Raw genomic sequence first — 197,485 nt, forward strand, 5'->3', positions numbered from 1 at the left:
CAGGGTTGCCCTGATAAACGGAAATCAACTCGCCGGCCACTGAAACAGCAATTTCTGCCGGATGCTTGCCAGTGACGGCACTGATGCCTATTGGACAAACCATGGTGTTGATTTGCTCTTGAGAATAGCCGCGTTGATACAAACGGTAGTCGAATTTTTTACGTTTAGTCAGTGAACCAATCATCCCAAAATACGCACTGTCATTACGATCAATAATAGCTTTTGACAGCTCGAAATCGAGTTGATGGTTGTGGGTCATGACCAAATAGTAACTGTTTGGTGGCATGTGCCTGACTTCGCCAACCGGGTCGTCTGAGACTAACTTTTTCACACCTTCCGGTATTGTCTCGGGAAATTCTGCTTCACGTTCATCAATCCAGGTCACTCTGAAAGGGAGTGTAGCAACAATATGCAGCAGTGCTTTTGCTACATGTCCTGCACCAAAGAGCACCAAATGCTTCTGCATGGTGCCAATGGGTTCAAAGCTGAGCGTGGCGACTCCGCCGCAACACTGACCGAGACGGGCGCCCAGATTAAAGCGTTCTACTTTCAATGCGCTTTCACCTGAAATTAGCATTTCCCGTGCCATCTTGGCGGCCACGTGCTCCAGATGTCCGCCACCTATCGTGGCGACGATCTTATCGCGCGTGACCAGCATTTTCGTGCCCGCATCACGTGGCACGGAGCCCCGGTCTTCTAATACAGTCACCATGACGCAGGGCTCGTGGTTTTCTTCAAGTTTTGCGAGTTCATGAATCCAGTTGTCCTTAAACATAGTGACCTCCTATTAGTGGGTTTCGGTGGTGGTGCCAGCAGACAGCGTGTTGCCTTGCATCACTTCCTGTACTGCCATCAGTACGCGCTCTGGCGTTGCAGGGGTATTCAACTTGGGAATGGCACCGTCAACGGCAACGTAGGAAATTGCGTCTTTGAGCGCGCTCCACACGGACATGCCAAGCATGAATGGAGGCTCACCCACTGCTTTGGAGTTGAACACTGTGTCTTCAGGGTTACTTCTGTTTTCAAGTAGATGTGTCCTGAAATCAATGGGCATATCCGCAACAGCCGGGATTTTGTAACTCGCCGGGCCATTGGTCATGAGTCGTCCCTGTTCATTCCAGACCAGTTCTTCTGTGGTCAGCCAGCCCACACCTTGCACAAACCCACCTTCGACCTGACCGATATCGATAGCCGGATTCAGTGATGCTCCTACATCGTGAAGAATGTCGACACGCAGGATCTTGTATTCACCTGTGAGTGTATCGATGACAACCTCTGAGCACGATGCGCCATAGGCAAAGTAATAGAACGGGCGACCACGTGCTTTTTCATGGTCATAGTAGATCTTCGGTGTGCGATAGAATCCTGTGCTCGAAAGGGAGATTTGGTTCATCCACGCTAACTGAGCAAAGTCTGCGAATGTCATGATTTTTTCACGAATTTGCACCATGCCATTTTTGAAGACCACTTCTTCCGGCGTGACACCGAAGTGCGAGGCAGCAAATTCAATCAGACGCTGCTTAATGGTGATTGCAGCGTTTTGTGCAGCCTTACCATTGAGGTCGGCGCCCGATGAGGCCGCAGTGGGCGAGGTGTTCGGCACTTTGTCGGTGTTCGTTGCGGTGATTTGGATACGGTCAACATCTACTTGGAACTCCTCTGCTACGATTTGAGCCACTTTGATATTCAGGCCCTGGCCCATTTCTGTACCACCATGGTTCAGATGAATACTGCCATCGGTGTAGATATGAATCAGTGCACCAGCCTGATTCAGGAAGGTTGCGGTAAACGAGATCCCGAACTTGACCGGTGTGATGGCTAACCCTTTCTTGAGAATAGGGTTGTTTGCATTGTACTCAGCGATGGCTTTTCGTCTTGCGTGATAATCACTGCTTCGCTCAAGCTGTTCCGTGATCTCTGGTAAGAAATTATCTTCGACGGTCTGATAGTAGTGAGTGACATTGCGCCCTTCATCGCCATAGTAGTTCGCTTTGCGGACTTCTAAAGGGTCTTTTTTAAGGTAACGAGCGATCTCATCCATAATGTGCTCAATGGTCATCATACCTTGTGGGCCACCAAACCCGCGAAAAGCGGTGTTCGAAGCGGTATTGGTTTTACAGCGGTGGCCTGTCACCGTTGCGTCTCCCAGATAATAGGCATTGTCTGAGTGGAACATCGCGCGGTCGACAATCGAGCTTGATAAATCGGGTGAGTAGCCACAATTCCCAGCGACGGTAATTTCTGCCCCTTGAATAACCCCATTGTCATCAAAGCCAATTTTGTACTGGTTATAGAATGGATGGCGCTTGCCAGTCATGGTCATATCTTCGTTTCGGAGCAGGCGCATTTTTGTGGGACGACCAGTTAAATGAGCGATCACCGCACACATACAGGCAGGCCCTGCTGCTTGTGTCTCTTTACCGCCAAATCCGCCACCCATACGGCGCATGTCCACAACCACTTTGTGCATCGCAATACCCAGTACCTCTGCGATCAGTTTTTGCACTTCGGTTGGGTTTTGAGTGGAAGTGTAGACGATCATGCCACCATCTTCAGTGGGCATGACACTGCTGACTTGAGTTTCGAGATAGAAGTGTTCCTGACCGCCTATTTCCAGTTCGCCTTCAATAACGTGTTTTGCACTCGCCAGTGCTTTTTCTGAGTCTCCACGCTTTTGCTGGTGGCTCTCAGTAACAAAATGTTGTTGCGCCAGCGCTTCCTTAACATCCAGAATCGAGGGTAGCGCTTCGTATTCGACGATAGCAGCGTGAGCAGCTTTGCGAGCGGTCTCCAGATCGTTTGCCGCAACAGCAATAATGGGCTGGCCGTAATACTCCACAACGCCGTCAGCCAATAGTGGATCGCCGGGCAATATGGCGCCAATGTCTAATTGTCCCGGGACGTCTTGAGAGGTGATAGCGATCGCCACGCCTTCAAAGTCATAACAGGGAGTCACATCCAGTTTGGTGATTCTGGCATGGGCCTGAGTGCTCAATAGCGTATAGACATGAAGCTGATTCGGGAATTCCAAACGGTCGTCAATATAGACGGCTTCACCCGTCACTTGTTTGGCAGCGCTGTCATGTTTAACACTCTTGCCCACACCAGTTTTCAAATCTTGCTTAACAATGGCAACCATCTCTTCGTGAGTCAGTTGCTGATGATTCACGTTAGACATATGACGTTACCCTCGTTTCAATCAGATTGTTGGTGTTATTGGTTTCGATGTAATAGCGTTTGAGCATATTCGCGGCGGTCAGCGTACGGTACTCCTGGCTGGCACGAAAATCGGACAAAGGTTCAAAGTCGTTTTTTAACGCTGCCATTGCCGTTTCAATCGTTGCTTCGTTCCAGGCTTCGCCGACCAGCGCCTGTTCACAGAGACTCGCTCGTTTGGGGATGGCTGCCATGCCGCCAAACGCGACACGTGCTGCCGTAATTTGTTGGTTTTCAATGGTTACCAAGAAGGCACCGCAGACCGCGGAAATGTCATCATCCAGACGTTTAGAGAGTTTGTAAGCTCGAAACACACCCTTGGAAGGTTTAGGGATGATGATTTTCTCGATAAATTCACTTTCTTGTTGCGCTGTCACTTTATAGCTAATGAAGTACTCTTCAATTGGCATCGTTCGAACCTTGTCTCCACAACGAAGCTGGATGCTGGCATCCAGAGCAATCAATAGTGGCGGCGTATCTCCGATAGGAGAGGCATTGGCAATGTTGCCACCAATTGTACCCTGATTGCGCACCTGCAATGAGGCAAAGCGATGAAGTAACTCACCAAAGTCGGGATAGTGTCTGGTTAACAACTGATAGGCATCGCTGATTGGCAGGTTGGCACCAATTTCCAACGCATGCTCAGTTTCTTCACACACTTTCATTTCCTCGACCAGATTCACACTGATCAGGGTCTCGATCTCTCGATGAAACTGCGTCACTTCCAATGCCAGATCCGTGCCACCGGCAACCAGTTTGGCCTGTGGATGCGCTTTGTAGAGTTTAGCCAGTTCGTTGATAGTCTTGGGGGAGAATGCGGTCAGATGCCCTTGGCGTAAGCTGGCGTCTTCGTCCTGAATCGATTCGAGCTTCTGAATGGTGTCACGCTCAAGCTCAGAAAACTGGTCGACAATGCGGTCTTCAGAGCACAGTGATAATGCCGAATCTACGATAGGGCGGTAACCAGTACAGCGACACAAGTTGCCCGCCAGAGATTCCATGACGTCCCCTTTGCTGGCATTGGGTTTGTTTTTTGTCAGAGCGAACATCGACATGATAAATCCAGGGGTGCAATAGCCACACTGAGACCCATGAAAGTCGACGATCGCCTGCTGTACCGGATGGAGCGAGCGATCCCGAGCTTGTAGATCTTCAACGGTGATGAGCTGTTTGCCATGCAATGCTGAGATAAAGGTCAAGCACGAGTTGACACTGCGATACTGAAGCTTGCCATCAACAAGCTCACCAAGTACCACAGTACATGCGCCACAGTCTCCAGAACCGCAGCCTTCTTTGGTTCCGGTTTTTTTAACATGAGTGCGTAAGTAATTGAGCACTGTCATGTTAGGGGAGACATTTGTTTCTTGTCTGATTTCTTGATTGAGTAAAAAAGTAATCAAGAGACCTCCTTGTCACTGTCTGATTCGTTAATTAATTTTCTGACCTTTGGGTCAATAATTGGCTAATTTGACCAAGAGGTCAACTAAAAATTTACATATCAGCAACATTTATAATTCAATAATAGAAGAAGAATTAGGGTGGTTACGGCTAACCTTATGAATTGTAGTAATATATTACGAAAATCAATCGCTTTTAGTGTTACAAAAAATCATCAATGATTATTTCGATGTGTCGAGGCGAACGTGACGGAAAATTCGATAATCAGCAGACAATGGCGCCCAGAGCAGGAGGAAGGGAGCCGAGTGTTAAGCGATGGTGGAGAGAAGGACCAGCCTGACTTTGGCTGGCCTTTGGTGGGTTAACTGGCCTTATTTTTTAACACGTTTGAGAACACGACGTGAAGGTCATTGGAGGCGGTGTTGCCATCCAGATTCAATTTAGAACGAATATGCTCCAGGTGTTCATTCATCAGCGCCAATGCCTGGGTCAGATCGCCATTCTCAATGGCGTTGAGCAGGTTGGTGTGCTCATCCTGAGAACAGTTTGAATGGCTGCCGGTCTCATACATGGCAATCAACAGAGAGGATTGTGAGACGATACTGCGTTGGAATGCCAGCAGTGGGGCGTTGTCTGCCATTTCGGCCAATTTGATATGAAACTCACCGGACAGTCGCAGGCCACTGCCGTAATCGTCCTGGGCAAAAGCGTTATTCTCTTCCTCGACCAGCTTTCGACACTCCGCGATTTGCGCTTTGGTTGCGTGCTGAACCGCCAGTTCGATAATCGCCAATTCAAGCACTTCTCGAGCCTTGAAAATCTGCTTTGCTTCTTCAACAGAGGGAGCGGATACAATGGCGCCGCGGTTAGGGCGGATGTCGACGACTTTCTCCAGGGATAGACGCAATAGAGCACGTCTGATAATGGTTCGGCTGACGCCAAAAATTTCGGCTAACGCTTCTTCATTAAGCTTTGTCGCAGGGGGCAGTCTTTGCTCCAGAATAGCATCAAAGATATGACAGTAAACGACGTCGTCCTGAGTTTGACCCGCGACTTTTGTTTTTACGTTTTTACTTACTGAGTTTTTCAGGCTTCCCATCTGATACAGCACTCTTATTGTTATGTGTCCTTATAAAACAATAATACTTCAGTTTGTATACAAATGGCCATACAAGCAGAAATTTGTGACCGAGTGGGCAGTATTACTGCTTACGCCTTTAAAATAGAGGGGGTATTTTCAATTGTGAATAGCGTACACACTTGGTTACATTCTCGTCTATTGCTTGCCTGAGAGTTTGGTGATTTACTGGCGATCCCTAAGCAACAGAGGTATTAACTCTAAATGGACGACCCCTTTAGTCGACTTTACACTTCACTTGGTTCCACTTTCTTGGAGCCACAATCATGTTAGAACTTTTCCTTCAGCCTGAAGCATGGGCTATTTTTGCCACACTATTTGCCCTAGAGATCGTACTCGGTGTTGATAACGTCGTGTTTATCTCCGTACTTTGTGAGCGCCTTCCACTACATCAACGCAAACTGGCTCGAAATCTAGGTATTGGTTTGGCCGTTATGGCTCGTATTGTCTTGGTATTTTCGATTACTTGGGTCATGTCGTTGACGCAACCTTTATTCGAATTCGCTGACATCGCCTTTACTGGACGAGACATGATTATGATCCTGGGTGGTGCGTTTTTGTTGGCTAAGAGCCTTAAGGAGCTTTGGAGTTGGCTGACTTATGATGAAGCAACGCATTCGACACGTGTGAGCGCGGGACTGGCTGTAGTGTTATTACAAATTGTCGCGGTGGATGCGGTGTTCTCTATGGACTCGGTCATTACGGCGGTTGGTTTAACAAGTGAAGTTCCAATCATGGTCGCTGCGATATTAGCGTCGGCGGTGGTAATGGTGTTGACGGCAGAGAAAATTAATAACCTTGTTACCCAGTACCCGGGCTTCAAAACCCTAGCGTTACTGTTCTTGGTGTTACTAGGTGGATTGTTGATGGCAGAAGGCTTCGCTATTCACATCAACAAAGGTTACGTCTACTTTGCAATGGCATTTGGTTTGATACTCGAGCTCTGTCATATCCAGTTAAAGCGAAAACAAACGTCAATTACGATCAAAAAAATTCGTCCGCACTCCATCAGTACGGCGACCCAACGGTCGTAACACCAGAAAAGGAGAGCATTTGCTCTCCTTTGTTATTTGTATTCTCTTCGATGAATGCATGTCATCCAGTTATCGAAATTAGCTCATGACGGCCGACGATGTATTGAGGTTAGATACCGAAATCGTAACCCTGGTATATATCGGACAGTGATTTGGGTTTACGGCTGCGCTTTGTTGGAGCTGAGTGATATTCACTCTTTATCGCATCGGCATGGGCTTGCGCAGATTTCGTGAATTCAGGGTTGGCCATCGCTTGTTTGCGAAGCTCATTGATGCGTTCGAGTCTTTCTTGCAACATAACTACACCTCATGAATTACTGTATGTATAAACAGTATAGGCGCGAGCTGTATAAATATCCAGTATTATTGCAGTGCTTGCTCTTTACATTTCTATTCGAAGACGGCAAGCGATCCTCTGATTTTTCTAGTGGGCAGAAGTGATTGATCATTTCCTCGAATTAGTGGCTCCGAGAAAAGAACAGTTTTCTGCGTAAGTGCACGTGAGTTTTGTGAGTCCCTTTACATATCGATAGCAGGCTTTGAAGGACTTTTAGCTGTTCTTTCAAGCCTCGAATTCAACGATAAGTTAAATAGCTTTTAGCTGTGTGAACGTTTGTATCAACTGATTTCTGAGACATTGAAGTTGTTAACGTGCTTCACTTATATTCGCGTTTCTGTATGAAGGTCGTTAAATCATTATTCAGAGTCAGCACTCTTCTTAAGGTACATAAAAATGATAAATAGAACATACACTACAACTGGCGACTCAAAGTACGCCCAATCTGAAGTGCCTCCCGATGGTGTTCAACTTGAGGAAATCTCATGATTGAAATTCACTGGACTGTGGCACTGGCGATGAGTTTTTGCAGTTTACTGGGGCTTATCAAAATGTTTGGCAGGCGGGTAGACCGGTTTATGACCAGAACGGTGAACCAGATGCTCAAGATCATGCAAGGTTCAATGAAAGCATCTAACTATTCGCAGCAGCGAACCGAATCAGAGCTCTATCAGGTAGGTAGTCAGGAACGTAAGTATGAGTTTGGGGACTATATACGTCAACAAACCCAAAATAAGGATAAATCATAACCTATTAAGCTTGAGTTTCTTTGACTGGAGCTCGGGGTTAACCGAGCTCCAAATTTTATACAGTGACAGCCATGCTTCTCATCTTCTCATCTTCTCACCTTTTCACCTTTCTACTCTTTTCATTGGTCAAACGGTGGTTCATAAGCCGCTCTATGCCGTCGTGAGACGTAAAACATGCCTACTTAATGTGACTTATATCAAAGAAACTCACACCATAACTTGGTGAGAAACTGCGCAATTTAACATTTTATGTGCACTTGGTTGTATTTTGGTGGGTGATTACTCCTATTTGCTTTTTGTGATGGTAGTGGTGATAGAAGTGTGGAGAGTACGTGTTACAACGTTCTGATTTTTAGACGTAAATCGATATTGGAAACAGCATTGAAGGCTTTTTATAACAAAGAGTTTTCCCAAGCAGCCAATCATTACCAATGATGGTTGTTTATCTATTCATTTTATATGGGTAAAAATTGTTAAAATTTGTGACCGTTCTCAGTTGTATGTATAGTCTCGGCCCGCTAACAAAATGTATCTAAATGTTTCAGAGATACACGTTAAGGAGATTTACAACCATGATCACAAATGATGCCGTCATAATGGGCCTGTTGGCTGTTATTTTAGGTGGTGTATTTATCACTGAAAGCAGCAGCAATCCTTTCTGGAGAAAGTTCTATACCTTCATTCCAGGCCTGTTGTTGTGCTACTTCGTACCATCATTGCTTAATACCTGGGGCATTATTGATGTCACTAACTCAAACTTGTACTTTGTAGCGAGTCGCTATTTGTTACCGGGCGCTTTGGTACTGCTTATTGTCTCGGCCGATCTTAAGAAGGTATTTGGCTTAGGCTCGAAAGCCGTCATCATGTTTTTAACTGGTACGCTTGGGATCATCGTTGGAGGCCCGGCAGCACTCCTGATTATCGACTTTATTAATCCAGATTTGGTTAGCGGTGATGTGTGGCGCGGCCTGACGACCGTAGCCGGTTCCTGGATTGGCGGCGGTGCGAACCAGGCCGCAATGAAAGAAGTCTTTAATGTTGATGACCAGTTGTTCTCAGCCATGATCACTGTTGACGTTATCTGTGCCAACATCTGGATGGCGATTTTGCTGATCATGGCTGGTCGTCAAAGAGAAATGGACAACTGGCTGAAAGCGGACACGTCATCGATTGATGAACTCAAAGATACGGTCGCGCACTACGAAAAAGAAAACTCGCGTCCAATCACCACGACGGACATGATGAAAGTTGTGGCTATCGCGTTTGGTCTGACCGGCCTGGCTCACTTCTTTGCAGACAAAATTGCGCCGTGGATTGAAACCAATGCACCTGAGTTGGCTAAGTACAGCCTGACCTCTGGCTTCTTCTGGCTAATTGTTCTGGTGACCACGTTTGCGTTGATCGCGTCGACATTTAAATCAGCACGTACTCTAGAGCACGCCGGTGCTTCGAAAATTGGCTCTGCTTTCATCTATGTACTTGTCGCTACGATTGGTATGCAGATGGACGTGACCGCGATTCTGGATAATCCGGGTTACTTCTTTATCGGTATTACCTGGCTGACGATTCACGCGCTGCTGATGATCGGTGTAGCCAAGTTGATTCGTGCGCCACTGTTCTTTATGGCAGTGGGCAGTCAGGCTAACGTCGGCGGCGCAGCGTCTGCGCCAGTTGTCGCGGCGGCCTTCCACCCGGCACTGGCTCCGGTCGGTATCTTGATGGCAGTACTGGGTTACGCATTGGGTACGTATGGCGCTTACATTTGCGGAATCATCATGCAAACCGCAGCAGGCTGATACGCGATGATGTAACGCTGACAGGGAAAGGGTGACTCCTTTCCCTTTTTTTATGTCTGTGAACATGAACCGCTTGCCAAAGTTAAACGTTTGCGTCAATCTGGTGCATAGTTATTCAAATGCTATTTGTTCAAGTTTACGTTGTAGACATTTTTTAGGCAGGGAGCCGTATGAAACCGCAGATCAAACCCGCTAACCCCAATTTTTCGTCTGGGCCTTGTAGTAAGCGTCCGGGATATGATTTGACCCAACTTGACACCTCAACCCTTGGACGCAGCCATCGCTCGTCATTGGGCAAAGCAGTATTAGCTGAGTCGATCGAGAAGACCAAAGCCATTCTGGGTATTCCCGATGACTACCGAGTCGGTATTGTTCCGGGCTCCGATACCGGAGCGATGGAGATGGTGATGTGGTCGATGCTCGGTGCTCGTCCGGTCGATGTGTTCCACTGGGAGTCCTTTGGTTCAGGGTGGCTGACTGACATTGTGAAGCAACTTAAGCTGACAGAGACCAATAGCTACTTGGCTGAATACGGTGAGTTGCCGGACTTCACACTGGCGAATCCTGAGCACGATACCGTGTTTACCTGGAATGGCACGACATCAGGCGTTAAAGTGCCCAATGGTGATTGGATCAGTGATCAACGAGAAGGGATCACCATTTGTGATGCCACATCGGCGGTGTTTGCGATGCCGATGCCCTGGGAAAAGCTCGATGTCGTGACCTATAGCTGGCAGAAAGTGCTGGGTGGTGAGGGTGCGCACGGGGTCATTGTACTGAGTCCGAAAGCTGTCGAGCGTCTTGAGTCTTACACCCCATCCTGGCCGTTGCCTAAAATCTTCCGCATGACTAAGGGTGGTAAGCTCATTGAAGGTATCTTCAAAGGCGAGACCATTAACACGCCATCTATGTTGTGTGTGGTGGACTATATTGACGCGCTCGACTGGGTTGCCGGGCTGGGTGGCGTCGACGCTGCAATTGAAAAATCTCAGACTAACCTGTCGGTTCTGAGCAATTTTGTGGATGCCAGAGACTGGATTCAATTCTTAGCCAAAGAGCCCGAACAACGCTCGAATACCAGCGTGTGTTTGACGTTGGACGCGACTGCAGAACAAGTCAAAGCGATGATAAAGCTATTGGATGGTGAGGGTGTCGCTTACGATATTGGTGCGTACCGGGATGCACCTGCGGGGCTTAGGATATGGGCTGGTGCCACGGTAGAAGCCAGCGATCTCGAGGCCTTATTGCCCTGGTTAGATTGGGCTTACGCTGAAGTGACACTTTAATTACAAAGCACCTGCTTATCAGGTGCTTTGTTGTCTCTGGCACAACAGAAAAAACGCCAGCATTGGGACGAACAAGTGCGCTGATGAGTGGAAAAGGAATTTCAACTTACGGTGAAACTCATGATGAAAAAAATAAAAACCTACAATGCCATTGCAAACAAGGGACTGGATAAGTTTTCCAGAGAGCGTTACGAGGTCTCCAGTGAATTTAGTTCACCGGATGCGATACTGCTTCGTAGCCACAAACTGCACCAAGAGCCCATTGCTCCCAGTGTTAAAGCGATTGCACGCTGCGGCGCTGGTGTGAATAACATTCCTATCCAGCAGTGTACCGAAAATGGCATCGTGGTCTTTAATACGCCCGGAGCTAACGCGAATGCGGTAAAAGAACTGGTGCTGACCGGGTTGCTTCTTTCTGCCCGAGACGTTCTGGGTGGTGTCGCATACTCTCAAACGCTCTCTGATATCTCTGAAGCAGGGGTAATGGATAAGTTGCTAGAAAAGGAAAAGAAGCGCTTCTCTGGCTCAGAAATCAAGGGCAAAACACTGGGCGTGATCGGACTGGGTGCCATTGGCGCCTCGGTGGCGAATACAGCGATTGATCTCGGCATGGACGTGATTGGTTTTGACTCGGCACTCAGTGTTGAGGCAGCGTGGCGTCTGTCGAGTCGAATTCAGCGTGCCGAGAACCTTCAGTCTTTGATTGCACGCTGTGACTTTGTCACCGTGCATGTGCCCGCGCTGGAATCGACCATTGGTCTGATCAGCAGTGAGTTGTTGGCACTCGCAAAGCCAGGTCAGGTATTGCTGAATTTTGCTCGCAAAGAAATTGTCGACACCGATGCTGTGGTTACTGCCCTTGAGAACGGGCAGCTAAGACAGTATGTCACCGATTTTCCGACGCCTGCACTCATTGGAAGGGAAGGGGTGGTGCTGATGCCTCACATCGGTGCTTCGACTTCTGAAGCGGAAGAAAACTGCGCAGTGATGGGGGCAGAACAACTGATCGATTTTCTTGAAAATGGCAACATCACCAACTCAGTCAACTTTCCGAAGATACGTTTAGAACGGGCAGAAGGCTACCGAATTACTTTTGCCAATGACAATGTCCCTAAGGTCCTCGGGCACGTCCTTTCGTTGCTTGCGGATCTGAACATCAACGTACTGGATATGTTGAACAAGAGTCGTGATGAAGTGGCATACACCATTTTGGATATCGAACAGGAACCGACAGCGGAGCTGCTCTCGGCCATTAGTGGCGTAGAGCATGTGTTTAACGTTCGGGCGCTTTGATAAGAACCCTGTGTTCATGAGGATGAACACAGGGGATTTTCTGACAGCCAGTGTCCTGTTTTTATGACACTGCGGGTGAATTTTAGGCGACTCAGTTATTCAAATTTGATATGATTAGCGCATCAAAGGATTAATTATTTCTACGGATGGCAGACTAAAAGAAACAAAAGGTACTGCTATGCAAACGTATAATGTGGGTTCTCCTCTGGTTGGTCGCTCTGGCGCCCGCTACCACTCCTATTTTCCTCAGTCATCGCCGGCAACTCTGGCCAGCTCAATGTCAGGCATTCAAAGCGGTGATCCGCTAGATGCCCACTGTATTGTGGTGTTTGATTCGATTAGTTCTGCACAGCAACGTCGAAAACTGGCTCAGTCTGTCTTGGTGTTATCCGAAACCTACCCGTTTTTGGATGTGTATTGCAGCGCAGCTATCGCTTCGATGTTTCATAGAAAGCCAGAACAAATTCATGTGCTGCAATCAGAAGGGCATGCTTCACACTGCGAGACAGCAGCACAGGTATTAAATGTGGTCGTCGGTCGCAATGCTATGGTTGTGGGCGATGAAAGTATTATTGATCTCTGTACCCAAGCTTGTGTGCTTGAGGGACTTAATGTGGTGTCTACATTGGCATTAGCGTCTGGTTCTGCTGATCAATTCACATTAAACGGATAAGTCGCCCCTTACTCTGTATCGCTCACAACGAGCGCCATGATTGTATTTTGAAGTAAGCCATCTATTCTTGAAGTAAGTAAAGACTTGTTTTTAATTAGGTGGTTATATCTCTAATTATGATACTCGCGCCTATCGGATCCTGCTGGTAGAGGATGATCGGGCCGTTCAGACCAAAATGCGCCTCGTGCTTGAAAAACGAGGCTACGATGTACTGGTCGCTTCTGATGGCTCCGAAGCACTCGACCTTCTCCAATCCCATATCGATATACAGTTTGTGCTCAGTGACTGGGTGATGCCAAAGCTTGATGGTGTCGGCCTGTGTGGGGCAGTTAAATCCCGCGATTTTGGACGCTACCTGTTTTTTGTGTTGCTTTCCTCTCAGGATGATCATGACTCGATAACACAAGGTATCAACGCTGGAGCTGACGATTTCATTGCCAAAAACACCCCCGTCGATGAACTGGAGGCACGCATTCGGGCCGGGTTCAGGACACTGTCACTTCACAATGAGCTGGTAGAGAAAAATACCGCGCTCAATCAGGCGTACACACAGCTACAACAAGACCTACTTAGTGCCAGAGAGCTGATGTGCCAATTGCTTCCTGTCAGAACCCAATATACCAATGCCGAGCTCACCTATGCTTACCAGCCTACGACAGAAATTGGCGGGGACATGTTAGGGTGCATTGAACTGGATCGCGATCATATTGCTTTCTATATACTGGATGTTTCGGGGCATGGAGTCCCTTCGGCACTGTTGTCTTTCTCGGTACACCAGACATTGAACAGTATCGACAGTGACAATGCGGTGGTTTACCAGCGTCAGGATAACGAGCGTCGACGCATTCGACCTTCACACGAGGTGCTGGCGTCGTTGAATGACATTTACTGCCAGAATGATGCCAGTGCGATGTATTTTTCCATGGTTTATGCGGTGCTCAATACGCGTAGTGGCTTACTGGACATTGCTTTTGCCGGTCATCCACCCATGGTTTGGTGTCAGTCGGGTCAGCAGCAGCTCGAATTGTTCGGCGACAGTGGTTATGTGGTAGGCATGTTTGATTTCGCGACGTACGAGTCAAAACAGATCCAACTGGAACCGGGTGACGAGTGTTGGCTTTATACCGATGGTGTTACCGAGGCCAGGGTAGAATCAGAGTTGTTTGGTGAGCTGAAGCTATGTGAAACGCTAAGTGCGCTGAAGCGAGAGCCTTTTTCTCAGCGCGCTGACAAAGTGATCGAGCAGGTTAAGCAATGGCAGCAAGGAGCGCATCTGGAGGACGATGTCAGTCTGTTGGGCGTTCGGTGGGGTAGCCACTTTCAAACGCAGGAGACAGGTACCATGACGCTATTAAGCGGCGAGAAGTATCAAAAGCAATTCGTCACTTCCCTGAATATGGCTCGGGCAATTTCCGAGGAGCTCAAGGCATTTTGGGAGGCGCAGTCAATCGAAGACTCTGTGGTAAGCGATCTGGAGTTGTGTGTGGTTGAGTTGGCGAACAACGTTTACGAACATGCCTACAGCGAAAAAGAGGGCCAGCCTGTGACGGTCTCCTGCTGGATTGACCATCGTAGTGTCATAATCAAAGTAGCCAATAAGGGCGAGGCGCTGGAAGCTGCTGAACTGGAGGCGTTATTAAAGCAGGATCTACCCGCGTTGGATTTGGACAACCCCATTGCCTGGGCGACGTCGGGTCGAGGCTTTTATATCCTCAATGCCTTGTTAGACAGTGTATCGGTTGAGCAGATTGATGACATGAACGTATTCACACTCATCAAACAACTCTGACACTAAGCGGCTTTGACACCAAACAGCTCTGAGTCCTGCATCTTGAGGTCACTTGAGTATAGTCATGTTTGGTCATCAACGGTTCCTTTCGCACGGCTGGCTCTATTTCTAAACTAGTGTACCAGGTAAGGAAAGCAAACGATTTGTAGCAATTGTGCGAACAAGCTCCCTGTTATCAAAATGATGGCTCTGAATACCTCAATCATGACGTCACTGCAAAACGCCAGTGCATATTTCGATTGTTATTTTGCAGTGTTTAGTTAAAATGCTACTTCGCTTTGGCTGGTGCATCCGTATTTGCATCAAAATAAGCAGATAACATAATGAAATCGTGGCAATTTTTTTCTAATGGAAATTGCTAACCAATAAAACATGTCTTGCTTGGTGTGCAAGACCACTGTAAATAGGATACTACATGCCTGTAATTACTCTTCCTGACGGTAGCCAACGTCAATTTGATAACCCTGTTTCTACAATGGATGTCGCTCTTTCAATCGGTCCTGGTCTTGCGAAAGCAACCATCGCTGGTCGTGTAGATGGCGAACGTGTAGATGCGTGTGATTTAATTGAAAATGATGCGAGCCTGGAAATCATCACGGCGAAAGACGAAGACGGTCTTGAAATTGTTCGCCACTCTTGTGCTCACTTACTTGGTCACGCAATTAAACAACTTTACCCAGACGTGAAAATGGCCATCGGTCCTACGATCGATAACGGCTTCTACTATGACGTTGATTTAGACCAGTCTCTTACTATGGAAGACGTGGAAAAAATCGAAAAACGCATGAAAGAGCTGGCAAAAACCAAGTATCAGGTTATCAAGAAAAAGGTTAGCTGGCAGGAAGCTCGCGACGCATTTGAAAGTCGCGGCGAAACTTACAAGATGGAAATCCTTGACGAGAACGTTTCTAAAGACGACCGTCCAGGCCTATACCATCATGAAGAATACATCGATATGTGTCGTGGCCCTCACGTGCCAAACATGAGCTTCTGTCAGCACTTCAAACTGCTGAACGTAGCGGGCGCATATTGGCGTGGTAACAGTGACAACAAGATGCTGCAACGTATCTACGGCACTGCTTTCCACGATAAAAAAGCATTAAAAGCACACCTGACTCGTTTAGAAGAAGCGGCGAAGCGTGACCACCGTAAGATCGGTAAGCAGCTGGATCTGTTCCACATGCAGCAAGAAGCACCGGGTATGGTGTTCTGGCACCACAATGGCTGGTCTGTATTCCGTGATCTTGAAGTGTTTGTGCGTGAAAAACTGACTGAGTACGATTACCAGGAAGTAAAAGGCCCTCTAATGATGGACCGTGTACTTTGGGAACGCTCTGGTCACTGGGACAAATACGCAGACGCGATGTTCACCACCTCTTCTGAGAACCGTGAATACGCTATCAAGCCAATGAACTGTCCTGGTCACGTTCAGATCTTTAACCAAGGTCTAAAGTCGTACCGCGACCTGCCTCTACGTATGGCCGAGTTTGGTTCATGTCACCGTAACGAGCCATCAGGTGCTCTGCACGGTATTATGCGTGTTCGTGGCTTTACTCAGGATGATGCTCACATCTTCTGTACTGAAAGCCAGATTCAAGACGAAGTGACTTCTTGTATCAAGATGGTATACGATACATACAACACGTTTGGTTTCACCAACATCGTTGTTAAGCTGTCGACTCGTCCTGAGAAGCGCGTAGGTAGTGATGAAATCTGGGACCGCTCTGAAGAAGCGCTGAAGCAATCTCTGGAAGCGATGGAAATTCCATACGAAATCCAAGAAGGTGAGGGTGCGTTCTACGGTCCTAAGATCGAATTTACTCTGTACGATTGTTTAGATCGTGCATGGCAATGTGGCACAGTTCAGCTAGACTTCAACCTACCGGGTCGTCTGGGTGCAACTTATGTGGATGAAAACAACGAACGTCAAGTTCCTGTTATGATTCACCGTGCTATCCTGGGTTCACTTGAACGTTTCATCGGTATTCTTATCGAAGAATATGCTGGTTTCTTCCCAACGTGGTTGTCACCAGAACAGGCTGTGATTATGAATATCACTGATAAACAGTCTGATTATGTTCAAGAAGTAACACAAAAACTGCAAAAAAGTGGAATTAGAGCCAAAGCGGACTTGAGAAATGAGAAGATTGGCTTTAAAATCCGCGAACATACTTTGAAGCGTATCCCGTACATGCTTGTTTGTGGCGACCAAGAAATGGAAGCTGGCGAAATCGCAGTACGTACACGCAAAGGTAAAGACCTCGGTAAATTTAAAGTGGATGACCTCATTGCATACATCCAAGCCGAGGTTTCTAGCCGTAAGCTCAATCTGGAGGAATAAGCTATTAAAGGCGGAAGACGTGGCCAACAACCGGCCAAACAAAACCAGCACCGTTTGAACGGTGAAATTCGTGGCGTTCGTGAAGTTCGTTTAACTGGCGCAGATGGTGAACCTGTTGGTATCGTATCGATTCAAGAAGCACTAGATGCCGCTGTAGAAGCTGGTATGGATCTCGTAGAGATCAGCCCTAACGCCGAGCCACCAGTTTGTCGTGTGATGGACTATGGTAAGTTCCTCTTCGAGAAGAGCAAAGCTGCGAAAGAGCAGAAGAAGAAGCAAAAGCAGATCCAGATTAAGGAAGTAAAATTCCGTCCTGGAACTGATATTGGAGACTATCAGGTAAAACTACGCAACCTGACGCGTTTCCTAGAAGACGGCAACAAAGTGAAGGTAACAATTCGCTTCCGTGGCCGTGAAATGGCTCACCAAGACATTGGTGTCGACGTTCTTAACCGTCTGAAAGAAGATACTGTAGATTTAGCTGTAGTAGAGTCTTTCCCGACTAAGATCGAAGGCCGTCAAATGATCATGGTATTGGCCCCTAAGAAGAAGTAATTAGCGGCTTTACAAGTAAGAAAACCTGGCCGTTCTCGGACTGGCCGGGTTTTGTTCGCCCTAATTACTATTGTTTAAACAACTCAACAATGCGGAGTTATTCATCATGCCTAAGATGAAAACCAACAAAGGTGCTGCTAAGCGTTTTAAGAAAACTGCTGGTGGTATTAAGTACAAGCACGCTACAAAACGTCACATTCTGACTAAGCGTACTACTAAGAACAAGCGTCAGCTTCGTCCAAATGCAATCCTTCCTAAGTGTGAAGTGGCTGCAGTTGTTCGTATGATGCCATACGCTTAATTCTTTTTAGTTTATCAATCGTTTAGTTTAGGAGAGACATAATGCCTCGCGTAAAACGTGGTGTACAAGCTCGTGCACGTCATAAGAAAGTTCTAAAACAAGCTAAAGGTTACTACGGTGCACGTTCACGTGTTTACCGCGTAGCTTTCCAAGCAGTTACTAAAGCTGGTCAATACGCTTACCGTGACCGTCGCAACAAGAAACGTCAATTCCGTCAACTGTGGATTGCACGTATCAACGCTGCATCTCGTCAAAATGGTCTATCTTACAGCCGTTTCATCAACGGTCTTAAGAAAGCATCTATCGAGATCGACCGTAAGATCCTTGCTGACATCGCGGTATTCGACAAAGCTGCATTCGCAGTTCTAGTTGAAAAAGCGAAAGCTGCTCTTTAATTAGCAGTTTAGGTCTATGCAAAAGGGGAGCGTAAGCTCTCCTTTTTTGTATCTAAAGAATATTGGAAAGTGGGCTTTTCACACCGTTTGCCCCCCGGTTAACCACATGCGTATAGATCTGAGTGGTCTTGAGATCGCAATGCCCCAGTTGCTCCTGTACTGTTCTTATGTCCGCGCCGCTTTCGAGCAGGTGGGTGGCGAACGAATGTCTGAGAGTATGACAACTTACGTTCTTATCTATCCCTGCCTTTAACACCGCTCGCTTCAGCGCTTTCTGCACACTCGACTCATGTATATGATGACGCCTGACAAGATTTGACACAGGATCGATCGCTAGTCGAATGGATGGAAACAAAAACTGCCAGTTGAGTTCTTTATTGGAGTTTGGATACTTCTTTTCAAGCGCGTTTGGCAACCAGACTCCCGAATAATCCGACTGCTTGATATCCTGTTGCCACACACGCATCACCACTGCTTGCTGAAGTTCTAAGGCCGGAAGTACCTCTCTAGCCAACGTGACGATGCGATTTTTGTTCCCCTTCGCCTGCCAAATTCGGAGTGCGCCATACTCAAAGTCAATGTCCTGATAGCGCAGCCTTAAACATTCCAGCAGACGCAGACCTGACCCATACATTATTTGAATCGGCAGTAGATAATCGGGCGGCATATGTTTGAACAAACGTGATACCTCCTTTGTCGTTAATACAACAGGCAACTTCTTACCTTTATGGGCTTTTTTAAACCGCATGTTGACCTCGATGGGAGCATTGAGAATGTGCTGGTATAAAAACGCCAGGGCACAAAGCGCCTGATTTTGAGAGCGCATCGCCAGATTTCGGGCAGTAACCAAATGAGAAAGGAACGCTTTGACCTCTTTAGTGCCCATCTCTCTGGGATGCTTCTTATCATGAAAAAGAATGTACTGAAGAACCCACGATAGATAGGCATCGATGGTGCGCTCTGAATAGTGCCTGGCACGCATAAAGTCACGAATGTAATTTAGAAAAGGAGATTTCATAAATCCCTCAAGAATACTGGTTGTTCATACAGTTATTTGAGTTTAGAGCGACTCGTCGGTTTTAGACGGAAAAATTCCGTTTTTTGTGATAAGCAACAAATTTAATACAACTTAATCGACTGATTTTCATAGAGTAATACTCTATGATGATCAGATTCTATAAAAATTAGAAGGCGGTAGCGTGGGTGGAAGTCGGGAAAGATTCCGTCTATAAAGCGTTAGAAAGGTTGCTGGAACATAAGGGAAATTGTGGTTGTTAGTTCGGGGTTCGCTGAAGAGATTGGGAATTCACCTACCATCAAGCCCATTTTAGCCACTGTTTCTTCTTTGGTGTTTTCGCCATTCAGTTTGAACGCAAGGGTAATATGCCAATGTCCCAGGTGCGTCCAACTGTTTCTTTGGGTGGCAATTACCTTCACCGAGTGTTAGATGGGTGGCTTGTTCTCGCAAACCTCAAGTACAACTCATGCTGAAGCCGCACTCTTTTTGAATGGATCGCGCAGCAACCCGAACGTTTTGGTTTTATCTGTGGTATCGGTTTGTCGGTGCGGTGAGTGGGCCGTTCACGGTAAGTGAGTTTCTAACAAGTTACTCAAACGGACGCCATACGTCCGGCACTTTTGGTTTGAAGTTATGTGCGCTTGGCTGGTTAGTCGTAAGCGCCGCTTAGTAAAGCGTTATGTGTGCAGGGATATCGCATGAAAGTTAACGGGTTACAATACTATTGGCTAGTCGCTAGCGGTTTAATACTTTATATTGCTCTTGTAGTAATTGGCATCGTATGTGGTGAACACGAAGTATCGACTAGCAATTTAATGCTGTCCATTTATTTAGTCGCTTGGCTTCCAGCTGCAATTTGCTATTACACTGTTATTTTAGAAATGTGGTCAGTTTTTCGTTTTAAGTTAATTTTGGTGGCTATCACTCTACTGACAATAGCATTTAGTATCAGTAATACTTTCTTGCTACTAATTGCTTTAGCACCCCATATTTATTGGCTGTGGCGCATCAATGGCATAAACGAAGAGCACACATAACAAGGCGCTCAAGACGGATTCGTGAACGTTGGCTGAACTCGCTTCGCTCAAACATAGCCAACATTCACTGACCGCTTAGCTTAGCGTTATGCCTCAAGGAGGAAAAATGGTGCAAGGATACAGAATCAGCACAGATAAAAAATACCTCGATTTTGAGGTGATTTATGATTTTATTTCAGGAAGTTATTGGGCGTCTGGAATACCAAAGCACACCTTAGAAAAAGCCATTTCAAATTCCTTTTGCTTTGGTGTCTATGACAGTCATGATTCTCAAGTAGGCTTTGCTCGCCTGATAACAGATAAAGCGACGTTTGCTTACCTTGCTGATGTCTTCATATTAGAAAATCACCGAGGCAAGGGGCTGAGTAAGTGGCTCGTTGAAAGCATAGTGTCTCATCCGGATCTTCAAGGTTTAAGGCGTGTAGTATTAGCAACAAGAGATGCGCATGATTTGTACGCGCAATACGGTTTCCAACCTATTGAAAATCCAGAGATGCTAATGCAAATTTGGCATCCAGATGTTTACTGTAAGTCAGAGGCATAACAAACAATTTAAGAGGGATTCCCAACGCTTGGCATTTTTGTTTCTACTTCAATTTTAGTGGTTACGGTGCAGTGCTTTAGGTTGGGTGGTAGCGTTGCTCACCCCTTAATTGGGCGTTATGCGTCAGTACGGAATTAGCGTACAAACGTTTCTCTACTTCATGATATTCTAACGCGAGATCACCCACATATAGGAGCCGAGTCATGGTAAATCGTGGTGCGTTAATGTTGAGATATTCGCAGGTAGCCGTTGATTGGTTAAACAAAGTTGATCCTGTACCAACTTCTGAGCTGACGGTTGAATCTGTAAATGAAGAGCGTACAGTTTACTTAGTAAGCAATGAAGTAGCGGACTCACCAGATAGCGTCATGGCTTGGGTTAAGCTTAACCATCTGGTGCTATTTGAGGGTGAATTATTTCAATGGTATGTGGATGAGTCGTTATGGCCAAAAAAGCGAAATTGGGCTTTGTTCCAAGAGTGGTTCACTATTGAATGTCATTCAGTTGTTGAAGATACAATGATAGGGCACCCAATCATCGATGATGACGCATAACAAATTGTTCAAGCAGACAGCTAACCGTCGGCGATTTTGGTTTGAATTGAGTTTAGTGATTACGGTGGCTTTGTTTGGGTGCAGTGGTAGTTAGCTGCTGCTTAACAAGGCGTTATGTGCACTAGTGCTTAAGTAAACCTGATTTATATCAACGGGTATATCTATAAGTCAGATATTCTAAGTTTTTTGGTTATTAGGATCGAATGCTTATGAGACAGGTTGGGTATGTTGTTTTACTGTTAGCTAGCTTATTTACGACAGTCGTATATGCCGAGAAAAATATGTCATGCACAGATGTAGGGATAACAGCTAGTAATATGTATCTAGCCTATTGGAAAGGGGAGCAGATACACCATATCGTTGAAGATAACCTTTCGGGTAAGTCGTTTCGAGACAAAGAAATAGTGCACCTTATTGGTGGTGTATTAGAGAGGTTAGACCCTGATATTCCAAAATCCGAGTTGAGAGCCCAGCGTAACTCACTTAAAAACACACTGAAAAGATATTGTTTAAATGGGGAGTTTGACTAGATACACATAACAAACAATTCAAGCTGATTCGCAACGCTCGGCACTTTCAGTTTCAATTAGTTTGGTGATTACGGTGAAGTGTTTCAGTGCGGTGGAAGCGTTGCTCACAACTTAATTGGGCGTTAGGCTCTACCGTTTTGATGTTACAGTTCCGGATGTGGCTAACATTTAGTAGCAGAGCATTTATCCTAGTATTTTTAGATAACTAGGGTGTAGTAATGAATACGGATTTTATAATAAAAGCAATTGAGAAAAATTTTTTCGCTGGTCATATGGAATTGAGCGAGGAAAAGCTTAAAGAGCTAAATGCTAAGTGGGTGATCGCAGATACAAAGCCAGGTTATCCTTGTCGGGTATCTTTAAAGGAAGCAGAGGTTGGCGAACGAGTATTATTAGTTCCTTTCAAGTATCATGATGTACTCTCACCTTATCAAGCATTGGGTCCAATCTTCGTTCGAGAAAAAGCGGCAATGGCTGAGTTGGAAGTAAATGAAATTCCGGAAATACTGACAGAGAGGTTGTTGTCCGTAAGGGCTTATAATAAAGATAATTGTATGATCCATGGAGAAACAATAAAGGGAGCAGAACTGGAGCGTTGCGTACGTCAACAGTTTTTAAATGGTGAGGTTATATACTTGCAAGTTCATAATGCAAATCCCGGTTGTTTCAATTGTAGTGTATACCGAGCCTAACAAGGCACTCAAACTGACCTCCAACATGTGGCATTTTTGCTTCGCAAAAGTATAGCCACATGTTTCCGGCAGCTTAGTGCAGCGTTAGCTGCAATGAACAAATAATGGAGAACAATATATGAATTTAGAAGTACTAGGTTTCTTGCTTGATAACGAAAGCTACATTGAAGACATGGCAAACAAAGCTGGTGTTGATTCTAATGCAAGCATTGGCATAGCTAAATTGCTGCAAGGAAATGCTGGCGATCTCGCTATTCTAAAAGGGAAACAACTTTATCATTACGAAAATGTTATTAAACCGCTTTTGGAAGACGTCCAGTGTGAAGGACCCATTGGCATGATCGAAGATGAAGAAGGTAACTGGGATACTAGTTGTGTGAACGGGGGCGTTGTTGACGATGAGTCACTTTATCAAAGTTATTTAGAAGAGGATTTTAAGTGTCAAATCTGTCGTCATGATGTGGAGAACATGCGATAGCAGCTAACAAATTGCTCAAGCAGACAGCTAACAGTTGGCGATTTTTGTTTGGTTGGGGTCAGTGATTACGTGGCTTGGATTAGGTGTTGTGGTCGTTAGCTGCAACTTAGCAAGGCGTTATGTGTAAAGCAGGTTGTATCTGCTATTTTATCCCCTAAAGGAAGTATTGATTTGAAAAAGTATATGGTTGTTGAGAAATTCAAACCTGGTTGTATCGAAGCTAATTATGAAAGATATAATACCCAAGGTCGTATGTTTCCAGATGGGTTGCATTATCTGAATTCTTGGGTAAACAAAGAACTTAATGTGTGTTATCAGCTAATGGAATCAAACAATATTGAGTTATTTTATGAATGGTTCAAAAAATGGGATGACTTCGTTGATTTTGAATTAGTGCCGCTCGATTAATTTACACATAACAAGGCAATAAAGCGGGAAAATTTACAGTTGGCTTTTTCTCACTTCGTTCGTTATTTTAGCCAACTACAAATTTCCCCTTATTGGGGCGTTATATTCACAGGAGATTTCATTGAATAAAAGTAAAGCAATGCATCACTGGTGATTTTTCCTATCCTTGGAGAAAGACTTTATCAATCTTCAGAATTACATTGAAATTGATGAGAAAAACTTCAACACGTTTTCACTTGAGTTAGCCAAGCTTTTGCAAACTGCATGTGCGGAGATAGAATCTGTGTTGAGGTTGCTGTGTAGGCAATTGGATAGTGAAAGCCCATTTGCAGACAGCGGGGATAAAAATGGTGAAATGAGAAAGTATAAGAAACTGATTAATCGTCACCTAAGTGATTTCTTTCAAGCTGAAGTTTCTTTGCCTCATTTAGAACAATCTATTAAACCATGGGAAAATTGGTCTAATACTACTCCTCCCGAATGGTGGAGTAGTTATAACTCAGTAAAGCACCATCGTCATTCAGAGTTTCATCAAGCTAACCTAGAGAATGTAATTTATGCGTTATCTGGCTTGATGCTGTGCAACTTGTACTTATATCGCAGGGTTGTAGATGAACCTTATACTACTCCTAATAAAATCCCAGAGTATTTTGATTGTGAGTACACAGCTCGACGAATGGCTTGTAGAGCTGACTTTGAATTACCAGGGTTCGAGGTAAAGTGAATATAACAAATTGTTCAACAGCGACTCAAAACGCGTGCCATTTTTGCTTCGCAAAGTATATGCCACGGTTTCGTGCAACTTAGCTTGGCGTTAGGCAAGTGGAGTTCATAATGAGAATTTCGATCTCAAAAAATCGTTCTAGCCTTGAAAGTGGCGATGGATATTTTGTCTTGAGTCGAGATGTGTTCTTTGACCACGTAGATATTGAAGATTTTGAGTGTAGAAAATCAAGCATGATTGAGCCTGCATATCACCAGAATTGGTTTGAGGCCGAGACTATGTTTCTGCCACCCATTATGTACTTCAAAGATGGAAAAATTAGGTTTATTAATGGGCGTCACCGGACAGCGTTGTTGTTTGACTACTTGACAGAAATTCCGGTTGTTTTCTTGTCTGCGGACGCAAGCCGTTTCGCTTCAACAATGGAAATTGAACGTACGCAAATGTTATTGGATAGACTACTCACCCCTCTAGACGTGCATAAATACTTTGATTTTCCAACTTTGCCAATCGTAGATTTTAGTTAACTGGGTGCCACGAAAACTCGCCTAACAAATAGTTCAAGCAGACTGCTAACGTTTGGCGATTTTGGTTTGGTTAAGTTTAGTGATTGGCAGCAAGTTAAGCGGGCGTTATGCAAAATTGATGCTGTACATGCATACAGTGCGTGCTATTATCTTGTTAAGCAAACTGTGTTTATAAAAAGGGACCAAGATGATTGAAGGAAGCTGTTGTTGTAATTCGGTTCAATTCGAATTAACCGAAAAGCCAAGTATGATGGGAATGTGTCATTGTAGTCGTTGTCGTAAAGTTGGTGCGAGTTCATTAGTTTTTGTTGAGTCTGATAAGTTTAAGATAACTGCAGGTCGAGATAAAATAGCTACGTTTAAAGCTCAACCGCCATATGAATACGACAGATGTTTTTGTTCAGTTTGTGGGACTTCTCTTGGCGAAGTTTTATCTGAAATGGATTCGTTTCCAATCAATGCCAATTGTTTAGATACTGATTTTGAAATAGAAAATCAATTTCATGAGTTTGTTTCTGAAAAGCCACATTGGCTCAAAATTGGAGACCGTGCAAAACAATTTCCTAAACATCCACACGAATAGCAGAAAATATGCATAACAAAGCGTTTAAGAGTGATTCCAAACGCTTGCTGGTTTCGCTTCGCTCAAGTATGGCAAGCGCTTGTCACCACTTAACGCGGCGTTATGCGCCAGAGGAGAAAAAATGAGTTACTACTCTCAAGACATCTTCTAGGTATTAACAAACCTAGGAGACAGAAATGTCCGATAAAAACAAAATTCGCGACCGAGATGAAAATGGTCGTATTAATAGAAAATATACGTGCAATCACAAAAGATTAAAGCTCGATTCAGCCCCTAAAGCGTGGGTCAATGTGTTTATGACACGCCCTAAGAGACGTATGGAACGAGAGTTATGCCGTCGTGTTGTGCATTCGCAAGGTATTGATGGTGAGCACGTGTTTCCTTTAGGTAATCATAAACCTCACTTTTATTATCTGTAAGGTAAGCGCATAACAAACTGTTCAAGAGTGATTCTGCACGCGTGCCATTTTTTACTATGCGTTGAATTTGGTGATGAAGGTGGTGTGCGGCAACATGGGTATTGTCTTGCTCACCCCTTAGCAGGGCGTTAGTTCCCAGAGGAATCGATCAATCCATAGGAAATTTTTGTTTCTGGTGGAGCACGCGCAAGATTCGGATAATGTCGCCTTCGATCCAATAGGAGACGATCATCGAAATCTCAGGAACTATAAGTAATCGCTCACGAATACCGTCTCGCTGCACACCCAAAAGTGGCTGCTCTAGCAAATTTTCTACTTTTGCTTCAATGAGGTTGTCAGTTTTCTCTGCCGCATCAGGGTTAAAGTCATAGAGAAACTCAAAGATCTTTTCTCGATCATTAAGTGACTCTTCCTCCCATAAAATCATTGCTTACCTCGATTACGGATTCTGGCTTTGCGCTCTTCCATTCGAGATTTAGCAGTTTGGTGCTCAACGAAAACGGATTTTCCTGAGTCAAACTTTTCAAATGCTAGGTTTACTTGTTCAGTTAGCCATGCATCGTGAGACAATGTTTTTCTTTGTTGTTCAGCGAGTTGCTCAGTCAGTTCACGGCAAGCGTCACTCAGAGTGCGACCTTGGCTCTCAGCCATTTGTTGAGCTAGACGTTTTGTTTCTTCATCAACACGAAATTGAATTCTAGTGTCCATGATGTATTCCTTTGTTGGTGTGTGTACAAATGTTAGCACTAGTCTTTGAGGTGGGCAACTAACAAGGCGTTAGCATTCTAAGAGGTCACTATGAAGTTAAGAGTATTTTGGGAGTGGCTTGTTGTTCTGGGAATGATGGCAACATTTGCTTCGCCATTGTTTGCATTTTTTGGTTGGGTAGCTTATGTCGACTATAGCAAGCAACAGTCTGGTGCAGAAAAGGAAGCAATCGTTCTTAAGGAAACTTACTCACACTGTATGGCAAGAACTGGTTGCCGTTATCGCTTTCTAGTTGAAATAGACGGTGCACAAACAGAATATGACTCAGTGAACCCATTGCCGCTGAATAAGCCGATACGGGTAATTATTCAGACCGATGGAAGCAGTAGCTATATTGCAGTAGGTACGAAAGACGATGCTTTTCTTAAGTACCACTGGGAGAATACTTGGAAAAAACATGTGTTCGTCAGTGCTCTTATTTTATTAATTTATTGGCCAATAAGAAGGTTTTTGGCCCGTAAGAAGAAAAAGAGTTTTAGGCTCTTTAAGTGAAACTTCAATACACTTAGCCAGAATGCTAACAAACGGTTCAAGTGGATTTATAACGCTCGGCGGTTTTGGCGTTAGTTTTGGCTTATATGATTACGGTGTTCAAATTAGGTTCGGTGGTGCGTCACTTACTACTTAACCGGGCGTTAGCTAGGTAAGAAATGGAGTATAAATGCTTGGTTTAGTTCGATTTGTATTGGTTGCGAACGTAATAGCAGCCGTAATAGTTGTTGGTCTTGAGATGTCTACAGGCTTCTTTGGACTTAAGTTCGTATCGGACTATGCATTTTTCATCGTAATGCTTTTATGGGGGACGACGGCCTTATTTTTCATGTACCCGCCTCTAGGTGGTATAGGGCAGTCTGACGACAAAGTTGATACGGTTACAGACTCAATGGTTGACCGTACCGTAGCGGACGAAATCGATGATGAGCGGTTCTCAGAAAACACCTCCTTTTGCATCAAACTACTCATCGCTGGCGTGCCTGCATTCTTGGTTTGTGTCCTAGCGAGCATCGCTACATAACATTAAATTTAAGTAGATTCGTAACGCGTGGCATTTTCGGTTTGAATCATCTTTATTGATTACGGCACAATGGTTCAGGTAGGTGGCAGCGTTGCTCACCACTTAATGCGGCGTTATGCCACAGGGCTTCGAAGGAGTATTTTAGTAATGAAATTAGTGACTAAGGATTTAACTCAAACGAAGCAGTGGCTATCTGAGCCTGAGCGAAAAGCAATCGTAGGGATCATAGAATCTAGTTTTTCGAACATCACACCTGATGCATATCTAGCAAAGTATTTCGATAGTTCGGATGCTTTTGAACGCAGGCTTAGGCTCTATTTCGACGAAGGCAAAGTAGTCGGTTACTGTTTACTTACGTTTAGTGATGAATCAACCATGACAGTAATTCGAGCCTCGGCGGGATTTATTCCCAAATATCGAAAGGGTGGCAATACTTTTCAATTTTCGCTATCTGAAAGCTTTAAATGTTGGCTGCGTAGGCCTTGGAAGAAAATCTATTATGCGGACACAATGCTCAGCCCAGCTATGTATCGTGCAATAGCAAAGAATACGGGCATTATTTGGCCTCACCCTCAACATCCTACGTCAGGAGAAATCTTTGACGTTTTCAACCCTAATGGTGAGTTGGGCTCAGGTGAGGCTGTACGTTGTTTGGTGCCAGTAAATCGAGTAAGTAATTACTCGGAAAGTGAGTTAAAGTCTTTTGAAACCAGTGATAAGTTAGAGATTCAGTATTACTGCAAGTTGAACCCAGATTTCAATAATGGAGTAGCTTTGTTTGTGATAATCCCTATAAGTTTTAGGCAGTTTGTAAAGACAGCGCTAAAGAAATTACGAGCTTAAAAAGTGGCGTAACAAAGCGTTTAAGATGCATTCCCAACGTTCGGCTTTTTCAGTTTGCTTTAGCTTAACTGTCTGCTGCACAATACTTTAAGTGCAGTGGCCTGCGTTGATCACCACTCAACGCGGCGTTATGCATTACTCTAGTTTCAAGCACAAGGAATAATGATGAGTGAATCAAAAGTAGTATTGGTCACTGGCGGTGGTCGAGGCATTGGCGCTGCGACGTCCAAGCTATTTGCGTCTAAAGGCTATTCGGTTTGTATCAATTACAAGTCCAACTCAGTAGCAGCGGTAACTTTAGCTCATGATATTACGTTAGCTGGTGGTAAATGTATTACTGTGCAAGCTGATGTCTCTGTTGAAACCGATGTATTAAGACTGTTTGAACGAATTGACGAAGAATTAGGTCCATTGTCGGTGCTCATCAATAATGCAGGTATTTTACGTCAACAGTCACGTCTAGAAGACATGACGGCAGAGAGAATCAATGCCATTTTATCTAACAACGTGACTAGCTATTTCCTTTGCTGTCGAGAGGCAGTTAAACGTATGTCTACCCGCAATGGCGGGAATGGAGGCGTTATCGTAAATGTGTCATCGGGTGCTTCTCGTTCGGGTTCGCCAAATGAGTATATCGATTATGCAGCGTCAAAAGGGGCGATTGATACTCTGACAAAAGGTTTATCTCTAGAAGTGGCTTCAGAAGGAATTAGGGTTAATTGTGTTCGCCCAGGGCTTATTCATACAGAAATGCATGCCGATGGGGGTGAGCCAGAAAGAGTGGAACGATTAAAAAGTATCATCCCTCTCCAGAGAGGTGGAGAACCGGAAGAGGTAGCAGAGGCTATCTATTGGCTTTCATCAGAAAAATCATCATTTTCGACAGGGAATTACTTAGATTTGTGCGGTGGCTTGTAATGCATAACAATTGCTTCAAGTGGATTCGTAATGCTCGGCGTTTTTGGCATCAACTCGGGCTTGTGCGTTTACGGTGGCCGGGTTTGAGTTTCGTGGCGTTAGCTGGCGCTTAATTCGGCGTTATGAAATACGAGGTCCATATGGCTACTTGTAGACGATATAGATGTATTGAGTGTGGGGTTGAGGGTGTAGTCGCTGGAGGGCAGAGTGCTTTGTTTGCTGGGCCAACTATGACTTATTGCTGCTTGCGTACGAATGAACTGGTCGATGTGCTAACTCCATACCTTACTCTCCCCGGTGATGCAGAAAAGTTTGAACTTTCATTAAAAAGAAGGAAGCTTAAGCCTTGGTCAGTTGGTGAGCCTTGCCCCAAATGTGGTGGAGAGATTGTAAATGCTCCTGAAGACGATGGGTCTTTTATGGAAGAATGTGCAGATTAGCGTCGGGCTATTGTCAGCAACTTAGGCAGGTGTTATGTGTATTCAATAGTAAAGGGTTCAGTATAGGTTATTCTGAACCCTTGTGGTTGAGAAAGGTGACTATAGAACAGCTAGAATCGTCTCGGCTTTACTGGCTTCAAATTGCTTAGGCTCCTCGACATTTAACTGTGTCACCACACCATTTTCGATAACCATTGCATATCGCTGTGAGCGAACTCCCCCGAATGTCGCCGTATCCATTTCTAGCCCTAAAGCTTTGGTAAAGCTCGCATCACCATCGGCCAACATCATAATTTCAGAGGCATTTTGTGCTTCTCCCCAAGCTTGCATTACAAAAGCATCGTTAACTGAAACGCACGCAATGATGTCGATACAAGTACATGACGACTTCTTCACCAAAGACTGTAAATTAGCTTATGGAATTGAATTCAATGACTCGACAGAGTTGGTTCTTGTAACGTTTGAGTTGGTGCACAAGTAATTTCTAACAAAAGCTTAAAGCGGACTCGTAACGCGTAGCATTTTCGGTTTGCGTTGAATTTAGTGTCTACGGCACAATGGTTTAGATTCGAGGTGGCGTTGCTCACTACTTATTTGGACGTTGGCTTTCTAGATGGAATAACTACAAACGATGAAAAAAATATATTTATTGATTCTTTGCCTAACCTTAACTGCCTGTGTATCAGTACCAATTTCGACAATTGCTAAAATGAGTACATTTGGCTGGGAAGACTTTCAATCTATTAACCCTGAAGAAGTACGAGTAAAAATTACAATTCCAGACGGTTTTGTACTTGATTCAGAAAAAAGCTGGTTTGGCGTCGATATCAACTCATCAGCTGGTGCTCACTACGGAGAGTTCAATTTGTCAGAGTTTGAGTTACCTTATTCAGAGGTAAAAAGTAGGTTCTTAACCAAAGAAAAAGTGACAATTTATAGTCTTAGGTTCGATAAAACTTCGCAAGCTGAGTTTAATGACCTGAAAGCTTTTTTGTCTAATCATCGAGCTGACGATATAGCAATTAGAGTTGTGCCAAAGCTTCAAAGCTACCCTGTAACAGCAGAAGATGTAGAAGTCTCGATTGATATACAGCTTTCGGCTACAGACGGATACTTTACACTTATTGATGAAGCTGAATTATCGTTAGATAAATTACTTCAGCAAAAAGAAAGCTAACAAGCGTTTAGGACACATTCGCAACGCTCGACATTCTTGGTTTGAATCAACTTTAGTGTCTACGGCACAATGGTTTAGGTCAGGTGGCGCGCTGTTCGCTACTTACAGCGGCGTTATGCACAGGGAGAGATTATGACAATTACGGGTGAATGTTTTTGTAGTGAAATCAAGTACAAAGTGGAAGGTGATCTCCATGATGCACGTTCTTGTCATTGTTCTAGATGCCGTAAAGCATTTAGTTCACAAGCTTCTGCCTACGCACTCGTTAAAGAGGGTGAGTTCGAGTGGGTTAGTGGCGAGGAGCTATTAACCTCTTATGTCGGTGAGCATGGTTTTGGGCTTCAGTTCTGCTCGAAATGTGGCTCGACGTTGGTTGGTGTATACAAAGGTGTGGTTCATGGTGTCACTTTAGGCTGCTTAAATGGCGATCCCGACATTCAGTTAAGTCGCCATGTTTATGTTGACTCTAAAGCGTCATGGGAGCTAATCGCTGATGGTGTACCTCAGTTCAAGGGTGCGCCTCCAGAAAATGCATAACAAGCAGATTTGTAACGCTCGGCATTTATGCTTCGATTGAGCTCAGAGTTTACGGTGGCTTTGCCAGGGTGTAGTGGCTGTTAGCTGCAACTTAGCGAGGTGTCAGCCCTTCGGTCGTACATTTGTGCTTAAATTGTAGGTGGAGTTTTCTCATGTTCATATTGAACATGATCAATGAAGGAAACAAAAAATGTATGAGCTAGGACAAGTATTGAAAATTCAATATAGAGGCTTTAAACACTACGGCATCTACGTTGGCAATAACACGGTCATTCATAACTCTAAAAAGTATCAGCGTGTTGAAGAAATAGATCTGACCTCTTTCGCAGACAACAAGAACATAGAAGTGAGTTCAATTAAAGCTGAAAATCCAACTTTAGCGGTTCAAACTGCGAGAAAGTACCTGGGTGTTCCGTATAGTTTATTTTCTGAAAACTGTGAGCACTTTGTGCGAGCAGCATGTGGCTTAGTCAAAGAGAGTACGCAGGTTCAGAAATACTTAATATCTGCTATTGGTATCGGAGTGTTATTAAAGTCGGACAATACTGTCGTAAAAGCTGCTGGAGGAGTTGCTGCACTGGCTTCGATGCTTACACCTACTGAGAAAAGTCCTGTCAAAAATGTAGCTGTTGCTGCATGCCTAGCTGCTGGTATTGCATTCTTGGCAGCAAAGTAGGGATAACAAATTGTTCAAGCAGACAGCTAACGTTTGGCAGTTTGGTTTGGTTGAGTTCTGTGATTATGGTGGCTTTGCTTAAGTGTTGTGTTCGTTAGCTGCAACTTAGAAAAGTGTTATGTGTTTTACATTACTAAGCTGAACTTATTAATGGGTTGATATTATGAATGCTTACTCAGAAAAAACACGCGAAAATAAAAAGGGCTCGCGTGCAAAAATGAAATCCCAAAGACAAGGCGGAGTAGATTCTTTTCAGTTTGTAGATAACCGCCCTGGCACTATTGCCCAGAGAAGGCTGAGTGAAGTGGCTAATAGCTTTCAGAGGGCAAAGCAGTTGGAACCTATCCAAAGAAACGACTTTGATAGAGGTCGAAAAACAACTGACATTGTCCAATGCGCTTTAGTTACTCAGCTAGCTACGCGCCAATCTTCTCCAGTGCAATTCCAAGGAAGTGTAGAGGATTTAAGAACTCTGATTTATCAGTGGAACCATCTTCCGGGAATTCAGGTTCTAGTGCAACCAACCGATTTTGTAGGTGGTACTTATAGAGTTCGATTCACTAGAAATAATGGTGCAATCAGCCTGGAACAAGCTGATACTTGGGTGCAGGCGGCTCTGGCTCATGCTCCTCACAATGAGCCTAGTTCGGATGAGTCTGAAGAAGATCAGGTTATAGTTGTCCAGGATATCAACGGGTTAATGACAGGTGGAGATTCAGTAGAACACCTAGGAAATGGCGTATATGATGTAGTTGTTAACGGGGTTCATCATAGAGCAACATTCCGAGATGGAATTTACCATTTAGGTTAACAGTGACGTATAAATTTCTTTTGGGTCGAAGTTTATACAACATCATAAGTGCGTCAATTAGGATGCTCGCAAGCTCGCACCTATTGCGTGAGCGTTATGGGGCAGAGGAATAAAATGAATTACTACTCACAAGACATCTTCTAGGTATCAACAAGCCTAGGAGACAGAGATGTCCGAAAAAAACAAGATTCGCGACCGAGATGTAAATGGTCGCATTAATAGAAAATATACGTGCAATCACAAAAGATTGAAGCTCGATTCAGCCCCTACAGCTTGGGTCAATGTGTTTATGACACGCCCTAAAAGACGTATGGAACGCGAGCTATGCCGTCGTGTTGTACGTTCGCAAGGTATTGATGGTGAGCACGTGTTTCCTTTGGGTAATCACAAGCCTCACAATTATTATCTGTAGGGTAAGTGTATAACAAGTGGTTTAATAGTGATTCGCTACGCGTGGCATTTTTACTATGTGTTGCGGTCAGTGTTTAAGGTGTTCTTGGGAGGCTTTTGTTTTGCGTTGCCCAGATTAACTGGGCGTTAAGTCTAAAACTAGAATATTGAGGGGAACAAAGGAAACGGATATGGAAATTCAACATATACCAAAAACATTTTGGCACGCTTTAAGTGTAGCTGTGTTGGTAGTGTCTAGCGGGCTTACCTACATAGCGTATAAGTCGAGTAGTGTATCTATTGAGTTGGCTAACGCAAAGATTAATTTATCGTCTGAAGTTGCTTCATCTACCATTGCATTGAAGAATGCGCTAGATAAGGCGAAAAAAGCAAAGGAAGAAGCTGAACAAAAGTATGCCGTATTAGTTCGCAAGCATGACTTAGTCAATGAGCAGTTAAGAAAATTGCAGGCAGAGGCACGAGTCAACAAGAATGTATCTGACGTACTGAAGGACTTTAAACTTGATTGTCCTGAATGTATCGAGCTAAAACCTTTACCTAAATCATTGGAATTAAATAATTTCGACGTGAATATCGAGGAAGTCCAAAAATCATTAGATAGGCTCGAAGAAATTAACCAGCAAATTCAACCAATTAAATGATGGTGCATATAATTTGCACTTAACAAATTGTTTTGGAAGACAGCTAACGTTTGGTAATTTGGTTGAGTTTTGCGTTTAAGTCGGTCAATTCAAGCTTGTTGGACGTTACTTGAATATATATACAAACTTTAGAGTAGGGATATTAATTTGACGGTATTGATTCTTTGTTTAATTGTAGCTTCTCTGCTTCCATATCTGGTCAAAATTCCATTAGCAGTAGCTATGGCCAAAGATGGTGGCTACGACAATCGTTACCCCAGAGAGCAGCAGTCTCGTTTACAGGGTTTCGGTGCTCGTTCATTAGCCTCACACCAGAATGCGTTCGAATCTTTGTTGGTATTCGCCATAGCGATTTTACTGGCCATAACCACGGGGACAACGAGCGAAAATGTACAAACATTAGCAATAATGCATATTGGCTTTCGAGTTCTTTATCATGCTCTCTATCTACTCAACATGAGTACATTACGTTCAGTGTCATGGTTTATTGCGATCGCTTGTTCGTTTGCAATTATGGGGCAATGTCTACCGCACTGGGCGTAGAGTCGCCATTTTTGTTTTGGTTGGGTGCAATGGTAGTCAGTTGCTTGTCACCAAATCGTTAGTATTACGAATAAAAGGGAGAGTTTTCGTGAATAATTTGCAGAAAGTTGCCGGCGTTTCAGCACTTTTTGAGGCGTTGATTTATATTGTTGCCTTTGTGTATTTTGGTGCTTTTTGGGCGTATCCCTCTGACGGTACTGCTTCAGAAAAAATGGCATATTTAGCAGAAAATCAATTTTCATTTTCAATGATTTATTTTCTGATATATGTAGGGTTTGGGGTTCTTTTAACCGTGCTTGTTGTTGGTTTATATGAAAAACTAAAATCAACAAACAGTCCATTTGTTAAGGTGGGGTCTGTCTTCGGCGTAGTTTGGGTTGTTCTGGTCATTGCAAGTGGTATGTTGGCAAATATTGGACTATCACATGCAATTAACCTGATGGATTTATCCACTGAGAAAGCGTTTGATATGTGGCAAATGATTTCAGTGATAATCGAAAGCCTTGGGGGAGGAAACGAGCTTGTAGGTGGACTTTGGGTGCTGTTGATTAGTCTGGCTGCTTTAAAAGCGAAAGAATTCCCACAAGGATTAAATTACCTTGGCCTAATTGTAGGAATTTCAGGTATCGCAACCATCTACCCCGCTGAAGTCCTTACCGAAATCTTTGGTGTCACCCAGATACTTTGGTTTGTATGGCTGGGTATCTCCATGTTAAGTCAAAGTGATGCCCGACAAGTCAACTCTGTTGCCAGATAACGCGTCGCCTGATTGAGGCATCACAAGCCAAAGTGCATTACAAAGGAAGTATAAACTTGGAAAATACGCAGAAGCAACAAGGGCCCGGATGCCTTGGGTTTGTCGTTGGTGGAATGTCCTTCATCCCCTTGATAGGGGTTCTGTTTGGGATCGTCGCGGTTATTTGGGGTTTCAAAGCAAAAAGTACAAAACTTAAAGTTATCGGCTTCGCAGGTATTGCTTTTACATTTATTTTATACGGCACTCTGGGATATTTTGGTTTTGTACAGAAAGGGGGAGTATATGACGATCTTCGCTCGCAGTTGGTAAAGGTTCAATTGACAAATTCAGTACAGGCAATAGAGCTGTACAAAGTTCAGCATGGCAGATATCCAGCATCGTTAGAAGTTTTACAAAAATCCCTACCTGAAGGCAGTTTAGTGTCACTGTACGATGCCGCGCAAATCAGTATTTCAGGAGAAAAATGGTATTTCTATACTGTCATCGACGAAAACCACTATCACATTCGCTCCTATGGTAGAGACGGCTTAATTGATACGGAAGATGATATCCTGCCGACACCGATAGAAAATATAGGACTCATTGCTCACTATCAAGTAGAACCAGCCTTATAACAAGTTGCTCGACTCGAAAGTGAACATGCGGGGTAACGATGTACGACACAGTAATATTTGATTATGGAAATACGCTCTGTGAAACAGGGTGTTTGGCGCAATCACTGCGTGAGGTGAGTGATTCAAGCAATGCGTTACAGATTGCCCTTAACAGCATAGGTAGTAGCACATTAAGTACCTAAATGGTGGGAGACAACGAACTCGCTGATATTCAAGGTGCAAAGGCAATTGGTATGGCTACATTATTGGTCACCGATCAACATGTGGTGAGTAACGTAGCGGAGTATGTGGTAATGCGGGATAACCTGCATGATGAAGTACTTCGCTTAACAAGGCACTAAATAGGTAAGCTTTACCTGGGTAAGTTAGGCTTATTTCGTTGATGCTGGTATTTACGGAGCGATGGTTGGGAAAGGGGCCGCGCTTTGTTACCATCAATTTTATGTAATATCTAAGGAGGCATGTTGAAATATTTACGTTTTATTTTGCCACTACTTCTGTTGGTGTTTGTTTTCGGAAAGGACTTTTATTCTAACTACAAAGCAGAGCAGAGACATCAGCAACTGAAGTCGGTTTTCCACGAACTGCTGTTTGACGGGGACCATCGAACCAATGTTAGAAGTGTTGTGTTAACAAATGAAGTGGTGAGTGTTGTTGTTAATATTCAAAATACGATTGTGACGGATGAGGTTAAATCCAAATTTAGCGCGAACGCTCATAATCAGATGCCAGAGAAGGTATGCAGTAGTATTGGACTTCGACAAATGATGCAAAATGGAACGCCAGTATCTATCGATGTTAAAGCCAATAGCAATGTATCAATAACCAACGTGCGCGTTACATGGGAAGATTGCACCTAGAAAATGACGCAAGCACACAGCTAACGGTTACTTAACAAGGTGATATATGGAACAAGTTATATACATAGTGGGCAGTTTCAGTAATCTCAGTAAAATGAACTCGGTGTATTCATCTTTTTTGAAATCTGGTATTTCGGCTTTGATTTCAGAGCCTAATCAGGGCAGCGGTGTGGATGGTTGCCTGGAACGTATTCGACGTTCGGATATTGTTTATGTTCTCAATTACGATGGTTATGTCGGCAAAAGTGTGGCTCTGGATATTGGTTATGCACTGGCATTAGAGAAACAAGTTTATTCACTCGAGCCAGTCGTTGATCCGAATGTTTCGCATCTAATTGCGGGCGTTGTGAGTCCCGAAGGGCTAATTAAGACGCTAAAAGAAGGTGGTACATCCCATCACATTGCGCAAGTAAACGCGTAGCGTTTGGTGGTCTTCTCAGAAGGGAAACTGGGCTGCAGCGCAGTCAGTCATTAGCAATACAGGAACAATTTGAGTATGGCAGGGATTAAAGATTTAGAAGAATTGCTCCGCTCTATGCGCCCAGAGTTGGCGGATGCGGAGTTTGTATTTTGCACGGTGAAAGGGGATGTCGCTGAGTACATTCTGCTTAATCCCATCGCGACATTTATCGAGTCAGAAGGTTTAACTCTGGTCCTAGAAAAGTCTGTCGCGGAAAAGGCGGGCCTGGATTTTGAGGGTTTATACCGAAAAATCACACTGACGGTTCACTCAAGTCTTGAAGCCGTTGGTCTGACCGCAGCCGTATCCACAAAGCTCGCATCAAAACAAATCAGTGCAAACGTCATAGCCGCGTATTATCACGACCATATTTTTGTACAAGCGAGCAGAGCAAATGACGCAATGGCAGCGTTAGAAGAATTCAGTGTTTAATCGCTGGATTCACTAGATAACAAATCAGGAAAAGTCATGTCGAAAGTTATCTTAAAAGGTTATATCGTGGTTCCGGAAGATGAACTGACAATAGTGATCCAAGAACTAGAAACCCATAAAAAACTGACGCTTCAGGAGCCGGGTTGTCTGCTGTTTAGCGTGACGCAGAGCCCAGATGAACCAACAAAATTTGATGTATATGAAGAGTTCGCAAATAGAGCTGCGTTTGAGAACCACCAACTGCGCGTGCGTGAATCAAAGTGGGGAGCGGTAACTCAGAACGTAGAAAGGTTCTACGAAATCATTACTAGAAAAGCTGCTCAATAACTCGAAATACCCTCTGGAGAAATTATGAGAAAGCTATCGGTCTTAACGTTAGGTGTCGAGTGTCTTGACGTCTCGGCACGGTTTTACGAAACGGTACTTGACCTCAAACGTACCGATTACCAATCGGACGACATTATCTTCTATCACCTGGATGGCGCGGAGTTAGCGCTATTTCCCAGGCAAGAGCTTGCAAAGGATATTGGAATACCGGATGTAGGGAAAGGCTTCTCCGGTATTACGTTGGCTCACAATGTAACCTCATCGCAGCAAGTCTTAGCGCTTCTCGATAAAGCCAGGGTAAGTGGTGGTCAAGTCATTAAAGAGGGGCAACCGGTATTTTGGGGCGGTTTTTCAGGTTACTTTGCCGATCCTGATGGTCATTTATGGGAAGTGGCTTGTGGTTCCAAAGAGTATCAACAAGAGATGGCACGCTCCTGATATTTCCATAAGCGTTACGTTAGTTAGTTTTTTTGAAAGATATACATTGTCGTATCACTGTCAGGTTGGTGACGCACGCGATTACAGTTAGCATCGTAAATAAAGGAATATCAATGGAACTCGTCCCCTTTGAGCCATCTCACTACTCGCTGTTAATAGACTGGATATCCTCGCCAGAGTTAAATTATCAGTGGGGTGGTCCAGCCTATACTTACCCACTCACCGAAGAGCAAATCTCTACCCATTGCTCTGATCCAGATACTTTTCCCTTCTTATTTCGTGTGCATGGTCAATATGCGGGTTTTATCGAATATCGAAAACTGGATCCGGTTACCTGCAGAATTTGTCGTGTGTTAGTGATTGATAGCTTTCAGGGGCAGGGACTGTCGAAATCGATGCTCAGGTTAGTGATGGAGAGAGCAAAGCAACAGACGAACTGTCACACGTTCAGCTTATGTGTTTTTGATCATAATGAAGCGGCAAAGGCGCTGTACAAATCACTGGGTTTTGAAACCGTATCGGTAGAAAAAAGGCCAGAGAAAATCTGTAATGAGTATTGGACCGCAGTGGAGATGGTAGCTCGAACATAAGTTGCTGATGAAATGTCGTGGCAAGAGGCGACATGGTGCGATCACTGATAGTCCAAAAAACCGAACTTATCTATGTGTTTATGGGGGAATGTTCAGAATGAGTCTATATAACAATGTGGTAAAGCTGTTGGATGAGCGCTGCGGTCACGACAAAGAAGTTATTATTGCACTTGCAACTATATCAGAACAGGTCAATGCGCTGGGCAACTCCACGCCATCGGTACGTATGGTTTGTTCTTATTATGAAGACGGTGTGTTTTATGTTTCGACCGATGCGACATCCAATAAGATGAAGCAAATTTCGAAAAATAACGCCGTTTCTATCGGCGGTTTAGATTGGTTTTGTTGCGAAGGCTATGCAGAAAGTCTGGGCTGGGTCAAAGAGAAGCGAAACGCGAATATCCGCGCAAAATTTCATCAAGTATTTGACTGGTTCGCTGACGTCGGTGATGAGGACAACCAAGACTCTATTATATTGCGCATCACGCCAACAAAAGGAACGGTTATTGAGCATGGGGAAAAAGGTGGCCCCAGGAAGTATGAAGTAGACTTTGTTAATCAGACCGTAAGCTAACGGATACACAATGAAAGTCTCTAATATCATACTGCTTATAGTAATGTCTCTTTCCTTACCTGTTCTGGCCCTTGATATTATTTTGGGCTTGTCGGGAGATACCGCTCATTATTATTGGATTGTTTCTGTAGGCTATGCATTGGTCATCCTGACATCAATTTTGAGCTTCTTCTGGGGAAGTGTTCGCTATGTCCCCTTATTCGGTGTTTTGTTGATGATAACGGGGTATGTATTAGACCACCAGTTTTGGAAAAAACATAATCTGGCACTCTGTTTAGAACTCAGGGCGAACCCTTCGTGTCTCGAAGATGATATAGGGTTTTCTTGCACCGACTTTTATGGTTCTGGATTTTCTACCAGTAATATCATCTGTAAAGATGCCGCCCATAAATAGAACATCAACTTTGGAGAAAATTAAATGTTTATTGCAGTATATGAGTTCGAAATTAAAGACGGTTGCGAAGACAGGTTTCGTAAGGCATGGCTTCAAGTCACCAAGTCTATTTATCAACATTGTGGCAGTTTTGGTTCTCGCCTTCACTATTCAGATAAACCCAATGTTTTGGTTGGTTATGCTCAGTGGCCATCTCGAGAGCAATGGGAAAAGGATAATAGGTTGACCGACGAATTGTATGAAGTGGCACGCAAAGAAATGGCAGAATGCTTAGTACAGTCGAAGACCGTGTATAAGCTGGACGTCAGTGATGATTATTTGCAGACGACATTGGCAGCGCAGCATTAAACACGCCCCGTTGGTAGCGATACGCTTTGTTCTATATTTTTATTGGTTGTTATAGAGCGCAGTCTGATTCTCAATATGGAACATGGAGGTATATCACTTTGGGTAAACAATTTTCGGCACTGACAGACAAACAGATAGAATTTATCGACAAGCAAAAAATCTATTTTGTGGCCACTGCGGCAGAAAATGGAACCGTGAATCTTTCTCCTAAAGGAGGTGATTCTCTTCGGGTTATCAATCCCAACGAGATTGCCTGGATGAACTTAACAGGTAGCGGTAACGAATCTGCTGCACATGTGATCCAAAATAGTCGTATGACGGTCATGTTCTGCGCATTTGACGGGTCTCCGCTTATCCTGAGAGCCTACGGCAATGCTCGAGTGTTACACACAAAAGATGAAGAATGGGACCGTTATACCGCTCTTTTTCCCAATAGTGTCGCTGCTCGTCAGATCTTTGTTTTGGATGTGAACATGGTTCAGGCATCGTGTGGCATGTCTGTCCCGTACTTTACTTATGAAGGCGATCGCGATGACTTAGAGCGCTGGTCTGAAAGACAAGGAACAGACGGTATTGAAAAATATTGGATGAGAAAGAACCAAAAAAGCCTTGATGGATTTGAGACTGAGATAATCCAAAGAGCGGGGTTAGAGAACGAGTGAACAATGGATTTGTCATTTACAGGCAGTACTCACCGGCAGAAGGCTCGTTAACAGTAAAAACGGCCCTTGGGGAATCGGGCCGTGAGGTTGGAGACACTAAGTTAGCGTTCAGGCGTTTCCAGCAGTTGAATAACGCTATCAACGGCGTTGTTTAAGGCCTGGTCGCTATCTAGCTTACCAGAGCTGGCCGGGCCTAGGGCGCTGGCATATAAAGCAAGCTGTTTATCGAACGGCAGATCCAATTGTGAATAAAGGTTTTGTCGAATCTCTGCGTGTTGTTCTGGGTCTTGATTAGCGAGGCTTACAAGCGTTTCATAAATCAGGGCTTTCATGTGTTATCCATTTTATTATCGTCTACGGGGGAGTGGGGATTGTATATGAACCTGAGTTGTGAATCTTATGCAACAATCACATAACAACATGTTTGCCAAAGTTTTAGGTTTACACGATTTTTTAGTCAGGCGATTTGTTTTTGAAGTCTGCTGAAATCACGTTTTCTTTGCCCGCCCCCCATTGAGCGGGCAGAAATCAAGCACTTGGGTTGACCGTTTAAATGTTAATCACTATAAATGTTAGTCACTATGGTGTTAATTTTGGGGTTTTCATATGCAGTTTGTCTCCCGAGATCTAGATGTGTTTCGATTCGAGTTCGATTTAGTATCGGCTTCTAAAGAGCTGGCGAATAATTTCGAATGCTCTGTATTACAAGATATTAGAGAAAGTGGCGCAAATGATCGGGAGTACCTTCGTTGGGTTATGGTAGCCACTGATAAAGACAAACCTATCGGCTACTGTTATTTCAGGCACCACATACAAAACTCGCACACTTACATTGGTCACATCTATGTTGATGACACATTACGAGGGCAGGGGATAGCGTTAAAACTTTTGAACATGAGTCTCGACTTCATATTTAGCGTGCTGCCAAATGTCGTGAAGATATCTTTTCGGAGTGAAGAACATAATGAAAGTCGTTTGGTCAGGCAGTTTTTGCATCGCGCGTCACAGCAAAAAAAACGAGATAAATACTTTAGTATTGAAGCCTTTGTGAACGATAGGTGCATCGAGTTAGACACATAAGATGCATCATCAGAGAAGGTCGTCATGTACTCAGTGCTTCGAGGGATTAAGCCCGAAAGGAGAGATTAATGTTCACCCAAGTTCGTTCGCGCATCACTGGTAAACAAGTAATAGGCTTATTTATTCTTACGAACCTTGTCTATGGTGTAATGCTTAGCTTTAGCATTCCTATGTTAATGTCTTACTCTTCGGGACTGCCGATATTCGATATGTCGCCCATGGGTTACAGTTTCGCTGAGGCTGCAGAACTGCTGTTTGCTCTTGGGAGCGATGGACGAGAGTTTTACATGACGCAACTGGCGTTAGATACACTGTATCCCTTCCTGTTTGGTCTTTGTTATTTTGTGTTACTTCAGTGGGTGATCAAAAAGGGCAACGTGAGCGGAGTTCAATGGCAGTGGCTGTCGCTATTTCCTATTGTTGCAGCGCTATTTGATTATTTAGAAAATATCTGTATCTATCTTATGCTGTCATCCTTTCCTGAGTTATCGACAACTCTGGTCTCTATATCATCAGCGTTCACTATTACGAAAAGTGCTCTGACAACGGTTTACTGGCTGGGATTGGTGATTCTAATCACCATGATAGCCATACAAAAGTACCGACACCGAGCAGCATAAACGGCACAAGTGAAGTGGGTCGCGACAATTGACTTAACTGAGTTGCAACGAAAACATGAAAGTGCGTTTGTTCATTCTGGTACACTACCTGCCTAAAAGGTAAAGACCGAAGGTACACAATGAGCCAAGAGCAACCAAACAACCCGCTGCACGGGTTAACCCTTGAAAAGATCCTCGTCCGTTTACAAGAACACTATGGATGGAAAGGACTCGACGCAGAGATTCAGATCAACTGCTTTTACAATAATCCATCCATTAAGTCATCGTTGAAGTTTTTACGCCGTACTCAATGGGCAAGAGATAAGGTTGAGGCTCTATATATCGAGACTTTTTGCAAATAAGTACCAGTGAGTGTCGACTGAGCGGTAATCAAGGAGAAATCAATGAAAGTTGAACTAAATTCCGAACTGGTTTGTCCTGAGTGCGGCCATAAATGTATTGAAGAGATGCCAACAAATGCGTGTATTTATTTTTACCAATGTTTGAATTGCGGCGCGTTATTGAAACCTTTACCAGGCGACTGCTGCGTCTTCTGCTCCTACGGTAGTGTCCCGTGTCCTCCAATTCAAACACAAAGTAAGTGTTGTCGGTAAAAGAAGCCTCTCTAGTGAGGCTTTCTGGTTCCAGAACCCGCCGTTAGATCTCAAAGGTATCTAACACTGCAAGGCACTTAGCGACTACTTCTCGACCATTACCGCTTAGGTGCGCGGTCACGATCGCTCCCTCTTTCATGAGGCAAATTGCATCAACAAGCGCATGGTTCTCGGTGCTCAAATGGGCATTGATGAGGTGGCGAACCTGTTGCTTATGGTAGTGACAGAAACGAAATATCTCACTTTCCAGATCGCTAAATTCCGCCGACGTATTAATAAAAAAGCAGCCCCTGAATGAGCCGAGATCCGGTTCTTCGTTTTCAAACCAGCTTTCAAGCGCGCCAAATAAACGGCGTATCGTTTCTTGATCAGATGTGCTTCCTGACAGCTTTCCTTCCAGCCAGTGTACAAAGGCGTCGTGTCTTTGCTGCAGTGCGGCAAAAATTAATTCATCCTTACTTTTAAAGTGCTTGTACAGCGTCCGCTTTGCGACGCCGGAGCTACTGAGCACTTCATTTATCCCAATCGAATTAATCCCATTTTGATAAAAAAGCTCTAAGGCTGTGTCTATCAGCAATTGACGTTTTTGGCTCATCTCGGCCTCCTTTAAAAACTATGTTGACAAAAGTAGACCGTTTTGTCTACCTTAAAATAAGTAGACAGAATGGTCTACTTATTTGGGAGATTGAAATGAATAATTGGATTTTATCCGTTTTGGCAGGTGTGGGTGCTTGTCTGGCTATTGGGTTACTGTCAGTTTTGGATTCCACATTTAGCGATGTTGCGCTACTGATGGCGCCGTTTGGTGCATCGGCGGTGCTTGTATTTGGGATTCCCGGAAGTCCGTTGGCACAGCCTAAAAATGTCATACTTGGGCACTTAATTACGTCGTTTGTCGGTGTGATCTTTTTCCAGTATGTCGGGGTTTCTCCTTTGACGTTGGCTATTGCGACCGGTATCGCAGTCAGCGCGATGTTGCTAACCAATACAACGCATCCTCCTGCTGGAGCAAACCCGATGTTGATTATGCTGTCTGGTCAGGGTTGGGACTTCCTGATAACACCAGTGCTCATTGGTGCGATAGCCATCGTTCTGGTTGGGCAAGGTATGCAGAGATTGGTAAAGCAATGGGTAAGGCTCTGACACAGGGCAAACGGGACCATTTTTGATATTTGCACTGGCGAAGTTAACTTCAGAGAGGCGGTTTTGCCAGTGCGAATAAAAAATGTAAAATTCACTATTGACCTCAAGTTAACTTGAGGTTTTATGCTCTCCATAAAAGGAATTAAGGAGAGAAGGCCATGCAAAATAACTATATCAAGGAACTGGCGATAAAAACGTACCAAGAGGAACAAGTGACAATTTCCCGAGTGAAAAGAAAACGCGTGTTCTATCGCCATCGCATGTTCGTTGGTTATGTTTTGCTGTTTGCGCTCAGCTTTCTCTATTACGGGTAATAACTACGGGCAATAACCATATGCTCTCTATTGCTTATTTGTTTTGCGTCAAAGTACTGCTTCAGGATGGCTTTTATTCTTGTGTGTATTAATTGACCAACATCAGGAGTGGGTAATGAGAGCATTGCAAATCGAAACGTTTACCAATGGCAAACGCGAGGACACGGTAAAAGTGCCTGTAAGTTTGGCGAAAGTCGCATTAAGTCCGCTTCTTGCCAAGCTGAACAGTAATCAGGCGGATCTGATTGTTTCAGCGCTTAATAGCAACGATATCTCGGGTGTCATACTAGAGATTGAAGAACATCAGGAAAATGAGAAAGTCGTTTTCTCAATCATATAATCAACTAAGTAGAGCCTCTATAGAGGGGCGTTATGGGGAATGATAATGAAGACAGCCGTAATATTGGGGACCTCAAAGTCCGATGGAAATACCAGAAAACTTGTGGATGACTTTGTCACCCTCTCCGATGCATTATTATTCGATTTAACAAACTACGACATATCGTTCTACGACTATTCTCACAATAACAGGAATGATGACTTTCTGCCCTTGATTAAGGAGTTGTTGGAGTTTGATCATCTTGTGTTTGCTTCTCCTGTCTATTGGTATTCGATGTCAGCGCAGCTAAAAGTGTTCTTTGACCGATTGTCTGATTTGTTGACCATTGAAAAGGAACTGGGGCGGAGTATGAAGGGTAAATCTGTCTCAGTATTGTCATCAGGCTTTAACAAAAATTGTCCCTCTTGTTTTGTCGCACCCTTTGAATTGACTGCAAATCACATGCAATTGCAATTTATAGGGAATGAGTATTTATCGGTACAGATGGAGAACGATCTACAAAACTCGATGACCATCGCCAAACAAGCGTTGAATCGGCTCAAAGCGACACAATATCAAACAACTTAAGGGTGAAGGCTGATACCATGATTAGCACTACCTAATATCAGAGGAAAGTAGGATGGATCGGTCAGTGCGTGTTGGCGTAGCAGCCGTTATCGTCAGAGATGACACGATATTATTGGGCGAACGAATTGGGGCTCATGGTGCAAATACCTGGGCGACACCAGGTGGGCATTTGGAATTTGGCGAGAGCATTGAGGCGTGTGCAGAGAGGGAAGTGCTCGAAGAAACGGGACTGAATGCCCACTTCGTGAAAAAGCTCTTTTTTACCAATGATGTCTTTTGTCGGGAACAAAAGCATTATGTGACATTGTTTGTTTTGTTGTCCTGTGAAACGGGGGAGCCAAAGGTAACCGAGCCAGACAAATGCAAACGATGGAAATGGTGCCGGTTAGACGAGTTACCTAACCCGCTATTCTTACCGTTACAGAACCTGTTTGAAGAGCATCCACAATTGGCAGATTTGGTGTAATTCTTTCATACTATGTGTTCGAAAGTAACCATGGAATGAGGAAGTCGCTATGCCTGTTGCTGTGTGCTTTATCACGCCTGAATTGAAACTGCGCCAATCACAAACACCGGATATGGTTGAAGTGTGGAGTAGGCATTCTGGTATTGGTGCTTCAGAAATGACAGTGACTTTAATCCCAAGTGAGCAGCAATTCGGTAAGCCTTATGCAGTCATTAGCCATTTGTACCTTCCCTCGGTCTGGGCTGAGGAACAGGTTACGTCCTTGCAGCTTGGATTGGCGAGCGCTCTGGTTGACTGTTTCGCAATTGATGAAAGCCAGGTGCTGATAATGACATCAATGATTGAGTCAGGATTGGTCGTCGAAGGCGGAAGAGAAATTCATTGGTGAACGCGGGTTTGCTCATTCATCTCTCAATATTGAGCTTAACTTAATCTATACTCAAGTGACCTCAAGATGCAGGACTCAGAGCTTCATCAAGGTGTTCAGTTCAAGGAAAATAGTTGAAGGAATGGCTATTCCCTTTCGAAGCTATTTGACGCAGAAATGGGCACCTTGATGAGCTCCCAAAGGGCGAGTTTACTTGGCTTATATGCTTTGTTAGCGATTTTCGATTTAGAGCCACTAGATCTTCAAATCACTGCCGCGCCTAGAAGCCAAGTAATTCTCGCTGAACACACATCTTGAGGTTACTTGAGTATAAAGGGCTGATTTTGGTCTTTAATGTATATAGGTTATCGCAAATTAGAGGTGACACAATGTTAAGCCAATTGAACAGTCGTCTTGCTTTTGTAGCGGAGAGTATGGCTGAGCTTGAAAATCAACTGGGAAAATATCTACGCTCGGAACACACATCCTGCCGGGTGAGTGAGCATCAAGTTTATATTGAATATCAGCATGATTTAACATTTGAAAGTGCATCAGCGCAGGCGGAAATATTACTTCGTCTGTTAAATATTCCCTGTGACAATGACGATGCTAAAAATCTTGTGGCGGATATTTCGGGCAAAGATGGAATAACGAGGCTGCATCTGGACTTGTCCTATGATGACAAGAATGACTTACTTACAAAATACATTTGCTCTCAGCTCCTGACATCGTTTAAAACAGTGGAGAGTATCGAGGATACGAAAGTCAATTAGCTGCGCAACAATTAAGGAATAAGTTCAATGAGCAGATTGAGGCTGTTAGGGTGGTTAGGTACGGCGCTCTTACTTGGGGGGTGCGCCACTTCAAATCACGGAACCTTCGTAACCTCCACCTACGTGACGCCAGGCGAGAAAGAAAATGCTCAACCAGCCGGACTGGTGACCGGAGAATCTCGCCAATCATGGATACTGTACCTTTTCCCCGTCGGTGATGCTCCGTCTACACACGAAGCCATCGAAGACGCCAAGTCGAAAATCGATGGGACAAAATTTCTCACAGACCTCTCCGTCGATAACAGAATTGATTGGCGCATTGGTTATAGTGAGTCAGTCGTTCATGTTGAAGCGACCGCGTATAAATAGCGCTTGGTCAAGGAAAGCGGTTGTTACTCGTTAGACAGGAGAGAATGGACGCTTTTTCCTTGACGCCTTTTCCGGCGCTAAATGTCTCAATATTGAGAGAAGGTGCGATAACAAGAGCCTTTTTTCATCCCACATATCTAGAGTGTGACTACGCGAGCTGACGGTTACGCTCTGAGAAGCTTCACATTTGCTCACCTGCTTCACTCACTTCATAAGATATAGGTGAAGATGGAGTAAGTTGAGTTCTCTCTGTCTCTTGACTACGTTAGAAGAGTTTTATTTACGACCAACATACCCAAAGCAACTCGCCTTTTGAAAGCGTTTCATTGAACCGACTTTCGCGTTAAACAACTTGGAAAGAGCGGGTTATTACACTTCGTTGTATTCTTTGAACTTGAATCAATGACAAGGCTCTGATTCCGGCATCTTGAAGTTAGTAGGGTATAAATAATCAGATAATTTTTTCCAAACAGGAGAGGGTTATGAAGATCTCTCGAATTTTAGCGGTGCTTGCGCTCAGTGTTGGCGTAATCACCGCTTGCAAGCATTCTACGAATACTGCGTTGTTCGACAATTTTGAGTGGACGGAAGTTGTTGCTACAGACTTTTCTGCCGTTGATCGATGGGAACCGCGAGCAGGGCTCCAGGCGGTAGAATTTAACAGCCAATTGTATGTTATTGCGGGTCGAACCCCGTTACCGCCCACACCACCGGACTTTAATCCTTTTGCCAGTCAGATTCATGGCGATGTATGGGTTAGCAGTGATGTAGGCAGTACCTGGTATGAATTATTAGCCGATGCGGAGAGTGAAGGCCTATGGAAAAACCGCGCTTATTTCGAAGCGGTTACGACGAAAGATTACATTTACATTCTCGGTGGTCAGAATTTTACGACCGTTTTACCGCCAACGGCTCCCGATTTCCAAACGGTGGTGTTGCCCTCTGAATTTTTCAAAGATGTCTGGCGCAGTTCAGACGGAGTAAACTGGGAGCAAATGACCAGTGACGCTGAATGGGCTACGTTGTCAGAAAATTGCGCCCAGCCTGGCGCGACTACTCAGGGAAGAGCCGGACTGAGTGCGGTGTATTTTAAAGGCAAGATCTGGGTGATGGGGGGATCACAAGGTGATGACAACTCCATTGGTGGCGGTGAGAATTGTCGTCAGTTCTATAATGATGTCTGGTATTCTGAAGATGGTGTTGAATGGATTCAGGCGACGGGAGATGCGCCATGGGAGGCTCGTGCTGGTGGCGTCGCTTTGGTGAAAAACGGCTGGCTCTATTACATGGGTGGAGAAAAAGGATTTGTTGCTGAAACGGATTATTTCAATGATGTCTGGCGAAGTAGAGATGGTGCGAACTGGCAGCAGGTTACGGGGCCAAGCGGCGCGGGATGGTCTCCACGACCAGGACATAAGTGCTCAGTAGTAGGAAACAATTTTGTTTGCATGGGTGGATTTGGCACACCAACCAATCCATCGGACATTTGGGTCAGTGGTGATGGTGCTAATTGGGAGCAGATCAGTGATTCTCCATGGAATAATGATCCCACTTCAAGTATATTTTTCTGCGATCCGAATAAACCAGACGAGCTGGTATGTGACAACATCCGTTACGATTTTGATATGCTAACGTATTCGTACGGCAATTTTGGTCAGCAACAAGCAATACTGACTTTCGGCGGCGATAGGGAAGTGTTCTTTTTCGTTGAGGGTGAGCTTAACTACTTGCGAGTCGAGAACGATGTCTGGCGCTATGGACCTCCCGATTGACGGGATGCAAGTATTGTAGTCTTCGGAGAGACTCGAATCAGGCGCGATTTGAAGAACAGTCACTGGAAACCCGTGAGTGGGTTACCAGTGACTACGATTATGTAGTTACTTAAGTCTTGTTTGTCTAAGGAGGGTGATTAATTCATCTTCTGTTTTTGGTGTTCTATCTAAACGAATGTTCGGCGCACTGCCACCCCAAAGCATGTAAGCGGTGTCGGTACAGTGATCATGGTGGAACCATTTTCCATCAATACATACGTCTGTATAGCATCTAGGGTCCTGCTTAAGTTCCATAAGCCTTCTCTCCTTACGGGTTAACACCTTTACAACATAGTACCAATAATTATGTAATAGATTGATTTAGATCAATGTTGCTGTATTTTTCACTACGCAATACGGAAACGACGTCAGAATATACATCAAATTGCCAGCGAGGCTCGGAAAAAGAACGCAATGGAAACGCATCAACTCACGTTAGCCAGACTTATACTCAATGACAAACGTCGACTTAAGATACTTAAGGCAGTTAGAAGTGAGTCGAAATCTTCTCGTCCCCTTTTTGTTGCTGCTGGGTTCGTAAGAAATGCCGTTTGGGACTGGCTGAATGATTACGACGAGTCAACGAAGCTCAATGATGTTGATGTCATTTACTTTGATGGTACAGAGAGCACTGACCTCGCGGCCAATGCTATTGAGCATCTCCTTTCGGACGCTGAGCCAGCTTATGCCTGGCAGGTGAAAAATCAGGCGAAAATGCACAACAGAAATGGCGACCGACCTTACAGTAATATTGTCGATGCGATGTCATTTTGGCCAGAAAAGGAGACCGCCGTGGCCGTCAGGCTTACAGACACCGATGAGTTAGAAGTTATCTCTGCATTTGGTCTGGATACGTTATTTCAAGGACAAATCACCTATAATCCGCAACGCTCGAAGGAGATATTTTTAAGTCGTGTGGCGAACAAAGGGTGGTGCAAAACATGGCCTAAGTTAAAAGTCGTGCTCTAATCGCTAGGCCATTTATCGACTCATTGACCGATGGCAACGCCTTCCCGCCGCGGATCTGCGGCACCTTCTAAGCCTTTCTCAGTAATGCGTATTGCATGCAGTCCGGAATTGAGTTCTCGCTTCTTCACGCGATAGCCCATCCGCTCAAACTGCTGAGCGTAATCTGCGAGTGGCGTATTGATTTCTATGTCCATTTCACCAAATCGATTGATGAGACGAGGCTGGTCTATCGCCTGTTGGATGTCCATTTTCCAGTCCAGGTGCGCAATGATGCTTTGAGCGACATAGCCAATAATACGACTGCCTCCGGGAGAACCAATCGCCATATAGGGTTGACCCTCTTTCAAAATGATGGTCGGTGACATGGATGAGCGAGGACGTTTATTTGCTTCGACTCTGTTAGCAACGGGCTTGCCGTCCTTGCTGGCAACAAAGGAAAAGTCCGTCAGCTCATTATTGAGAAGAAAGCCAGCAGCCATCAGTCGTGAGCCAAACACATTTTCGATTGAAGAGGTCATCGACAGAACATTTCCATTCGAATCGACGATGTTGAAGTGTGTTGTGGAGGGCAATTCAATCGCCTGATCGTTGCTTAATTGCGTTGACTTCTGGCTTTTTGGCGATCCAGCGGCGACCTTTTGTAGCGCTGAATTTGGTGTGATGAGCTTGCTACGACTTGCTATATATTCTGGATCGAGTAGCGCACTAACTGGCACATTAAAGAAGTCACTGTCCGCCATGTACAGGCCTCTGTCCGCAAAGGCCAGACGAGACGCATCGGCCAGCACTTGCCAACTCACTGGGTCGTTCGCTCCTCGTTTATCCAGCTCAAAGGGTGCAGAGAGCATTAGAATTTGTCCTAATGTTAACGCACCGCTGCTTGGTGGTCCCATGCCGCAAACTTCATATTGTTTGTACGGTGCACAAACGGCGGGCCTTTCTTTTACCTGATACGTTACCAGATCTGCCTTACTTAGCTTACCGGGGTTTGTTGATGCTTCTTTCTGGACCGCATCGATAATAGCCTGCGCTACAACCCCGCGGTAAAAGCCATCACTGCCTTTGTCAGCAATAAGCTTCAGCGTGTTGGAGTATTCAGGATTGTTTAGAATGGTGCCTTGTTGCTTTGGGGTGCCATCAGCATTGAGAAAATATGCTGCCGTTGTTGGGTGTCGCGAAAGGTAGTCCTGATCATTGGCGATGAGTTTTGCCAGTCTGGCACTGATTGGAAAGCCTTGCTCTGCCATCGTTGCTATCGGTAATACCAGCGTTCTCCAGTCCAGTTGACCATATCTTTGATGAACTTCCCAGAGTAGTTTTACGGTGCCGGGAGTACCGACAGAGCGACCGCCGACAACCGCATCATAAAATTTTAACGGCTTTCCGGTTTCGTCTATAAATAGGTCGCTGTCGACGGATGAAGGAGCAGTTTCTCGACCATCAAAAGTGGTGAGTTGATTGCTTTTCGCATCCCAATAGACAAGAAATGAACCGCCGCCAATCCCACTGGACTGTGGCTCTACCAAGCCCAACATAAGCTGAACAGCGACCATAGCATCGACGGCATTCCCGCCAGATAAGAGCACATCGATACCCGCCTGAGTGGCTTGAGGGTTAGCGGCGGTGACCATCCATTCTTTTGCTCTAACCAATTGTTTTGACTTTGAACCTGTAGCGATTTCGGGTGAAAAAGCATCGGTGGCTTGCTCAGTCGCATTAAGCGAAGGGGCGGTTCCAAGCATAAATATACTCAATGCGAGTAGTGACGTGATGGGTTTTGTCGAAGCCATTGTAGAGTCCCTTGATGGTTTTTGTTTAAAGGTTAATTCAATTGCTTTGAGCCGCAAGTTTCGTATCAGAATTTCATGAAATTAGACTCTGATTTTTTCCTTAAGAGGCGTCGATAATCGGTGAACATTAATTAGCAAAACAACCGTATATATCCTTAACTTAATGAAGCGCTTACAAGTTAGGATCGGAAGAATGACGAAAAGAAAGAGCTTTGGTAAAACGGATTCGAGACAGCAGCCTAAAATTAACCAACAATCGCAATCAACAGATAAGCAATCTCGCAAACGCCGTGAAAAGAAAAAGCGACTGTTCAGTTTGTTGCGCTATCAAGTTGGCGTACCTGCGACTCTTAGTTTGATTTTACCTTCTCTACTGAGTCAAAAGGTTAAAGCGGATGATGATATTCAACTTTCCGAAGACGGGGCTACATTAAAACCTGACGCGTCTTCTGCTGAGCTTCTTGAGAAACAATACAAGGAACTTCATCAAGCTGAGGTGGCAGAGGTCAAAGAGAGCAAGAATGAGCCAGTTGAGAAGGCAGACTCAATAGGGGCTAAACCAAGTCATCACCTTGTGCTGCACCATTACCCGCTGCGCACCGCGGTTGATCACCATTTGTTCCATTCCCCTGCGGCGCCAAATACACAAACTGACCATTTCTTATCTCAAGCTCACGGTCCTGAGACTGGTTCTGCCACAGAGCATATCAACACTCCTCATTCCCCAGAGACGGTTTACTATAAGCCGGAGATTCATAATCAACAGGTGTCGGCGAAAGAGGACGGAGGGCAAGTTAGTGGGCAACTAGTGGCAACGGATAATAATATCGGCGAGAAATTGATCTTCTCCACAACGGCGCATGTTGATGGTTTTAACTTGCAAAAGGACGGTAGCTACACGTTAGACCCTGACGTTGCCGGTTATCAAAGCTTGCGAGAAGGTGAAATCAAAACGGTGGTCGTGCCGGTCACTGTAACGGATCAGTCGGGTTTGGCAACGAAAGCAGAACTGGTTATCACGTTGACCGGGACCAATGATGCGCCAAAGATCTCTGGTCAAGTCGCAGGCCAGTTGAAAGAAGACGTTAATGTCGACAGTAAAGGGCTTATGAGCGTGTCGGGTCAGGTTCAGGTTCAGGACATAGACAGCGGCGAGTCTCATACACTAGCCGAAATGATTCATGGGCAGTTCGGTACTTTAACCATTGATGCGCAAGGGCATTGGCATTATCAGGTCAACAATAACCTCACAGCGATTCAGCAGCTTACAGCCAAATCGCATCTTGAAGAAGTTCTGACGATACACACTGCTGACAATACTCCCCAGCAGATACAGATCATGATCAGTGGCACCGATGACAGGCCAATGATATCAGGGATTGACCAAGGAAAGGTCATCGAAGATTTACATGTCAACAACGGTGCTCTGGAAACTTCGGGCATACTCTCTGTCACCGATGTCGATTTGGGTCAGGCGCACTTTATCCCACAGGTGATAAGTGGTCTGTATGGTGTTTTGACTTTGGGTACAGACGGTAAATGGAGTTATGAAGCCAACAATCAACAAGGTGCAATTCAAAGTCTGGGCCAAGGTGCCGGCTTAACGGATACATTTACGGTTTCTAGCGCAGATGGAGCCACGCACCAAATACATGTAGAGATTGAAGGCACCAATGATTTACCGGTGATGAGCGGCCAGTCGCAGTCAGTGAAAGAGGATGGCGCAATATTAAAGGGCCAGATGCACGCGACCGATGTGGATCATGATTTGCTAACATACAGCATCGCTCACCCCGTAGAGGGTTTAACCTTTAACAGCGACGGCAGTTACAGTTTTAATCCTTCCCATGCTAGCTATCAACTGCTTAAAGATGGTGAGCATAAGGTGATTGATATTCCTGTTACCGCAACGGATGAACACGGTGCCAGTATTACACAAAACCTGACCATTAATATTCGTGGTACGGCAGACAGTGCGGTTATTGGTGGTGTGGATACGGGGAGTGTGCATGAGAATCAAGCGGGGCAGGATAAGTCTCCGGACTATGCCCAACCAGGGATGGCAGTTATTGGGCAAGATACGCTAACAACTAGCGGGCAGTTGACAATTGTGGATCCAGACTCTGGTGAGAGTGTATTTGATCCAAATGGTCCAGTGTACTCATACAGCGGTCAATATGGGCACTTACTGCTTCGTCCAGATGGTCATTGGGACTACGCCGTTGCGGCGGGTACGCACGATTGGCACTTTGGTTCAGCCAAAACCACAGTTGGTTCGAAAATCGATCAACTGGGTCAAGGACAAACGCTCACCGACACTATCACCATTCATTCAAAAGATGGTACGACTCACGACATTGTCATCACCATACACGGGGATAATGATGCCCCTTACGTCTCATCAGAAGTTACGTTGCAGTCTGGCAAAGAAGACGTCAGCCAAACCTTCACTAAAGCGGAATTGATGGTGAATGCGGTTGATGTCGACAGCAACGATGCAGGACGACTGACGGTGGCAAACTTGCTTGCCGACCATGGTTCTGTTCGTGACAACCATGATGGCACCTATACCTTTACACCAGATAGAGATTACAACGGTCAGGTGCACTTCACCTACGATGTAAAGGATGTCCATGGCGGCGTCACTCCAACCGGAGCTTCAATGCAGGTTACTCCGGTGGCCGACGCAGCACAAATAACGGCGATCGGAGACTCGCTAAAAGAGGACAATGTACTTAGCGGGACGACCGAGCTTCATTCGACGGGTTATTTTCGTGTTGTCGACCCTGATGGAGCTCAGGAGTCATTTTTTGAAACCACTCTAGCAGGAAGGAATGCCTTCTATAAGGGTTCACTAGGAGGAGACCTGCAGGTAAACAAAGATGGGGGTTATTTCTACAATATTGATAACTCATTGGTCGATTCTCTTAAAAACGGTGAAACCGTCACTGACCAGTTTACGATAAGAAGTGCGGATGGTACGACAAAACAAGTTGAGTTCACGATACAGGGTACCAGTGATAAACCGTATATAGGTTCTGGCAGCTTGCATGAGTGTGTATTTGAAGATGGTGGCCTGCTTAAAGGAAGCTTGTACGGCGTGGATCCTGATCATGGAGACCAGAAGCATCTTGTTTATACTCCTGTTGGCAGTGTCCCCGGGTTTACGATGCTACCTGACGGTCATTATACCTTTGATTCCTCGCATCCAGCCTATCAGCATGCTTCATTATCAAAAGGGGATGAACATATTATTATCCCGGTCAAGGTGACCGACAGTGAAGGCTTGTACTCAGTGCAGAATTTGCGGATTACCATGATCCCGACAAACGACGCGCCAATAGTGACAGGCGCTCTTTCCCTATCTAAAGGAACAGAAGATCAGTCGGTGCTGCTTCACTCTCGTGACCTGCTTTCCAATGCCACTGACATTGATGATTACGATCGCTTACACATTGCTAATGTGCGTGCCGACCACGGCAGGGTGACAGACAATCATGATGGTACCTTTACCTTTATTCCAGATGCCAATTACAGTGGGCGCGTAAACTTTAGCTACCAAGTGATGGATAACCATGGCGCATCGACTCCGGCAACAGCGGCAATGGACCTTGCCAATGTTAACGATCCAGCGGTGTTCTCCGGACAAGATACAGGCGGCATTACCGAAGACCATCACGTCCAGGGTGATGCTCAGCATACGGTGTTTACTACCGGAGTTCTTAACGTTGTCGACCCAGACAGTGGCGAACAGCATTTCCATGCAACGCATCGGGCGCAGGCCATTCATGATCCTTTCGGTGGAACCTTAACCATTGGCAAAGCGGGGGATTGGGCATACAGCGTTCCTAACGCCAATTTGCAGCATTTAGCTCAGGGACAAACTGAGCAGGTCCAGTATCAGGTTCAGAGCGCGGGGGGAGATACCCACACCATTACCGTGACGATCCGTGGTACGAATGACGCTCCGACACTAACGGCTCAGACCCAGGCTGTGACTGAAGATGGACAAGAGTTGGCTGGGAAAATGCAGGGCAACGACACTGATCAGGGAGCAGTACTTCATTATTCCATCGCACAAGCCGTGGATGGGTTGACGTTCAATAACGATGGCAGTTATCGCTTTGACCCGAGCCATTCAGCATACCAACATCTATCTGCCGGACAAACACAGACGTTGACAATTCCGGTGTCAGTGACCGATGAACACCATGCCAGTGTGACGGAAAATCTGATCATTACCATCACCGGAACTAACGACAATCCGATTGTCTCTCCAATCTCAGACACAGTGAAAGAAGACTCGGACACTCATCATGTGGTTGACTTGCTTCAAGGTGCGACAGACCCGGATGGTGGCCCGCTTTCCATCTCACACATTCAGTGTCAGTACCATGGTGCTACGGGGCCGTTACCTGATGGGGTAACGTTTTCCCATGATGGAACCCATGTCATCGTCGATGCTACCGCACAAGGATTCCAGCATTTGTCTGAACGTGAGAAGGAACAGATCACCTTTCATTACCTGGTGACGGATCCTCAAGGTGGTACCACTAGTCAAACCGCGACGATTACGGTCGTTGGTAGCGACGATAAAGCGAACATTGCCTCGTCGAGCATTGAGCTTACCGAGCAGCAAGCGCTTAAAACGTATCGGGATATCTCAAGTTTTATGGGACGTTTAAGCCTGGTCGATCCGGACAGTCACGATCATACGCAGTTCAGTTTTACTCTGGAGCAGGGCTCGCAAAATATAGGCTATCTGACAGTTTGGCCCGATGGTACCTACCGCTATTATGCTGATGCTGCTCGAAATCATGGCAGTAATTATCGAATTGCGGCGCTCAAAACAGGGGAAACTTTGACCGAGCATTTTCAGGTTAAGACCAGTGACGGACAGACGAGAGACATTGCCGTCACCATCCATGGTAGTGACAACAATGCCTATCTGGAAGTCGTCGATCCACGGTATCTTCCGGCCCATCAGAATATCTATGAAGACCGCACTTCACACAGTGATCCCAATCAGTTGTACGCTGGTGGGATTATTCGTGTCCGTGACCCGGACCACGACGATGCCTTCGCCGTGTCACACTCAGAAACAACGCCTCATGGGGGGCATTTTTTCGTCAACAATGGCGGGAGTTGGAGCTATACCATTGATAATCATCTCGATGAGGTTCAAAACCTTGCCGAAGGAGAGTCATTTACCGAGTCGTTCACTATTACGTCAAAAGATGGCACTGCATCGAAAGTGGTTCAGGTGACGGTGCATGGCAGTAATGACAGACCTGTAGTCACTGCGGCAGTTACGTTGCCAAGCGGTGAAGAAGACAAAGATATGATTCTGACCAGCCAGCAGTTGCTGGCCAATGCGACGGATCGGGACCATGGGGATCTTGCCAGATTAAGTATTGCGAATTTGAGCGCAAATCATGGCGTTATCATCGATCATCATGATGGCACCTTCACATTCAGGCCAAGTGCGCAGTACAACGGTGATGTCCATTTTACCTATGATGTGGTCGACCCTCATGGGGCAAGTGTCCATACCGGAGCAAGTTCAACGCTGGCGTCCGTTAATGACCCGAGCTCTCTGGCTCCGAGTCTGGCGCATGCGATTGTGACGGAGGACCATACGTCGGGGGGAAGGGGTAACAGCCTTTGGTCTGGCTGGACCAATATTGATATACAGGACCCCGATAGTGCTTCTGACGCAGCGGTCGTCGCTATTGAAGTGAATGGAGTCCGGCATAACGTTCCAGCAGACTTTGCTATGACTCTCACGGCTAACCATGGCTACTTCAGTACCACACACAGTACCGATGGGCATAACAAATGGAGTTACACCGCTGATAATGCTGACTCAGATATTCAGGGGCTGAAGTCAGGGGAGCAACTACAAGATTCAATGGTGTTAATCACCAGAGACGGAACGCGCATCCCGGTGACTGCGACGATTAATGGACAGGATGATCACGTCGTTATCGATACGCCTAATGCGCTCACGTCACCCATCGGCACGGTGATTGAAGATAGCAAAACGACAGTTGCGGGCATGTTGCATGCTCATGATCTCGACTACGGTGATACGGTAAGCTATGAGTTGGCAAACTCGCAACCCACACAATCCGGTAGCTACGGAACCTTTTATCTCGATAGTTCAGGCGCCTGGCACTACGATTTAGATGCGTCCAAGGTACAGGCACTTGGCGCCGGAGACGGCAAAGCTGAAGGGTTCGATATTGTAGCGATTTCAAGCGACGGTTCCAGAGCAACACAAAGGGTTGAAGTGTTCGTCCAAGGTACCGATGATGCTGCAACGATAACTGGACAAAGCACAGGCACTATCACCGAAGACCAGCAAGTCCAAAATGATGCAGCGCATACTGTTTGCGTTAGCGGAGTTCTCAATGCGCAGGATGCTGATGCGGGTGAAAGCGGGTTTCAACACACGCTTAACGCACATGCTATCAATGACCCATTTGGAGGAAGTCTTTCCATAGGTAAAACGGGTGGGTGGACCTATAGCGCGCCCAATGCGAACTTGCAGCATCTGGGGCAAGGGGAGACTCAACAGGTTCAATATGAAGTGCAGACGTTGGGCGGTGATAAGCATGTCATCACGATACAGGTTGCTGGTACCAACGATGGTCCTGTGCTGCATGTCTCCCCCATAACACCAATAACAGGCACCCTAACTGAGACCGATGTTGATGTGGGGGATACACATCAGTTTGGTGTTAGCCAGTCTTCGGGACAGTACGGGACTCTAAGCGTTGACCCAGACACTGGGGCATATCAGTACACGCCAAATGGTCAAATAGTCGGTATGCATTACAATTCTGTGTCTGGCTATACGGGTCAAGATACGTTTGAAGTGTCGGTGACTGATAAAGCAGGGTTAACATCGTCTTTATTTGTGACATTTGATGTGACTGGCACGGTTACGGCGCCATCAGGTACAGGTCAGCGACCTACGACATCCACTTTGGTTTCGACTCAACCGACGATATCGCAAACGATGCCAACTCAGATGACAGCATCTGCTCAGGCAATTAATCATGTCACTGTGGATCTGACAACGAGCAGTGATACAGGTCAGTCTGATACGGATAACCTGACGAGTGCTCAGACGCCGGAAATTAGTGGTCATACTGATATTCCGTTCTCGCTCGTGAAGATTTACGATGATTCAAAAGTGATAGGCAGCGGTTATTCTGACGATCATGGTGATTATCAAATAGTGGTCGGAGCGTTGGGTGACGGTGTGCACAACATCAGTGCCAGAGCGCTGGCGCCTTCCGGTGTCCTGCCAACAGTTTCATCTGTTATGCCTGTGACAATTGATACACAAGCACCAACGCCGTCGATATCGATAGATTCAATTACCAGTGACAATGTCATTAATGCCGTTGAATCTCAGTCATCCATCACCATTACAGGGTCTTCCACTGGTGGAACGCAACCAGGTGACGTTGTCACTATAGAAGTGGGCGGACATCAATTCACGGGGCAACTCGATGCTTCGGGACGGTACAGTATTGATGTGCCCGGAGGTGAGCTAGTCCATGCCGCTATGATCAAGGCAAGTGTATCGGCAACAGACAGTGCAGGGAACACGGCTACGGCGTTTGCCGACCATCATTTTGATGTAGACACGAGCGTGTCCAGCCCAACCATTACTTTTGAAGATCCTGGCCCTGATAATGCCTACAGTAAGGCGGAAATTGCTCAAGGCGCCGCAGGTACAATCACGGCGACTGTTCATGCAGCGGCAGACGCGAAAGTGGGAGAGCACATCAATATCAATGGTGTTGTTCATGTGCTCGATGCAAACAGCCTACGCCATGGCATACAACTGGAGGTTGCGCCTAGCACCATCGTTAGGGCGGTTATGACCGATGAGCATGGCAATGTAAGCTCGAACTTAAATATGGCCGCCGGGGCGAAACCCGAACCTATCGTGGTCACCGCGCCTTCAGGAAGTCACCAAATCAGCGCATCTCTTGGTGTCCCAACGCTGATGCCATCACAAACGCCAGTACCGTCTGCTCAACAGGGGTGGAAAATTCTGGTGAATGGCCATTATCACACGTCCTACACCAGCCAGTGGGGAACTCTGACCATCGATCCTAAAACCGGCCACCTGAGCTATCAGGAGCACGCCGATGTCCACACCGGTCCGCATGGCTCGGCACAGAATGTCGGAGTTCACGAAGACCATTTCCAAATTGCTCTGCAAGGTTCGCATCAGGACGATGTGCTGCTGCATGTTCAGGTGAGTATTTTAAATCATGGTCCGGGTCACAGTGGTAAGCTGACTTTAGGCTCGGAAGTGCTGGATATGACAGTGACTCCGGTGACTACAAATCATCCGCCACCGCCTCCGCCGCCTGCGCCAGCAGATTTCGCAGACGAGGCGATGGACGTCGATGAACCGGTTAGTGCAAATCCTTTGACCATCATGACTCAATTGGGTCTTGATGCCAGCAATGAACATCATCACCCAGACGAAGAGCCGTCACAGCGAGTGAGCAGTTATCTGGATAAGCTTGGCCTGGAAAACGCTCCTCACAGTGGAGCTAGCCCCTCTTCAGACGTATTGCCGGATGATATTGACATTGTGCTTAATGATGAGGTCACTGAATCGTCTTCGGTAGAACATAGACCCGATGGGCATGAGGGGGGATTGTATGATGACTCTGTAGCTAGTCATGAAGCGGATAGCCGAGATGACCAACACCATCACGATGACCCAACACTACCCGATGACTCCAATCCGTGATTTAGAGTTAATGGCGTTTGGTCGATTCTGAATATCCTGCTTCGAGAATGCCCCTTCTTAACAGGGAGGGGCACTGTTTTTGAATCGGTATACAAGCTAACGTTCGCCAAATGCTCGACTGATATTGGTAAAGATCGGTTTCCATAGATATTGGAATACGGTTTTTTCACCGGTCGTAATATCAACCTCGCCGGTCATGCCGGGCAATATTGCAAACTTCTCAGGGTCGTTGCGAAAATAGGGTGTGTCGACCGCGATGGTGACCTCGTAAAAGATGTTACCTTTTTCATCCTGGATAGTTGTCGGTGAAATAGACTCAACAACGCCACTTAACGCACCAAAACGACTGTAGTCATAGGCATCGATTTTGACACGAGCGGGTTGCCCCACTGTAACAAAGCCGATGTCTCGTGGTGACAGTTTTGCTTTAAAGTCAGCGACTCCACCGATAGGCACGATTTCAACCACAGTGCCTCCAGGTTGAATGACCGCACCAACTTTAGTGCTGGGAATACTCTGCACAAGCCCTTGCAGAGGAGAGGTGAGTACAGTGTTGGACAACTTGGCTTCACCAGAACGCACTCTCGCTTGAAGCGCTGAAAGCTCTGACGCGGCTTTGGAGCGTTGATCGGAGACTTCCACTTTTGCCTCAGCCAGAAGCTGTGAGATTTTTTCATCATTTGAGTCTGCTTGTTTAAGCAGTAATGCTTTTTTGCCTCGAGCCTGTTCAATTTGTTGTTCAATGGAGGCGACTGTTTGTTCCATTTCTAACACTCTCAAACGAGAAATGTTGCCGCTTTTTTGTCCTTTTTGCAAAATGGCGAGCTCTTGCTTCGAAGCGGTCAACTGTCTTTCAAACGCAGGAATCGCGTTGTCGGTACTGCGCAATTGCTCTGCTATTTGCTCTGCTTCCTTTTCAAGGACGATACGTTTCTGATAATAGAGTGCGACCTGGGCGCTACGCTGGGCTCTTTGTTCCGCGACAAGCTCTGGGTATTGTTGTTCATAGGCACTGAAATTAGGGTCTCGCTCATCGATTAGCGATGACAACCTTTCAATAGTCAGATTAAGTGTGGCCTGTTGAGCTTTTAACTCTTCCAGTGCAGTCGTTTGAAACGTTGCATCAAATTCCACCAGAACTTGTCCTGCTTCAACCATCTCACCTTCGCTAACAGAGATGGTCTTCAGCTTTCCTCCAATGTCACTTTGAATGATTTGTCTTTCACCTTCCGGAACAACCTCACCCTGAGCTTTGGCAATTTCATCGACTTGCGTGACCACCGACCATACACCGAAAGCAATGACACAAAGAGCAATGGCGTAGGTTGAAATAGAGAGAAGGCGCTTGGTTTGTTTCGTCTCTATGGCTTCAGCATATTGCAGTTTACTCATTAGCAACGATCTCCATAGTGTCATTGTCAGTTTGGTTTGGTTCTTCTTCGGCAAGAGGACCATAATAGGCGACGCTACCTTGATTTAGCACCATAACCTTGTCTGCCTGTTTTATTAAATCTGCGTCCTGAGAACTGAAAATAATGGTCGCTTTTCCGCGTCGTTGCTTCAGGAAAGAGCTAAACAATTCGATGGACTCAGGGGAGGCATCCTGAACGGGGTTGTCCATAAGGTATAAGGGATATTCGATGGCCATTGCCTTGGCAGTGATTAACATTCTGGCCTCGTAGCGCGATAAAAGGTCATGCATTGTTGCGGGCCAAAACGCTGTTAGATCGGTATCCAGGCCATGCTTCAGGGACTCAAGCCACTCCTTTCCTCCTGCCTGTTCAATTGCTCTGTTTATGACTGCATCATCAAGCTGTTGGCGGTCAGAAAACCAGTCCCGAATATTGGTCAGAAGGACTTGTGGGTGAGCCGCCTGATAAAACATCCAGTGACGATATAAGAGCGGGGCATATTGACTCAAATTAATTCCATTAACGTTGACTACACCATTCTGAACTGGCTGAAAACTGGCGATAGTGTCAATGAGACTGGTTTTTCCGCTGTTCGCCGGACCTGTTATAGCCACGACTTCTCCCGGCTCTATCAAAGCGCTAATACCACTCAGAGCGGGCTTGGTCTGCTTTGCGTAACGCAGAGTTATTTGGTCGAGTTCAATTCTTGGAGCCGTTTTCGGTAAGTCCTGATGCTGATAACGATATGATTCTTCAGTATTGAGGGTTAACGCCCGATTAATACTCATTTGAGTTTGCCCTAACTGCTGCAATCTTAGCGCGCTGTTTACCAATGTTTGTGCGGGCCCCGTTACTCTTGAAATCAACATCATTGTTGCAATCAGACCACCTGCAGACATGACATCATTAAAAATAAGTTCGATGCCAAGACCAACGACTGCCAGTGTTGAAATGACACCGATGGCATAGTAAATCGAAGTGTATTTGGCCTGATGAACCGATTGTCGGAAGCCGTTTTTGGCGGCAAGGTAGTTAGCCTTATCAAAACGTGTCAGCCAGCCGTTCAGTACATGACTGCTTCTCATGAAACCGAGGTTAGTCGAAAGCTCGGCGATCAGTGCCTGTCTGTTCGTTCCGGAGACCGTGGACTGGTTAGCGCGTATGGCAGAGTTTTTAATACTGCTTCTAGCAATCAGAAAGTACAACAAAAGTGCCAGAATCGGAACGCCGACCAACCATCCTCCCAAGGCTGCAATAGCAATCAGGAAGATCAATACGAAGGGGATATCAAACAGAACATTGCCAAGTGGTCCGGCTAATACAGAAGAAATACGCTCGGCAAAACCGAGTTGGCTGACCTGGCTTTGCTGCGGTGTCGATTTGCAGACATGATAACTGCCTGTGAGTAGCTTTTTTATCAGGGCATCGGAGATTTCTCGACTGAGTCGGTTGGCGACGGTCGCCAATGTCTGGCTGCGTAACACGCGCAGCAACCAAAGCATAAAGAACAGCAGGGCAGCGCCTACTGCAATACCAAACAGTTCATGGGCGGCATCCCCACCAATAACATGATCATAGATGGACATGGTGATAAAGGGGATCGCCAAAGCGAACAGATTACTAAAAAAACTTGCTAGTGCCACTCTGGGTATTACGGATTTATAGGCTGCCAGACGAGAGCCCATCCAATTTGGATCCGGTTTGTCTGGTGGTGCATCCTCCAAAAGTAACGCTACATCGTAATGTGTGAATTGAGTAGGAGTACGTTCGTTATTTAACCACTCAAGCCCTTCATGTTCCTGCTTAACGACATCAAATTTACCATCGCCAACGAGCACGGCAACATTGAATGTTTCGTTGACGAGATTATTGCTTGCGTCAACGATACGGTAGGGGACGTTAATTCGGTCTAGAAGGCTGATGTAGTCGTGCAAGTTCTCCAGGCCATATTCATCGACCCATTGATGCGCAAAAACATCAACATTACTGCTGACATCCAAAGCTCGCAAGGAAGACAATGCTGTTCGCTCTAACTCATTCATCGTGTTGCCCTCCTGTTGGTATTTGTTCAAGTGTGAGTGTATCTGAGCAAAGGGAGGAGAATATCGAATTATGAGTTACGACAAAGATAGTACGATTTTGCTCAGCCTCAATTGAGAGAACCTCGGCCAGTTTTGGCCAGGTATCCAAATCCAAATCCAGTTCTGGCTTATCAATACAGATAATCGGCGTAGGTCGAGCCAACTGACAACAGATATTGATGAGACGAATGCTGCTTTGACTCAGGGGAATACTGGGTAAGTCTGCCAGTCTCGTCTCCAGACCGTCACTGAGTTGGGTCAGCACCTGATGAAGTCCGATAGCCTTCGAATAGTGCAGAGCTTTTTCTGACAACTCAGGCGTAAAACCACACAAATTGTCGAGTATCGATCCCTGTAAGACCGAGGATCGGCTACCGATGTAAGAACTCATCACTGACCGAGTGAATGGATTGCGCTCGGTCTCATTGACGTAAATTGCACCTGCATCTTCACTGCTGACCCCAGCGATGGTTGTCAGAAACTGACTGGCGACTTCTTTGTTGTCACTTGAAACTCGGTAAATATTTCCAGCCTCAAGGGTTTTGGAAATTTGATAAAGGTAAGAAAAACGTTGGGTGGCACAGTGATTAAATGTGATGGTCTTGATGTCCTCTTCAGGCTTGAGCGGATCGGCCTGATAGGACGGCAAAGAAAACAGAGCTTTGACACTTTGGATGGAAGTCTGCATGTTGGCAAAGCGAATATTGAGGCTTGTCAAAGCACTTAAAGGTGCAACGGCACGTCCGGCTAGAATAGAACAAGCCGCCAGTCCCCCGGTCGTCAGTTCTCCTGACAGAACGTGTGATGCACCTGCTATGACTATTACGACGGACGTCCCTAGAGAGGCCAGATAAATACACTCCTGAGCCAGAGCATTATGTCTTTCGTCTTCGGCGATACTCAGGCTATGTTGTTGGTTGATTTCCTTGTAAGCCGCCAACGTCTTATATTCGTTGGCCTGACGTTTAATGCCTAAAATGTTTCGATACAAGTTTAAAAGAAAGCCAGAGCGGAGATTGACAGTGTTTGCATGGCTAAGACTTCTCTTTTTTGCACGTCGACCTGACAACCAGACAAAGGCGAAGGTAAAAGACCAGACTACAACAGGAACTGCGACTAGCGAGCCGCCCACATAATAGACCAGAAACAAAAACAGTATCGCGAAGGGAATGTCGATTAACCCTGACATCAGGCCACCTGAATAGATATCCTTGATTTTAGCGATAGACTCAAGCCCATTTTGAATGCTTCCAACTCTGAGTCGCTTGATGTCGTTGACCGGAGACGTGGCCAATGCCCTAACCGTTTTCGCGTAACGCTCTTGCTCAACAATGGCAGATTCAGAGGCCAGCACTCGAGAGCGGACATAACGAAGAAATGCGTCCAATAGCACTGCCAGCGTAGCGCCCGCTAGTAGCAATGTTGCCGTGCCATAGCTTTGATTTGGAATGATACGATCGTAGATCTGCAGAACCGTGAGCGGCACGGCGAGTGAAAGCACATTGATCAGAACTGAGGGTAACAGAACCTTTCTGATGCCTTGTACGCCGGCTGATAGGGTCGTTTCCATACATGACTCATTTGTTATCCTTTTGCATTAAGACTCGGACAAAAACGGCCATATTTCAAACAGGTATCTAAATTTATCTTCTAAGTGGTCCTCGAGCTAATGGCCACTCTTAACTGTAATTTCGATGTAGTGGCTGCTCAGTAAAAGCAAAAGCTGGTTTTGAAGATGCCTGTAGATGTTGAGAAGGAAGAGAAAATACACGCAGGTGTCCCTTTTCAAGTGCGGTTTAGTATAGCGAGGGAGCGGGACCGTATTCGTTATCTTGGTCGCTCGAAATAATGAAAAATATTATAAGCACTATGGCACCAATTAGAGGAATTAGGTAAAGAAATAACCACCAGCCACTTCGCCCGGTATCGTGCAATCTTCGACAACCGATGGCCAGGGAAGGAACAAGAACTGCCAGAGAGTAGAGCGTACCAAACAAGCCAAACTGCTCGTTTCCACCACTGATAACACGGTCGAGGATATGGCATACCAACGCCACAACAAAACTTACCAGCACGTAGCTCCAGTACTGAGTGCGTGTGGCTCTGCCTTTGAAGTTGGCGTAGTTATTCTTTAGCACATCAATATAGTTGTTTAACATGTCGGTTCCTCAATGAATTCACGTTGTCGTAAACTGTGCGTTGAGCTTTTCTAGCAGTACCTCTCGCCTGAATGGTTTGGGCAAATAGTCATCCATTCCACTGTCGTAGCATTTTTTGATGTCATCGTCGAGAACAGAGGCAGTTAACGCAATGATATGGGTCTGCTCTACGCCGGATTGTTGTTCAAACTCCCGGATTGCTCTGGTGGCTTCAAAGCCGTCAAGAATTGGCATCATACAGTCCATAAGTATAAGTCCAATATTGGAATATTCCTGTTTGTAGAGTTCCAACGCTTCTTGTCCGTTATTGGCAATGCAAAAGTCGATATCAAGCTTTCTCAAATTAAGTCCAACAATCTGTTGGTTCACTTTATTGTCTTCGACGACAAGTATTTTTCTGGTGTGCTGACGCGTCTCTTTTGATCGTGGTTCGAGCTCGTCGGGACGCTTCAGGCTCTGGAGTGTGTTCACCAGTCGGTTACCAAACAAGGGGGCGGTCACAAAGGCAGAGATGCCCTTTAACGGCAGATCTGTGTTGTTGCAGAAGGGACGCACGTACAGGACGGGATGATCTGCTAAATGGCTTTCAAGATATGACTTGCTGATACTGTCATCCAGTATGATGATGGTATCTTTGTCTAACGTGATAGTGGCGAGATCTTTGCCTTCAATATGCGTATATCGGATAGCATGACGATTGAATTCTGATACTAGCAGTGGGTTCGTATTATCGGAAACGTAACAGACTGAAACAGCGGACTCCCTGACCATTTTATGGTCATCTTTAGCAAAGGTCAGCACAAAACTAAATTCGCTCCCTTCTCCCTTGCGAGATGTTAATTGTATCTCTCCGCCCATTAAAGCGATCATTTTCGAGCAAATCGCCAGTCCCAGGCCAGTACCGCCATAGTCTTTAGATGTATTGATGTTTTCTTGCTTAAATTCTTCGAATACCCGTCGTTGCTTCTCAGGTTCTATGCCGATACCGGTGTCAGAGACAGTGAACCTGGCCGTAACAGAGTCAGAGTCTTGCTTAATGAGGTGCAGCGACAACGCGACGTAACCTTTGTCGGTAAACTTAATGGCATTTGACGCCAGGTTCATCAGAGACTGCCTGACTTTCTGTTCGTCTGCTTTGACATAATCTGGTAGCGCCGGATCAATGTGAATCTTTATCTCTACGGACTTTTGTTGTGCTTTGGGGGCGATTAATGCTGCAGTATCAAAGATGGTTTCTTTAATCGCTGTCGTGTGGGGGCAGATTTCCAAATGACCAGATTCAATCTTAGACACGTCGAGAATGTCATTCATCAGCATAAGCAAAGTTTGCGAAGAAGCATTAATCGTTGTCAGGTAATCTTTTTGGCTAGCATCAAGTTTTGTGTCCCCAAGAATTTCTGTCATACCCAATATGCCGCTGAGGGGCGTGCGGATTTCATGAGACATATTAGCCAGAAATGCACTTTTGGCTCGGTTGGCTTGTCTTTCTTTCTCTCGTGCGTCGATCAGTCGCTGTTCAAGTAACGAGGTTTGACGGATAACGTAAAGGAGGACAAAGATAATTGCTAAGACGAGCAGTATTGTAGATAAATCACGATAGTGCTCATTTTGTTCAATTTTCTGGTTGATGTGATCTGGAAGTATGTTGAACAGAGTATCTAATGACGACTCGAGTTGATGAATTGTAAAACGAAGTTGTCCAAGTTGACCTTCCTGATGGCTATAGCCAAACGTTTCATAGGCGCTTTGAAGCGCATAATAGGCTGAGCGGAATTGCTGAAATTGCTGGAATAGCTCGAATGACATACCACTGCGGTTAAGCTCTGTATCGATTCGATCAAGATTGCGGTGAATTCTCGGAATTACTGAGACATCAAGATCAGAAAAGAATTGGTACATCAAATCCTGAGTGGACAAGGCGATATGATTGAGTTCAGTGGAGTTTACATTAACAAGTGAGCGTTCCAGTCTAAGGGCTTTTTGTTGAAGGTTATCGATCAGACCCTGGTTATCACCAGAGCCGTGAATAAGCATTACCGTTTCAGACAAGCGATAGAATTGTTGGACGTAATTGTCGACATAGGATAACGCCTGCTGCCCTTGATAACTGATGTTAATCCCGGAATCAGACAGCATGGCGTTGACCTCTCCGAGTTGAAGCAGCATTGTCTGATAAGCCTGTTCCATTTTGTTGAGATACTGGGGCTCGATACGCGCTATGAAGTCTTTCTCATGTCGGCGCATCATTAGCATGTTATTAGACGCAGCCAGGATTTGCTTTTGTAGTAAAATAAGTCGATTTTTTGTCTGGTCTACGTTGTGTTCTGCATAAAAAAACAATCCGAGCAAAATTAATATAAACGTTGCTCCAAATATAAACGTTTTACGGATGGCGAGAGTCGCCTTAGCACTTGTTGTCGACATTTATCCACATCCTTATGGTACCACCAGACTGCCTGAAACAGTGTAGCGTAAAAAACCATTTAGAAAAATTCGTAATGTTTACAAATGTTGTGGCTAACTATCTGAACAGGTTGAGAAGTCAGTTTGAAAATACCAAGTAAAGGTCGTAACTAGTGTAAAAGACGAAGCTTGCACTCATAATAGGTGATACTGGCTATTAACAAAATTAGCATTAAGGTACGGAAAGGTATGCGATGATGTGATGCTAACAATTCATATTGTTATTAGAGGGATACAAAACCTTGTAAAAACTAGGTGAAATAGATCACGTTCCAATGAAATCCCCAAATTCGATCATCATTGACTTAGTATGGGGCAAATTGGCGAAAAAAGGATATTGCAAAATTTTGCTAATTGTAATTAGAGTATAAATACTATTTAATTCACCTTTGTAATTCATGTGTTTATGTAAGCAAAAACTTCATTTGATAATTATCTGACACTTTTATGATATAAATCCTGTGAACTGATTTGGTGCGAAAACACTATTTTCTTGGGGCTTGGGCTTTGCCTGCTTTATTGGCTTGTAATTCTTATTTATCAATTGCTTATCTGTGGTTTCTGTACTTATCATGGAGTGTAATTAACAGAATTACCGCATTACATAACGGTTGTGATAATGATCAACTTTATTGCTATAAGTAGAAAATAATGATGGTCAAATATTACGATTCCTTTAAATTTGTATTTAATACAAAAAAGCGTAACAAAAGCTGCGTAATATCAATAACAAAAGTCAGCCATATCAAACGCGCACAACGAATTATGTCGTCTTTTTTAGTTTTTGTTAAATAGCTTATAAAAGCTAGTTGCTAGGGATGGGGTCACCAATGAAAAAGCTCGCGATTATTACGGGATCTAAAGGCGGAATTGGATCCGCTATTTCTTCTACTTTGGTTGAGAAAGGTTATAGACTTATTGCAACCTACAGTACAGGAAATTATGAATGTGCTAAGCGATGGTTTGATGAAAAAGGCTTTAGCGAAGATCAGGTCAGGTTGTTCGAACTTGATGTAACCAAAACGGATGAATGCCGGGAAAAGCTGGCTTTATTACAACAAGAAGAAGGAACTTTCGATCTGGTTGTTAATAATGCAGGTATTACTAGAGATGGGCAGTTCAAGAAAATGTCTTCTGATTCCTGGTTTGATGTTATAAATACCAACCTAAATAGTGTCTTTAACGTGACACAACCTTTATTTTCGGCAATGTGTGAGAAAGGCAATGGCCGAATTATCAATATATCCTCAGTTAATGGACAAAAAGGTCAGTTTGGCCAGACTAATTATGCTGCAGCCAAAGCGGGCATGATTGGTTTTACTAAAGCATTGGCGGCGGAAGGAGCAAGATCTGGAGTTACTGTGAATGTTGTTGCTCCGGGTTATACAGGTACTCCGATGGTCGAAGCAATGCGTGATGACGTCCTAGATTCCATCAAAAGTACGATTCCTTTAAAACGTTTAGCTAAACCCGAAGAAATAGCCGCGTCAGTAGCATTTTTGGCCAGTGAAGAAGCTGCTTATATTACAGGTGAAACTATTGCCATCAATGGCGGCTTGTACATGGCGTAATTAACGAAGGGAATACTAAATGGAAAAAGTATTTATTGTTGCAGCTAAGCGTACTGCGATTGGTAGTTTTGGTGGAAGTTTAAAAGATATTCCGGCAGGTAAACTCGCAGCAGAAGCTATAAAAGGTGCACTGAACTCGTCGGGTGTAGCTGTAGAAGACATTGATGAGGTTATTGTTGGGAATGTCGTTAGCGCAAATCAAGGTATGGGTATTGGACGTCAGGCGTCTATTTACGCCGGTATTCCGGCCGAAGTGCCAGCCTATACATTGAACATGGTGTGCGGCAGTGGAATGAAAACATTAATGGATGCCGCATCGCATATCAAGGCGGGTGAAGCGGAAGTGGTTGTTGCCGCTGGTGTCGAAGTCATGTCTCAAATCCCTTTTGCTATGCCTTCAAGTGCTCGTTCCGGACATAAAATGGGCGACATAACGGCAAAAGATCTGCTGGTTTCGGACGGTCTGACTGATGTCTTCAATGCTTACCACATGGGAGTAACGGCTGAGAATATTGCGAAACAAGTTGGCATTTCTCGTGAAGATCAGGACGCTTATGCGTTAAGTAGCCAGCAGAAAGCGGTGGCGGCAATCGAAGCGGGTAGATTTCAAGACGAAATAGTTCCGGTTGAAGTGAAAGTGAGAAGACAGGCTGTTGAGTTTGCGACTGACGAGTATCCGAAGCTGGACGCAACAATGGAAGGTCTGAGCAAGTTGCGTCCTGCCTTTGACAGAGAAGGCACGGTAACAGCAGGTAATGCATCCGGGATCAATGATGGTGCAAGTGCACTCATAGTGGCCTCCGAATCAGCCGTTAGTCGTTTGGGACTGACACCTCTGTGTGAACTTATCAGCAGCGCTCAGACGGGAATTGACCCTAAAGTCATGGGCCTCGGACCTGTCCAGGCTGTAACGAAAGCTCTGGCACAAGCCGAATTGAATATTGAAGCTGTAGATGTGTTTGAGTTGAACGAGGCGTTCGCAGCGCAAGCTCTTGGTGTTATTAGAAATTTGGCATCTGAGCACGATATTTCGGCGGATACCATAATGCAAAAAGCCAACCCTAACGGTGGCGCTATCGCACTAGGTCATCCACTGGGCGCATCGGGCAACCGAATTATCGTGACTCTGATACATGAACTACTGCGTGAACAAAAAGATTTAGGTGTTGCCTCGTTATGTGTCGGTGGTGGCATGGGAACTGCAGTCGTTGTTAAGCGCTGTTAAGGGTGTTGTCGGACACCCGAGTTAGTGTGGGATAGTTTTACAAAATACTGGAAAATTTATTTCTTAGGAGAAATCATTATGTACACGGATATTTTTAAAGTTTTCAACGAGCAGTCAGAAAAAACGTTTGAACCATATGCGAAGTTCAACAAGCTTATGACCAAAAACGTCGAGACCTTGACTGACCTACAACTTAATGCAATGCGCGCTTATAGCGAGTTAGGCTTAAGCCAAATGAAAGCGGCGGCTGAAGTGAAAGATGTATCATCGCTGGCGGTCTTCAATAGTCAGCAATTGAATGCGTTGTCTCGTCTATCACAACAAATGATGGATGACAGCAATAAACTTCAGCAGGTTGCAAAAGAATTCAAAGACGATATTGAAGCGCTGACCACTGAAACGGTCAAGGCGAATACGCCAGCATAATTATAGGCGATACTTACAATATAGAGGGTTGCGGGGGCACTCGTTCCCGCAACCTCTTTTCATTTCTAAGAAAAGGGTTTTAGTTATGTTCCAAAACTTCTTTTCGGACTACCTTGTGAAACTGCAGGAGAGCAACCAGCAATGGTGGAAAGACTTCGAGCAAGGCAAGGCAGCCGTAAATAGCCCACTCACGAAAGCAATGCAGGAACTCAGTGCTGAAGATACCGCTGAGTTTATGGAGAAAGCCTCTAAACAACCTGCTGCTATGTTGGACATGCAAACTAAGTGGTGGACACAGCAGCTAGAGATTTGGCAGCGCGTAGCGCTTCAAGCAAGTAAAGAAGAGGTGGTTGAAGTAGAGAAGGGTGACCGCAGGTTTCAAGATGATGCCTGGAAAGAGGAAGCTTTCTATAACTTCATAAAACAATCTTATGTTTTATTCAGTAAGACTTACCTCGATACCATCAATTCTGTTGAAGGTGTTGATGAAAAAATCAAAGAACGGTTAACGTTTTTTTCTCGTCAGACACTTAATGCACTCTCTCCGACCAACTTCATCGCGACCAATCCAGAACTGCTAAAGCTGACTCTTGAGCAAAATGGCGAGAATCTTTTAGCTGGTTTACAGCAGTTTCAGGAAGATGTCGAAGCCAGTGCCGATGTGCTGAAGATTCGAATGACGAATACAGAGGCATTCAGAATTGGCGAGCATGTGGCTAATACTGCTGGTGACGTTGTGTTTAAGAATGACCTGTTTGAGTTAATACAATATCGACCGCTAACAGAGAAGGTTAACGCAACGCCATTACTTATCGTTCCTCCTTTTATTAACAAATACTACATACTCGATCTGCGCGAGAAAAACTCCATGGTTAAGTGGTTGTTGGAGCAGGGTCACTCGGTATTTATGATGTCATGGCGTAATCCTGGCCCATCACAAGCCAAGGTTGAATTCGGCGACTATGTGACGGAAGGGGTAGTGAAGGCTGTTTCTGCGATTGAGTCGATTACTGGTAAAGACCAGATTAACGCTGCGGGTTACTGTATAGGTGGAACCGTACTCGCTTCTACAGTGGCTTATTATGCTGCGAAGCGAATGAAAAAGCGCATTGTATCGGCGTCTTTCTTTACGACTCTGTTAGATTTCAGTCAACCCGGCGAAGTCGGTGCGTATATTAATGACACTATCATTCGTGCCATCGAACTGCAGAATAATACACTTGGTTATATGGATGGTCGCTCACTCAGCGTGACATTCAGTTTGCTTCGGGAAAACAGTCTTTACTGGAATTACTATATTGACAACTATCTCAAAGGGAACAGCCCGGTAGATTTTGATCTGCTGTATTGGAATAGTGACAGTACAAATGTTGCAGCAGCAACCCACAACTTCCTGTTGAGACAACTTTATCTGGAGAACAAACTGATTCAGGACAAAGGGGTCAAGATCGGAGGCGTATGGATTGATCTCAACAAGATTAGAATTCCGAGCTACTTTATTTCTACCAAAGAAGACCATATTGCGTTGTGGCAAGGTACATATCGTGGTGCTCTGAAAATGGGTGGTAATAAAACCTTTGTACTAGGAGAGTCAGGCCACATTGCGGGTATCGTGAATCATCCGGCCAAAGAGAAGTATGGCTTCTGGACCAGTTCAACTCTCGATGAATCGGCGGAAGAATGGATTACCAACGCCGACCATCACAAAGGGTCCTGGTGGTTGCACTGGAATGAATGGCTCAATCAATTTATTGCTGATGAGCAAGTGGAACCATTTTCTATCGGTAATGAGGAATATCCTGTTCTTGGGGCTGCACCGGGAGAATTTGTATTGCAGACATTGCCCGTCATTGATACTGGCGAGGTTAAGGTTAAGTCAGATACTTCGGAAACAGCCTGACAACAGAAAGGACCTTAACGGGTCCTTTCTCTTTATATTCAACCCTAACATCTTTATCCGTAACATACTTTCCATTTTACCCCTGTGTCGTATGATTACCTCATACTCAGTATTCAAGAGGTAGTTATGGAAATTGAAACGTTAGAACAGAAGGTAAGCTATATCTTTGGCAGAGAAATTGCCCAAGAGCTTGCTAAGAAATCATTTCCGAAAATGAATATCAAGATTGTCCAAGAAGCCATTATGGACACATTCATGCAAAAAGAGTGGCCATTTGATCCGAGCGATGCAGAATCTCTCAAAGCAGAAATGGAAGAGCAACGAAAGGCAGCGGCAACTGAGTTAAAGCAAAAGCAAATCGAGTTTGAGCAAACGTTTTTTGAGAAAAACGGCCAGCGTGATGAAGTGGTCATTCACAGCTCTGGTATCCAGTATGAGGTCCTTGTTGAGGGAACTGAAGAGATCAGTGCAAGCGCAAACACCCAATTTCTGATGAGACATAAGACCTGGCTACTCAACGGTCGACAGGTTGATGGCTCGATTCATTTACCTGCGCCGATAACTGTTTCGTTACATCAGGCACCAGTGTCGTGGCTAATCGCTCTCAAGCAAATGAAACTGGGTGCAACATGGAGATTATATGTTCCTGGTCACTTAGCGTATAAAGAAGACGAGCATCCACGGATTCCAGAAGAAACTGCTGTTATATTTGACTTACACGTAGAGTCGACCCAATAGCAGTAGCGATATATCTCGATAATGAAAATTGCCCAGCATTTAATGCTGGGCAATTTTATATATGCAATACTCTATATTGGTTTTGATGTTAGGTATAAATTTTTCTTATCTGAAGATAAAAGGTACATAATGCCAAACTGAAAGGTAAAGGTTATATTATGTGTTGTTTGATTGCGTTTATGTAGCAATAATGTATTTTTGAACATTGTTTTAATAACAATGTCTGTGATCGCTGTCACAGTGCGGAGTTGGAAATCAAATTTGTAATTCTAATCACGCCATTCTAACTGCTAATCTGCTCCGGCTTTCGATGTCTCCATCGTGAAGCAATATAAAAATAAGGAGTAATTATGACTAATGCCAAAAAACCTATGTCACTGACTACAAGAGTGATTATCGGTATGGTTGCAGGTATTTTGACAGGCTTCGCTATTCGAGGTCTATTTGCTGAGAACGGATTTGTAGACGCATACATTGTAAACGGGCTTTTTGAAGTTGGCGGTCAGATCTTTATCGCCAGCTTGAAAATGCTAGTTGTCCCTCTGGTATTCGTATCACTTGTTTGCGGTACCAGCTCTCTTAAAGACGTTACCACTCTAGGCCGTTTAGGTGGTAAAACTGTTCTATTCTACGTAGCGACGACTGCTGTAGCGATTACGCTGGCGCTGACTATGGGTACTGTCTTCCAGCCAGGCGCAGGTGCAGATCTTACTGCTGCAAGCTCTTTTGCTGCGAGCGAAGCCCCATCTTTGGGTCAAGTGATTATTGATATGTTCCCAACGAACCCTATCAGTGCAATGGCAGAAGGCAGAACACTTCAGGTTATCGTTTTTGCTGTTCTTTTCGGTATTGCTATCAGTGCTGCGGGTGAACCGGGTGAGCGAATCGCTTCTGTTTTCCGTGACTTAAACGAAGTGATCATGAAATTGGTTGCTTTGCTGATGAACATCGCGCCGTTTGGTGTGTTCTTCCTGATGGCAAAGCTGTTTACTGGGTTGGGCCTAAGCGCTATTTTCAATCTTGCAGAGTATTTCTTGGTGCTGACGGCGACTTTGTTGCTTCACGGTCTTGTGACATACAGCGTGATGCTGAAATCGTTCACTGGTCTTAGCCCGGTCACGTTCCTTAAGAAGATGGAAGATGCCGTTATGTTTGCGTTCTCTACCGCTTCTTCAAACGCGACAATTCCGGTTACGATGGAAACTGCCCAAAACCGCCTTGGTGTGGATAACAAAGTTTCTTCGTTCACTATCCCTTTGGGTGCGACCATCAACATGGATGGTACGGCTATTATGCAGGGTGTGGCGACCGCATTTATTGCTCAGGCGTTTAACATTGACCTTACGATGGGTGACTACCTGACGGTTATCCTGACTGCTACACTTGCCTCTATCGGTACTGCTGGTGTTCCTGGTGTAGGTCTTATCATGCTGGCGATGGTACTTAACCAAGTGGGTCTTCCTTTAGAAGGTATCGCACTTATTATGGGTGTTGACCGTCTTCTTGATATGATTCGTACTGCGGTGAATATCACGGGTGACAGTGCAGTGACATGTATTGTCGCTAAATCCGAAGGTGCGTTAGATCTTGAGAAATTCAATGATCCGGCAGCTGGAGAGAAAGAAGAGAAGGTCGAACTGATTCGTACCTAATTCTATCACCTAAAAAAGGGTCAATGGTTAGCGCCATTGACCCTTTTTGGTTTTGTAACCCTAATCTGTGTGACTGGTTCTAAATTTGGCGAAGCTAAAGCAAGCCAGGGCACCCCAGAGCAGTGTCTGAATCCACAATTGGGTCCAAACATCACGTACTTGTGACCAGTCGGCGCCCATTTGATTCAGCTTGAGAAAGCCGTTTATGGCGGCTTGTGTGGGAAACAGTGCAGCAATCCATTGGATAGGTATCGGCAATACTTCGACAGGCCAGATAAAGCCAGCTGAGAAGATTAAAGGCATAGAACTCATCAGTACCACTACCGTAACCAGTTCTCGTCTTGGCGTAATGGCACCCAGAAAGATACCGATAAAGCACGAGGTCAATAAAAATGGCAGCATTAGTGTCAGAATGTCGCTTGCGCTGGCTAATTTACTGATGCCATACATGTCAAAGCTGGCACCGAAATAATACATTCCAAGCAGGTAATAGATGAAGACTAATACGACCGTCCTAACGGACACCACGGAGAAAACCGACTGAGAACTCCAATAGCCAGTGCCTTGTCTTTGTGTACCACCCACCAATCCTGATGCCATGGCGAGTGTTTGCTGCAAAATAAGCACAAACACAGCGGGCACAACATAGTCGACATAACCCATTCGCGGATTAAAGGTCGGTTTAGCATTGAGCTTGGTTGCTGAATACTGTTTACTCGCCAGTTCAAGCGGCACACCATCAATGACTAATTTAGCCACTTTAGCCTTGGCAGCCAGAGTACCACCTGCTTGAGCCAGGCCTTCCACTACCGTGCCGTAAACCAGAAACAGAGAGGCATCTCCTGCATAAGCCAATACCGGACTTTTGCCAAGCATGAGCTCTTTGTAGAAGTGCTCTGGGATGACCAGAAAACCTGTAATCTCGCCGTTAAGGAAGGCGTCTTTAGCTGAGTCAACGGTGTACTCTCTCTGCACAACGTTGACATTAGGGGTAGCATCCACCATACGTTCGAGTTGAAAACTGGCCTGACTCATATCGAGGTTGACGATGGCAATCGGCTGCTCTCTGGGCGTTTGCTGAATATAGGGTAGTGGATACAAAAACGAATAAAAGATAACACCACCAAATACCGTTAACACGACCACAGGGTTCGTTAGTATCGCTTTAAGTTCGAGCTTTACATGTTCAAACAGCGTCATGCAGTTAACTCCTTACTCGTGTGCTTTTTGATGAGCAACAGGGTAATAAACAGGGGCAGAAGGTAGCCAATCATAGGGAGCAAATGCGACAATGACTGAAAGGCAGTGACGCCGTAACTTGATTGACCGACCTGAACCTCGATGTAGTGACTGACCGGGAGCAAGCTACGCCAAAATAGTGCCAAAGAGCTCATGTCCGTTGCCGGAAAGGTAATCCCCATGAAGGCAAAGCTAGGGGCTGTAAAAGCACCAGCAAAGCTCATCGCTCTAGCTGCATCGCAGGTAAGGAAAAAGAACATCGCACCCATAATCATACAGGCAAGCGTAGTGACTGCCTGAGCAATTAATAACACGCTCCAACTGCCTTCCATTGGCCATTGAATGATGTCGTAGAACCAAATCAGGAAGGTCGCGCCTAATAGTAAAAACCATAGGAAATAGGGCAGAAGCGTACGAGATAGTTGAAGAAGTACCTTTTCTTTTCCGAGCCAGGAAGTGATCCCAGCGATGCGGTAGTTTGCACTCAGCACCAATACAGTCAGAGACACAATGGCAATCTGCCAGATGGCAGGAACAATCGCAGACACCAGAAACTGCGCGTAATTCAGTCCTTTGTTGAACAGCGGCGTAATTTGTGTCCTGACTGAAACGGCTTTACCCATCGCGGCGATGCTTGTCGTATCACCTTTAGCCAGTGCTTTGACAACTTCTACCTGCGCGTTGAAGGTTCCTTGTGCCTGAAGTGCTGCAGAATTGATCAAGCGCCCCACCAAAATGTACTGACTGTTATAAAACAGCGTAACCTGTGGTGGCATCGACTTGACAATCGCTTTGTCAAAGCCGTATGGAATGTAGAGTATGGCGTAGATGTCACCATCAATCATTGCTTTACGAGCTTTCGCGATGTCGTCATATTGGTGATCAACGCTGAGCATTGAGGTAGCATCATAATTTTGAGTCAGCTTTTGAGAAAGCGTACTTTTGCTGAGATCAACAACACCAATCGGTAGGTTGCTGGCGATACCTGCAGAAAAAATCCAATATATCGAAAGACATATTAAGATTGGGACCCAAGTAAGGCACGATAACAGCCATCGGTCGTGACGAAGTATGTGCCACTGACTGTGTAAATGACTTTTGGCAAGTCTCCGCTTTGCCAGAGTTTGAAAACTGTGGGGCATGGGAACGTCCTACATCTCAACCACAAGACTCATACCCATCCGCAGCGCGACATCGTCGCTTACTGGTCGCGCCTCAACCTCGAACGTGCGTAAGTCGAAGCCTTGAGTTGCGTCAGTGGAGCGCCAGGTCGCGAAGTCGCCCATCACAGCAACGTGAGTCACTCTGAATGTCACGGTCTCATCAAGCGCTGGCACGAAAGCATCAAACAGTTTTCCTTTTTCAAAGTTCATCAGATGATCTTCACGAACGTTCAGCACAGCCCAGGTGTCTTTTGTGTCGATAACAGTGACGACTGGGAAGCCCTGGGGTGCCAACTCGCCGCTGTGCAGCAGCACCTGTGAGACTTCACCGTCAAACCATGACTGAATTTGTGTATCAGCCGCATATGCTTCAACTTCCGCTACCGCACCTGCGGCCATTCTGGCTTTTTCTGCAGCGGCGATTTTTGTTTCGTTTCGGGCACCTTCTTTTGTCATTTGATACATCTGGAACGCTGCACTTTCGGTGTATTTTGCCGCTTGCCATTGAGTCAGCGCTTCGTCACGCTTCTGTTCTGCAACAACACCATCTTTGTATAGGTTGTTGACACGAAGATAGGTTTTCTCTAGCAGGGCAGCGGCCGCTTTAGCTTTTCGCCACTGATCTTCAGCGGCTTGAATTTGTTGCTGTCTTGCCCCAATTTCAGCTTCTTTAGCCAGTGCTCCGGCTGCCTTTTCGCCAGCGACAGCCTGTTCGAGTTTGGCCTCAATCTCCGGGCTGTGAATGGTGAAGATGAGTTGTCCTTCTTTCACTTCATCGCCTTTACGAACCAGTACTTTATCGATACGTCCTGGCACCTTAGAAGAGATGCTGTACTGTTGTGATTCGATCTGACCTTGAATACGGAACGGCGGCGTCTGATAAGCATCGAAGAACTTATATCCGACCCAGCCGATAACAGCGACAGTACCTAATGCCAGTAGAGTGGGTTTGACCTTGTTCATGATGCATCCTTTGTTCTGAGTTGAGCGGGTGTAACGGCGTTATGTTTATACGTAGAAAAGTTGTTCATCTCACTAGAAAGTGCGAGAAGTTTGTTCAGTGACAATAAGTACTGAAAGCTGGCAGCATCCTGCTGAGTTTTGATGCTGGCCAAATAGAGTTCAGCATCAACTACATCCAGCGAGCGGCCAAGGCCTTGTGAGAATGCTTTTTGACGCAGTTTCAGGTTTTCTTGAGCGAGGCTAATACTTGAGTTAAGGCCTTGTACTTCGTCTAAGGCTTGCTGAGCTTCAAGATAGGTTTTTTCAACCAACACACTCAGATCTTGTTTCGCTTGTCTTTTAAGAAACTGAACCTGAGATACAGCGCTGTTCGCCGCCTTCATTTGCTCACTACGCCCGGTGTTTTCAAGAAGTGGTACGCTGACACCAATGCCGACCAACCAGTCAGGTTTGAGTTGGCTGGTCAACGAGTCGCCATGGTACAGGCTGTAATCGCCGTAAGCGTAAACTTCTGGGAAATACTTACCTTTTTCCGCTTTCATCAGGCTGCTGGCCTGCTTCTCTTTAGCGTCCAGAATGGCTAAACCGGGATAGGTATCAAGTGTTTGGTCTACAAAAGCATCCAGAGGCGGCAACGTCCGGTTGATGAATAATTCATCGCGTGGCTCGACAGTTTCTGTCTGACCAAGCACTTGAGTTAACGCTGCCTGTGCAATATTCAGACTGTGTTCTACTTTCTTGCGTTCAACTACGGCTTTGTCGAGCGAGGCTTCAGCCTGCAATCGTTCGACTCGGGCAATCTGTCCCTGTTGTTCCAGTTTAATCGCAAAATCACGATGCTTGGTTAACCCTTGTTCGACCGCAAGGCGAGTGTCAACAACATTTTTAGCCAGGATAACGCTGAAATAGTATTTGCTTAGATCTTCATAACGCGCTTGAACTTCCATTGCTAACTGGCTTTGAGCTTCTTCCTTTTTGCCTTCCGCTGCTGTTTGTGCAGCAGTGATACGGCCACCCGTGAAGATCGGCCATACGGCGCGAATCGACGAGCTGAAGATATCTTTGTGTTCGATGGTGGAGGTGATTCCGCCTAAAGCACTGGCAATCTGACCCAATTCAGGGCTCACGGCACCAAGGCCTGACAAATCGGGAACGCCACTCAAACTTTCTGCAAACTGAGCTCCGCTGAGCGTAACATCCTGATCTAAGCGGGTGTAGTTGGCACCAATGGTGACTTTTGGCAGGTTGAGACTGCCGGTTGCATCTTGCAGGTGACCGTATCTTTCGACATTTGCGCGCTGTGCTGCGAGTGAGTTGTTATTTTGCTGAAGCAGTTGCCAGGCTTCATCAAATGACACATCAGCAGCGAAGGCGCTAAACGAAAGCGATCCTAGCAGTGCGCCCACAGCCAAAGGCAGGGACTTAATCTTCATGTATGCTCCAATCGAGATGTTAACGAAATTATTAGAGTATATACTCTAATAAAATGCTGTTCAATAACATAAATATAGATGGTGTTTCGATATTTACGTGGTTAACTATCTGATATTTCGAGGTCAATTTAAAATGGGAGTGAAAATCGGGTAATAAAAAAGCATCGCTAACGATGAATTAGGACGCTTTCTTGACTGGGTTTGACTTGTTCAGTCTTGAGATGGACATACATATCCGGCTCGCCACATCAAATCTTTTGACTGAAGTAACTCTTTTAGTACTTCACTTCCGGACATTTGTGGTGACGCGAATGAGACAAGTACATCCTGCTCAAACTCAGGTTTTAGCGAGTCAGTGGTTTGATAGGCCCTGACGTGGGTAAAAGTTGCTCGGCGATTTTTTGACAGCAACGCTCTATCGAGGCAAATTCCAAAACAGTCCCGTTCCATAACGACGTTCCTTCTTACGTTTTAATCTTGTTATCTGGTACGTTTGTTACTGCTTCATTCTTTATAATTATTGTGGTGTTACAAATTGGCTACAATTGATTCAGAGCCTGATTTGGCTGCTAACGCAAGAGGGACCAGAGCCTTAAAACAATTGCTGATTTAACTATACGGAAATAGTGCTGCTTTGTTCTAAAAATAAGCTAAAAGTGATGTGATCATAATCAGTATTTTGATTGCATATTCATGTAACTGACATAAAACATCATGCCCTTGTTTGAGGATTTATCATCTTGTCGGGATATCGGTCTATCCAACCGATTGAAATTTAATAGCGAGTGTCACAGTTCGGGTAGAGTATCAATGCTCGAATGTTACTGTCCTGTTACAGTGTTGGCATATAGGAGAGTCAACATGAAATGGAATCAGATAAGTTTTCGACACCGAATGCTGATCATTATGACGGTATCAGGGTTGTTGCAGTTGCTTGTCTTATCAATAGCGGGTTTCAGCTACATCAAACAGTCTCAGGAAAATGAGATGGGCCTTAAGGCACAAGGCGTTGCTACTTTTTTGGCACAGTCATCTTCTGTTATCAATATGATAGAGAATCAAACGGCACCTAGAATGCAGGAACGATTTCGCGGACTCACTGAAATGATTGGTGCGGCGTTTATCGTTATCGGCGATAAAGATGGGATAAGACTGATTCACCCTGTCGATGAGCGAATAGGCTTGCCAATGATGGGAGGTGACAACGACCTCGCTTTGGTTCATGGGCAGTCTTATGTTTCGTTTGCTGAAGGTTCGTTAGGTAAGTCCGTGCGTGGCAAGGCTGCGGTGTTTGACAAAGACGGAAATATCATTGGCGTTGTCTCCGTGGGTTATCTGCTCGATAGGCTCCAGGATCGCATTGAACCTTATCTGGCTTTTTTACTGGGTATGGCCATCTTGGTGTTAGCCGCTAACGCGGTTGTATCAAACTTCATTTCTCGACGATTTCAAAGAGCGCTTTTGGGTTTTGAGCCAGAAGAAATTGGCCGACTTTACAGTGAACTGGATGTCACCATGAGTACGATTAAAGAAGGGGTTATCAGTATTGACTCCAATGGTGTGCTCAGATCTATCAACACCAGTGCATGTGAGATTTTAGGGCTTGAGAAAGCCAAAGTGATGAATCGTCCACTTACTCAGGTACTACCCAATTCGGATTTGCAGTCTCTGATACAGAGTCAGGAAGTCGATCATGATATTGAGCTTTACTTGAATCAGCAACGCATCGTTGCTAACCGAAGCCCGATCTTAGTCGATGGAAAGGTCGTGGGTGCAGTATCGAGTTTTCGATTGAGAGATGAAATCAGTGAATTGACCGAACAGCTTTCGCAAACTAAAGCCTATGCAGAGATGCTGCGCTCACAAACTCATGAACATAGGAATAAGCTCAATACGATCAGCGGACTGGTACAAATGGGGGAGCTTGACGCGGTTCAGAGTTTGATTGGACAAGAAACGGCCCACTATCAAACTCTGATTGAGTTCTTACGCGAGACCATCAAAGACCCATTGATCGCAGGTATGCTTTTGGGCAAGACAGAGCGGGCAAGAGAGCTCGGGCTTACGCTTCATGTGGATGATGAGTCTCGCCTGGAGCCCTTGTCCAAAGAAATCAATGCCGATGATCTTGTGACTATTTTGGGTAATTTAATCGATAACGCCTTTGAAGCCACACTGTCAGCGATTAAGCAGGTACCTAATGACCGGATGGATATTGCACAAGTCGAGGTTTCGTTAAGTGATTTTGGTAATGAGATCATTCTAGAAGTTATAGATAAAGGATGCGGCTTGCCTAAGCACCTGGATGTTGCTTCCCTTACAAAAAGGGGTGTGTCTAGCAAAGCACAATTTAATCGTGGCGTCGGGTTGTTTTTGGTTAAGCAGTTGACAGAAAGATACCAGGGACAGTTTGAGATGGTAGATAATAAGGAAAGAGGAACACGGGTGACTGTTTATATTCCTAAGGATGGACTGGCATGAATGACTTAACGAGAGTCATGATAATAGAAGACGATCTTAAGATCGCGGAGCTACATCGACGTTACCTCGAGCAGATGGGGGGATTTGAGGTGGTAGGTATTGCAACTTCGAAAGTCGAAGCGGAGATGCAGCTCGAAGTCCTTGAGCCAGAATTGGTGTTACTTGACGTTTATCTGCCAGATGGGACCGGCATTGAAATACTTGCACGCTTACGAAGCTTGAATCAGCAATGTGACGTTATTTTAATTACCGCAGCCCGAGACGTGGAAACGTTGCAGCAGGCGATGCGCGGTGGTGTAATTGATTACCTTCTAAAGCCGGTGATGTTCCCCAGACTGGAAGCAGCATTAAAAAAATATCAGAAACGTACCGAACAACTGCATCATGCTGATGGTCTCGACCAGTCACTCGTTGATGAAATGATGCAGTCTGCGGCGGCAGAAAAATCAGCAGAAGTACGTTTACCGAAAGGGATTGATGGTGTCACGCTTGAGAAGATTAGAGCGTTGTTTCGCGAAGATAAACCGTATACAGCAGATGAAGCGGGCGAAAATATCGGCGCAAGCCGAACCACCGCCAGACGCTATTTGGAGTTTCTGATAAGCATTGGTGAGCTGGAAGCAGATGTGAACTACGGTACGGTCGGGCGCCCAGAACGGTGTTATTGCCGGGTGAAACGCTAACTTTCTGAGTTGTAAACCTCGTTGGAGGTTTGTCTGCAAACTTGTTATCCAAGGAAAAAAAGCCGCTCCAATAAATAGGAGCGGCTTTCTATATTTTAGTGGAACCATTACGGATTAAGATTCAACTTTTTTGGGTTGGTTGAAGCACTTTTTTATCAGTGAGATCAATGCCGGGCCCACCAAAACCATGATTGCCAATACGGTAAATGTAAGGGTAATTGGGCGCTCCCAAAGGAAGCTAAGCTCTCCATCACTTATCATCAATGCACGTCTCAGGTTTTCTTCCATCAGTCCACCCAGAATGAAACCGAGCAGTAACGGCGCCAGAGGGAAATTCGCCAGCCGGAGGGCGATAGCTCCCATTGCAATGAGCAGCATGATAAAGACATCCATGGTATTGAACGACACCAGATAAACCCCCGTAATTGAGAAAAACAGGATCATCGGTAACAGCACGGTTCTTGGTACCGCCAACAACTTCGAAATATATGGAATCAGCGGCAAGTTAAGTATAACGAGCACAATGTTGCCAAAATACATGGAAATGATGACTGACCAGAAGACGTCCGGATGTTCGACAAAAAGACGTGGTCCCGGTTGAATACCATAGGCAATTAAGGCACCAAGCATGATGGCCGTTGTTCCTGAGCCAGGAATGCCAAGTGTCAATAGTGGAACAAACGATCCGCTTGACGCAGCGTTGTTTGCCGATTCAGGTGCTACAAGACCTCGGATACTCCCTTTACCAAATTCCTCTTTCTTTTCTTTTGGAGCCAGATTTCGCTCCATACCGTAGGAAAGGAAAGCGGCAATTGTTGCTCCGGCACCAGGAAGAACACCAGTAAAGAAGCCCAGAATGGATGAGCGGATAGAGACAGGTGCGACTTCTTTGATCTCTTCTTTGGTGATCTTCATGCTGCCAATGTCACTGAGTTTCTTTTGCTCGTCGCCACGGGTATCTTTTTCGGGTTTAAGGATCCCCATTAATGTCTCACCCAGTGCAAAGGTTGCCATAGCAAGCAGTAAAAAGCTGAAACCATCCATAAGGTCGGTGAGTCCGAACGTGAATCGCTCAACACCGACACCCTTATCGATACCAACGGTCGATAGCATCAGGCCGAGTACGGTCATCATCCATGCTTTGATGACTTGCCCTTTACCTGCGAACGCGGCTACAGCTGACAAACCTAAAAGCATCAGAGCGAAGTAATCAGAAGACTGAAAACTCAACGAAACTTTTGCCAGAGCTGGAGCTGCAAACAATAACATGATGGCAGATAACGTGCCGCCAGTGAACGAGGAATAGGCGGCGAGAGCGAGTGCTCGGCCCGCCTGGCCTTTTTGCGCCATTGGGTAGCCATCGAACGCTGTAACAACGGTTGATGAGCAGCCTGGAGCGTTAATTAGGATTGATGATGTAGAACCACCAAATACGGCACCATAGTAAACGCCCGCCATAAGAATGAGGCCCGAAGAGGGTTCAAGACCGTAGGTAATGGGGATCATCAGCGCTATGGCGGATATGGGGCCAAGCCCTGGTAACATGCCAATGAAAGTACCCACAAAACAACCAACGACCACCATCATGATGTTCATTGGCATAATAGCCGTGGAGAGCCCTTGTAAAATTCCGTCTAACATAATGGCATCCTACCAAATAGTGAATATCAGGCCAGGCTCCAGATAAATATCTAGCCCCTGCGTAAGCATGAGATAAAAAGCGAGTACAAAAGGAAATGACGCACCAAATAGAACGCGCTTGCGACGTTCACCCAGCATGTAAAATCCGGCCATCAGGAAGAATCCTGTCGCCAGTACGAACCCAAGGTAGGTCAGTCCGATACCATACGCCGCCATCAGTACGAGAAACCCAATCAACAACTTCCAGTTGAAATCAACGACTGCACCACTTTTTACATCAGGCTGGCCTGTTATAAGAAGTAAGACAGCAAGGCCAATACCAACAAAAGTCAGTATGGTTGGCAGGGTTCGGGCAGTAAATGGTTCATACTCATCCCCGGGGAACATAGGGATTAACGATGTCTGGTATCCATAACATAAGCACAGGATCAAAAATATCATCGCACCTACACGATCACGTGAAAGCAAATTTTCTTTCGTGAACAGCTTAGAGGTGAAATCTGACATAACTCACTCCAGATTAGCAAAAGAGAAAAGGCCGTATACAAGGGGTCGATGAGCGGCGACCAAATGGATAATGAACTAAGGACACAGTCGTTTTATCCAATAAACAAAGGAGTACTGCTATTGGCAATGACAGAAATTGGCACTTTCGCCATTGCGTCTCATACACGGCAAAGATGGTGAATAGAGGGGGAAAGCTTCCCCCTTTTTCGGCACTACTGGTTTAGGAATCCAAGTTCAGTCATGAGCGCACCCATTTGCTTTTCTTGGTCTTCAAGGAACTTATAGAAGTCCTTATCCGCTTTGTAGTTATCGATCCAACCATTGCGGTCACGGACTACAGCCCACTCTTCAGTGGTGTACATCTTAGTTAGAGCTTCATTCCACTCTTTGACTTTTTCTTCGCTCGCACCAGGCGCTGCGAAGAAACCACGCCAGTTGGCAAATACGGTTTCATTGCCATACTCGGTTAGTGTTGGAATATCAGGTGCAGCGTCAAGACGTTTAGGTGCGGTGACCGCTAGTACTTTCACCTGTCCCGCTTTGGACATTTCTAGTACTTCACCTAAGCCAGTTGATAACAGCTGTGTTTCGCCTGATAGCAACGCCGCCATGGCTTTACCACCTGCATCGTAAGCGATGTAACGAACCTTTTTAGCATCGAAGCCTTCACCTTTAAACGCTGCGGCAACAACTAGGTGGTCCATACTACCGCGAGCGGAGCCGCCGGCAATTTTTACTTTTCGTGGGTTTTCTTTGAAGTCAGCGACCACGTCTTCCCAAGTGTTATAGGGCGAGTCAGCTGGAGCAACAATCGCACCATAGTCTGCAATGGTCGCAGCAACAGGCGTCAAGTCGCGGAATGACTGAGGGAATACTCCCGTTAGTGAGCGAACAACAATGGGTGTCGAATTTACCATTAGCGTGTCTTCTTGGCGTTCAGCTGTTTCAATCAGGTGTGCGATTGCTTTACCGCCGCCACCGCCAGACAGGTTCTGGAAAGAGACATTGTCGACAATGTCCGCTTTAACCAGTACATCACCCGTTCCACGTGCGGTCATATCCCAACCACCACCAGCGCCGCCAGGGATTAGGAAATGGATTTTCTCAATATCTGCCGCGTAGCTGCCAAATGAGAGAGTGGCTGTAACGATAGATGCCGCAAGGGTAGGTTTTAGTGCCTTAAACATGTTCACGTTCCTTATGTTGACTTTATTGTCTGCCGGCTAGAGGGGCCAGCTTGACCTCTATGGGTTAGCTAAAGGTTACGCAGTTGTTACAAGGTCATCAATAAAGCGCAGATATTGAGGATAAAGAGCATAGGGTGAATTTTGTTCATATTGTTCACGCCAGGTTGCTTGGCTTAGACATTAGTATATATTGTCGACAATTAAGTTGATTAATTGTTATTTGGTTGCTTAAATAGTGTTTATTGAATGGGCATTGTCAACAATGTGCTAAGTTTTAAAGGTAAGTAGCTATATGAATGTACAAATAGCGGTTGAGGAAACGGTGTTATTAAAAGAGGGCACAAAATCAGAAAATTTAACAGAACGGCTGATTGAAGAGATTGTCGAAGGTCGAATCGAGTCGGGTAGTAAAATTTCTGAACCAGAACTGGCGAAACGATTTGAAGTCAGTCGTGGTCCACTGAGAGAAGCCATCATGAGACTGGAAGGGTTAGGCTTAATTGAGCGCATTCCTCACGTTGGTGCCAGAGTAATCACATTATCACAACAAAAGTTAGTGGAGTTGTACTCCGTTCGTGAAGCGCTGGAGGGGATGGCGGCTCGTCTGGCGGCAAAACATATATGCGATGAGGAAGTTGCGGAGTTGGAGAAGCTACTAGGCCGACACTCCGAGCACATCGATGAAGTTGAAGGTGCCTCCTATTTTCACCAGCATGGTGATTTTGACTTTCACTATCGAATTATCAAGGCCAGTCAAAATAGCCAGTTAATACATCTGCTATGCAATGAACTGTACCACCTTTTGCGAATGTACCGATATCAGTCGCCAAGAACACAATCTCGCCCTGAATCAGCATTGAAGGAGCATTTGTTTATTCTGGATGCGATAAAAAACAAAGATGAAGAATTGGCAGAGCTACTGATGAGACGTCATATCTCGAGAAGTAAGGCTCTGATTGAAAAGAATTTGGATAGTTAATCAACTCATTATGGGCACTTAAGAGCAATCAAATTGAGTGTTCATTGGATAGACAAGGAGACAAGAATGTCAGTATCCCCAGGTCAATTATTTCGTGACGCCGTCACCAATAGCAATCCTCTACAGGTTGTGGGTACGGTGAATCCCTATTGCGCGATGATGGCGAAGAATGTGGGCCATCAGGCCATTTACCTATCCGGGGGTGGGATTGCTAATGCCTCATACGGTCTGCCGGATTTGGGTATTACTACCCTTAACGATGTACTGGTGGATGTGGACCGCATAACGAATGCCTGTGATTTGCCTTTACTGGTCGATATCGATACAGGTTTTGGTGGTGTTTTTAATATTGCTCGCACCATTAAGGCAATGGAGAAAGCAGGAGCAGCGGCAGTACATATAGAGGATCAGGTTGCTCAGAAGCGATGCGGTCACCGGCCCAACAAAGCAATTGTAAGCCAGCAGGAAATGGTAGACCGGGTTAAAGCCGCTGTTGACGCCAGATTAGATGATCAATTTGTCGTGATGGCACGAACCGATGCCCTGGCGGTAGAGGGAATGGACAAAGCGATTGAGCGCGCGATAGCGTGCGTTCAAGCTGGGGCCGATATGATATTTCCGGAGGCAATGACGTCATTAGAGCACTACAGGCAGTTCAAACATGCCTTAGCAGATGCGACAGGAAAGGACGTACCAATCCTTGCCAATATTACCGAGTTTGGCCAGACACCACTCTTTGGTTGCGAAGAACTTGCCAGTGTTGGCGTCGACATGGTGCTGTATCCGTTGTCAGCGTTCCGGGCAATGAACAAAGCGGCGGAGAATGTGTATCAGCACCTCCTTGATGTTGGTAATCAGGAAGCGCTGACGGCACAAATGCAGACACGTGCTGAGCTCTATCAACATCTTAACTACCATAGCTACGAAGACAAACTGGATCAGCTGTTTGCTGAGAACAAATCCTAATTGCTTCGTCAGTGTGTTTACAGTGAAGCCTGGGAAACCCATTAAACAGTTAACAAATCATCCAATAACGTGAAACCGCACAAAAAAGACCCATGAAGGGCGTAATGCGGAAAAGGAGTTCAAAATGCCAAATTCAGCCATAGGTGGCGCCGGTCTGCGAGGCCAAAGCGCAGGTACAACGTCTTTGTGTACCGTCGGTAAGTCAGGAACAGGGCTGACTTATCGCGGATACGACATTACTGACTTGGCCAATAATGCTCAGTTTGAAGAAGTGGCTCACTTGCTGTTACGCGGTCACTTGCCGAACCAAAAAGAACTGGACCAATATAAGACGATTCTTGTTGGGCTACGTGGGCTTCCAGAGCCACTCAAGAAAGCGCTAGAGCTTATTCCTGCAGATGCTCATCCGATGGATGTGATGCGAACAGGGTGTTCGGTGTTAGGTAACCTTGAGCAGGAACATGATTTTTCTCAGCAGCAGCAAGCTACCGAAAGAATGTTGGCGCTATTCCCTGCCATCATCTGTTACTGGTACCGCTATAGTCATGATGGCGTTCGCATTGATACGACTGATCAGTCTGAGGATTGTATCGGTGGTTACTTCTTAAAAATGCTAACGGACACAGCGCCTTCAGAGTTACATAAGAAAGTGATGCATTGTTCACTCATCTTGTACGCAGAACATGAGTTTAACGCTTCTACCTTTGCTGCCCGGGTCTGCGCCTCGACGCTGTCGGATATTCATTCTTGTGTCACCGCCGCCATAGGTACATTGCGAGGGCCGCTACATGGTGGTGCCAATGAAGCGGCTATGGAAATGATTCAGGATTGGCGAACGGCTGACGAAGCGGAAAGCCATATTCTGAAAATGTTAGCTAATAAAGACAAAATCATGGGCTTTGGGCACGCCATATATCGTGAAAATGACCCAAGAAATGCTTTGATTAAGCGTTGGTCGAAAGAATTGTCTGCAGCGGTGGGTGATACCTATCTTTACGATGTCTCTGAACGCGTTGAAGCAGTAATGAAGCGAGAAAAAGGGCTGTTCTGTAATGCCGACTTTTTCCACGCTTCGGCGTACCAATTTATGGACATCCCAACCAAGCTGTTTACGCCCATTTTTGTTATGAGTCGTTTAACTGGCTGGGCGGCTCACGTCTATGAGCAACGCGCAAACAACAGAATCATAAGACCTAGTGCGGATTACGATGGCCCGGATGCGAGAGCATGGACGCCGATCGAAGAGCGAGAATAGCCGGTATTACAAAGGACGTGATCATGTCTAATCAACAAAACAATTATCAGTACCGTAAACCTTTGCCGGGAACGAGCCTCGATTATTTCGATACTCGTTCGGCGGTAAATGATGTCGAGCAGGGCGCGTATGAGCGCCTGCCATATACGTCACGCGTGTTAGCCGAGAATCTGGTACGCCGCTGCGACCCATCAGAGTTGACCGCTTGTTTGGCGCAACTCATCTATCGCAAACGAGATAAAGACTTTCCCTGGTATCCGGCTCGCGTTGTGTGTCACGACATCCTGGGACAGACGGCGCTTGTCGACCTTGCGGGTCTTCGTGATGCGATTGCAAAAGAGGGCGGCGACCCGTCCAGTGTGAATCCGGTGGTAGAAACGCAATTGATTGTCGATCATTCTCTGGCAGTGGAACATGCCGGGTTTGAAGACGGTGCATTCGAGAAAAATCGAGCCATTGAAGAGCGCCGTAATGAAGACCGCTTTCATTTTATCGAATGGTGTAAAACCGCATTTGAGAATGTCAGTGTTGTTCCTGCCGGGAATGGCATTATGCACCAAATCAATCTGGAGAAGCTTTCTCCGGTAGTTCAGGCGCAAAACGGTGTAGCCTTTCCCGATACGTGCGTCGGTACCGATAGCCATACCCCGCATGTGGATGCGTTAGGGGTGATCGCCATTGGTGTCGGCGGTTTAGAAGCCGAGACGGTGATGTTGGGCCGCCCATCGATGATGCGACTACCTGACATTGTGGGTGTGCGTCTAATCGGCGAACGACAGCCGGGTATCACTGCGACCGACATTGTGTTGGCTTTGACTGAGTTCTTGCGAGCTGAACGTGTGGTATCGAGCTATCTTGAGTTCTTTGGCGAGGGCACTAAGGGACTGACCATTGGTGACAGAGCGACCATCTCAAATATGACGCCGGAGTATGGTGCTTCGGCAGGGATGTTCTACATCGATGAGCAGACCATTAATTACCTCAAGCTTACCGGCAGGGATGATGAGCAGGTAAAACTGGTCGAAACCTATGCCAGACACACCGGACTTTGGGCTGACGATCTCCAGCATGCTGACTATGAACGTGTGTTGGAATTTGACCTCTCTCAGGTAGAACGAACATTAGCTGGCCCATCCAATCCACATCGACGTCTGCCAACCGCGCAGCTACACGAACAGGGGATTGCGGGTGAGTGGCAACAAAATGAAGGCGAAATGCCGGATGGTGCGGTAATCATTGCCGCCATTACTTCTTGTACCAATACCAGTAATCCACGCAATGTTGTAGCTGCGGGACTTATTGCTAAGAAAGCCAATGAACTTGGATTGGTTCGTAAACCCTGGGTGAAGTCCTCATTTGCGCCAGGCTCGAAAGTGGCCAAGTTGTATCTCGAAGAAGCTGGCCTCTTACCCGAGTTAGAACAACTGGGCTTTGGTATTGTGGCCTACGCCTGCACAACCTGTAACGGAATGAGCGGTGCATTGGATCCGAAGATACAGCAAGAAATAGTGGACAGAGATCTGTACACAACCGCTGTTTTGTCGGGAAACCGTAACTTTGACGGGCGTATACACCCTTATGCAAAGCAGGCTTTTCTCGCGTCTCCACCCCTTGTCGTCGCATACGCCATTGCGGGCACGATTCGTTTTGATATCGAGCGTGACGCGCTGGGTACTGATAGCAGTGGCAATCCTATTTATTTAAACGATATCTGGCCTTCAGATAGCGAAATAGACGAAGTGGTAAACAAACACGTCAAGCCTGAACAGTTCAATCAGATTTACATTCAGATGTTTAAACTTGAAGACAATAAGCGGGTCAGCAATCCGTTATATGACTGGCGTGAGAAAAGTACCTACATTCGCCGACCACCATATTGGGAAGGCGCGCTGAAAGGGGAGCGCACGCTTAAAGGAATGCGACCTCTGGCGGTTCTTGGAGACAACATTACTACGGACCACTTATCCCCTTCGAATGCGATTCTCGCGTCTAGTGCTGCCGGCGAATATCTGACCAGCATGGGAGTTCCGGAAGAGGATTATAACTCTTACGCCACTCATCGCGGTGATCACTTAACTGCTCAGCGCGCCACTTTTGCTAATCCTAAGTTGTTCAATGAAATGGTGAAACAGGACGGCGAGGTGGTACAGGGTTCACTCGCCAGGGTAGAACCAGAAGGCACGGTGACCAGAATGTGGGAAGCGATAGAAACCTACATGGAAAGAAAACAGCCTCTGATTATTGTGGCTGGTGCCGACTATGGACAGGGGTCGTCCAGAGACTGGGCGGCAAAAGGGGTTCGTCTCGCCGGAGTAGAAGCAATCGTCGCCGAAGGATTTGAACGCATTCATCGCACGAATTTAGTCGGGATGGGTGTATTACCGTTGCAGTTTAAACCGGGTGTTAATCGTAACACCTTAGGTCTGGATGGCTCTGAAACCTATGACGTAGTAGGAGAGATAAATCCGGGCTGTGATCTTGCTTTGGTCGTGACTCGGGCATCTGGGGAAAAAATAGATATCGCGGTTACCTGTCGTCTTGATACTGCTGACGAGGTGAGCGTCTATTCTGCCGGCGGTGTACTGCAGCGTTTCGCTCAGGATTTTCTGGCGCAGTAACTGGAGGGAATAAAGATGAAACAAATGAAAATTCCCGCTACTTACATGCGTGGAGGTACCAGTAAAGGGGTGTTCTTTAGTTTGCAGGATTTGCCTAAAGAAGCAAAGCAACCGGGCCCCGCTCGTGACAAGCTGTTGATGCGCGTGATCGGCAGCCCGGACCCTTATGCCAAACAGATTGATGGCATGGGAGGGGCGACATCCAGTACCAGCAAAACGGTGATTGTCTCTAAAAGCGAAAAAGAAGGTCATGACATAGACTATCTGTTCGGCCAGGTGTCAATCGATAAGGCGTTTGTCGACTGGAGTGGAAACTGCGGTAACCTCTCTGCTGCAGTGGGTCCTTTTGCGGTACACAGTGGGCTCATCGATGCGGAGAAGCTTCCAGTGAACGGGATTGCTGAGATTACCATCTGGCAGGGTAATATTGGCAAGACCATTATTGCCAAGGTTCCCATGGTTGATGGCGAAGTCCAGGAATTGGGTGACTTCGAGCTGGATGGTGTGACGTTTCCGGCTGCTGAAATCAGTGTGGAATTTGTTGACCCAAGTGACAGTTCAGGATCCATGTTTCCAACCGGAAATCTGGTGGATGATCTTAATGTCCCCGATGTTGGTACTTTCAACGCAACCCTCATCAACGCCGGTATCCCAACGATTTTTATTGATGCTACTGAGTTGGGACTCAAAGGGACTGAACTTCAGGAGCAGATCAACGGCGATCAGAACTGGCTGAACAAGTTTGAAACGATTCGAGCTCATGGTGCAATGAAAATGGGGCTAATTGATTCGTTGGAACAAGCCGCAACCCGTCAACACACTCCTAAGGTCGCGTTTGTTTCCAAACCCAAAGACTACCAATCATCCAGTGACAAGCCGATCCAAGCGGAGGACGTAGACCTTCTCGTTCGCGCTATGTCTATGGGGCAGCTTCATCATGCAATGATGGGGACGGCTGCCGTTGCCATTGCTTGCGCTGCAAGCGTTGAGGGAACGATTGTGAACCTCGCGGCTGGAGGAGGAGAAAGAGACACTGTCACGTTTGGCCATCCTTCTGGCATTTTGAAGGTTGGGGCCATTGCCTCGAAAACGGAAACTGGCTGGGCTGTAGAGAAAGCCATTATGAGTCGAAGCGCTAGAATCCTTATGGAAGGTTGGGTTCGTGTGCCTTCGGGAACTATGAACTAAAGACATATTGGAGGATACATTATGTCTGAATATCAGAAGCAATATCAGTGGGCGGAACAGCAGCCAGAAGCCTTTTGGCAGGAACAGTCAAAACAGATTGACTGGTTCGAGGCTCCAAAGACAATTCTTGAGAAGGATGAGAATGGCATTGAGCGTTGGTTCCCCGATGGTGTGATGAACACAGCATGGCTTGCTCTGGATTACCATTGTGAGCAAGGTCGCGGGGATAATACGGCACTGATCTATGACTCTCCGGTGACTGGGATCAAGCAAACCTATAGTTATGTAGAGTTAAGAGACCGGGTAGCAAAAATAGCGGGAATGCTAGCCAAGCAGGGAGTGACGAAAGGCGATCGCGTTGTTATCTACATGCCCATGATTCCTGAAGCGGCGATGGCTATGTTGGCGTGTGCACGACTGGGGGCAATTCATTCGGTGGTGTTTGGTGGCTTTGCGCCTAACGAACTTGCGGTGCGTATCGAAGATGCCGAGCCGAAAGTGATCATGACCGCCTCCTGCGGTATCGAAATTAACAAAGTGCTGCCGTATAAACCTCTGGTTGATAAAGCAATTATGGATAGCCGCTGGAAGCCTGAAAAGGTGTTTGTGCTTCAGCGACCACAGTGTGAAGCCGAACTGAGTCAGAAGCGGGATCTCAATTGGGCCGAGGAATATCAAAATTCTCTTCCACACGGCTGTGTTCCAGTACTGGCTACTGATCCTCTGTATATTCTTTATACATCAGGCACTACAGGCAAGCCCAAAGGAGTGGTGCGTGATAACGGTGGGCATGCAGTTGCCATGAAGTATTCTATGAAGGCCGTCTATGACATGCCTACCGATGGCGTATTTTGGGCGGCATCTGATGTAGGTTGGGTGGTGGGGCACTCATACATTGTTTATGCCCCGTTGATACATGGCTGTACCTCGATATTGTTTGAGGGAAAACCAGTGAGAACACCTGACCCTGGCGCGTTTTGGCGTGTGTGCGAGGAATACAAGGTTCGTGTTTTATTCTCAGCACCGACCGCATTCAGAGCCATCAAGAAAGAAGATCCTGATGCTGTTGAGCTGAAGAAATACAACCTTGATAGCCTGAAAAGCATTTTTATGGCAGGGGAGCGTCTTGATCCACCAACTCTGGAATGGGTAGAAAGCCATGCTGAAAAGCCTGTGATTGATCACTGGTGGCAGACAGAGACGGGCTGGGCTATCTCATCTAATCCCGTCGGTATTGAGCCAATGCCAGTGAAAGCGGGCTCTTCAACAAAACCCAGCCCAGGCTTCAAAGTGGAAATATTGAATGAACTGGGTGAACCAGTGGGAGCGAATCAACAAGGTTTTGTGTCTCTTAAGCGGCCATTACCACCAAGTTGTCTCACCACCGTATGGCGTAACCACGACCGATATGAATCTGGCTATTTGAGCCAGTTTGAGGGCTACTATGTCTCAGGCGATGGTGGATATCTGGATGAAGATGGTTATCTATTTATCATGGGTCGAGTGGACGATGTAATCAACGTTGCGGGTCACAGGCTTTCGACCGGTGAAATGGAGGAAATTGTAGGTGGTCATCCGGCCATTGCCGAGTGCGCTGTGGTTGGCGTTCATGATGATTTGAAAGGGCAGTTGCCATTGGGACTGGTTGTACTCAAAGATGGTGTTAAAGTCGATAGTGACCAGTTAGAAACAGAACTCGTCGGCAAAGTACGTCAGGAGATAGGAGCCGTGGCATGCTTCAAACATGCTTTGGTTGTTGAAAGACTCCCTAAAACCCGATCGGGAAAAATATTGCGCCGTGTTATTCGTCAAATAGCCGATGGTAAAACCTATACAGTTCCATCGACTATTGATGATCCAACGAGCTTATCTGAAATCGAGAAGGTCTTGCATACCAACTAAAGGATTATTTTAATTGTCAAAAGGAACCGAGCTCATTTGCCACATTCGTAGCACATGGTTTGGTTCCTCACAGCGACCAAATAATATTTGGTATTTGGGAATAAACGGCTCACCAATATAGGTTGTTCGACTGAACTTGGTTGTTTTCAAGTCGACTTGTGTGACGACACGACCCTTAAAATTCTGAAAGATGACGAACTGTTCACTTTGATAGACCAGTTGCTCGTGGTAATACCAAAAGTGGTCTTTCGTTGCATCGAGCGTGCATTTGAGTGGTAAAGATGCGTAAGAGAGAGGTACCAAAAACAATAATGTAATGATCGCCAGCACGAGTGCTTTCATAGACCAGTCCCCATAAGTTTCCTTTTAGTATAGACAGGTTGGATGTATCACAATGGCCTAACAGCGATATCAATAACCATTCCTTAGTTTTTTTTATTTGCACATGCCTGACAAAACCCTCACACTAGGCGTACATTTGTAAACCTTTTGCTGTTTTAGTAACAAATTACTCTGCTATATGATTGATTTAAAATTTAAAGTTCGGTCTGCAACGTCCGGCGATCTGGAAACGCTGAATGATTTAATGTACGAACTGCATGACCACCATCAACAAGCAGTACCAGAAGATTTTAAAACTGCGGCAGAAATTCAGCAGGAAAAGAGCATATCGCGCTATTTGGACTCTCCAGATTGCATCGTATTAGTTGCGGAAAGTAAAGGTAAAGGGATATCTGAACAGATACTCGGATTTGTCACTGCTCAGTTTTGTGAACTGATTTCTCCGATAAGTCAGTCGTGTTTGATTGGCAATATTGATGAACTGTTTGTTGAACCAGATTGTCGAAATTCAGGTATAGCCAGTGCTCTACTTAAAGAAGCACAGGTTCGCCTGAAAGAACTTGGTGCTGTGCAGTTGATGGTCGAAGTCTGGGACTTTAATCAACCTGCTCTCGGTTTATACAAAAATGAGGGGTTTGTTCCTCATATTCATTGTCTTAGAAAAAAAATCTAAATTAGGTACGTTTGTGACTCAAATTTTGAGCCATTTTGTTTGTGCGCTTTTGCTTGCGTTTTTATCAATATATCAGAGTGCAGCGTCTGCCAATGAGATTGGCTCTGCTGACACACGATCAGTCAGTTCGACCGACTTCAGTGTTAAGCCGGTGCACAATTCACAACAATTTGATGACAGGCCTCTTGAGCCCTCAATCAAGGGGTCGCTTTGTCTCGTTCGTTCTGACGATAGATTGTTATTGGTGGATGAAATTCTCACCGGAAAACTGTCATTGCCTGGCGGGACGATAGAAAATAACGAAAACCCCCGACTGACAGCGCAACGAGAAACCTGGGAAGAAGCCGGGTTGGTTGTGAATGTTGGCCGCGAGGTCGGCCGGACCGAGCATGCTGTCTTTTATGAGTGTCAGGTAGAGTCTGACATTATTGCTTACAGTGAATCCAATTTCGGCCGTGGTGTCGAGTTACCAATCTATTTTGCACCCCATTTTGGGGTTGAAATCCGCAGTGCTTATTTGCTTGCACCCAAATCGGTTATCCCCAGAGAGTATCGCTATCCCAAGCAATGGCCGTTGGTTAAGCAGATGTACGCTATGTTGGATAACCAACCTGTCAACTACGTCGAAAACTTAATCGAGTCTGCCCCAGGCATACATCAGATTGAACTCTTCTGGCTGGCAAGTACTCAACAAGCATTGATTGAAGGTCCTGCGTGGATACAGGAACTGGTTTTGCTAGGTGGCAATCTGGTATACCTGTTGGTTCAGCCTTTGTTGTTGATTGCTTTTTTACCCCTGTTTATATGGCTATGGGGGAGGCATTTTATGGCGCAGTTGATGTTTGCAGTGGCTGCTACCTCGCTATTCATTCTTGTGGCAAAGCAGGGTTTCGGATTTCCGGTTCCGCACGCTTATCTACCGACGATTAACTATAGTGAACGTTCAGGTTTCAGTTTTCCTGATTTGATGATGGCAAACTGGATTTGCATTTCAACCATTGTCGTCAGCCAGATTAATGCCCGGCATATCGCTAAATTTTCCATATTTGCATTCTTGGTCACAGTGTTACTTGCGTTCTACCAGTTTATGAGCGGCGGTGCATTCCTATCCGATATGTTTGTCGGAGCAATCATTGGGGCATCGGTAGCGTGGCACTTTATACGTCATCACTTCAGCCTGACTGTCAGCGAGGACTATACTTTTACGCAGACTAAAGTATGGGTCGTGCTGACTGGCATTGCCGCCCTCATCACTTACATTTGGCAGTATCCGTGTTTTTTAAGTTGGTTAGCTTTGTGCCTGGGGATGTTGCTCTTCTCTGTGGCAAGCAGTTACTGTCCGCCTCGGTCTAGGATGTGCTTAAAAGAATTGTTAACGTCGCTGTTGCTTATACTAGTTACGCTATTTGGTTATTTCTATTTGGAACAAACGATATCTTACAGTGGATTGGGGACGTTAATACTCAAAACCTTAGTCATACCACTTATGATTGCCATTCCCGCCGTAGTGATGGTTATTTTTCGTCGAACTATACTCAAGTAAACTCGCCCTATGGGAGCTCATCAAGGTGCCCATTTCTGCGCCAAATAGTTTCGAAAGGGAATACCATTCCTTCAACTATTTTCCTTGAACTGAACACCTTGATGAAGCTCTGAGTCCTGCATCTTGAGATCACTTGAGTATAAGTCTCATTAATAAAAAAAGGTCTGAATAATCAGACCTTTTACGTTGTTGTTTGTATGCGGTTAATTGAGCCTGATGTCAGGGGTTAACCTAAATATACTTATGCGGTCACCGCGCTGTTTTTTTGCGCAGACATGGCAGCAAAGTACAGACGGGTCTCTTCGATAACCACTCGTCTTAATAGAATCAGGCCAATCAAATTCGGTACCGCCATGAGACCATTTACGATATCCGCGATTATCCAAATCATATCCAGATGAAGGAAGGCACCAGAGGCGACTAAACCGACAAAGATAATTTTATAAGGCAGGACTGCTTTGGTACCCATCAGGAAAACAACACAACGTTCACCATAGTAGTTCCAGCCCAGAATGGTAGTGAAAGCGAAGAAAATAAGACCGATAGAGACAAGCAAAGGCCCTACTGTGTCAGCGTTAAGACCAACAGCAAACGCATGTGTGGTCATCGCCGCACCGGCAAAGTCGCTTTGCCAGGCACCAGTAAGGATCAGTGCCAGACCTGTCATGGTGCAGATAATAATGGTGTCAATAAATGTACCCGTCATGGAGATAAGCCCCTGACGCACACAACTGTCGGTCTTTGCTGCGGCCGCCGCCATGGGAGCACTTCCCAAGCCACTTTCGTTTGAAAAGACACCACGAGCGATACCTGACTGGATGGCGAGCATAATGCTGGCACCAACGAAACCACCGGTCGCAGCGGTGCTTGTAAATGCAGAAACTACAACGAGTTCGATTGCCGCTAGTAACTGGTCTGCATTCATAATAATGACGCTTAAACAGGCCAAGACATAGAATACCGCCATGGTTGGAACCACTTTACCAGCAACGTTTGCAATAGATTTGATGCCGCCCAGCGTGACAAATGCGACCAAAAGAGTCAGCACTGATGCGGATATTTCTCTGGAAATACCAAATGAAATCTCGCTGGCGTCAAGGATTGCGTTGACTTGTGGGAAGGTGCCGATACCAAAACATGCAACACCAAGAGCAAATACCGCAAACATAACTGCGAGAAACTTGGACCCAACACCATCTAACAGATAGTACATCGGGCCACCAAGCATCTGACCATTGGCGTCTGTTTTTCGGTACTTTACAGCCAGTAAGCATTCGGCGTACTTAGTTGCCATGCCAAACAGTGCTGCCAACCACATCCAGAAAAGGGCACCGGGGCCACCCAACTTGATTGCGGTCGCAACACCAACAATGTTGCCTGTACCAATGGTTGCGGAAAGAGCTGTACACAAAGCGGCAAAACTGGACACATCACCGTTGCCAGATTTGTCTCTAGAAAATACCAACTTCAGTGCGGTTGGTAAGTGGCGGAACTGCAGTAGTCCGAGCTTGAATGTAAAATAAACACCTGTACCGACAAGCAAAATGAGCAGTGGTGGTCCCCACACAAAAGAGTCGATGGCTTGCAGTAAAGATTGAAGGTCGTTCATGGTTTCCCCTTAATAAAACAAAACTTAAGGAGAAGAGAGAAAGGGCAGTAATAATTTGGTATACAACCAAAATGATCACTACTCGATATTGTACCAGGGCGACAAATTGTCACCGACTAAATATGAGTTATTGCGTTGCTTTTCTCTCCTCTGTCCTTTTGCCTGAGAGTTTCACTCATCATTTGAAATGAGCTTGCTCCTTCGGCGACCGATTTAACGGTTCTCTCCAGAGGTTCCTCCAACTACAGTCCTCGCTTTGTCTCTATCAAAAAGATAAAGTCTGATTTCTCAGAATAAAGCACCTGAAAGATTTACTTCTTCGGCGGGTAATGCTAACCATATGTTAATATATGGTTAATAACCACTCTCCTGCAGTCTTCAACGGAACAAATATCTAATGTATAGATAATCTGTGACCGCAATCCTATCGTAATTAAAAACTAATGTCATGAATAATTTTACAATTTATCTGTCGACGCAAGCGCCTTGAAAAGTTCCCTCAGGTATAATTGAACATGTTTCTGACTTTTCGCATGGTGTTGTGCGTTAAAGTGATGAGTAGTAAAGTTAACTCTCTGGAAACTGGCAACTTTATGCCCATGTCACCTGCATCTTGAGGTTGTTTTGGGATAGTCACATGCAAGGGAGAGGAATATGACTCGATTAATTGCTATTGCGTTCCTGGTCGCTCTGGCGTTTTTTCTGTTCCGGTATCGAACCAATGAAAAAGTTCAGAAAGGTGTGGTCATAGCGGTAGTCTCAGCTTTCATAATCTATACAGTGACCCTAGTGGTCACAGAACTACTCCGGTAGGCATAATTACAAGGCTCTCTATAAGAGGTTAGAGTGGAAAATAAACCTGAACATCAGCAAGCAGAGAATGACGATGTTGTTGTCATTGAGCAGAAAGACAAGCGCGCACGTTTGTATGTAGGTATCGCGGCGGTATTGGGATTGGCTGCTGGCGGATTGATAGGTGCTGCTATCACACAAAATGACTGGCAACAACGTTACGATGATTTGGATACACGTTATCAACAGGTACGATCGCAGACAATGCAGCAAGAAGAAACGCTTAGCGCGCAACTTGCCCAAGCCGAATCCGAATCACAGTTGAAGTTGCGTAAAGCGGTGGAAGATAAGGTCGCTGAGCATCAAACGCAGGTGGATTCTCTGAATGATACCATCGCTAAGTTAGAGCAAGAAGTGACAACTCTTCGAGGTGAGATTACAACGCAAAAGCAGCAGATCGTAAAACAAGAGAAGAAAAATACTCAGTTGGTACGACAAACCGATATCCAAAGCTCAATGTTTGAGCAATCACAAGAGCTGTTCAAGCGAGAAGCGGAACTCAAAGCTGAAGTGGCCAAGTTGGAACAAGAAAAATCAAAGATTACGCCTGACCTAGAGCGTTTGAGAAAAGATTGTGACTTGTTTTTAGCTGGGACGTCATGGGATGCGAAATCAGATTCCTGTGATCGATATGATGCCAGTACGTCTAGAATCAGTCAGATAGAGCAGATGCTAAAAGTTCACAATATGGACCTCAACCATATTGCTTCTCTCAAGCAGGAGCTCGGTATTCAATAATCAAACTCGTGCAAATACGAAAAGGGGGAGAAGTTTCTCCCTTTTTTTATTTGTTCAAATAATGTTCAGCTCCAAGGTTCGGTGTGACGTTAATCTGTGACGTTGTCTGATTAGTAAGTGTTTAGTCTTTGGTTAAAAATATCAGCCTAACTTTTCCAGTTGTAATCAAAATGGCTAAGAGGCAAAACATGAAAAAGACATTAACCTTTATTATTGCACTAAACCTTTTAGGTTGCTCTGCGGTGGCAATTAATGAAGAGGCTAAACTAGTAAGAATTATGGATATGGAACCTGCTGAATGTGTATTCTTAGGTGAAGTCGATGGGTCGCAGGGAAACTGGTTTACCGCAGATATGACCAGAGACCGAAATATCTTGGTCGGCGCAAGAAATAAGATAAGAAATAAGGCACATGCATTGGGGGCGAATGTCGTTGTCATTAAAAAGAGTGTCGATAATAGCAATGAAGGATTACATGTCTTTAGTGATAAAGACGGGTTGAGTCTGACGAGTAGCAAAGGAACCTACAGCAGTACGCTCATCGGTGAAGCATTCTACTGCGAATCGACAAAGTTATAATGATATTTTCAAATAAAACCAGAGAGGGGGAACTGGTTGCCCTAGTAAGAGAAAAGCAATAAACATCTCGATCGATTTCAAATTAAAATGCAATTGATAATATTCAAGTTGGCTGTGCCCATTATATTGATCGTAATTACTCCATACCTATGATTACGTTATTGTTAAGTCGTATTAAAATCCTCAAAAATAAAGATTATTTGAGGGTTAATGTTGATGAAATACCGAGTAAGTGCTTCAGGCATTGCCTACGTTTCATTATTTTCTGCGGTCAGTGTAGCTGAAGGGGTTAAGTTTGTTGAGCAAAAACCCCAAGTGGTCAACGCGATCGACTACCAACAAAGTCTAAACCTGGCGGAATACTACGTCAGTGAAAAGCTCGATGGAATAAGAGCGGTTTGGACTGGCGCAGAACTTGTAACCAGAAGTGGCCGGGTAATCAATGCGCCACGCTGGTTTACCGCACCTTTACCCGACGTGATGATAGAAGGTGAGTTGTGGGCAGGGAGAAACCAGTTCTCTTTAGTTCAGAAAACGGTACTCGATAGAATACCAGATGAAAAGTCGTGGAAGGGCATAACGTTTATGCTCTTTGATGTGCCGGGGCACTTGGGGACATTTGAAAAACGCTATGAATTTCTCAGGTCTTATTGCGATAGCAATGGAATGACTCATATCCGCTGCGTTGAACAAAAGACCGTTTCCTCACACAGTGAATTGCAGCAATACTTACAGCAGCTTACCAGTCGTCACGCTGAGGGCCTGATGTTGAAATTACGTCATGAGGTTTACCATCCGGGAAGGAACCGCTCGCTGGTTAAAATGAAAGCAGTACAGGATATGGATGGGGTGGTCGTTGGCTACAGGCAAGGCCAGGGCAAATACCAAGGGCAGTTGGGTTCTTTGCTTATAGAGCTGGATGACGGTGTGCGCTTTTATTTAGGATCGGGTTTGAGTGACTCAGAACGTGCAAATCCGCCTAAAGTCGGTGAAGTTGTTACGTTTAAACACAATGGATGGACGGTGAACGGTATCCCCCGTTTTGCACGATTTTATCGAATTCGGGAGGTAGAATGAGAGCGGGTGCTCAGTCGGAAGATATGAGTTCATTCGGTGCGAATGGCATGAAGGGTCTTACCACAACGCTTAAATAACGATTGCCAATAGTTGACGTGCTGTTTGATTGCCAATGAGAACTCGTCGTGAATCAGGTGAATATCATAGCGGTCAGTTTGCGAGCGTGCCTGCTGTTCCAGTACAGTAGAAATAAATGCAGTATGTTGGGCGATGGTGTGATACTCAGAATCCAAATACGACAGATAGGGTTGAATGTTGGCAGCAAAAACGTTGTTAAACACATTAATCAAATAGTTAAATTTGGTTTTATCACGGTTTTTTCCACAGACAATGTTTGCGTCATAACGTATGAGTTGCTCCGTTGTCACGTTCAGCCAATCGGAGCTGTTTTTGAGTGAAAATGCCAGACGACCAACGAAGTTGTTTTTTTCTAGTACTTCCTGATAGGGCGTAATGAGAGGGGGAGGCGTAAGTGTTCCTTGTTTCGAGGAGGCTTCTAAGATGTACCGGGCCGTCTCATTAAGAACTTCAAATGATGATTTTACCTGTACTGCCATACTTGCTTTGCTTCTTTCCAACCACCGGTGACCACTTAACTGAGCACGCATTGCATCACTGGTTAATACAAGATTACTGAAGTAGTCGTTGAGGTAACGGTATTTGGTATCCAAGATGACCTGTAGATCGTTCTTTAATTGCTCCTCAAGCAAATTTGAAGTGAGGCATTGCTCAAGCCCATCGATCAACTGAGTTTGATAATCGAAATTTCGGAACTGATCCTGTACTTTACCGAGCACGGAATTACGCTCAGCAATCAGGCCAAATAAGCCGCACTTCCTCAACTGGTAACTATCAACTAACCCCAATGTTGTTCGTGGAATCTCTTTGTGAAGATCTCGTTTGTCGGGAAGCTCAATAACACGTATAACAGGGGCGGCGACAGGAACGCTGCCCTGTACTGACACAATTCTTTGCTGATAGTCTTCAAAATGATGGGATACGTCACCACTTTGAAAGCAGCCTGCCAGAAGAAACGCCAGTGTGAGGACCTTTAGCCAATATGATGCAAGCGAAAGAGTTATCTGGTTTGACACATTTACACCGTCAACGGGGACTATATCTTTATAGTAGTACGTCAGACGATGCAATAGCGCCTACTTTGTGCGTTGACCGCAGTCTACCTGCTGGCAAACTCCAACTGTAATGCCTCATTTTGTTTGTGCATCCAGATCAAGCGAAAAGCTAACAGAACAGCGGCGCTGGAAAGTCCGGCGATGAAGCCCAGCCAGAAACCGACAATGCCCATCCTCTCTACCAGTAAATCGGTCATACCGAGTACGTAACCCAGCGGTAAGCCGATGATCCAATAGGCGACAAAGGTACGATTAAAGATGGCCTTCATGTCCTTGTAACCTCTCAATGCTCCCGCAGCGACAACCTGAATCGCGTCGGTACATTGGTATATTGCAGCAAAGACCAGCAGATGCATCGCGAGCACCACTACTTCGGGGTTATCGGTGTAGAGGTGAACGATCTGTTGTTTAAATAATACAGTGCAGGCAGCGGTAAATATTGCTGTTGCTAAGCCGACGGCTAGTCCAACACGACAGGCAATAACCGCTCCCTCTGTATCTGTTTCACCCAACTTATGTCCAACTCGAATGCTTACTGCAGCGCCAATACTCATTGGAATCATAAACACCAAAGAAGAGAAATTCATCGCCACCTGATGAGAGGCTACCACCAGCGAGCCAAGTGGCGCGACAATCAAAGAGACGACGGCAAACAACGTGACTTCGAAAAACATTGCTGCAGCGACAGGAAATCCCAGGTTGAACAGACGTTTTAGTGCTCTCAGCTCAGGTGGATGCCAATGTTTGAACAACTCAATGTGCTGAAGTCTGGGGGTAGTTGTCGCGTAAAAAAGCATCATCAGGAACATCAGCCAATAAACGATCGTTGTCGCTACGCCACAGCCAACGCCTCCGAGAGCAGGCGCTCCGAACTTGCCATATACAAAAATCCAGTTAAGTGGAATATTGATGATGAGCCCAATAAAGCCGATGACCATGGCCGGTTTGGTAAGAGACATTCCATCGGTATAGCTGCGAAGTGTTTGAAATAGTAGAAAGGCAGGAACCGCAAAAATGACCGCATAGATATAACCAACGGTTTTGTCTGCCATTACAGTTTCGACATCCATGAGCGCTAGTATAGTTTCTATCTGTAATAGCACCAGAATGATAGGCCCACTGATGATAAGTGCCATCACTATGCCTTGGTGGATTTCAAATGGAATTTGTCGTTGTTTCCCTGCGCCATTGAGTTGTGCTATCACAGGAACGAGAGCCATTAACAACCCAATACCGAATAGAATCGATGGCAGCCAAACGCTAGCGGCAATAGAAACCGCTGCCATATCAATGGCGCTCACACCGCCTGCCATTATGGTGTCAACAAACCCCATACCTGTTTGGGCTATGGAGGCTATCAAAACAGGAGAGGCGAGTTTGAGAAGGTTTTTGGCTTCTGTCTGGTAACGTTGCACAAATGATTCCGTTCGGTGGATTGATTTGATGAATAATAATGAATATTTACATTGACCACCATGATTTATTGTCTGTACGGTCAATCATCCGCCAGAATTCTGCAAATCAACGATACCTCACAGCAGGTCAGCTAAACCATTATTAAGATATATGACAGAAAGATGGAATACATAAGGAAACGATATGTCGAAGCATGGAAAACTGGATTACGTGGAATTTGCTGCAAGCGACCTCAATTTAACAAAGCGATTTTTTCATCAAGCATTTGAATGGCACTTTCAAGACTATGGCCCCGAGTATACGGCATTTTCGAATGAGGGCCTCAATGGGGGCTTCTATCAGGCAAACCTCTGTTCAAAATCTAGCCAGGGAGGGGCGTTGCTGGTGTTCTATAGTGATGATATTGAAGCTACCTATCAAAAGATAGTTAATTGTGGCGGTGAAATTGTACGAGAGATCTTTGATTTTCCGGGTGGTTGCCGCTTTCATTTTACCGAACCGAGCGGCAATGAATTTGCAGTGTGGTCTGAGACACGATAGTGACTGAAAAGGCTCTGAAGTATCATTCAGAGCCCTTGCTATCTGTATTGCACTGAACGTGAAATTTAGTAAATCACTTTCACTTTTTTTGCACAATTTACGGCATCGTCAATGGCGGTTTCGACTGACTTACGTTTGGTTAGTACCACGCCTAAACGTCGGCGCCCATCAATGTCGGGCTTACCAAATAAACGAAGTTGTGTCTGTGGCAAACACAGTGCATCGTCCAGACCCTCGAAACGGATATTGTTGGACGTACCCTGTCCAAGTATGACGGCTGATGCGGCTGGACCATTCTGAGTAATGCCATTAATAGGCAGTCCGGTAAACGCTCGTACGTGTAACGCAAATTCTGACATCTCTTGCGAAATAAGAGTGACCAGTCCGGTATCATGCGGGCGAGGGGAGACCTCATTGAAAATGACTTTGTCACCTTTAACAAAGAGTTCTACGCCGAAAATACCATAGCCGCCAAGTGCATTGACGACTTGCTCTGCGGTATATTCTGCGGCTTTGAGCGCATTTGCTGACATGGCTTGTGGTTGCCATGATTCACGATAATCTCCGTCTTCCTGACGATGACCTACCGGCGCACAAAAGTGCACGCCATCCACTGCTCTTACTGTAAGCAACGTAATTTCGTAATCGAAATCGATAAAACCTTCAACAATGACGCGCCCCGCACCCGTGCGGCCGCCTTCTTGAGCATAAGTCCAGGCACTGTCGATATCGGCTTCAGTCTTAATTACGCTTTGTCCTTTGCCAGATGAGCTCATCACCGGTTTTACAACGCACGGTACACCAACCTGAGCGACCGCTGCTTTAAAGTCATCATAGTTATCCGCAAACTGATATGGGGATGTATTCAACCCAAGCTCTTCAGCTGCGAGACGACGAATACCTTCACGGTTCATCGTTAGCTTGGTTGCATTGGCAGTGGGGACCACATTCAATCCTTTCTGCTCAAGTTCCACAAGCTTATCGGTAGCAATGGCTTCAATTTCAGGTACGACGTAGTCTGGTCTTTCTTTGCTGATGATTTGCTCTAAAGCTTCTCCATCTAACATATCAAGAACATAGCTACGGTGAGCCACTTGCATTGCTGGCGCATCAGCATAGCGATCACAAGCGATAACTTCTAATCCGAGTCGCTGACATTCAATGGCTACTTCTTTGCCCAGTTCACCAGAGCCTAACAGTAATACACGTGTAGCATTTTCACTAGTTGCTGTACCAAACATATAAAATCCTTGAACATTCATGAGGAAGAATTGCGGTGGATCATACTGGATTGGGACAGGAAAGCAATCGTTTGCGCGGTTTTTATTTGATGAAAAGGATTACGATATAGATACAGCCCAGCATCAAGGCAGGGCTGTATCTATATTGGGAATCAGGCTATTAAATGGAAACGTATTCTAGCTGTATATCAGGGTCAATGGCTTCAAGTGTGGCCTGAGTGTCGGCCAGATGGCTGATCTTTCCATTTGCGACTTCAGCAAGCGCGGCAAGCTGAATGTCCTCGAATCTCTGGCCGTCAAGTAGCAACTGAACAAAGGCAACTTGTAAAGGTGGCAGACTTGGGTTGAATGCAGCGTTTTCAGCATAGGCACCTTGATAGGTCTTCCCATTTTTCATTGCGATTGCAACGCCACTCAGATTTGACGTATAAGGAGCATGACTTCGGTTGAGGGCGGCCACGGCCTGTTGTACCAAGCTATCAGACTCTTCGGTTGACAGGTTATGCGCCTGAGGGCTCATCAAGCCTTCACTGATGCCCAGATCTTTTGGACCAAATGACTCAGGCAAATATTCTTGCAGTGTCATCGCGTCTCTTTGGGGCAACTGTACAATCAGCTCTTCTGCCGTTGTTAACTCATTCATGAACTGGCGACAGTGGCCGCAAGGGCTAAAGTTAATCGTAATGTCTTTCAGCCCGGTTTCGCCTTTCATCCAGGCGTGGCTGATTGCGGATTGTTCTGCATGAACCGTTTGACCGAGCTGCGCGCCCATGATTTCCATGTTAGCGCCAAAATAGAGTTTACCAGACGTGCCTCTTACGATGGCTCCAACATAAAATTCAGAGATGGGTGCGTATGAGTACGCCGCAGCAAATGGCAGCAATGCGACACGTAATTCATCATCTTCTAAGCCAGAGATTGTTCGCAGTTGTTCAAATTGCTGTTGAGACAAAGTAGCATCGAAGTGTGACGCGGTAATGATAGGTCTGAGAAAGTTAGCGATTGGCTCTGGCACTTCTGCTAGCGCTGAATCAAAACGATCTGTCATGCTGTGTCCTTTGAAATTGCGTTTGGTTTACCCACATTCTATGTAAGAAAAGGATATTTAATCGTGATGGGAGTCACATATAAATGTGCAATAAATGCAAATGATCAGCAATAAGAGTGATGTCACACATTTTAGTGCCGATTTGACTCAAAAACATAATCGGCACCAGGTAGTAATAGTTTAAGCAAGTAGATCGCCAAACCAAAGAGCAAAAGCAAAGACGGAAGGTGCAAGGATTGACGTAATCACCCCACACACTACGAGAGCAAGTGAACTGAAAGCGGCGTCTCTTGGGTCCTTCTCGGCGCAAGTCGCTGTACCGAGGGCGTGGGAAACTGTCCCCATGGTTAAACCTTTTGCAATCGGGTGGGTGATTCCAAGTAGATTGTAAATTGGGTAGGCAAGAATGGCGCCAAACAGTCCGACCAGGAGTACAAGAATGGCTGCAATAGCGGGTTCGCCTCCAAGATGGCTTGATACTTCCATAGCAATCGGAGTGGTAACCGATTTACCCAATAGGCTCGCAACTAGTTCCATATCTGCACCGAGCCACACAGCAATCATCGAAGCACTGAACATGGATGCAATACTTCCAACACCGCAAGCTAGCGCTATAATTCGCCAATTGGCCCGAATTTGGGGTATTTGCTCATACAGTGGGTAAGCAAGAGCAACGACTGCGGGTTGCAATAGATAACTGATCCATTCGTTGTCAGCGTAATAAGTCTCAAAAGGTACTTTAAGAAATGTGAGCAGTGGAATGAGTATCACAATGCTAATCAGCAACGGATTAAACAGAGGGTTTCTTGCTTTTAGTGCTATATAACGCGCCAGAAAAAATACAGCGACAGTGACCAACAACCACATGTTAGCTATCTCCTTTCTTTAGGAATCGATCCAAAAATAGCGCCAGAATTGTGAGCACGATAAGGGTTCCACCAATTGCGCTTGCCAAAATGGGCAGAGCGTTGGCTATCAACATGTCAAAATGATTCATAAGACCGACACTGATCGGTACAAACAGCAAAATCATGTAACGAATAAAGATATGCGCCCCCGGCTGAACCAGTTTTACAGGTAGAAGGCCACTAGCCATGGCGGAAAACAAAATGAGCATGCCAAAAATACTTCCGGGTACAGACACATCCAGTAGGTGTTGTATTGTGTTTCCGATAAAAAGTGCGGCAAAAATAATAGCAATTGACAATACAGTATGAAGCGCGGTCTTAATCATGGCTTCCTCTTTTTCTTGTTGGAAATACTCTCCTAAATATGCAGCCATACTAAGACGAAGGTTATATGGCTGCGATTCGGCTACGGGCAGGAGAAGTTAAGAAACGAGACGTTCCACGTAGCGATAAACGGATTTTAATATGGCGAGCTTTTTCTCGTCAGATTGATGTTCGTGAACTAAGTTTTCCATATTCAGCATGTAGTCTTCAATACGACTTTCGAAAAATTCTCGACAATGATTCGCCCACTTCTGTTGTTCTGTTTCATCAAGGGTCCACGGATAGTGCCTTGCACGGTATCTGAAAAGAAGGGGTTCAATGCGAGAATCACTAAAACTAATGTCTAACGCCGACAAGTTATTTGGGTCGGTTTCTCTAATGATGTCCATGGCACTTTTATCGGCCGGTGAGAAAAAACCGCTATAGAGCTGTGAATCCACATCAGTATCTTCTGGGTATTCCTTCTCAATACTGTATAAGCCGATCAACTTCTCACGAATTTCCGGGTGTTGTTTGATAACGGCTAAATTCTTAAGACATTGTTCGCGATCGATACCAATACTTGCAGCGTTGTCTGCAGTTAATGTTTTTGCTGGTGCCAGAATTGGACACTTGTTCAAGTGGATCAGCTTAAGCGGTACAGGGTTTTCGTTGTCCCCGAGATCTTCACGTTTGGTATAAAGTCGTTGATTTAGCTGCTCAACATCCAGATCCAACAAAGGTTGTGGGTCTTTTGCAAGATCGGCAACGATGACTGCGTTTTGATTGGTGGGATGCCATGCGATAGGTACCACCCAACTGGTATACTGGCAGTCTCGACCAAACATGCCTGATACATGCATTAGTGGTGTCATGTTAACGATATCAACCAGTTCATTAAGTTTGCGTTTTTGTCGCATCGAAAAGAAATAGTCGAACAATTTTGGTTGAGCTGATTTCACTTTTTTGGCGAGCTCAATGGTAGCAACCACATCTGCCATTGCATCGTGCGCGTTTTCATGTTCGATGCCATTGGCAACGGAAAGGTGTTCAAGCTTAAAGCTAGTGAATCCATCTTCGTTTTCTGGCCACTCGATACCATCCGGACGCAGGGCATGGCATGCTCTCATTACGTCCAGAAGATCCCAGCGAGAGTTCCCGTTTTGCCAACTCCACGCGTATGGGTCAATAAAATTACGGTAGCAGGTATAGCGGGTGACTTCGTCATCAAAGCGAATACTGTTATAGCCAAGGCTGGTGGTATTTGGCGTGGCAAGCTGCTCATGAATTTTTGCAATGAACTCAGGCTCTGTCAGGCCTTTTTCCTGGCAAAGCTGGGGCGTGATGCCCGTGATTAGCGCGGCCTCTGGAGACGGTAAGTAGTCAGATGGCGGCTGGCAATAAATAACCAGAGGTTCACCAATAATATTAAAGTCCGCATCGGTTCTCACTCCCGCAAATTGACATGGCCTGTCTTTAGCAGGGCTAACCCCCCATGTTTCGTAGTCGAAGAAGAAAAAAGTGGGTTGGTGTTGAGGCATGAGAATACGTTCCTTTCATCACAGACGAAGTGCTGTTGTAGACGACTTTTAAGCATGACTTATTAGACCATTGCTGACCAGACATAGCAATGTGCTTTAGGTCCATAAGTGTTTGTTGGATAAAACATCAACCAATAATAAACTTTTTTTTTAGATGTTTACCAGATGAATGATTGTTTACTATAGTGAAAGAAAAAGAATGAGGTACAGACATGATTCGTGTGCCGTTAGTTTTGGGGTGTATCGGCTTAATGATTGGGTGTGGAGACCAGGATGTGGCATCTCCTCAACCGACAACAATGGTGGTAGCTGTGGGGCTACAGCCCAGTTCAGCATTACTCTTAGTCGCGGAGGGCACTGGACATTTTGCAGAGCATCAAATTGATATTACGGTTGTTGGACTGCCCAGCGGTAAACTCGCTATGCGTGCTGTCGCAGCCAATGAAATAGATGCCGATTTTATTTTCCTTTCTGATATAGCCTATCTGGGACATCAACATCTGTTACCTGATTATCGTGTCGCAGCTACTGTATTTGATTCTGATAATGTTAACGCGATCGCTAGCCTTAGTGATTTTGAAGGGCTGGCAGATATGAAAGGTAAGACTCTATGTACTCAGTATCTTTCTGCGCTGCACTTTTTTGGTCAGATTCTGACAGAGCGAAGTGGTATCGATAACGTAACGTTCCAGTACTTTAATGTAGCCGAACTCAATGAAAAGTTAATTTCTGGTGACTGCGATTTTATTACAACGCGGGAGCCACTGATTTCAAATTTAGTGGCCGAAGTGAATCGGCCTGTGGTTGTCAGGTCTTATCCCGGCGTTTATCTGCAGTATGAGTTAATGCTTGTCAATAACCGGGTAGATAACAATGAGCTGGAAGAGTTTCTCAAAGTTTTGATCGAAACGGAGACTTTTATTCAGCGCCAGACAGAGTTTGCAGAGCATATTCTCACGAATAGGTTAAAGACAGATGCAGATAAGTTAAATAACATACTAGAAGATAGCGTACTAGAAGTGTCGTTGTATCAGCCGTTGATTCCGTTATTAGAGCGAGAGAGGGATTGGCTTCAATCGCATGGTGTTGACCAAGTAAGGAGTGTACCTCTTCATGAGCTACTAAGGGCGGGACCTCTAAAAAATGTGGCGCCACTAAAGCAAACGATCGTTGATTATGAAAATTAGTATTAAACAGCTACTGACATTATTAGTTCTGACTCTTCTGACTCTTATGTCGGTCATTCTGTATATTGGTGACCAGCGAAAATTAATCCGAGAACAGGTGTCAGAACTGGAGCAAAAAGCATTCATTATAAGTGAGCAGGCGAACCGGCTAAACGTAATTGTTGCCGACTTTAATTTCTACCATTCCACAAACTCTTTGACTAAATGGTCAAAGACGTTAGACAAGATTGAACGACAATCTGTTGAACTGTTGTTTTTGACGCAGCAAAGTGACCAGTCGTTGGCTAAACGTCTCGGCACTGATATTTATCGGATTCGGCAACAATTTGAATTATTGAAAGAAGCGTCCATTGAAAAGGACATTCAGTGGATCACTATTAACCTAAATACTTACAGCCAAAACTTGATAACGCATCTGCATAATTTAAGTGAACAGACGCGAATTTTATCAGCGGAAGAGTTAAGTAGATTGTCCAGCTATCAGGAATTGGCTTTATCAGTGACGACTTTTTTTGCTCTGGCACTTCTTCTAGTTTTGTATACGGCTCTGTTTATTCCGCTAAAGACTGTTAAGTCTGAACTAAAAAAAATCGGTGATGGTACCGCTTTGTTTAAAATCAACAAGCCGTCCATCAAAGAGTGGTACGAACTTACCGTTAGCCTGGAGGCTATGTATCAAAAGCTCAGAGCAACTACAGTAAGCCGAAAGGAGTTGCTAGATGAAGTGGAAATGCGTAAACAAGCAGAACTTAGCGCCAGAGAGTTGGCCAGAACAGACTATTTGACAGGCTTACCAAACAGAATGCGCTTTTTTGAGTATTTTCAGTTTCATGACTTATCGAAACAAGAAGAAGGCTATTTGCTATTTCTTGATATTGATAACCTTAAATCTGTCAATGACAACCTCGGGCACATTGCCGGTGATCAATTGTTACGCTCGGTCAGCCAGGTGATTTTACGTACAGCATACCATGGTGACAACATTGCACGTTTGGGGGGCGATGAATTCGCCATTTTGCACTACAGCGAAAGTGAGTCGGAAGTATTAGAGTTCGCCTCGAACCTTCAGCAAGCGATCGCTGAACCAATTTTAGTGGATGGCACGCATATTCGTGCCAGGTGTTCGATTGGTATTGCTGGATATCCACAAGATGGGGATGAAATAAAGGAATTACTATCGTGTGCGGACACGGCAATGTACTTTGCAAAACGTAACCCTGTCACGACATCAGGAATCGTTAGGTTTACAACAAAACTTGGTGATCTGAGTCGGCATTTGTTTACACTGCAGCACCAATTAAGGCGAGCGGTAGAATTACAGGAGTTTCAGGTATGGTTCCAGCCTCAAATTGATATAAAAACAATGCAGGTCTCTGGTTTTGAAGCCTTATTACGTTGGCAGGACCCCGATGGCCGAAGTATCAGTCCCGATGTTTTTGTACCTCTTCTGGAAAAGTCGGTCGACATAGTGAAAGTGGGGGAGATGGTATTTGATAAGGCCATATTGTTCCATAGAATGCTGAGAAAGCTGGGCTACGATCTGTCGATTTCCATTAATGTATCTGCTGTACAACTGGAGCGGGAAGATTTTATAAGTTCTTTGCAATTAAAGGTGTTAGATTCGGGGCACAATCCAGCGCACTTCCCTTTAGAGCTCACCGAGACCGCCATTTTTAAAAACAAAGAACAAACACTTAAGTCACTCTATGAACTACGTAAATTGGGTTTTAAATTGCAGCTTGATGACTTCGGTACAGGTAATGCGTCTTTGGATCTTTTGAAGAGTTTTCCATTTGATACGGTAAAAATCGATAAATCCTTTACCCAGGAAGCGGTAGTCAAGGCGGAAACCAAAGCCATTATTAAAGCGATTACGTTATTATCGAATGATCTGGCTTTCGACGTGATTATTGAGGGTGTCGAGACCAAAGAACATCAGGTTTTAGCTATGGATTACCAGATTCGCTCAGCTCAGGGTTATTATTATTCGCCTGCAATGCTGTCAGAGGATGCGATACGTTGGCTCATGGATTATCAAAGGTATGCTGAGGTGATGTAGTTCCGGGTTTGTGAGTGAGGTGGTCTTTATACTCTCACTCACAAACTATCGTTGTTACAACGCCTTTCTAGCGCAATATTTCAACAAAATCGTAGATTTTCTCCTGAGTGGGAGAGAGCTCGATTTCCGCCATCTGCTCTTCCGGATTAGGAATTATAAGCTGGTCGTATTGAATTGGGTCATCGCCTGTGGCGCTGCAGGAAAACGCAACCGTGTAAGCACCAGCGGGAATATAGCCGAAGGCATAATCACCCTGTTCGGTCACAGACGTCGATGCATAGGGTGCGACGTAGCCTTCCGGCAGTTCAGTTTCTTTAGGGTAATCAGGGTCATTTTCATCAATGTTGTCAATAAGGACATCACTGGTGTGATTGTGGCCGGCATACAGGTAGACAAAGTTGCCCGTATCAGCGCTACAAGCTTCGCCTGCACTAAACAGGTTCACGTCTACGGTACCTTTTAGCGAGGCGGCAGAGCTGTTGTCGACAATGGAAACACCATGAGGCTTAAGATTGTAACCATTGTTGTTGCTATTATTGCCTCTTTGCACAAGCGCTTTACGCAAGTCAAACTCGATGGTGAAAGCTTGCACAGTCTCTTCACTGACTTCAAAGCCACCCAGTTTTAACTTGTTACTTGGAATCTTTAGATCGTGTGTACCATTTGCAATGACCCAGTTATAGCTGTTGCCAGCCTTAGTATGTAAGATCATTTCTTTGTAGCTGCCAACCTGAATGCGCTCATCGCTCACAATCAGCTTGGCATCGGTACCCTGATAATCGAGTAAGTTGATTTGCTGATAATCGTCACTCGTTTCTGTATCCACGACGTTGATAAAGTAACTTTGACCACTTTCATGCTTCAGTTCGATGGCATCAAACGCAACTACTACAGCATCGGCATCGTCTACAGGAGCATCAGAAATGCTGAATGAAACCAAAGCGGTTTGTGGTTGAGTAGTGTCGGAATCGCTACCGCAACCCACGATGACTAGCGGCGCAAGTAAAATGGCCAGCTTTTTATTAAACATATTGACTATCCTTAACATTCAATGAATGGCGCAACAGTAGCAAGACTGCACATTAGTTTGAGTAAAGACGGTGTCATTTTATTATCAGTTCTTCGTATGCCCTGAAGGCTAACCAATAAGCGGGGAACTTCGACAGCTTGAAAGGTCTGCAGTATGTAATCTGGCTTGAAATTTCTCTATAAGCTGAAATACTGAAGCAAAGGGTTGTGCAAAAGGATAGGTTGTTAATGAATATAGGGATTTACATCTATAAAGACGTTGAAGTGCTCGATTTCTCGGGGCCCTATGAAGTCTTTTCTACCGCAAATCGTTTTGTATCTGAGTCGTCTCGACTGACCATCAGTCTACTTGCCGAGTCCAGAAGCATCGTGAATGCAAGAGGTGGCCTTAAAGTAGAAGCAGATTATTCGATTCTTAGCCATCCTCATCTGGATGTCGTGGTTGTGCCCGGCGGTGTGCATGAGCCTGAAATGAATCACAATATCGCCATTGACTGGATAGGCCGTGTAGCAGCATCCGCTTCCATCGTGGCATCGGTATGCACTGGCGCTTTTTTATTGGCGAAGGCGGGCGTCATCTCCAATCATACAGTGACGACACATTGGGAAGATCAGGCGCAATTGCAGAACATGTTTCCAGAACTACAGGTCATGAAAGGCATACGTTGGGTTGACTGTGGACCAATTATTACTTCTGGGGGGATTTCTGCTGGCATTGACATGAGTCTAAGATTAGTCGAAAAGCTTCTGGGCAGAGAAGTCGCTATAAAAACAGCAAAGCAGATGGAGTTCGACTGGAACGAACAGGGAGTTGTGATGCAATGATAGAGATTAAACCGTTAGTCACGCCAGTGACCGAAGAAGTTGCGAATTTATCGGTGAGTAGTGAACAAGTTCAATATGTCGGTATTATCACAGACATTCTGTCAGAGAGTTTGCCTAAACAGGGCGAGAGCCAGTGGGTAATCTATTCTAACGATATTGCCGTCGGTTTTTTCATATTAGATCTGGCCTATTCACAAACTATGGATACATGCCCCATCGGTTCCGTGGGACTACGCGCTTTTTTTATTGATAGGCGCTATCAGGGGCTCGGATTGGCGAAAGCCGCCATTGAAACCATCCTAACCAATTATGAGAACTGGTTAAACTGTAACGGAGCGGATCTCTATTTGACGGTTAATTGCCGCAATCAATCCGCCTATAAGTTATATCAAAAACTAGGGTTTGAGGATACGAGCGAGCTTTATCTAGGGGGAGAGGCAGGACCGCAACACATTATGTGCTTTAAATCAAAGAAACCTGCCTGAATAGGACTATGATGCAGGCTTTAAGTTTGTGTGATTGGTTAAGGTGATTCCGTGATTTCAAAGTTGCCTCGTTGGATTGAGTCTGGCGCTTTTGTTCTTTCCTTATTGGCCGGAACAGTCAATGCAATTGGTTTGATGGGATTCCAACATCAGGCTATTTCGCACCTATCGGGGACCGCGACACTACTGGGCACACAACTCTTTGCCGACTGGTCAGTAGCTGCGCATATGTTCACCATAATCATCAGCTTTTTGATAGGCTCCGCTATCTCGGGGTTGTTCATTTCCAACATTTCTTTGAAACTGGGTCGCCAGTATGAATGGTTGCTCTGTATTGAAAGTGCTTTTTTAATTATCGCTTCATATCTTTTATTTCATGGCTCGCTAAGTGGTAGCTATTTTGCCTCGGCTGCCTGTGGTCTGCAAAACGCATTGGCGACAACGTTTAGCGGTGCAGTGGTGCGAACCACCCATGTAACGGGAATTGTCACTGATCTCGGTATTATGATTGGCTCAACGCTCCGAGGGGAAGCCTTTGACCGACGCAAGGCAAAGTTGTTTGCTACCATCTTGACGGGCTTTGTCGCCGGGGGCGTAGCGGGGGCAATGCTGTATTCTCGCATGGCCTTCGTCGCATTAATGGTGCCGGCTGTTGCATGTATAGTGCTGGCACTAGTATATAGGGTTTATCGAAAACGAATCGCCTATACAAGCAAAGCAACATAAGGAATATTATGGTCACACAATGGATTGTCGATGCCTTTACCGATACCCCTTTTAAGGGCAACAGTGCTGCCGTTATCATCGTCGATGATTATCCTACCGAGGAATGGATGCAAAGCATTGCCAAAGAGAATAACCTATCTGAAACAGCCTTTATCAAGCGCCTGGACTCCAGTCACTACCATATTCGTTGGTTTTCTCCCCTCACTGAAATCGACTTTTGTGGCCATGCTACTTTGGCATCAGCCTATATCTTATATCACCAGGTTGGTCATCAAGGAGAGATATGTTTTTCAACCAATGAGGTTGGGGATTTATTCGTGAAGCCAGGTGGTGAGGAACGAATCGAAATGAGTTTCCCTGTTCGTACACCGGAACCTGTGGATGTGATTCCCGAGCAATTGATCAAAGGGCTGACGATCACACCAAGACAGGTATTAAGAAGTGACCAGGCGTATTTTGCTATTTATGACAAAGAAAGTGATGTGACAGATCTTGCCACGGATAATCAATGTTTAAGATCATTAGCCCCTTTCGATGTCGTGGTTACCGCAAAGTCTGAATCGTTATCCTATGACTTTGTATCTCGATACTTCTGGCCGGCAAATGGTGGTGATGAGGATCCTGTAACTGGCTCCATTCATGCTGGATTAATGCCGTATTGGGCTAAGCAACTTAATAAGCGCAGTCTAACTGCGTTACAGGCGTCTGAAAGGACTGGTGTCTTGTATGGGGAGCTTGTGGACGATAGGGTAATTATTTCCGGGAATGCGGTATTGTTTGCTAAAGCCACTCTCTTTGTTTAGGGTAGCGCGTTCATGATGAGCATGACATGGTATTCCCCTTAATAATAAAGTAGTTGGATGTATACAACATGAAGCTTTCGAAAAGAGAAGGGCGCATTGTAGGAAGTGCGATTGATGAATGGTTAGAGACGGGGGTGATTACTCAGTCCGACTCGGAAAAACTAAAGGCCAGCTATCAGGTAACCAGCGTAGATTGGTCATTGATTGCCAAGTATTCGTTCTGGGTCGCCATTGTATGTGTTGTTTTCTCGGTACTCTCTGTTCTTCTTGATGAGTGGCTTATCGCACTGATTCAGAACGTATTTGATGCCCCTGATCTGGCGAAAAGTGGTTTCTTTGCCGTTGTGTCTGCAATGTTTTATTACTCCGGAGTGAGACGGAAATCTATATTCCCTGACAAAGCATTTAGTAATGAAGCTTTGTTTGTATTGGGTATTGTGAGTACTGCTATTGCCATCTTCTTTATTGGCCAGGTTATTGAGACCGACAGCTTAACTAAGCTCATTCTGCTTGCCGCTATTGTTTATGGCATTCTGGGGTTGTGGATCCCTTCATTGATCGTTTGGTTGTGTGCATTACTGGCTTTGGCGTGCTGGTTTGGTATTGAAACGTATCAGTGGGATAAGTCGGGTTATTTCCTGGGGTTAAATTTCCCGTTACGATTCGTAGGCTTTGGTGGCATGCTCATCACTGCTGCTGTATACGCACAGCGTAAGTGGCCAGCTAAAGAGGATTTTGCGGTTACCACAAGAGCGCTAGGGCTAGCGGTATTCTTCTTTTCGTTATGGGTGGTGTCGATATTCGGCAACTACTCTGAACTGGCTGAATGGAGCCAAATTACTCAGCTCTCACTGCTGAATTGGTCGGTACTATTGCTAATGTCATCTGTGGCCGCGTTGTACTTTGGTATTAAGTTCGACGATGAACTCAGTAGAGGCTTTGGTTTGATCTTTATTTTTATCAACCTCTATACCCGTTTTGTGGAGTACTTTTGGGAAGGCACTCATAAAGCGTTATTTTTTGCAGTGTTGGCGGCGAGCTTTTGGTTTTTTGGCACCAGAGCAGAGAAGATCTATCGTTTAGGGAGCCGCAAAATGCCAAAATCAGACGACGTTTCCAGGGGGCATAAGTAGCGGCTTATTCGGAATAACGCAGATGCTAATCATTTAAGCTGAGAATGGTATTGCGATAAACTTTTGGCGTCAATCCGCAGATGCGCTTGAAAGAGCGGGAAAAATGGGCCAGATCAGCGAAGCCTAACTGGCTGGAAATATGTGTCAATGAGTGGCCTTCTTCCATCATTTCGATGGCAACGGTGAAAACCAAATTGTCTTTTATATGGCGAAAACTGGTGCGTTCGTCATTCAACTTCCTTTGCAGCGTTCTTGCTGAGAGCTTCAGCAATTTAGCCGCTTGATCCAGATTTAGGTTCTGTTCTTTGACATAAGGCAGCAATGCCGTAAAGACTCTGTCGGTAAAATTGCCATGCCAGGCAACCAAAGCCTGTTCACCTTGCTTCGAATCGATTGATATGTTTGGCTTTTGGCATAATATTGACTCATCAATCAGCCATTCAATGCGTTGACTTCCTACAAAATACTGTACCGAACCACCGACAATGGCTTTGGCTATGGATTCGTCGCTGGCTTGAAGTTTTATCTGTTTTGGAGTCCATTCACTAGATGTCAGTGCCCGTATTAACTCTATCATATAGATCACTGTCCAAATTTCTGCCCAAAGGTACATGCTTCCGCCATTATATTGGCGATTGCACCAGTACCATGTTCTTCCGTGGCTTCGCTCTACGCCAACATCGACGCCAACGGCGTCAAACTGGTAGACTTCGCGACTATGTTCAAGCGCTTCTCTGATGTCTTTACAGTGAACGAACTCACCAATCAGTCGCGGTATGACTTTTTCTCGGATTGCCGTACGCAGCAAATGACCAAAACTTTGGGTGTCGAGCTGATTTGCTAGCAGGTAGATCAACTTCTTGACGGGCTCTTGTGGCACAAACTCTTGATCTAAATCGAATAAATCGTGTGGTAAACCAGACTGTTCTATCAAATGGTGGGGGTCCTGGTAGCTCTCTCGAAACAGCTCGACCAAGACTCGGGCATAACCAGATTTGATTAAGAGTGTAGAGTGGGTGGCATTTAATGTCATGTGCTCGTGAGTTGCTACCATAATATCCGTTGACTTAACCTTAGGTTAGTGCTTTGCGGTCAAATGGCAACTTTCTGCTGTTCGATGATGTGTGAAATCTCAATTTCGAGCCTGAAATCATCTACTTCTGGCTCTCTAATTAAAAGCTGACAATTAACAGTAGTCGAGAAAGGCATAATATTTGTAGAATTATGGACTTTCAGGTATTCAAAGATAAGTCATTTCAGCTGGTTAGACTTCAGTTGTGAACTATTCTTAAACAAGTCATTCATAATTATTGTCATATCACATGGGCAGACCAAAAAAAGACGACAAGGTACATATAGTAAGAACAGAGCATGTTCTGTTTTTTACCAGGCTATTTGAAGGGCTAAATATTGACCTGTTGCCTTTGCTCAGAGAAACGCGTGTACCGAATACGCTCATTGACCAACCTGAATATCTCTACCTGCCAGAGTCAACCTTAAAGAACTTACTGCAAAAACTCGGTCAATCCGTTTCAATAAGTGAATATGGGTTGAGAGTATGGGAAATGTGTTCAGTCAAGTATGTTCCCAGCTATCTGGAAAAGCTCGAAGACGGCGTATCATTGAAAGTATGTCTCACTGAATTTGGAGAACTTCTTAAGCGAGAGTCTTCGAATACCAAAGTTTATGTTAAACAGGCAGGCGGATCGTGGTGGTTAGTTCGAGAAAAAAGTGGCGTGGAAGAAGTGTGGTTCAAATATGCTGAAATGTTCTCGGTACTTTTTATGGTGCAGTTATTAAAGCAGCTTACTCACGGTCAATATCAACCCACAGAAATTGGTGTTCAGAGTAATGTCATTGACGATTTTCTAAAACTTCCTGAGTTACATAAGGTGAGATTTTACTCTGAGAGACCGGTGACGGCGCTAAAAATTGACGATGAACTCATTGAACAGTTGGTAACGATAGGGAAAAAATCTTCCGAACCAAATGAGTTTATGCCAACTATATTAAGCTTTACTCAAAGTTTGAAATTGGCGTTATCTCCTTACTTTACAGCGGGCAAACTCCCGCTAGATATGGCTTCGGACATTACCAATATCCATTCAAGAACAATACAGCGGCGCTTACGAGAAGAAGGCACTAACTACAAAGAGTTCAGTGAGGAAATTCTATTTGCACTCATCAAGAGCGCATTAACTCGTTCCCATAACGTATCGAAAATAGCACAACAATTTGGCTACTCGGATTGCGCCCATTTCACAAGAGCATTCAAGCGATACGAGGGGGTGACGCCCTCTCAATATCGAGCTTCCATTGATGCCAAGTAAAGTATTGTCGCTAAATGGCAATACCTTAAGCTCGTCAGCATATACATTACCGTCTAAAGTTTATATGTTAATAAACTGTTAACTGTGAGGTGGGTAATGAATTCAGTGAGAAGTAAACTCTCTATTGTTGCGGTGTCTTGCGCGTTTGCATTGAGTGCGAACGCCAACACGGTACTATTCAAGAATGTCAATGTTTTCAATGGATTGGACAACAAGCTCTATGAAAATCAATATGTGCTGGTTGAAAATAATCTGATAAAGACGATTTCCTCAGAACAGCCGGACATCAAGGATGGAGAGGTAATCGAGGGCAATAATATGACCCTAATGCCCGGAATGATCGAAGGCCATGGACACTTACTTCTAAACGGTGGCAATTTAAGCGATCACGAAAATAACAGAACCGTGGAAGAGTTGGCAGCGCGATCGACTGTTAATGCGAGAGCTGCGTTTCGGTCTGGATTTACCACATGGCGTGATGCTGGTGGTTTGAACACTGGTTTGAGAAAGACAATCGACTCAGGAATGTTAGAGGGACCTCGATTGTACACTTCTGGCGCGTTTATCGGACCGACCGGATCACACGCCGACTTTAGCAACCTAACCACAGCGAATCAGCACTTTTTTGGTTCTTCATCCAGCATGGCGAGGAACAGCGTCAGTTTCAATGCTGATGGAATTACCGAAATAAAAGCAGCAGCTCGACAAAACTTCAAACAAGGCAATACCCAAATTAAGATCATGTCTTCGGGAGGAGTGGCCTCATCTTTTGACCCATGGCAACTGAATGCGATGTCTTCAGAAGAGATTGGAGCAGCCGTTGAAATCGCCGAAGCTTACGGGTCATACGTTATGTCCCATGCTTATAGCAAGAAAGCCATACTTCGTAACCTTGATGCCGGGGTAAAAACGATTGAACACGGTTTCATGTTCGATGGTGATATCGCCAAGAAAATGAAAGAGAAAGGGGCTTATATCACAACCAATATGACAGCATTTTCTCCTTATTTAACGGAAATTGAGGCGATAAATTCAAATCCGGCGTCAAAGCGTAAAGCAGAAACTGCGACCAAAGCTTTCTCCAAATATATTGAGAACGTCAACAAGTATCAGCCAAAATGGGGATTTCACACAGACTGCGTAGGTAATGTGGTTGCCTGTATAAAACAAACTGACCACACCATTTATCTGGCGGGTAAAGAGCTGGGCAATTTCTTCACATTAAAAGGCCTTACATCTGTTAACGGTGAAATTGTGAAGTTGTCTGGCGTCATGGATCCGTATCCAGAGGGTAAGTTGGGTGTCATAGAGGAGGGCGCTTATGCTGATCTTCTATTGGTAGACGGTAACCCGCTGGAAGATCTCACTGTCATTGGCGCGAATGAGAAATGGTTTGATGCGGAGGAGCGAGGACACGATATCGAAACGATAAAAGTGATCATGAAAGATGGTGTCGTATACAAAAATACGCTGTAACCGGATTAAAGCTTGAACATGCGGCGAGTGAGAACTTTGGCCTCGCCGCTTTGTTAATCAATAGGTGGAAATGATGAACTGGTGGATTGCTCTACTGCTACCGATCTTGTCTGTTTTAGCCCATGCCAGTGAGCCTGTGACCATTCAATGGAAAGACTTGCAACCAGAGACGGCTAATATAGAGACAAACCTGCCCGATATTACCGAGCGTCAACGTGAAAGCTTACAAATGATATTGCTTTTAGATTCTGTTCCGAGTGCAGAGAATCAAGCAAAGTCTGAAGAACTAATAAGCGAGTTAAGTGCTCAAGGTATAGATGCACGTTTTCTGCTGGAGCAAAGACGGCAGTTTATGGAGCAGATGAAAAATCGGGCTGAACAGACAACGGAGGCATTTAATCACCGCTCGATAAGAATGGCAGGCTTTATTGTGCCGCTCGATATGGACGGGTTAAAAACGACCGAGTTTTTGTTGGTACCTGTCGCCGGAGCGTGTATTCATTTACCGCCGCCTCCGGCTAATCAAATAATTCGAGTTCATTATCCGAAAGGGTTTGAGATTAAGAATGTGCAATACCCAGTGTGGATAGAAGGCGTTATTCAAAACGACAAAAAAACAGAAGATGTTTTCCTGGTTGACGGCAATACCGCCATTACTATGGGCTACAAGTTGGATGCGGTGAATATTCAAGACTATTACCAGGCAGAGTCACTTTAATGGAGGTAACAATGAGAAAGCAGTGGAGTAATTTGGTTCTTGCTGTCGGCGTCTCTAGCGCACTTGTGTTTCCAGTGGTAACGGCAGCCACCGACTTTGGTAGCCCGGATTCGGTAGACAATACGCTCAAAGGAAAGCCTAGCCCAAAGCTGACCTGGCGAGAACTACTTGAAAAAGAACGTAACCTGACTTTTGGTATTGACTATCAAGCTCTTGGGCTTAATGCGACAAATCCTGTAGAAGGTGGGGTAGATAATGCTGCTTCTGGAATTGTTCGTTTCTACGGAAGCTGGAATCTTGTAGGCTTAAAATCGGGTAACACTGGCGGATTAGTGTGGAAGGTGGAGCACCGACATAAATATACTGACTTGTCGCCAAAGGAGTTTGCCTTTATTGGTAATGTAACGCCAACTCTTCCTGATGGCATCGGGTATGTTGGAATGATAGGGCCGGCTTATTCCGATCAGGGGGCGCGTTTAACTAACTTGTATTGGAAGCAGAAACTTAACCAAGGACGCACGTCTATTATGGCTGGGTACTTAGATACTACAGACTACGTAGATACCTATGCGCTGGCAAGCCCCTGGACGGGCTTTACCAACCTTGCATTTAGTACCGGAGCAGGTGCAATTGGCTTGCCTGATGACGGAATATTGGGCGTGGCTGTGGGCCATATGTTAACCGACAACTTCTACATAATTGGTGGTGCTGCGGACGCAAACGGTGATTCATCGGAGCCGTTTGGCTCTTTCTTTGAAGGGAGTAAATTGTTCACTTCGATTGAATTTGGGTGGACCGCGTCTCAGGAACAGATTTATACCGACAATATCCACATCACTGCGTGGAACATTGATGGAGGAACGCGGCACAATTTGTCGACAATAACCTTACCTGATGGGTCGACGACTTATAGCAATGAAGAGGGAAGTGGGTTCAATTTTTCTGCAAGCTATTTCGCTACACCTCAGTTAATGCCCTTTTTGAGAGGAGGATTCTCTAAGGGTGATGTGGCACTTTACGATAGCTCCATTAGCGCTGGTCTGGGCTACTTTGGGCTTGGGAACCAGACGAGTAATCTTGGGTTTGCTGTCAACTGGAGCAAAATCAATGACGCATTTGGAAGCGACCTTGATGACCAATTTACCTCAGAGTTGTTCTTTAACTGGGCTATTAACGATTACATACAGCTGACGCCTGACATTCAGTACATTAAGAATCCTGCTTTCTCAGACAAGAGCAGTACCTGGGTAATGGGCCTGAGGTTTAGGGTAGCCATTTGATGAATGAAAAAACGAGCTCAATTGAGCTCGTTTTGCTGTCCATCATAGATGTAACTGTAAACCCGGACTGGCCATCCGTATTCAGTGTATTCCTTTGCAAGGACATCTGCCACTTCAACCGTAACTTCAACTCGCATCCACGCACCTATACCAAGGGGTTGATATTCGATAACCCGGTTTCTCACATTTATGCCTCCGCTAACTGACGTTGTGTCTGATCCAGACCGCAATGTATACGCCAGTTAGACAATAAGCTCGGAATAGCGGATATTACCGCTTTATTTGTCGCAGTGTGTTTCCGCGTATGAGCAATGTTTAATGGCTCAGCAAGTGAAGCCCGGCAGGCAACGCATCACCGAACAGCTTTTTCGAGTCAGAATCAGAGAGTTCCTTCACTTCAGTAACCAGTTCCAGCCAACTTGTTGGTGCTTTCGAACCTTTGAGTTTCGTTAGCACTTGATGGCGGAGGTCGTCAGAAATATCAAGAGAGCGGTCTCCGGTCTTACGGCACATTAGGACACAGGCAAAAGCAATCATAGGCTCTTTTGACCAATCCTGTTCGAGTAGCTTAGGTAGCCACTGTTCGACTTGTTCCCGTGATACCACATTGTGCTGACTGCCATAGAGTGGCGTGCGTGAAGCGAGTCTTCCTAATGCCCACCAGTGAGCCTGAACGAACTGACTCTGATTGATCGCCTTACTGAGATACCAGTTTGCCAGTAGTACCTTGTCGTCGACGTACAAGTTTTCCAGCCCGGCTGAGAGTCTGACCATAGCTTCATAGCCTTTATCTTTGGCTCCCTGGAACGTTTTGGCATTCTTCATCGCTCCTGGATGGAGGTATTTTGCAATGTCGCCAAGAATGACTTCTTGTTGCTCTTCGTTGAGTCCACCTGAAACACGTCGCCAGAAAGTCCACCAGTCACTCCAGCCTTGTGCATTTTGAAATTGGATACCTTGTTGATAAAGTCCCCAAATTTGTTCCATGCGCCAGGAATCGGTCGCATCCCCAAACCCCGGTCTCATACAAAAACCAGTAAGTCTCAACCAGTTTTTTTCATGCTGCTCTGAGCGACGGCGACGTTTTCTGCCAAGCGAAAAACTATCGACGAGAGAGCGGAGAGTATGAAAATCCCAGTCTTCCTTTTTACCCAGACTCTTTTCGAGTGTTTTTGAAAGCAGCTTGATCTCTTTACTATCGGCACTATTTTTATTACCGCTGTACAGGCGAGAGATAAGTGCTTTGCTGGGCTCTAATCCAGGGTGAGTTTGAGATGTTTCTTCATGAGCCTGCTGATTACGAACTTCAAATTCGAGTTCCCAGCGCTGGCTTTCATCTGTGGCGCTCACGCACTCAATTTTAAGTGTGCCGACTTCGGTTAGCTGACAGGCTAGTTGCACCTCAACGCGTTCTTTTTGATTAGCCTCCAGTTTTAAATCATTACCCTGTAACGTATTGATGTAGGGTGGAAGTGGCATAAACTGATCGGGGTCGATAGGTACCATTAACCCATTTTGCACTTTTTGGTGAGCGCCGAAGAAATCGTGGGTTGACGTTAGCAAATTAAAGCGAACGGGTTCGCCAAGTGTCAATGCAAAGCGACGGCCGGTAAGACGAATTTCCTGACTTTCTTCCGTTCCTTTAGCCAGCAAGCACAGCGCCTGACCCGGTTTGTTTTTTTCCTGCAAGTGCAGAAAATAAGAACGTGCACTACCACCACCAATTCGCAACTGAGCACCGCGACGAGCTTTTGCGAATGCGACTGCACCAAGTGCGACAGCCCAGTCTGGATGGGGGTTGGAAAGTAGTGAGATCGGCTTACCTTTCCAGTTTTCTACGATATCGACGATACGACGTGTGACCAACTCACTGTTAAATACACCACCATTGAGAAGCAAGCCGACCGGAATCGCAGGCTCACTTTCGTCGTTTAGCGCTTCTCTCGCGACTTCCTGATGTAAATGAAGAAACTCAGAGACGTGTTTACTGACGGCGGGATCAGAGACATAGGGCAGGCCAAACTCGACGACTGCACTGCGTTTTTTATCTGGTAATTGACCAAATTCCGTTTGCGGGAAAAAGCCTTCAAGCGCGATTTGGTGGACTTCTTGTTTATTCAGCGCAATGCTTTTTGTACCGCCAATCAAACGGGAACCACTACCTAGCATAGTGATTTTCATTTCATCAGGAGCATGGTCTGAAAGTAATGCTTCTTTTGCCTTGCGAGTTTGTTGGATCAACTTGGTCAGACTGGCCGCGTTGAGTTTTTTAGACTCGTTGAAGCGCTGTTCTGCCAGATGTGCCAATGCGAGATCAAGATTGTCGCCTCCCAGCATCAAATGTTCACCAACACCAATCCGGTTTAATGCAAGTTCTTCCTCTTGGTGGGTAGCTTCAATCAGGCTTAAATCGGTGGTACCGCCGCCTACATCACAAACCAGTATCAACGGGACTTGTGAAAGTTCTTGTGATGCCGTTTCTTTATGGCGTGCATACCAGTCGTAGCAGACCGCCTGAGGTTCTTCGAGCAGATGCACTTTAGGAAGTCCCGCCAGTTTGGCCGCCTTTAAAGTGAGTTTTCTGGCAGTCTCGTCAAAAGAGGCCGGGACAGTAATGACGACATCTTGATCCTCGAGTTTATTGTAGTGATGACGATGGTTCCACGCCTGTCGAATATGATTCAGGTAACTGGCACTGGCGATGACTGGGGAAACTTTACGGACATCTTGAGCGCCCGCCCAGGGAAGAATCTCATCTTCCCTGTCTACCGCAGTGTGAGAGAGCCAGCTTTTGGCACTCGATACCTGACGGCCTTCGACTTTAGCACCGAGCTCCCGTGCCCACTCTCCGATGATGATGTTATCGATGTCCCCTTCGACATTTTTGTTTTCCCACGGCAAAGTGAGATCGGATTCAGATACTTGTTGTTGAGCAGGGTGATATCGAAAAGAGGGTAGCAATGGTTTTCTGACCACTTCACCCGGTCCGACAAGTTGGTCTATTTCAAACAGCTCAACAGGAGAGTTGGAAAGGTCACTTTGTATTTCACAGAATGCGACAACCGTATTGGTTGTTCCTAAATCGATACCGACCAAATATTGTGAGGATGCCATGACATGCTCCGTTTAGATCTTAAGAAAGACTCGGATTAGAGAGAAGAAACGGCACATAGTGTGCCGTTTTTGTTTTAATTATTGTTATGCGTCTTCGCGAACGTCAAACTCAACGTGCCATTTTTGACCATTGTCCGCTGCAATTGCTTCTAGATAGAGAGTGCCAAGCTCAGTCACTCGTGAAGAGAGGGTGACTGGAACCACATCACCGGTATTTCGGCCTTCTGACACTGGCAAAGTCACCTGAATTTCAGGCAACTCTTCAAGCTCTTCAGGTTTCCAGTAATCGAGATGTACACCTGCCTGATCATCACGGCGTGTCGTCGAACCGAAGAACTGGAAGTGTACTGGTTGTCCAATGACCAGACCAAATTCCTGACTTGGTACCTGAACACTGCTGCCTTCTTCCATACCAAACGGAGCTACACACAGAGCCTCCATCGGAGGAGCCATACCTGGAATAGCAGGCATCGCGCTTTCAATACCGATGTAATAGCTCGATGCAATACCGCCACGAATGCGAACGCCCTGGCCACGACGTACGCTGCCATAATAAGCGGCGCCACTGGCTACCGCCAGATCAAGGTTAAGCCCGGACAGCATCTTCGCTTTTTCAGCATTGGCCGTTTCAAGCCAGCCATTGATGGTATTAAACAGACGATCCGACAGCAGTTTAGACTTAAGTACACCACCGTTAAACAGTAGTGCCGTCGGTTTAACAAACTCTGGGGCCGCCTGCATGCCAGGAATGCCGGCAAAAGCGTTGTCAGTGGCATTGCTTTGACGGCTCAAGAATGCTGCAATATGGCGGGTGATAGCTGCGTCCTGCGCGTAAGGCAGACCCATTTGAGTCAGTGCGCCACGCGCACGTTGAACAGGGTGCTCTTGTACGCCGACTTGAGGAAAGAAACCGTCGACCAGAGTTTGCTGAACTTCCTGTTGTGTCAGCTCTGTTTTCAGAGTGGCTCCAAGAAGCTTTGAGCCTCTGCTAGGAACGACGATTGGCACCGATTGAAGCTCAGAATCATTTAACAATGCCTCTTTAGCGTCACGACAGGCGTGAGTCATGGCTTGTACTTGCCACGGCTGCAGTTCTTTTCCTTCTTGCGCCAGTTTCATCTTGAGGCGGTAAGCTAGAGCCAGATCCATGTTGTCACCACCGAGCAAAATATGTTCGCCTACGGCGACACGCTCGAGGTTCAAGTTACCTTCTTCTTCAGTAACAGCAACCAATGACAGGTCAGTAGTACCACCACCCACATCGACGACAAGAACCACATCACCAACACTGACTTCATCACGCCATTTGTCGTTGCTGTTATCGATCCAGCTATACAAAGCTGCTTGCGGTTCTTCAAGTAACGTCAGATGAGCAAGGCCAACGTTTCGGGCCGCTTCTGCGGTTAAATCTCTGGCAGCTGGATCAAACGAAGCCGGAACGGTAATGGTTACGTCCTGGTCTTCAAGTTTGTGATCAGGGTGCATGTGATTCCATGCCTCCTTGAGGTGATCCAGGTAAAGCTCAGTAGCACGAAGCGGCGAGACTTTAGCGACTTCTTCTGGGCTCCCTTGAGGGAGGAAGTTGTCACGGCGGTTTACACCTCCGTGGCACAGCCATGACTTGGCACTGGCCACCAATCGAATAGGGGTCTTTGAACCAAGGTTTCGAGCGACAGCGCCCACTAAGGCTTTAGGCTCACTGGTCCAGGGTAATGTACGAGAACCCTGACCCATTTCATGTTCGTGTGGCTGATAAAGGAAAGAACCCAACTGTGTGTGTGATTCCACTGTACCCGGCGCAGTTAATTGAGGTATTGCCACAATTTCTACTTGCGCTTCCTCGTTTTGGGTGTCGATAAACGACATCACACAGTGAGTCGTACCAAGGTCAATACCGACACTGTATTTTGCGATATGTTGGTCTTGAGTTTGCACTGAAGGCTCCATTATAGCTCTACCTCTGCTGGTGCGATGATCGAAGCGTTGTAATTTTCAGACAGCTTTGGAAGATTGACGTTATCTGCTTTCCAGCCTTTATGGACCAGTGTACCTGTGAATGGTGCATTGCCGGTAACATTGCCCGTCAGGCGAACAGATTGAGGGTCGAAGCCTTCTTCGACAGAAATACGCGTTTCTTCTTCTTCAGCGCGAATTGGAGATAACTCAAAGTACTCAGTGATTACTTTCTTACCACCAGAGTGAACAACTCGCGCAGCCGCGCCGACTTCTTCGTCAGAAAACGCAGTGAGGTCCTCTTGGAGGAAATCAACCATACGGGCTTCTTGTTGCATTAGAGATAGCAACTGCATAGCAGAGTCTGTCGATGCTGTAGCAAGCTTTGATTCGACTTCAACCACTTTTTCTACAACTTTTTCGACCTCGACAACCTTTTCGATTTCGACGATTTTTTCTACTGGTTTTTCAACCTCGACAATCTTCTCTACCGGCTTTTCAACGACTTTTTCTACTACTTTGCCTTTGCGCGACACGGCAATAGCCAGCAGTAAAACACTGGAAGCAGCCAGACCGGCGTGAAGCATATCAAAGGTCGTAGGGATAACATTTAGATCGAAGTTCATAGGGATTTCTCTATGTGACAGTCATTACGTGTTAATTTTGGGGCGAAGTCTAGCATAATCAAGGCTCTTAGCGCGAAGGATTACCAAATTTGTCATTATAAAGTGAGTTTTTTGATGAAGATTTCAGCAGATAATGAGGTTTTAGCAATTTTAAGTGATCTTTGCTGTCTTTTGCCCATGCGTAACTGTTGTTAATGTCAGAGCTGTGTAAGATTTAGTACCTAGCAGTAATAGATTGTATTTTCAATGATTATAGCTTGCGAAAAAGTATAAATATCACAAATAAGAATACTGACAAAATAACTATAATAGTCAGTTAGGACGTAAAATATGGTTACAGGCTTAAGCAAAGAGCACCGAGGAGTAAAGCGGTACTCGGTGCTGGTATTTTCCATTGGAATGATACTGACAATTTTCATCACACACTTAGTTTATAAAGGACAGCAGCAACTCGCGAATTCAAATTTTGAATTTCTTGCTAATAACCAAGCAGAAAACATAAAAGAACTCGTGATGCTGGATGTTGGTTTTATTGGAGCGGGAGCTAGTTTCTATCACGCAACTCAGCCACCAACATGGGATAATTTTTCGACGTTCGTTGCGCCGTTATTGGCAGACTCCAAAAGTCTGATTGCAATGCAGTGGATGAAAAAGGTTTACCCTGAACAAATAGACTCCCATGTAAAAAAAGTTCGCGAGCATTTTCCCAAATATCAAATTTACACCGTTCCTAAAGGTAAACCCCGAATAGATGGGTACATCTTGGAAAATGAAGAGCCTATTTATGTGGCCAGTGACGTCTATCCCGTCAATGAGGCCAACCTTAGAGCTTTAGGCTATTACTCGTCCAGAGAACGAGTCAGACGAGTCATTGACAGTACACTGGCCACTGGTGAACCAAGTCTTTCTGATAAGATCCGACTGCTTCAGGATGGCTTTGATCGTTCATTACCGAAGCAGGGGATGCTGGTGTATCACCCGGTGTTTGAGGTAGGAGGACAATCACTTCGAGGAGTGGTGATCGGGGTTATTCGAACCACGGTTTATTTTGAGCAAATAGTGTCAAGAACGTCTATCGGTAAAGAAGTTGGAGTTCGGGTTGTGGATCTTGGGTTTGATGCGGAGGATGACCCGGTGATGTATCAGAACACGAACTGGGATTCCCTAAATACTCAAAGCAAAGATATCGTAATTGATCTTTACGATCGTCAGTGGAAAGTTCAGTTTAAACACGACTCAGAGATTTCCCAGACAGACCGTATTATTCTTATCTGTGTCGCTTCTGGTGGCTTTGTTATCTCATTACTTTTGGCTTATGTAGTTCAGCTCATGCTCAGAGAGCAGAGGAGACTAACTCAATTGGTGAACCGTCGTACCAGAGACCTTCAGTATCTTGTAGAAAGGGATCCGTTGACGGAAGTGTATAACCGCCGGGCATTTAATCGACTGGCAGACTACCATATCGCATGTGACAAGCCATTTTCTCTGGTGATCATCGATATTGATAAGTTCAAACAGATTAATGATCGATTTGGCCATGTAGTGGGTGACGAGATTTTGATGCAAATAGCGGCGTACATTAGCGAACAACTTTATCCTGATGACCTGTTATTCCGTCTGGGTGGTGATGAATTTGCGGTGATCAGCCGTTGTATTGATTACACCCTGTTAGATAATTACCTGAATCAAGTATGCCAAAATACCAGTACACTGAAATGGGACACGATTGATCCTAAATTTGTATGTACACTCAGCGTTGGTGCAGCCGTATATCGAGGCGAAAGTTTGGAACAGCTGATTAATCGAGCGGATGAGCAGCTCTACATCAGTAAAGCCAAAGGGCGCAATATGGCAAACGTTGCTTGATATTAGAGCGGTTAGTGGTTCAGGTGTCGAGCTTTAACATTTAATACGTTACAATCCTCAGGTTCTACTAACTGAAGTCTTATTTTACTATGAATTACAACCGAGTCGTCTGCTTTGATCTTGAAATGTGCTGTTGGAATGTCGACGGAGTCGGCACTACCGGCGAAATCATTGAGGTTGGATTGGCAGAAATAGATCTCGTCAAACAAGAAGTTGTTAAGCGCGCTCAATATTACGTTAAGCCCGAGAAAGATGAAGTGTCGCTATTCTGCACAGAGTTGACTGGAATTTCTCCAAGAAAGGTAGAAAAGCAAGGTCGTCCACTGGCAGCGGTAATTCAGTCCATGGTAAAAAATTTTGGTGGACCCAACAAAATATATGCTTCTTGGGGAAGAGATGATCTGATTTTGCAACAAGAGTGCATTGAAAAAGGGATCGACATGCCTTTCAAAGAGTTTGTGAACCTAGCGACCTTGTACCGTATTCAGAATCGACTCAAAGACAAACGAATCGGCCACAAAGCGGCGCAAGAAAGCAAAGGTATCGAATGGGAAGGTAGACAGCACTCGGGTTATGTCGACGCCTATAATCTGGCCAAATTGGCATTGGAGATGCTCTAATCGCGAGATAGTGATTGAACGGGCAACATCAGGTTGCCCTGTTGACATCGAGATACTCGTCCTTCCCTTGATTCTGTCCTGACTGACGCTGTTTACTTATCTAAAACCTGAATCTTTGCCCTGATAAATTCACTATGGTCTACGTAGAGCAACTCTGCCACTTTACGAATCACAGCATCTTCAAGTGGATCAATAACGCCATCTGCGTGCGCGACGGCCCACATAGCTTTAATTAACTCAAAACGCTTATCTTGACTGAGTTCGCGCAAACCTGAAGTAAAGTCATACAGGGAAGCGGAATTTTTAATCTGCTCTTTTGCTTGTTCAATTAGCGTTGCTGCTTCAGATTCTGTCAGTTCGAGCATACGAACAACGAGGGTGCGTTTCGCCTGTTCTTCTTGCTCGTCGATTTGATAGTCAGCACTGGACACTTCACACAGCAGTGCGGCTATGGCCAGATTAGGGCTTATTGTCTGCGTCTTTGACAAGTCATCACCTTCAATCAGTTGCTTGAAGATGGAAGTAATAGCGTTGAACATGGTCTTTCCTAAATAAGTGCTTACCTTTAATACATAGTGGCTGTCTGTAGCGATCACAAGGGCTTTCTATCAGTTCTACCAACAGGAACAGCTCGTCTGGTTCGTTCTTAAGTAGACCTCAACTTTCGACTTTGGTTTCCGGGAATCGCGTTTTGGAGCCGTCGCCATGTAGTACTGACACTTCGAGTGGCTTGCCTTCTGTATCTAACTTCACGAGTCCAAGGCCACTCTTATTCACCAGGCGATTATGGTGAGCAGGCTCGGGTTTACGCTTATAAATCTTTAACCGTTTGCGTTTAGTGAACCAGTTGAGTGGTGAGCGTGGGGTATACAACCATTTGTCAAGCGTATCGCAAATGGTTAGTAGTGGCTCCGGGAACTCATTTTTAATTCCACTGCAGGTAATTTGGTATATGTGGGAATCGGTTTGCTTATATCTGAGTTTGATGTCATACATGAAGGAATAATGAACATCGCCAGAAAGAATAACAAAGTTTTTTGGCGTTTTGGTGTGCGTGAAAATGGATAGCAGGGTGTTTGCACTGCCCGGGTGCGCCATCCAGTTTTCAGCGTCAATGATAAGTGGATTCCCCAGTTTGGTCGCAATACTTTGCAGTGTTTCAATGAACTTAACGCCAAACATCGGAGCCGGGGAAACCACGATGACAGAGTCCAGATTGAGCAACTCCTGCTGGAACTCGACCATGGCTTCCCAATCCATCAGACCGGAAGGTTTGTTAAACTTTGACTCAGAACGCCATCGACGGGTTCGCGTATCCAGAACGACGACTTTTGGTTTGGAATCTATACAGTAGTGCCATTTTTCGTAACGAATAAGCTGATTGACCAGTTGGTCATGAATCGCCAAATCCAGTTCGTTCTGACGTTGAGCGTTACTAAACAGACGGGTTAAATCTTGCTGCCAGTCTTTCGACATTTGTAGGGGATTATTACCCCAGCCCTGACAGATAAGGTAGCCAAGTAGAGCATTACCGATAATGCGCTTAGAAAACGGATTATTGTAGGCCGCTTGTTCCCAACCGACCGTTAAGTTCCAGTCATCGGTGACGTCATGGTCGTCAAAGATCATGTAAGTGGGAATATGAGCCATGACTCGTCGAACTCGTGTCAATCCAGTCGCGAAATGGACGAGTCTCTGTTTCTCTGTTTTCCACAGCTCTTTGTGGCGAGGGAGTAACTTATTGTCTTGGCTCGAACTGCATGGCTCTATTTGATCAAAACCAATAGCGGTCCAAAGTTCTGGAGACCAGACCAACAAGTACATGGCCAAAAACTCGGAGAAGGTAATCAGGTGGTTTTCGCATTCTCGAGAGCTGAAAATCGGGGTTTCTAGTTTACCCGTTACTCGTTTTAACCAACTGGTCTGGTCCTGATAGTGAGGTAGTAATGAATCGCGAGTGTATATTGGCGTGGAAGAACGATATAGCTGCTTGCTTGAATTTATGTCGATACCAACAAATTTTTCATGTGGTAATTCGAGCAATTTAATCACTTGATGTATTGCAACGAGCATGGGACCCGCGACGTGATCGGCGTATATCTGATCTCCGCTAAGCAGCATAATATCGGGTAGGGTATGCGCTCCAGATGCCATTCTTGTTTTCTCGAACAAAACGTCGGCCTGGATCAGGCTGTCCTCGGGCTTATCATGTGGGTTTCGGCAAGAACCATGAAGTATATAGTCCGCCTTATCAGAGAGTTGCACTTCTACATGGTTAAGACCTGAATAGCGGATATCTTCTGACAACACACTAGAGTGATTGTCCCGCCAGACAATGTCGTAACAAAACTTATTGGAATCAGATATTGCTAAGTGATTGTGAAACTGAACAATCCAAAGCTTAGCGCTTATCTGAACCACTTGATGTTGTGGAATGTCATCGAAAGTTGTATCCCCATTCATCATCAGCATGACCTGAAGCTTTTCAGGAGCAACAGAGGTTGCCATCCACAGGGAAAGTTGCTGTCGATCAGTCTTGCGTAACACGGGGCCGGCAAGTACAGGAGATAACGTAGTCATAATGTGCTCTGCAATTGTCACCAAACGTTTTTGTCAGTTTCTTTAACCTTTTTCAGGCGATTGGTTTATCTCTTCTAAGAGTTCAACGAACTCTGCACTGCTGGTTTCATGTCCAATAAGGAAAAATCCCGTCAACGCATCTAATAGCTGTTCTGCACTATGGCTTTCGTCAGTGATTTGAGCGAGTCGGGTGCGCAGTAACTCAATTTCGTGTTCTACAAAGCCCCGTCCTTCAACGTTGCTTTCTGCTTCATCAGGGGCATTGTCAAATTCCAAGAATAACAGATCGTTATCGAGTTCTGCGTTCAATAATCGCTCAGGCAGCCATCTTTCACCACTGACAACGTCTATCTGTCTGTCATCTGGTAACAAATTGAGAATGTTTTTTAATTTTTCTACTTTCACGATTAATCTAAATAGTGGAAACTATGACACATATCACTGTTGGTTATTTATTGACCTTTAAGGTAAATCACAGTTTGGTGACATAAAAGTGTGCATTAGCACCATAATATACAACTCTACTTCACAGAGGTAGATGTAGTTAACTGTATTGGCAGTTTGTTGGCGAATCTTCGCACACTGTCATAAAAATGTTGTTACGTGCTCTTAACCCAAAACGTTATAAATGAAATTCCATTTGGAGAAACTGCTAGGCATGATGAAAAAAAATCTGGCGCTCGCTATTACTACATCACTATGTGTGACACCAGTGGTGTTAGCAAAAGAGCCAGCGCAAGAAGCGGAGTGGGGAATAGCAATGGTCTGGCGTACAGCGAATATACCTTTTGATACTCAAGGTGCAGACTCGACCGTGAGCACATTCATTCCGATGATGTTCTTTAAGAACGACTATGTCTTTCTAGATGGTACCATGGCAGGTGCTCACCTCTATAAAACGGATGATAAAAAACTCGAGTTCAATGCAATTACGCGTATGCGATTTATCGACATACCGGAAGAAGAACAAAATGCGGTGGGTGGTGACACTGCAGATTACGGTCTGCAAATGCGTTATAACTTTGACCCGATGTGGCACTTTGATACGGAACTGATGACCGATGGTGAAAATCGTTATCACGCGAACTTAAGAGTACAGGGTTTGTTAGAGTACGGTGATTTCGAATTAAGACCGAACGTCACGCTGCGCTACAAAGACTCTGACTTTAATACTCAGTATTATGGAAGTTACCGCGGCGTAACCAATAACCTAAGTGGAGGGGTGGATTACGCGATAGGTGTCGATGCACGTTATCATGTGGCTTCTAATCTTTACCTTTTGGGTGCCACCAATATTCGTATGCTTGATAACCATGCATACCACTCATCGGTGATTAATGAGCGATTTGAGGGTGAAGTTTTTGTAGGTTTGGGCTTCTTCAATGAGAAGAAAAAAAATACGTCCAAGGCCAAGCAGGTACGTCGTGACATTAGCACCACACCCTATGTGCGTGTAGCTCACGGTTTCGCGTCACCGTCAGATATGGGTGACATTTTAACCTTTAATGGTAAGCGTGATCCGTACAATAACCAGGTGACGTCCGTGTTTTATGGACATCCATTGACTGACGAGCTGTTCGGTATTCCAATGGATATTTATCTGAGCCCAGGTATTGCCCACCACTGGAGTTCAGAAGTTCAGGATACAGGTACTGAATTTGTTACTCTGATCAAGGCGTATTATACATTTAACTGGCCAACTAAGATGCGCTTAGGTGTCGGCAACGGTCTTTCATATATCGACAACATTACCTACATCGAAGGTAACGAAATGGAGGAAAAAGGTAAGCGACCGAGTCATTTGATGAACTACATTGATATCTCTTATGACATCAGCATAGGGTCACTTATCCGTAAACCTGAACTGGAAGATTTGTGGTTGGGTTATTCGTTACACCATCGTAGCGCTATTTTTGAGGCATCATCTCAATTTGGCCGAATTAAGGGTGGCAGTAACTACAGCACATTCTATCTTCAATACCATTTTTAATCCTAAAGCTCCGCTACGGCGGAGCTTTTTTCTGACTACTCCGCTTAACCCTCAATTCCCACCTGTGCTACAATCCGGCCAGTTTTAAATAGTGAAAATGAAATAGGGAATGTTTTGACTTCCTCCCAAGCACCTAATCAATCAACGCAAGCCAAAGCGAATAATGTTCAGTCACTCAAAAATGCATTAAAAGACTGCATGATTCGAGATCGCTTCCGTTTGAGTAAGCGCATTGCCGGCGCATCAAAGATAAACAAAAAGGACTCTCAGGCTACTGTGTTTGATGAGATCGCCATTGATATCGCAAAGTCGATGATGGAAGCTGAGCAGCGAGGCAACCACTCGCCAACCATTAACTATCCTGAGTTGTTGCCCGTCAGCCAAAAGAAAGATGAGATTGCGAAAGCCATCGATGAAAACCAGGTGGTTATCGTCGCGGGTGAAACCGGTTCGGGCAAGACGACTCAGTTGCCAAAGATTTGCTCTGAATTAGGGCGTGGTAAATATGGCCTGATTGGTCATACTCAGCCTCGTCGACTTGCCGCCCGTTCAGTTGCAAACCGAATTGCCGAAGAGATGGAAACCTCGCTGGGTGAATTTGTCGGTTACAAAGTTCGATTTAATGATCAAATCTCGGGCAACACACAGATCAAGTTGATGACAGACGGTATCCTCCTTGCGGAAATTCAGCATGACCGTTTCTTAAGTCAATATGACACTATCATTATCGATGAAGCGCACGAACGCAGTCTAAATATTGATTTTATTTTGGGATATTTGCGCGAGCTGTTGCCTAAACGTCCCGATCTCAAAATAATCATTACATCAGCAACGATTGACCCTGAACGTTTCTCTAAACACTTCAACAATGCCCCTATTATTGAAGTATCGGGGCGCACTTACCCGGTTGAAACGCGCTATCGACCATTGAGAGGCGATGATGACAGTGACAGAGACCAACTTGAAGGGATCTTTGAAGCTGTTGATGAGCTGTGTGATGAAGGATTGGGTGACATCCTGATCTTTATGAACGGTGAACGTGAAATACGCGATACCGCTGATGCGCTTGGTAAACGAAATTTACGCGATACTGAAATCGTTCCGCTTTACGCTCGATTATCGGCTGGTGAGCAGAATAAAATCTTTCAGCCTCACGCGGGCAGACGTATCGTGTTGGCTACCAACGTCGCTGAAACGTCTCTGACGGTACCGGGTATCAAATATGTGATAGACCCTGGTACGGCTCGCATCAGTCGATACAGTTATCGAACTAAGGTACAGAGACTGCCCATTGAACCCGTATCTCAAGCTAGTGCCAACCAGCGAAAAGGGCGTTGTGGACGTGTGGAAGAAGGGATCTGTATTCGCTTGTACTCGGAAGAAGATTTCGAGTCTCGTCCAGAATTTACTGATCCAGAAATTCTGCGTACCAACCTAGCCTCAGTCATTCTTCAAATGACGGCATTAGGCCTGGGAGACATTGAGGCATTCCCATTCGTAGAAGCACCTGATAAACGCAACATTCAGGATGGTGTTCGTTTGTTGGAAGAGTTAGGTGCTATCAATGATAAAGCAAAAGATCCGAGAAAACGCTTAACCCAAATTGGACGCAAATTGGCGAAACTGCCAATTGACCCTAGACTGGCTCGTATGGTTATTGAAGCACCTCGTTTAGGTTGCCTAAAAGAAGTGATGGTGATTGCTTCAGCGCTGTCCATTCAGGACCCGCGCGAAAGACCAAGTGATAAGCAGCAATCATCGGATGACAAGCATCGTAGATTCTTCGACAAAGAGTCCGATTTCTTGACGTTCGTGAACCTGTGGGACTACATTCAGAAGCAGCAAAAAGCGCTGTCTGGCAATCAGTTCCGCAAGCAATGTAAGCAAGATTACCTGAATTATTTGCGTGTTCGAGAGTGGCAGGATGTGTATTTCCAAATCCACCAGGCAATGCGAGAAATGGATGCCAAGCTCAATCAGGAACCGGGTAACTACCAGGCAGTACACAGCGCTTTGCTTGTCGGTCTACTTTCCCATATCGGTGTTAAAGATCAGGAAAAGAACGAGTATCAGGGTGCGCGAAATGCCCGATTCCACATTTTTCCGGCGTCTGGGCTGTTCAAGAAGCAACCTAAGTGGATCATGTCTGCGGAACTGGTGGAAACATCTAAGCTGTGGGGGCGTATCATTGCCAAGATCCAACCTGAGTGGATTGAACCGTTGGCGAAACACTTGATCAAACGCAGTTACAGTGAGCCTCACTGGTCCAAGAAGCGTGCAGCCGTAATGGCGCATGAAAAAGTCATGCTTTACGGGGTGCCTATCGTACCTAAGCGTTTAGTGAACTATGGTGCTATCGATCCTGTTGTCAGTCGTGAACTCTTTGTAAGAAGTGCTCTGGTAGAAGGTGACTGGGAAACGAAACACGCCTTTTTCAAGCAGAACCGTAAGTTGCTTCAGGAAGTCGAAGAGTTAGAACACAAATCCCGTCGTCGCGACATACTGGTTGATGACGATGAGCTGTTTGACTTCTATGACCAAAGGGTGGGTACTGAGGTCGTATCTGGCCGCCATTTTGATACATGGTGGAAAAAAGCGGGCCAGAAGAACAAAGAATTGCTTAACTTTGAAAAAGAGATGCTGTTCAAAGGAGATGCCAGCCACGTTACCGAACTGGATTATCCCAACTTCTGGCATCAGGGAGACTTCAAGCTAAAACTGAGTTATCAATTCGAACCCGGTGAAGATAACGATGGTGTAACGGTTCATATTCCGCTTCCTATTTTAAATCAGATTGAAACGGAAGGCTTTGACTGGCAGATCCCTGGCTTACGTCATGAACTGGTTGTTAGCCTGATTAAGGCTCTACCAAAGACCTTGAGAAAGAACTTTGTTCCAGCGCCAAACTATGCTGATGCATTTTTAGCGCGAGTCAAAGCTATGGATGCGCCACTGTTGGATTCTTTGGAGAAGGAACTGCGTCGTATGACTGGCGTTGAAGTTCTTCGAGATGACTGGAATCTACAACAGCTTCCAGACCATTTGCGCATTACGTTCCGAGCCGTGGACCATAGAAACAGAAAATTGCGCGAGAATCGCGATCTTTATGAGCTAAAGGAAAGCCTGAAGGATAAGGTTCAGCAAACGCTGTCGAAAGTAGCAGACGATGACATTGAACAGCAGGGTTTGCATACCTGGAGCTTTGGAGAGCTGCCGAAGGTCTACTCCCAGAAGCGCGGTGGCTTTGACGTCAAAGCGTATCCAGCGTTAGTGGATAACAAAGACAGTGTTGAAATAAAACTGTTTGAGACCGAAGTAGAGCAAGAACAGGTAATGAAAGAGGGTCAGCGACGTCTGCTGTTGTTAAACGTACCATCGCCGATCAAATACCTACATAGCAATCTGCCTAACAAATCTAAACTCGGTTTGTATTTTAACCCTTACGGTAAAGTGCTAGACTTAATTGATGACTGCATAGCGTGCGGTATCGACAAGCTAATCGAAGAGCAAGGCGGGTTAGTGTGGGATTCAGAGAAGTTTGAACAGCTGAAAGAACATGTTCGCGGGGAACTTGGTGATACGGTTGTAGACATTGCCAAGCAAGTCGAAACTATTTTGACTACGGCGTTTAACATCAACAAGAAGCTCAAAGGTCGTGTCGATCTCAGCATGGCGTTTGCTCTGTCGGATATCAAAGCACAAATTGAAGGTCTGATCTTCAAGGGGTTTGCTACAGAGTGCGGGTGGAAACGACTACCAGACATCCTGCGCTACCTGAAAGCGATAGAAAAGCGAATGGAGAAGCTGCCTATCGATCCGAACCGAGATCGCATGCACATGCTGAAAGTGGAATCAGTCACTCAAGATTACAAAGAGTTACTTAACAAGATTCCTAAAGGCGTGAAAATACCAGAAAATGTTAAAGAGATACGTTGGATGCTGGAAGAGTTACGGGTCAGTTACTTTGCTCAGCAACTTGGCACGCCATACCCCGTGTCAGACAAACGGGTATTGAACGCGATAGATGCGTGTTAAATGCCGAACATTTGACTGATGAGTACAGTACAATTTCTAACTGCATGAGAATTAAGAAATTTTTACTAAATTTTGAAACAGATTCGATTCTCGTGCTTTATAGTATGTGGTATACAAAGCTTCGCGGTGGCTTTCTTTGGACACACCGCGCTTAATTAAACAAGAAGGTTACAAATGAAAAAGACACTTTTAGCGCTCGCGCTTGTTGGTGCGTCAACTTCAGCATTCGCAGATGCTTGGTTGTATGGCGGTGTTTCTGCAGGTCGTGCGGAATACAACGGTAACAGCGATACTCCAATGGGCTTCCATGTGGGTACCGGTATTCTTCCAATCATCGGTGTGGAAGGTGGTTACTGGAAGCACGGTAACTTCGATGGTTCAAGTGCAGGCACAAATGGTTATGCTGAACTCGGCTCTTGGTATGCAGCACTGAAACCAAGTATTGATATCGGTCCTATTCAATTGTATGCGAAAGGCGGTCTTCACTATTACAACGCAGACTATAAAGGTGGCTTGAGCGGCAGCGACACTGGTACTGACTTAATGTACGGTGTAGGTGCTGAGTATTTTGTAACAGATTTACTGTCTGTGGGTGCAAGCTGGCAGCGCTTCAATGGCGTTAAGACTCGATTTGACGACAAAGATCTAGATAGCTTTACGATTAACGCTACACTTCATATTTTCTAATTGAACGATATTAGAGATACCAAAAAGGCGACCAGAATGGTCGCCTTTGCTTTACTTACACTTAGCGGCTATAAATAGCGATTTTCAAGGTGACTACGGAAGCAAGCCGCATTCAGCTGCGAACCCGTGGCCTGAGATACTAACTCACCCGTGGTAAAGCGACTTGCTTTCTGCCAGATATTATCGCTCAACCAAGTGAAAATTGGTGCGAGCTCAAGCGAATCAAGAGCATTCTCTACGTCCACATCCTTTTTCATCGCCGCCATAAACTGAGCGGCGTACATGGCGCCGAGGGTGTAAGAAGGAAAATAGCCGAAGGCACCATCTGTCCAGTGTATATCCTGCATACAGCCATCTTTGTAATTGCCCTCTGTGGAAAGGCCAAGGTACTGCTTCATCTTTTGATCCCACAGCTCAGGAATGTCTTTGTACGAGATTTTTCCGTTCATTAAGTCGCGCTCTATCTCGTAACGTAAGATGACATGGGCAGGGTAGGTGAGTTCATCTGCGTCTACACGTATGTAACCGGGCTGAACACGGGTATAGATTTTCTCAAGGTTGCCTGGTTCAAACACTCTCGCGTCATTTCCAGTGAAGTGGTTTTTTGCCAGTGGAGCCAGATTTTTAATAAAGCCTGCGCTGCGACCAAGTTGCATTTCGAAAAATAGCGACTGGGACTCATGTATGCCCATAGAGCGTGCCTGCCCAACAGGGAGTCCCGCCCACTGTTTTGGAAGTCCCTGCTCGTAGCGGGCATGTCCGGTTTCATGGACAATCCCCATCAGAGATTGCACAAAGTCTGATTCATCATAGCGTGTAGTAATACGAACATCCTGCGGCACACCACCACAGAAGGGGTGAGAACTAATATCTAAACGGCCGTGATTGAAGTCAAACTCAAGCAGTTTCATGATTTCCATACCCAACGCATTCTGTTCTGTTGTTGAGTAGTTTTCGTTGGTTACGTAGACAGATTCGGCATTCTGCTTCTCGATGACCTGCTGCGTTAACTCAGGAAGCCAGGAAATCAGATCACCAAAGATGTTATCCAGTTGCTCGGAGTTGACACCCGGTTCATAAATGTCCAGCATCGCATCGTACGGTGTTAAACCCGATTGTTCGCCACGAATCTGAGCTTCTTGTTGCGAAAGATTCACGACCTCTTCGAAGTTTTTGCAAAACCCCTGCCAGTCGTTGTCTCCCCGCTGTGTTCGCCAGGCGTGCTCACACTTTGAACCTGCCAGAGATTTGGCCTTGACCAAATCTTCGGGAACCACAGTGGTTAACTGCCATTGCCTCTTCATTTCAGCAAGGCTTGCTTGTTGATCCGCACTCAATTCATCAGACTGTGCCTTTTCAAACCATTCCTCAAGTTGCGGAGCGGTAGACAGTTGGTGAATATGCAGAGAAAGTTGTGCCATGGCTTCTGAGCGTGCCTGATTACCACCAGATGGCATCATGGCTGCAGCATCCCATCCACATATAGAGGATAAGTGACTAAAATTTGATATGGTTTTGTAGTGTTCAACGAGTTTGTTGTAGTTTTCCATGTCTTTTGACCTTTCGAATCAACGATGTGCCTAACTTAACACTAACAATGGGTTACGAAAAGCCAGAGCCAGACCTTTGTTAGTGCTATTTATGTAGAAGTATGGCTTTTTGATGCCAATTGGCTCAGAATCATGACTATTCATGGAAACAATCAACGATACAACGGACGTAATGCACATACTTAATTTCGAAGCTTTTCTAATAGCGATCACGATACTGACACTGACACCCGGGCTGGATACCGCCTTGGTAATTCGTAATACTTCCCGAGGCGGCTTTCACGATGGCGCATTGACGAGCTTAGGAATCTGCTTTGGTTTATTCATACACGCGACATTTTCAGCGCTGGGGGTGTCGGTCATCTTGACTCAATCTGCCGAACTGTTCTCGTTTGTAAAAGCCATCGGTGCGGTATACCTCATCTGGCTGGGACTATCGAGTCTGAAGGCTCTTCGTCACTCTGAAGTATTTGACGTTAGTCAAGCAGCCAAAACAGGGGTGACAATGTCACGTTCTCTGAGGGAAGGTTTCTTGTCTAATGTCTTGAACCCAAAAACCGCCGTTTTTTATCTGGCATTTTTGCCGCAATTTATTAATCCGGAGTATTCTCCGTTCCTTCAGTCGCTGCTTATGGCCACCATTCATTTCTTCATCGCAATGATTTGGCAATGTGGGTTGTCAGGCATGCTCAACTCAGCGAAAACTCTGCTTAAAAATGCACGCTTTGTTCGTTGGATGGAGGGTACGACAGGTGTTGTTCTTATTGGACTTGGAATCAAACTTCTGGTGGAAAAGCCGCAAATCTAAGCGGCGTTGGCGTTCATGACTCGTGCTAAAGAGCGCTTAGTGGCGAGAAACTTGTGCATGGTCACTTGTGAATCTTTCAGCATAAATGTGTTGAAGCACTGATAATACTGTTCAGATTCCTTGATTTGCTTGCAATAATTACGAGCCTCCGCGTTGTGAAGGTGTAAATCGAGTTCACTTGCGTACTCGTTATGGCTGGCACAGCCCCCGAGCGTGGACAGTACGATAAGGTAAAAAGCGACTTTAAGCATATTCTTGTTCTTGTGAATTTGTCGTTGGATTATCTTAGAGACTTATTGAGAGATTAGTTACCATTTCGCGCCTTAAGTTCCCGATAAAGGGTAAATTTATAGAAAAAACAGGGAAGGGTGCTATAGATACGCAACATAAAAAAACCGAGCATTAATGCTCGGCTTCTTATGGTCTATATCGGCGTTTGGAGTCTACATCGGTTTTTTGCCGACGCCATGATTCTCTTTTTGCATCAGAGTGATTTTGCCAAAGCCGAGTTTTTTAAAATGGTTATCTCGATAGTTTCGAACCGCTTTAGTATCCGAAACCGCTTCGATCTGCTGCTCCATCTTTAAGTATTCAGTAAGGTCAATGCCTTCTGCTTCCGCAACCGCTTCATGAATATTGCGGTGAGTCTGGTAAGAGAATGTGAGTGTTTTCTCTTCGTTTTTGTATTCGTAAATAATGGTACGAGCCATAAGATGTTACCTACTGAAAATTGAACGCTAGATTCTGCCTTGAAGTGGAATAATTGTCACGCTTTCACCAGGCTTAACCGTATCAATATTAGGCGCAATTTCAATCAAACAGTTGGCCTCGCTCATAGAACGCAGAATACCGGAACCTTGTTTGCCTGTAGTTTCGACAACGAGTTGCCCCAGTTCACTGTCCATTTGGTAAAAACCACGACTAAACTCGGTACGTCCCTGGCGAGAGCGGAGTGGTTCACTTGCAATGGCGGTCGCCTTGAGTGGAACAAACTGTTCAATGCCTTGCATCTTCTTGATTGCGGGTTCGACAAAGTTAATGAAAGACACCATTACCGCAACGGGGTTGCCGGGTAGGCCAAAAAATGGTGTGCCATTAATATCGCCAAACGCAAGAGGGCGACCCGGACGCATATTTATCCGCCAAAAGTCCACCTTTCCTCTTTTTTCAAGAACGTTTTTGATGAAATCAGCATCGCCCACAGACACGCCACCGGATGTAATAACCAGGTCGGCCTCTTCACTAGCTTGTGCAATCGCACGTTCCATCACTGCTTCATCGTCTTCCAGTATACCGAGGTCAATGATGTCGCAGCCAAGTTTTTGCAACAGACCCATGATGGTATGACGGTTGGAGTCATATATAGAATGTGGTTGCAGCGGGGTGCCTGGTGCCTGAACTTCATCTCCAGTAGAGAATACCGCTACTTTCAGTGGGCGTTTAACCTCTACTTTATCCATACCAAGTGACGCTATCATGCCCATTTCCGGTGACTGGACAACTGTTCCCGCCTTAAACACGCTTTGACCGTTTTTCAGGTCTTCGCCTGCTTGTCTGACGTTCTGACCCGTTTTAATGGTCGCCCCATTAAAACTGACTTTTCCGCCGACATGATTGGCCTGCTCGCGCATGACGACAGTGTCTGAACCTTCTGGCATTGGAGCGCCAGTCATGATTTGAACTGCCTCGCCTTTTTGAAGTGATGATGTATATCCATAACCGGCCATAACGGTTGCAACCACCTCAAATTGTTCACGGCCGCTGTCTTCACCGCGAATAGCAAATCCATCCATCGCCGAGTTAGTGTAGGCCGGAACATTGATTGGAGAAATGATATCCGTTGCCAGAGCGCGTCCATAAGCCTGAGCGATATTGACAGTCTCTGTTGAGTGAACAGAAGTGACGGCATCAAGGATTTTCTGTTGACCTTGCGCTACAGATAAAAATGCAGGTGACAACGTATCGCAGCACGCAGCTGCCGCTTTTGTTGCTGACTCTGACGGGGCAAGATAATCAATAATGAACTGCTTGATGGCATCAAGATCATTGATGTTCATCGTAGGTAGTTTGACATCAAGGTCGCTGTCCGATGCAATAGCGATAATATTGTCATCGCTTGGATGTAACCAGGGTTTGCCGACTTCCTTACGATTCAGTTCGATTTTTGGAAAAGCAATATTCTTACAGCCCTCCACCAGAATCAAATCCAATCCATGATGATCAAACCGCGATAGCAGGTACTCGAAGTTCGCTTCGGCTTCTGGGGTTTCGCTCATCAATGCATGTCGATAGCGAGAAGAAATCAACATTTGGCTTGCTCCGGCCTTTCTCAGCCGATAGCTGTCTTTTCCAGGCTTGTCGACGTCAAAGTTGTGGTGAGCATGTTTAAGCACACCGATTCTGAGCCCGGTTTCGGTCAGTTTTGGTAACAGGGCCTCTAGTAAGGTTGTTTTCCCCGTACCACTGTATGCTGCAAAGCCAAGTAAAGGAACGTTGTTTATGGATTTGATGGTCATAAAGTGCTCTTAGAAGTCGTATCGTTTGCCGTTGCCAGAGCCGTTAACTCTTCGGGAGTGTTCAGGTTCACAAAGCATTCAGGATTGTCGGAAAAATCAACATACTTAGTGTTGCATTCTTTGTACAGCAAGATGATTTTGCGATCACCACGATCAAGAAATGCTTCAAGTTTGGGCAGAACCCGTTTGTGAAACATAGTGAAAACAGGTTGGTGAAACTCGCCGTCATGGGCTACTAAAATATCAGTATCTGGTTCTGCGGATTGGCAGAAACGAGCAACAACATTGTTATCAACAAATGGACTGTCACACGGTACAAAGCCCACCCAATCGGTATCAGCAGCCTGAAGCCCTGCATGCATGCCCCCGAGAGGTCCTGGAAAGTCAGGATAGGTATCACTGACCACAGGCGCATACTTCTGGTAGCGATCTTTATTACGATTGGCATTAATGGTAATGGAGTCGGTTTGAGATGACATCCTATCTATTACATACTCTATGAGCGGTTTACCATTAAAGTCGATTAAGCCTTTGTCGTTACCGCCCATGCGAGAAGCTTGACCACCGGCGAGGATAACCCAACTAGTCTGAGTTGGATGCAACATAGTTACTCTCTTGATTGGTTTGTTTTTTATCAATAATTTGAAGCAATGGTGATTCTATCAAGGTGCAGTCTTTTATCCACCATTGTTTTCGGCATAACTTGGTCAATGCGTTAGTTTGATGGCTGGTGATGACAATACTTGAACCATGATCCAGCAGATCCTCTGCCATGTGAACCAGGCGTATTATCGACTCCTGGTCGAGCGAAGCACTGGGTTCATCCATCAATAAAATGGAAGGTTTCAGCACCCAGGCACGGGCCATAGCGACACGCTGCTTCTCACCACCAGATAGAACAGAAACATGCTCGTCCGCCAGAGTTTCCAACCCAACCAACCGAAGCGCTGAAATCACCTCGGCTCTTTTATCGTGAGCTTCCAGAGATTTGTGTTTAATACCATAGGCAACATTTTGATAAACTGAACCATCAAACAGGTAAGGAGACTGGTGAAGATATATGACGTCTTTGCGACCGGCACCACTAAATAGACGAGCCAGAACAGTCTGATTACGTGGCAGGACTTCACCCGATGTGGGTTTCAATAACCCAGCCAGGATCTTAAGCAGTGTGGTTTTTCCTACACCATTGTCACCTTTTAGATAGACAGCTTCGTTGGGACCAATGGTCAAACTAGGGATATGAAAAAGGACACGTTCCTTGAAACGCATTGAAACCTGCTTTGCTTTGAGCTGTATTGTCATTGTTGTTCCTTAAGCAGCGTCTTGGTGTAATTATAGTGTCGTATTGCGTGAACGTTGAGCACGATTAGGTACGGAGTACGCCTTTGCCCCGCATCGACGAAAGCATGAAATTAAGCGCGAGAGCTAACACCAGCAACACAATTCCCAAAGCGACGCCCTGAGCGAAAGCACCTTTATGGCTTTCCATGGCTATTGCTGTTGGGATATTTCGTGTAAGTCCCATGATGTTGCCACCTACCATCATTGAGCAACCGACCTCAGTCACGATTCTTGAAAATCCGGCGATAACTGCAGCCATTAGAGGAAAACGGGACTCCCATATGAGCGTCGTAAGTGTTCGAAGTCTCGATACGCCGAGCGTCACTGAGGTTTCGATGGCACGTCGGTCTGTACTTTGAAGAGCACCATGCATCATTGACACTAAAACCGGGAAACAGATCAGGATTTGGCCAATGATCATGGCTCGCTGCGTGAACAACATCTCCCAGTTACCCAAAGGACCCGAACGAGAGAGCAACATATAGAGCAACAGGCCGATGACCACAGTAGGAATCGCCTGCATGGTGTTAATCAGAGACAGCAAAAACCACTTTCCAGGAAAATTACTGTGTGCCAAAACGTACGAGAGAATGATCGCAGGCATAACGACCAGAGACACCGCCGAGATCGACACACTGAAAGATACGGCGACAATACGCCATAAATCTTTATCTAAGCTGAATAGGAGGCTAAGTGCCTCCATCGTTGTTTCCGTAATACTCATTAACTGTTCGTTTTCTTAGCGTCCGCGACAAAGAGTTGCTCGCCCATTTTGCGATAACTATTAATCATCGACTGGCCTTTTTCTGACACCAACCAGTCGCTGAGTGCTCTTGCACCTTTGGTATTAAGAGTAGGGTAGCGCTTAGGATTTACCACGATGACCTGATAAGGGTTAAACAACTGTTTGTCTCCTTCATACAGCACATCTAAATCTAACTTTGTCTGGTAAGCTAACCAGGTGCCTCGGTCTGTCATCGTGTAGCCCTGCATTTCCGAGGTCATATTGAGAGTAGGGCCCATACCCTGGCCTACGGAGCGGTAGCCCCCAAAATCTGGTTCAATGCGGGTTTGAGCCCAGATTTGAAGCTCTTTCTTATGTGTCCCAGAGTCATCGCCTCGAGAAACAAAAATAGCGTTGGTCTTTGCAATATTGGCAAACACCTGATTAATGGTCTTCTGATCGTGTACAAGTGCAGGGTCTGTTTTGGGACCCACAATGACAAAATCGTTGTACATCACGCTGCGTGGTTCAATGCCAAAACCGGCATTAACAAAGTTGGCTTCGGCTTTAGGCGCGTGCGTCATTACCACATCGACATCACCATTTTCTCCCATCTTAAGAGACTTACCTGTACCTGCTGCAATGATATCGACCTGATAGCCGGTTTCAGCAGTAAATTCTGGAAGAAGATAGTCGAGCAGACCAGAGTGATATGTGCTTGTGGTGGTTGCCAGCCTAACGCGAGATTGATCGGTATCTACACCTTCGGCATAAGCTGAAACCGAAAGTGCGGCGAAAGAAATAGCTGAAACCATGAGTCGGGGGAATGTCATAAGGGTATTATCCATTATTCATTGTTATAAATACTACGTGCTCATTGCGAGCAATATCCTTAAGCAAGGACAATGCCATAATTTTCATAAGAAAAAAGAGGTTACGTGCGACATTTTGCTAAATTTTTCGTTTGTTAAACTACAATTAGTTTGAGCTGGGACAAAATGTCGCAATTTAGGCCATGATGTTTTGTAGCAGATTGGTACACTCTGTCTCAAACGGGAACAATAACAATTATTTATGACTTTTTTTCAAACCTCTGAACTCTCCAACCAACAAGTGTCACCTTATCTTGCATTTTCGGTGCTGGTCGTCGACGACGAAATGGGAATGCAAGCGATACTCAAAAAAGCGCTGAGCAAGGCATTCGGTGTTGTTGATACAGCAAGCAGTGTGGAACAGGCAGAATGCCTGAGAACAACCAACCATTATGATCTGATCATTCTCGATATCAATTTGCCCGGACGTTCAGGGATAGAGTGGGAAGAAGCTTTTAATGATGTCGATAGAAAAGCGGACGTTATTTTTATGACGGGCTACGCCGATCTCGAAGTGGCCATTAGTGCACTTAAACTCGGTGCGTCTGATTTTATTCTTAAACCCTTTAATCTGGATCAAATGCTCCAGGCGGTTAAGCGTTGCATGGACAAGCGACTGTCTGAACGACTGAATGTGGCGCTCAGCCATGACATTAGTCGCAGAGTGAATAAAGATATCATTGGTCTTTCTGAGAAAACCAAACAGCTTAAACAGTTGATTAGCCAGTTTGCACCATCGAGAGCCTCGGTACTGATTGAAGGGGAGTCAGGCACCGGCAAAGAACTGGTGGCCAGAGGCATACATAATGCCAGCAAACGTCAGGGGCCATTTGTCGCGATTAACTGCGGTGCCTTAGCGCCGGAGTTGCTGGAGAGTGAATTATTCGGTCACGCGGCTGGAGCTTTTACGGGTGCCAAGAAAAATCGAGAAGGCTTGTTTCGGGTCGCCAGCGGTGGAACGCTTTTTCTTGATGAAATTGGCGAAATGCCGTTAGCCATGCAAGCGTCTTTATTGCGGGTGCTCGAGCAACGAACCGTTCGACCCGTTGGAACGGAGAGAGAAATCAGTGTGGACGTGAGAGTCGTGGCAGCGACGAATCGAAATCTGCAAAAAGAGGTGGATGATGGCAAATTTCGACAAGATCTTTTCTATCGATTAAACGTGCTGAAAATAGAAGTGCCAGCGTTGAGGGAGCGGTTGGCCGATTTGACCGAACTGGTTCCTTTCTTTACTCGCACTCTATCGAAAGAATTGGGAGTCCCTGAGCCCAAATGGGCTCATGAAGATATGTATTCAATGCAGGACTACGACTGGCCTGGCAATGTTCGCGAATTAAAAAATATGCTGGAACGTTGCATTTTACTCAACAAACCACCGGCACATTATTTTGGTGAACTGAAAGGCGCGCCGGTCAATACGTCGATTTCCATGTCAGTAAATGATTTAACAACCGTTGCCGTGAATTCCAACGTCAAGGATGGCCAGTTTGGTTACCCCAATTCCTGGTCACTAAAAGACGTAGAGAAATCACACATTCAGCAGGTGGTAGATTTTCACTCTGGCAATAAGTCGGCCGCTTCACGTGAGCTTGGTGTCGCACGAAAAACACTAGAACGAAAATACAAAGAATGGGACGAAAATAGCTTCGATGAGTAACCATCACCGTTTATGGAATAAATGGCGATACCGAATCAAATCAATGGTTCGCTATCGCTTACTCTTTCTGACTTCTGCACCGATTATCCTAACGCTGATTGCTCTTTTTGGTATTACAGCATACTGGTCCATTCACTACACCTGGCAAAGTGCGTTAGTCGACGTTGCAGAGCGGTTGAACATTGTTTCTGACAAAATAGACCGGCTTCAGGACCAACAGTATGATCATATCCAGGCATTTTCTGAATCTTATGAGTTTCGCACTCGTTTGAGTCACATTCAGACAGATAATGAGTTTGATAATTGGGTAAGTTCACAGCGAGGACGCTATAAACTCGACTTCTTACGCTGGATGCCAACCAGCAGCATTGAAAAACTGCACTATCGTAAAATGGCTCAGCAACGTTCCTTCTTCGCGGTATTGTCGCGAACACAAGCGTTCGCGCTTGAACCCTTACTAGCTGAGCATTCCGAAATTTGGCGCCAGGAAAGTCATGTGATGGAATCTCGTTCTCTGGTCAGTCGCTCGGTTATTCCAATCTTCGACGACAACAGCAGAGTACTGGGGTATCTCGATGGTGGGGTACTGCTCAACAATAACCTCAATTTGGTTGATGCCATCCGGGATACCATTTATCCGGTGAGTAACAAAGAGCGGCACATTCAGGGGACGGTAACGATCTTTCTGGATGATTTACGAATTGCAACCAATGTCCCGATGGACGACTCCTACATTGGAAGGCGAGCTTTGGGGACTGTGGTGTCCGAAGAAGTGAGTCAGGCTGTTCTGGAGAATGGCAACAGCTGGATCGATAAAGCCTATGTTTATGACACCTGGTACATCGCAGGCTACGACCCTATCAGAGATATCGACAACAATATTGTCGGAATTACCTACACCGGTTACTTGGTTTGGCCATTAATCAAAACCTACATTACTAACCTTGGTGAAGTGAGCTTTATCATCATCACTTTATTGTTGGTCTCTGGATTGATCGTTTATCGTGGTGCCAGAGACCTATTCCGGCCGATAGAACAGATCCACCGTGTAGTTAAGATGGTTCAGCTTGGTAAAGAGGAAGAGCGAATTGGTAAGTTAGGTTTAGATGACAAACATGAATTAAGTCAGCTGGCTAAACAGTTCGATAACATGCTTAACCAACTTCAGTATCGTAACGACCAAATCCAACAAGCGGCCCACGAACTGGAAGAAAAAGTAGAGTCTAGGACGGCGAGTCTCAAGGAAAAAACAGCCCAACTGGAGCTGCACATCAAACTACTCAATCAGACTCGCGACAAACTGGTAGTGAACGAAAAGCTGGCCGCCCTCGGAGAACTCACCGCTGGTATCGCTCATGAGATTAATAACCCAACAGCCGTAATTCTAGGGAACGTTGAACTGCTTCGATTCGAGCTTGGCGATGACGTGGCTCGGGTAGAGGAAGAAGTGGATGCAATCCTGGCGCAGATTGACCGTATACGGAATATCACGCGCAGTCTACTGCAGTACAGCCGCCAAGGTGGCGTACAGGACGAAATCACCTGGCAACACGTTAACCCCATTGTCGACGAAAGTGTCACTTTGGTACGAACCGGTGCGAAGAAACGCGATGTTGAGTTTGTCGTTGAGTTGAATGCGAAAACACCCGTTGAAATCAATCGACACCAGCTTTTACAAATACTGGTTAACCTGCAGATGAATGCTATCCATGCTATGCAAGGTAAGGGGAGATTAACAGTATTAACAGAAGACTGGATAGAGGGTGGTCAAAGTGTTGGTGCGCTTATTCATGTTGTCGATGAAGGGTGCGGAATTTCAGAAGCTAACATCAAGCGCATTTTCGATCCGTTTTTTACCACCAAAAGGGATGGGACTGGTCTGGGGCTATCCGTCTCACAGAGTATCTTGAGTCAAACTGGTGGAGAAATAAGAGTAAAATCAACTCTGGGCAAAGGCAGCGAGTTTACACTCTACTTGCCTCAAAAAGCAGACCACCAATTGTTGATTAGTGCATAAAGAACGCTTTTCTTTCACTATTATTAGTGAAGATGAACACTCTGTTTATATGAGCAGGAGGCCGAATGAAGACAATGACGTGTAAACAACTTGGTGGGGCTTGTGACTTAGTGTTTGAGGCAGAAACATTTGAGGAGATTGCCGAGTTAAGCAAGCAGCACGGTATGGAAATGTATCAACAGCAGGACCCCGCGCATCTTGAAGCAATGGCCAAAGTACAGGCCATGATGCAAGATCCCGAAGTAATGAAAGCCTGGTATGAGGCGAAGAAAAGGGAGTTTGACTCGTTATAGTTGTGCAGGGTTTCTGATCTTAATAGGGCTACTCTGAGCATGGAAACTACACATGCTCAAGGTAGCCTTTTTTTCTGAATCAGTTAGAAGCAAATAGCCATGGTTCCTAGAATCATGGCTACGATGATCGTATACCACACGAGTTGAGTTTTCTGATCAGCGACATTAATGCGAATATAATTGATCTCATCTCTTGCCATTGTTTCGAACTCAGCGAAGCTTACCGTTAGTTCACGGCTGGTATTGGCGAGATCGCTTTGCCATTTAGTAAACGAGCGGTCAATAAAGACCTTTGCCTCTTCAAAAGGCTTTGCTGCTGACATCAGACGGTCCCAAATGACCATACGTGATTCGAATTCCCCTTCCGTGACACAGTTTAGTTTTAGCAAATCATGTTCGCGCTTAATGCGCTCTTTACTCAATTTATCGGAATTCAAATTCTGAAACTTATTCACGACAATTACTCCAAAGGTTTTAGACAGGAGAGTTAACGTAACGTCGTTCGCTCTCACTGGGCGGCATAGTAGATAGCCCCTAAAACCACATCAACTTCGAGTTTTTGTCTATACGACAAATTCCGTTTGGATTGCATCTCAAATAGTCAAATTTGCCTGAGTCATTAACAACACTGCGGTTTTACTGTCTATATTATATAGATTGCATATTGTAACTACCCCAAAAGAAGGAATCCTATATGACCAGCAAAGTGTATGTTTTAGCGCAATTTAAACCTAAGCAAGGCAAAGAAGCCGAGTTGTTTGAGATTCTTAAAGCCCTCGAACCAGACAGTTATCGTGAGGAGGGCTGTCTTCAATATGTACTCACCCGACAGATTGATCACCCAAGTGCGGGTCGTAACGATTATCCTATTGTGTTTAATGAGATCTGGAGAGATGCGTCCGCTTGGACGGCACATGGTCGAAGAAAGCAGATATTAGAATTTTTCCAATCGCAGGTTGAGGCAGACTCTGGTCTGGTCGAAGACGCATTGGTGACGGCATACAGTGATGAAGGTTATTACTACGATAAGCCAATTTTCGACTGATGGTCCAACCATAGCCTTAACCGTAACCATGACTGGGTATGAGTTATACCTGGTTCATTCAGTGATCAATCTGCTCTAAACGGTTTTGACCGCAATCTCGGGTGGGTTGATACCATGATTTTTGAACTCACTCATCACACGCAAGGTAATGTCAGTTTCAAATAACTTCTCATAAGCAGTATCGACCACGTATGCTTTACAAGTCAGTTGAATGGCTAGATAGTTGTCTGTAATCGTCTGTTTCACTAAAACGGTTACGGGTTTTGGCAAGTGAATGTAGCGACTCGAAGAAGCGGCTTCCTGGATCAGGTTTCTGGCAAGAACAATATCTTCGTTCATTCCTACATAGAACGGAATGACCACTTGCATATCCAAGGCGCCATAATTGCCGCTGACCGTCACTTCGTTTAGGAACTTATTGTTTGGAATTGTAATGATGTCGTCATTCAATGTTCTCATTCGTACCGAGCGCAGTCCAATTGTGAGGATATCACCATAATTCCCCTCAAATGTGACGCGGTCACCGACTTGAAATGGTCGGTCGATCATAACGGTTAACCCTGCGATAAACGAGGCCGCAAGATCTTTCATAGCAAAGCCGACCGAAACCGCCAGAGTTCCGCCGATAAGTGCAAGTATGTGATCATTGATTCTGAAACTCAGCATGAATACCACGATACCTGCGGTCATGTAGATGAAAAATTGCAGAAAAGACTGCAATTTCTGCAGCAGCATTCGGTATTGTACGAATTGACCGCCAATACTTTCCACCATCGAATTCATGAACTTGATCAACAACCAAGTCCCCATGATGATAACGATACTGAGTAAGACACCTGACCAACGTATCAGGGTGGCAAACTGCGTGATGCTATCGACGGTGGCATCCTTTTCGCTGGCAAAGACTAAAAAAGGTAAAGCTATCGATACAACCAGGGTGATCAACCGTTTCATCTTTACCTCCTATTTAACCAGTAAATGTTGTCGATCCAACACATTGGTTATGTGTCTGAACCAGTGATCTGAGATGCGTGCTTTGTCTTCTTTCCACTCTATATAGCCCCGACTCTGGAAGTATCTCAGTGTGCCGATGACTTCTGAGATGGTAAGTTGGGTACAGTCCGAAACATCCTCAGGGGAGGCCGCTTCCAATTGCACTATGGAGCGAAGTATCGCCAGCATGGGTTTAGGCATTTTGTCCAGTTCTTCAGATTCAGGTGCATGAAATAACCTGACAACGACATTTTTAGTCGATTTGTCTTTACGAAGCGAGAAACGGAAGAAGCGCAATGCCACAGTCGGATTTCCATCAGAGTAATGCCACAAAATCCGATAAAACCCCTGACGAGCCCGGTCTTCTTCGGACTCGCTGTCATTGTCCCACTGTTTAGGCACAACCAAGCCTTCGAAATTGACTGGCAAGCTTTGCTCCTGATTAATTCGACTGTCTAGAAGTTGCGAAATCTGTAGCTCTGACCATTTGGGTAAGAACGCAACCCAATCGAACAGCAATCTCTCACCACGGGCACGATCCACAAAGCGCCAGCTTGCCTTTTCAATGGAAAACACCGCACGATGGCTTTTTTTAGAGCGCCTCAGAAGGTTGGTAAAACGTATCAGATCATTCAGACCACCCACTTTGGGTTTCACGAGTCGCTGACAATTATCAATCGCTATCAGGTAGTGGATTTCACTTTTACGTAAGTGGTTGAGAATTTTCACTTCACTGGTCTCTTCATCCAACCCGAGACTCACCGCTAAGTGTACGAGTAGCTGGTTGTATCCTGAAATGGGACAGTTAACGTACACAGGTTCAGCATTCTTCACTTTGTGGAGTATTTGTTTGAGTAATCGGGTTGAACCAATTCCACGTTCTCCTGACACCACGCAGATTGCCGGACTGTTGGTTAACAGGTATTTCGATAGCTGCTGTATCTCGTCTTTTGCGTAGGTGACAAGGGGACTAAAATCATCACCTGGTAGTACATAGTTGAAGGCGTCATCACCTTTGATTCGTACCAGGTTGTGGTCTGTGCTGCTCCCTGTTTGTTTTGCTACTTCAATCTTGAACAAATAGGTAAGGGCTTGATTGAAAACTGTATATTGTGACAGTAGCCCAATCAGCTTGTTCTTAAGATGATGAAATGCCAGCCATAAAGTAACAACAGAGGTGGCGATAATCCCCAGGATAAATACATCTTTCTTGGATGTAGACCAAACAACGTATATGGGTTTTTCCGCCACTTTATCCAACGATTCAAATACCGTCTTTTTCCACATGATGATGACGCTGAGGGTAATAAGAGCGAACCAAAGGGTAAAAAAGCTAGAGATCCAATAATAGATGGTTCCTTTCCCCAGAGTTTGAGAGGCGATTTGCAACACCAGTCCGGCAACAATGAAACTCCAGACATAGCGTCGCACGGTAGAAAGTCGTAGAGCCGCCACCGTCTTACTCGTTGCCAGACTGTTTCGATGAACAAACTCGAGAATAAACGAAATCGCGATGGCCCCGCCCAAAACCCACCAGGTGAGTAATTCTAAGTAAACAAGTTGCGACAAGGCTTCAATGGTGCTGATGATTTGCAGTGATACCGTGATAGCGATAAGCCATGCGATTGACTTACTGGCGCGCCCTAAATACCAAATGGCGCGCACCCACAATGGTGGCTTAGACGTTGATGCGGTGACGTGTGTCTTAAATTGTTCGAATAAGCGCTTTTCGTTAGCCAACCACCACATCAGCAAGCTATAGATGATGAAGACCTTGATTCCAGCCCATATCACGGGAATAGGAGAGATGAAAATCTCTTTCACCAGAGTTTTAAAACTTCGGAGATGAAAATAAACAAAATATTCTGCGTTAAGCTTAGTAATTGATAGTTCCTGCCGGAACTGGGTTACACCATCAGGACCAAATCCAGTCAACTGTTCAAAGGTTTTGTCTGTCGCAAGTTCTAGCAGCGCCTGCTTACTGTGACTGAGGCTATTTAATGTGAGATATTGAGTTTGAACGTCAAACCAGTTTTGATCATTACTCTCATCGCGGTACACCGACAGTGCCTCGTTAAAAGAGACAATCTCCCGGTCTTGTTGGTCGAGCGTGTAGGACAACAATCGACGGATTTTATTAGTCTCGCTGGAGGTCAAAAAAAGCTTAGCGGGCAACGTATCAATTTCTTTTTCAAGAGACTGGGCGTTATCAGAAGCTACAGGAAGATCATCGTCCTGATAGTCCCAGCGAGCAGAAGCGGGGAAGCACAATAACAGAGAGAGCACCGCGAACCATATTGTATTTTTATCCATTGTCGTCACTGAGTTCCTAACTGATTGTATCTACTGATTTTAGTGTAGACAGCGTCATCAGACTCTGCACGTATGATGCATTAAAAAACGATATACGGTTGACTCTCAGATCTCATGGCAGTGGTTGGACGAGGACGCAAGGCAGGTTAGATAAGCACTGGTGCTGCAGTTGTCACTTGCATCTGGGCCCAAGAGCCTGTAGGGTTGCGCAGTTTTGTTAATTCTCAAAGGTAACGCTCGTGCTATCAACCGCTAATATCACTCAACAGTTTGGTGCTAAACCTCTGTTTGAAAACATTTCTATCAAGTTCGGCGAAGGTAACCGCTATGGTCTTATCGGTGCAAATGGCTGTGGTAAGTCTACTTTCATGAAGATCTTGAGTGGCGAGTTAGAGCCAACGAGCGGTAATGTATCTTACGATCCTAATGAGCGCGTGGCTAAGCTGAATCAGGATCAGTTTGCTTACGAACAGTACACTGTTGTCGATACGGTTATCATGGGTCACAAAGAGTTGTGGGCCATTAAGCAAGAGCGCGACCGCATCTATTCACTGCCAGAGATGAGCGAAGAAGACGGCATGAAGGTTGCCGATCTTGAAGTTCAATTTGCGGAATTAGATGGCTACATGGCAGAGGCAAAAGCCGGTGAGCTGCTATTGGCAGTAGGTATTCCGGAAGAACAGCACTTCGGTTTGATGAGCGAAGTGGCACCAGGTTGGAAACTTCGTGTGCTGTTGGCGCAGGTTCTGTTTGCTGACCCGCACATCATGCTACTAGACGAACCAACCAACAACCTGGACATGGATACTATTCGTTGGCTAGAAGAAACGTTAAACCAACGTAACTGCACCATGATCATCATCTCGCACGACCGTCACTTCCTGAACTCAGTTTGTACTCACATGGCTGACCTGGATTACGGTGAGCTTCGCGTATTCCCTGGTAACTATGATGAGTACATGGTAGCGGCTTCTCAAGCGCGTGAGCGTCTGTTGGCTGACAACGCGAAGAAGAAAGCACAGATCGCTGAGCTAAATACCTTCGTTGCTCGATTCTCCGCGAATGCGTCAAAAGCGAAGCAGGCGACGTCACGTGCTAAGCAGATCGACAAGATCCAGCTTGAAGAGGTGAAACCTTCGAGCCGTCAAAACCCGTTTATCCGTTTTGACCAAGAGAAAGAACTATTCCGTAACGCCCTTAACGTTGAAAACCTCAGTCAGGGCTTCGAAGAAGATTTGTTCTCTGGCTTTAACGCAATTTTTGAAGTCGGTGAGCGCGTTGCGATCATTGGTGAAAACGGCGTGGGTAAAACTACACTACTTAACACACTTGCTGGCGTACTTGAGCCACGTACGGGTGAGTACAAGTGGTCTGAAAATAGCAACATCGGTTACTACGCACAGGATCATGCTCACGACTTTGAAGAAGACATGAACTTAATGGACTGGATGGGTCAATGGCGTCAGGAAGGTGACGACGAGCAAGTTATCCGCAGCTTCCTGGGTCGTATGCTATTTGGTCAAGACGACATCAAGAAGTCAGTTAAAGTACTGTCAGGTGGTGAGCAAGGTCGTATGCTTCTGGGCAAGATCATGATGCACAAACCAAACATGCTACTGATGGATGAACCAACCAACCACATGGATATGGAATCTATCGAGTCATTGAACAACGCGCTTGAGCAGTACAAAGGTACTTTGTTCTTCGTATCTCATGACCGTGTGTTTGTAGACTCGCTAGCGACTCGTATTCTTGAGATCAAAGACGGCAAGATTAATGACTTCCGTGGCACTTATGCTGAGTTCTTGAGATCGAAAGGCATTGATAGCTAATAGCTAGATTGTTGAAAGGAGCCTCGCGAAAGCGGGGCTTTTTTGTGGGTTGGATTTTATCCACAGAGTAGTTTGTATCGGTGAGCGAGACTAGTGGTAAAATAGCAATGAAAAGCCTCCACGTATTGGAGGCTATCTCTACAGAGCGCGTTTCGAGGTAGCTAGCTATTTCCTTTTACGTCAAAATCGACTTTCTCTCCACCGGTGAACACCTGGAAACGTAATCCTTTCGCACGCGCGATAGTAGTAATGCCAAATTGCTTCGCCAAATCCAGTCCCATTTGGGTCACACCAGAGCGTGATAGCAGAACAGGGATACCCATTTGTGCGACTTTAATGACCATTTCTGAGGTCAGTCTACCTGTGGTATAGAAAATTTTGTCTTCGCCGCTTTCCTGATTAATCCACATTTCACCTGCTAGCGTGTCTACGGCATTGTGTCGGCCGACATCTTCCACAAACGACAACACTTCATCATCCCGACAGACAGCACACCCGTGCACTGCACCCGCTTTTTTGTACGTGTCGTTATAGTGGGTAAGCGCTTCAAGCGTGGCATAGATCTGTGATTGTTTCAGAGGTGTCTGTGGTACTTGATAGCCTTCCAGTTGCTTCATCACGTTGCCATACATAGTGCCTTGACCACAGCCTGAAGTGACGGTTTTTTTCTTTAGTGCCTCTTCCAGAAAATCGGTATTTTCGTTGGTGATCACGGCTGCAGAGTGAGTCTCCCAGTCTATGATCAAAGACTCGATAGCGGCCGGATCGGCTACAAACCCCTGATTTTTCAAGTAGCCCAACACGAGTGAGTCGGGTCTGGAACCCAATGTCATTAATGTGACTATCTCTTTCCAGTTCAACATAACAGTAAGAGGGCGCTCACAGGCTATTTGTTTGGTGAGCTTCTCACCGTATTCGTCATAGACGTCAACTTCGATGGTCTGCAGGGGATTTTCGCTTGTTCTAATAATGTTGGGTTTAACCACGCGTATATCCTTTTGGTCGGGCAGTAGTACTGGGCCATTGGCTTGATTATTGCTTAGTTTTCAACTAATGCTTAAACGATTATTACCAATAAAGTTTTTGCGCGCAAATAACTTACGCTAATTTAGGGATATGAAATGCAGTCAGAAACTCCTGAATCCATTCCTAGTCAATCTTCTATTTCTGATGTTCAACGGGTTGAAAAGAATGAACATCAATGGCCGATTCAAATCAACCTGGCTGTTGTTGAAAAGCAAGTCGGACGCTGGACGAGCACGCAGCGCGAACTTGAAGGCTTTCAATTACAAGTCACAGACAACGGCAAACCTCATGCCATCTTAGAGCTGTATCGAGATGAAAGAACAGACTATCGATTTAATCTGAGCTCACAGAATCCGATGTTATTCGTAGTACTCGATAATCATGATGAACTGAGCCTAAGACCAATAGTTGTGACGGCGTCACAAGCAGTGGCGGGTTCATTTATGGATGGGGATTACTTAGTGCTGTCTAAACCCATTCCACTGCCCATTCAGGCTTGGATGGAAGCGTTTATTGGAAGACATGGTGAGCTTCTCGAAGTAAGACGCAAGAAGCGCAAAGGAGCGGGGCGTTCAAGTGGCAAATAATTTTCTATCGCGCTGGTCGCAGCGTAAATTAGAGGAACAATCCGAGCAGCAGGCTAAGCCTGAAGAAGAGGCGGTTTTAGTAGATGAAGAATCAGTAGATCTTCCCTTTGCTGATGAACAGAGTAGTGCGCATGGGAATATATCAGATAACCAGGATCAGAAACCAGAAACGGATATTGATAGCGAAGATGGCGAACTATCGATATCTCAGCTACTCGCTAATACTGAGGTCGATAAAGCCGTCAAGAAAGCCGCGTTAAGAAAGCTGTTTATGCAGCCAGAGTTTAATGTTGTTGATGGGCTTAACGATTATGACCACGACTATTCTGCCGTCAAGCCGCTGGCTACTGACGTAGCAGAAACACTCAGAGGGTGGGTGAAAGACGTTGAAGAGAACCTTGAACAGCACGAAGAGCTTGAGGAGTCTGCCGTCGTAGCATCGCATGAAACAACGGTGCAAATTGATGAAGGTGAGCAGAACGACCTCGAAACCATCGAATCCGACCAACCACAAAAAGATGACGACCCATCAAACGTACAACCCTCATAAAAGTCTGATATGGAGACAAAATTTACCACAAAGAAAGTAGGTACATTTTGTCTCAACTTCATTTCTCATTGATTGAGACAAAATGTCTCACGCGACAAATAGCCTCAAAATCCCCAAGGGATATCACCCTAATTGTCTAATAAATAGAGCTTTTCTATCGTATTTATAGTTGGAACATTAATTGCAAACTAGTGCAAATGGTTCATATGAAACCAATTAATCGGAGCGTAAAGACTCCAACACTGGAAACAAGCGATGATAAAACAACTATTACAACAAGCGACATCTAAAAATGGACGTGCGCGTAGCTACGCGTTTGAAAATACCGTTGAGTTATCCAACTTAATACCGCCAACTGTAAGTTATGAAAGTCACGGCGACACACTTATCGTCGGGCCAACTGCCATTATTACGAGTACCGCTGAGCAATTAACGGCGATGCATTCGATCACATTGCTTTCCACAGACGGCGAGCCTTCTGAATATAACAACCTCTATTATGCTGATAGCATCGAAATTTCCGGATTCTTAGGTACCTTCAGCGTCTATATCAATAATAAAAATACGCATAGCAATCTAGCGGAAGTGTCTATTGGCAGAGACTGCTTTGATATTGTATTAGATCACTCCCTTAACGGCTGTATGTCGGAAGAAGTGCCTGTCCCTGGTTATTACCCTGTCGGCCGTGGTTACCCAGCACTCGCAGACGCACTCGAAGAAATTCCGGGTCTAATGGGTACGTTCGATAAGCCAAAGTATTTTCGATTGAACACCGATTTGTGCGCGCACAGCTCTCGTGGTGTTAAAGGCTGTGAGCGCTGTGTCGACGCTTGTCCGGCAGGTGCATTGAGTAGTCAAGGTAACGACAAAATCGGCCATAAGATTGAGATTAACCCATATCTTTGCCAAGGAGTTGGTACCTGCGCAACAGCTTGTCCTACAGAAGCGATTCACTATGCACTACCAACGCCTCAAGAAACTCAGAAGTTTATTGAGCGTACGCTCGCCAATTACCACCAACAGGGCGGTGAGAATGCCATCATCTTGATCTGCAGTTCACGCCATGAAAGCTACAACGTGATGGCGCTTAATGTGTTGCCAGATAATGTGATTCCGGTTGTGGTAGAGGAGCTGCCTTCTGTCGGTATTGATACCTGGTTTGCCGCACTGGTCAATGGAGCTACACAAGTCTTGTTTGCTGCAAGCCGCCATATGCCTGAAACCATTCAAACCGTACTCAATCGTGAAGTTAGCATGGGACAACAGCTACTTGAGAATCTCGGTTTGGCGCGTGAAACCATTGATGTTTTATACCTGGAATCACTGCGCGAAAGTATGCCGACGTTAGTTGAATTTGATTTTGGGCTTCGTCTTGGGGACATAGAAGGAAACAAACGACAAAGACTGTTCCACTCGTTGGATGCGTTATCCGCTAACCAGGGTGTAACTGACACCATTCAACCTCTTCCGACGACTGCACCTTACGGCACCGTTAATTGTGATACCGATAAATGTACATTGTGCATGGCCTGCGTTGCGGTGTGCCCTACGAAAGCGCTCTACAACAAAGGTGATAGGCCTGCTTTAGACTTTGTAGAGCAGGACTGTGTCCAGTGTGGAATGTGCGAAAAGGCCTGCCCTGAATCAGCTCTGTCTCTGACTCAGCAAGTCAATTGGGATAAAGCGGCCCGAACCAGTGTCGTTGCTTTGTATGAAGAGAAAGCGGCGGAATGTTTGAGTTGCGGTAAGCCTTTCGCACCGCAATCTATGATCACTATGCTTCAGGAAAAGTTACGCGGTCACTCTCATTTTGATAATGAGGCTGCACTGCGTCGTATTGCGATGTGTGAAGACTGCCGGGTAGTGGACATGTTTGAAAGCATGGCTGAAAACCCAGAACAACAACTGAAATACTAGGAACGGATGTCAATGGATAACGAAAATAACCAACTAAGAAGTGACATTTACCTGCTTATCTCGACCTTATGTCGCAGCGCCCCCGAGCGTGAACTGCTCGATTTTCTCTCTACTTTGGAAATTGAGTCGGGCATTAACCAAATGACGAGTGCATGGCAAGGGTTGGCAGCGGCCGCGAAAGTGGCAGAAGTCAGTGCGCTACAAGATGAGTATCAAGACCTGTTCATTGGTATCGGCAAAGGTGAGGTGATTCCGTTCGCTTCATGGCATTTAACAGGCTCACTAATGGATAAACCCCTGGCCGCCCTTCGAAACGATCTCGGCCTCTTAGGTCTTGAGCGTGAAGAGTCAGTAAAAGAGCCTGAAGATCATATTTCCGCGGTGTGTGAAGTGCTCGCGCACCTTATTGACCAACAGAAAGAGCAAGAGGCGAAAGCGTTCTTTAATCACCATCTTTCTCCTTGGTACACAGATTTGTGCCGTCAGATAGAAACTGCACCAAGTGCTCAGTTTTATCCTTCTGTCGCGGCGCTGATGCAAGCATTTTTCGATGTAGAGCAGGTGAGTTACGCGCAAAACCCAGGCACTACGCAGACGAAAATGAAAATAGACGTAAAAAATATAACCACGAAGTAATGTCAGCTAACGAGAGATGCCATCTCGAAGGATAGGTATCCACTCAGGGAGCAAACTATGAGTAAACAAACTAAACGTGACGATAAAAGTGATTTTAACGAGAATCGTCGAAACCTACTGAAGGGCCTGACCACCGCTGCTGTCGCTGGCGCTGTGATTTCAGGTACCGCACATGCCGCTACTGACACTGAGTTAGTTGACGTGAAACCCGATGACGAAAAGAAAACCGGTTATCGTGAAACACAGCATGTTAAAGATTATTACGACACACTGTAGGAGCAAAGCATGAAACTAACAAAACGCTCCGACAACGTGAGCAAAAATGAAAACAAGCTAGGACTTAGCCGTCGCGCATTTATGCGTAATTCTTCGATCGCGGCGGGTGGTTTAGCCGCGGGCGCGTATACGTTCGCACCTGGAATGATCAAAAAAGCGCACGCCGAATCGGTACCGGTTGACGCAAAAACTGAAGTCAAACGTACAATCTGTTCTCACTGCTCAGTCGGTTGCGGCATTTATGCCGAAGTACAAAACGGCGTGTGGACAGGTCAAGAGCCAGCGTTCGACCACCCGTTTAATGCTGGTGGCCACTGCGCGAAAGGCGCTGCATTGCGTGAACATGGTCATGGTGAACGTCGCCTTAAGTACCCAATGAAACTTGAAGGCGGTAAGTGGAAGAAACTGAGCTGGGAAGAAGCGATCGAAGAGATCGGTAACAAAGTTCTGGAGATCCGCAAAGAATCAGGCCCCGATTCCGTTTACTGGTTAGGCAGTGCGAAGCACAGTAATGAACAAGCGTATCTGTTCCGCAAAATGGCGTCACTTTGGGGCACTAATAACGTAGACCACCAGGCTCGTATCTGCCACTCTACTACAGTATCTGGTGTAGCGAACACTTGGGGTTATGGCGCAATGACCAACTCCTTCAATGACATGCATAACTGTAAGTCGATGCTGTTCATTGGTTCAAACCCTGCGGAAGCTCACCCTGTCGCCATGCAGCACATCTTGATAGCGAAAGAGAAAAACCGTTGCCAAATCGTTGTTGCTGACCCTCGTCGCACACGTACAGCAGCAAAAGCGAATCACTATTGTTCACTTCGCCCAGGTACAGACGTCGCGTTTATTTGGGGTTTGCTATGGCATATCTTTGCAAACAACTGGGAAGATAAAGAGTTCATTCGTCAGCGTGTTTACGGTATGGATGAAATCCGTGCTGAAGTTGCCAAATGGGGTCCGAAGGAAGTCGAACGTGTAACTGGCGTTAGTGAAGCCGATGTTTATAAAGCGGCTAAGATCCTTTCTGAGAATCGTCCCGGTAGTATTATCTGGTGTATGGGTGGTACTCAACACACTACAGGTAATAACAATACGCGTGCATACTGTGTACTTGAGTTGGCGCTTGGTAACATCGGTAAGTCAGGTGGCGGAGCGAATATCTTCCGTGGTCACGACAACGTGCAGGGTGCGACCGACTTAGGTGTCCTCTCTCATACGCTTCCTGGTTACTACGGTCTTGCTGACGGCTCATGGAAGCACTGGGCCAAGGTTTGGGATTTGGATTACGAGTGGGTGAAAGCGCGCTTTGATCAAAACGAGTATCGTGGCAAAAAACCAATGAACAACATGGGTATTCCTGTGTCTCGTTGGATCGATGGTGTGTTGGAAAACAAAGACAACATTGAGCAGAACGACAATATTCGCGCCATGTTCTACTGGGGTCATGCGGTTAACTCGCAAACTCGTGGTGTAGAGATGCAAAAAGCGATGCAAAAGCTGGACATGATGGTGATTGTAGACCCATATCCGACTCATGCAGCGGTTATGAACAATCGCACAGATGGCGTTTACCTGCTGCCAGCAACCACGCAGTTCGAAACCTATGGCTCTGTAACTGCATCCAACCGTTCACTGCAATGGCGTGACAAAGTTGTTGAGCCGTTGTTCGATTCAAAACCTGACCACGAGATCATGTACCTTCTTACCAAAAAACTTGGCTTTGAGAAGGAACTGTTTAAGAACATCAAAGTAGAGAACAACGAGCCGAATATTGAAGACATCACCCGCGAATTTAACCGCGGCATGTGGACGATTGGCTACACGGGTCAAAGCCCAGAGCGTATTAAAGCGCACCAGCAAAACTGGCACACCTTCCATAAAACCTCATTGGTAGCAGAAGGCGGCCCGATTAATGGTGAAACTTACGGACTGCCTTGGCCATGCTGGGGTACACCAGAGATGAAACACCCAGGTACCCATATCCTTTACGATACGTCGAAAGCCGTTGCCGATGGCGGTGGTAACTTCCGTGCTCGTTTTGGTGTTGAGTTTGAGGGCAATAACTTATTGGCTGAAGATAGCTATTCACTGGGGTGTGAACTTGAAGATGGCTATCCAGAATTTACAGACAGACTGATTAAGCAGTTAGGTTGGTGGAATGACCTCACCGAAGAGGAAAAAGCGGCAGCGGAAGGTAAGAACTGGAAGACCGACTTGTCAGGCGGAATCCAGCGCGTTGCTATTAAGCATGGGTGTATGCCTTTCGGTAACGCAAAAGCGCGTGCCATTGTATGGACATTCCCGGACCGCGTGCCACTGCACCGTGAGCCACTTTACACGCCAAGACGTGATCTGGTTGCTGATTACCCAACGTGGGATGACAGCGAATCCATTTACCGTCTGCCGACCATGTACAAATCGATACAAGACAAAGACGTATCTGGCGAGTACCCAATTGTTCTGACGTCTGGCCGATTGGTTGAATACGAAGGTGGTGGTGAAGAAACACGTTCTAACCCATGGTTGGCAGAGCTTCAACGCGAGATGTTTGTTGAGGTGAACCCGAAAGACGCTAATGACATCGGTTTCAAGGATGGCGACATGGTGTGGGTTGAAGGTGCTGAGAAAGGGCGCATTAAGGTGAAAGCCATGGTAACACCGCGTGTGAAACCTGGTTTGGCGTTCATTCCATTCCACTTTGGCGGTAAGTTCCAGGGCGAGGATCTCACTAACAAGTATCCAGAAGGTACCGTGCCTTACGTCATAGGTGAAGCTGCTAATACGGCGACTACCTATGGTTATGACCCAGTGACTCAAATGCAGGAAACGAAAGTCACTCTCTGTAACATTAAGAAAGCGTAAGGAGTCACCTAATGGCTAATATGAAATTCCTATGTGACACCAAACGTTGTATTGAATGTAACGGCTGTGTCACAGCATGCAAAAATGAAAACGACGATGCGCTTCAATGGGGTATCCAGCGTCGTCGCGTGGTTACCTTAAATGATGGTCTTCCGGGAGAAAACTCGATTTCTGTCGCGTGTATGCACTGTACCGACGCACCATGTATGGCGGTGTGCCCGGCAGACTGCTTCGAACGCACAGAAGATGGCATTGTGCTTCACAACAAGGATCTATGTATCGGTTGTGGGTACTGCTTGTTTGCTTGTCCGTTCGGTGCGCCTCAATTCCCTAAACAAGCGGCTTTTGGGGAGCGCGGTAAGATGGACAAATGTACATTCTGTGCTGGCGGCCCTGAAACTGAAGACAACTCAGAAGAAGAGCGTGCGAAGTACGGCGCAAACCGTATTGCTGAAGGTAAGTTGCCGATGTGTGCAGAGCTTTGCTCAACCAAAGCCTTGCTAGCGGGTGACGCGGCAAAAGTATCGGATATCTTCCGTCAACGCGTTGTTGAACGTGGTGCGAAAGATGCGGGCTGGACCGATGGTAACGACCTGGCTTACGACGCGACTAAGAGCTAATGGAGAGAGCGATGGCTATTTTGTCTAAACAACAAGGTTTGCTTGGCTCTGTCTTCCGATTGCTGCTGCCAGTGTTGGCAGCAGTGGTTCTAGCGATGTCGTTTGGCGTTCATGCTGAAGAAAGTAAGAGCAATAAAGTTGTTCAAGGTGAGATGACGCAGCTTGCTGGTGCAGACTATTGGCGCATGGTGCGAGAAGGTGTAGAGGGGACAACCACCTCTGCCTCTCCTGAGCACGGTGTGTTGATTAGTAAGCCCGGTGAAACGTGGTATATCTTGAAAGAAAAGTGGATGTCTCCAGCGGGTGCAGTCGCCATTTTCGGTAGTATTACGCTTGTGATTCTGGTGTATTTCATTGGTGGTCCGATGAAACTGTCTGGCGCTAGAACGGGGAGAAAGCTGCAAAGGTGGAGCCGTATGGATAGAGCACTCCACTGGAGCATGGCGTTTGTATTCTTAACGCTCGCTTTCAGTGGTCTGATGCTGGTCTATGGCAAGCACTTTATGAAACCATACGTTCCAACAGACTTGTGGGGCTGGACCGTTTACTTGGCGAAACAGTACCACAACTATATGGGGCCAATGTTCATTATTCTTCTGTTGTCATTACTGATTAAATGGTGGAGCAAATCCATATTCACCAAAGTCGATGTACAGTGGTTTATGAAACTTGGTGGTATGGCGGGCAAGCATAAGGGAAGTCACCCATCTGCGGGTTTCTCTAATGCAGGTGAGAAAGTGTTGTTTTGGATGTTGATCATTGTCGGAGCCGTGGTTGCGGCAAGTGGCCTGATCCTCGATTTTCCTATCTTCGGTCAAACGCGTCGTGATATGGAATGGTCTAACCTTATCCACATGCTTGCGGCACTGATACTCATTTGTGGCTTTATCTTCCATATTTATATCGGTCTGTTTGGTATGGAAGGGGCGCTTGAGGGTATGGTGACTGGCGAAGTTGACGAGACTTGGGCCAAAGAGCACCACGACCTTTGGTATGAGGACGTCAAACATGAGTTGGACAACCCGACGCCCGAACCTGAAAAATCACCTCCGAGCGATGCGAAAACACGTAGCGATTTGAGTTAAGGGAGAGAACAAGAATATGCACCAACAACACAAGGGTATTTGGATAGCTTACATTCTTAGCCTCTTTACGCCTTTTACTTTGTTACTTTCTGGCGTGATAGCGATTGTCTATGCGGGATATCGGCTAGACAAAGGCGAAGACAGTGATGTGGTTAATACGCATTACTACGGGTTAATTCGGACCTTCTTTTTAAATTTAACTTTCTTCGTCGTGCTTATTGTTACTGTGGCGACATCCAATGGACTACTAAAAGGTGTGACACACTATTGGTATCAGGCCACTTGGATAGACAAGATCGCAAATTTCATTCCTTACGTGGGGATGTTATTCGCATCTGTTGCGATTGTCGTGTGGATCATTCGTATGTTTGCTGGCATGAGTAAACTAAAACAAAATATTCCGATGACTTTTGGCGACTCACAGCAGCCGATTCGACAACTTCCATAGTAATAAAGGCTCCTAACGGAGCCTTTTCTTTGCCAGTCCAATTACGCCTGGAAAATTTAACGTGCTACATATTGGTGCGAACCATAATGGTGCTAACTGACCATATTGGTGCACATTAGTGGTTCTCGTTGATACACTTCAAATGACCACTTCGTATAAATTTCTTTATATTCAGTCGGTTAAAATAATTCCAACACCTAACGCTTATTTGGAACAGTAATTGCTCTGTAAGACGTTCTTAGTTTAACACTCCCTATTTTGGTGTGTATGCAACCATATGAAGCACAACTTTTGTGCATCCTATGATGGCTTGAATTTATTCGTATTAAAGGAGTAATCGATACATGTCCCCTTCGGTAGAGCAGGTACACGGTGCGGTACAAACATTAACACAAAGCTCAGACACGCTTTTCTTACTACTGGGTGCCATTATGGTGTTCTTAATGCACGCAGGATTTGCGTTTCTTGAAGTGGGAACGGTTCGTCAAAAAAACCAAGTCAACGCGTTGGTCAAAATTCTTGCAGATTTTGGCGTTTCCGCCATTGCTTACTTCTTTATTGGTTATTGGGTTGCGTATGGCGGGACTTTCTTTGCTGACGCAGAAACCCTTTCACAGGGTAATGGGTATGAACTGGTTAAGTTCTTCTTCTTATTAACATTTGCTGCGGCAATTCCGGCCATTGTTTCTGGTGGTATCGCTGAAAGAGCGCGTTTTTATCCGATTCTTCTTGCTACGTTCTTTACGGTCGGCCTGGTATACCCTTTATTCGAAGGCATGATTTGGAACGGAAACTTTGGATTCCAGACTTGGTTGGAATCTACTTTTGGGGCAGGGTTCCACGACTTTGCCGGTTCAGTTGTCGTTCACGGTGTCGGTGGTTGGATTGCATTGGTTGCCGTGGTATTTCTGGGCATGCGTAAGGGCCGAATTCGTGCTGGCAAACACACGAACTTTGCACCTTCCAATATTCCTTTCCTCGCTCTAGGCGCGTGGATTCTGAGCGTAGGTTGGTTTGGTTTTAACGTGATGTCAGCACAAACGTTAGAGGGGATCAGTGGTCTTGTCGCCATGAATTCATTAATGGCAATGGTTGGCGGTATATTGGCTTCCCTCTTTGCGGGTAAAAACGACCCTGGCTTTATCCACAATGGTCCGTTAGCTGGCCTGGTGGCCGTTTGTGCAGGCTCAGATCTCATGCATCCAATCGGTGCATTGATCACAGGTTCTGTGGCTGGCGTGTTGTTTGTTTGGGTATTTACGTACCTGCAAAATAAAACCAAAATCGATGACGTACTCGGCGTATGGCCACTTCATGGGCTATGTGGTGCATGGGGTGGTGTGGCTGCAGGCATATTTGGTCAATCAGCTCTGGGTGGTCTTGGCGGCGTGAGCTTTGCTTCTCAAGTTGTGGGAACGGTTGCCGGTATTGCTGTCGCTATTGTGGGTGCCGCTATTGTTTACGGTATTCTGGATAAAGTGACTGGTCTGCGCTTGTCTGAAGAGGACGAATTTAACGGGGCCGATTTAGCTATCCACAAAATCTCGTCAACGAACGAAGACTAAACCATTTTGACAGGTAAGGGGGTTACCCCTTACCTTTATTCCGCTGCATTCCTTTCTAAATTAGACCATGGTCTAATCCCCAAAACTACTGATGTTATTCGTTCCATGTTACTCTTATTAGAACAAAAATAAGTTAGCACAAGGAATGTCTATGAAGTTTCCCTACAAGAATGTTGTCGTACTGACAGGTGCCGGTATCTCCGCTGAGTCAGGCATTCAGACTTTTCGCGCTCAAGATGGGTTGTGGGAAAATCATCGTATTGAAGACGTTGCTACTCCTGAAGGCTTCGTCCGCAACCCGGACCTGGTTCAGAACTTCTATAACAAACGTCGTCAAAAGCTTCAACATGATCATATTGAACCCAATGCCGCACACCTTGCTTTAGGGCAACTCGAGAAAGCACTCGAGGGTACAGTAACAATAGTGACGCAGAATATTGACAACCTTCACGAGCGCGGTGGCAGTGAAAATGTCATCCATATGCATGGTGAGCTATTGCGTGCTCGCTGCGAAGAGTCTGGGCAGGTTATCGATATGCACGGCGATATCGTTACAGGAGACTTGTGTCACTGTTGTCAGATCCCAGCTCAGATGCGTCCCCATATAGTCTGGTTTGGAGAAATGCCACTGCGGATGGGAGATATCTACGCAGCGCTGGAACAAGCCGATTTGTTTATCTCTATCGGAACGTCAGGGGTTGTATACCCAGCAGCAGGATTTGTTCACGACGCTAAAATGCATGGTGCTCATACCATTGAGATTAACCTAGAGCCTAGTGCGGTGCAGAGTGAGTTTGAAGAGAAGCGTTACGGCAAAGCCAGTATCGAAGTTCCTAAGTTGGTGAAAGAGATCTTGGAGCTCCAGACTCAGGATAAAGCCGCATCATAATGAACGCGCGTTGTGTTTACACCAAAAAAAGCCCTCGCTTGCGAGGGCTTTAATTATTTAAAAATTAGCAGATCAATTATCTACTTTTAATTTCTGGAAGTATTCTTCGTAAAGCATCGCTGCTTCACCCACTTCATCTTGCCACGTCCCTGAATCCATAATTTCCTGTGGTGGGAACACGTTTGGATCTTCTGCAAACTCTTTAGGTAGCAGCGGGTAGGCGGCTTTTACTGGTGTAGGATAGCCAATTTCAACGGCGATCTTTGCTGCATTTTCCGGACGAAGCAAAAAGTCGATCATCTTATGTGCGGCTTCGGTATTTTTTGCGCCAGCCGGAATTGCTAAGCTGTCCATCCAGAAAATCGCGCCTTTTTCTGGCCAGACAATGTCGATCGATGCACCTTCCTGACGAGCCATATACGCAGAGCCATTCCAAAGCATTCCTAATGAAACTTCACCTGCCAGATATGGATTAGCAGGGAAATCAGAGTTGAAAACAAGGACATTTGGAACCAGTTTTCTTAGTTCTTCGTATGCTGCTTTTATTTCTTCCGGGTTGGTTGTATTTGGAGAATATCCCAACTTTGTCAGCGCAATGTGGAATACTTCACGAGAGTCATCCATCATCATTAACTGGCCTTCCCATTGTGGATCCCATAGATCGCCCCAAGAGTTGACCGCTGACTTGTCGAGCATGTCTGTATTGATACCAATACCGGTAGCGCCCCAAATATACGGGATTGAATACTTGTTGTCCGGATCGAAAGGTTTGTCCAGGTAGTTGGGATCTAAGTCTTTGTAGTGAGCAAGCTTATCTTTATCGATTTGTTGTAGCATGCCTTCTTTACGCATCTTAGAGACGAAGTACGTAGATGGTACGACCAAGTCATAGCCAGAACCCTGAGTCTTCAATTTAGCGTACATGCTTTCGTTTGACTCATAGGTTGAGTAGATAACTTTAATGCCTGTTTCTTTAGTGAAGTCTTCCAGAACCTCACTTGGAATGTATTCAGACCAGTTGTAGAAGTACAATTCTTCGTTGGCTGCAAACGCCGGGGTAGTGAAGAGAGTCGCCGCACAAAGTGCGCCTGCATACAATTTGCTTTTCATTACTTTTCCGTTTGTATTGGTAAACAAAGAGCCTCTTAGAGGCATGGTAATACGAGAGAGTAGGGAATTCTCGTACTACTTTGCACGCCATCACTATTTGATGTGCATCACAAGATTATATCAGCGAATGGTTGAATACTCTATCCGGGATTTTACAAAAATTAAACGTTTAGAATGATATAGGCAGTCTGGTATTAAAAAAGGTGGCAAATGCCACCTTAATTAAAAACAGAATGAAGAATTACTGACCAGCTTTCAGTTTCAAGAAATAATCTTCATAAATAACTGTCTTGTCGCCAACAGAGTCTTGCCATTCCACACGGTTCAGATCCTCCTGAGAAGGAAATAACGCAGGCACGTCTTTGAACTTCTCATTTGATTCTGTAACCGCAGTCAAATAGCCGGTGTCACGAGAAATCTGTTCCGCAATCTCAGGTCTTAGCAAGAAGTCGATCATCTTGTGAGCAGCATCGACGTTTTTCGCACCAGAGCTGATGGCAAAGTTATCTACCCAGCCAATGCCACCTTCTTTAGGAAACACGAGCTTAATAGGTAGCCCTTCGTTTTGTGCGGCTGCCGCTGAACCATTCCAAAGCATGCCTAAACCGACCTCACCGGACAGATAAGGTGCGCCTGGGTTATCAGAGTTGAACACCAGCACGTTTGGCATCAGTTTTTGCAGTTCTGCATAAGCCTCGTCTATTTGTGCCTTGTCAGTAGTGTTGCCTGAATAGCCAAGCTTACGAAGCGCAATATGGAACACTTCACGTGTGTCATCCATAAGCATCAGTTGACCTTTGAGTTCCGGTTTCCATAAGTCAGCCCAACTGGTGAACTCTTCTGGATCATACATATCAGTATTAACGGCCAGACCAGTGATTGCGACAACATGTGGAATAGAGTAGTCGTTGTTTGGGTCGTAAGGTTTATCCAGATAGTTAGGGTCAAGGTTGCTGAAATTTGTGAGTTTCGACTTATCGATTTTTTGCAACATCCCTTCGTCGCGCATTTTAGCAACAAAGTATGTCGATGGAACCACAAGGTCGTAACCCTGATTGTGTGTCTTTAGCTTTGCGTAAAGGGTTTCATTTGACTCGTAAGTCGAGTAGATAACCTTAATCCCTGTTTCTTTGGTAAATTGCTCAAGAAGGCTGCTATTGATATACGGCCCCCAGTTCATAAATACCAGTTCTTTATCTTCTTTAGCACTCACTGCTCCAGAGAGTAGAGAGAGTGCACATGCACTACCAGCTAAGAAAGTAGCCCATTTTTTCATTGACGTTAGCTCCAAACAAACGCTGCCCAAAGGCATAGATAGAAAAAGAGCAGAATGACAACGCCATTCTGCTCCAGTAAGAAAATAGCGGTACTATTTGACCTTTTCTCTCGCCAGCAACTGTGACATAACGACCAGAACCAGAGAGACAATCAACATAATTGTAGCCAAAGCATTCACCTCTGGCGAAATTCCAACTTTAACCATTGAGTATATTTTTAAAGGCAGGATTTCATAGGTTGGTCCAGTCACAAACGAACTGACAATGACATCGTCCAGCGACAGGGTGAATGACAATAACCAACCAGCAGCAACAGCAGGTTTAGCCAATGGAAGAATAATCTGTTTAAGAATAGTCCACTCGCCAGCCCCAAGATCCTTTGCTGCTTCTAACATCTTCACGTCAAAGCCTTTCAAACGACTGTACACCGTGACTACCACAAAAGGCAGACAGAACGTAATATGTGCAATCAGTAAGCTAAAAAAGCCTAACTGCGCCCCCAGAACCAGGAAAATCGCCAACAGGGAAATCGCCATCACGATATCCGGTGACATCATTACAATAAAAAGCAGGCCGCTCACAGCGCCTTTACCTTTAAATTGATATCGGAACAGAGCCACCGCCGTCAAACTACCAATGATCGTTGCTGCCGTTGCGGAGAACACAGCGACATTGAGCGAGTGCCAGGCTGCTTGCATTAAACTGTCGTTATTCACAAGAGCATGATACCACTTGGTTGTCCAGCCACCCCATTTCATACCAAATTTGTTGGCGTTGAACGAGTTAGCAATCAATACCACAATAGGTAGGTACAAGAACGCGTAAACCACCGACATAAAACTAAATCTAACTACGCGACCCATTATTCAAGCTCCACTTTACGGTTGAGCAGTTTGCCTGCTCGGTAGTAGGCATAAAGCATCACTGCCATTGCTGCCGTCAATGCGATACTTGTTGCAGCACCGAAAGGCCAGTCTCTCGCATTGAGGATCTGGCTCTTGATTACATTACCGATAAGTAGGTTCTTGGCGCCACCAAGTAAATCTGCAATGTAGAACATGCCGAGTGCTGGCAACAACACCAACAAACAGCCACCGATAATTCCGGGCATTGTTAACGGCAGAATGACTCTTGTCAGGGTTTGCCATTTGCTAGCCCCTAAGTCACGTGCAGCTTCGATATACGTTCCGTCTAACTTTTCAATCGCCGAGTAGAGCGGCAAAATCATAAATGGCAGCAGGATGTACACTAGGCCAATCATTACTGCAGTTTCTGTGTACATGATTCTTAATGGTTTATCGATAATATCGAGCGCCAATAAGCTTTTGTTCAAGATTCCCTGAGTACCCAGTACGATTTTTAAGCCGTAGGTACGAATCAGCGAGTTAGTCCAAAAGGGGACAATAACTAAGAACAGCATAAAAGGACGCCATTTCTCTGACATCTTAGCGACGATATAAGCGAATGGATAGCCAACCACAAGACAGATTAATGTTGCGACGATCGCCATATAAAATGAATGGAACAACACCTTGGCATAAAGTGGGTCCATTAGCCGTGCGTAGTTTTCTAACGTGAACGTCATCTCAATGAGATTGGCTTCGTCTCGAGTCAAGAAACTGGTGCCAATGATCATAATGTTCGGGATGAGTACAAACAGTACCAGCCAGCCGACGATCAGAGTAATAATGGCGTTTTGTAAATTAAATCTCTTGCTCATCTTTAAGCACCACTTCCCAGCTTTCAACCCAAGTTACAGCGACTTTTTGACCCAATGAGTGGTCAACGTCAGGATCATCTTCGTTGAAGAACTCACTGACCATCACACGCATACCCGATTCCAGTTCGATAACCGAGTCGAGCGTCATGCCTTTATATGTGCGTTCGGCGACGTGCCCAACTATGCCTTTACTCTCAGACTCTTTAATCTCTTCAATCCGCAAATCTTCCGGACGCAACAGAACCTGAAGCTTATCGCCAGCAGTGAATGCTTGATCGTAATAGACCACACTTTCCTGACCTTCGATTTCGGCTTTAATGTGTTTCTCATCGATACGTTTAATCGCAGTCGCATTGAATACGTTAATCTCACCGATGAAGCGGGCAACAAACAGGTTTTTAGGCTCTTCATATATTTCACGAGGCGAGCCATCTTGTTCGATAACACCGTCACGCATGACGATAATGCGATCAGACATCGACAAAGCTTCTTCCTGATCGTGAGTAACGAAGATAAAAGTGATCCCCAGTTGGCGTTGCAACTGTTTCAGCTCAATTTGCATTTGCTTGCGCAGTTTGTAATCCAGTGCAGACAAAGATTCGTCTAACAACAGTACTTTGGGCTTGTTGACAACCGCTCGTGCGATGGCGATACGCTGTTGCTGACCACCGGATAGTTGATGCGGTTTACGCTGCGCCATACTTTCAAGGCGTACCATTTTTAGCGCCTCAAGAACACGAGGTTCAATATCGTCGTTGGGCACTTTTTGCATACGCAGACCAAAAGCGACATTTTCAAATACAGTCATGTGAGGGAAGAGCGCATAGCTCTGGAAAACAGTATTTACGTGTCTCTGTTCAGCAGGGACTTCAGTAACATCCTGGTCAGCTAAGGTAATTCTACCGTTATTTACGGTTTCAAAACCCGCTATCATTCTTAGTACGGTTGTCTTACCGCAACCCGATGGACCTAAGATAGTGAGAAACTCACCATGATTAACATTTAAGTTAAGATTCGAGATGATTTCTTTACCATCGAAACTTTTACTGACACCAGAAAGCTGTACGACTGGTGTGCCTACTGAATGTTTGGCGTTCAACGTCTGTTTTTCTCCACCTTGGCCAGGAATAGGTTCGGCCAGTTGCTATACACATTTGAGGCGCGCATCATAATCACCAATTGGGTGAAATCAAAGCATTTTCTTATCTCGAAACAGAAAAAATTTTGCAGGTAAAACTAAAGATTATTTACCATACTTGGTTTATAAGGTAACGAGCTGAATTTTTCGCCTTATCAAGTGGTTAATTATCATCCAAAAAGGTGAGAAAGCAAGGTTATAACAGTGATATTACAATCTCGTTCCCGCTATAATGGCTCAGCCTTTTCAACGAAGAAATTACACATTCACAAATTGAATGTAATTTGGAAATACTATGAAAAACGATTTTGAAAGAGACTTCAATCTGGGTGGGAGTATTGAACGCGCTATCTCGGGTCAATATGAACTTAAGGCCGGGGCTGTGTTTCAGGAAGCTTGGAAGCAAACCATAAAACACTTTATGTCGTTCTCTCCGGCCATCGTCGCCTTGATTCTGGTTCAACTAGCGATCTTTTATATCGCATTGCAACTGCAGCTTGGCGATCCCTCAATCATACTTCAGGCTTTTCAAGACCCATCATTACTGAATGACAAGATTTTCCAGGCTATATTCGTTGCTAACTTTAGCTATGAAGTGGTCAGTGCACCGGTTTATGCTGGCATTTCACTTATGGCAATGAGTCATGCTGCCGGACTGTCTACCAAGTCCCGACACATAGCAAAAGGTCTCCAATATACCGTTCCGGTCATCATCGCAACGCTATTTAGTCTGGTACTACAAGGTGTGGTCAGTATGATCCTGCCGTTCTTGTCAATGTATTTATCATTAGCATTTAGCCAGTCTATTTTACTGATTTGTGAGAAGAAAGTACCACCACTTCAGTCACTGCTGCTCTCATTAAGAGCCGTCAACAAGAAAATTTTCGTGCTGGCAGGCATTTACATCATCCTCGTTTTGATGTTTATTGCAGGTGCTATGTTTTATGGCATTGGTCTCATTTTTGTGTTGCCCTTCTTTTTCCATGTAAAAGGCATCCTTTATCGCGAGATGTTCGGAATTAAACTGAAAATAGTGGCAAGTCAGGACCATGGCTCGGATGATAGTAGTGATGGTGATGGTGATGGTGACAATCACAACAACACACCGCCTAGTGATAGCGATAAGCCCAATAAAAACCCTGAGGTATTTGATGCGTAAGTCGCACAAAATTCTGTCTATTATCGCTCTCCTGTCGGGGAGCGCTTTTTTATTCTTTTACGAAAAAAATAACGATTCAGATACGTCGGAGCCAACCCTTGCACCGATTTCTGAGAACAAACCTGATATCAGTGCAATCACAGATACTAAAACAAAGAAGCAAACCTTTTTTGGCTACTTAAGACCGGGAATAGTCATTGAGAATGCTCGTATCGTTAAAGAGCGTGAGCGACTATTGGCGATGAAGAACGCCTTGGATGAGCAATCACTTTCATCTGAACAGATTGCTACGGCCAAAAGAATGGGCAAGCTTTACTCATTGGAACCTTCGGAAGTGACCTATGAGTGGATTGATAACATGTTAAAGCGTGTTGATGTTTTGCCTGAAGCCCTAGTACTTACACAAGCCGCTAACGAATCAGCTTGGGGCACATCGCGATTTGCTCGTGAAGCAAATAATTATTTTGGACAATGGTGTTACACAAAAGGCTGTGGACTGGTTCCACTTCAGCGCAGCGAAGGAAAAACACACGAAGTCGCTAAGTTTGACTCACCTCAGGGCTCGATACATGGCTACTTCATGAACGTAAATCGCAACAGGGCGTATCAGGAGCTTCGAGATATCAGAGCCAGTATACGCGACAAAGGTCAGGACCCTGCCTCGGAGACTGCCGCGTTGGAATTAAGTAACGGATTATTGCGATACTCAGAGAGAGGTGAGGCATACGTCAAAGACCTGCAAGCAATGATTCGTCATAATGAAGAATTCTGGATTTTAAATAATAAAATATGAAAGTAGTAAAATTAGCCCTATTAGGACTGGCGGCGAGTACCTTTACGTTGCCAGCGATCGCTCAAGAATACATGTTCACTTATTCCAAACTGTTCTCGCAGATGAAGAACAATGTAAAAGAAGGCCATGAGGATGTGAAAGTCGGCTTCTTTTTCGTAGATGCTGACACAAAATCACTGTGTAATATCGAAAAAGCATGGATGGAAAAAGAGGAACATTACGAAGAGCTTCAATCCAGTGAAGCTAATGAGCTTAAGGTTCCTCTCGACAACAATTTAAGACAAGCTAACCCCCTTGTTTTTGTTCACACACCGAAAGATCGCCGTTGTGACTTCTCTATGGTTGTCATGACCAAGAAACCGTTATCAGGCAAAGTCAGCTATCAACAAATCGAATCGCTGCTGCCTCAAATGCAGACGATGCTGGAAGATCTAGGCGGCATGTTCGCCAGTTGGTTTACACCAGACGTTGAAGGTATTACCCTGGAATTTTCCGAAACTATTACTGACCCGGTACGCTTTTCAAACGGGAACCGTGCTGATGTCATTAATGGCAAAGCCCAGATCATACTGAGCGAGATCGGAGAGGGCGGTTATATTGAGTTGCCAGCAAAGACAGTAAGAGTGTTACCGTACTTGCCAGCTGCGAAATAAAACAGTCCAACCGCACGCACCGCTACAAGGCACCTGACTGTCAGGTGCTTTTTTATTGTGTTTAGAAACTGAGTATTGGTTACCCGTTCAAAATTGATGTGAAGCGTAATGTGAGCGTCTAAGTAATACAACCATTTAATCTTGTGCAAAAAGCCCGTATAATCCACGCCCCAGATAAATCCAGATAGGAAATCCTGTCGTCGACGTGTTCGGCAATGTGAGAGCCCGCAATGAACCAAACAGATACTAGAAAAGAAACCCTTGAATTCAACAAACTTCAAAAGCGTTTAAGAAGAAATGTTGGAAATGCCATTATTGACTACAACATGATCGAAGAAAATGACGTCGTCATGGCGTGTATTAGTGGTGGTAAGGATTCATTCGCGATGCTTGATATCCTGCTGAACCTGCAAAAAGCCGCACCAATTAAGTTTGAAGTCGTTGCCGTCAACCTGGATCAGAAACAACCAGGATTCCCGGAGCACATTCTTCCTGAATACTTTGAAACGCTAAATATTCCTTATTACATCGTTGATAAAGATACTTATTCAGTCGTTAAAGAGAAGATTCCGGAAGGTAAAACAACTTGCGGTTTGTGCTCTCGCTTGCGCCGAGGAACCTTGTATTCTTTCGCTGAAAAAATCGGTGCAACAAAAATTGCCCTTGGCCACCATCTGGATGATATCGTTGAAACTATGTTCCTGAACATGTTCCACGGTTCTCGCTTAAAGGCTATGCCACCGAAATTACGCTCAGACGATGGCCGTAACGTTGTCATTCGTCCTTTGACGTACTGTAGAGAAAAAGATCTGATTAAATACGCTGAGCACAAAGAGTTCCCGATCATTCCATGTAACCTTTGTGGTTCTCAGGAAAATCTGCAACGTCAGGCAATCAAGGCAATGCTCATCGATTGGGATAAGAAAACACCGGGCCGAGTAGAAAGTATTTTCAAGTCGATTCAAAATGTGAGCCCTAGTCAGCTGGCAGACAGAGAGCTATTTGATTTCGTTAATCTGCCACTTGCACGTGAAGGCGAGCGTGAAGAGTATGAGTTTAGTGAAGCCATTGTGTCGTCGACCAATATTGACGAGTCTATGTTTATAGATGTCACCAATATCTAAGTAACATAAACAACAGAACAAAACAAAAGCCCCTCAACACGAGGGGCTTTTTGACTATTCCTGGTTAGGGTCTAGTGGGCTAATATAGCCTTCTGGTTTCAAGGCCATGACGTCACAGTTAATTTTATCAATGACATGTTCGGCGGTATTACCGATAAATACTGCGGATAATCCGGTACGTCCTGTTGTTCCTAAGATCACCATTCCAACATCAAGTTCGCGAACGACTTCCGGAATAATGTCCTCTGGTAAACCCTGCTCAACAATGGTATGCGCTTCATCATAACCGTGTTTTTGCCTCAACGCCTTCATTGCCGTTAAGTGGTGGCCCCGTACTGCGTCTGTATATGTCGCAGGGTCAAATTCTGGCAATTCGATCGTGATATTAGCGGGTGTAACAGGGTAGGCGTTGACCAGATAACCCGTAGCTCCGAGACGGTCAGTTAAGCTGTCTAACTGTTTAACCATACAATCGTTAAGATCGATATGGGTCGGGTTTTCTGAACCCACGTGTACTGATGCGATAATATTGGCATGTTCCGGCCATTCCGCATTCTTAACAAGGAGTACGGGTACGGGACATTTGCGCAGTAAATGCCAGTCCGTTGGTGTGAAAATTACGGACTCCAGAATATCGTGTTTTCGAGTCGCCTTAATAACGATATCGTGATGGCCTCCAAACACCTCATCTATGATCGCTACGTATGGGCGATTGTGCCAAACCACCTTCACGTCGAAATCAAAGCTGTCATCAATCATTGGGTTCGCGACATTTCTCATCCATTCTTCACGCTGTTGAATTACACCACGTCGCATAGCGTCGCGTTCTTCATGGGAAAGCATTGAAGTCATGTCATAGGAAAAGTCATAGATAGATAAGAAGAACGAAATGTGGCTTCTGGATTTACTCTTCTTAGCAAGTTGAACCGCACGAGCAAGGGCAGGTTGCTCATCGCTATTGAGGTTGGCAACAACGAGGATTTTACTGTAGATGCTCATAGATACTCCCTACCTATTTGGGCTATTACCTATAACTAACTCTAGCGCAAATCTATGAATCTTTTTAGAAAAATCGAAGGGAAGGAAGGTAGAAATTTGAAGTGGCTCATTATAGAGCCACTTCAGGAAAGGATTATGAAACTTATTTAATTACGAGGAGTTACTCTTTCGAAACGCCCGCCATTTCCATCAGTGCATCATGATCGATGATGGTAATGTATTTGCCTTTCACACTAAGCACTTCAGACTTTTGGAAACGACCCAATAATCGGCTGATTGTTTCTACTGTCAAACCCAGATAGTTACCGATGTCTCCACGTGTCATAGTAAGACGGAATTCGCGTGGGCTAAATCCGCGTTGAGAAAAACGTGTCGACAGGTTGTAAAGGAAAGCCGCCAAACGTTCTTCAGCATTCTTCTTAGATAACAGAAGAATCATTTCTTGGTCGCCTTTGATCTCATTAGACATCAAACGCATGATCTGTTGACGCAATTTCGGCATTTTACCTGAAAGGTCGTCAAGAATTTCGTATGGGATTTCACAAACCATCGAGGTTTCGAGCGCTTGAGCAAAGCTAGGATGTTCGTCTCCGGTTATCGCATCAAAGCCAACGAGGTCACCAGCTAGGTGGAACGCTGTGATTTGTTCGTCACCTTGCTCAGTAATGGTGTAGCTTTTAATCGTACCAGAACGAATAGCGTAGAGTGATTTTAGCTCGTCACCGGCTTTAAATAACTCTTGGCCTTTCTGGATTGGCTTCTTACGTTCAATGATCTGGTCTAACTGATCGAGCTCAGACTCATTTAACGTAAAGGGAATGCAAAGCTGACTAATACTACAATCTTGGCAATGAATAGCGCATCCGCCTGACTGAATACGTTTTGCTGCAGGTTTTTCAGAAATCATAACAACCTTTCACTATTTGATGTACATCAATATTTTATCACTCATTACCCCTTAAGGGTAGCTAAAAAATCAATGATAAAACAATCATCTATTAGTTTGCGTTAAAAATCATCACCGACTCGTAACCTGTATAAAGACCATAAACAAGTATTGAAACCGCTGCGATGTTACGAAATATTAAGGAATTTTGCAGTTTTTTTAACTTCGTTGCACTGGTGCCTACCACCAACATCGCTGGCAGTGTACCTAGCCCAAAAGCAAGCATCGTCGCAGCGCCTCCCAGGGCACTACCAGATACTGCAGCCCAGGTTAATATCGAATAAACCAGACCGCATGGAAGCCAGCCCCACAAGAAGCCAAATGGAATGGCATAGCCGCTGTGCTTTATCGGGAGTAATTGATTTGCGAAAGGCGATATCCGCTTCCATAGCGACTGTCCCAATTTCTCTACGACTAATAAACCGTTCCACCAACGACCGACATAAAAGGCGAGAAGTATCATAAATACGGAAGCTACGATTCTGACTATAGCAAGTGCATGATTAAACTGAGAAAGTGATGCAATCCCTGCAATCGTTCCACCTACCACACTACCTATCATTGCATAACTGATCAAACGACCAAGATTGTAATTAATGATAAGTGCGGTAGGGGTCTTATTCGATTGTCCAATGGAAAGCAGAGAGGCGATGCCCCCACACATCCCCATGCAGTGGCCAGCACCTAAAAGACCGATTGTAAATGCGCCAACAAGATCAAGCGTCACTCTTTTTGTCCTTGTCTGAACTTGAAGTGGTGTCGACATCTTCATCGAACAAAATGTTGTGTCCCTGGCGTTCCAAATCTTCAAATTGCTCGCTTTTGACCGCCCAAAGGAAAATGCCAACCGCAACACAAACAAGTACGATCGCAATTGGAATCAATATATAGATACTTTCCATATTACTTACCTTCTTCTTTTAGCAAGCGCAAAGAATTGGATACGACGATGATCGAGCTTGCTGACATTCCCACGACGGCAATGTAGGGAGCAACAAGTCCCGCTACTGCCAGAGGTAGAATCAGGAGATTATACCCCAAAGACCACGCCAGATTCTCACGAATGATCTTTCTCGTTCTCAGAGCCAATTCCCTTGCAATAAGCAGTTTATCAAGACGGTCTCCAAGCAGTACTAAATCGGCTGACGCTTTAGCAACGTCTGTCCCACCGCCCATTGCGACCGAGAGGTGAGCCCCGGCCAAAGTCGGTGCATCATTAATACCATCGCCAATCATCATTGAGATGTCGCCCTTATCAAGTGACTTGAGGTAACTCAGTTTATCACTCGGTGATGCACTCGATACAATATCATCGATACCCACTTCTTTTGCTACAGGTCTGGCGTTAGCTTCAGTGTCGCCGGTAAGCAATGTTGTTTTTATTCCGGCCAATCTCATGTTTCGGATGAACTCTGCCGCTTCTTTGCGAATAGGATCCTGATACTCAAACGTTGCAACATGCTGTCCATCAATAGACATATATACGCTGTTTCTAGCATCATCAGCCTTATTTAATACAAACAGAGCATTACCTATACGGATTTCAGCACCATCCAAGAGTCCTTTAAGACCAGAGCCGATTACGTTCTCGACCTCATTGACTTCGACTGCACAATCGTGAAACGGTTTAAATGCCCGAGCAATAGGGTGGTTAGCATGACTTTCTAGCGCAGCTGCGATTTTCAGGGCCTCAGCCTCGTTTAGCTCACCAAACAGGAGAGTTTTAGAGAGCTCGATATCTCCATGTGTGAGCGTACCTGTCTTGTCGACGACCAAATGGTTAACCTTACAAAGCGTCTCAAACACATGACCTCGCCTGGAAAGGATCCCCAGCGTACCCATCCGGGAACTGGAACAGGTGATGGCTGTTGGAGTTGCTAATGACAAAGCACAAGGGCAGGTTGCTACCAGAACAGACAGCATGATCCAAAAGGCATCATCGGGTTTGCTTTGATGCCAGAAGAACCAGGTACCTGCGGCAATAATCAAGATGACGGCAACAAAGTAACGAGCGACAACATCAGCAATTTCGGCGATTTTGGGCTTACTCAGTTGAGCCTCATCTTGCAGACGGACAATACTTGAGATCATTGAATCTGCTTTTGTAGATCGTACTTCTAAGTTAAACGCTTCGTCACCGTTGAGCGTGCCGGCATAAACGTAGTCATCTTTGTTTTTAACAACTGGCAAAGACTCACCCGTCAACATTGATTCATCGATGTGAATACGACCATCGAGTACCATACCGTCTGCAGGAATGTGCTCGCCCGGTAACACTTTAATTTGATCACCAATTTTCAGCGATTTCACTGGCACCTGGTCGCCGTTCAGTTTATTGGCGATAGCGGGGATCAGTTTAAGCAAGTTTCCACTTGCTGCCGCAGCCTTACGTCTAGCTCTCATTTCAAGATATCGACCGACCAATAAAAAGAAGGTAAACATTGAAATTGATTCGAAGAAAACTTCACCTTTTTCAGCCACAGTGGCAACCAAACTTGCCACGTAAGCGAGAATGAGCGCGATGGAGACAGGAACATCCATCCCTAAGGTTCGACCTTTAATACTTCTCCAGGCATTGATATAGAAAGGCAGGGCAGAATACAAGAGAACCGGTGTTGCGAATATCAAACTTACCCATCGGAAGTAGTTTTTGAATTCGGGCTCTAAATCACCAAACACCTCTAAATATAACGCCACCGCGAGCATCATGACCTGCATGGTAGCAAGGCCTGCAATACCAAGACGATACAAATACTGTTTCATCGTGGCATGGTAGGCGGCTTCTTGTCTATCAGCTTCGAAAGGCGCCGCTTTGTATCCTAAAGAGTGAACTGAAGCGAGCAACTTACTCAGTTGTGTCTTTGTACTATCCCACTGGAGCAATGCACGGTTTGTTGTGGTGTTTACTCGAATAGACAACACGCCGGGCTCGACCGCCATGCGTTTTTCAATCAGCCAGGCACAGGCAGCACAGGATACGCCCTCTAGTGACAGTGTAACTTCTTTTGTGTCCTCGGAGTTTCTGACAAACTCAGCCTGGACATCCTCATTGTCATAGTGGATAAGAGAGCGTAATTGTTCGGGAACGAGATCAGCCTTTTCCGCCGGAGCGGTACGATATTGATAGTAGGAGACTAATCCACTATCTACGATGGTTTGAGCCACACTTTCGCAACCGGGACAACACATGTCCCGTTGCTCACCTAATATATCTACGCTGAAGTTCGTGTCGGCTGGTACATCTTCACCGCAGTGATAACACGTCTTACACATAATCTAATCTAACAATACTACATCGGTTTCTGTGGGGAATGTCACTCGTCCTTGTACCATCCAGGCTTGGTCGTGTGGCTGAAGTTCGACAAACCAAGGACCTTGGACGTCATGGTCAAGAACCAATCGGTACGTACCTTGTGCGTCTGCAGTCAGTAGCTTTTCGAAATCCTGATCCGGCAGTGTACGATGGGTAAACGTAGCAGTGAGAGCAGGGAAGTGAGGCAATTGACCTTTTTCTAATTTAATAAAGATAGTATTACCTGAAGATGAAACGGCGGCATTCAGTTTCAGCTCTCTGGCGACGTTAATCTTGGTTAAATCAACGTTAATTCCTTTTCCTTTTTTATAGTAATCCTCGGCCACCAGATTCACCTGGTTGTCCATTAAAAGTGAAATTCTATACACCGTACCAATAACAACAGTGAGTGGCAACGCGATTAGAAACCACGGCCAGAATTGTTTATACCAAGGCTTTACCATAAAAAAGTTCTCAACAGCTGACTAAGAAAGAAATTATAATTTATATAGAAAAGACAGCCCCTTACAAGGGGCTGTTATTGAAATGTTACTTATTTCTCGGAATTGCTCAGGCTCCAAACGTACGCTGAAACCAGCTGCACTTTTTCTTCGCCTAGAATGTCCTTCCACGCTGGCATGACACCAGAACGACCGTTCATAACAGTCTCTGTAACTTCTGCACGAGAATCGCCGAATAACCAGTTCTGGTCAGTCAGGTCTGGTGCACCCACTGCTGGGTTACCTTTACCATCTGTACCGTGACACGCTGCACACACAACAAAGCGAGCTTTACCTGCTTCCGCTTCACGTGCATTCACTTTACGACCAGAAAGGCTTAGTGTGTAGCTCACGACTTCACGTACGCCATCTTCGCCTAAAGCATCTTTCCACGCAGGCATCTGACCAATACGGCCATCCATTATCGTTGTCACGATCGCTTCAGGCTCACCACCATACAACCAAGCGTCGTCAGTCAGGTTAGGGAAGCCTTTTTGACCGCGAGCATCCGAACCGTGACATTGAGAACAGTTTTGTAGGAATAGTCGTTGACCTACTTTAATTGCCTCACTGTCAGCAGCGATCTCCGGAATAGGGCGCAGACCACTACCATCAGCATTCTTAGCCAGACGGTTGAACGCCTCACCAAAATACGTCTCAGCATCATCCAACTCTTTTGCATATTGCACTAACGATTTACTACTTTGTGCTGCAGCAATTGAAGCTTTTGATTCTTCAACAGAACGAACGGTTTGGTCAGAACTTTGCCAGCCTAAAAAGCCTTTAAAGTTACCCAGTCCTGGGTACATTGCAAGGTAGATGGCAGCAAAAATAAATGTGCCGACAAACAAGTATGTCCACCACTTAGGTAGCGGGTTGTTCAGTTCACGAATACCATCGTATTCATGTCCCATGTCAGCGCCGTCCTCGACACCCATTTTGTCGCGAACACACCAATATAGGATCGCTGCACAACCAACCAACGTACCGACTGTGATGACAATAATCCATAGACTCCAGAATGTAGTCATTACTTAGTCACTCCTTTTTCTTCGGAGGAAGGTTTCTGTTCGTCTGCAAACACGAGATTTGCGTCTTCTTCGAATCGTGCTTTGCGACTTTTACCAAAAGCCCACCACACGATACCAATGAAGCTCGCGAACAAAACTATGGTCCAAATACTGTGAATAGTACCGATGTCCATAAGTCCCTCCTTATTTCATCGCATGGCCTAAAGATTGAAGATAAGCAATGATGGCGTCCATCTCTGTTTTACCTTCTACGTCTTTAGCCGCGTTTGCGATTTGCTCGTCCGTGTATGGAACACCAAATTGATTGCGGAAGATCTCAAGTTTCTTCTGCGTCAATTTACCATCCAGTACGTTTTCCTCTAGCCAAGGGAAACCTGGCATGTTTGATTCTGGAACCAACTCACGAGGATCGATCAGGTGAACACGGTGCCACTCGTCTGAGTAACGTCCACCAACACGAGCGAGATCTGGACCAGTACGCTTGGAACCCCATAGGAATGGATGCTCCCAAACGCTTTCGCCAGCGACAGAGTAGTGACCATAGCGCTCAGTTTCAGAACGGAAAGGACGGATCATCTGGCTGTGACATACGTTACAACCTTCACGGATATAAATATCACGACCTTCCATTTCTAGTGCACTGTAAGCACGTAGGTTTTTCACAGGCTCAGTAGTTTGCTTTTGGAAAATCAACGGCGTGATTTCTACCAAAGCACCTAAACTGATTGCGAATACGATCAAGATAGCCAGTAAGCCAACGTTACGTTCAACGACTTCATGGCGATTGTTAGAGTTTGAGCTCATTTTTAATCTCCTTAAGCCGGTTGAGGGATAGCTTTCAAGCTACCTTTAGCAGCAGTAATCGTCTTATAAGCGTTGTATGCCATTAAGAACATACCTGCCAGGAAGATGAAACCACCGATAAAGCGAACTGTGTAGAACGGGTAAGACGCTTGTACTGATTCTACAAAGCTGTACGTTAGCGTACCGTCTGAGTTTACCGCACGCCACATCAGGCCCTGCATTACACCTGAGATCCACATCGCAACGATATACAATACCGTACCGATTGTTGCCAACCAGAAGTGAGCGTTGATTAGACCTACAGAGTACATGCGCTCCTGACCGAACAGGCGAGGGATAAGGTGATAGACGGAACCGATAGATACCATCGCAACCCAACCCAGAGCTCCGGAGTGAACGTGACCGATTGTCCAGTCTGTGTAGTGAGAAAGTGCGTTAACTGTCTTAATAGACATCATCGGACCTTCGAACGTCGACATACCGTAGAAAGATAGAGAAACGATCAAGAAACGTAGGATAGGGTCGTAACGCAGTTTATGCCAAGCGCCAGACAGCGTCATAATACCATTGATCATACCACCCCAAGAAGGAGCGAAAAGAACCAGTGACATTACCATACCCAGAGACTGAGTCCAGTCTGGTAGCGCTGTATAGTGTAGGTGGTGAGGACCAGCCCAAATATACAGAGAAACAAGCGCCCAGAAGTGAACAATCGACAAACGGTAAGAGTAAACAGGACGTTCAGCTTGCTTTGGTACGAAGTAATACATCATACCCAGGAAACCTGCCGTAAGAAGGAAGCCTACCGCATTATGGCCATACCACCACTGAATCATAGCATCCACTGCACCCGAATAGACCGAGTAGGATTTACCCATGGACACTGGAATTGCCATACTGTTCACAATGTGAAGTACTGCAACGGTGATGATAAATGCACCAAAGAACCAGTTTGCAACATAAATATGTGATGTCTTTCGCTTAATCAGCGTTCCGAAGAACACGATAGCGTAAGATACCCAAACCACTGCAATGGCGATATCGATTGGCCATTCTAGTTCAGCGTACTCTTTACCTGAGGTAAAACCTAGAGGCAGAGTAATTGCTGCGGCTAAAATGATTGCTTGCCACCCCCAAAAGGTAAAGGCAACAAGAGGGCCCCCAAATAATCTCGTTTGACAGGTACGCTGAACAACGTAATAAGACGTTGCAAACAGGGCACTTGTACCAAACGCAAAGATTACCGCATTAGTATGCAAAGGACGTAAACGACTGTACGTCAACCACGGCGTATCAAAGTTGAGCTGTGGCCAAACTAATTGAGCGGCAATCAAAACACCTACTGCCATACCAACAATACCCCAAAGAATCGTCACTAAAGTGAACTGGCGTACGACGGTATAGTTGTAGACTTGTTCAAGCTGCTTTTCTTGGCTCATTAACATGCTTCCAATTTTCTAATTAACTACACTTTACTTCCAACACGACACATGTCGTAATGCTACCCAACCCATCAATAGAACTAACGATGAATCAAAACGTTACTTCTCTTGCAGGATTTAACAAAAAGTAGCATTTTCAGGCGACAATAATACTTCAATTAACAATTCAAGAACAGGGTAGTAACCTTACTGTTCGTTGGGTTTTTGACCATTTATTTCAAAACTTTGAAGTTTGTTACACGGAGAACACGTAAAAATGGCGGCACAGAAGTTAACAAAAGGCAGGCTTGTACAAATAATCGTCATGATGTTGTTGTTAATAACAGCATTTACTTACCGAACTATCACTCACAATGAGGCAAATGTGATGACTTGTTCACCAAACGACGTTTGCGAAGTGAATATTGCGGAGAAAACCGTCACTTTTGACTACCAAGAATCATCAAGAGTGTTGAAGTTCACAAAACCAGAAGATTTAACAATTGAAATCAAAAATATTGAGGGAGTGTTAAAAAAAACGGTTAATGATGCATCGATTTCAGAGTTAAATTTGCCCATCGAACTGATAGTCTCAGACAGTAAAGGTAAATCCATTCGAGTGAAAATCGAAAAATGATTCAGATACGCAATACATTTTTAAAAGCAAAACCAAGTACAGAGACCGAGCATCTGGCGACTCAAGTGACCGACATTGAAGAAGCGAACTTCAAGACAGTTATCAGGCGCGGACACTTCAGAATTTGAAAGCATTAACAAATCCATATTGAGACTGAATGCCTGATTGGCGAAACCATCAACGATGGCTAATAGTCACATTAGATAATCGAAGATTAATCAATGTGATTATTAGGTATTTTATGGTAAATCACGATTATCGTTAAATAGCATTTAAAAGTGCAACAGAGTAGGCAATAACAAGAAAGATTTCACGTACCAGCACATTTAATTTAACATAATATACATAATGCGCACTTGGGTATGAACATTTAACATTCAACGGCTTGTGTCCGTTTCTGTGTCAACTGACTTTTTAAGTGTTTGATATGTATGCCGAATTTACGTTAAATCAATCTTTTCAATGTCTTAGCAAGTTTTACACTGCAAGTCGCTTGCTTCCACTTGTGCTGCGCATCGTGCAGCGTTTGGCAAATTATCACTCCTACAGCCGCAAATCCGGCGAGAAATTTTTTTTCGCCTCCATCCGAATTTGCGAGGCATTTCATGTTTTATGAATCGTTCAAAACGCTCTACTGGCGTGAGTTTAAATCCGTGCGCGAAGGCGCTGAATTCTTCCATGTGAATGTGGCTACCGTTCGCCGTTGGCTCGATGGCACCGTTCCGATCAATCCAATGGCTGAAAAGCTGCTAATTGTGAAATCCCTGGGCTATCTGCCCAATGACATGCGTTGGCGTGGTTTTCGTGTTGATGAAGTTCGCGCAGTGCTAATCACGCCCACTGGCCGTGAATTTAGCCCTAAAGAGCTGGAATCCTTTGTGAACTGGCGTGACGAATACTTGCAGTTGATTGAGTTACACGGTCACTTAGACAATGTGAAATACTATCCGGCAAAGGAAAATGTGTTGCCGTTTCGTGGCGGACGCCGCATGACTGCGGCGCCTTGGATTCCAACTAAATTCAAATAGTGAGTTAAAAAATAGAATACGATCAGAATTTCAATTCTGCTTTGTCTTCAATCTTTAGCTCCAAGGAATGATGATCCGTGAGTTTTCTTGTTGAGTCAACAAATGAGTGGAATCTAAATGCAGTGTTGTGCTTATTAAGTGAGATGCTTTGTAACCCCTTAATGGATGGACTTTCATCGCCAAAAACACTTGAACGTAACTCAGCCCGCAAAACACCACTAATTGCTTCCACTTTTCGTATGTCGTAGTGTGATTCATTGAACATCCCTACACCTTCACACTCTATTTCTACGAATATTCGTATCTCAGGCTTTGATAGGTACTGCAAGTGCTCATCAAATCCTGAGATATCTATGATTTCTTTTGAGCTAATAATATCGACCAATCCCTCTATTGTAATCTTTAACTTGCTACGAACATCCATGCTCATATGTTCACCATCAGTTATTATGTGCGGTTGTTCAACGTGAATTGATGCTTCATAGAGGGCTGAACATGGTCTTTCACCAAAGAAGTTTCGAACTTTAGAGTTAGTATGAACTGAGAATGATTCGTTAACCCAACCCTTACAATCGATTTCTGGCATATATGGTGGACAACCTACATTCCCATGACTTTTAAAACTAACTTTAATCGGAAGTTCAGGTATTGAAGAACCGCGAAAAGCTCTAATAGCTTCATTCAGTAGTTCATCATATTTTGAACTCAGCTCATCCAGAACGGTTGAAGATTGGTCATAAAAACGGTTCAAGTCTGGCGTAATATCATGAACTGGATTATAAAGGTCTCTCGTGTTTCCTGTAGGAATATGTGGAATCAAGCTACTTCTACTTGTACCTATTGGAGAAAATACATCGGCATAACAAGCGTTTATTAACTTTCGACCTCTCGGGACTAGGTTGCCAAGTAAGCGTACGATTCGGTCAGGATTTGCTTTGATGGCAAAATGTTGGAGTTGGTTTCGTAAGGCGTTAAGTTCTTTAAAACTCTTGACCAACTGACTAAATTCTTGCTCATTAACCGTGGAGGCTATTTTTAGCTTTTGTATTCTTTTTATAGCTTCTTCTGGTGTTATCGTATGGGCTTCATCTAACAAGTAGTGGTTATTGCTGTCATTGAAATCCTCATAGTACTTGATTATCTTTGCCACATTGGTTTTCTCATCTAATAGGAAAACAGGGTTTCTTTTAAATAGTGAGTCTTTCAATAGAGTTTCAAGACCATGATGAAGCTTCATAATAACTTCTTTCAGCAAAAATGGTTCATTGTTGTCCTCTTTTAGAAACTCATGTAGTGCTTTTAACCCTAGAGCAAATGAATGAACACCGTTTATATATGGATTTATTTCCATAATGTCGCCTTTTCAATAATTCTATGCCAATAGTTGATATTGTAATCCCTTTAAAAAAATTAAAAGCCGAACTCCATCAAAGAGTTCGGCTTTTATTTATTCCAAATGACAGCAAGCAAAAGTGTCCATATGGAGTAGTCACGAGATTAGCGTTAAAAGCCTAATGTTAAAACCGTTGTTAGCTAGGTTTTGAAGTGACCCGCGCCCTATCCTACTTCATTGCACTTTGGTTTCGAGGGTTTTGATACGCTCGCCGTAATCCTTCAGTATTTCCCGAATCCACTTAATATCGACTTTGAGTGCCACTACGGTGGCGACTGCTGACGCTGCGCCCGTTACGGCCGATAAGAAAAGCGCTTCTGCCAGTCCCATTACTTACCTTTGAATTCGTTGCGCAGCACTTCCCAAAGCCCCAGAACAACCGGAACTGTGGTACCAATTAATCCCCCGGCTTGTACGCCTTGTTCAGTGACGGTGGCCGTAAGCAATTCTGGGCGTCCGGCCATCATTGCTGTGGCCGCACCAATCAGTACCAGACCTTTTTTAGTTGAAGGTTGAGTAAAGTCGATTTTCATATTGATTGTGCTCCTAGCCGTTGATGCGCTTCCAGATATAAGCGCTGATTAAGGCAGTGGCGATACCCACTGCAAGACGTTGAACGATTTCGGTATTGGTCATGCCAGCTGTACTCCCTGCATTGCATCGTCATAGCTGTAATAGCGCCCGACTTCCATAATCGACATGGTGTGCAGCATTTTGGCGAGCAATTCATCACTACTTAGGTTGATGGGTTCGTCCAGGCCAACATCAATGCCTTTTGCTACGAAACGGGCGTAGTTGTCTGAGTCGTTTTCGTTCTTGGGCGCAAACCGGTAGATCATTTCCCGAACGGTGTTGAGGCCATGAATACTTTGGTAATTGCGCAGTATTTTAGCGCCCGCTCGAAAGCCATATTTGCTGTGTGAGAAGGTTTCAAACTCGGCATCTTTGGGAATGAATGCCTCTCCCTGCCAGTCGTTACCTACTCGGATGTTTAGCGGATTGTTGTTGCGGATCCCACGCGCGAGTTTTCGGCTCATAAAGTACAGAAACCCTCCGAATATCAGTAATAAAAGTAAGTAGCCCCGCATGTTATGGCGCCACGTAGTGGGGTGAGTTGAAGTAGTTCAGGTGCACGGGATAAGGCGAGTAAAATGCCAATACGTGACTACCATCATTGGTTTTGTCATTCCCCAAGACTAAAACACTTTTGTAGTCCTGCTTGGTAATCGAAAGCGGCGGATAATGATTGGTTTGGCTCCCTTGTCTGTCATAGCAGACAGACATAATGAGGTGTTTTCCCATGCCAAAAGGCATTGGGTATCGTCCCACATCCACGGTGACGCCCTGGATCAACTCGGCTTTGCTGTATTGCCCAAATTCTTCAACCATTCGCAAATGGTCAGTTACTCGCGGTTTCATATCAGGGACAATATCGACACCTTCTGGATTGAAAAAAACGCCCGCCTCGTTGAGTGTGCAGCTTGGCCAGCCCTGTTCCGTTTCGACAAAATAGGCGTAAAGACGACCAGGAGTTAGTTTAACGTTATGGATCCACGCTTGCGGGAAGTCATAACCGTTGAGAGGTTCTTCAGGAATGGTTTTTTCAGCGATAATAGTTACGAAGTCGCCTTTTTCATTAAGCTCCAGTATTCCAAATCGCACACCGCTGTACTTCAGACCACGGAAATACGCACTGTATTCAACAATATCGTCTGACCAATGTTGGTTACTTGAATCATGGTACGGCGCATTAAAGACGCTGAACAATAAATAGCGAGCATTCGAGGAGGTTTCTACTCGAAATGCTGTTTTTGCGCGGTAGTCCCTGCGGATCACCTCACTGCCGCTGAACATATAAACCAAGCTGTTACGTTCAATTGAACCATCGTCAACCGCTAGCTCAATACCCCATCCATAAGGTGCTGGTCGCCCATAACTCTGCCCTAAATTGAGCTGGTTGATGGATTGGTTATAGTACGAATAGGTCGTTGTCATCCACGGTATATGGACTCCCGTTAGATTGCAACTAGAGGACAAAAATAAGTAGGAAGCATGCGCATATTCGGGCTCTTATTGAGTAGCGAACTCTGCCCCT

The 197,485-nt window shown here is 45.4% G+C and carries 194 protein-coding genes, 1 pseudogene and 1 riboswitch (1 of these 196 only partly in view); of the genes and pseudogenes, 120 read left to right on the forward strand and 75 right to left on the reverse strand.

From position 1 onward, the window contains the following. From xdhC to C4S60_RS06705, 4 genes are all read right to left on the reverse strand, one after another. Window positions 1–775, reverse strand: the 5' portion of a protein-coding gene (xdhC, locus tag C4S60_RS06690) for a xanthine dehydrogenase accessory protein XdhC (RefSeq protein WP_103879572.1). 50 nt of this gene lie to the left of the window's left edge; only the first 775 of its 825 coding nucleotides appear in the window; its start codon is at window positions 773–775; its stop codon lies beyond the left edge, outside the window. Between the two features lie 12 nt (window positions 776–787). Further along, window positions 788–3,178, reverse strand: a complete 2,391-nt coding sequence (xdhB, locus tag C4S60_RS06695) for a xanthine dehydrogenase molybdopterin binding subunit (protein WP_103879573.1) — start codon at window positions 3,176–3,178, stop codon at window positions 788–790. After that, the gene (gene xdhA, locus C4S60_RS06700; protein WP_244183053.1) at window positions 3,171–4,559 is read right to left on the reverse strand and encodes a xanthine dehydrogenase small subunit; all 1,389 of its coding nucleotides are present in this window, start codon (window positions 4,557–4,559) and stop codon (window positions 3,171–3,173) included. Before xdhA ends, xdhB begins: the two co-directional genes overlap by 8 nt. 416 nt (window positions 4,560–4,975) lie before the next feature. Beyond that, window positions 4,976–5,713 carry a GntR family transcriptional regulator gene (locus tag C4S60_RS06705; RefSeq protein WP_103879575.1) on the reverse strand — a complete coding sequence of 246 codons (738 nt, stop codon included), beginning with the start codon at window positions 5,711–5,713 and terminating at the stop codon, window positions 4,976–4,978. A 305-nt stretch (window positions 5,714–6,018) separates the two neighbouring features. Between C4S60_RS06705 and C4S60_RS06710 the strand changes: the two genes are divergently transcribed. Further along, a complete protein-coding gene (locus C4S60_RS06710) occupies window positions 6,019–6,786 on the forward strand; it encodes a TerC family protein (RefSeq protein ID WP_103879576.1) in 768 nt (255 codons plus the stop codon). Between the two features lie 109 nt (window positions 6,787–6,895). Here C4S60_RS06710 and C4S60_RS06715 read toward each other — a convergent pair whose 3' ends face one another. Continuing rightward, window positions 6,896–7,084, reverse strand: a complete 189-nt coding sequence (locus tag C4S60_RS06715; RefSeq protein WP_103879577.1) for a hypothetical protein — start codon at window positions 7,082–7,084, stop codon at window positions 6,896–6,898. Window positions 7,085–7,608: 524 nt separating this feature from the next. Between C4S60_RS06715 and C4S60_RS06720 the strand changes: the two genes are divergently transcribed. The 10 genes from C4S60_RS06720 (at window position 7,609) to rplT (ending at window position 18,301) form a co-directional block, all read left to right on the forward strand. Beyond that, window positions 7,609–7,872, forward strand: a complete 264-nt coding sequence (locus tag C4S60_RS06720) for a hypothetical protein (protein WP_103879578.1) — start codon at window positions 7,609–7,611, stop codon at window positions 7,870–7,872. A 572-nt stretch (window positions 7,873–8,444) separates the two neighbouring features. Beyond that, complete coding sequence (locus C4S60_RS06725; protein WP_103879579.1) at window positions 8,445–9,668, forward strand: DUF819 family protein; 1,224 nt, start codon at window positions 8,445–8,447, stop codon at window positions 9,666–9,668. A gap of 170 nt (window positions 9,669–9,838) precedes the next feature. After that, window positions 9,839–10,954, forward strand: coding sequence for a phosphoserine transaminase (locus C4S60_RS06730; RefSeq protein WP_103879580.1), 1,116 nt, complete (start codon window positions 9,839–9,841; stop codon window positions 10,952–10,954). A gap of 120 nt (window positions 10,955–11,074) precedes the next feature. Then, window positions 11,075–12,247, forward strand: a complete 1,173-nt coding sequence (locus C4S60_RS06735; protein ID WP_244183042.1) for a phosphoglycerate dehydrogenase — start codon at window positions 11,075–11,077, stop codon at window positions 12,245–12,247. A gap of 178 nt (window positions 12,248–12,425) precedes the next feature. Continuing rightward, entirely contained in the window at window positions 12,426–12,920 is a 495-nt protein-coding gene (locus tag C4S60_RS06740; RefSeq protein WP_103879581.1) for a hypothetical protein, read from the forward strand. A gap of 142 nt (window positions 12,921–13,062) precedes the next feature. Continuing rightward, complete coding sequence (locus C4S60_RS06745) at window positions 13,063–14,709, forward strand: ATP-binding SpoIIE family protein phosphatase (protein WP_279626940.1); 1,647 nt, start codon at window positions 13,063–13,065, stop codon at window positions 14,707–14,709. Window positions 14,710–15,124: 415 nt separating this feature from the next. Then, entirely contained in the window at window positions 15,125–17,050 is a 1,926-nt protein-coding gene (gene thrS / locus C4S60_RS06750; protein ID WP_103879583.1) for a threonine--tRNA ligase, read from the forward strand. 3 nt (window positions 17,051–17,053) lie between these two features. Continuing rightward, window positions 17,054–17,605, forward strand: coding sequence for a translation initiation factor IF-3 (gene infC, locus C4S60_RS06755; protein WP_103879584.1), 552 nt, complete (start codon window positions 17,054–17,056; stop codon window positions 17,603–17,605). 106 nt (window positions 17,606–17,711) lie between these two features. Continuing rightward, window positions 17,712–17,906, forward strand: coding sequence for a 50S ribosomal protein L35 (rpmI, locus tag C4S60_RS06760; RefSeq protein WP_004401085.1), 195 nt, complete (start codon window positions 17,712–17,714; stop codon window positions 17,904–17,906). A gap of 41 nt (window positions 17,907–17,947) precedes the next feature. Further along, on the forward strand, window positions 17,948–18,301 hold the full coding sequence (rplT, locus tag C4S60_RS06765) for a 50S ribosomal protein L20 (protein ID WP_004401084.1): 354 nt from the start codon (window positions 17,948–17,950) through the stop codon (window positions 18,299–18,301). 52 nt (window positions 18,302–18,353) lie between these two features. Here the strand turns inward: rplT and C4S60_RS06770 are convergent, their stop codons facing one another. Next, window positions 18,354–19,319, reverse strand: coding sequence for an integron integrase (locus C4S60_RS06770; protein ID WP_103879585.1), 966 nt, complete (start codon window positions 19,317–19,319; stop codon window positions 18,354–18,356). Window positions 19,320–20,017: 698 nt separating this feature from the next. Here C4S60_RS06770 and C4S60_RS06780 point away from each other — a divergent pair. From C4S60_RS06780 to C4S60_RS06830, 11 genes are all read left to right on the forward strand, one after another. After that, the gene (locus C4S60_RS06780) at window positions 20,018–20,356 is read left to right on the forward strand and encodes a hypothetical protein (RefSeq protein ID WP_103879587.1); all 339 of its coding nucleotides are present in this window, start codon (window positions 20,018–20,020) and stop codon (window positions 20,354–20,356) included. Between the two features lie 109 nt (window positions 20,357–20,465). Then, a complete protein-coding gene (locus C4S60_RS06785) occupies window positions 20,466–20,900 on the forward strand; it encodes a GNAT family N-acetyltransferase (RefSeq protein WP_103879757.1) in 435 nt (144 codons plus the stop codon). Window positions 20,901–21,124: 224 nt separating this feature from the next. Beyond that, window positions 21,125–21,454, forward strand: coding sequence for a hypothetical protein (locus C4S60_RS06790; RefSeq protein WP_244183045.1), 330 nt, complete (start codon window positions 21,125–21,127; stop codon window positions 21,452–21,454). A 317-nt stretch (window positions 21,455–21,771) separates the two neighbouring features. Then, a complete protein-coding gene (locus C4S60_RS06795) occupies window positions 21,772–21,984 on the forward strand; it encodes a hypothetical protein (protein WP_146060852.1) in 213 nt (70 codons plus the stop codon). Between the two features lie 218 nt (window positions 21,985–22,202). Further along, window positions 22,203–22,676, forward strand: coding sequence for a DUF1203 domain-containing protein (locus tag C4S60_RS06800; protein WP_103879590.1), 474 nt, complete (start codon window positions 22,203–22,205; stop codon window positions 22,674–22,676). A 118-nt stretch (window positions 22,677–22,794) separates the two neighbouring features. After that, window positions 22,795–23,154, forward strand: coding sequence for a hypothetical protein (locus C4S60_RS06805; RefSeq protein WP_103879591.1), 360 nt, complete (start codon window positions 22,795–22,797; stop codon window positions 23,152–23,154). A 171-nt stretch (window positions 23,155–23,325) separates the two neighbouring features. Next, a complete protein-coding gene (locus tag C4S60_RS06810; protein WP_103879592.1) occupies window positions 23,326–23,562 on the forward strand; it encodes a DUF3303 domain-containing protein in 237 nt (78 codons plus the stop codon). A gap of 166 nt (window positions 23,563–23,728) precedes the next feature. Then, window positions 23,729–24,286, forward strand: coding sequence for a hypothetical protein (locus C4S60_RS06815; RefSeq protein WP_103879593.1), 558 nt, complete (start codon window positions 23,729–23,731; stop codon window positions 24,284–24,286). Between the two features lie 110 nt (window positions 24,287–24,396). Continuing rightward, window positions 24,397–24,813 (forward strand): hypothetical protein, encoded by a 417-nt coding sequence (locus tag C4S60_RS06820; protein WP_103879594.1) that lies wholly within the window; start codon window positions 24,397–24,399, stop codon window positions 24,811–24,813. A gap of 187 nt (window positions 24,814–25,000) precedes the next feature. Next, on the forward strand, window positions 25,001–25,396 hold the full coding sequence (locus C4S60_RS06825) for a GFA family protein (RefSeq protein WP_103879595.1): 396 nt from the start codon (window positions 25,001–25,003) through the stop codon (window positions 25,394–25,396). Between the two features lie 176 nt (window positions 25,397–25,572). After that, entirely contained in the window at window positions 25,573–25,815 is a 243-nt protein-coding gene (locus tag C4S60_RS06830; protein WP_103879596.1) for a hypothetical protein, read from the forward strand. Between the two features lie 148 nt (window positions 25,816–25,963). Here the strand turns inward: C4S60_RS06830 and C4S60_RS06840 are convergent, their stop codons facing one another. Both C4S60_RS06840 and C4S60_RS06845 read right to left on the reverse strand, forming a co-directional pair. Further along, window positions 25,964–26,242, reverse strand: a complete 279-nt coding sequence (locus C4S60_RS06840) for a type II toxin-antitoxin system RelE/ParE family toxin (protein WP_103879597.1) — start codon at window positions 26,240–26,242, stop codon at window positions 25,964–25,966. Then, window positions 26,239–26,523: a type II toxin-antitoxin system TacA family antitoxin gene (locus tag C4S60_RS06845; RefSeq protein ID WP_005398409.1), complete on the reverse strand. Its 285-nt coding sequence runs from the start codon at window positions 26,521–26,523 to the stop codon at window positions 26,239–26,241. Before C4S60_RS06845 ends, C4S60_RS06840 begins: the two co-directional genes overlap by 4 nt. Window positions 26,524–26,613: 90 nt before the next feature. Between C4S60_RS06845 and C4S60_RS06850 the strand changes: the two genes are divergently transcribed. The 4 genes from C4S60_RS06850 (at window position 26,614) to C4S60_RS06865 (ending at window position 29,359) form a co-directional block, all read left to right on the forward strand. Next, entirely contained in the window at window positions 26,614–27,075 is a 462-nt protein-coding gene (locus tag C4S60_RS06850; protein ID WP_103879598.1) for a hypothetical protein, read from the forward strand. A gap of 169 nt (window positions 27,076–27,244) precedes the next feature. Next, window positions 27,245–27,598, forward strand: coding sequence for a hypothetical protein (locus C4S60_RS06855; RefSeq protein WP_103879599.1), 354 nt, complete (start codon window positions 27,245–27,247; stop codon window positions 27,596–27,598). Between the two features lie 147 nt (window positions 27,599–27,745). Next, window positions 27,746–28,441, forward strand: a complete 696-nt coding sequence (locus C4S60_RS06860) for a hypothetical protein (RefSeq protein ID WP_103879600.1) — start codon at window positions 27,746–27,748, stop codon at window positions 28,439–28,441. A 165-nt stretch (window positions 28,442–28,606) separates the two neighbouring features. After that, the gene (locus C4S60_RS06865) at window positions 28,607–29,359 is read left to right on the forward strand and encodes an SDR family oxidoreductase (RefSeq protein ID WP_103879601.1); all 753 of its coding nucleotides are present in this window, start codon (window positions 28,607–28,609) and stop codon (window positions 29,357–29,359) included. 539 nt (window positions 29,360–29,898) lie between these two features. Here C4S60_RS06865 and C4S60_RS06875 read toward each other — a convergent pair. Continuing rightward, window positions 29,899–30,171 (reverse strand): annotated as a pseudogene (locus tag C4S60_RS06875) (redoxin family protein); the annotation flags it as partial. A 259-nt stretch (window positions 30,172–30,430) separates the two neighbouring features. Between C4S60_RS06875 and C4S60_RS06885 the strand changes: the two are divergent. From C4S60_RS06885 to C4S60_RS06985, 19 genes are all read left to right on the forward strand, one after another. Then, window positions 30,431–30,976, forward strand: a complete 546-nt coding sequence (locus C4S60_RS06885; RefSeq protein WP_103879603.1) for a hypothetical protein — start codon at window positions 30,431–30,433, stop codon at window positions 30,974–30,976. Between the two features lie 132 nt (window positions 30,977–31,108). Beyond that, the gene (locus tag C4S60_RS06890) at window positions 31,109–31,513 is read left to right on the forward strand and encodes a GFA family protein (protein WP_103879604.1); all 405 of its coding nucleotides are present in this window, start codon (window positions 31,109–31,111) and stop codon (window positions 31,511–31,513) included. Between the two features lie 190 nt (window positions 31,514–31,703). Next, window positions 31,704–32,189, forward strand: coding sequence for a lecithin retinol acyltransferase family protein (locus C4S60_RS06895; protein WP_103879605.1), 486 nt, complete (start codon window positions 31,704–31,706; stop codon window positions 32,187–32,189). Between the two features lie 163 nt (window positions 32,190–32,352). Continuing rightward, a complete protein-coding gene (locus tag C4S60_RS06900; RefSeq protein WP_103879606.1) occupies window positions 32,353–33,000 on the forward strand; it encodes a hypothetical protein in 648 nt (215 codons plus the stop codon). A 581-nt stretch (window positions 33,001–33,581) separates the two neighbouring features. Beyond that, on the forward strand, window positions 33,582–34,052 hold the full coding sequence (locus tag C4S60_RS06915; RefSeq protein WP_103879609.1) for a hypothetical protein: 471 nt from the start codon (window positions 33,582–33,584) through the stop codon (window positions 34,050–34,052). Between the two features lie 147 nt (window positions 34,053–34,199). Continuing rightward, window positions 34,200–34,595 (forward strand): MAPEG family protein, encoded by a 396-nt coding sequence (locus tag C4S60_RS06920; RefSeq protein ID WP_103879610.1) that lies wholly within the window; start codon window positions 34,200–34,202, stop codon window positions 34,593–34,595. A gap of 88 nt (window positions 34,596–34,683) precedes the next feature. Then, window positions 34,684–35,352, forward strand: a complete 669-nt coding sequence (locus tag C4S60_RS06925; RefSeq protein WP_103879611.1) for a DUF4386 family protein — start codon at window positions 34,684–34,686, stop codon at window positions 35,350–35,352. A gap of 56 nt (window positions 35,353–35,408) precedes the next feature. Further along, on the forward strand, window positions 35,409–35,966 hold the full coding sequence (locus C4S60_RS06930; protein ID WP_208623248.1) for a hypothetical protein: 558 nt from the start codon (window positions 35,409–35,411) through the stop codon (window positions 35,964–35,966). A gap of 182 nt (window positions 35,967–36,148) precedes the next feature. Beyond that, complete coding sequence (locus tag C4S60_RS06935; protein ID WP_103879612.1) at window positions 36,149–36,307, forward strand: HAD hydrolase-like protein; 159 nt, start codon at window positions 36,149–36,151, stop codon at window positions 36,305–36,307. A gap of 120 nt (window positions 36,308–36,427) precedes the next feature. Further along, the gene (locus C4S60_RS06940; protein WP_103879613.1) at window positions 36,428–36,826 is read left to right on the forward strand and encodes a hypothetical protein; all 399 of its coding nucleotides are present in this window, start codon (window positions 36,428–36,430) and stop codon (window positions 36,824–36,826) included. A 46-nt stretch (window positions 36,827–36,872) separates the two neighbouring features. Beyond that, window positions 36,873–37,247 (forward strand): nucleotide pyrophosphohydrolase, encoded by a 375-nt coding sequence (locus C4S60_RS06945; protein WP_103879614.1) that lies wholly within the window; start codon window positions 36,873–36,875, stop codon window positions 37,245–37,247. Between the two features lie 75 nt (window positions 37,248–37,322). Continuing rightward, window positions 37,323–37,718 carry an ACT domain-containing protein gene (locus C4S60_RS06950; RefSeq protein WP_103879615.1) on the forward strand — a complete coding sequence of 132 codons (396 nt, stop codon included), beginning with the start codon at window positions 37,323–37,325 and terminating at the stop codon, window positions 37,716–37,718. Between the two features lie 36 nt (window positions 37,719–37,754). Then, window positions 37,755–38,045: a putative quinol monooxygenase gene (locus C4S60_RS06955; protein ID WP_103879616.1), complete on the forward strand. Its 291-nt coding sequence runs from the start codon at window positions 37,755–37,757 to the stop codon at window positions 38,043–38,045. Window positions 38,046–38,069: 24 nt separating this feature from the next. Beyond that, window positions 38,070–38,483 (forward strand): VOC family protein, encoded by a 414-nt coding sequence (locus C4S60_RS06960; RefSeq protein ID WP_208623249.1) that lies wholly within the window; start codon window positions 38,070–38,072, stop codon window positions 38,481–38,483. Window positions 38,484–38,596: 113 nt separating this feature from the next. Then, the gene (locus tag C4S60_RS06965) at window positions 38,597–39,073 is read left to right on the forward strand and encodes a GNAT family N-acetyltransferase (RefSeq protein ID WP_103879618.1); all 477 of its coding nucleotides are present in this window, start codon (window positions 38,597–38,599) and stop codon (window positions 39,071–39,073) included. Window positions 39,074–39,170: 97 nt separating this feature from the next. Continuing rightward, a complete protein-coding gene (locus tag C4S60_RS06970) occupies window positions 39,171–39,647 on the forward strand; it encodes a pyridoxamine 5'-phosphate oxidase family protein (protein ID WP_103879619.1) in 477 nt (158 codons plus the stop codon). 10 nt (window positions 39,648–39,657) lie between these two features. Continuing rightward, the gene (locus tag C4S60_RS06975; protein ID WP_103879620.1) at window positions 39,658–40,041 is read left to right on the forward strand and encodes a hypothetical protein; all 384 of its coding nucleotides are present in this window, start codon (window positions 39,658–39,660) and stop codon (window positions 40,039–40,041) included. 24 nt (window positions 40,042–40,065) lie between these two features. Further along, window positions 40,066–40,389: an antibiotic biosynthesis monooxygenase gene (locus C4S60_RS06980; protein ID WP_103879621.1), complete on the forward strand. Its 324-nt coding sequence runs from the start codon at window positions 40,066–40,068 to the stop codon at window positions 40,387–40,389. 98 nt (window positions 40,390–40,487) lie between these two features. Next, complete coding sequence (locus C4S60_RS06985) at window positions 40,488–41,051, forward strand: pyridoxamine 5'-phosphate oxidase family protein (protein WP_103879622.1); 564 nt, start codon at window positions 40,488–40,490, stop codon at window positions 41,049–41,051. Window positions 41,052–41,152: 101 nt separating this feature from the next. Here the strand turns inward: C4S60_RS06985 and C4S60_RS06990 are convergent, their stop codons facing one another. Continuing rightward, window positions 41,153–41,383 carry a PAS factor family protein gene (locus C4S60_RS06990; RefSeq protein WP_103879623.1) on the reverse strand — a complete coding sequence of 77 codons (231 nt, stop codon included), beginning with the start codon at window positions 41,381–41,383 and terminating at the stop codon, window positions 41,153–41,155. 274 nt (window positions 41,384–41,657) lie between these two features. Between C4S60_RS06990 and C4S60_RS23940 the strand changes: the two genes are divergently transcribed. The 4 genes from C4S60_RS23940 to C4S60_RS23870 all read left to right on the forward strand — a co-directional run bounded on the left by C4S60_RS23940 (window position 41,658) and on the right by C4S60_RS23870 (window position 43,344). Beyond that, complete coding sequence (locus C4S60_RS23940) at window positions 41,658–42,131, forward strand: GNAT family N-acetyltransferase (protein ID WP_103879624.1); 474 nt, start codon at window positions 41,658–41,660, stop codon at window positions 42,129–42,131. A gap of 68 nt (window positions 42,132–42,199) precedes the next feature. After that, a complete protein-coding gene (locus C4S60_RS07000; protein ID WP_103879625.1) occupies window positions 42,200–42,751 on the forward strand; it encodes a hypothetical protein in 552 nt (183 codons plus the stop codon). A gap of 119 nt (window positions 42,752–42,870) precedes the next feature. Further along, entirely contained in the window at window positions 42,871–43,092 is a 222-nt protein-coding gene (locus tag C4S60_RS07005) for a VF530 family protein (protein ID WP_103879626.1), read from the forward strand. 42 nt (window positions 43,093–43,134) lie between these two features. Further along, window positions 43,135–43,344, forward strand: a complete 210-nt coding sequence (locus C4S60_RS23870; protein WP_103879627.1) for a GDCCVxC domain-containing (seleno)protein — start codon at window positions 43,135–43,137, stop codon at window positions 43,342–43,344. 43 nt (window positions 43,345–43,387) lie between these two features. On the opposite strand, the gene C4S60_RS07015 is transcribed toward C4S60_RS23870, so the two are convergent. Then, window positions 43,388–43,939 carry a TetR/AcrR family transcriptional regulator gene (locus C4S60_RS07015; protein WP_103879628.1) on the reverse strand — a complete coding sequence of 184 codons (552 nt, stop codon included), beginning with the start codon at window positions 43,937–43,939 and terminating at the stop codon, window positions 43,388–43,390. Window positions 43,940–44,034: 95 nt separating this feature from the next. On the opposite strand from C4S60_RS07015, the gene C4S60_RS07020 reads away from it, so the two are divergent. The 9 genes from C4S60_RS07020 (at window position 44,035) to C4S60_RS07055 (ending at window position 49,455) form a co-directional block, all read left to right on the forward strand. Beyond that, complete coding sequence (locus tag C4S60_RS07020) at window positions 44,035–44,487, forward strand: HPP family protein (RefSeq protein WP_103879629.1); 453 nt, start codon at window positions 44,035–44,037, stop codon at window positions 44,485–44,487. 158 nt (window positions 44,488–44,645) lie between these two features. Continuing rightward, on the forward strand, window positions 44,646–44,801 hold the full coding sequence (locus C4S60_RS23530; RefSeq protein WP_160111340.1) for a hypothetical protein: 156 nt from the start codon (window positions 44,646–44,648) through the stop codon (window positions 44,799–44,801). A 115-nt stretch (window positions 44,802–44,916) separates the two neighbouring features. After that, window positions 44,917–45,141: a hypothetical protein gene (locus C4S60_RS07025; protein ID WP_103879630.1), complete on the forward strand. Its 225-nt coding sequence runs from the start codon at window positions 44,917–44,919 to the stop codon at window positions 45,139–45,141. A gap of 45 nt (window positions 45,142–45,186) precedes the next feature. Then, the gene (locus tag C4S60_RS07030; RefSeq protein WP_103879631.1) at window positions 45,187–45,708 is read left to right on the forward strand and encodes a flavodoxin family protein; all 522 of its coding nucleotides are present in this window, start codon (window positions 45,187–45,189) and stop codon (window positions 45,706–45,708) included. A 52-nt stretch (window positions 45,709–45,760) separates the two neighbouring features. Then, on the forward strand, window positions 45,761–46,174 hold the full coding sequence (locus C4S60_RS07035) for a nucleotide triphosphate diphosphatase NUDT15 (protein ID WP_103879632.1): 414 nt from the start codon (window positions 45,761–45,763) through the stop codon (window positions 46,172–46,174). Between the two features lie 49 nt (window positions 46,175–46,223). Further along, window positions 46,224–46,562 carry a hypothetical protein gene (locus tag C4S60_RS07040; protein WP_103879633.1) on the forward strand — a complete coding sequence of 113 codons (339 nt, stop codon included), beginning with the start codon at window positions 46,224–46,226 and terminating at the stop codon, window positions 46,560–46,562. A 368-nt stretch (window positions 46,563–46,930) separates the two neighbouring features. After that, complete coding sequence (locus C4S60_RS07045) at window positions 46,931–47,314, forward strand: hypothetical protein (protein WP_103879634.1); 384 nt, start codon at window positions 46,931–46,933, stop codon at window positions 47,312–47,314. Window positions 47,315–47,341: 27 nt separating this feature from the next. Further along, a complete protein-coding gene (locus C4S60_RS07050; protein ID WP_103879635.1) occupies window positions 47,342–47,683 on the forward strand; it encodes a hypothetical protein in 342 nt (113 codons plus the stop codon). Between the two features lie 482 nt (window positions 47,684–48,165). Next, a complete protein-coding gene (locus tag C4S60_RS07055; protein ID WP_103879636.1) occupies window positions 48,166–49,455 on the forward strand; it encodes a Kelch repeat-containing protein in 1,290 nt (429 codons plus the stop codon). Between the two features lie 105 nt (window positions 49,456–49,560). Here C4S60_RS07055 and C4S60_RS07060 read toward each other — a convergent pair whose 3' ends face one another. Next, window positions 49,561–49,749: a hypothetical protein gene (locus tag C4S60_RS07060; RefSeq protein WP_103879637.1), complete on the reverse strand. Its 189-nt coding sequence runs from the start codon at window positions 49,747–49,749 to the stop codon at window positions 49,561–49,563. A 159-nt stretch (window positions 49,750–49,908) separates the two neighbouring features. On the opposite strand from C4S60_RS07060, the gene C4S60_RS07065 reads away from it, so the two are divergent. Further along, the gene (locus tag C4S60_RS07065) at window positions 49,909–50,463 is read left to right on the forward strand and encodes a nucleotidyltransferase family protein (RefSeq protein WP_103879638.1); all 555 of its coding nucleotides are present in this window, start codon (window positions 49,909–49,911) and stop codon (window positions 50,461–50,463) included. A 20-nt stretch (window positions 50,464–50,483) separates the two neighbouring features. Here C4S60_RS07065 and ggt read toward each other — a convergent pair whose 3' ends face one another. Continuing rightward, window positions 50,484–52,253, reverse strand: coding sequence for a gamma-glutamyltransferase (ggt, locus tag C4S60_RS07070; protein WP_103879639.1), 1,770 nt, complete (start codon window positions 52,251–52,253; stop codon window positions 50,484–50,486). Between the two features lie 193 nt (window positions 52,254–52,446). On the opposite strand from ggt, the gene C4S60_RS07075 reads away from it, so the two are divergent. Further along, window positions 52,447–61,041 (forward strand): VCBS domain-containing protein, encoded by an 8,595-nt coding sequence (locus C4S60_RS07075; protein WP_160111341.1) that lies wholly within the window; start codon window positions 52,447–52,449, stop codon window positions 61,039–61,041. A gap of 96 nt (window positions 61,042–61,137) precedes the next feature. Here the strand turns inward: C4S60_RS07075 and C4S60_RS07080 are convergent, their stop codons facing one another. From C4S60_RS07080 to C4S60_RS07100, 5 genes are all read right to left on the reverse strand, one after another. Next, window positions 61,138–62,433, reverse strand: coding sequence for an HlyD family type I secretion periplasmic adaptor subunit (locus C4S60_RS07080; RefSeq protein WP_103879641.1), 1,296 nt, complete (start codon window positions 62,431–62,433; stop codon window positions 61,138–61,140). Further along, a complete protein-coding gene (locus tag C4S60_RS07085) occupies window positions 62,426–64,495 on the reverse strand; it encodes an ABC transporter transmembrane domain-containing protein (protein WP_103879642.1) in 2,070 nt (689 codons plus the stop codon). Before C4S60_RS07085 ends, C4S60_RS07080 begins: the two co-directional genes overlap by 8 nt. After that, window positions 64,488–66,104 carry an ABC transporter transmembrane domain-containing protein gene (locus C4S60_RS07090; RefSeq protein WP_103879643.1) on the reverse strand — a complete coding sequence of 539 codons (1,617 nt, stop codon included), beginning with the start codon at window positions 66,102–66,104 and terminating at the stop codon, window positions 64,488–64,490. The genes C4S60_RS07085 and C4S60_RS07090 overlap by 8 nt, the downstream gene beginning before the upstream one ends. 226 nt (window positions 66,105–66,330) lie before the next feature. Then, entirely contained in the window at window positions 66,331–66,693 is a 363-nt protein-coding gene (locus C4S60_RS07095; protein WP_103879644.1) for a DUF805 domain-containing protein, read from the reverse strand. Window positions 66,694–66,711: 18 nt separating this feature from the next. Beyond that, window positions 66,712–69,117: a hybrid sensor histidine kinase/response regulator gene (locus C4S60_RS07100; protein WP_103879645.1), complete on the reverse strand. Its 2,406-nt coding sequence runs from the start codon at window positions 69,115–69,117 to the stop codon at window positions 66,712–66,714. Between the two features lie 869 nt (window positions 69,118–69,986). Between C4S60_RS07100 and C4S60_RS07105 the strand changes: the two genes are divergently transcribed. From C4S60_RS07105 to C4S60_RS07130, 6 genes are all read left to right on the forward strand, one after another. Continuing rightward, window positions 69,987–70,727, forward strand: coding sequence for an SDR family oxidoreductase (locus C4S60_RS07105; RefSeq protein ID WP_103879646.1), 741 nt, complete (start codon window positions 69,987–69,989; stop codon window positions 70,725–70,727). 19 nt (window positions 70,728–70,746) lie between these two features. Next, window positions 70,747–71,952 (forward strand): acetyl-CoA C-acetyltransferase, encoded by a 1,206-nt coding sequence (locus C4S60_RS07110; RefSeq protein ID WP_103879647.1) that lies wholly within the window; start codon window positions 70,747–70,749, stop codon window positions 71,950–71,952. Window positions 71,953–72,030: 78 nt separating this feature from the next. Then, complete coding sequence (locus tag C4S60_RS07115; protein ID WP_103879648.1) at window positions 72,031–72,378, forward strand: phasin family protein; 348 nt, start codon at window positions 72,031–72,033, stop codon at window positions 72,376–72,378. 85 nt (window positions 72,379–72,463) lie between these two features. Beyond that, window positions 72,464–74,278: a class I poly(R)-hydroxyalkanoic acid synthase gene (phaC, locus tag C4S60_RS07120; protein WP_103879649.1), complete on the forward strand. Its 1,815-nt coding sequence runs from the start codon at window positions 72,464–72,466 to the stop codon at window positions 74,276–74,278. Window positions 74,279–74,404: 126 nt separating this feature from the next. Next, window positions 74,405–75,016, forward strand: a complete 612-nt coding sequence (locus tag C4S60_RS07125; RefSeq protein ID WP_103879650.1) for an FKBP-type peptidyl-prolyl cis-trans isomerase N-terminal domain-containing protein — start codon at window positions 74,405–74,407, stop codon at window positions 75,014–75,016. Window positions 75,017–75,366: 350 nt separating this feature from the next. Next, window positions 75,367–76,668: a dicarboxylate/amino acid:cation symporter gene (locus C4S60_RS07130; RefSeq protein ID WP_103879651.1), complete on the forward strand. Its 1,302-nt coding sequence runs from the start codon at window positions 75,367–75,369 to the stop codon at window positions 76,666–76,668. A gap of 60 nt (window positions 76,669–76,728) precedes the next feature. Here the strand turns inward: C4S60_RS07130 and C4S60_RS07135 are convergent, their stop codons facing one another. The 5 genes from C4S60_RS07135 to C4S60_RS07155 form a co-directional block, all read right to left on the reverse strand. Beyond that, complete coding sequence (locus C4S60_RS07135; protein WP_103879652.1) at window positions 76,729–77,868, reverse strand: ABC transporter permease; 1,140 nt, start codon at window positions 77,866–77,868, stop codon at window positions 76,729–76,731. Next, window positions 77,865–79,049, reverse strand: a complete 1,185-nt coding sequence (locus C4S60_RS07140; RefSeq protein ID WP_103879653.1) for an ABC transporter permease — start codon at window positions 79,047–79,049, stop codon at window positions 77,865–77,867. Before C4S60_RS07140 ends, C4S60_RS07135 begins: the two co-directional genes overlap by 4 nt. Window positions 79,050–79,058: 9 nt before the next feature. Then, entirely contained in the window at window positions 79,059–80,033 is a 975-nt protein-coding gene (locus tag C4S60_RS07145) for an HlyD family secretion protein (protein WP_103879654.1), read from the reverse strand. After that, on the reverse strand, window positions 80,030–81,466 hold the full coding sequence (locus C4S60_RS07150) for a TolC family protein (RefSeq protein WP_103879655.1): 1,437 nt from the start codon (window positions 81,464–81,466) through the stop codon (window positions 80,030–80,032). The genes C4S60_RS07145 and C4S60_RS07150 overlap by 4 nt, the downstream gene beginning before the upstream one ends. A 210-nt stretch (window positions 81,467–81,676) precedes the next feature. Further along, window positions 81,677–81,916: a cation transporter gene (locus tag C4S60_RS07155; RefSeq protein WP_103879656.1), complete on the reverse strand. Its 240-nt coding sequence runs from the start codon at window positions 81,914–81,916 to the stop codon at window positions 81,677–81,679. Window positions 81,917–82,327: 411 nt separating this feature from the next. Between C4S60_RS07155 and C4S60_RS07160 the strand changes: the two genes are divergently transcribed. Continuing rightward, on the forward strand, window positions 82,328–83,947 hold the full coding sequence (locus tag C4S60_RS07160) for an ATP-binding protein (RefSeq protein ID WP_103879657.1): 1,620 nt from the start codon (window positions 82,328–82,330) through the stop codon (window positions 83,945–83,947). After that, a complete protein-coding gene (locus tag C4S60_RS07165; RefSeq protein ID WP_103879658.1) occupies window positions 83,944–84,630 on the forward strand; it encodes a response regulator in 687 nt (228 codons plus the stop codon). Before C4S60_RS07160 ends, C4S60_RS07165 begins: the two co-directional genes overlap by 4 nt. Window positions 84,631–84,744: 114 nt before the next feature. Here C4S60_RS07165 and C4S60_RS07170 read toward each other — a convergent pair whose 3' ends face one another. The 3 genes from C4S60_RS07170 to C4S60_RS07180 all read right to left on the reverse strand — a co-directional run bounded on the left by C4S60_RS07170 (window position 84,745) and on the right by C4S60_RS07180 (window position 87,965). Then, window positions 84,745–86,271: a tripartite tricarboxylate transporter permease gene (locus C4S60_RS07170; RefSeq protein ID WP_103879659.1), complete on the reverse strand. Its 1,527-nt coding sequence runs from the start codon at window positions 86,269–86,271 to the stop codon at window positions 84,745–84,747. 9 nt (window positions 86,272–86,280) lie between these two features. After that, on the reverse strand, window positions 86,281–86,778 hold the full coding sequence (locus tag C4S60_RS07175; RefSeq protein WP_103879660.1) for a tripartite tricarboxylate transporter TctB family protein: 498 nt from the start codon (window positions 86,776–86,778) through the stop codon (window positions 86,281–86,283). A gap of 212 nt (window positions 86,779–86,990) precedes the next feature. Next, window positions 86,991–87,965 (reverse strand): tripartite tricarboxylate transporter substrate binding protein, encoded by a 975-nt coding sequence (locus C4S60_RS07180; RefSeq protein ID WP_103879661.1) that lies wholly within the window; start codon window positions 87,963–87,965, stop codon window positions 86,991–86,993. A gap of 292 nt (window positions 87,966–88,257) precedes the next feature. On the opposite strand from C4S60_RS07180, the gene C4S60_RS07185 reads away from it, so the two are divergent. The 6 genes from C4S60_RS07185 (at window position 88,258) to C4S60_RS07210 (ending at window position 96,873) form a co-directional block, all read left to right on the forward strand. Beyond that, window positions 88,258–88,944 carry a GntR family transcriptional regulator gene (locus tag C4S60_RS07185; protein ID WP_103879662.1) on the forward strand — a complete coding sequence of 229 codons (687 nt, stop codon included), beginning with the start codon at window positions 88,258–88,260 and terminating at the stop codon, window positions 88,942–88,944. A gap of 66 nt (window positions 88,945–89,010) precedes the next feature. Next, window positions 89,011–89,910: a methylisocitrate lyase gene (gene prpB / locus C4S60_RS07190; protein ID WP_103879663.1), complete on the forward strand. Its 900-nt coding sequence runs from the start codon at window positions 89,011–89,013 to the stop codon at window positions 89,908–89,910. 124 nt (window positions 89,911–90,034) lie between these two features. Next, the gene (gene prpC / locus C4S60_RS07195) at window positions 90,035–91,165 is read left to right on the forward strand and encodes a bifunctional 2-methylcitrate synthase/citrate synthase (protein ID WP_103879664.1); all 1,131 of its coding nucleotides are present in this window, start codon (window positions 90,035–90,037) and stop codon (window positions 91,163–91,165) included. 23 nt (window positions 91,166–91,188) lie between these two features. After that, entirely contained in the window at window positions 91,189–93,783 is a 2,595-nt protein-coding gene (gene acnD, locus C4S60_RS07200) for a Fe/S-dependent 2-methylisocitrate dehydratase AcnD (RefSeq protein ID WP_103879665.1), read from the forward strand. Window positions 93,784–93,798: 15 nt separating this feature from the next. Continuing rightward, window positions 93,799–94,971: a 2-methylaconitate cis-trans isomerase PrpF gene (prpF, locus tag C4S60_RS07205; RefSeq protein WP_103879666.1), complete on the forward strand. Its 1,173-nt coding sequence runs from the start codon at window positions 93,799–93,801 to the stop codon at window positions 94,969–94,971. Window positions 94,972–94,992: 21 nt separating this feature from the next. Next, the gene (locus C4S60_RS07210; protein WP_103879667.1) at window positions 94,993–96,873 is read left to right on the forward strand and encodes a propionyl-CoA synthetase; all 1,881 of its coding nucleotides are present in this window, start codon (window positions 94,993–94,995) and stop codon (window positions 96,871–96,873) included. Between the two features lie 9 nt (window positions 96,874–96,882). On the opposite strand, the gene C4S60_RS07215 is transcribed toward C4S60_RS07210, so the two are convergent. Next, on the reverse strand, window positions 96,883–97,215 hold the full coding sequence (locus tag C4S60_RS07215) for a hypothetical protein (RefSeq protein ID WP_103879668.1): 333 nt from the start codon (window positions 97,213–97,215) through the stop codon (window positions 96,883–96,885). A 178-nt stretch (window positions 97,216–97,393) separates the two neighbouring features. Here C4S60_RS07215 and C4S60_RS07220 point away from each other — a divergent pair, with 178 nt between their 5' ends. After that, window positions 97,394–97,888, forward strand: coding sequence for a GNAT family N-acetyltransferase (locus tag C4S60_RS07220; protein ID WP_103879669.1), 495 nt, complete (start codon window positions 97,394–97,396; stop codon window positions 97,886–97,888). Window positions 97,889–97,901: 13 nt separating this feature from the next. After that, on the forward strand, window positions 97,902–99,431 hold the full coding sequence (locus tag C4S60_RS07225; RefSeq protein WP_160111342.1) for a bifunctional NUDIX hydrolase/phosphatase PAP2 family protein: 1,530 nt from the start codon (window positions 97,902–97,904) through the stop codon (window positions 99,429–99,431). A 241-nt stretch (window positions 99,432–99,672) separates the two neighbouring features. On the opposite strand, the gene C4S60_RS07230 is transcribed toward C4S60_RS07225, so the two are convergent. After that, the gene (locus tag C4S60_RS07230) at window positions 99,673–101,040 is read right to left on the reverse strand and encodes an alanine/glycine:cation symporter family protein (RefSeq protein WP_103879671.1); all 1,368 of its coding nucleotides are present in this window, start codon (window positions 101,038–101,040) and stop codon (window positions 99,673–99,675) included. A 140-nt stretch (window positions 101,041–101,180) separates the two neighbouring features. Further along, window positions 101,181–101,280, reverse strand: a riboswitch (glycine riboswitch). A gap of 414 nt (window positions 101,281–101,694) precedes the next feature. Between C4S60_RS07230 and C4S60_RS23635 the strand changes: the two genes are divergently transcribed. The 4 genes from C4S60_RS23635 to C4S60_RS07245 all read left to right on the forward strand — a co-directional run bounded on the left by C4S60_RS23635 (window position 101,695) and on the right by C4S60_RS07245 (window position 104,285). After that, a complete protein-coding gene (locus C4S60_RS23635; RefSeq protein WP_167390960.1) occupies window positions 101,695–101,853 on the forward strand; it encodes a hypothetical protein in 159 nt (52 codons plus the stop codon). A 33-nt stretch (window positions 101,854–101,886) separates the two neighbouring features. Further along, complete coding sequence (locus C4S60_RS07235) at window positions 101,887–102,630, forward strand: chromosome partitioning protein ParA (RefSeq protein ID WP_103879672.1); 744 nt, start codon at window positions 101,887–101,889, stop codon at window positions 102,628–102,630. Window positions 102,631–102,818: 188 nt separating this feature from the next. Next, window positions 102,819–103,208, forward strand: a complete 390-nt coding sequence (locus C4S60_RS07240; RefSeq protein ID WP_160111343.1) for a DUF4156 domain-containing protein — start codon at window positions 102,819–102,821, stop codon at window positions 103,206–103,208. Between the two features lie 216 nt (window positions 103,209–103,424). Beyond that, window positions 103,425–104,285, forward strand: a complete 861-nt coding sequence (locus C4S60_RS07245; RefSeq protein ID WP_103879758.1) for a DNA ligase — start codon at window positions 103,425–103,427, stop codon at window positions 104,283–104,285. 29 nt (window positions 104,286–104,314) lie between these two features. Here C4S60_RS07245 and C4S60_RS07250 read toward each other — a convergent pair whose 3' ends face one another. Both C4S60_RS07250 and C4S60_RS07255 read right to left on the reverse strand, forming a co-directional pair. Beyond that, window positions 104,315–105,379 (reverse strand): DUF3080 family protein, encoded by a 1,065-nt coding sequence (locus C4S60_RS07250; protein WP_160111344.1) that lies wholly within the window; start codon window positions 105,377–105,379, stop codon window positions 104,315–104,317. Between the two features lie 83 nt (window positions 105,380–105,462). Next, on the reverse strand, window positions 105,463–106,833 hold the full coding sequence (locus C4S60_RS07255) for an MATE family efflux transporter (RefSeq protein ID WP_103879675.1): 1,371 nt from the start codon (window positions 106,831–106,833) through the stop codon (window positions 105,463–105,465). Window positions 106,834–107,017: 184 nt separating this feature from the next. On the opposite strand from C4S60_RS07255, the gene C4S60_RS07260 reads away from it, so the two are divergent. Continuing rightward, the gene (locus C4S60_RS07260) at window positions 107,018–107,374 is read left to right on the forward strand and encodes a VOC family protein (protein WP_103879676.1); all 357 of its coding nucleotides are present in this window, start codon (window positions 107,018–107,020) and stop codon (window positions 107,372–107,374) included. A gap of 65 nt (window positions 107,375–107,439) precedes the next feature. Here C4S60_RS07260 and purT read toward each other — a convergent pair whose 3' ends face one another. From purT to sbcB, 5 genes are all read right to left on the reverse strand, one after another. Then, window positions 107,440–108,615, reverse strand: a complete 1,176-nt coding sequence (gene purT, locus C4S60_RS07265; RefSeq protein WP_103879677.1) for a formate-dependent phosphoribosylglycinamide formyltransferase — start codon at window positions 108,613–108,615, stop codon at window positions 107,440–107,442. A gap of 160 nt (window positions 108,616–108,775) precedes the next feature. After that, the gene (cdd, locus tag C4S60_RS07270; RefSeq protein ID WP_103879678.1) at window positions 108,776–109,663 is read right to left on the reverse strand and encodes a cytidine deaminase; all 888 of its coding nucleotides are present in this window, start codon (window positions 109,661–109,663) and stop codon (window positions 108,776–108,778) included. A 180-nt stretch (window positions 109,664–109,843) separates the two neighbouring features. Then, window positions 109,844–110,530: a CidB/LrgB family autolysis modulator gene (locus tag C4S60_RS07275; protein ID WP_103879679.1), complete on the reverse strand. Its 687-nt coding sequence runs from the start codon at window positions 110,528–110,530 to the stop codon at window positions 109,844–109,846. A 1-nt stretch (window position 110,531) separates the two neighbouring features. Continuing rightward, complete coding sequence (locus tag C4S60_RS07280; RefSeq protein ID WP_103879680.1) at window positions 110,532–110,897, reverse strand: CidA/LrgA family protein; 366 nt, start codon at window positions 110,895–110,897, stop codon at window positions 110,532–110,534. Between the two features lie 96 nt (window positions 110,898–110,993). Continuing rightward, complete coding sequence (gene sbcB, locus C4S60_RS07285; RefSeq protein WP_103879681.1) at window positions 110,994–112,415, reverse strand: exodeoxyribonuclease I; 1,422 nt, start codon at window positions 112,413–112,415, stop codon at window positions 110,994–110,996. A gap of 212 nt (window positions 112,416–112,627) precedes the next feature. Between sbcB and C4S60_RS07290 the strand changes: the two genes are divergently transcribed. Both C4S60_RS07290 and C4S60_RS07295 read left to right on the forward strand, forming a co-directional pair. Further along, window positions 112,628–113,602 carry an ABC transporter substrate-binding protein gene (locus C4S60_RS07290; RefSeq protein ID WP_103879682.1) on the forward strand — a complete coding sequence of 325 codons (975 nt, stop codon included), beginning with the start codon at window positions 112,628–112,630 and terminating at the stop codon, window positions 113,600–113,602. Then, a complete protein-coding gene (locus tag C4S60_RS07295) occupies window positions 113,592–115,661 on the forward strand; it encodes a putative bifunctional diguanylate cyclase/phosphodiesterase (protein WP_103879683.1) in 2,070 nt (689 codons plus the stop codon). The genes C4S60_RS07290 and C4S60_RS07295 overlap by 11 nt, the downstream gene beginning before the upstream one ends. A gap of 67 nt (window positions 115,662–115,728) precedes the next feature. Here C4S60_RS07295 and C4S60_RS07300 read toward each other — a convergent pair whose 3' ends face one another. Beyond that, window positions 115,729–116,691 (reverse strand): DUF4382 domain-containing protein, encoded by a 963-nt coding sequence (locus tag C4S60_RS07300; RefSeq protein WP_103879684.1) that lies wholly within the window; start codon window positions 116,689–116,691, stop codon window positions 115,729–115,731. A 227-nt stretch (window positions 116,692–116,918) separates the two neighbouring features. On the opposite strand from C4S60_RS07300, the gene C4S60_RS07305 reads away from it, so the two are divergent. The 5 genes from C4S60_RS07305 to C4S60_RS07325 all read left to right on the forward strand — a co-directional run bounded on the left by C4S60_RS07305 (window position 116,919) and on the right by C4S60_RS07325 (window position 120,662). Beyond that, complete coding sequence (locus C4S60_RS07305) at window positions 116,919–117,515, forward strand: DJ-1/PfpI family protein (RefSeq protein ID WP_103879685.1); 597 nt, start codon at window positions 116,919–116,921, stop codon at window positions 117,513–117,515. Continuing rightward, entirely contained in the window at window positions 117,512–118,000 is a 489-nt protein-coding gene (locus tag C4S60_RS07310) for a GNAT family N-acetyltransferase (RefSeq protein WP_103879686.1), read from the forward strand. The genes C4S60_RS07305 and C4S60_RS07310 overlap by 4 nt, the downstream gene beginning before the upstream one ends. 51 nt (window positions 118,001–118,051) lie before the next feature. Continuing rightward, window positions 118,052–118,726, forward strand: a complete 675-nt coding sequence (locus tag C4S60_RS07315; protein ID WP_103879687.1) for a YoaK family protein — start codon at window positions 118,052–118,054, stop codon at window positions 118,724–118,726. An 8-nt stretch (window positions 118,727–118,734) separates the two neighbouring features. Next, complete coding sequence (locus C4S60_RS07320) at window positions 118,735–119,529, forward strand: PhzF family phenazine biosynthesis protein (protein ID WP_103879688.1); 795 nt, start codon at window positions 118,735–118,737, stop codon at window positions 119,527–119,529. Window positions 119,530–119,597: 68 nt separating this feature from the next. Then, complete coding sequence (locus tag C4S60_RS07325) at window positions 119,598–120,662, forward strand: DUF2157 domain-containing protein (protein ID WP_103879689.1); 1,065 nt, start codon at window positions 119,598–119,600, stop codon at window positions 120,660–120,662. A 25-nt stretch (window positions 120,663–120,687) separates the two neighbouring features. Here C4S60_RS07325 and C4S60_RS07330 read toward each other — a convergent pair whose 3' ends face one another. Then, window positions 120,688–121,716 carry a helix-turn-helix domain-containing protein gene (locus tag C4S60_RS07330; RefSeq protein ID WP_244183046.1) on the reverse strand — a complete coding sequence of 343 codons (1,029 nt, stop codon included), beginning with the start codon at window positions 121,714–121,716 and terminating at the stop codon, window positions 120,688–120,690. 268 nt (window positions 121,717–121,984) lie between these two features. Here C4S60_RS07330 and C4S60_RS07335 point away from each other — a divergent pair, with 268 nt between their 5' ends. The 4 genes from C4S60_RS07335 (at window position 121,985) to C4S60_RS07350 (ending at window position 126,466) form a co-directional block, all read left to right on the forward strand. Beyond that, complete coding sequence (locus C4S60_RS07335; RefSeq protein WP_103879690.1) at window positions 121,985–122,992, forward strand: helix-turn-helix domain-containing protein; 1,008 nt, start codon at window positions 121,985–121,987, stop codon at window positions 122,990–122,992. A 96-nt stretch (window positions 122,993–123,088) separates the two neighbouring features. Further along, window positions 123,089–124,468 (forward strand): metal-dependent hydrolase family protein, encoded by a 1,380-nt coding sequence (locus C4S60_RS07340; protein WP_103879691.1) that lies wholly within the window; start codon window positions 123,089–123,091, stop codon window positions 124,466–124,468. A gap of 70 nt (window positions 124,469–124,538) precedes the next feature. Further along, the gene (locus tag C4S60_RS07345) at window positions 124,539–125,186 is read left to right on the forward strand and encodes a DUF3299 domain-containing protein (RefSeq protein WP_103879692.1); all 648 of its coding nucleotides are present in this window, start codon (window positions 124,539–124,541) and stop codon (window positions 125,184–125,186) included. After that, window positions 125,186–126,466, forward strand: coding sequence for a carbohydrate porin (locus C4S60_RS07350; RefSeq protein WP_103879693.1), 1,281 nt, complete (start codon window positions 125,186–125,188; stop codon window positions 126,464–126,466). Before C4S60_RS07345 ends, C4S60_RS07350 begins: the two co-directional genes overlap by 1 nt. Before the next feature lie 315 nt (window positions 126,467–126,781). Here the strand turns inward: C4S60_RS07350 and C4S60_RS07355 are convergent, their stop codons facing one another. The 3 genes from C4S60_RS07355 to C4S60_RS07365 form a co-directional block, all read right to left on the reverse strand. Continuing rightward, window positions 126,782–129,580 (reverse strand): Hsp70 family protein, encoded by a 2,799-nt coding sequence (locus C4S60_RS07355; RefSeq protein WP_103879694.1) that lies wholly within the window; start codon window positions 129,578–129,580, stop codon window positions 126,782–126,784. An 84-nt stretch (window positions 129,581–129,664) separates the two neighbouring features. After that, the gene (locus tag C4S60_RS07360) at window positions 129,665–131,527 is read right to left on the reverse strand and encodes an Hsp70 family protein (protein WP_103879695.1); all 1,863 of its coding nucleotides are present in this window, start codon (window positions 131,525–131,527) and stop codon (window positions 129,665–129,667) included. Next, window positions 131,527–132,159, reverse strand: coding sequence for a DUF2760 domain-containing protein (locus C4S60_RS07365; protein ID WP_103879696.1), 633 nt, complete (start codon window positions 132,157–132,159; stop codon window positions 131,527–131,529). Before C4S60_RS07365 ends, C4S60_RS07360 begins: the two co-directional genes overlap by 1 nt. Before the next feature lie 330 nt (window positions 132,160–132,489). On the opposite strand from C4S60_RS07365, the gene C4S60_RS07370 reads away from it, so the two are divergent. Beyond that, on the forward strand, window positions 132,490–134,025 hold the full coding sequence (locus C4S60_RS07370; protein ID WP_103879697.1) for a sensor domain-containing diguanylate cyclase: 1,536 nt from the start codon (window positions 132,490–132,492) through the stop codon (window positions 134,023–134,025). Between the two features lie 89 nt (window positions 134,026–134,114). Further along, window positions 134,115–134,645 carry a 3'-5' exonuclease gene (locus C4S60_RS07375; protein WP_103879698.1) on the forward strand — a complete coding sequence of 177 codons (531 nt, stop codon included), beginning with the start codon at window positions 134,115–134,117 and terminating at the stop codon, window positions 134,643–134,645. A gap of 92 nt (window positions 134,646–134,737) precedes the next feature. Here the strand turns inward: C4S60_RS07375 and C4S60_RS07380 are convergent, their stop codons facing one another. The 3 genes from C4S60_RS07380 to C4S60_RS07390 form a co-directional block, all read right to left on the reverse strand. Next, entirely contained in the window at window positions 134,738–135,184 is a 447-nt protein-coding gene (locus C4S60_RS07380) for a tellurite resistance TerB family protein (RefSeq protein WP_103879699.1), read from the reverse strand. Between the two features lie 118 nt (window positions 135,185–135,302). Further along, window positions 135,303–137,225: a metallophosphoesterase family protein gene (locus tag C4S60_RS07385; RefSeq protein WP_103879760.1), complete on the reverse strand. Its 1,923-nt coding sequence runs from the start codon at window positions 137,223–137,225 to the stop codon at window positions 135,303–135,305. Window positions 137,226–137,267: 42 nt separating this feature from the next. Then, on the reverse strand, window positions 137,268–137,630 hold the full coding sequence (locus C4S60_RS07390) for a VC1380 family protein (RefSeq protein WP_103879700.1): 363 nt from the start codon (window positions 137,628–137,630) through the stop codon (window positions 137,268–137,270). A 253-nt stretch (window positions 137,631–137,883) separates the two neighbouring features. Between C4S60_RS07390 and C4S60_RS07395 the strand changes: the two genes are divergently transcribed. The 3 genes from C4S60_RS07395 to C4S60_RS07405 all read left to right on the forward strand — a co-directional run bounded on the left by C4S60_RS07395 (window position 137,884) and on the right by C4S60_RS07405 (window position 143,937). Next, window positions 137,884–139,215: a MipA/OmpV family protein gene (locus C4S60_RS07395; RefSeq protein ID WP_103879761.1), complete on the forward strand. Its 1,332-nt coding sequence runs from the start codon at window positions 137,884–137,886 to the stop codon at window positions 139,213–139,215. A gap of 114 nt (window positions 139,216–139,329) precedes the next feature. Next, a complete protein-coding gene (gene hrpA, locus C4S60_RS07400) occupies window positions 139,330–143,250 on the forward strand; it encodes an ATP-dependent RNA helicase HrpA (RefSeq protein ID WP_103879701.1) in 3,921 nt (1,306 codons plus the stop codon). A 174-nt stretch (window positions 143,251–143,424) separates the two neighbouring features. Next, on the forward strand, window positions 143,425–143,937 hold the full coding sequence (locus C4S60_RS07405; protein ID WP_103879702.1) for a porin family protein: 513 nt from the start codon (window positions 143,425–143,427) through the stop codon (window positions 143,935–143,937). Between the two features lie 68 nt (window positions 143,938–144,005). Here the strand turns inward: C4S60_RS07405 and C4S60_RS07410 are convergent, their stop codons facing one another. Then, window positions 144,006–145,487 (reverse strand): carboxypeptidase M32, encoded by a 1,482-nt coding sequence (locus tag C4S60_RS07410; RefSeq protein ID WP_103879703.1) that lies wholly within the window; start codon window positions 145,485–145,487, stop codon window positions 144,006–144,008. Window positions 145,488–145,659: 172 nt separating this feature from the next. Here C4S60_RS07410 and C4S60_RS07415 point away from each other — a divergent pair, with 172 nt between their 5' ends. Then, on the forward strand, window positions 145,660–146,295 hold the full coding sequence (locus C4S60_RS07415) for a LysE family translocator (protein WP_103879762.1): 636 nt from the start codon (window positions 145,660–145,662) through the stop codon (window positions 146,293–146,295). Here the strand turns inward: C4S60_RS07415 and C4S60_RS07420 are convergent. The 7 genes from C4S60_RS07420 to C4S60_RS07450 form a co-directional block, all read right to left on the reverse strand. Then, window positions 146,292–146,546, reverse strand: a complete 255-nt coding sequence (locus C4S60_RS07420; RefSeq protein ID WP_103879704.1) for a hypothetical protein — start codon at window positions 146,544–146,546, stop codon at window positions 146,292–146,294. The genes C4S60_RS07415 and C4S60_RS07420 overlap by 4 nt on opposite strands. Window positions 146,547–146,738: 192 nt before the next feature. Beyond that, window positions 146,739–147,005, reverse strand: a complete 267-nt coding sequence (locus C4S60_RS07425; protein WP_103879705.1) for a DUF2960 domain-containing protein — start codon at window positions 147,003–147,005, stop codon at window positions 146,739–146,741. Window positions 147,006–147,032: 27 nt separating this feature from the next. Next, window positions 147,033–148,805, reverse strand: coding sequence for a bifunctional molybdopterin-guanine dinucleotide biosynthesis adaptor protein MobB/molybdopterin molybdotransferase MoeA (locus C4S60_RS07430; protein ID WP_167390962.1), 1,773 nt, complete (start codon window positions 148,803–148,805; stop codon window positions 147,033–147,035). 2 nt (window positions 148,806–148,807) lie between these two features. Then, complete coding sequence (mobA, locus tag C4S60_RS07435) at window positions 148,808–149,416, reverse strand: molybdenum cofactor guanylyltransferase MobA (RefSeq protein WP_103879707.1); 609 nt, start codon at window positions 149,414–149,416, stop codon at window positions 148,808–148,810. Continuing rightward, a complete protein-coding gene (locus C4S60_RS07440) occupies window positions 149,394–150,116 on the reverse strand; it encodes an energy-coupling factor ABC transporter ATP-binding protein (RefSeq protein ID WP_103879708.1) in 723 nt (240 codons plus the stop codon). Before C4S60_RS07440 ends, mobA begins: the two co-directional genes overlap by 23 nt. Before the next feature lie 64 nt (window positions 150,117–150,180). Further along, entirely contained in the window at window positions 150,181–150,879 is a 699-nt protein-coding gene (locus tag C4S60_RS07445) for an ABC transporter permease (RefSeq protein ID WP_103879709.1), read from the reverse strand. After that, complete coding sequence (locus C4S60_RS07450) at window positions 150,879–151,712, reverse strand: ABC transporter substrate-binding protein (RefSeq protein WP_208623250.1); 834 nt, start codon at window positions 151,710–151,712, stop codon at window positions 150,879–150,881. Before C4S60_RS07450 ends, C4S60_RS07445 begins: the two co-directional genes overlap by 1 nt. A gap of 241 nt (window positions 151,713–151,953) precedes the next feature. Here C4S60_RS07450 and C4S60_RS07455 point away from each other — a divergent pair, with 241 nt between their 5' ends. From C4S60_RS07455 to C4S60_RS07465, 3 genes are all read left to right on the forward strand, one after another. Then, entirely contained in the window at window positions 151,954–153,408 is a 1,455-nt protein-coding gene (locus tag C4S60_RS07455) for a sigma-54-dependent transcriptional regulator (protein WP_103879711.1), read from the forward strand. Next, window positions 153,401–155,425 (forward strand): sensor histidine kinase, encoded by a 2,025-nt coding sequence (locus C4S60_RS07460; protein ID WP_103879712.1) that lies wholly within the window; start codon window positions 153,401–153,403, stop codon window positions 155,423–155,425. The genes C4S60_RS07455 and C4S60_RS07460 overlap by 8 nt, the downstream gene beginning before the upstream one ends. Before the next feature lie 65 nt (window positions 155,426–155,490). Next, a complete protein-coding gene (locus C4S60_RS07465) occupies window positions 155,491–155,718 on the forward strand; it encodes a DUF1059 domain-containing protein (protein WP_103879713.1) in 228 nt (75 codons plus the stop codon). Between the two features lie 83 nt (window positions 155,719–155,801). On the opposite strand, the gene C4S60_RS07470 is transcribed toward C4S60_RS07465, so the two are convergent. Next, on the reverse strand, window positions 155,802–156,140 hold the full coding sequence (locus C4S60_RS07470) for a thiamine-phosphate diphosphorylase (RefSeq protein WP_103879763.1): 339 nt from the start codon (window positions 156,138–156,140) through the stop codon (window positions 155,802–155,804). Between the two features lie 272 nt (window positions 156,141–156,412). Between C4S60_RS07470 and C4S60_RS07475 the strand changes: the two genes are divergently transcribed. Next, complete coding sequence (locus tag C4S60_RS07475; RefSeq protein WP_103879714.1) at window positions 156,413–156,763, forward strand: putative quinol monooxygenase; 351 nt, start codon at window positions 156,413–156,415, stop codon at window positions 156,761–156,763. A gap of 75 nt (window positions 156,764–156,838) precedes the next feature. On the opposite strand, the gene C4S60_RS07480 is transcribed toward C4S60_RS07475, so the two are convergent. Both C4S60_RS07480 and C4S60_RS07485 read right to left on the reverse strand, forming a co-directional pair. Beyond that, window positions 156,839–157,717, reverse strand: a complete 879-nt coding sequence (locus C4S60_RS07480) for a mechanosensitive ion channel family protein (RefSeq protein ID WP_103879715.1) — start codon at window positions 157,715–157,717, stop codon at window positions 156,839–156,841. A gap of 9 nt (window positions 157,718–157,726) precedes the next feature. After that, the gene (locus C4S60_RS07485; RefSeq protein WP_103879716.1) at window positions 157,727–160,069 is read right to left on the reverse strand and encodes an AAA family ATPase; all 2,343 of its coding nucleotides are present in this window, start codon (window positions 160,067–160,069) and stop codon (window positions 157,727–157,729) included. A 239-nt stretch (window positions 160,070–160,308) separates the two neighbouring features. Between C4S60_RS07485 and C4S60_RS07490 the strand changes: the two genes are divergently transcribed. Further along, entirely contained in the window at window positions 160,309–161,901 is a 1,593-nt protein-coding gene (locus tag C4S60_RS07490) for an ABC-F family ATPase (RefSeq protein ID WP_103879717.1), read from the forward strand. 161 nt (window positions 161,902–162,062) lie between these two features. Here C4S60_RS07490 and C4S60_RS07495 read toward each other — a convergent pair whose 3' ends face one another. Continuing rightward, window positions 162,063–162,887, reverse strand: a complete 825-nt coding sequence (locus tag C4S60_RS07495) for a formate dehydrogenase accessory sulfurtransferase FdhD (RefSeq protein WP_103879718.1) — start codon at window positions 162,885–162,887, stop codon at window positions 162,063–162,065. Window positions 162,888–163,022: 135 nt separating this feature from the next. Between C4S60_RS07495 and C4S60_RS07500 the strand changes: the two genes are divergently transcribed. From C4S60_RS07500 to cobB, 11 genes are all read left to right on the forward strand, one after another. Further along, window positions 163,023–163,514, forward strand: coding sequence for a DUF3305 domain-containing protein (locus C4S60_RS07500; RefSeq protein ID WP_103879719.1), 492 nt, complete (start codon window positions 163,023–163,025; stop codon window positions 163,512–163,514). After that, window positions 163,504–164,064, forward strand: a complete 561-nt coding sequence (locus C4S60_RS07505; protein WP_103879720.1) for a DUF3306 domain-containing protein — start codon at window positions 163,504–163,506, stop codon at window positions 164,062–164,064. Before C4S60_RS07500 ends, C4S60_RS07505 begins: the two co-directional genes overlap by 11 nt. Before the next feature lie 255 nt (window positions 164,065–164,319). Next, a complete protein-coding gene (locus C4S60_RS07510; protein WP_103879721.1) occupies window positions 164,320–165,981 on the forward strand; it encodes a 4Fe-4S dicluster domain-containing protein in 1,662 nt (553 codons plus the stop codon). Window positions 165,982–165,993: 12 nt separating this feature from the next. Then, on the forward strand, window positions 165,994–166,617 hold the full coding sequence (locus tag C4S60_RS07515; protein ID WP_103879722.1) for a TorD/DmsD family molecular chaperone: 624 nt from the start codon (window positions 165,994–165,996) through the stop codon (window positions 166,615–166,617). A 57-nt stretch (window positions 166,618–166,674) separates the two neighbouring features. Further along, window positions 166,675–166,893, forward strand: coding sequence for a twin-arginine translocation signal domain-containing protein (locus C4S60_RS07520; protein WP_103879723.1), 219 nt, complete (start codon window positions 166,675–166,677; stop codon window positions 166,891–166,893). A gap of 9 nt (window positions 166,894–166,902) precedes the next feature. Next, entirely contained in the window at window positions 166,903–169,758 is a 2,856-nt protein-coding gene (locus tag C4S60_RS07525) for a formate dehydrogenase subunit alpha (protein ID WP_103879724.1), read from the forward strand. Between the two features lie 11 nt (window positions 169,759–169,769). Then, on the forward strand, window positions 169,770–170,378 hold the full coding sequence (gene fdh3B / locus C4S60_RS07530) for a formate dehydrogenase FDH3 subunit beta (RefSeq protein ID WP_042501521.1): 609 nt from the start codon (window positions 169,770–169,772) through the stop codon (window positions 170,376–170,378). 11 nt (window positions 170,379–170,389) lie between these two features. Beyond that, window positions 170,390–171,463, forward strand: a complete 1,074-nt coding sequence (locus tag C4S60_RS07535; protein ID WP_103879725.1) for a formate dehydrogenase subunit gamma — start codon at window positions 170,390–170,392, stop codon at window positions 171,461–171,463. A gap of 16 nt (window positions 171,464–171,479) precedes the next feature. Further along, entirely contained in the window at window positions 171,480–171,911 is a 432-nt protein-coding gene (locus C4S60_RS07540; RefSeq protein WP_103879726.1) for a hypothetical protein, read from the forward strand. Between the two features lie 344 nt (window positions 171,912–172,255). Next, a complete protein-coding gene (locus tag C4S60_RS07545; protein WP_103879727.1) occupies window positions 172,256–173,476 on the forward strand; it encodes an ammonium transporter in 1,221 nt (406 codons plus the stop codon). A 151-nt stretch (window positions 173,477–173,627) separates the two neighbouring features. Then, the gene (cobB, locus tag C4S60_RS07550) at window positions 173,628–174,365 is read left to right on the forward strand and encodes a Sir2 family NAD+-dependent deacetylase (protein WP_103879728.1); all 738 of its coding nucleotides are present in this window, start codon (window positions 173,628–173,630) and stop codon (window positions 174,363–174,365) included. A gap of 72 nt (window positions 174,366–174,437) precedes the next feature. Here the strand turns inward: cobB and C4S60_RS07555 are convergent, their stop codons facing one another. From C4S60_RS07555 to potA, 5 genes are all read right to left on the reverse strand, one after another. Beyond that, the gene (locus C4S60_RS07555; protein WP_103879729.1) at window positions 174,438–175,475 is read right to left on the reverse strand and encodes an extracellular solute-binding protein; all 1,038 of its coding nucleotides are present in this window, start codon (window positions 175,473–175,475) and stop codon (window positions 174,438–174,440) included. A 241-nt stretch (window positions 175,476–175,716) separates the two neighbouring features. Continuing rightward, window positions 175,717–176,751: an extracellular solute-binding protein gene (locus tag C4S60_RS07560; protein WP_103879730.1), complete on the reverse strand. Its 1,035-nt coding sequence runs from the start codon at window positions 176,749–176,751 to the stop codon at window positions 175,717–175,719. Window positions 176,752–176,844: 93 nt separating this feature from the next. Continuing rightward, window positions 176,845–177,615 (reverse strand): spermidine/putrescine ABC transporter permease PotC, encoded by a 771-nt coding sequence (gene potC / locus C4S60_RS07565; RefSeq protein WP_103879731.1) that lies wholly within the window; start codon window positions 177,613–177,615, stop codon window positions 176,845–176,847. Continuing rightward, entirely contained in the window at window positions 177,615–178,472 is an 858-nt protein-coding gene (gene potB, locus C4S60_RS07570) for a spermidine/putrescine ABC transporter permease PotB (RefSeq protein ID WP_103879732.1), read from the reverse strand. The genes potC and potB overlap by 1 nt, the downstream gene beginning before the upstream one ends. Continuing rightward, complete coding sequence (gene potA, locus C4S60_RS07575; RefSeq protein ID WP_103879733.1) at window positions 178,456–179,601, reverse strand: spermidine/putrescine ABC transporter ATP-binding protein PotA; 1,146 nt, start codon at window positions 179,599–179,601, stop codon at window positions 178,456–178,458. Before potA ends, potB begins: the two co-directional genes overlap by 17 nt. A gap of 304 nt (window positions 179,602–179,905) precedes the next feature. Here potA and C4S60_RS07580 point away from each other — a divergent pair, with 304 nt between their 5' ends. From C4S60_RS07580 to ttcA, 4 genes are all read left to right on the forward strand, one after another. After that, window positions 179,906–180,769, forward strand: a complete 864-nt coding sequence (locus tag C4S60_RS07580) for a hypothetical protein (RefSeq protein WP_103879734.1) — start codon at window positions 179,906–179,908, stop codon at window positions 180,767–180,769. After that, the gene (locus tag C4S60_RS07585; RefSeq protein ID WP_103879735.1) at window positions 180,762–181,562 is read left to right on the forward strand and encodes a glucosaminidase domain-containing protein; all 801 of its coding nucleotides are present in this window, start codon (window positions 180,762–180,764) and stop codon (window positions 181,560–181,562) included. Before C4S60_RS07580 ends, C4S60_RS07585 begins: the two co-directional genes overlap by 8 nt. Beyond that, window positions 181,559–182,215 carry a DUF2987 domain-containing protein gene (locus C4S60_RS07590; protein ID WP_103879736.1) on the forward strand — a complete coding sequence of 219 codons (657 nt, stop codon included), beginning with the start codon at window positions 181,559–181,561 and terminating at the stop codon, window positions 182,213–182,215. The genes C4S60_RS07585 and C4S60_RS07590 overlap by 4 nt, the downstream gene beginning before the upstream one ends. 230 nt (window positions 182,216–182,445) lie before the next feature. Next, window positions 182,446–183,339 (forward strand): tRNA 2-thiocytidine(32) synthetase TtcA, encoded by an 894-nt coding sequence (ttcA, locus tag C4S60_RS07595; RefSeq protein ID WP_103879737.1) that lies wholly within the window; start codon window positions 182,446–182,448, stop codon window positions 183,337–183,339. Between the two features lie 54 nt (window positions 183,340–183,393). On the opposite strand, the gene uspE is transcribed toward ttcA, so the two are convergent. The 10 genes from uspE to ccoN all read right to left on the reverse strand — a co-directional run bounded on the left by uspE (window position 183,394) and on the right by ccoN (window position 192,350). Continuing rightward, the gene (gene uspE / locus C4S60_RS07600; protein WP_103879738.1) at window positions 183,394–184,338 is read right to left on the reverse strand and encodes a universal stress protein UspE; all 945 of its coding nucleotides are present in this window, start codon (window positions 184,336–184,338) and stop codon (window positions 183,394–183,396) included. Window positions 184,339–184,498: 160 nt separating this feature from the next. Further along, on the reverse strand, window positions 184,499–185,245 hold the full coding sequence (locus C4S60_RS07605; protein ID WP_103879739.1) for an FNR family transcription factor: 747 nt from the start codon (window positions 185,243–185,245) through the stop codon (window positions 184,499–184,501). Between the two features lie 91 nt (window positions 185,246–185,336). Next, window positions 185,337–186,011 carry a sulfite exporter TauE/SafE family protein gene (locus C4S60_RS07610; RefSeq protein WP_103879740.1) on the reverse strand — a complete coding sequence of 225 codons (675 nt, stop codon included), beginning with the start codon at window positions 186,009–186,011 and terminating at the stop codon, window positions 185,337–185,339. Continuing rightward, window positions 186,001–186,186 carry a cbb3-type cytochrome oxidase assembly protein CcoS gene (gene ccoS / locus C4S60_RS07615; protein WP_103879741.1) on the reverse strand — a complete coding sequence of 62 codons (186 nt, stop codon included), beginning with the start codon at window positions 186,184–186,186 and terminating at the stop codon, window positions 186,001–186,003. Before ccoS ends, C4S60_RS07610 begins: the two co-directional genes overlap by 11 nt. A gap of 1 nt (window position 186,187) precedes the next feature. Continuing rightward, window positions 186,188–188,557, reverse strand: coding sequence for a heavy metal translocating P-type ATPase (locus tag C4S60_RS07620; RefSeq protein WP_103879742.1), 2,370 nt, complete (start codon window positions 188,555–188,557; stop codon window positions 186,188–186,190). Between the two features lie 3 nt (window positions 188,558–188,560). Then, window positions 188,561–189,040, reverse strand: coding sequence for a FixH family protein (locus C4S60_RS07625; protein ID WP_103879743.1), 480 nt, complete (start codon window positions 189,038–189,040; stop codon window positions 188,561–188,563). Window positions 189,041–189,129: 89 nt separating this feature from the next. Then, the gene (gene ccoP / locus C4S60_RS07630; RefSeq protein WP_103879744.1) at window positions 189,130–190,107 is read right to left on the reverse strand and encodes a cytochrome-c oxidase, cbb3-type subunit III; all 978 of its coding nucleotides are present in this window, start codon (window positions 190,105–190,107) and stop codon (window positions 189,130–189,132) included. Continuing rightward, entirely contained in the window at window positions 190,107–190,280 is a 174-nt protein-coding gene (locus C4S60_RS07635) for a cbb3-type cytochrome oxidase subunit 3 (protein WP_103879745.1), read from the reverse strand. The genes ccoP and C4S60_RS07635 overlap by 1 nt, the downstream gene beginning before the upstream one ends. 10 nt (window positions 190,281–190,290) lie before the next feature. After that, on the reverse strand, window positions 190,291–190,911 hold the full coding sequence (gene ccoO / locus C4S60_RS07640) for a cytochrome-c oxidase, cbb3-type subunit II (RefSeq protein WP_103879746.1): 621 nt from the start codon (window positions 190,909–190,911) through the stop codon (window positions 190,291–190,293). A gap of 11 nt (window positions 190,912–190,922) precedes the next feature. Beyond that, the gene (ccoN, locus tag C4S60_RS07645; RefSeq protein ID WP_167390961.1) at window positions 190,923–192,350 is read right to left on the reverse strand and encodes a cytochrome-c oxidase, cbb3-type subunit I; all 1,428 of its coding nucleotides are present in this window, start codon (window positions 192,348–192,350) and stop codon (window positions 190,923–190,925) included. A gap of 259 nt (window positions 192,351–192,609) precedes the next feature. On the opposite strand from ccoN, the gene C4S60_RS07650 reads away from it, so the two are divergent. Beyond that, window positions 192,610–192,969 (forward strand): hypothetical protein, encoded by a 360-nt coding sequence (locus C4S60_RS07650; protein WP_103879748.1) that lies wholly within the window; start codon window positions 192,610–192,612, stop codon window positions 192,967–192,969. A gap of 605 nt (window positions 192,970–193,574) precedes the next feature. Further along, a complete protein-coding gene (locus tag C4S60_RS07655) occupies window positions 193,575–193,997 on the forward strand; it encodes a phage protein (protein ID WP_103879749.1) in 423 nt (140 codons plus the stop codon). A gap of 22 nt (window positions 193,998–194,019) precedes the next feature. Here the strand turns inward: C4S60_RS07655 and C4S60_RS07660 are convergent, their stop codons facing one another. The 5 genes from C4S60_RS07660 to C4S60_RS07675 all read right to left on the reverse strand — a co-directional run bounded on the left by C4S60_RS07660 (window position 194,020) and on the right by C4S60_RS07675 (window position 197,385). Beyond that, entirely contained in the window at window positions 194,020–195,348 is a 1,329-nt protein-coding gene (locus C4S60_RS07660; RefSeq protein WP_103879750.1) for a hypothetical protein, read from the reverse strand. 216 nt (window positions 195,349–195,564) lie between these two features. After that, window positions 195,565–195,720 (reverse strand): hypothetical protein, encoded by a 156-nt coding sequence (locus C4S60_RS23535; RefSeq protein WP_160111345.1) that lies wholly within the window; start codon window positions 195,718–195,720, stop codon window positions 195,565–195,567. Further along, window positions 195,720–195,923 carry a hypothetical protein gene (locus tag C4S60_RS07665; RefSeq protein ID WP_103879751.1) on the reverse strand — a complete coding sequence of 68 codons (204 nt, stop codon included), beginning with the start codon at window positions 195,921–195,923 and terminating at the stop codon, window positions 195,720–195,722. The genes C4S60_RS23535 and C4S60_RS07665 overlap by 1 nt, the downstream gene beginning before the upstream one ends. A gap of 99 nt (window positions 195,924–196,022) precedes the next feature. Continuing rightward, window positions 196,023–196,427, reverse strand: a complete 405-nt coding sequence (locus C4S60_RS07670; RefSeq protein ID WP_244183051.1) for a structural protein — start codon at window positions 196,425–196,427, stop codon at window positions 196,023–196,025. Window positions 196,428–196,479: 52 nt separating this feature from the next. Then, the gene (locus tag C4S60_RS07675) at window positions 196,480–197,385 is read right to left on the reverse strand and encodes a hypothetical protein (protein WP_103879753.1); all 906 of its coding nucleotides are present in this window, start codon (window positions 197,383–197,385) and stop codon (window positions 196,480–196,482) included. Between the last annotated feature and the right edge of the window lie 100 nt (window positions 197,386–197,485).

It is taken from the genome of Vibrio hangzhouensis, assembly GCF_900107935.1.
GTDB classification, from domain to species: Bacteria; Pseudomonadota; Gammaproteobacteria; order Enterobacterales; family Vibrionaceae; genus Vibrio; species Vibrio hangzhouensis.

Coding starts and splice junctions, on each gene's coding strand:
- xdhB (WP_103879573.1), bottom strand. CDS start 3,178: ATGTCTAACGTGAATCATCAGCAACTGACTCACGAAGAGATGGTTGCC.
- xdhA (WP_244183053.1), bottom strand. CDS start 4,559: ATGACAGTGCTCAATTACTTACGCACTCATGTTAAAAAAACCGGAACC.
- C4S60_RS06705 (WP_103879575.1), bottom strand. CDS start 5,713: ATGGGAAGCCTGAAAAACTCAGTAAGTAAAAACGTAAAAACAAAAGTC.
- C4S60_RS06710 (WP_103879576.1), top strand. CDS start 6,019: ATGTTAGAACTTTTCCTTCAGCCTGAAGCATGGGCTATTTTTGCCACA.
- C4S60_RS06715 (WP_103879577.1), bottom strand. CDS start 7,084: ATGTTGCAAGAAAGACTCGAACGCATCAATGAGCTTCGCAAACAAGCG.
- C4S60_RS06720 (WP_103879578.1), top strand. CDS start 7,609: ATGATTGAAATTCACTGGACTGTGGCACTGGCGATGAGTTTTTGCAGT.
- C4S60_RS06725 (WP_103879579.1), top strand. CDS start 8,445: ATGATCACAAATGATGCCGTCATAATGGGCCTGTTGGCTGTTATTTTA.
- C4S60_RS06730 (WP_103879580.1), top strand. CDS start 9,839: ATGAAACCGCAGATCAAACCCGCTAACCCCAATTTTTCGTCTGGGCCT.
- C4S60_RS06735 (WP_244183042.1), top strand. CDS start 11,075: ATGATGAAAAAAATAAAAACCTACAATGCCATTGCAAACAAGGGACTG.
- C4S60_RS06740 (WP_103879581.1), top strand. CDS start 12,426: ATGCAAACGTATAATGTGGGTTCTCCTCTGGTTGGTCGCTCTGGCGCC.
- thrS (WP_103879583.1), top strand. CDS start 15,125: ATGCCTGTAATTACTCTTCCTGACGGTAGCCAACGTCAATTTGATAAC.
- rpmI (WP_004401085.1), top strand. CDS start 17,712: ATGCCTAAGATGAAAACCAACAAAGGTGCTGCTAAGCGTTTTAAGAAA.
- rplT (WP_004401084.1), top strand. CDS start 17,948: ATGCCTCGCGTAAAACGTGGTGTACAAGCTCGTGCACGTCATAAGAAA.
- C4S60_RS06770 (WP_103879585.1), bottom strand. CDS start 19,319: ATGAAATCTCCTTTTCTAAATTACATTCGTGACTTTATGCGTGCCAGG.
- C4S60_RS06780 (WP_103879587.1), top strand. CDS start 20,018: ATGAAAGTTAACGGGTTACAATACTATTGGCTAGTCGCTAGCGGTTTA.
- C4S60_RS06790 (WP_244183045.1), top strand. CDS start 21,125: ATGTTGAGATATTCGCAGGTAGCCGTTGATTGGTTAAACAAAGTTGAT.
- C4S60_RS06795 (WP_146060852.1), top strand. CDS start 21,772: ATGTATCTAGCCTATTGGAAAGGGGAGCAGATACACCATATCGTTGAA.
- C4S60_RS06800 (WP_103879590.1), top strand. CDS start 22,203: ATGAATACGGATTTTATAATAAAAGCAATTGAGAAAAATTTTTTCGCT.
- C4S60_RS06805 (WP_103879591.1), top strand. CDS start 22,795: ATGAATTTAGAAGTACTAGGTTTCTTGCTTGATAACGAAAGCTACATT.
- C4S60_RS06820 (WP_103879594.1), top strand. CDS start 24,397: ATGAGAATTTCGATCTCAAAAAATCGTTCTAGCCTTGAAAGTGGCGAT.
- C4S60_RS06825 (WP_103879595.1), top strand. CDS start 25,001: ATGATTGAAGGAAGCTGTTGTTGTAATTCGGTTCAATTCGAATTAACC.
- C4S60_RS06830 (WP_103879596.1), top strand. CDS start 25,573: ATGTCCGATAAAAACAAAATTCGCGACCGAGATGAAAATGGTCGTATT.
- C4S60_RS06840 (WP_103879597.1), bottom strand. CDS start 26,242: ATGATTTTATGGGAGGAAGAGTCACTTAATGATCGAGAAAAGATCTTT.
- C4S60_RS06845 (WP_005398409.1), bottom strand. CDS start 26,523: ATGGACACTAGAATTCAATTTCGTGTTGATGAAGAAACAAAACGTCTA.
- C4S60_RS06850 (WP_103879598.1), top strand. CDS start 26,614: ATGAAGTTAAGAGTATTTTGGGAGTGGCTTGTTGTTCTGGGAATGATG.
- C4S60_RS06855 (WP_103879599.1), top strand. CDS start 27,245: ATGCTTGGTTTAGTTCGATTTGTATTGGTTGCGAACGTAATAGCAGCC.
- C4S60_RS06860 (WP_103879600.1), top strand. CDS start 27,746: ATGAAATTAGTGACTAAGGATTTAACTCAAACGAAGCAGTGGCTATCT.
- C4S60_RS06865 (WP_103879601.1), top strand. CDS start 28,607: ATGAGTGAATCAAAAGTAGTATTGGTCACTGGCGGTGGTCGAGGCATT.
- C4S60_RS06885 (WP_103879603.1), top strand. CDS start 30,431: ATGAAAAAAATATATTTATTGATTCTTTGCCTAACCTTAACTGCCTGT.
- C4S60_RS06890 (WP_103879604.1), top strand. CDS start 31,109: ATGACAATTACGGGTGAATGTTTTTGTAGTGAAATCAAGTACAAAGTG.
- C4S60_RS06895 (WP_103879605.1), top strand. CDS start 31,704: ATGTATGAGCTAGGACAAGTATTGAAAATTCAATATAGAGGCTTTAAA.
- C4S60_RS06900 (WP_103879606.1), top strand. CDS start 32,353: ATGAATGCTTACTCAGAAAAAACACGCGAAAATAAAAAGGGCTCGCGT.
- C4S60_RS06915 (WP_103879609.1), top strand. CDS start 33,582: ATGGAAATTCAACATATACCAAAAACATTTTGGCACGCTTTAAGTGTA.
- C4S60_RS06935 (WP_103879612.1), top strand. CDS start 36,149: ATGGTGGGAGACAACGAACTCGCTGATATTCAAGGTGCAAAGGCAATT.
- C4S60_RS06940 (WP_103879613.1), top strand. CDS start 36,428: ATGTTGAAATATTTACGTTTTATTTTGCCACTACTTCTGTTGGTGTTT.
- C4S60_RS06945 (WP_103879614.1), top strand. CDS start 36,873: ATGGAACAAGTTATATACATAGTGGGCAGTTTCAGTAATCTCAGTAAA.
- C4S60_RS06950 (WP_103879615.1), top strand. CDS start 37,323: ATGGCAGGGATTAAAGATTTAGAAGAATTGCTCCGCTCTATGCGCCCA.
- C4S60_RS06955 (WP_103879616.1), top strand. CDS start 37,755: ATGTCGAAAGTTATCTTAAAAGGTTATATCGTGGTTCCGGAAGATGAA.
- C4S60_RS06960 (WP_208623249.1), top strand. CDS start 38,070: ATGAGAAAGCTATCGGTCTTAACGTTAGGTGTCGAGTGTCTTGACGTC.
- C4S60_RS06965 (WP_103879618.1), top strand. CDS start 38,597: ATGGAACTCGTCCCCTTTGAGCCATCTCACTACTCGCTGTTAATAGAC.
- C4S60_RS06970 (WP_103879619.1), top strand. CDS start 39,171: ATGAGTCTATATAACAATGTGGTAAAGCTGTTGGATGAGCGCTGCGGT.
- C4S60_RS06975 (WP_103879620.1), top strand. CDS start 39,658: ATGAAAGTCTCTAATATCATACTGCTTATAGTAATGTCTCTTTCCTTA.
- C4S60_RS06980 (WP_103879621.1), top strand. CDS start 40,066: ATGTTTATTGCAGTATATGAGTTCGAAATTAAAGACGGTTGCGAAGAC.
- C4S60_RS06990 (WP_103879623.1), bottom strand. CDS start 41,383: ATGAAAGCCCTGATTTATGAAACGCTTGTAAGCCTCGCTAATCAAGAC.
- C4S60_RS23940 (WP_103879624.1), top strand. CDS start 41,658: ATGCAGTTTGTCTCCCGAGATCTAGATGTGTTTCGATTCGAGTTCGAT.
- C4S60_RS07000 (WP_103879625.1), top strand. CDS start 42,200: ATGTTCACCCAAGTTCGTTCGCGCATCACTGGTAAACAAGTAATAGGC.
- C4S60_RS07005 (WP_103879626.1), top strand. CDS start 42,871: ATGAGCCAAGAGCAACCAAACAACCCGCTGCACGGGTTAACCCTTGAA.
- C4S60_RS23870 (WP_103879627.1), top strand. CDS start 43,135: ATGAAAGTTGAACTAAATTCCGAACTGGTTTGTCCTGAGTGCGGCCAT.
- C4S60_RS07015 (WP_103879628.1), bottom strand. CDS start 43,939: ATGAGCCAAAAACGTCAATTGCTGATAGACACAGCCTTAGAGCTTTTT.
- C4S60_RS07020 (WP_103879629.1), top strand. CDS start 44,035: ATGAATAATTGGATTTTATCCGTTTTGGCAGGTGTGGGTGCTTGTCTG.
- C4S60_RS23530 (WP_160111340.1), top strand. CDS start 44,646: ATGCAAAATAACTATATCAAGGAACTGGCGATAAAAACGTACCAAGAG.
- C4S60_RS07025 (WP_103879630.1), top strand. CDS start 44,917: ATGAGAGCATTGCAAATCGAAACGTTTACCAATGGCAAACGCGAGGAC.
- C4S60_RS07030 (WP_103879631.1), top strand. CDS start 45,187: ATGAAGACAGCCGTAATATTGGGGACCTCAAAGTCCGATGGAAATACC.
- C4S60_RS07035 (WP_103879632.1), top strand. CDS start 45,761: ATGGATCGGTCAGTGCGTGTTGGCGTAGCAGCCGTTATCGTCAGAGAT.
- C4S60_RS07040 (WP_103879633.1), top strand. CDS start 46,224: ATGCCTGTTGCTGTGTGCTTTATCACGCCTGAATTGAAACTGCGCCAA.
- C4S60_RS07045 (WP_103879634.1), top strand. CDS start 46,931: ATGTTAAGCCAATTGAACAGTCGTCTTGCTTTTGTAGCGGAGAGTATG.
- C4S60_RS07050 (WP_103879635.1), top strand. CDS start 47,342: ATGAGCAGATTGAGGCTGTTAGGGTGGTTAGGTACGGCGCTCTTACTT.
- C4S60_RS07055 (WP_103879636.1), top strand. CDS start 48,166: ATGAAGATCTCTCGAATTTTAGCGGTGCTTGCGCTCAGTGTTGGCGTA.
- C4S60_RS07060 (WP_103879637.1), bottom strand. CDS start 49,749: ATGGAACTTAAGCAGGACCCTAGATGCTATACAGACGTATGTATTGAT.
- C4S60_RS07065 (WP_103879638.1), top strand. CDS start 49,909: ATGGAAACGCATCAACTCACGTTAGCCAGACTTATACTCAATGACAAA.
- ggt (WP_103879639.1), bottom strand. CDS start 52,253: ATGGCTTCGACAAAACCCATCACGTCACTACTCGCATTGAGTATATTT.
- C4S60_RS07075 (WP_160111341.1), top strand. CDS start 52,447: ATGACGAAAAGAAAGAGCTTTGGTAAAACGGATTCGAGACAGCAGCCT.
- C4S60_RS07080 (WP_103879641.1), bottom strand. CDS start 62,433: ATGAGTAAACTGCAATATGCTGAAGCCATAGAGACGAAACAAACCAAG.
- C4S60_RS07085 (WP_103879642.1), bottom strand. CDS start 64,495: ATGAATGAGTTAGAGCGAACAGCATTGTCTTCCTTGCGAGCTTTGGAT.
- C4S60_RS07090 (WP_103879643.1), bottom strand. CDS start 66,104: ATGGAAACGACCCTATCAGCCGGCGTACAAGGCATCAGAAAGGTTCTG.
- C4S60_RS07095 (WP_103879644.1), bottom strand. CDS start 66,693: ATGTTAAACAACTATATTGATGTGCTAAAGAATAACTACGCCAACTTC.
- C4S60_RS07100 (WP_103879645.1), bottom strand. CDS start 69,117: ATGTCGACAACAAGTGCTAAGGCGACTCTCGCCATCCGTAAAACGTTT.
- C4S60_RS07105 (WP_103879646.1), top strand. CDS start 69,987: ATGAAAAAGCTCGCGATTATTACGGGATCTAAAGGCGGAATTGGATCC.
- C4S60_RS07110 (WP_103879647.1), top strand. CDS start 70,747: ATGGAAAAAGTATTTATTGTTGCAGCTAAGCGTACTGCGATTGGTAGT.
- C4S60_RS07115 (WP_103879648.1), top strand. CDS start 72,031: ATGTACACGGATATTTTTAAAGTTTTCAACGAGCAGTCAGAAAAAACG.
- phaC (WP_103879649.1), top strand. CDS start 72,464: ATGTTCCAAAACTTCTTTTCGGACTACCTTGTGAAACTGCAGGAGAGC.
- C4S60_RS07125 (WP_103879650.1), top strand. CDS start 74,405: ATGGAAATTGAAACGTTAGAACAGAAGGTAAGCTATATCTTTGGCAGA.
- C4S60_RS07130 (WP_103879651.1), top strand. CDS start 75,367: ATGACTAATGCCAAAAAACCTATGTCACTGACTACAAGAGTGATTATC.
- C4S60_RS07135 (WP_103879652.1), bottom strand. CDS start 77,868: ATGACGCTGTTTGAACATGTAAAGCTCGAACTTAAAGCGATACTAACG.
- C4S60_RS07140 (WP_103879653.1), bottom strand. CDS start 79,049: ATGCCCCACAGTTTTCAAACTCTGGCAAAGCGGAGACTTGCCAAAAGT.
- C4S60_RS07145 (WP_103879654.1), bottom strand. CDS start 80,033: ATGAACAAGGTCAAACCCACTCTACTGGCATTAGGTACTGTCGCTGTT.
- C4S60_RS07150 (WP_103879655.1), bottom strand. CDS start 81,466: ATGAAGATTAAGTCCCTGCCTTTGGCTGTGGGCGCACTGCTAGGATCG.
- C4S60_RS07155 (WP_103879656.1), bottom strand. CDS start 81,916: ATGGAACGGGACTGTTTTGGAATTTGCCTCGATAGAGCGTTGCTGTCA.
- C4S60_RS07160 (WP_103879657.1), top strand. CDS start 82,328: ATGAAATGGAATCAGATAAGTTTTCGACACCGAATGCTGATCATTATG.
- C4S60_RS07165 (WP_103879658.1), top strand. CDS start 83,944: ATGAATGACTTAACGAGAGTCATGATAATAGAAGACGATCTTAAGATC.
- C4S60_RS07170 (WP_103879659.1), bottom strand. CDS start 86,271: ATGTTAGACGGAATTTTACAAGGGCTCTCCACGGCTATTATGCCAATG.
- C4S60_RS07175 (WP_103879660.1), bottom strand. CDS start 86,778: ATGTCAGATTTCACCTCTAAGCTGTTCACGAAAGAAAATTTGCTTTCA.
- C4S60_RS07180 (WP_103879661.1), bottom strand. CDS start 87,965: ATGTTTAAGGCACTAAAACCTACCCTTGCGGCATCTATCGTTACAGCC.
- C4S60_RS07185 (WP_103879662.1), top strand. CDS start 88,258: ATGAATGTACAAATAGCGGTTGAGGAAACGGTGTTATTAAAAGAGGGC.
- prpB (WP_103879663.1), top strand. CDS start 89,011: ATGTCAGTATCCCCAGGTCAATTATTTCGTGACGCCGTCACCAATAGC.
- prpC (WP_103879664.1), top strand. CDS start 90,035: ATGCCAAATTCAGCCATAGGTGGCGCCGGTCTGCGAGGCCAAAGCGCA.
- acnD (WP_103879665.1), top strand. CDS start 91,189: ATGTCTAATCAACAAAACAATTATCAGTACCGTAAACCTTTGCCGGGA.
- prpF (WP_103879666.1), top strand. CDS start 93,799: ATGAAACAAATGAAAATTCCCGCTACTTACATGCGTGGAGGTACCAGT.
- C4S60_RS07210 (WP_103879667.1), top strand. CDS start 94,993: ATGTCTGAATATCAGAAGCAATATCAGTGGGCGGAACAGCAGCCAGAA.
- C4S60_RS07215 (WP_103879668.1), bottom strand. CDS start 97,215: ATGAAAGCACTCGTGCTGGCGATCATTACATTATTGTTTTTGGTACCT.
- C4S60_RS07220 (WP_103879669.1), top strand. CDS start 97,394: ATGATTGATTTAAAATTTAAAGTTCGGTCTGCAACGTCCGGCGATCTG.
- C4S60_RS07230 (WP_103879671.1), bottom strand. CDS start 101,040: ATGAACGACCTTCAATCTTTACTGCAAGCCATCGACTCTTTTGTGTGG.
- C4S60_RS23635 (WP_167390960.1), top strand. CDS start 101,695: ATGACTCGATTAATTGCTATTGCGTTCCTGGTCGCTCTGGCGTTTTTT.
- C4S60_RS07240 (WP_160111343.1), top strand. CDS start 102,819: ATGAAAAAGACATTAACCTTTATTATTGCACTAAACCTTTTAGGTTGC.
- C4S60_RS07245 (WP_103879758.1), top strand. CDS start 103,425: ATGAAATACCGAGTAAGTGCTTCAGGCATTGCCTACGTTTCATTATTT.
- C4S60_RS07260 (WP_103879676.1), top strand. CDS start 107,018: ATGTCGAAGCATGGAAAACTGGATTACGTGGAATTTGCTGCAAGCGAC.
- purT (WP_103879677.1), bottom strand. CDS start 108,615: ATGTTTGGTACAGCAACTAGTGAAAATGCTACACGTGTATTACTGTTA.
- cdd (WP_103879678.1), bottom strand. CDS start 109,663: ATGACAGATCGTTTTGATTCAGCGCTAGCAGAAGTGCCAGAGCCAATC.
- C4S60_RS07275 (WP_103879679.1), bottom strand. CDS start 110,530: ATGTGGTTGTTGGTCACTGTCGCTGTATTTTTTCTGGCGCGTTATATA.
- C4S60_RS07280 (WP_103879680.1), bottom strand. CDS start 110,897: ATGATTAAGACCGCGCTTCATACTGTATTGTCAATTGCTATTATTTTT.
- sbcB (WP_103879681.1), bottom strand. CDS start 112,415: ATGCCTCAACACCAACCCACTTTTTTCTTCTTCGACTACGAAACATGG.
- C4S60_RS07290 (WP_103879682.1), top strand. CDS start 112,628: ATGATTCGTGTGCCGTTAGTTTTGGGGTGTATCGGCTTAATGATTGGG.
- C4S60_RS07295 (WP_103879683.1), top strand. CDS start 113,592: ATGAAAATTAGTATTAAACAGCTACTGACATTATTAGTTCTGACTCTT.
- C4S60_RS07300 (WP_103879684.1), bottom strand. CDS start 116,691: ATGTTTAATAAAAAGCTGGCCATTTTACTTGCGCCGCTAGTCATCGTG.
- C4S60_RS07305 (WP_103879685.1), top strand. CDS start 116,919: ATGAATATAGGGATTTACATCTATAAAGACGTTGAAGTGCTCGATTTC.
- C4S60_RS07310 (WP_103879686.1), top strand. CDS start 117,512: ATGATAGAGATTAAACCGTTAGTCACGCCAGTGACCGAAGAAGTTGCG.
- C4S60_RS07320 (WP_103879688.1), top strand. CDS start 118,735: ATGGTCACACAATGGATTGTCGATGCCTTTACCGATACCCCTTTTAAG.
- C4S60_RS07325 (WP_103879689.1), top strand. CDS start 119,598: ATGAAGCTTTCGAAAAGAGAAGGGCGCATTGTAGGAAGTGCGATTGAT.
- C4S60_RS07330 (WP_244183046.1), bottom strand. CDS start 121,716: ATGGTAGCAACTCACGAGCACATGACATTAAATGCCACCCACTCTACA.
- C4S60_RS07335 (WP_103879690.1), top strand. CDS start 121,985: ATGGGCAGACCAAAAAAAGACGACAAGGTACATATAGTAAGAACAGAG.
- C4S60_RS07340 (WP_103879691.1), top strand. CDS start 123,089: ATGAATTCAGTGAGAAGTAAACTCTCTATTGTTGCGGTGTCTTGCGCG.
- C4S60_RS07345 (WP_103879692.1), top strand. CDS start 124,539: ATGATGAACTGGTGGATTGCTCTACTGCTACCGATCTTGTCTGTTTTA.
- C4S60_RS07350 (WP_103879693.1), top strand. CDS start 125,186: ATGGAGGTAACAATGAGAAAGCAGTGGAGTAATTTGGTTCTTGCTGTC.
- C4S60_RS07355 (WP_103879694.1), bottom strand. CDS start 129,580: ATGGCATCCTCACAATATTTGGTCGGTATCGATTTAGGAACAACCAAT.
- C4S60_RS07360 (WP_103879695.1), bottom strand. CDS start 131,527: ATGGAGCCTTCAGTGCAAACTCAAGACCAACATATCGCAAAATACAGT.
- C4S60_RS07365 (WP_103879696.1), bottom strand. CDS start 132,159: ATGAACTTCGATCTAAATGTTATCCCTACGACCTTTGATATGCTTCAC.
- C4S60_RS07370 (WP_103879697.1), top strand. CDS start 132,490: ATGGTTACAGGCTTAAGCAAAGAGCACCGAGGAGTAAAGCGGTACTCG.
- C4S60_RS07375 (WP_103879698.1), top strand. CDS start 134,115: ATGAATTACAACCGAGTCGTCTGCTTTGATCTTGAAATGTGCTGTTGG.
- C4S60_RS07380 (WP_103879699.1), bottom strand. CDS start 135,184: ATGTTCAACGCTATTACTTCCATCTTCAAGCAACTGATTGAAGGTGAT.
- C4S60_RS07385 (WP_103879760.1), bottom strand. CDS start 137,225: ATGACTACGTTATCTCCTGTACTTGCCGGCCCCGTGTTACGCAAGACT.
- C4S60_RS07395 (WP_103879761.1), top strand. CDS start 137,884: ATGATGAAAAAAAATCTGGCGCTCGCTATTACTACATCACTATGTGTG.
- C4S60_RS07405 (WP_103879702.1), top strand. CDS start 143,425: ATGAAAAAGACACTTTTAGCGCTCGCGCTTGTTGGTGCGTCAACTTCA.
- C4S60_RS07410 (WP_103879703.1), bottom strand. CDS start 145,487: ATGGAAAACTACAACAAACTCGTTGAACACTACAAAACCATATCAAAT.
- C4S60_RS07415 (WP_103879762.1), top strand. CDS start 145,660: ATGCACATACTTAATTTCGAAGCTTTTCTAATAGCGATCACGATACTG.
- C4S60_RS07420 (WP_103879704.1), bottom strand. CDS start 146,546: ATGCTTAAAGTCGCTTTTTACCTTATCGTACTGTCCACGCTCGGGGGC.
- C4S60_RS07425 (WP_103879705.1), bottom strand. CDS start 147,005: ATGGCTCGTACCATTATTTACGAATACAAAAACGAAGAGAAAACACTC.
- mobA (WP_103879707.1), bottom strand. CDS start 149,416: ATGTTGCATCCAACTCAGACTAGTTGGGTTATCCTCGCCGGTGGTCAA.
- C4S60_RS07440 (WP_103879708.1), bottom strand. CDS start 150,116: ATGACAATACAGCTCAAAGCAAAGCAGGTTTCAATGCGTTTCAAGGAA.
- C4S60_RS07445 (WP_103879709.1), bottom strand. CDS start 150,879: ATGAGTATTACGGAAACAACGATGGAGGCACTTAGCCTCCTATTCAGC.
- C4S60_RS07450 (WP_208623250.1), bottom strand. CDS start 151,712: ATGACATTCCCCCGACTCATGGTTTCAGCTATTTCTTTCGCCGCACTT.
- C4S60_RS07455 (WP_103879711.1), top strand. CDS start 151,954: ATGACTTTTTTTCAAACCTCTGAACTCTCCAACCAACAAGTGTCACCT.
- C4S60_RS07460 (WP_103879712.1), top strand. CDS start 153,401: ATGAGTAACCATCACCGTTTATGGAATAAATGGCGATACCGAATCAAA.
- C4S60_RS07465 (WP_103879713.1), top strand. CDS start 155,491: ATGAAGACAATGACGTGTAAACAACTTGGTGGGGCTTGTGACTTAGTG.
- C4S60_RS07475 (WP_103879714.1), top strand. CDS start 156,413: ATGACCAGCAAAGTGTATGTTTTAGCGCAATTTAAACCTAAGCAAGGC.
- C4S60_RS07480 (WP_103879715.1), bottom strand. CDS start 157,717: ATGAAACGGTTGATCACCCTGGTTGTATCGATAGCTTTACCTTTTTTA.
- C4S60_RS07485 (WP_103879716.1), bottom strand. CDS start 160,069: ATGGATAAAAATACAATATGGTTCGCGGTGCTCTCTCTGTTATTGTGC.
- C4S60_RS07500 (WP_103879719.1), top strand. CDS start 163,023: ATGCAGTCAGAAACTCCTGAATCCATTCCTAGTCAATCTTCTATTTCT.
- C4S60_RS07510 (WP_103879721.1), top strand. CDS start 164,320: ATGATAAAACAACTATTACAACAAGCGACATCTAAAAATGGACGTGCG.
- C4S60_RS07515 (WP_103879722.1), top strand. CDS start 165,994: ATGGATAACGAAAATAACCAACTAAGAAGTGACATTTACCTGCTTATC.
- C4S60_RS07520 (WP_103879723.1), top strand. CDS start 166,675: ATGAGTAAACAAACTAAACGTGACGATAAAAGTGATTTTAACGAGAAT.
- C4S60_RS07525 (WP_103879724.1), top strand. CDS start 166,903: ATGAAACTAACAAAACGCTCCGACAACGTGAGCAAAAATGAAAACAAG.
- fdh3B (WP_042501521.1), top strand. CDS start 169,770: ATGGCTAATATGAAATTCCTATGTGACACCAAACGTTGTATTGAATGT.
- C4S60_RS07535 (WP_103879725.1), top strand. CDS start 170,390: ATGGCTATTTTGTCTAAACAACAAGGTTTGCTTGGCTCTGTCTTCCGA.
- C4S60_RS07540 (WP_103879726.1), top strand. CDS start 171,480: ATGCACCAACAACACAAGGGTATTTGGATAGCTTACATTCTTAGCCTC.
- C4S60_RS07545 (WP_103879727.1), top strand. CDS start 172,256: ATGTCCCCTTCGGTAGAGCAGGTACACGGTGCGGTACAAACATTAACA.
- cobB (WP_103879728.1), top strand. CDS start 173,628: ATGAAGTTTCCCTACAAGAATGTTGTCGTACTGACAGGTGCCGGTATC.
- C4S60_RS07555 (WP_103879729.1), bottom strand. CDS start 175,475: ATGAAAAGCAAATTGTATGCAGGCGCACTTTGTGCGGCGACTCTCTTC.
- C4S60_RS07560 (WP_103879730.1), bottom strand. CDS start 176,751: ATGAAAAAATGGGCTACTTTCTTAGCTGGTAGTGCATGTGCACTCTCT.
- potC (WP_103879731.1), bottom strand. CDS start 177,615: ATGGGTCGCGTAGTTAGATTTAGTTTTATGTCGGTGGTTTACGCGTTC.
- potB (WP_103879732.1), bottom strand. CDS start 178,472: ATGAGCAAGAGATTTAATTTACAAAACGCCATTATTACTCTGATCGTC.
- C4S60_RS07580 (WP_103879734.1), top strand. CDS start 179,906: ATGAAAAACGATTTTGAAAGAGACTTCAATCTGGGTGGGAGTATTGAA.
- C4S60_RS07585 (WP_103879735.1), top strand. CDS start 180,762: ATGCGTAAGTCGCACAAAATTCTGTCTATTATCGCTCTCCTGTCGGGG.
- C4S60_RS07590 (WP_103879736.1), top strand. CDS start 181,559: ATGAAAGTAGTAAAATTAGCCCTATTAGGACTGGCGGCGAGTACCTTT.
- ttcA (WP_103879737.1), top strand. CDS start 182,446: ATGAACCAAACAGATACTAGAAAAGAAACCCTTGAATTCAACAAACTT.
- uspE (WP_103879738.1), bottom strand. CDS start 184,338: ATGAGCATCTACAGTAAAATCCTCGTTGTTGCCAACCTCAATAGCGAT.
- C4S60_RS07605 (WP_103879739.1), bottom strand. CDS start 185,245: ATGATTTCTGAAAAACCTGCAGCAAAACGTATTCAGTCAGGCGGATGC.
- ccoS (WP_103879741.1), bottom strand. CDS start 186,186: ATGGAAAGTATCTATATATTGATTCCAATTGCGATCGTACTTGTTTGT.
- C4S60_RS07620 (WP_103879742.1), bottom strand. CDS start 188,557: ATGTGTAAGACGTGTTATCACTGCGGTGAAGATGTACCAGCCGACACG.
- C4S60_RS07625 (WP_103879743.1), bottom strand. CDS start 189,040: ATGGTAAAGCCTTGGTATAAACAATTCTGGCCGTGGTTTCTAATCGCG.
- ccoP (WP_103879744.1), bottom strand. CDS start 190,107: ATGACTACATTCTGGAGTCTATGGATTATTGTCATCACAGTCGGTACG.
- C4S60_RS07635 (WP_103879745.1), bottom strand. CDS start 190,280: ATGGACATCGGTACTATTCACAGTATTTGGACCATAGTTTTGTTCGCG.
- ccoO (WP_103879746.1), bottom strand. CDS start 190,911: ATGAGCTCAAACTCTAACAATCGCCATGAAGTCGTTGAACGTAACGTT.
- ccoN (WP_167390961.1), bottom strand. CDS start 192,350: ATGAGCCAAGAAAAGCAGCTTGAACAAGTCTACAACTATACCGTCGTA.
- C4S60_RS07650 (WP_103879748.1), top strand. CDS start 192,610: ATGGCGGCACAGAAGTTAACAAAAGGCAGGCTTGTACAAATAATCGTC.
- C4S60_RS07655 (WP_103879749.1), top strand. CDS start 193,575: ATGTTTTATGAATCGTTCAAAACGCTCTACTGGCGTGAGTTTAAATCC.
- C4S60_RS07660 (WP_103879750.1), bottom strand. CDS start 195,348: ATGGAAATAAATCCATATATAAACGGTGTTCATTCATTTGCTCTAGGG.
- C4S60_RS23535 (WP_160111345.1), bottom strand. CDS start 195,720: ATGGGACTGGCAGAAGCGCTTTTCTTATCGGCCGTAACGGGCGCAGCG.
- C4S60_RS07665 (WP_103879751.1), bottom strand. CDS start 195,923: ATGAAAATCGACTTTACTCAACCTTCAACTAAAAAAGGTCTGGTACTG.
- C4S60_RS07670 (WP_244183051.1), bottom strand. CDS start 196,427: ATGAGCCGAAAACTCGCGCGTGGGATCCGCAACAACAATCCGCTAAAC.
- C4S60_RS07675 (WP_103879753.1), bottom strand. CDS start 197,385: ATGACAACGACCTATTCGTACTATAACCAATCCATCAACCAGCTCAAT.